General features: G+C 71.7%; 216 protein-coding genes, 6 tRNA genes, 4 pseudogenes and 1 other annotated feature (1 of these 227 running past the window's edge). Of the genes and pseudogenes, 144 read left to right on the forward strand and 82 right to left on the reverse strand.

From position 1 onward, the window contains the following. Positions 1 to 107: 107 nt before the first annotated feature. The 12 genes from dnaA (at position 108) to NOCA_RS01420 (ending at position 13964) form a co-directional block, all read left to right on the forward strand. Positions 108 to 1658, forward strand: coding sequence for a chromosomal replication initiator protein DnaA (gene dnaA / locus NOCA_RS01370; RefSeq protein WP_049774511.1), 1551 nt, complete (start codon positions 108 to 110; stop codon positions 1656 to 1658). Positions 1659 to 2115: 457 nt separating this feature from the next. After that, entirely contained in the window at positions 2116 to 3255 is a 1140-nt protein-coding gene (gene dnaN, locus NOCA_RS01375) for a DNA polymerase III subunit beta (RefSeq protein ID WP_041546015.1), read from the forward strand. A gap of 76 nt (positions 3256 to 3331) precedes the next feature. Then, entirely contained in the window at positions 3332 to 4237 is a 906-nt protein-coding gene (gnd, locus tag NOCA_RS01380; RefSeq protein WP_011753504.1) for a phosphogluconate dehydrogenase (NAD(+)-dependent, decarboxylating), read from the forward strand. Between the two features lie 16 nt (positions 4238 to 4253). After that, positions 4254 to 5516 carry a DNA replication/repair protein RecF gene (locus tag NOCA_RS01385; protein ID WP_011753505.1) on the forward strand — a complete coding sequence of 421 codons (1263 nt, stop codon included), beginning with the start codon at positions 4254 to 4256 and terminating at the stop codon, positions 5514 to 5516. 28 nt (positions 5517 to 5544) lie between these two features. Next, on the forward strand, positions 5545 to 6072 hold the full coding sequence (locus NOCA_RS01390; protein ID WP_197687657.1) for a DUF721 domain-containing protein: 528 nt from the start codon (positions 5545 to 5547) through the stop codon (positions 6070 to 6072). Between the two features lie 318 nt (positions 6073 to 6390). Further along, entirely contained in the window at positions 6391 to 8526 is a 2136-nt protein-coding gene (gene gyrB, locus NOCA_RS01395) for a DNA topoisomerase (ATP-hydrolyzing) subunit B (protein WP_011753507.1), read from the forward strand. Positions 8527 to 8670: 144 nt separating this feature from the next. Further along, complete coding sequence (gyrA, locus tag NOCA_RS01400) at positions 8671 to 11346, forward strand: DNA gyrase subunit A (protein ID WP_238383527.1); 2676 nt, start codon at positions 8671 to 8673, stop codon at positions 11344 to 11346. Beyond that, positions 11346 to 11864: a DUF3566 domain-containing protein gene (locus NOCA_RS01405; RefSeq protein ID WP_011753509.1), complete on the forward strand. Its 519-nt coding sequence runs from the start codon at positions 11346 to 11348 to the stop codon at positions 11862 to 11864. The genes gyrA and NOCA_RS01405 overlap by 1 nt, the downstream gene beginning before the upstream one ends. Positions 11865 to 11934: 70 nt before the next feature. Then, a tRNA-Ile gene (locus tag NOCA_RS01410) sits at positions 11935 to 12008 on the forward strand. Positions 12009 to 12092: 84 nt separating this feature from the next. Continuing rightward, positions 12093 to 12218 (forward strand): DLW-39 family protein, encoded by a 126-nt coding sequence (locus NOCA_RS28100; protein ID WP_238383399.1) that lies wholly within the window; start codon positions 12093 to 12095, stop codon positions 12216 to 12218. 57 nt (positions 12219 to 12275) lie between these two features. Beyond that, positions 12276 to 12351 (forward strand) — tRNA-Ala (locus tag NOCA_RS01415). A gap of 152 nt (positions 12352 to 12503) precedes the next feature. Continuing rightward, the gene (locus NOCA_RS01420; protein WP_140403846.1) at positions 12504 to 13964 is read left to right on the forward strand and encodes a plasmid pRiA4b ORF-3 family protein; all 1461 of its coding nucleotides are present in this window, start codon (positions 12504 to 12506) and stop codon (positions 13962 to 13964) included. 10 nt (positions 13965 to 13974) lie between these two features. Here the strand turns inward: NOCA_RS01420 and NOCA_RS01425 are convergent, their stop codons facing one another. Both NOCA_RS01425 and NOCA_RS01430 read right to left on the reverse strand, forming a co-directional pair. Then, entirely contained in the window at positions 13975 to 14715 is a 741-nt protein-coding gene (locus tag NOCA_RS01425) for a sterol desaturase family protein (RefSeq protein ID WP_011753511.1), read from the reverse strand. Next, positions 14712 to 15443 (reverse strand): FadR/GntR family transcriptional regulator, encoded by a 732-nt coding sequence (locus tag NOCA_RS01430; RefSeq protein ID WP_041546016.1) that lies wholly within the window; start codon positions 15441 to 15443, stop codon positions 14712 to 14714. Before NOCA_RS01430 ends, NOCA_RS01425 begins: the two co-directional genes overlap by 4 nt. Positions 15444 to 15549: 106 nt before the next feature. Here NOCA_RS01430 and NOCA_RS01435 point away from each other — a divergent pair, with 106 nt between their 5' ends. The 4 genes from NOCA_RS01435 to NOCA_RS01450 are packed head-to-tail and all read left to right on the forward strand — an operon-like array spanning position 15550 to position 18589. Beyond that, a complete protein-coding gene (locus NOCA_RS01435) occupies positions 15550 to 16314 on the forward strand; it encodes an SURF1 family protein (RefSeq protein ID WP_158305615.1) in 765 nt (254 codons plus the stop codon). Positions 16315 to 16323: 9 nt separating this feature from the next. Next, the gene (locus tag NOCA_RS01440) at positions 16324 to 16671 is read left to right on the forward strand and encodes a DUF3817 domain-containing protein (protein ID WP_011753514.1); all 348 of its coding nucleotides are present in this window, start codon (positions 16324 to 16326) and stop codon (positions 16669 to 16671) included. Between the two features lie 29 nt (positions 16672 to 16700). After that, positions 16701 to 17573 carry a patatin-like phospholipase family protein gene (locus NOCA_RS01445; RefSeq protein ID WP_011753515.1) on the forward strand — a complete coding sequence of 291 codons (873 nt, stop codon included), beginning with the start codon at positions 16701 to 16703 and terminating at the stop codon, positions 17571 to 17573. After that, on the forward strand, positions 17570 to 18589 hold the full coding sequence (locus NOCA_RS01450) for a 1-acyl-sn-glycerol-3-phosphate acyltransferase (protein WP_011753516.1): 1020 nt from the start codon (positions 17570 to 17572) through the stop codon (positions 18587 to 18589). Before NOCA_RS01445 ends, NOCA_RS01450 begins: the two co-directional genes overlap by 4 nt. A 21-nt stretch (positions 18590 to 18610) precedes the next feature. Here the strand turns inward: NOCA_RS01450 and NOCA_RS01455 are convergent, their stop codons facing one another. After that, positions 18611 to 19255: a hypothetical protein gene (locus NOCA_RS01455; RefSeq protein WP_011753517.1), complete on the reverse strand. Its 645-nt coding sequence runs from the start codon at positions 19253 to 19255 to the stop codon at positions 18611 to 18613. Between the two features lie 156 nt (positions 19256 to 19411). Between NOCA_RS01455 and NOCA_RS01460 the strand changes: the two genes are divergently transcribed. From NOCA_RS01460 to NOCA_RS01470, 3 genes are all read left to right on the forward strand, one after another. Beyond that, positions 19412 to 19924 carry a peptidylprolyl isomerase gene (locus tag NOCA_RS01460; protein ID WP_011753518.1) on the forward strand — a complete coding sequence of 171 codons (513 nt, stop codon included), beginning with the start codon at positions 19412 to 19414 and terminating at the stop codon, positions 19922 to 19924. Positions 19925 to 19940: 16 nt separating this feature from the next. After that, positions 19941 to 20861 carry a rhomboid family intramembrane serine protease gene (locus NOCA_RS01465; protein WP_011753519.1) on the forward strand — a complete coding sequence of 307 codons (921 nt, stop codon included), beginning with the start codon at positions 19941 to 19943 and terminating at the stop codon, positions 20859 to 20861. 200 nt (positions 20862 to 21061) lie between these two features. Then, positions 21062 to 22003, forward strand: coding sequence for a DUF559 domain-containing protein (locus NOCA_RS01470; RefSeq protein ID WP_011753520.1), 942 nt, complete (start codon positions 21062 to 21064; stop codon positions 22001 to 22003). 370 nt (positions 22004 to 22373) lie between these two features. Here the strand turns inward: NOCA_RS01470 and NOCA_RS25370 are convergent, their stop codons facing one another. After that, complete coding sequence (locus NOCA_RS25370; protein ID WP_011753521.1) at positions 22374 to 22832, reverse strand: cell division protein CrgA; 459 nt, start codon at positions 22830 to 22832, stop codon at positions 22374 to 22376. A 50-nt stretch (positions 22833 to 22882) separates the two neighbouring features. Here NOCA_RS25370 and NOCA_RS01480 point away from each other — a divergent pair, with 50 nt between their 5' ends. Beyond that, positions 22883 to 23704 carry a DUF881 domain-containing protein gene (locus tag NOCA_RS01480; RefSeq protein ID WP_011753522.1) on the forward strand — a complete coding sequence of 274 codons (822 nt, stop codon included), beginning with the start codon at positions 22883 to 22885 and terminating at the stop codon, positions 23702 to 23704. Here NOCA_RS01480 and pknB read toward each other — a convergent pair. The 7 genes from pknB to NOCA_RS01515 are packed head-to-tail and all read right to left on the reverse strand — an operon-like array spanning position 23664 to position 32287. After that, a complete protein-coding gene (gene pknB, locus NOCA_RS01485) occupies positions 23664 to 25457 on the reverse strand; it encodes a Stk1 family PASTA domain-containing Ser/Thr kinase (RefSeq protein WP_011753523.1) in 1794 nt (597 codons plus the stop codon). The genes NOCA_RS01480 and pknB overlap by 41 nt on opposite strands. Continuing rightward, positions 25454 to 26899: a protein kinase domain-containing protein gene (locus NOCA_RS01490; protein WP_011753524.1), complete on the reverse strand. Its 1446-nt coding sequence runs from the start codon at positions 26897 to 26899 to the stop codon at positions 25454 to 25456. The genes pknB and NOCA_RS01490 overlap by 4 nt, the downstream gene beginning before the upstream one ends. Further along, the gene (locus tag NOCA_RS01495; protein ID WP_011753525.1) at positions 26896 to 28368 is read right to left on the reverse strand and encodes a peptidoglycan D,D-transpeptidase FtsI family protein; all 1473 of its coding nucleotides are present in this window, start codon (positions 28366 to 28368) and stop codon (positions 26896 to 26898) included. Before NOCA_RS01495 ends, NOCA_RS01490 begins: the two co-directional genes overlap by 4 nt. Continuing rightward, positions 28365 to 29771, reverse strand: a complete 1407-nt coding sequence (locus tag NOCA_RS01500) for an FtsW/RodA/SpoVE family cell cycle protein (protein ID WP_011753526.1) — start codon at positions 29769 to 29771, stop codon at positions 28365 to 28367. Before NOCA_RS01500 ends, NOCA_RS01495 begins: the two co-directional genes overlap by 4 nt. Then, the gene (locus tag NOCA_RS01505) at positions 29771 to 31087 is read right to left on the reverse strand and encodes a PP2C family protein-serine/threonine phosphatase (protein ID WP_011753527.1); all 1317 of its coding nucleotides are present in this window, start codon (positions 31085 to 31087) and stop codon (positions 29771 to 29773) included. Before NOCA_RS01505 ends, NOCA_RS01500 begins: the two co-directional genes overlap by 1 nt. A 4-nt stretch (positions 31088 to 31091) precedes the next feature. Then, positions 31092 to 31568, reverse strand: a complete 477-nt coding sequence (locus NOCA_RS01510; RefSeq protein ID WP_011753528.1) for an FHA domain-containing protein FhaB/FipA — start codon at positions 31566 to 31568, stop codon at positions 31092 to 31094. Positions 31569 to 31570: 2 nt separating this feature from the next. Further along, complete coding sequence (locus NOCA_RS01515; protein WP_011753529.1) at positions 31571 to 32287, reverse strand: FhaA domain-containing protein; 717 nt, start codon at positions 32285 to 32287, stop codon at positions 31571 to 31573. Between the two features lie 329 nt (positions 32288 to 32616). Between NOCA_RS01515 and NOCA_RS01520 the strand changes: the two genes are divergently transcribed. Continuing rightward, a tRNA-Leu gene (locus NOCA_RS01520) sits at positions 32617 to 32700 on the forward strand. Between the two features lie 138 nt (positions 32701 to 32838). Further along, complete coding sequence (locus NOCA_RS01525) at positions 32839 to 33363, forward strand: GNAT family N-acetyltransferase (RefSeq protein WP_140403845.1); 525 nt, start codon at positions 32839 to 32841, stop codon at positions 33361 to 33363. A gap of 33 nt (positions 33364 to 33396) precedes the next feature. On the opposite strand, the gene NOCA_RS01530 is transcribed toward NOCA_RS01525, so the two are convergent. Further along, positions 33397 to 34605, reverse strand: a complete 1209-nt coding sequence (locus NOCA_RS01530) for an MFS transporter (protein WP_011753531.1) — start codon at positions 34603 to 34605, stop codon at positions 33397 to 33399. A gap of 140 nt (positions 34606 to 34745) precedes the next feature. Between NOCA_RS01530 and NOCA_RS01535 the strand changes: the two genes are divergently transcribed. The 5 genes from NOCA_RS01535 to NOCA_RS01555 all read left to right on the forward strand — a co-directional run bounded on the left by NOCA_RS01535 (position 34746) and on the right by NOCA_RS01555 (position 39805). After that, positions 34746 to 35228 (forward strand): MaoC family dehydratase, encoded by a 483-nt coding sequence (locus NOCA_RS01535; protein ID WP_011753532.1) that lies wholly within the window; start codon positions 34746 to 34748, stop codon positions 35226 to 35228. Continuing rightward, positions 35225 to 36823 carry an FAD-binding protein gene (locus NOCA_RS01540; RefSeq protein ID WP_011753533.1) on the forward strand — a complete coding sequence of 533 codons (1599 nt, stop codon included), beginning with the start codon at positions 35225 to 35227 and terminating at the stop codon, positions 36821 to 36823. Before NOCA_RS01535 ends, NOCA_RS01540 begins: the two co-directional genes overlap by 4 nt. Positions 36824 to 36842: 19 nt before the next feature. Then, entirely contained in the window at positions 36843 to 37760 is a 918-nt protein-coding gene (locus NOCA_RS01545) for a dihydrodipicolinate synthase family protein (RefSeq protein WP_011753534.1), read from the forward strand. Then, the gene (gene lhgO, locus NOCA_RS01550; RefSeq protein WP_140403844.1) at positions 37727 to 38983 is read left to right on the forward strand and encodes an L-2-hydroxyglutarate oxidase; all 1257 of its coding nucleotides are present in this window, start codon (positions 37727 to 37729) and stop codon (positions 38981 to 38983) included. Before NOCA_RS01545 ends, lhgO begins: the two co-directional genes overlap by 34 nt. A 129-nt stretch (positions 38984 to 39112) precedes the next feature. Then, the gene (locus NOCA_RS01555) at positions 39113 to 39805 is read left to right on the forward strand and encodes a GntR family transcriptional regulator (protein ID WP_011753536.1); all 693 of its coding nucleotides are present in this window, start codon (positions 39113 to 39115) and stop codon (positions 39803 to 39805) included. Between the two features lie 24 nt (positions 39806 to 39829). Here NOCA_RS01555 and NOCA_RS01560 read toward each other — a convergent pair whose 3' ends face one another. Genes NOCA_RS01560 through NOCA_RS01570 form a run of 3 tightly spaced genes read right to left on the reverse strand, consistent with a single transcriptional unit; the run spans position 39830 to position 43837 of the window. Beyond that, positions 39830 to 41461, reverse strand: a complete 1632-nt coding sequence (locus NOCA_RS01560) for a thiamine pyrophosphate-dependent enzyme (protein WP_011753537.1) — start codon at positions 41459 to 41461, stop codon at positions 39830 to 39832. 49 nt (positions 41462 to 41510) lie between these two features. After that, complete coding sequence (locus NOCA_RS01565) at positions 41511 to 43124, reverse strand: aldehyde dehydrogenase (NADP(+)) (RefSeq protein ID WP_011753538.1); 1614 nt, start codon at positions 43122 to 43124, stop codon at positions 41511 to 41513. After that, positions 43121 to 43837, reverse strand: coding sequence for a ribonuclease activity regulator RraA (locus tag NOCA_RS01570; RefSeq protein WP_011753539.1), 717 nt, complete (start codon positions 43835 to 43837; stop codon positions 43121 to 43123). The genes NOCA_RS01565 and NOCA_RS01570 overlap by 4 nt, the downstream gene beginning before the upstream one ends. 77 nt (positions 43838 to 43914) lie before the next feature. Here NOCA_RS01570 and NOCA_RS01575 point away from each other — a divergent pair, with 77 nt between their 5' ends. The 7 genes from NOCA_RS01575 (at position 43915) to NOCA_RS01605 (ending at position 51641) form a co-directional block, all read left to right on the forward strand. Beyond that, entirely contained in the window at positions 43915 to 45135 is a 1221-nt protein-coding gene (locus NOCA_RS01575; protein WP_011753540.1) for a CaiB/BaiF CoA transferase family protein, read from the forward strand. Positions 45136 to 45223: 88 nt separating this feature from the next. Then, a complete protein-coding gene (locus NOCA_RS01580) occupies positions 45224 to 46573 on the forward strand; it encodes an MmgE/PrpD family protein (RefSeq protein WP_041546018.1) in 1350 nt (449 codons plus the stop codon). A gap of 69 nt (positions 46574 to 46642) precedes the next feature. Then, entirely contained in the window at positions 46643 to 48025 is a 1383-nt protein-coding gene (locus tag NOCA_RS01585) for an ABC transporter substrate-binding protein (RefSeq protein WP_011753542.1), read from the forward strand. Positions 48026 to 48228: 203 nt separating this feature from the next. After that, positions 48229 to 49050, forward strand: coding sequence for a carbohydrate ABC transporter permease (locus tag NOCA_RS01590; protein WP_158305616.1), 822 nt, complete (start codon positions 48229 to 48231; stop codon positions 49048 to 49050). Continuing rightward, complete coding sequence (locus tag NOCA_RS01595) at positions 49047 to 49934, forward strand: carbohydrate ABC transporter permease (protein WP_041546019.1); 888 nt, start codon at positions 49047 to 49049, stop codon at positions 49932 to 49934. Before NOCA_RS01590 ends, NOCA_RS01595 begins: the two co-directional genes overlap by 4 nt. A 28-nt stretch (positions 49935 to 49962) precedes the next feature. Continuing rightward, positions 49963 to 50724, forward strand: a complete 762-nt coding sequence (locus NOCA_RS01600; RefSeq protein ID WP_011753545.1) for an enoyl-CoA hydratase/isomerase family protein — start codon at positions 49963 to 49965, stop codon at positions 50722 to 50724. Next, the gene (locus NOCA_RS01605; protein ID WP_011753546.1) at positions 50721 to 51641 is read left to right on the forward strand and encodes a MaoC family dehydratase; all 921 of its coding nucleotides are present in this window, start codon (positions 50721 to 50723) and stop codon (positions 51639 to 51641) included. Before NOCA_RS01600 ends, NOCA_RS01605 begins: the two co-directional genes overlap by 4 nt. Positions 51642 to 51688: 47 nt before the next feature. Here NOCA_RS01605 and NOCA_RS01610 read toward each other — a convergent pair whose 3' ends face one another. From NOCA_RS01610 to NOCA_RS26915, 4 genes are all read right to left on the reverse strand, one after another. Further along, entirely contained in the window at positions 51689 to 52852 is a 1164-nt protein-coding gene (locus NOCA_RS01610; protein ID WP_011753547.1) for an acyl-CoA dehydrogenase family protein, read from the reverse strand. Between the two features lie 10 nt (positions 52853 to 52862). Next, complete coding sequence (locus NOCA_RS01615) at positions 52863 to 54116, reverse strand: CaiB/BaiF CoA transferase family protein (protein ID WP_238383400.1); 1254 nt, start codon at positions 54114 to 54116, stop codon at positions 52863 to 52865. Positions 54117 to 54475: 359 nt separating this feature from the next. Beyond that, positions 54476 to 55489 carry a GntR family transcriptional regulator gene (locus NOCA_RS27870; RefSeq protein WP_197687800.1) on the reverse strand — a complete coding sequence of 338 codons (1014 nt, stop codon included), beginning with the start codon at positions 55487 to 55489 and terminating at the stop codon, positions 54476 to 54478. A 183-nt stretch (positions 55490 to 55672) separates the two neighbouring features. Then, a complete protein-coding gene (locus NOCA_RS26915; protein ID WP_140404202.1) occupies positions 55673 to 56131 on the reverse strand; it encodes a hypothetical protein in 459 nt (152 codons plus the stop codon). 463 nt (positions 56132 to 56594) lie between these two features. Between NOCA_RS26915 and NOCA_RS01630 the strand changes: the two genes are divergently transcribed. From NOCA_RS01630 to NOCA_RS01650, 4 genes are all read left to right on the forward strand, one after another. Next, positions 56595 to 58040: a Dyp-type peroxidase gene (locus tag NOCA_RS01630; protein ID WP_011753550.1), complete on the forward strand. Its 1446-nt coding sequence runs from the start codon at positions 56595 to 56597 to the stop codon at positions 58038 to 58040. 390 nt (positions 58041 to 58430) lie between these two features. After that, on the forward strand, positions 58431 to 59273 hold the full coding sequence (locus NOCA_RS25375; RefSeq protein ID WP_011753551.1) for a DUF4062 domain-containing protein: 843 nt from the start codon (positions 58431 to 58433) through the stop codon (positions 59271 to 59273). 32 nt (positions 59274 to 59305) lie between these two features. Beyond that, positions 59306 to 59554, forward strand: a complete 249-nt coding sequence (locus tag NOCA_RS01645; protein ID WP_041546023.1) for a hypothetical protein — start codon at positions 59306 to 59308, stop codon at positions 59552 to 59554. 31 nt (positions 59555 to 59585) lie between these two features. After that, on the forward strand, positions 59586 to 60119 hold the full coding sequence (locus tag NOCA_RS01650; protein WP_011753552.1) for a hypothetical protein: 534 nt from the start codon (positions 59586 to 59588) through the stop codon (positions 60117 to 60119). Between the two features lie 207 nt (positions 60120 to 60326). Here NOCA_RS01650 and NOCA_RS27875 read toward each other — a convergent pair whose 3' ends face one another. Together NOCA_RS27875 and NOCA_RS01660 are read right to left on the reverse strand one after the other, a co-directional pair. After that, a complete protein-coding gene (locus NOCA_RS27875; protein WP_197687799.1) occupies positions 60327 to 60881 on the reverse strand; it encodes a hypothetical protein in 555 nt (184 codons plus the stop codon). Between the two features lie 749 nt (positions 60882 to 61630). Continuing rightward, positions 61631 to 62155, reverse strand: a complete 525-nt coding sequence (locus NOCA_RS01660; RefSeq protein WP_140404201.1) for a hypothetical protein — start codon at positions 62153 to 62155, stop codon at positions 61631 to 61633. 265 nt (positions 62156 to 62420) lie between these two features. On the opposite strand from NOCA_RS01660, the gene NOCA_RS01665 reads away from it, so the two are divergent. Continuing rightward, on the forward strand, positions 62421 to 62666 hold the full coding sequence (locus tag NOCA_RS01665) for a DUF2188 domain-containing protein (protein WP_041546026.1): 246 nt from the start codon (positions 62421 to 62423) through the stop codon (positions 62664 to 62666). Positions 62667 to 62747: 81 nt separating this feature from the next. On the opposite strand, the gene NOCA_RS01670 is transcribed toward NOCA_RS01665, so the two are convergent. Then, positions 62748 to 63995 carry a glycoside hydrolase family 32 protein gene (locus NOCA_RS01670; RefSeq protein ID WP_011753556.1) on the reverse strand — a complete coding sequence of 416 codons (1248 nt, stop codon included), beginning with the start codon at positions 63993 to 63995 and terminating at the stop codon, positions 62748 to 62750. Beyond that, complete coding sequence (locus NOCA_RS01675) at positions 63995 to 65353, reverse strand: glycoside hydrolase family 172 protein (protein WP_041546027.1); 1359 nt, start codon at positions 65351 to 65353, stop codon at positions 63995 to 63997. Before NOCA_RS01675 ends, NOCA_RS01670 begins: the two co-directional genes overlap by 1 nt. A gap of 178 nt (positions 65354 to 65531) precedes the next feature. Here NOCA_RS01675 and NOCA_RS01680 point away from each other — a divergent pair, with 178 nt between their 5' ends. The 9 genes and pseudogenes from NOCA_RS01680 to NOCA_RS28105 all read left to right on the forward strand — a co-directional run. Beyond that, on the forward strand, positions 65532 to 66548 hold the full coding sequence (locus tag NOCA_RS01680; RefSeq protein ID WP_011753558.1) for a LacI family DNA-binding transcriptional regulator: 1017 nt from the start codon (positions 65532 to 65534) through the stop codon (positions 66546 to 66548). A gap of 127 nt (positions 66549 to 66675) precedes the next feature. Further along, positions 66676 to 67995: an ABC transporter substrate-binding protein gene (locus NOCA_RS01685; RefSeq protein ID WP_011753559.1), complete on the forward strand. Its 1320-nt coding sequence runs from the start codon at positions 66676 to 66678 to the stop codon at positions 67993 to 67995. A gap of 120 nt (positions 67996 to 68115) precedes the next feature. Beyond that, complete coding sequence (locus tag NOCA_RS01690) at positions 68116 to 68985, forward strand: carbohydrate ABC transporter permease (RefSeq protein ID WP_011753560.1); 870 nt, start codon at positions 68116 to 68118, stop codon at positions 68983 to 68985. A gap of 78 nt (positions 68986 to 69063) precedes the next feature. Next, positions 69064 to 69957: a carbohydrate ABC transporter permease gene (locus NOCA_RS01695; RefSeq protein WP_011753561.1), complete on the forward strand. Its 894-nt coding sequence runs from the start codon at positions 69064 to 69066 to the stop codon at positions 69955 to 69957. A gap of 58 nt (positions 69958 to 70015) precedes the next feature. Then, positions 70016 to 70936: a carbohydrate kinase family protein gene (locus tag NOCA_RS01700; protein WP_011753562.1), complete on the forward strand. Its 921-nt coding sequence runs from the start codon at positions 70016 to 70018 to the stop codon at positions 70934 to 70936. Between the two features lie 407 nt (positions 70937 to 71343). After that, positions 71344 to 71673 (forward strand): IS3 family transposase, encoded by a 330-nt coding sequence (locus NOCA_RS01705; RefSeq protein ID WP_011753563.1) that lies wholly within the window; start codon positions 71344 to 71346, stop codon positions 71671 to 71673. Further along, positions 71631 to 71759 (forward strand) — a sequence feature (AL1L pseudoknot). (Overlaps the previous gene by 43 nt.) Further along, positions 71727 to 72293 (forward strand): annotated as a pseudogene (locus NOCA_RS01710) (IS3 family transposase); the annotation flags it as partial. (Overlaps the previous feature by 33 nt.) A 47-nt stretch (positions 72294 to 72340) precedes the next feature. After that, a complete protein-coding gene (locus NOCA_RS01715; RefSeq protein ID WP_011753564.1) occupies positions 72341 to 73780 on the forward strand; it encodes an IS30 family transposase in 1440 nt (479 codons plus the stop codon). 4 nt (positions 73781 to 73784) lie between these two features. After that, positions 73785 to 74086: pseudogene (locus tag NOCA_RS28105) on the forward strand (integrase core domain-containing protein); the annotation flags it as partial. Between the two features lie 383 nt (positions 74087 to 74469). Here the strand turns inward: NOCA_RS28105 and NOCA_RS27880 are convergent. The 6 genes from NOCA_RS27880 to NOCA_RS01745 all read right to left on the reverse strand — a co-directional run bounded on the left by NOCA_RS27880 (position 74470) and on the right by NOCA_RS01745 (position 80230). Next, positions 74470 to 74760, reverse strand: a complete 291-nt coding sequence (locus NOCA_RS27880) for a hypothetical protein (RefSeq protein ID WP_197687623.1) — start codon at positions 74758 to 74760, stop codon at positions 74470 to 74472. A gap of 479 nt (positions 74761 to 75239) precedes the next feature. Next, positions 75240 to 75827, reverse strand: a complete 588-nt coding sequence (locus NOCA_RS27885) for an IS1634 family transposase (protein ID WP_197687622.1) — start codon at positions 75825 to 75827, stop codon at positions 75240 to 75242. Between the two features lie 516 nt (positions 75828 to 76343). Then, positions 76344 to 77522 carry a fructotransferase gene (locus NOCA_RS01730; protein ID WP_011753565.1) on the reverse strand — a complete coding sequence of 393 codons (1179 nt, stop codon included), beginning with the start codon at positions 77520 to 77522 and terminating at the stop codon, positions 76344 to 76346. A 20-nt stretch (positions 77523 to 77542) separates the two neighbouring features. Next, on the reverse strand, positions 77543 to 77746 hold the full coding sequence (locus NOCA_RS01735; RefSeq protein WP_041546028.1) for a hypothetical protein: 204 nt from the start codon (positions 77744 to 77746) through the stop codon (positions 77543 to 77545). Positions 77747 to 79305: 1559 nt separating this feature from the next. Beyond that, positions 79306 to 79551, reverse strand: coding sequence for a hypothetical protein (locus tag NOCA_RS26920; RefSeq protein ID WP_011753566.1), 246 nt, complete (start codon positions 79549 to 79551; stop codon positions 79306 to 79308). Positions 79552 to 79606: 55 nt separating this feature from the next. After that, the gene (locus NOCA_RS01745; RefSeq protein WP_011753567.1) at positions 79607 to 80230 is read right to left on the reverse strand and encodes a LysE family translocator; all 624 of its coding nucleotides are present in this window, start codon (positions 80228 to 80230) and stop codon (positions 79607 to 79609) included. 146 nt (positions 80231 to 80376) lie between these two features. Between NOCA_RS01745 and NOCA_RS01750 the strand changes: the two genes are divergently transcribed. Then, entirely contained in the window at positions 80377 to 80844 is a 468-nt protein-coding gene (locus NOCA_RS01750; protein WP_011753568.1) for an Lrp/AsnC family transcriptional regulator, read from the forward strand. A gap of 537 nt (positions 80845 to 81381) precedes the next feature. On the opposite strand, the gene NOCA_RS01755 is transcribed toward NOCA_RS01750, so the two are convergent. Continuing rightward, positions 81382 to 82335, reverse strand: coding sequence for an ornithine cyclodeaminase family protein (locus NOCA_RS01755; protein WP_337998985.1), 954 nt, complete (start codon positions 82333 to 82335; stop codon positions 81382 to 81384). On the opposite strand from NOCA_RS01755, the gene NOCA_RS26320 reads away from it, so the two are divergent. The 15 genes and pseudogenes from NOCA_RS26320 (at position 82301) to NOCA_RS01825 (ending at position 98341) form a co-directional block, all read left to right on the forward strand. Further along, on the forward strand, positions 82301 to 83164 hold the full coding sequence (locus tag NOCA_RS26320; protein WP_158305617.1) for a helix-turn-helix domain-containing protein: 864 nt from the start codon (positions 82301 to 82303) through the stop codon (positions 83162 to 83164). The two genes, NOCA_RS01755 and NOCA_RS26320, sit on opposite strands and share 35 nt — an antisense overlap. Further along, positions 83161 to 83565, forward strand: a complete 405-nt coding sequence (locus NOCA_RS01765) for a YybH family protein (protein ID WP_011753571.1) — start codon at positions 83161 to 83163, stop codon at positions 83563 to 83565. Before NOCA_RS26320 ends, NOCA_RS01765 begins: the two co-directional genes overlap by 4 nt. Positions 83566 to 83669: 104 nt before the next feature. Further along, positions 83670 to 84680 carry a sugar ABC transporter substrate-binding protein gene (locus NOCA_RS01770; RefSeq protein ID WP_011753572.1) on the forward strand — a complete coding sequence of 337 codons (1011 nt, stop codon included), beginning with the start codon at positions 83670 to 83672 and terminating at the stop codon, positions 84678 to 84680. 27 nt (positions 84681 to 84707) lie between these two features. Beyond that, positions 84708 to 85223 (forward strand): annotated as a pseudogene (locus NOCA_RS28580) (ATP-binding cassette domain-containing protein); the annotation flags it as partial. A 321-nt stretch (positions 85224 to 85544) separates the two neighbouring features. Beyond that, positions 85545 to 86228, forward strand: a pseudogene (locus NOCA_RS28585) (ATP-binding cassette domain-containing protein); the annotation flags it as partial. Beyond that, positions 86221 to 87216, forward strand: a complete 996-nt coding sequence (locus NOCA_RS01780; protein WP_011753574.1) for an ABC transporter permease — start codon at positions 86221 to 86223, stop codon at positions 87214 to 87216. The pseudogene NOCA_RS28585 and the gene NOCA_RS01780, both read left to right, overlap by 8 nt. After that, positions 87213 to 88028 (forward strand): SDR family NAD(P)-dependent oxidoreductase, encoded by an 816-nt coding sequence (locus NOCA_RS01785; RefSeq protein ID WP_011753575.1) that lies wholly within the window; start codon positions 87213 to 87215, stop codon positions 88026 to 88028. Before NOCA_RS01780 ends, NOCA_RS01785 begins: the two co-directional genes overlap by 4 nt. A gap of 112 nt (positions 88029 to 88140) precedes the next feature. Continuing rightward, positions 88141 to 90204, forward strand: coding sequence for a hydantoinase/oxoprolinase family protein (locus tag NOCA_RS01790; RefSeq protein ID WP_011753576.1), 2064 nt, complete (start codon positions 88141 to 88143; stop codon positions 90202 to 90204). Then, entirely contained in the window at positions 90197 to 91915 is a 1719-nt protein-coding gene (locus NOCA_RS01795) for a hydantoinase B/oxoprolinase family protein (RefSeq protein WP_011753577.1), read from the forward strand. Before NOCA_RS01790 ends, NOCA_RS01795 begins: the two co-directional genes overlap by 8 nt. Then, a complete protein-coding gene (locus NOCA_RS01800) occupies positions 91912 to 92895 on the forward strand; it encodes a dipeptidase (protein WP_011753578.1) in 984 nt (327 codons plus the stop codon). The genes NOCA_RS01795 and NOCA_RS01800 overlap by 4 nt, the downstream gene beginning before the upstream one ends. Next, a complete protein-coding gene (locus NOCA_RS01805) occupies positions 92896 to 94077 on the forward strand; it encodes an NAD(P)/FAD-dependent oxidoreductase (RefSeq protein ID WP_011753579.1) in 1182 nt (393 codons plus the stop codon). After that, the gene (locus NOCA_RS01810) at positions 94074 to 94412 is read left to right on the forward strand and encodes a (2Fe-2S)-binding protein (RefSeq protein WP_011753580.1); all 339 of its coding nucleotides are present in this window, start codon (positions 94074 to 94076) and stop codon (positions 94410 to 94412) included. Before NOCA_RS01805 ends, NOCA_RS01810 begins: the two co-directional genes overlap by 4 nt. Beyond that, positions 94405 to 95871 carry an FAD-dependent oxidoreductase gene (locus NOCA_RS01815; protein WP_011753581.1) on the forward strand — a complete coding sequence of 489 codons (1467 nt, stop codon included), beginning with the start codon at positions 94405 to 94407 and terminating at the stop codon, positions 95869 to 95871. Before NOCA_RS01810 ends, NOCA_RS01815 begins: the two co-directional genes overlap by 8 nt. Before the next feature lie 7 nt (positions 95872 to 95878). Further along, on the forward strand, positions 95879 to 96811 hold the full coding sequence (locus NOCA_RS01820; RefSeq protein ID WP_011753582.1) for a dihydrodipicolinate synthase family protein: 933 nt from the start codon (positions 95879 to 95881) through the stop codon (positions 96809 to 96811). Then, positions 96812 to 98341 (forward strand): aldehyde dehydrogenase (NADP(+)), encoded by a 1530-nt coding sequence (locus NOCA_RS01825; RefSeq protein WP_011753583.1) that lies wholly within the window; start codon positions 96812 to 96814, stop codon positions 98339 to 98341. A 40-nt stretch (positions 98342 to 98381) separates the two neighbouring features. Here NOCA_RS01825 and NOCA_RS01830 read toward each other — a convergent pair whose 3' ends face one another. Beyond that, a complete protein-coding gene (locus tag NOCA_RS01830; protein WP_011753584.1) occupies positions 98382 to 99533 on the reverse strand; it encodes a PucR family transcriptional regulator in 1152 nt (383 codons plus the stop codon). Between the two features lie 83 nt (positions 99534 to 99616). Here NOCA_RS01830 and NOCA_RS01835 point away from each other — a divergent pair, with 83 nt between their 5' ends. Both NOCA_RS01835 and pruA read left to right on the forward strand, forming a co-directional pair. Beyond that, positions 99617 to 100543: a proline dehydrogenase family protein gene (locus tag NOCA_RS01835; RefSeq protein ID WP_011753585.1), complete on the forward strand. Its 927-nt coding sequence runs from the start codon at positions 99617 to 99619 to the stop codon at positions 100541 to 100543. A gap of 28 nt (positions 100544 to 100571) precedes the next feature. Then, positions 100572 to 102200 carry an L-glutamate gamma-semialdehyde dehydrogenase gene (gene pruA, locus NOCA_RS01840; protein WP_011753586.1) on the forward strand — a complete coding sequence of 543 codons (1629 nt, stop codon included), beginning with the start codon at positions 100572 to 100574 and terminating at the stop codon, positions 102198 to 102200. A 7-nt stretch (positions 102201 to 102207) separates the two neighbouring features. Here pruA and NOCA_RS01845 read toward each other — a convergent pair whose 3' ends face one another. Beyond that, the gene (locus NOCA_RS01845) at positions 102208 to 102804 is read right to left on the reverse strand and encodes an N-acyl homoserine lactonase family protein (protein ID WP_011753587.1); all 597 of its coding nucleotides are present in this window, start codon (positions 102802 to 102804) and stop codon (positions 102208 to 102210) included. 65 nt (positions 102805 to 102869) lie between these two features. Here NOCA_RS01845 and NOCA_RS28110 point away from each other — a divergent pair, with 65 nt between their 5' ends. The 7 genes from NOCA_RS28110 (at position 102870) to NOCA_RS01875 (ending at position 108863) form a co-directional block, all read left to right on the forward strand. Next, positions 102870 to 103127: a hypothetical protein gene (locus NOCA_RS28110; RefSeq protein ID WP_238383401.1), complete on the forward strand. Its 258-nt coding sequence runs from the start codon at positions 102870 to 102872 to the stop codon at positions 103125 to 103127. After that, complete coding sequence (locus NOCA_RS01850; RefSeq protein ID WP_238383402.1) at positions 103052 to 103561, forward strand: 5-oxoprolinase subunit B family protein; 510 nt, start codon at positions 103052 to 103054, stop codon at positions 103559 to 103561. The genes NOCA_RS28110 and NOCA_RS01850 overlap by 76 nt, the downstream gene beginning before the upstream one ends. After that, complete coding sequence (locus NOCA_RS01855) at positions 103558 to 104406, forward strand: biotin-dependent carboxyltransferase family protein (protein ID WP_011753588.1); 849 nt, start codon at positions 103558 to 103560, stop codon at positions 104404 to 104406. The genes NOCA_RS01850 and NOCA_RS01855 overlap by 4 nt, the downstream gene beginning before the upstream one ends. Positions 104407 to 104441: 35 nt before the next feature. Beyond that, the gene (locus NOCA_RS01860) at positions 104442 to 105254 is read left to right on the forward strand and encodes a putative hydro-lyase (protein ID WP_011753589.1); all 813 of its coding nucleotides are present in this window, start codon (positions 104442 to 104444) and stop codon (positions 105252 to 105254) included. A 169-nt stretch (positions 105255 to 105423) separates the two neighbouring features. Beyond that, a complete protein-coding gene (locus NOCA_RS01865) occupies positions 105424 to 106143 on the forward strand; it encodes an aspartate/glutamate racemase family protein (RefSeq protein WP_011753590.1) in 720 nt (239 codons plus the stop codon). A 63-nt stretch (positions 106144 to 106206) separates the two neighbouring features. Beyond that, positions 106207 to 107760 carry a hydantoinase/oxoprolinase N-terminal domain-containing protein gene (locus NOCA_RS01870; protein WP_011753591.1) on the forward strand — a complete coding sequence of 518 codons (1554 nt, stop codon included), beginning with the start codon at positions 106207 to 106209 and terminating at the stop codon, positions 107758 to 107760. After that, positions 107757 to 108863 (forward strand): DUF917 domain-containing protein, encoded by a 1107-nt coding sequence (locus tag NOCA_RS01875; protein WP_041546034.1) that lies wholly within the window; start codon positions 107757 to 107759, stop codon positions 108861 to 108863. Before NOCA_RS01870 ends, NOCA_RS01875 begins: the two co-directional genes overlap by 4 nt. Here the strand turns inward: NOCA_RS01875 and NOCA_RS01880 are convergent. Both NOCA_RS01880 and NOCA_RS01885 read right to left on the reverse strand, forming a co-directional pair. Next, entirely contained in the window at positions 108849 to 110423 is a 1575-nt protein-coding gene (locus tag NOCA_RS01880; RefSeq protein WP_011753593.1) for a helix-turn-helix domain-containing protein, read from the reverse strand. The two genes, NOCA_RS01875 and NOCA_RS01880, sit on opposite strands and share 15 nt — an antisense overlap. Next, positions 110420 to 111496, reverse strand: coding sequence for a DUF917 domain-containing protein (locus NOCA_RS01885; protein ID WP_011753594.1), 1077 nt, complete (start codon positions 111494 to 111496; stop codon positions 110420 to 110422). Before NOCA_RS01885 ends, NOCA_RS01880 begins: the two co-directional genes overlap by 4 nt. Before the next feature lie 190 nt (positions 111497 to 111686). On the opposite strand from NOCA_RS01885, the gene NOCA_RS01890 reads away from it, so the two are divergent. From NOCA_RS01890 to NOCA_RS01915, 6 genes are all read left to right on the forward strand, one after another. After that, complete coding sequence (locus NOCA_RS01890; protein ID WP_011753595.1) at positions 111687 to 112889, forward strand: sugar ABC transporter substrate-binding protein; 1203 nt, start codon at positions 111687 to 111689, stop codon at positions 112887 to 112889. Positions 112890 to 112915: 26 nt separating this feature from the next. Continuing rightward, positions 112916 to 114469: a sugar ABC transporter ATP-binding protein gene (locus NOCA_RS01895; protein ID WP_140403770.1), complete on the forward strand. Its 1554-nt coding sequence runs from the start codon at positions 112916 to 112918 to the stop codon at positions 114467 to 114469. Positions 114470 to 114502: 33 nt separating this feature from the next. Then, positions 114503 to 115531 (forward strand): ABC transporter permease, encoded by a 1029-nt coding sequence (locus NOCA_RS01900; protein WP_011753597.1) that lies wholly within the window; start codon positions 114503 to 114505, stop codon positions 115529 to 115531. Beyond that, the gene (locus NOCA_RS01905) at positions 115531 to 116544 is read left to right on the forward strand and encodes a dipeptidase (protein WP_011753598.1); all 1014 of its coding nucleotides are present in this window, start codon (positions 115531 to 115533) and stop codon (positions 116542 to 116544) included. Before NOCA_RS01900 ends, NOCA_RS01905 begins: the two co-directional genes overlap by 1 nt. Positions 116545 to 116717: 173 nt before the next feature. Further along, positions 116718 to 117023: a hypothetical protein gene (locus tag NOCA_RS01910; RefSeq protein WP_011753599.1), complete on the forward strand. Its 306-nt coding sequence runs from the start codon at positions 116718 to 116720 to the stop codon at positions 117021 to 117023. Beyond that, positions 117020 to 117724, forward strand: coding sequence for a hypothetical protein (locus NOCA_RS01915; RefSeq protein ID WP_011753600.1), 705 nt, complete (start codon positions 117020 to 117022; stop codon positions 117722 to 117724). The genes NOCA_RS01910 and NOCA_RS01915 overlap by 4 nt, the downstream gene beginning before the upstream one ends. A 413-nt stretch (positions 117725 to 118137) precedes the next feature. Here NOCA_RS01915 and NOCA_RS01920 read toward each other — a convergent pair whose 3' ends face one another. Next, a complete protein-coding gene (locus NOCA_RS01920) occupies positions 118138 to 118899 on the reverse strand; it encodes a lipoate--protein ligase family protein (protein ID WP_041546036.1) in 762 nt (253 codons plus the stop codon). A 290-nt stretch (positions 118900 to 119189) separates the two neighbouring features. Here NOCA_RS01920 and NOCA_RS01925 point away from each other — a divergent pair, with 290 nt between their 5' ends. Together NOCA_RS01925 and NOCA_RS01930 are read left to right on the forward strand one after the other, a co-directional pair. After that, positions 119190 to 119783, forward strand: a complete 594-nt coding sequence (locus NOCA_RS01925) for a M15 family metallopeptidase (protein ID WP_049774182.1) — start codon at positions 119190 to 119192, stop codon at positions 119781 to 119783. 62 nt (positions 119784 to 119845) lie between these two features. Next, positions 119846 to 120730 carry an aldo/keto reductase gene (locus tag NOCA_RS01930; protein ID WP_011753603.1) on the forward strand — a complete coding sequence of 295 codons (885 nt, stop codon included), beginning with the start codon at positions 119846 to 119848 and terminating at the stop codon, positions 120728 to 120730. Between the two features lie 23 nt (positions 120731 to 120753). On the opposite strand, the gene NOCA_RS01935 is transcribed toward NOCA_RS01930, so the two are convergent. Beyond that, on the reverse strand, positions 120754 to 121770 hold the full coding sequence (locus NOCA_RS01935) for a zinc-dependent alcohol dehydrogenase (RefSeq protein WP_011753604.1): 1017 nt from the start codon (positions 121768 to 121770) through the stop codon (positions 120754 to 120756). A gap of 268 nt (positions 121771 to 122038) precedes the next feature. On the opposite strand from NOCA_RS01935, the gene NOCA_RS01940 reads away from it, so the two are divergent. Continuing rightward, complete coding sequence (locus tag NOCA_RS01940) at positions 122039 to 124267, forward strand: DUF4185 domain-containing protein (RefSeq protein WP_041546038.1); 2229 nt, start codon at positions 122039 to 122041, stop codon at positions 124265 to 124267. A gap of 32 nt (positions 124268 to 124299) precedes the next feature. After that, positions 124300 to 124935: a hypothetical protein gene (locus tag NOCA_RS01945; protein ID WP_011753606.1), complete on the forward strand. Its 636-nt coding sequence runs from the start codon at positions 124300 to 124302 to the stop codon at positions 124933 to 124935. Between the two features lie 27 nt (positions 124936 to 124962). Here NOCA_RS01945 and NOCA_RS01950 read toward each other — a convergent pair whose 3' ends face one another. After that, entirely contained in the window at positions 124963 to 125199 is a 237-nt protein-coding gene (locus NOCA_RS01950; RefSeq protein ID WP_041546039.1) for a hypothetical protein, read from the reverse strand. Between the two features lie 148 nt (positions 125200 to 125347). Between NOCA_RS01950 and NOCA_RS01955 the strand changes: the two genes are divergently transcribed. Both NOCA_RS01955 and NOCA_RS01960 read left to right on the forward strand, forming a co-directional pair. Next, positions 125348 to 125824, forward strand: coding sequence for an SRPBCC family protein (locus NOCA_RS01955; protein WP_041546042.1), 477 nt, complete (start codon positions 125348 to 125350; stop codon positions 125822 to 125824). A gap of 223 nt (positions 125825 to 126047) precedes the next feature. After that, positions 126048 to 127421, forward strand: coding sequence for an NAD-dependent malic enzyme (locus NOCA_RS01960; RefSeq protein WP_011753609.1), 1374 nt, complete (start codon positions 126048 to 126050; stop codon positions 127419 to 127421). A gap of 22 nt (positions 127422 to 127443) precedes the next feature. Here the strand turns inward: NOCA_RS01960 and NOCA_RS01965 are convergent, their stop codons facing one another. After that, entirely contained in the window at positions 127444 to 129438 is a 1995-nt protein-coding gene (locus NOCA_RS01965) for an MMPL family transporter (protein WP_041546043.1), read from the reverse strand. 72 nt (positions 129439 to 129510) lie between these two features. Here NOCA_RS01965 and NOCA_RS25380 point away from each other — a divergent pair, with 72 nt between their 5' ends. After that, entirely contained in the window at positions 129511 to 130020 is a 510-nt protein-coding gene (locus tag NOCA_RS25380; RefSeq protein WP_011753611.1) for a MarR family winged helix-turn-helix transcriptional regulator, read from the forward strand. On the opposite strand, the gene ppgK is transcribed toward NOCA_RS25380, so the two are convergent. Continuing rightward, positions 129996 to 130754: a polyphosphate--glucose phosphotransferase gene (gene ppgK, locus NOCA_RS01975; RefSeq protein ID WP_011753612.1), complete on the reverse strand. Its 759-nt coding sequence runs from the start codon at positions 130752 to 130754 to the stop codon at positions 129996 to 129998. The genes NOCA_RS25380 and ppgK overlap by 25 nt on opposite strands. A gap of 23 nt (positions 130755 to 130777) precedes the next feature. Here ppgK and NOCA_RS01980 point away from each other — a divergent pair, with 23 nt between their 5' ends. Beyond that, positions 130778 to 131413 (forward strand): PadR family transcriptional regulator, encoded by a 636-nt coding sequence (locus NOCA_RS01980; RefSeq protein WP_041546044.1) that lies wholly within the window; start codon positions 130778 to 130780, stop codon positions 131411 to 131413. Here the strand turns inward: NOCA_RS01980 and NOCA_RS01985 are convergent. After that, positions 131399 to 132259 carry an NYN domain-containing protein gene (locus NOCA_RS01985; protein ID WP_011753614.1) on the reverse strand — a complete coding sequence of 287 codons (861 nt, stop codon included), beginning with the start codon at positions 132257 to 132259 and terminating at the stop codon, positions 131399 to 131401. The genes NOCA_RS01980 and NOCA_RS01985 overlap by 15 nt on opposite strands. 64 nt (positions 132260 to 132323) lie before the next feature. On the opposite strand from NOCA_RS01985, the gene NOCA_RS01990 reads away from it, so the two are divergent. The 5 genes from NOCA_RS01990 to NOCA_RS02010 all read left to right on the forward strand — a co-directional run bounded on the left by NOCA_RS01990 (position 132324) and on the right by NOCA_RS02010 (position 137420). Then, on the forward strand, positions 132324 to 133082 hold the full coding sequence (locus NOCA_RS01990) for a maleylpyruvate isomerase family mycothiol-dependent enzyme (protein ID WP_140403769.1): 759 nt from the start codon (positions 132324 to 132326) through the stop codon (positions 133080 to 133082). A 169-nt stretch (positions 133083 to 133251) separates the two neighbouring features. Then, positions 133252 to 134268, forward strand: a complete 1017-nt coding sequence (locus NOCA_RS01995) for a daunorubicin resistance protein DrrA family ABC transporter ATP-binding protein (protein ID WP_011753616.1) — start codon at positions 133252 to 133254, stop codon at positions 134266 to 134268. Beyond that, complete coding sequence (locus NOCA_RS02000; protein WP_011753617.1) at positions 134268 to 135026, forward strand: ABC transporter permease; 759 nt, start codon at positions 134268 to 134270, stop codon at positions 135024 to 135026. Before NOCA_RS01995 ends, NOCA_RS02000 begins: the two co-directional genes overlap by 1 nt. Positions 135027 to 135348: 322 nt before the next feature. Further along, a complete protein-coding gene (locus tag NOCA_RS28590; protein WP_011753618.1) occupies positions 135349 to 136794 on the forward strand; it encodes a fatty acid desaturase in 1446 nt (481 codons plus the stop codon). Positions 136795 to 136856: 62 nt separating this feature from the next. Continuing rightward, a complete protein-coding gene (locus NOCA_RS02010) occupies positions 136857 to 137420 on the forward strand; it encodes a TetR/AcrR family transcriptional regulator (RefSeq protein WP_011753619.1) in 564 nt (187 codons plus the stop codon). 96 nt (positions 137421 to 137516) lie between these two features. Here the strand turns inward: NOCA_RS02010 and NOCA_RS02015 are convergent, their stop codons facing one another. Next, entirely contained in the window at positions 137517 to 137699 is a 183-nt protein-coding gene (locus tag NOCA_RS02015; protein ID WP_041546048.1) for a hypothetical protein, read from the reverse strand. Positions 137700 to 137733: 34 nt separating this feature from the next. Between NOCA_RS02015 and NOCA_RS02020 the strand changes: the two genes are divergently transcribed. The 3 genes from NOCA_RS02020 to NOCA_RS02030 all read left to right on the forward strand — a co-directional run bounded on the left by NOCA_RS02020 (position 137734) and on the right by NOCA_RS02030 (position 139860). Beyond that, positions 137734 to 139167, forward strand: coding sequence for an MFS transporter (locus tag NOCA_RS02020; protein ID WP_197687618.1), 1434 nt, complete (start codon positions 137734 to 137736; stop codon positions 139165 to 139167). 165 nt (positions 139168 to 139332) lie between these two features. Further along, positions 139333 to 139515 carry a hypothetical protein gene (locus tag NOCA_RS02025; RefSeq protein WP_011753621.1) on the forward strand — a complete coding sequence of 61 codons (183 nt, stop codon included), beginning with the start codon at positions 139333 to 139335 and terminating at the stop codon, positions 139513 to 139515. Positions 139516 to 139638: 123 nt separating this feature from the next. Next, positions 139639 to 139860, forward strand: coding sequence for a hypothetical protein (locus tag NOCA_RS02030; protein ID WP_011753622.1), 222 nt, complete (start codon positions 139639 to 139641; stop codon positions 139858 to 139860). Between the two features lie 16 nt (positions 139861 to 139876). On the opposite strand, the gene purU is transcribed toward NOCA_RS02030, so the two are convergent. Then, on the reverse strand, positions 139877 to 140725 hold the full coding sequence (purU, locus tag NOCA_RS02035; RefSeq protein WP_011753623.1) for a formyltetrahydrofolate deformylase: 849 nt from the start codon (positions 140723 to 140725) through the stop codon (positions 139877 to 139879). Between the two features lie 102 nt (positions 140726 to 140827). On the opposite strand from purU, the gene NOCA_RS02040 reads away from it, so the two are divergent. From NOCA_RS02040 to NOCA_RS02055, 4 genes are all read left to right on the forward strand, one after another. After that, positions 140828 to 142054: a M15 family metallopeptidase gene (locus NOCA_RS02040; protein WP_140403768.1), complete on the forward strand. Its 1227-nt coding sequence runs from the start codon at positions 140828 to 140830 to the stop codon at positions 142052 to 142054. Further along, a complete protein-coding gene (locus NOCA_RS02045; protein WP_011753625.1) occupies positions 142051 to 142431 on the forward strand; it encodes a DUF5655 domain-containing protein in 381 nt (126 codons plus the stop codon). The genes NOCA_RS02040 and NOCA_RS02045 overlap by 4 nt, the downstream gene beginning before the upstream one ends. Before the next feature lie 45 nt (positions 142432 to 142476). After that, the gene (locus NOCA_RS02050) at positions 142477 to 143439 is read left to right on the forward strand and encodes an NADPH:quinone oxidoreductase family protein (protein ID WP_011753626.1); all 963 of its coding nucleotides are present in this window, start codon (positions 142477 to 142479) and stop codon (positions 143437 to 143439) included. A 135-nt stretch (positions 143440 to 143574) separates the two neighbouring features. After that, a complete protein-coding gene (locus NOCA_RS02055) occupies positions 143575 to 145524 on the forward strand; it encodes a M13 family metallopeptidase (protein WP_011753627.1) in 1950 nt (649 codons plus the stop codon). Between the two features lie 253 nt (positions 145525 to 145777). Here NOCA_RS02055 and NOCA_RS02060 read toward each other — a convergent pair whose 3' ends face one another. Further along, positions 145778 to 146350, reverse strand: a complete 573-nt coding sequence (locus NOCA_RS02060; RefSeq protein ID WP_011753628.1) for a hypothetical protein — start codon at positions 146348 to 146350, stop codon at positions 145778 to 145780. Positions 146351 to 146474: 124 nt separating this feature from the next. On the opposite strand from NOCA_RS02060, the gene NOCA_RS02065 reads away from it, so the two are divergent. The 3 genes from NOCA_RS02065 (at position 146475) to NOCA_RS02075 (ending at position 149956) form a co-directional block, all read left to right on the forward strand. Further along, complete coding sequence (locus tag NOCA_RS02065; protein ID WP_011753629.1) at positions 146475 to 148619, forward strand: RecQ family ATP-dependent DNA helicase; 2145 nt, start codon at positions 146475 to 146477, stop codon at positions 148617 to 148619. Positions 148620 to 148880: 261 nt separating this feature from the next. Further along, complete coding sequence (locus NOCA_RS02070) at positions 148881 to 149261, forward strand: hypothetical protein (RefSeq protein WP_011753630.1); 381 nt, start codon at positions 148881 to 148883, stop codon at positions 149259 to 149261. 23 nt (positions 149262 to 149284) lie between these two features. After that, complete coding sequence (locus NOCA_RS02075) at positions 149285 to 149956, forward strand: hypothetical protein (RefSeq protein ID WP_011753631.1); 672 nt, start codon at positions 149285 to 149287, stop codon at positions 149954 to 149956. Positions 149957 to 150059: 103 nt separating this feature from the next. On the opposite strand, the gene NOCA_RS02080 is transcribed toward NOCA_RS02075, so the two are convergent. Together NOCA_RS02080 and NOCA_RS02085 are read right to left on the reverse strand one after the other, a co-directional pair. Continuing rightward, a complete protein-coding gene (locus NOCA_RS02080) occupies positions 150060 to 151574 on the reverse strand; it encodes a DHA2 family efflux MFS transporter permease subunit (RefSeq protein WP_011753632.1) in 1515 nt (504 codons plus the stop codon). A gap of 90 nt (positions 151575 to 151664) precedes the next feature. Further along, on the reverse strand, positions 151665 to 152153 hold the full coding sequence (locus NOCA_RS02085) for a glutathione peroxidase (protein ID WP_011753633.1): 489 nt from the start codon (positions 152151 to 152153) through the stop codon (positions 151665 to 151667). Positions 152154 to 152213: 60 nt separating this feature from the next. Between NOCA_RS02085 and NOCA_RS02090 the strand changes: the two genes are divergently transcribed. Next, positions 152214 to 154925, forward strand: coding sequence for a DEAD/DEAH box helicase (locus NOCA_RS02090; RefSeq protein ID WP_011753634.1), 2712 nt, complete (start codon positions 152214 to 152216; stop codon positions 154923 to 154925). Then, complete coding sequence (locus NOCA_RS02095; RefSeq protein ID WP_011753635.1) at positions 154925 to 155605, forward strand: SWIM zinc finger family protein; 681 nt, start codon at positions 154925 to 154927, stop codon at positions 155603 to 155605. The genes NOCA_RS02090 and NOCA_RS02095 overlap by 1 nt, the downstream gene beginning before the upstream one ends. Positions 155606 to 155619: 14 nt before the next feature. Here the strand turns inward: NOCA_RS02095 and NOCA_RS02100 are convergent, their stop codons facing one another. The 4 genes from NOCA_RS02100 to trxA form a co-directional block, all read right to left on the reverse strand. Then, positions 155620 to 156168, reverse strand: coding sequence for an SACE_7040 family transcriptional regulator (locus NOCA_RS02100; RefSeq protein WP_011753636.1), 549 nt, complete (start codon positions 156166 to 156168; stop codon positions 155620 to 155622). Positions 156169 to 156320: 152 nt separating this feature from the next. Then, positions 156321 to 156584: a metal-sensitive transcriptional regulator gene (locus tag NOCA_RS02105; RefSeq protein ID WP_011753637.1), complete on the reverse strand. Its 264-nt coding sequence runs from the start codon at positions 156582 to 156584 to the stop codon at positions 156321 to 156323. A 1-nt stretch (position 156585) separates the two neighbouring features. Continuing rightward, entirely contained in the window at positions 156586 to 156990 is a 405-nt protein-coding gene (locus NOCA_RS02110) for a DUF302 domain-containing protein (RefSeq protein WP_011753638.1), read from the reverse strand. Further along, positions 156987 to 157367, reverse strand: a complete 381-nt coding sequence (gene trxA, locus NOCA_RS02115) for a thioredoxin (RefSeq protein ID WP_011753639.1) — start codon at positions 157365 to 157367, stop codon at positions 156987 to 156989. Before trxA ends, NOCA_RS02110 begins: the two co-directional genes overlap by 4 nt. A 125-nt stretch (positions 157368 to 157492) precedes the next feature. Between trxA and NOCA_RS02120 the strand changes: the two genes are divergently transcribed. From NOCA_RS02120 to NOCA_RS02155, 9 genes are all read left to right on the forward strand, one after another. Further along, positions 157493 to 159649 carry an MMPL family transporter gene (locus tag NOCA_RS02120; RefSeq protein WP_011753640.1) on the forward strand — a complete coding sequence of 719 codons (2157 nt, stop codon included), beginning with the start codon at positions 157493 to 157495 and terminating at the stop codon, positions 159647 to 159649. 24 nt (positions 159650 to 159673) lie between these two features. After that, positions 159674 to 159841 carry a hypothetical protein gene (locus tag NOCA_RS27760; protein ID WP_011753641.1) on the forward strand — a complete coding sequence of 56 codons (168 nt, stop codon included), beginning with the start codon at positions 159674 to 159676 and terminating at the stop codon, positions 159839 to 159841. Between the two features lie 192 nt (positions 159842 to 160033). Next, positions 160034 to 161599 (forward strand): vWA domain-containing protein, encoded by a 1566-nt coding sequence (locus tag NOCA_RS25385; protein WP_011753642.1) that lies wholly within the window; start codon positions 160034 to 160036, stop codon positions 161597 to 161599. Between the two features lie 148 nt (positions 161600 to 161747). Beyond that, positions 161748 to 163259: a carboxyl transferase domain-containing protein gene (locus NOCA_RS02130; RefSeq protein WP_011753643.1), complete on the forward strand. Its 1512-nt coding sequence runs from the start codon at positions 161748 to 161750 to the stop codon at positions 163257 to 163259. Between the two features lie 88 nt (positions 163260 to 163347). Beyond that, entirely contained in the window at positions 163348 to 165252 is a 1905-nt protein-coding gene (locus NOCA_RS02135; RefSeq protein ID WP_011753644.1) for an acetyl/propionyl/methylcrotonyl-CoA carboxylase subunit alpha, read from the forward strand. Next, positions 165252 to 166199, forward strand: a complete 948-nt coding sequence (locus NOCA_RS02140) for a hydroxymethylglutaryl-CoA lyase (RefSeq protein ID WP_011753645.1) — start codon at positions 165252 to 165254, stop codon at positions 166197 to 166199. The genes NOCA_RS02135 and NOCA_RS02140 overlap by 1 nt, the downstream gene beginning before the upstream one ends. A 169-nt stretch (positions 166200 to 166368) precedes the next feature. After that, on the forward strand, positions 166369 to 167466 hold the full coding sequence (locus NOCA_RS02145; RefSeq protein WP_011753646.1) for a hypothetical protein: 1098 nt from the start codon (positions 166369 to 166371) through the stop codon (positions 167464 to 167466). Positions 167467 to 167473: 7 nt separating this feature from the next. Continuing rightward, on the forward strand, positions 167474 to 168574 hold the full coding sequence (locus tag NOCA_RS26925; protein WP_011753647.1) for a hypothetical protein: 1101 nt from the start codon (positions 167474 to 167476) through the stop codon (positions 168572 to 168574). Continuing rightward, a complete protein-coding gene (locus tag NOCA_RS02155; protein ID WP_011753648.1) occupies positions 168571 to 169785 on the forward strand; it encodes a hypothetical protein in 1215 nt (404 codons plus the stop codon). Before NOCA_RS26925 ends, NOCA_RS02155 begins: the two co-directional genes overlap by 4 nt. Here the strand turns inward: NOCA_RS02155 and NOCA_RS02160 are convergent. Next, on the reverse strand, positions 169746 to 170450 hold the full coding sequence (locus tag NOCA_RS02160) for an EcsC family protein (RefSeq protein WP_011753649.1): 705 nt from the start codon (positions 170448 to 170450) through the stop codon (positions 169746 to 169748). The two genes, NOCA_RS02155 and NOCA_RS02160, sit on opposite strands and share 40 nt — an antisense overlap. Before the next feature lie 37 nt (positions 170451 to 170487). Between NOCA_RS02160 and aat the strand changes: the two genes are divergently transcribed. Continuing rightward, positions 170488 to 171246 carry a leucyl/phenylalanyl-tRNA--protein transferase gene (gene aat, locus NOCA_RS02165; protein ID WP_238383403.1) on the forward strand — a complete coding sequence of 253 codons (759 nt, stop codon included), beginning with the start codon at positions 170488 to 170490 and terminating at the stop codon, positions 171244 to 171246. Then, positions 171243 to 171833 carry a hypothetical protein gene (locus NOCA_RS02170; RefSeq protein ID WP_011753651.1) on the forward strand — a complete coding sequence of 197 codons (591 nt, stop codon included), beginning with the start codon at positions 171243 to 171245 and terminating at the stop codon, positions 171831 to 171833. Before aat ends, NOCA_RS02170 begins: the two co-directional genes overlap by 4 nt. A gap of 30 nt (positions 171834 to 171863) precedes the next feature. On the opposite strand, the gene NOCA_RS02175 is transcribed toward NOCA_RS02170, so the two are convergent. The 3 genes from NOCA_RS02175 to NOCA_RS02185 are packed head-to-tail and all read right to left on the reverse strand — an operon-like array spanning position 171864 to position 173331. Then, positions 171864 to 172199 carry a rhodanese-like domain-containing protein gene (locus tag NOCA_RS02175; protein WP_011753652.1) on the reverse strand — a complete coding sequence of 112 codons (336 nt, stop codon included), beginning with the start codon at positions 172197 to 172199 and terminating at the stop codon, positions 171864 to 171866. 31 nt (positions 172200 to 172230) lie between these two features. After that, the gene (locus tag NOCA_RS02180) at positions 172231 to 173097 is read right to left on the reverse strand and encodes an Fpg/Nei family DNA glycosylase (RefSeq protein WP_011753653.1); all 867 of its coding nucleotides are present in this window, start codon (positions 173095 to 173097) and stop codon (positions 172231 to 172233) included. A gap of 33 nt (positions 173098 to 173130) precedes the next feature. Beyond that, complete coding sequence (locus NOCA_RS02185) at positions 173131 to 173331, reverse strand: hypothetical protein (protein WP_041546052.1); 201 nt, start codon at positions 173329 to 173331, stop codon at positions 173131 to 173133. A 91-nt stretch (positions 173332 to 173422) separates the two neighbouring features. Here NOCA_RS02185 and NOCA_RS02190 point away from each other — a divergent pair, with 91 nt between their 5' ends. The 5 genes from NOCA_RS02190 to NOCA_RS02210 all read left to right on the forward strand — a co-directional run bounded on the left by NOCA_RS02190 (position 173423) and on the right by NOCA_RS02210 (position 177259). Continuing rightward, on the forward strand, positions 173423 to 173677 hold the full coding sequence (locus tag NOCA_RS02190; protein WP_049774185.1) for a hypothetical protein: 255 nt from the start codon (positions 173423 to 173425) through the stop codon (positions 173675 to 173677). Positions 173678 to 173826: 149 nt separating this feature from the next. Further along, positions 173827 to 175029 (forward strand): ATP-binding protein, encoded by a 1203-nt coding sequence (locus tag NOCA_RS02195; protein ID WP_011753655.1) that lies wholly within the window; start codon positions 173827 to 173829, stop codon positions 175027 to 175029. A 118-nt stretch (positions 175030 to 175147) separates the two neighbouring features. Continuing rightward, positions 175148 to 175516: a VOC family protein gene (locus tag NOCA_RS02200; RefSeq protein WP_011753656.1), complete on the forward strand. Its 369-nt coding sequence runs from the start codon at positions 175148 to 175150 to the stop codon at positions 175514 to 175516. Continuing rightward, entirely contained in the window at positions 175513 to 176310 is a 798-nt protein-coding gene (locus NOCA_RS02205; protein WP_011753657.1) for a glycerophosphodiester phosphodiesterase, read from the forward strand. The genes NOCA_RS02200 and NOCA_RS02205 overlap by 4 nt, the downstream gene beginning before the upstream one ends. Positions 176311 to 176320: 10 nt before the next feature. Then, positions 176321 to 177259: a DUF5926 family protein gene (locus NOCA_RS02210; RefSeq protein ID WP_011753658.1), complete on the forward strand. Its 939-nt coding sequence runs from the start codon at positions 176321 to 176323 to the stop codon at positions 177257 to 177259. A 126-nt stretch (positions 177260 to 177385) separates the two neighbouring features. On the opposite strand, the gene NOCA_RS02215 is transcribed toward NOCA_RS02210, so the two are convergent. From NOCA_RS02215 to NOCA_RS02250, 8 genes are all read right to left on the reverse strand, one after another. Further along, on the reverse strand, positions 177386 to 178240 hold the full coding sequence (locus NOCA_RS02215) for an ATP-grasp domain-containing protein (RefSeq protein ID WP_011753659.1): 855 nt from the start codon (positions 178238 to 178240) through the stop codon (positions 177386 to 177388). A 20-nt stretch (positions 178241 to 178260) separates the two neighbouring features. After that, positions 178261 to 179376 (reverse strand): adenylate/guanylate cyclase domain-containing protein, encoded by a 1116-nt coding sequence (locus tag NOCA_RS02220; protein WP_011753660.1) that lies wholly within the window; start codon positions 179374 to 179376, stop codon positions 178261 to 178263. A 53-nt stretch (positions 179377 to 179429) separates the two neighbouring features. Beyond that, on the reverse strand, positions 179430 to 179804 hold the full coding sequence (locus NOCA_RS02225; RefSeq protein WP_011753661.1) for a Crp/Fnr family transcriptional regulator: 375 nt from the start codon (positions 179802 to 179804) through the stop codon (positions 179430 to 179432). 94 nt (positions 179805 to 179898) lie between these two features. Beyond that, complete coding sequence (locus NOCA_RS02230; protein ID WP_011753662.1) at positions 179899 to 181122, reverse strand: arginine deiminase; 1224 nt, start codon at positions 181120 to 181122, stop codon at positions 179899 to 179901. A 32-nt stretch (positions 181123 to 181154) separates the two neighbouring features. Then, positions 181155 to 181745 carry a TMEM165/GDT1 family protein gene (locus tag NOCA_RS02235; RefSeq protein WP_011753663.1) on the reverse strand — a complete coding sequence of 197 codons (591 nt, stop codon included), beginning with the start codon at positions 181743 to 181745 and terminating at the stop codon, positions 181155 to 181157. Then, on the reverse strand, positions 181745 to 182926 hold the full coding sequence (larC, locus tag NOCA_RS02240) for a nickel pincer cofactor biosynthesis protein LarC (protein ID WP_011753664.1): 1182 nt from the start codon (positions 182924 to 182926) through the stop codon (positions 181745 to 181747). The genes NOCA_RS02235 and larC overlap by 1 nt, the downstream gene beginning before the upstream one ends. Then, positions 182923 to 183609 carry a nickel pincer cofactor biosynthesis protein LarB gene (larB, locus tag NOCA_RS02245; RefSeq protein WP_011753665.1) on the reverse strand — a complete coding sequence of 229 codons (687 nt, stop codon included), beginning with the start codon at positions 183607 to 183609 and terminating at the stop codon, positions 182923 to 182925. Before larB ends, larC begins: the two co-directional genes overlap by 4 nt. A gap of 201 nt (positions 183610 to 183810) precedes the next feature. Further along, entirely contained in the window at positions 183811 to 184683 is an 873-nt protein-coding gene (locus tag NOCA_RS02250) for a prephenate dehydratase (protein WP_041546055.1), read from the reverse strand. Positions 184684 to 184803: 120 nt separating this feature from the next. Between NOCA_RS02250 and NOCA_RS02255 the strand changes: the two genes are divergently transcribed. Then, positions 184804 to 185208: a DUF4446 family protein gene (locus NOCA_RS02255; protein ID WP_238383404.1), complete on the forward strand. Its 405-nt coding sequence runs from the start codon at positions 184804 to 184806 to the stop codon at positions 185206 to 185208. Between the two features lie 20 nt (positions 185209 to 185228). Next, positions 185229 to 185696 (forward strand): nitroreductase family deazaflavin-dependent oxidoreductase, encoded by a 468-nt coding sequence (locus tag NOCA_RS02260; RefSeq protein ID WP_011753668.1) that lies wholly within the window; start codon positions 185229 to 185231, stop codon positions 185694 to 185696. Positions 185697 to 185795: 99 nt separating this feature from the next. Here NOCA_RS02260 and NOCA_RS02265 read toward each other — a convergent pair whose 3' ends face one another. Further along, complete coding sequence (locus tag NOCA_RS02265) at positions 185796 to 187370, reverse strand: diacylglycerol kinase family protein (RefSeq protein ID WP_041546056.1); 1575 nt, start codon at positions 187368 to 187370, stop codon at positions 185796 to 185798. A 135-nt stretch (positions 187371 to 187505) separates the two neighbouring features. Between NOCA_RS02265 and serS the strand changes: the two genes are divergently transcribed. Genes serS through NOCA_RS02290 form a run of 5 tightly spaced genes read left to right on the forward strand, consistent with a single transcriptional unit; the run spans position 187506 to position 191534 of the window. Continuing rightward, positions 187506 to 188780, forward strand: coding sequence for a serine--tRNA ligase (gene serS, locus NOCA_RS02270; protein WP_011753670.1), 1275 nt, complete (start codon positions 187506 to 187508; stop codon positions 188778 to 188780). Further along, positions 188777 to 189625 carry an HAD family hydrolase gene (locus NOCA_RS02275; protein ID WP_011753671.1) on the forward strand — a complete coding sequence of 283 codons (849 nt, stop codon included), beginning with the start codon at positions 188777 to 188779 and terminating at the stop codon, positions 189623 to 189625. Before serS ends, NOCA_RS02275 begins: the two co-directional genes overlap by 4 nt. Continuing rightward, positions 189625 to 190122 (forward strand): GNAT family N-acetyltransferase, encoded by a 498-nt coding sequence (locus NOCA_RS02280; protein WP_011753672.1) that lies wholly within the window; start codon positions 189625 to 189627, stop codon positions 190120 to 190122. Before NOCA_RS02275 ends, NOCA_RS02280 begins: the two co-directional genes overlap by 1 nt. After that, a complete protein-coding gene (locus tag NOCA_RS02285) occupies positions 190119 to 190913 on the forward strand; it encodes a Cof-type HAD-IIB family hydrolase (protein WP_011753673.1) in 795 nt (264 codons plus the stop codon). The genes NOCA_RS02280 and NOCA_RS02285 overlap by 4 nt, the downstream gene beginning before the upstream one ends. Positions 190914 to 190955: 42 nt before the next feature. Next, a complete protein-coding gene (locus NOCA_RS02290) occupies positions 190956 to 191534 on the forward strand; it encodes a hypothetical protein (protein ID WP_041546058.1) in 579 nt (192 codons plus the stop codon). A 96-nt stretch (positions 191535 to 191630) separates the two neighbouring features. On the opposite strand, the gene NOCA_RS02295 is transcribed toward NOCA_RS02290, so the two are convergent. The 4 genes from NOCA_RS02295 to mobA are packed head-to-tail and all read right to left on the reverse strand — an operon-like array spanning position 191631 to position 194276. Then, complete coding sequence (locus tag NOCA_RS02295) at positions 191631 to 192209, reverse strand: bacterial proteasome activator family protein (protein ID WP_011753675.1); 579 nt, start codon at positions 192207 to 192209, stop codon at positions 191631 to 191633. A gap of 31 nt (positions 192210 to 192240) precedes the next feature. Further along, positions 192241 to 193218, reverse strand: coding sequence for an NAD(P)H-quinone oxidoreductase (locus tag NOCA_RS02300; RefSeq protein WP_011753676.1), 978 nt, complete (start codon positions 193216 to 193218; stop codon positions 192241 to 192243). Positions 193219 to 193255: 37 nt separating this feature from the next. Further along, complete coding sequence (locus NOCA_RS27765; protein WP_011753677.1) at positions 193256 to 193606, reverse strand: DUF6457 domain-containing protein; 351 nt, start codon at positions 193604 to 193606, stop codon at positions 193256 to 193258. Positions 193607 to 193658: 52 nt separating this feature from the next. Beyond that, complete coding sequence (mobA, locus tag NOCA_RS02305; RefSeq protein WP_011753678.1) at positions 193659 to 194276, reverse strand: molybdenum cofactor guanylyltransferase; 618 nt, start codon at positions 194274 to 194276, stop codon at positions 193659 to 193661. A gap of 35 nt (positions 194277 to 194311) precedes the next feature. On the opposite strand from mobA, the gene NOCA_RS02310 reads away from it, so the two are divergent. The 3 genes from NOCA_RS02310 to NOCA_RS02320 are packed head-to-tail and all read left to right on the forward strand — an operon-like array spanning position 194312 to position 196446. Further along, entirely contained in the window at positions 194312 to 195097 is a 786-nt protein-coding gene (locus tag NOCA_RS02310) for a carbon-nitrogen hydrolase family protein (protein WP_011753679.1), read from the forward strand. Positions 195098 to 195108: 11 nt separating this feature from the next. After that, positions 195109 to 196179 (forward strand): hypothetical protein, encoded by a 1071-nt coding sequence (locus tag NOCA_RS02315; RefSeq protein ID WP_011753680.1) that lies wholly within the window; start codon positions 195109 to 195111, stop codon positions 196177 to 196179. Between the two features lie 33 nt (positions 196180 to 196212). Beyond that, complete coding sequence (locus tag NOCA_RS02320; protein ID WP_011753681.1) at positions 196213 to 196446, forward strand: biotin/lipoyl-binding carrier protein; 234 nt, start codon at positions 196213 to 196215, stop codon at positions 196444 to 196446. A gap of 83 nt (positions 196447 to 196529) precedes the next feature. Here the strand turns inward: NOCA_RS02320 and NOCA_RS02325 are convergent. Then, positions 196530 to 196614 (reverse strand) — tRNA-Ser (locus tag NOCA_RS02325). Positions 196615 to 196674: 60 nt separating this feature from the next. Next, entirely contained in the window at positions 196675 to 197058 is a 384-nt protein-coding gene (locus NOCA_RS02330) for a hypothetical protein (protein WP_011753682.1), read from the reverse strand. Positions 197059 to 197168: 110 nt separating this feature from the next. On the opposite strand from NOCA_RS02330, the gene NOCA_RS02335 reads away from it, so the two are divergent. The 3 genes from NOCA_RS02335 (at position 197169) to NOCA_RS25395 (ending at position 198672) form a co-directional block, all read left to right on the forward strand. Beyond that, positions 197169 to 197642 (forward strand): hypothetical protein, encoded by a 474-nt coding sequence (locus NOCA_RS02335; RefSeq protein WP_011753683.1) that lies wholly within the window; start codon positions 197169 to 197171, stop codon positions 197640 to 197642. Between the two features lie 53 nt (positions 197643 to 197695). Beyond that, a tRNA-Ser gene (locus tag NOCA_RS02340) sits at positions 197696 to 197788 on the forward strand. 116 nt (positions 197789 to 197904) lie between these two features. Beyond that, the gene (locus NOCA_RS25395) at positions 197905 to 198672 is read left to right on the forward strand and encodes a helix-turn-helix transcriptional regulator (RefSeq protein WP_011753684.1); all 768 of its coding nucleotides are present in this window, start codon (positions 197905 to 197907) and stop codon (positions 198670 to 198672) included. Positions 198673 to 199225: 553 nt separating this feature from the next. On the opposite strand, the gene NOCA_RS02350 is transcribed toward NOCA_RS25395, so the two are convergent. Beyond that, positions 199226 to 200248 (reverse strand): LuxR family transcriptional regulator, encoded by a 1023-nt coding sequence (locus NOCA_RS02350; RefSeq protein WP_011753685.1) that lies wholly within the window; start codon positions 200246 to 200248, stop codon positions 199226 to 199228. Positions 200249 to 200386: 138 nt separating this feature from the next. Next, the gene (locus NOCA_RS02355) at positions 200387 to 202231 is read right to left on the reverse strand and encodes a phosphoenolpyruvate carboxykinase (GTP) (RefSeq protein ID WP_011753686.1); all 1845 of its coding nucleotides are present in this window, start codon (positions 202229 to 202231) and stop codon (positions 200387 to 200389) included. 431 nt (positions 202232 to 202662) lie between these two features. On the opposite strand from NOCA_RS02355, the gene NOCA_RS02360 reads away from it, so the two are divergent. Then, positions 202663 to 202735, forward strand: a tRNA-Arg gene (locus NOCA_RS02360). A gap of 101 nt (positions 202736 to 202836) precedes the next feature. On the opposite strand, the gene NOCA_RS25400 is transcribed toward NOCA_RS02360, so the two are convergent. Continuing rightward, positions 202837 to 204468, reverse strand: coding sequence for a sensor histidine kinase (locus tag NOCA_RS25400; RefSeq protein WP_158305618.1), 1632 nt, complete (start codon positions 204466 to 204468; stop codon positions 202837 to 202839). Between the two features lie 152 nt (positions 204469 to 204620). Between NOCA_RS25400 and NOCA_RS02370 the strand changes: the two genes are divergently transcribed. From NOCA_RS02370 to NOCA_RS26335, 4 genes are all read left to right on the forward strand, one after another. Beyond that, entirely contained in the window at positions 204621 to 205559 is a 939-nt protein-coding gene (locus NOCA_RS02370; protein WP_011753688.1) for a PstS family phosphate ABC transporter substrate-binding protein, read from the forward strand. Positions 205560 to 205713: 154 nt separating this feature from the next. Then, complete coding sequence (locus NOCA_RS27355; protein WP_011753689.1) at positions 205714 to 206400, forward strand: hypothetical protein; 687 nt, start codon at positions 205714 to 205716, stop codon at positions 206398 to 206400. Between the two features lie 110 nt (positions 206401 to 206510). Beyond that, positions 206511 to 208160 carry a sensor histidine kinase gene (locus NOCA_RS02380; RefSeq protein ID WP_011753690.1) on the forward strand — a complete coding sequence of 550 codons (1650 nt, stop codon included), beginning with the start codon at positions 206511 to 206513 and terminating at the stop codon, positions 208158 to 208160. Between the two features lie 174 nt (positions 208161 to 208334). Continuing rightward, positions 208335 to 208481: a DUF1059 domain-containing protein gene (locus tag NOCA_RS26335; RefSeq protein ID WP_011753691.1), complete on the forward strand. Its 147-nt coding sequence runs from the start codon at positions 208335 to 208337 to the stop codon at positions 208479 to 208481. A gap of 24 nt (positions 208482 to 208505) precedes the next feature. Here the strand turns inward: NOCA_RS26335 and NOCA_RS02385 are convergent, their stop codons facing one another. The 11 genes from NOCA_RS02385 to NOCA_RS02435 form a co-directional block, all read right to left on the reverse strand. Next, a complete protein-coding gene (locus tag NOCA_RS02385; protein WP_011753692.1) occupies positions 208506 to 209549 on the reverse strand; it encodes a LacI family DNA-binding transcriptional regulator in 1044 nt (347 codons plus the stop codon). Positions 209550 to 209599: 50 nt separating this feature from the next. Further along, the gene (locus NOCA_RS02390) at positions 209600 to 209803 is read right to left on the reverse strand and encodes a hypothetical protein (protein ID WP_041546062.1); all 204 of its coding nucleotides are present in this window, start codon (positions 209801 to 209803) and stop codon (positions 209600 to 209602) included. Between the two features lie 155 nt (positions 209804 to 209958). Continuing rightward, entirely contained in the window at positions 209959 to 212736 is a 2778-nt protein-coding gene (locus NOCA_RS02395; RefSeq protein WP_011753693.1) for an alpha-amylase family glycosyl hydrolase, read from the reverse strand. A 93-nt stretch (positions 212737 to 212829) separates the two neighbouring features. After that, on the reverse strand, positions 212830 to 214140 hold the full coding sequence (locus NOCA_RS02400) for an FAD-binding protein (protein WP_011753694.1): 1311 nt from the start codon (positions 214138 to 214140) through the stop codon (positions 212830 to 212832). Next, positions 214140 to 214934, reverse strand: a complete 795-nt coding sequence (locus tag NOCA_RS02405; RefSeq protein ID WP_011753695.1) for an aspartate/glutamate racemase family protein — start codon at positions 214932 to 214934, stop codon at positions 214140 to 214142. Before NOCA_RS02405 ends, NOCA_RS02400 begins: the two co-directional genes overlap by 1 nt. Then, a complete protein-coding gene (locus NOCA_RS02410; RefSeq protein WP_011753696.1) occupies positions 214931 to 216397 on the reverse strand; it encodes an FAD-dependent oxidoreductase in 1467 nt (488 codons plus the stop codon). The genes NOCA_RS02405 and NOCA_RS02410 overlap by 4 nt, the downstream gene beginning before the upstream one ends. Then, the gene (locus NOCA_RS02415) at positions 216394 to 216990 is read right to left on the reverse strand and encodes a cysteine hydrolase family protein (protein WP_011753697.1); all 597 of its coding nucleotides are present in this window, start codon (positions 216988 to 216990) and stop codon (positions 216394 to 216396) included. The genes NOCA_RS02410 and NOCA_RS02415 overlap by 4 nt, the downstream gene beginning before the upstream one ends. A gap of 28 nt (positions 216991 to 217018) precedes the next feature. Next, the gene (locus NOCA_RS02420; protein ID WP_011753698.1) at positions 217019 to 217738 is read right to left on the reverse strand and encodes an SDR family oxidoreductase; all 720 of its coding nucleotides are present in this window, start codon (positions 217736 to 217738) and stop codon (positions 217019 to 217021) included. Next, positions 217732 to 219144 (reverse strand): FAD-dependent oxidoreductase, encoded by a 1413-nt coding sequence (locus tag NOCA_RS02425; protein WP_011753699.1) that lies wholly within the window; start codon positions 219142 to 219144, stop codon positions 217732 to 217734. Before NOCA_RS02425 ends, NOCA_RS02420 begins: the two co-directional genes overlap by 7 nt. Then, complete coding sequence (locus NOCA_RS02430; RefSeq protein WP_011753700.1) at positions 219141 to 220118, reverse strand: isocitrate lyase/PEP mutase family protein; 978 nt, start codon at positions 220116 to 220118, stop codon at positions 219141 to 219143. The genes NOCA_RS02425 and NOCA_RS02430 overlap by 4 nt, the downstream gene beginning before the upstream one ends. Positions 220119 to 220243: 125 nt before the next feature. After that, entirely contained in the window at positions 220244 to 221431 is a 1188-nt protein-coding gene (locus NOCA_RS02435) for an MBL fold metallo-hydrolase (protein WP_011753701.1), read from the reverse strand. A gap of 186 nt (positions 221432 to 221617) precedes the next feature. Here NOCA_RS02435 and NOCA_RS02440 point away from each other — a divergent pair, with 186 nt between their 5' ends. The 6 genes in view from NOCA_RS02440 to NOCA_RS02465 are tightly spaced (at most 35 nt apart) and all read left to right on the forward strand, a layout consistent with a single transcriptional unit that may run on beyond the window. Further along, complete coding sequence (locus tag NOCA_RS02440; RefSeq protein WP_011753702.1) at positions 221618 to 222793, forward strand: acyl-CoA dehydrogenase family protein; 1176 nt, start codon at positions 221618 to 221620, stop codon at positions 222791 to 222793. Further along, complete coding sequence (locus NOCA_RS02445) at positions 222790 to 223707, forward strand: VOC family protein (protein ID WP_011753703.1); 918 nt, start codon at positions 222790 to 222792, stop codon at positions 223705 to 223707. Before NOCA_RS02440 ends, NOCA_RS02445 begins: the two co-directional genes overlap by 4 nt. Next, positions 223704 to 224579, forward strand: coding sequence for an alpha/beta fold hydrolase (locus NOCA_RS02450; protein WP_011753704.1), 876 nt, complete (start codon positions 223704 to 223706; stop codon positions 224577 to 224579). Before NOCA_RS02445 ends, NOCA_RS02450 begins: the two co-directional genes overlap by 4 nt. 35 nt (positions 224580 to 224614) lie before the next feature. Continuing rightward, on the forward strand, positions 224615 to 225790 hold the full coding sequence (locus NOCA_RS02455; RefSeq protein WP_011753705.1) for an acyl-CoA dehydrogenase family protein: 1176 nt from the start codon (positions 224615 to 224617) through the stop codon (positions 225788 to 225790). Then, a complete protein-coding gene (locus tag NOCA_RS02460; protein WP_011753706.1) occupies positions 225787 to 226626 on the forward strand; it encodes an alpha/beta fold hydrolase in 840 nt (279 codons plus the stop codon). Before NOCA_RS02455 ends, NOCA_RS02460 begins: the two co-directional genes overlap by 4 nt. Before the next feature lie 10 nt (positions 226627 to 226636). Beyond that, on the forward strand, positions 226637 to 227252 hold the 5' portion of the coding sequence (locus tag NOCA_RS02465) for a fumarylacetoacetate hydrolase family protein (protein WP_011753707.1). The gene runs 239 nt beyond the window's last position; 616 of the gene's 855 nt are visible here — the first part of the coding sequence; its start codon is at positions 226637 to 226639; its stop codon lies beyond the right edge, outside the window.

The raw sequence follows: 227252 nt of genomic DNA on the forward strand, positions 1-227252 counted from the left end.
AAAGTTGTGGACGCAACAAGACGCCGCGGGGCCACCGGTTCTCCGGCGGGGCCGGCGAGACGTCCCCCACGATGGGGATCCCCGGCGACGGGCAAGACGACCGGGAGATGACTCAGAAAGCAGGAGCGGTGGACCAGAGCACCTCGGACCTCGGCGTCGCCTGGCGCGGCGTGGTGAACGACCTGCAGCCCAACCAGCGGGCCTGGCTGCGCGCCAGCGAGCCGGTCACGCTGCACGAGAGCACCGCGATCGTCGCGGTCCCCAACGACTTCACCCGCAACCAGCTGGAGGGCCGGCTGCGCGCCCAGCTCGAGGACGCGCTCACCGTGCGCTTCGGCCGCGAGATCCGGATCGCCGTCACCGTCAACCCTCAGCTCGAGGACGCACCGGTCGCCCCGGGCGACCGCACCGACTCCGCCACCGGCCGCACCGACTCGGGCACCGACCTGGCCGGCGGCGGCCATCCGGAGGCGCCCGGACAGGCGCCGATCACCAGGCGAACCACTCAGTCTCTAAACCGATATGACGATATGTCGACAAATTCGGCTGCCGAGCGGAGCGCGGTCGTGCCGGTGCCGCCCGCGCCCGAGCCCGACCTCGGCGCCCGCCCCAGCTCCCTGGAGACCCGGCTCAACCCGAAGTACACCTTCGAGACCTTCGTCATCGGCTCGTCGAACCGGTTCCCGCACGCTGCTGCCGTCGCGGTCGCGGAGGCGCCCGGCAAGGCGTACAACCCGCTCCTCGTCTACGGCGACTCCGGGCTCGGCAAGACCCACCTCCTGCACGCCATCGGGCACTACGTGCGCTCGCTCTACACCGGCGCCAAGGTGCGCTACGTGTCCAGCGAGGAGTTCACCAACGAGTTCATCAACGCGATCCGCGACGACCGGCAGGACCGGTTCAAGCGCCGCTACCGAGACGTCGACGTCCTGCTGATCGACGACATCCAGTTCCTGGAGGGCAAGACCCAGACCCAGGAGGAGTTCTTCCACACGTTCAACACCCTGCACAACGCGAACAAGCAGATCGTGCTGACCTCCGACCGCGCGCCCAAGCGGCTCGAGGCACTCGAGGACCGGCTGCGCAACCGGTTCGAGTGGGGCCTGATCACCGACGTCCAGCCGCCCGACCTCGAGACCCGGATCGCGATCCTGCGCAAGAAGGCCGCCATGGACCGCCTCACCGCGCCCCCGGACGTGCTCGAGTTCATCGCCTCGAAGATCCAGACCAACATCCGCGAGCTCGAGGGCGCGTTGATCCGGGTCACCGCGTTCGCGAACCTCAACCGCCAGGAGGTCGACATGACCCTGGCCGAGATCGTCCTGAAGGACCTGATCCCCGAGGGCGGCGAGCCGGAGATCACCGCGGCGCTGATCATCGCGCAGACCGCGGCGTACTTCGGCTTGTCGATCGACGAGCTCACCGGTCCCAGCCGCGGCCGGCACCTGGTGATGGCCCGCCAGATCGCGATGTACCTGTGCCGCGAGCTCACCGACCTCTCCCTGCCCAAGATCGGCGCCCAGTTCGGCAACCGGGACCACACGACGGTCATGTACGCCGACCGCAAGATCAACCAGCTCCTCGCCGAGCGCCGGGCGGTGTTCAACCAGGTCAGCGAGCTCACCAACCGGGTCAAGCTGCAGGCCCGCCAGTCCTGACCCACCCACCGCGGCCCCACGGCGGCCCCACGGCGGCCCACAGCGGCTCCGTACCGCTCGCTACCGGTGACCTCGACGCCTGTGGATCGATTGTGGGCCACCGGCCCGATCCTGAGCACAGGGTGTGGACGAACGACGTACCCGCGGCCGGCCCGCCGCCGCGCTCCACACCACCGCCGATTCGTTCATTTGTCGTTCCACAGCCCCTGTGCACCGCGGAACCGGCCGCTGACCTGCACGAACCACACTTCTCCACAGAATCCACCGACGCTACGACTCCCACCTACCTCCAGACAGATCGATCCTCGGTGAACATCCATCCGGGCCCCATCCTGGGGACAACTCCCGCGCGCCGGCGCCGCATGGCAGGATGCAGAGCCCAGAACGTGCACTTCTCCCACCCCCGTTCAACCCCCGCTCAACCCTCGCTCCACCGAGCCGACCCGAAGGAACCATCGTGAAGTTCCGCGTCGAGCGCGACGTGCTCGCCGATGCCGTCGCCTGGGCTGCCCGCAGCCTCCCGGTCCGTCCCAGCGTCCCCGTCCTCGCCGGCCTGCTCGTCGAGGCGAGCGACGACGGCCTGGTGCTCTCCACCTTCGACTACGAGACCTCCGCCCGGGCCACCCTGACGGCCGAGGTGAGCGACGAGGGGCAGGCCCTGGTCAGTGGCCGACTGCTCGCCGACATCTGCCGGAGCCTGCCCGCGAAGCCCGTCGAGATGGTCCTCGACGGGGCCCGGGTGTCGCTGACCTGTGGCTCGGCGCGGTTCAGCCTGCAGACGATGCCGGTTGACGACTACCCGTCCCTGCCGAGCATGCCCGCGGCGACCGGCACCGTGCAGAGCGAGGCCTTTGCACACGCCGTCGCCCAGGCCGTGACGGCGGCGGGTCGCGACGACATGCTGCCCGTGCTCACCGGCGTGCGGATCGAGATCGACGGCTCGACCATCTCGCTGCTCGCCACCGACCGGTTCCGCCTCTCCCACCGGGAGCTGGAGTGGAGTCCGCGGACCCCGGACGAGTCGGCGGCCGCCCTGGTCCCGGCACGGGTCCTCGGCGACACCGCCAAGTCCCTGACCGGGGGCGGCGAGGTCACGATCGCGCTGGCGACCACCGGCTCCGGCGAGGGCATCATCGGCTTCGAGGGCCATGGTCCCGGCGGACTGCGTCGGACCACGACCCGGCTGCTCGACGGCGAGTTCCCGAAGGTCCGCAGCCTGTTCCCGAACGAGCACCAGACCACGGCGCTGGTCGACAAGGCCGCGCTCGTCGAGTCGGTGAAGCGGGTGGCGCTGGTCGCCGAGCGCAACACCGCGGTCCAGCTCGCCTTCAGCGACGGCGTACTGACCCTCGACGCCGGGTCGGGCGACGAGGCCCAGGCCTCGGAGTCGATCGAGGCGACCATCGACGGTGAGGACATCACCACGGGCTTCAACCCGCAGTTCCTGCTCGACGGCCTGACCGCCATCGACCAGCCGGTGGTCGAGCTCGCCTTCACCCAGGCCTCCAAGCCGGTGGTGATCAGCGGCGCGGTCGACGGCGACGACACCGACTCGTCATTCCGCTACCTGCTGATGCCGCGCCGCCTGCTCTCCTAGGGCCACGCGCTCGCTGGGCCGTTCGGGTACGGGCCCTAGGCTGGGGCCGACCGCGCCACGGCAGGGAGGAACTGCGATGCACATCGGACTCGTCGGCCTCGGCAAGATGGGCGGCAACATGCGCACCCGGCTGCGCGATGCCGGCCACACGGTGGTGGGCTTCGACCGCAACCCCGATCTCGCCGACGTCGACAGCCTCGAGGCGATGGTCGAACAGCTGCCCTCCCCCAAGGTGGTCTGGGTGATGGTTCCCGCCGGCGACCCGACACGGGAGACGATCCGCCGGCTGGGCGAGCTGCTCGACGAGGGTGACCTGGTCGTCGACGGCGGCAACAGCAAGTGGACCGACGACCAGGAGAACGCCGACCTCCTCGCCCAGCGGGGCGTCGGCTTCGTCGACTGCGGAGTCTCGGGCGGCGTGTGGGGCGCGAAGTTCGGCTACGCCCTGATGTGCGGCGGCTCCGACGAGGACGTCGCGAAGGTGCAGCCCGCGTTCGACGCGCTCAAGCCGGACGAGGGCGGCTTCGTGCACGCAGGCAAGAAGGTCGGCGCGGGCCACTTCGCGAAGATGGTCCACAACGGCATCGAGTACGCCATGATGCAGAGCTACGCCGAGGGCTGGGAGCTGCTGGAGAAGGTCGACCTGGTCGACAACGTGACCGAGGTGTTCGACTCCTGGCGCTCCGGTACCGTCATCCGGTCCTGGCTCCTCGACCTCCTGGTCACCGCCCTCGAGGAGGACGGGCACCTCGACCAGATCACCGGCTACGCCGACGACTCGGGTGAGGGCAGGTGGACGGTGCAGGCCGCGATCGACAACGCGGTCCCGATGCACGTGATCGCTGCGTCCCTCTTCGCCCGCTTCACCTCCCGCCAGGACGACAGCCCGGCGATGAAGGCGGTCGCCGCGATGCGCAACCAGTTCGGCGGGCACGCCGTACACACGGAGCCGCCGGTCGGCGGCGACGCCAACCCCGGCTAGGCCGACCGAGCCACCTGTGTACGTCGCGCACCTCTCGCTCCACGACTTCCGGTCCTACGCCACGGCCGAGGTCGAGCTGTCCCCGGGCGTCACGGCGTTCATCGGCCGCAACGGACAGGGCAAGACCAACCTCGTCGAGGCGATCGACTACCTCTCCCGGCTGAGCTCGCACCGCGTCGCCAGCGACGCCCCGCTGGTGCGGGCCGGCGCGGACCAGGCCGTGGTGCGGGCCGCGGTCGTGCGCGACGGGCGTACGGCGGTGCTCGAGGTCGAGCTCAACCCCGGCCGGTCGAACCGCGCCCGGGTGAACCGCTCCCCGCTCCCCCGGGCCCGCGATCTCGTGGGGCTGGTGCGCACGGTCGTGTTCTCCCCGGAGGACCTGACCCTGGTCAAGGGCGACCCGGCCGACCGGCGCCGCTTCCTCGACGACCTGCTGGTGCTGCGCGTGCCCCGGCTCGCGGGAGTGCGTGCCGACTACGACCGGGTCCTGCGGCAGCGCAACACGCTCCTCAAGACAGCACGCAAGGGGGGCTTCGCACGCAAGGGGGGCTTCGCACGCAAGGGGGGCTTCGCCCCCCTTGGACCCCCCGAAGGACGCCCCGAGGGACCCCCCGAGGGACGCACGGGAGGCTCTGCTACCTCTGGGCCCCCCAGTCGGTCGGTCGCCCTGGACACGCTTGCCGTGTGGGACGCGCACCTGGCCCGCACCGGTGCCGAGCTGTTGGCCGAGCGGCTCGCCCTGGTGGAGGCGCTGCGGCCGTACGTCGGTAAGGCCTACGAGACCGTCGCACGTGGGGCCACCCGCGACGACGCCGAGATCGACTACAAGCCGTCCTTCGACCTCGAGGGGCGCACTGGCCGCGACGACCTGGTCGAGGCGCTGCTCGCCGAGGTGGAACGGCGTCGCGGTGACGAGCTCGACCGCGGGGTCTCGCTCGTCGGCCCGCACCGCGACGAGCTGCTGCTGACGCTCGGCCACGGCAGTCCCGACAGCCGGCTCCCGGTGAAGGGCTACGCCTCGCACGGCGAGTCGTGGTCGTTCGCGCTCGCGTTGCGGCTCGCGGCGTACGACCTGCTCCGCGCCGACGGTGACGACCCGATCCTGATCCTCGATGACGTCTTCGCCGAGCTGGACACCGAACGCCGCGCCCAGCTCGCCGACCTCGTGGCCGGCGCCGAGCAGGTGCTCGTCACGGCGGCCGTCGCGGCCGACGTCCCGGCCGGCCTCGCCGGCGCCCGCTTCGCAGTCGGGAACGGCGAGGTCCTCCGTGAGCAGTGACGAGCCGCTCGGTTCGCAGCCCGCGGACCTGCCGGCGCCGGCAGGGGGGGCGGAGGCACCCGAGCACCACGACGACGGCCTCGACCTGGCCAAGGCGCTGACCCGCGCGACCGCGCGGTCCACCCCGGCCGCGCGCAAGAGGCTGCGCAAGAAGGACACCCCCCGGCGGGGCCGGGCCTCCGGGGCCCATCCCGACGACCGGGACCCGCAGCTGCTCGACGCGACGCTCAGCCGCCTGGTCGACGACCACGGCTGGGAGCTGGACCTGCGGGTGCACGGGGTCTTCGGCCGCTGGGCCGAGCTGGTCGGCGCCGAGGTCGCCCGGCACACGACCCCGGAGTCCTTCACCGACGGTCGACTGGTCGTGCGCACCGACTCGACGGCCTGGGCGACCCAGCTGCGACTGCTGGCCCCGACCGTGGTCCGCCGTCTCAACGAGGAGCTCGGCCACGGGACCGTGACCGTCATCGAGGTGCTCGGCCCGCACGGTCCGACGTGGAAGAAGGGCCCGCGTTCGGTCCGCGACGGTCGCGGGCCACGAGACACCTACGGCTGAGGTCCGCCCGGGGCGATCGGGGCTCGACCAGCCCGGATGTGCCGATCTGGGGCGCCTCCGGACGTATAGGGACCCACCACCACCCCTGCTCGGCGCTCCCGGAGGCCCTCACGAGCCGCGCAGGGCACAGTTTTCGCGCTGGTTGTCCCCAGCTGAGCGGGTGTGCACGTGGGATACGGCCCTCAGAGCGCTATTATGGACGTCGGGTCGTCAGCCTGTCGTGCGACGACCCTGCGCATGTTCAGTGCGTGTCCCAGGTGCGTGTGTGTCCACGCCTCCCCGACGCTGCTCGGGGCGGCCCGTCGCGAAGAGGTGTGTGTGTCGGACGAGACCCCGATCGAGAACCCGGCGGAGGGCGGCTCCGGCACAGCCGCCGCAGAGGCCACCGACCGTCGCCCCAACGGGGTCGACTACGACGCCTCGGCCATCCAGGTCCTCGAGGGCCTCGAAGCCGTTCGCAAGCGTCCCGGGATGTACATCGGCTCGACCGGTGAGCGCGGCCTGCACCACCTGATCTGGGAGATCGTGGACAACGCGGTCGACGAGGCGCTCGCGGGCTACTGCGACCGCATCGTGCTGACGCTCCTGGCCGACGGCGGCATCCGCGTCGAGGACAACGGGCGCGGCATCCCGACCGGCACCGCGCCGGGACAGGAGCTGCCGGCGCTCACGCTGGCCCTGACCGTGCTCCACGCCGGCGGCAAGTTCGGCGGCGGCGGCTACAAGGTCTCCGGCGGCCTGCACGGCGTCGGCGTCTCGGTGGTGAACGCCCTCTCCACCCGCCTGGTCGCCGAGGTCAAGAACCGCGGCCACCTGTGGCGGCAGAGCTTCTCGGCCGGTGTGCCCGACGGCGAGCTCGAGCAGGTCCGGCCGGTGGAGCCCGACGAGGGCACCGGCACCACGATCACGTACTGGGCCTCCCCCGACATCTTCGAGACCACGACCCACTCGCTGGAGACCATCACCTCGCGGATCCGCGAGTACGCCTTCCTCAACAAGGGCCTGGAGATCGTCGTACGCGACGAGCGCCCGGCGGCCGCCGAGATCGTCGACGCGGTCGAGGACGACACCGTCGACCCGGATCACCGCGGGGGGATCGACGACGCCGGGCACGACGCGATCAAGCGTGGGGAGGGCGGCGCGCTCGAGCAGATCTTCAAGTACGACCGCGGCCTGATCGACTATGTCGAGCACCTCAACCGCCGCAAGACCGCCGCGAACCCGACGGTGATCGCGTTCGAGGCGGAGACGCCGGAGTCGGTCGAGAACCACATGAGCCTCGAGGTGGCGATGCAGTGGAACACCTCCTTCTCGGAGTCGGTCCACACCTTCGCCAACACCATCAACACCCACGAGGGCGGCACCCACGAGGAGGGGTTCCGCGCCGCGCTCACCTCCCTGGTCAACAACTGGGGGTTCGAGTGGGGGCTGATGAAGAAGCCGGAGGACCGGGTCTCCGGTGACGACATCCGCGAGGGCCTGACCGCGATCATCTCGATCAAGCTCGGTGAACCCCAGTTCGAGGGCCAGACCAAGACCAAGCTCGGCAACACCGAGGCCAAGGGCTTCGTGCAGCGACTGGTCAACGACCAGCTCGGCGCCTGGCTCGAGCAGAACCCGGCCGAGGGCCGCGACATCGTCCGCAAGGCCCAGGCCGCGGCGTCCGCCCGGATCGCGGCGCGCAAGGCCCGCGACCTGGCTCGCTCCCGCAAGGGTCTGCTCGGTGGCGGTGGCCTGCCCGGCAAGCTCTCGGACTGCCAGTCGACCAACCCCGCCGAGTGCGAGGTGTTCATCGTCGAGGGTGACTCCGCCGGTGGGTCGGCCCGCCAGGGCCGGGACCCCCGGATCCAGGCGATCCTCCCGATCCGCGGCAAGATCCTCAACGTCGAGAAGGCCCGCATCGACAAGGTCCTGAGCAACCAGGAGGTCCAGTCGATCATCTCGGCGCTGGGCACCGGCATCCAGGACGAGTTCGACATCGAGAAGCTGCGCTACCACAAGGTGGTGCTGATGGCCGACGCCGACGTCGACGGCCACCACATCAACACCCTGCTGCTCACCTTGCTGTTCCGGTTCATGAAGCCGCTGATCGAAGGCGGCTACGTCTACATGGCCCAGCCGCCGCTGTACCGGCTGCGCTGGAACAAGCCGCACGAGCACGAGTTCGTCTACTCCGACGCCGAGCGCGACGCCTTGCTGCGCGCGGGCCAGGAGGCCGGCAAGAAGCTGCCGAAGGAGAACCCGGTCCAGCGCTACAAGGGTCTGGGCGAGATGAACGCCAAGGAGCTGTGGGAGACCACCATGGACCCGGAGCAGCGGCTGATGCTCCAGGTCACGCTCGACGACGCGGCGCACGCCGACGAGATCTTCTCGATCCTCATGGGTGAGGACGTCGAGCAGCGCCGCTCCTTCATCCAGCGCAACGCCAAGGACGTCCGATTCCTGGATATCTAGCCGTCTAGGAAGAGCGCTAGATACCAGTAGAAGCGACCAGAAAGAAGCATCGTGACCGAGACCCCCACCGACGGCGGCAGCACTCCCCCCTCGGACGGCGGCGGCCCGGGCGGCCGCATCGAGCCGGTCGAGCTCCAGACGTCGATGCAGCGCGCCTACATCGACTACGCCATGGCCGTCATCGTCGGCCGAGCGCTGCCCGACGTACGCGACGGCCTCAAGCCGGTCCACCGCCGCGTGCTCTATGCGATGTACGACGGCGGCTACCGCCCCGACCGCGGGTTCTCCAAGTGCTCGCGCGTCGTCGGCGACGTCATGGGTCAGTACCACCCGCACGGCGACACCGCGATCTACGACACCCTGGTCCGGCTCGCGCAGCCGTGGGTGATGCGGGCGCCGTTGATCCACGGCCAGGGCAACTTCGGCTCGCCGGGCAACGACTCCGCCGCCGCCATGCGGTACACGGAGTGCCGGATGGCGCCGCTGGCCATGGAGATGGTCCGCGACATCAACGAGGACACCGTCGACTTCCAGCCCAACTACGACGGCCGGTCCCAGGAGCCGGTGGTGCTGCCCGCGCGGTTCCCGAACCTGCTCGTCAACGGCTCGGCCGGCATCGCGGTGGGCATGGCCACCAACATCCCGCCGCACAACCTGCGCGAGGTCGCCGAGGGCGCCCGCTGGGCGCTGGAGCACCCGGACGCGACCCGCGAGGAGCTGCAGGACGCGCTGATCGAGCGGATCAAGGGCCCCGACTTCCCCAACGGCGCGCTAATCGTCGGTCGCCAGGGCATCGAGCAGGCCTACCGCACCGGCCGGGGATCGATCACCCAGCGGGCGGTCATCGAGGTCGACGAGGACGCCAAGGGCCGCACCAACCTGGTGATCACCGAGCTGCCGTACATGGTCAACCCGGACAACCTGGCGTTGAAGATCGCCGAGCTCGCCGACTCCGGCAAGGTCCAGGGCATCTCCGACGTCCGCGACGACACCTCCGACCGCACCGGCCAGCGGCTGGTCGTCGTGCTCAAGCGCGACGCGGTCGCCCGGGTGGTGCTGAACAACCTGCTCAAGCACACCGAGCTGCAGACCAACTTCAGCGCGAACATGCTGGCCCTGGTCGACGGGGTGCCGCGCACGTTGGCGATCGACCAGTTCATCAGCAACTGGGTCACCCACCAGATCGACGTCATCCGGCGCCGCACCGAGTACCGCCTCGCCGAGGCCGAGAAGCGCGCCCACGTGCTGCGTGGCCTGGTCAAGGCGCTGGACATGCTCGACGAGGTGATCGCCCTGATCCGGCGCTCCCCCGACGTGGCCGAGGCGCGCGAGGGCCTGATCGCCCTCCTCGACATCGACGAGGTCCAGGCGACCGCGATCCTCGACATGCAGCTGCGCCAGCTCGCCGCGCTGCAGCGCCAGAAGATCATCGACGACCTCGCCGAGATCGAGGCGCGGATCGCCGACCTCAAGGACATCCTGGCCAACGTCGCACGCCAGCGGCAGATCGTCGCCGACGAGCTCGCGGAGATCGTGGAGCGGTACGGCGACGACCGGCGCTCGCAGATCATCGCGGCCGACGGCGACCTGTCGATGGAGGACCTGATCCCCGACGAGGAGCTCGTCGTGTCGATCACCCGCGGTGGGTACGCCAAGCGCACCCGGGCCGACCAGTACCGCACCCAGCGGCGCGGCGGGAAGGGCGTGCGCGGCGCGACGCTGCGCGGCGACGACGTCGTCGAGCACTTCATCGCGACGACCAACCACCACTGGCTGCTGTTCTTCACCACGGCCGGCCGCGTCTACCGCACCAAGGCCTACAACCTCCCCGAGGCGTCGCGCGACGCCAAGGGTGGGCACGTGGCGGGGCTGCTCAGCTTCCAGCCCGACGAGAACATCGCGCAGGTGCTGGCGATCCGTGACTACGACCAGGCGCCGTACCTCGTGCTCGCGACCCGCGACGGCCTGGTGAAGAAGACCCGGCTGGGCGACTACAACAGCCCGCGCCAGGCCGGCGTCATCGCGATCAACTTCCGCAGCGAGGACGACGAGCTGATCGGCGCCGAGCTGGTCAACCCCGAGGACCACATCCTGCTGGTCTCCCGCAAGGGTCAGTCGGTGCGGTTCCAGGCCGACGACAGCCAGCTGCGGCCGATGGGTCGCGCGACCGGCGGCGTGACCGGCATGAAGTTCCGCGACGGCGACTCGCTGCTGTCGATGTCGGTGATCCGCGCCGCCCAGGTCGAGGCCGAGGAGGCCGCCGAGGCGTCGGGCGAGTCGGTCGAGGAGATGGCCGAGACCCGCGGTCAGTGGTTCGGCCTGCACCCGCAGTACGTCTTCACGATCACCGACGGCGGCTTCGCCAAGCGCACCCAGATCCCCGAGTACCGCGTCCAGTCGCGTGGCGGCATCGGCATCCGCGCGATGAAGCTCGCGAACGAGGACCGCGGCGAGCTGGTCGGCGCGTTCATCGTCGAGGACGGCGACGAGATCCTCTCGATCACGTCCGGTGGCCAGGTGGTGCGCAGCCCGATCGACGAGAACTTCCGGCCCACCGGGCGCTCGACGATGGGCGTGAAGTTCGTGACGCCCAAGAAGGGGGACTCGGTGGCGGTGGTCGCCCGGTCGGTCGAGGCCAACGGCGACGACGAGCTGGACGAGCTCGACGAGTCCGCTCTTGACGAGGGCGGCGCCGAGGGCGGCGAGGTTGACGAGTCGGCCGATGCGGGTACGGATGCAACAATCGACGGGTCTGCCGCGTCTGACGTGGCGAGGACCGAGGGAGACACCGAGCCCGACCCCGGGGAGAGTGACGGCTGATGACCGACCGCCAGGACACCGCCGTACGCGCACCTCTCGGCGAACGCATCTCGGCCAAGCTGAGCAACGCCGCCGACGAGCACCGCGCGAACGCGCAACCCGAGTCGCGCCAGGCCGCGGCGAAGGCGGCGGCCGGCGGCCGGCCGCCACGGCGGGCCCGGCTCCGCCTGACGCGGGTCGACCCGTGGTCGGTGATGAAGACCGCCTTCCTCCTCGCGGTCGCATTCGCCGTCGTCGCCGTCGTCGCGGTCTTCATCATCTGGTCGGTCCTCGCGGCCGCCGGCGTCTGGGACTCGATCAACGACACCGTCCGCGATGTCGTCGGCGGCGAGGACGCGGCGAACTGGGACGTCGAGAAGTACGTGGGCCTGTCCCGCGTGATGGGCTTCACGATGCTCGTCTCGGTGGTCGACGTCGTCCTGATCACCGCGATCGCGACCCTCAGCGCGTTCCTCTACAACATGTCCGCGGCACTCGTCGGCGGGGTCGAGCTGACCCTGGCCGAGGACGACCGCTGAGCCGAGACCGCTGAGGGCACCTCGTTTTGTCGGACCCGATCGAGGTCCGGTAGTGTTCCCCCTCGGTCCCGGGCCTATAGCTCAGACGGTTAGAGCGCTTCCCTGATAAGGAAGAGGTCACAGGTTCAAGTCCTGTTAGGCCCACTCACAAAGGGGGGCTTCGCCCCCCTTTGAAACCCCTCGGATCCGGCCACGGGGGGACCATCCCCGGAGCCATAGGGAGTCCAGATGAAGAAGATCCTGTTCCTCCTGCTGGCCGTCGGCGGTGCCGTCTTCGCCAAGCGCAAGCTCGACGAGAGCAAGCAGGAGCAGGCGCTCTGGGCCGAGGCGACCGACCCGGTCGACCGGGCCTGAGCCCAGCCCGCTCGGTCCAGCCAGCCTGATCCAAACCCATGGTCGTCGAGACCACCCGGGGCCTTGGCGCAATTGGTAGCGCACCTGCTTTGCAAGCAGGGGGTTAGGGGTTCGAGTCCCCTAGGCTCCACCACCCTCGCCCACGATCTGGATCGCGTAGCGGGGTCGAGGTCGTCCGCCCTGGCCACGCGGACGTCCGGGTCAAGACCGAGCCGATCGGCCGGCTCATCGCCATGGCCGCGGTTGAGTCGGGACACCTGCGTGCGCGGTGGTTGACTGTGCGGCGTGGCCGAACCGAACGACCTCCGAAGCCTGGGGAAGCAGCTGGTGGCGGACGCCAGTCCGGCTGAGGTGCGCGCGGTGCTCGATGCGCTGGGGAGTGGGCGGGTGTCCAGCATCTTCGAGAAGCTCGAGCGCGACCAGGCACCGACCCTGCTGACGGCTCCGGCGCAGGTCCGTGGGTTCCGTGTGCGGTTGGATCTGCACGGGGCCAAGCCTCCGGTGTGGCGGCGGCTGGAGCTGCCCGGCGACCTCAGCCTGCCGCGGGTCCATGCCGCGATCCAGGCGGCAATGGGGTGGACCAACAGCCACCTGCACCGGTTCCGGACGGGTTGTGATCGCAGCTCGGCGTCGTTCGTCACGCAGTTCGACGTCGATGAGGGTGACGAGGGCACGCTCGAGGACGACGTGCGGCTCGACCAGCTGCTCGCCGAGAACGGCGACGAGCTCTGGTACGAGTACGACTTCGGCGACGGCTGGGATCACGTCTTGGTGGTCGAGGAGGTGCTCGAGGAGCCGCCTTCCACCGTCCGCTGCACGGGAGGACGGTCGGCCTGCCCGCCCGAGGACTGCGGCGGTCTCGGTGGCTACCAGGAGCTGGCCGCCTGGGTCCGCAGCGGGTACGACGACGGGCAGCTCCCCGACGTCTTCGACGATGCGGAGGACGCCCGCGCCTGGCTGCCGCTCGACTGGCACCCGGACGAATTCGAGGTGGAGGACGCCGACGCCGCTGTGGCGGCCGCGGCCGCCGAGCTGGTCGCGGTCAGCGGCGAACTCGCCGGGCTGGCCGCGCAGCTCGATCGGCACGGCATCTTGCTGTTGCGGCAGGTGCTGAGCCGCCCCTCCTCCCACGGGCCGATCGAGGTCGCCGACGCCGAGGCCGGCCGGCTGACCGAGACCTACCGGACCTTCCTCGAGGTGATCGGCGACGGCGTCGCGCTGACCGCCGCCGGTCACCTCCCGCCCGCCGTCGTCGAGAAGTTCGCCGAGCGCAGCGGCATCGCGGACTGGTGGATCCGCAAGGCCAACCGTGAGGACGCCACCCCCCCGGTCGCGAACGTGCGCGCGGCGGTCCGCTTGCTCGGTCTGGTCAGCGTTCGCAAGGGCCGGCTCGCGCCGACGGCGGCCGCCATCCGATGCCACCAGGACCCGCAGGCGCTGCTGCGCCACATCGTCGAACGGCTCCCCGTGGGGACCCAGGAGTGGGAGCGCGAGGCGGGCTGGATGGCTCTCGCGGTGGCCGGCAGCGGCGTACCGGCCGAGGACTGGCGCGCCGAGATCAGCGAGCTGACGTTCGCTCTCGGGTGGCGCGGCGATCCCGGTGACGACTCGCTGCCGTCGCCGCGCAGCAGGACGCTGAGAGTCCTCGACGATCTGGGTGGTGCGGCGCGCCACCCGTGGGGCCGCAACGAGGGCGTCGACGCCGCGGTTGCGGCCGTCGCACGCGCGGTCACCCGCCGGGCGTGACGGAGCCGGGTCAGAGCCGCTCGCGCGAGTGCAGCGCCCGGACCGTCGGCGAGGTCTCGACGGCCGCCGGGTCGGGGTACGTCCCGAACAGCCGGTCGGCGGTGCCGGCCGTGGTCACCGTGAACCAGTAGTGCTCGCTCTTGTAGTGGTGCAGCCGGTGGTTGCGCCACACCGAGCGGTACCACCGCGAGCGCGGCCGGTAGTCGCTGTGCAGCAGGTAGTGGGTCCACTCGTAGCCCGACATGATCGCGTAGACGGCGACCAGCAGCGTGAGTGCGCTCGACGTCGTCGGCATCGCCAGCCACGCGATCGCGACGTACGACGGGAACAACCAGAGCTCGACCTGCCACGGGATGAACACCAGCGGGATCGCGCGCGGGTCGGCGTGATGGGCACGGTGCTTGCGGGCCAGCAGCGGGTCGAGCGTGACCGGGCCGACGTGGCGGGGCCGCCAGTGCAGGATCCCGACGTGCACCACCCACTCGACGACCGGCAGCGTGGCGACCAGGCCGACCGGGACCAGCAGCTCCCACCAGGCTCCGCCGCCCACCAGCACCCGAGCGAGGAGCGAGGCCACGATGCAGCTGGCCATCATCCATGGCGAGGGATGGCGCCAGAACGACCGCCAGGCCTGGCCGAGCGAGACGTTCGTCCGCCGGGAGCCGGTGATCCGCTGCTCGTCGGCGGCCACCCGCTGGGCGGCGAGCCGCTCGACCTCCCCCGAGGCAATCGGGCTCTGCGACTTCGTCATGAGTCCTCCTGGTCCGAGTCCAGTGCGGCGAGGGCGGTGAGCAGGCTGGTGGTGGCCGGGCGCAGCACCCGGTCGGCCGCCGCCCGCGCCGTCTCGGGATCGCCGGCCCCGATCGCGGCCGTCAGCAGCCGGTAGGCCCCGACCTGGCCGACCTCCTCGGCCATCAGCGCGGCCAGCGCCTCGAGGGCCGGCTCGTAGGCCGCCCGCAGGCTGTTGAACATCAGCCGGAACACCATCGAGTCGGCGGCGTCGACGACCAGGTCCCAGAACGCCAGGGCGTGCCGCTGCCGCTCGATGCCGTCCTCGGTGCCTTCGAGCGCAGCGACCGTCTCGGCGAGCACCGGCTCGAGGGCGGGCCCGCCGCGCTCGGCCGCCAGGGCGGCCACCCCGGGGCCGACCACCAGCCGGGCCTCGAGGATGCTGCGCGCCACGGCCGGGTCGAGCTCGCCGCGGCGCACCAGGAGACGGGGGAGCAGGTCGAGGCCGCCGTACCGCCGGAAGTCGCGCACCGTCGTCGCGCCGCCGTGGCGCACGTCGAGCAACCGGGTCTGCGCCATCCGCTGCAGCGCCTCGCGGACCGCGGGCCGGGAGACGCCGAGCACCTCCGCGAGGCGGCGCTCGCTGGGCAGCGCCTCACCCGCGCCGATGCCGCCGTCGACCACCTCGGAGAGGACCTGGTCGAAGACCTCGTCGGGAACCGAGCGGCGGTTCACGGGTTGCAGGGGCATCCCGGGCAGCGTAGGCACGGGGGTGGCCGGTGGTCAAGTGGTCAGACCAGATTGACCAATGCCGGCCGGCGGTCGCGTGGGGTGGCCCGCTGCGTACGCTGGCGTCGTGCCCCGGACGCTCGCCCCGCGTTTCTGGGCGGCGCATCTGCTCGCCCTGGTGCTGGTCGGCGTCGCCGTCGGCCTGGGCTTCTGGCAGCTCGGCGCCTGGCAGGAGCACCGCCGGATCGAGGCCCGGGACCTGACCCACGCCGAGCCGCTCCCGTTGGCCGAGGTGATCGGACCCGACGACCCGTTCCCGGGGGACAGCATCGGGCAGCCGGTGACCGTGTCGGGCACCTGGGTCGGCGCCGGCACCGTCTACGTCTCCGGCCGTGAGCACGAAGGTCACGAGGGCTACTGGGTGGTGACGCCGCTGGCGGTCGGGTCGGCCGACGCCCCGGCGCTCCCGGTGGTCCGAGGCTGGGTGGCCGACCCCGCTGACGCCCCCGAGGCGCCGAGCGGGACGGCGGACCTCCAGGCCTGGCTGCAGCCGCCGGAGGGCACCGGGCAGCCCGACGACGACCCCGCCGACGACGTCCTCCCGCAGCTGCGCATCGCCGACGTCATCCAGCACGTCGACCAGGACCTGTACGGCGCCTACGGCGTCGCGCAGACGCCCGGGCCCGGACTCGAGCCCGCCTCGCTCGAGCAGTTGCCCCAGGTCGACGCGCTCACCGGCCTGCGCAACCTGCTCTACGCGATCGAGTGGTGGTTCTTCGGCGCGTTCGCGCTGTTCATCTGGTGGCGCTGGGTGACCGAGGAGCCCGACGAGGTCGCCGGAGCCGGGGCGGCCGGGGAGCGGGCCGACGAGCCCTCGGGCATCGGTCCGTAGGGTGGCCTCGTGAAGAACCTGTTCAACACCTACCGGGTGCTCGCGACGATCGTCGGGGTGCTGCTCGCCTTCGCCTCGCTGGTCGCCGCGCCGCTGAAGTACCTCGCGACCGAGGACAGCGGGCTGCAGCGGTTCGGCGAGTCCGCCAGCATCGTGTGGCTGGTCCACGGCTGGGTCTTCATGATCTACGTGGTGGTCGCGTTCCTGCTGGCCCGGCGGGCGCGGTGGACGATCGGCTTCACCGTGCTGATGCTCGTCGCCGGCCTGATCCCGCTGCTGATCTTCTGGGTCGAGCGCCGGGTCACCCGGAAGGTGCGGGTCGAGAACCCCGAGCTCGTCGGGTCCACGGCTGGGTGAGCCGCCGGTGAGCCGAGGGTGACCCGCGCATGACCACCGCGTTCGTCCTCGGTGGCGGCGGCGTCCTCGGCGCCGTCGAGGTCGGCATGCTGCGGGCCCTGCTCGAGCGCGGCATCGTCCCGGACCTGGTCCTCGGCACCAGCGTCGGCGCCCTCAACGGCGCCCTGGTCGCCCGGCAACCCGACCTGGGCGTGATCGACAAGCTCACCGCGATGTGGCGCGGTGCCGGGAAGCGCGACGGGGAGGGCGACGGGCCGCAGCCTCAGCAGGTGTACGGCGACCGCCCGCTGCGGACCGTGCGCCGCGCGATGTCGACCGGCACCCACCTGTGGTCCGCCGGGCCGCTGCAACGGGCCCTGGCGGCGGAGTTCGGCGACCTCACCTTCGAGGACCTGCCGGTCCGGTTCCAGGTCTGCGCGGCCAGCATCGAGCGCGCGGCCGAGCACTGGTTCGACTCCGGCCCGCTCGTGGGGGCAGTCGTCGCGAGCGCCGCCGTACCCGGTCTCCTGCCACCGGCCCGGGTCGGCGACGAGCACTTCCTCGACGGCGGGATCGTCAACTCGATCCCGTTGGGCCGGGCGGTGCAGCTCGGCGCGGACCGGGTCTTCGTGCTCCAGGTCGGGCGCATCGACCGGCCGCTGACCGTGCCCCGCCGGCCCTGGGAGGTCGCCCGGGTCTCCTTCGAGATCGCCCGCCGGCACCGGTTCATCCGCGAGGTCGAGGAGCTGCCCGAGGACGTCGAGGCCTACGTGCTCCCGGCCCGCGGGACCTCCGCCCGCGACGACTCGCTGCTGGGGAGCCGCGACTTCGCCAGCGTCCAGGCCCGCATCGACGAGACGTACGACGCCTCGGTGGCCTACCTCGACGAGCAGCTCGGGCCGGTGTCTGCGAGCGAGCGGTGATCCGGCTACTGCGGCGGCTCGTGATCGCGCCGGCCGTCGTGGCGCTGACCGGGCTGCTGTGGTTCACGCTGCCGCTGTGGGTGATCGGCGCCGCCGCGCTCTCGCCGGTGGTGCCGGGCCGGCTGCGGCCGCTGCGGATCATGTGGGTGGCGATCGTCTACCTCACGTGCGAGGCGATCCTCCTGGTGGTGCTGTTCGGGCTGTGGCTCGCGTCCGGGTTCGGGTGGCGGCTGCGCTCGCCGTACTTCGAGGGCATCCACTACGACCTGGTCCAGGGCACGATGTGGGTGTTCTTCCGGGAAGCGCGACGGGTGCTGCGGCTGCGGATCGAGACCGAGGGCCCGGCACCGGACGCACACCCGGGGCGGCCGGTCCTGGTGTGTTGCCGGCACGCCGGACCGGGGGACTCCTTCGTGCTGATCCACACCCTGATGGCGTGGTACGCCCGGGAGCCGCGCGTGGTGCTCAAGGACACGCTCGCCTGGGACCCGGCGATCGACGTGATCCTCAACCGGATCCCGGCCCGGTTCATCACGCCGAACCCCGCGGACGGCGATCGGCTGGAGGACCAGATCGCCACCCTGGCGACCGGACTGGACGAGAACGACGCGTTCGTGATCTTCCCCGAGGGCGGCAACTTCACCCCGCAGCGCCGGCAGCGGGCCATCGACCGGCTCCGCCGGCTCGGCATGGAGCGGATGGCCGCGCGCGCCGAGCGGATGACCCATGTCCTGGCGCCGCGGCCCGGTGGCTTCCTCGCCGCGCTCGACGCGGCCCCGGACGCCGACGTGGTGCTGGTGGCGCACACCGGGCTCGACCACCTGCTCACCGTCGGCGACGTCTGGCGCGAGCTGCCGATGGACAAGCGGATCGTGATGCGGTGGTGGCAGGTGCCGCGCGGGGAGATCCCGGCGGATCGCGACGAGCGGATCGACTGGCTCTACGGCTGGTGGGAGCGGATCGACGTCTGGATCCAGCAGAACCGGCCCGAGGACCTGTCCCCGGGCCGGCGCTGACGGTGCTGCGACTGGCTCCGCTCAGCCCTTGTTCTCGTCCACCTCGACGACCTCGGCCGGGTCGTCGGGCGTGGTGACGGGGTGCGGGGCCTCGGCCTGGTCGGCGATCGCCTCGTCCGGCGACGAGCCCCCCTCGTCGTCGGTGGGCTGGGCCGGCGCGGCGGCGGGCGAGGCCGGCGCGGGCGCCGGGGTCGGCGTGTAGGAGGACTGCCAGTTCGCACTCTGGTCGCTGCCGCGGAGCTTCTTGGCCACGAACGCAGCGAGGGCGGCCAGGCCGGTCAGCAGGAGCAGCTTCTTGCCCTTGCCACGCTTCTTCTTCCTGGGTGTGGCGACCTCGGTGACCTTGGTGGCCGCGGCATCGGCGGCCTCCGCGGCCCGTTCCGCGGCGAGGCTCGCGCCGGCGGCGACCTTCTCGGCGGCCAGGGCGGCGCCCGAGGCGATGGCCGGTGCGGCCTTAGCACGGGCCTCGGCGATGACCGGTGCGGCCTTGGCCCGGGCGTCGGCGAGCACGGGGGCGGCCTTGGTGCGCGCGTCGGCGATCACCGGCCCGGCCTTCTCACGCGCCGTGGCGACCGCGGACTCGAGCTGCGGCTTGACCTGGTCGACGTACTGGGTGACGGTCTCGCTCGCCTGGTCGATCAGGGACTTCTTCTTGCGCAGACCCATCGTGGGGCACTTCCTCTCGTCGTGTCCTGCCTCATTCGATCATGTCACCCGGGGGCGAACCAGAGGCAAGGCTGCCGGGTGGGCTCCTTGCGGGCCGTGCGAGGATCGGACGGCACGTACACCGTGCCGTGTACCCATCTGACGTGAGAGGCACTCATGGCTGACCTTCAGGCCGTTCTCAAGACCAACCGGGGTGACATCACCCTCAACCTCTTCCCGGACCACGCGCCGGAGACGGTCGCCAACTTCACCGGCCTCGCCGAGGGCACCAAGGCGTACGACGCGGGCAACGGCAAGACCGGCCCGTTCTACGACGGCCTCGGCTTCCACCGGGTCATCGAGGGCTTCATGATCCAGGGCGGCTGCCCGCTCGGCACCGGCACCGGCGGCCCCGGCTACACCTTCAAGGACGAGCCGCACCCCGAGCTGACCTTCGACAAGCCGTACCTGCTCGCGATGGCGAATGCCGGCCCGGGCACCAACGGCTCGCAGTTCTTCATCACGGTCGGCGCGACCACGTGGCTGAACTTCAAGCACACGATCTTCGGCGAGGTCGCCGACCAGGCCTCCCGCGACGTCGTCGACGCGATCGCCACCACGGCCACCGGTCCGGGCGACCGCCCGGCCGAGCCGGTCGTGATCGAGACCGTCGAGATCGTCCGCGGCTGACCCAGGACCACCGAGCTTGTCCGAACACGCGACGCCCCCGGCCGGGGTGCCGACCTGCTATCGCCACCCCGGCCGCGAGGCGCACATCCGCTGCCAGCGCTGCGACCGGCCGATCTGCCCGGACTGCATGCGCGACGCGGCCGTGGGGTTCCAGTGCCCCGAGTGCGTGGCCGAAGGCCGCAAGAGCACCCGTGCCGGCCGCACCGCCTTCGGCGGGCTGCGGCCGGGCAACGCCGGGACGACGTCGTTCGTCCTGATCGGCATCAACGCCTTCGTCTGGCTGATGATCCTGGCCAGCGGGGGCAGCTCGAGCCGGGTGCTGGCCTGGCTGGAGCTGCGGCCGAACGGGCTGTGCCTCAACGCCGCCGGCGGCTTCGACACCACCCGGGCCGTGTGCTCGGGCCGGGGCGAGTGGCTGCCCGGTGTGTACGACGGTGCCTACTGGCAGCTGCTCACCAGCACGTTCACGCACGTCCAGCCGTTGCACATCGCGTTCAACATGTTCGCGCTCTACGTGCTCGGCCCCCAGCTGGAGCTGGCCATCGGCCGGATCCGCTTCCTGGCGCTGTACCTGCTCTCCGGGCTCACCGGGTCCGCGCTGGTCTACTGGGCGTCCCCGGAGTTCCAGGCCACCGTCGGCGCCTCCGGCGCGATCTTCGGCCTGATGGGCGCGCTGCTCGTGGTGGCCTACAAGATGCGGGCGAACACCCAGCAGATCCTGATGTGGATCGGCATCAACTTCGTCTTCACGGTGGTGGTCAGCAACATCTCCTGGCAAGGCCACCTGGGCGGGTTCCTCGGCGGCCTGGTGATCGCCGCGATCCTCGTCTACGCCCCGCGCGGGCCGAAGCGCCCCTGGTTCCAGGTCTCCGGGCTGGTGCTGGTCGCCGCCCTCACCGCCGTCGCGGTCGTCCTCCGCACCGCGGCCCTCGGCTGACCCGCGCCGCCCTGCGCCCCGCGGACGTCATACGGAGGGTGTCACCTGTGGCTCCGTCCGCATGACGTCCTGGGGCGAGGGCGCAGGAGTGTGCCGGAGAGCGTGCGAGAAGCGTGCACAGTGGCGCCCCGGACCGGGTTCTCCACAGCGCGGGTCGGCGCGGGTCGCGTCGCAGACTCCTGGCAGGGAGTGTGTCGGCCATGGCACGACGCACCCCCTCCGACGACCCTCGACTGATCAACGTCCGTCAGCTGGCGAGAGACCAAGGCGAGGTCGTGTCGCGCAAGCAGGTGTATGCGCTCGGGCTCACCCGGTGGGAGGTGCGCGCCGAGGTACGCGCCGGCCGGTGGCAGCTCGTCGGCGACCAGGCGGTGTGTGTCCACAACAGCGTCCTCAGCGACGTGGGCGAGCAGTGGGCGGCGGTCTTCCAGGGCGGACCGCGGGCCCAGCTGGACGGCGCCTCCGCGCTGGTGGCCGCAGGGCTCGAGCGGTACGAGGTCGACCGGGTCCGGATATCGGTGCCGCGCGGTGCGCGGGTACGCCGCAACCGGCGCTTCGACATCCGGCAGACCCGTCGGTGGGCGGCCGGCGACCTCGCAGCGGGCGGCATCCCCCGCACGCGGGTCGAGGTCGCAGCCGTCCGCGGTCCGTTGTGGGCGCGTACCGACAAGGAGGCGACGTACCTGCTCACCCTCGTCGTGCAGCAGGGGATGGCGCGACCGGAGGACATCGGGATGGAGCTCCTGCGGATCCGGCGTGACCGACGCCGCCTGCTCCTCCACGCCGTTCTCAACGACCTGCTCGACGGCGCCCGGAGCCTCGGGGAGATCGACGTCGGCAGGGAGCTGCGGCGGCGTGGGCTGCCCGCCCCCGATCGGCAGGTCCTCCGACGCGACCGGGCCCACCGGTACTACCTCGACCTGTACTGGCCGGACTTCCACCTGGTCGTGGAGGTCGACGGCATCCACCACAGCTGGGCGGAGAATGTCGTGGGCGACGCGCTACGCCAGAACGCGCTGGCGCTTGACGGCGACACGGTGCTGCGCTTGCCGCTGCTCGGGCTCCGGCTCGAACCGGACCGGTTCTTCGGCCAGATCGAACGAGCGCTGCGCACCGCGGGCTGGATGCCGGCGGCCGCGTGATCCCCGGACGTCAGACGGAGGGTGTCACCTGTGGCTCCGTCCGCATGACGTCCGGCGGCGCTACCCGCCGAGCCCTGGGACGGCCGTTCTCCCCAGGTGTGGAATGACCTGTGGAGAACTACATCGATGTAGTTCTCCACAACGCTGTCCCCAGGTGTGGATGAACCGCGCCGCCGGCCCCGTGGGGGTCCGGCGGCGTGATCGCTGCTGCTGTGTGCGGCTGGGGTCGGCGGTGGCTGAGATGGTGGCTGAGGTGGTGGGCACCTCACCGGGTCTCGACGCGGCCGTCGCGACCTCCTTCGTCGGTCGCGGCCTTGCTCGACCTTCACGGGCGACGCCGTCACCTCGTTCCTCGGTGACGGCTGCCCGCTCACTCCCAGCGGGTGGCGAAGGTGAAGCCGACGGCCATGAAGGCGATGCCGACGAAGAGGTTCTTCTGCCCCAGGTCGTTGAAGACCGGGATGTCGGACAGGTCGTTGCTGAAGACGTAGTAGGCGCTGATCCACAGCAGGCCGATGAGGAAGCAGCCCAGCATGCCGACGACGACGCCGCGACCGCGGCCGAGCGGGGTGGAGGGGTGGGCGGCGACGACCAGGCCCAGCAGGAACAGGCCGAAGCCGATCAGGTAGTTCCAGTCGCCGAGGTCGTCCATGAACGCCGGCGAGCCCGGGTCGGGCTTCGGGAACGCGGTCGGGTCCACCCGGACGACGATGTAGAAGTAGGCCATCCACGCGATGCCCAGCACGATCAGCACCAGCGCGATCACCGAGCGCACGGACAGCAGCGGGCCCCGGGCAGGGGCGAGAGGATCGAGCTTGGCCTTGGCCACGGGTGCTCCTGGATCGATCGTGAGACGGGCTGCGGGCTACCTTAGTCGGCATGCGCGGTCGAACCCATGCGAGGCCCCCGGAGCCGTCCGGTCCGGGTGCGCTGCGCACCCGCCTGGCACGCCGGTCCGTCGACCGCCCGCGCAGCCTGTGGCGGATCGGCACCCCGGTGGTCGTGCTGCTGTGCGGCGCGCTGTTCGTCGTGAGCGCCGCCAACAGCGACGGCACCGACCTGCGCCCGGGCCGCTACACCGACCTGGCCTCCCTGGTCCAGGACGAGGCGGACCAGTACGCCGAGCTGCAGCAGCGGCGCACCGAGCTCAACAACCAGGTCGCTGCGCTCTCGGCCGCGGTGAGCGACCGGGACGTGAACCGCTACCAGCGCCGGGTCGAGGAGCTCAAGGACCCGGCCGGCCTGGTGCCCCGCTCGGGACCGGGCATCTCGGTCACCCTCTCCGATGCTCCCGAGGACGTCATCAACTCCACGACCGGCGACATCAACGAGCTGCTCGTCCACCAGCAGGACATCCAGGCCGTGGTGAACGCCCTGTGGAAGGGCGGCGCGACCGCGGTCACCATCGCCGGTCAGCGGATCGTCTCGACGACCGGCATCAAGTGCGAGGGCAACGCGGTCCAGCTGCAGGGCGTCCCCTATCCCCAGCCCTACGTCATCCAGGCGGTCGGCGACCAGGGCGCGCTGCTGACCGCGATCGAGGGCGACGGCTACGTCTCGGCGTACCGTGAGGACGCGGCCGACCCGGACATCTCCGTCGGGTGGGAGCTCGACCTGGAGGAGCAGGTCACCGCACCGGCGTACGACGGCCTGCTCGACCTCAACTACGCGGAGCCGCTCGTCCCCATCTCCGGGAGCTGACCGAGCGCGGCGACACGGCGCTCCGGTCGAGCACCGGCGGCGGGGGCTCCGTCGGGTTGTCGGTCGGCGACTCGCTCGGCGTCGGCGACTCGGTCGGCTCCTCGTAGGTCGAGACGAGGATGGTCACCGTCGAGCCCTGGGACGGTGTCTCACCGGGCTCCGGGCTCTGGTCGGTCACCGTCCCGGCCGGCTCGGTGGAGTCCGGGTCCGCGATCACGCGCGGCTCGAAGCCGGCGGCCCGGATCTTGTTCTTCGCCTGCGGCTGCATCAGCCCGCGGACGTCGGGCACCTCCTCGGGACCGTCGGAGTAGAAGACCACCACGGTGCTGCCCTGCTCGACCGAGGCGTTGGCCGGCGGGTTCGTCTCGATCACCTCGCCGGCCGGCTCGTCGGACTCCTTCTCCTCGGTCCTCACGACGAAGTCGGCGGCCTCCAGCTGCGCCCGGGCGGCGTCCTTGTCGAGGCCGACCACCGGCGGGACGTTCACCTCGGGCACACCGAGCGAGATGACGAAGTCGACGGCGGTGTCCGGATCGACGTACCGATCCGGCTCCGGGCTCTGCCGGATCACGTTCCCGGCCTTGACCGTGTCGCTGTTCTCGCGGTCGATGGTCCCGACCGCGAGCTCCGCCTCGCCGATCAGCCGGCGTGCCTGGGTCTCGTTCTTCCCGACCACGTTCGGCACCGCCACCTGCTCCGGGGCCTGCTCGAAGAGCCGCGGCCACACGAAGTACGCGCCGGCCAGGAGCAGCGCCACGAGCAGCGCCCCGATGAGGACCAGCAGGCCGGTGCGGCTGCGCGGGGGTTCGTCATCGGCGGCCGGCACCGCCCCGACGACGGCGGTCCGGTCGGTGGCCGACGGGGGCGGCGGCACCGGCGCCGGAATCGGCGCCTGCACCGGCCGGCCGGCGAGGTAGCGCTCGATGTCGCTGCGCATCGCGGCTGCTGACTGGTAGCGGTCCTCGACGCGTTTGGCCAGCGCCTTCATCACGATCGCGTCGATCTCGGGCGGCAGCTCGGTGTCGTGGTCGGACGGCGGGACGGCGGGCTCGCGGACGTGCTGGTAGGCGACCGCGACCGGGCTGTCGCCGACGAACGGCGGGCGGCCGGTGAGCAGCTCGTAGAGCAGGCAGCCGGCGGAGTAGACGTCCGAGCGCGAGTCGACGGTCTCGCCGCGCGCCTGCTCCGGGGAAAGGTACTGCGCAGTGCCGACGACCGCCGCGGTCTGGGTCATCGTCGAGGACGCGTCGCTGATCGCGCGGGCGATGCCGAAGTCCATCACCTTCACGTCGCCGCTCGGCGTGAGCATCACGTTGCCGGGCTTGATGTCGCGGTGGATGATGCCCGCCCGGTGGCTGTAGTCGAGTGCCGAGAGCACGCCGCTGGTGATCTCCAGCGCGCGCTCCGGGAGGATCTTGCGGCCCTCGCGCAGGATGTCGCGCAGGGTCCGGCCGGCGACGAACTCCATCACGATGTAGGGCTGGGAGATCCCGGACCCGTCGGCGGCCGGCTCCTCACCGGTGTCGTAGACGGCGACGATCGACGGGTGGTTCAGCGACGCGGCCGACTGCGCCTCGCGCCGGAACCGGGCCTGGAAGGTCGCGTCGCTCGCCAGGTCGGTGCGCAGCCGCTTGACCGCGACCACCCGGCCGAGCCGGGTGTCGGTGCCCTTGCGGACCTCGGCCATGCCGCCGCGGCCGAGCAGCTCACCGAGCTGGTAGCGGCCACCGACGGTGGGCTGGTGGTTGCTCATCGACGGTCGACCTCGCCTTGGCTGCTCGTGGACGGGCTGGTGGACGGACCGCCGGGTCCGGCGACGGGCCTGCTGGCGGACGAGTCGGGGGCGGCCGGCTCGGAGGCGGCCGCGCCGGTGGCGGACTGCGACGGCGCGACCGGTGCACCGGAGTCCGTGGCCGTCGGCGTGGGCGTCGGTGTCGGCGTGGCGGAGGTGGGCTCGGAGGACGGCGGCGCCGACGTGGGCTCGGAGGACGGAGGCGCCGACGTGGGCTCGGAGGACGGCAGCGGCGACGTGGGCTGCGACGACGGGGGCTCGGAGGTGGGCTGCGTGCTGCGGCTCTGCTGGGGCGAGCGGGTGGGCTCGTCGGTCGGGCCGTCGGACCCGATGCCCTCCGCGACGAGCAGGACGACGATCACGGCGACGGCGACCAGGGCCAGCACCGCCAGCACCGGCCACAGGGCGTTGCGCCGGCGCACCCGCGGCGGGTCCGGGACATGGCCGGCGACCGGGCCGGGCAGCGGCGTGGGCTCAGCAGGGAGGACGCCGGCCACGCCGGGCAGCACCCGGGTGTGGTCGTGCTCGACCGGAGGACCGAGCTCGGTGACCGCCGTGGCCGGGTCGCGCAGGGCGGCGGCCAGGGCCGCGCCGTCGGCGAACCGGTCCTGGGGCAGCTTCGCGAGCGCGCGGCGTACGACGGCGGCCAGGTCGGCCGGGACCGACTCCGGCAGCGGGGGCACCGGCTCGCGCAGGTGGGCCAGCGCCGTGGCGACGGCCGTGTCCGCGACGAACGGCCGGCGGCCGGCGAGGCACTCGAAGGCGACCACGCCGAGGGAGTAGACGTCCGAGGCGGGCGTTGCCGTCTGACCCTGGGCCTGCTCCGGGGAGAGGTACTGCGGGGTGCCCATCACCTCGCCGGTCCCGGTCAGCCCGATCCCCTCGGCGGCGCGCGCGATCCCGAAGTCGGTGATCTTGACCTGCCGGTCGGGCGTCACCAGCAGGTTGGCCGGCTTGACGTCGCGGTGCACGATCCCGGCCGCGTGGGCGGCGGCCAGGCCGTCGGCCGCCTGGGCGAGCAGCTCGCGCACGGCGTCCGGGTCCATCGGCGCCCCGGGTCGCAGCAGCGCGGAGAGCGGCTGCCCGTCGACGAGCTCCATCACCAGGAACGGCCGCTGCACCCCGGACCCGTCGGCGGCGGGGGCCTCGCCGAAGTCGTAGACGGCGGCGATGTTGGGGTGGTGCAGCGAGGCGGCGTGCTGCGCCTCGGTCTCGAAGCGGGTGCGGAACGACGGGTTGTCGGCGTACTCGTTCTTGAGCAGCTTGACCGCGACCTGACGGCCCAGCGTGGTGTCGGTGCCGCGCCAGACCTCGCCCATGCCGCCGGTGGCGATCCGGGAGTCGAGGCGGTAGCGGTGCTCGGCGTCGGCGAAGCCGTGGCCCTGGTCCGGTGTCGAGGTCACTTGATCACCGCCTCCATCACGGCCTTGGCGATCGGGCCGCCGTAGGTGCCGCCCGCGATCTCGCCGCGGGGGATGTCGGCGGCCTGGATCATCACCGCGACCGCTACCTGCGGGTTCTCGGCGGGCGCGAACGAGACGAACCAGGCGTACGGCGGCTTGTCCGGCTGGCCGCTCTGCGCGGTACCGGTCTTGCCGGCCACCTGGAAGCCGTCCATCGCCGCCGGGCTCGCGGTGCCCTCGTTCACCGTCGCGACCATCAGCTTGGTCACCTCGCTCGCCGTCGAGGACGAGACCGCCTGGGAGAGCTTCTGCGGCTCGGTCTTCTGGATCACGTCGAGGTCGGCGGACTGCTCCTCGTCGACCAGGTAGGGCCGCATCACGGTGCCGCCGTTGGCGATGCCGGCGGTGACCATCGCCATCTGCAGCGGCGTGGCGGCGACCTCGAACTGTCCGATGCCGGACTGACCGATCTCCGGCTCGCTCGCGTCGGTCGGGAACACCGACTCCGCCTGCGGCGCCAGGTCGTCGAAGTAGTGGCTGTTGAAGCCGAAGCCCTCCGCGGTCTTGGCCATGTCCTCGGCGCCGACCTCGATCGCGATCTGGGCGAAGGAGGTGTTGCAGGACTGGGCGAGCGCCTGGGTGAACGGGATCCGGGCGTTGTTGGCGCCGCACGAGCGGCCCTCGTTGTCGATCTCGCCGGTGGGCCCGCTGGTCTGCGGCAGCTGGAAGGTGGCGCCGCCGGGCACCGGGTCGTCCGCCTTGTAGAGACCGTTGTCGATGGCCGCGGCCGCGGTGAGGATCTTGAACGTCGAGCCGGGCGGCAGCCGGGTCTGGATGGCCCGGTTGAGCAGCGGCTGGGTCGGGTCGGCGTCGAGGCGGTCGAAGGTGTCCTGCACCGAGCCGAGGTCGTGGGAGGCGAGCTTGTTCGGGTCGTAGGTCGGCAGCGAGACCATCGCCAGGACCTTGCCGGTGCTGGGCTGGAGCGCGACCACGGAGCCCTGCACGTTGGGGCCGAGCGCCTTGAGCCCGTTGTACGCCGCGTCCTGGGCCTTCGAGTCGATGGTCAGCGCGACGTTGCCGCCCTTGGTCGAGTCGTTGCTCAGCAGGTCGACCAGCTTGGTCACGAACAGCCGCGAGTCGTCGCCGGAGAGGATCGCGTTGCGGGTCTGCTCGATCCCGGTCGCGCTGTAGTAGCTGAACCAGCCGGTGAGCGGTGCGTACTCCAGCGGCTTGGGGTAGGTGCGCTGGAACTCGTACTGGTCGTCGGACTCGACGCTCTCGGCCACCGGCTTGTTGCCGACCAGGATCGCGCCGCGCTCGCGGGAGTACGACTCCACCAGCACCCGTCGGTTCTGCGGGTCGTCGTTGAGCCGGCCGGCCTTCCAGTACTGCAGGTAGGTCGCGTTCAGCATCAGCGCCAGGAACAGCAGCAGGCAGAACATCGAGATCGTCCGGATCGGCTTGTTCACGACAGGCGCACCACCTGGGTGGCGTCGTCGCCGATCGCGGCGGTGTCGTCGGAGAGCTGCGGTGTGGGGCGGCGGGCCTGGTCGGAGATCCGCAGCAGGATCGCGACGATCACCCAGTTCGCCACCAGCGAGGAGCCGCCGTACGAGAGGAACGGCGTGGTGAGCCCGGTCAGCGGGATCAGGCTGGTCACCCCGCCGACCACCACGAACACCTGGAGCGCGAACACGCTGCCGAGGCCGGTGGACAGCAGCTTGCCGAAGCCGTCGCGGCAGATCAGCGCCGTGCGCAGGGCCCGCTCGACGATCAGCCCGTAGAGGAGGACCACCGCGATGACCGCGGTCAGGCCGAGCTCCTCGCCGATCGCGGCGACGATGAAGTCGGACTCCGCGAACGGCACCCGGTTGGGGTCGCCGTCGCCGAAGCCGCGGCCGATCAGGCCGCCCCAACCCATGCCGAACTGCGCCTCGACCGGCTGGAAGGCCTGGTCGCCGTTCTTGTTGTAGTAGTCGAACGGGTGCAGCCAGATGTCGAAGCGCACCTGGACGTGGGGGAAGAGGTAGTACGCCGCGGTCGCGCCGCCCGCGAACATCAGGGCGCCGACCACCAGCCAGCCGCCCCGCTCGGTGGCCACGTAGAGCATCACCAGGAACAGCCCGAAGAACAGCAGGCTCGAGCCGAGGTCCTGCTGGCGGACCAGGATGCCGAGGCTGACCGCCCACATCACGAGGATCGGGCCGAGGTCGCGGCCGCGGGGGAGGTCGACGAACAGCACCCGCCGGCCGGCCAGCGCGAGCGCGTCGCGGTGCAGCACCAGGTAGCCGGCGAAGGTGACGACCAGCAGCACCTTGGCGACCTCGCCGGGCTGGAAGCTGAACGGGCCGAGGTGGATCCAGATCCGGGCGCCGTTGATGGTGCGCCCGATGCCGGGCAGCATCGGCAGCAGGAGCAGCACGATCGCGGCGAGCCCGCTGGTGTAGGTGAACCGCTGGAGCACCCGGTGGTCGCGCAGCGCGAGGAGCGTGATGACGAACAGCACCACGCCGAGCGTCATCCAGGTCAGCTGCTGCTGGGCGTAGCCGTGGAAGTTGCCGGCCTCGGCCTTGGCGAGGTCGAGCCGGTGGATCACCGCCAGTCCGAGGCCGTTCAGGGCGGCCACGACGGGCAGCAGCACCGGGTCGGCGTACGGCGCGACGAACCGGATCACCACGTGGGCGGCGATCACCAGCGCGGCCAACCAGCTGCCGTAGCCGATCAGGTCCGCGGGGACCTCCTGGTCCACGCCGAGGCCGACGGCGGCGTACGCGCCGATGCCGACGGCCAGCGCGAGGATCAGCAGGAACAGCTCGGCACCCCGGCGGCGGCGGTGCACGAACCCCATCAGGCTGGAGGACGTCTGGGACATCAGCCGGCCGAGCTCTCGGAGGCGGGGGACTGCCGGGCGGCGAGGTCGCGGACCTTCTGCTCGGCGTCCTCGAGATTGTCGTAGGCGATGCCCTCGCGGACCCGGTCGGCCTCGACCTCGCCGAGCCGGTCCAGCTCGACGTCCGAGCTCTCATAGGGCTCGGAGAGCGAGAGGCCGGCCAGCTCGGTGTTGACGCCGCGGAAGATGACGACCGTGCCGTCCTGCTCGCCGACGTAGTACTGCCCCTGGGTCCACGACCAGGCGGCGGCGATGCCGACCCAGGCGAGGCCGACCAGGAGCACGAGCGTCAGCAGCCGCTTGAGCCACACGAAGCGGCGCGGCGGGCGCGGCGCGTAGCGCGCCTCCTCCGGGTCGATCGGGTCGGCGGTGATCGCGTAGGGCAGGTCGAGGATCTCGGCCTGCACCGGCTCGAGCTCGCCGGTGTCGCCCGACCGGTGGCCGCGGAACAGGCTGCCCATGCCGCCGCGCTGGCGGTGCAGGCGCCGCTCGGCGGCCGCGCCGACCAGCACCGGCTCCTCCGCCTCGCCGGGGCCGGGCGGCTCGGCGGCGTCGACGGCGTCGGCGACCAGGCAGGTGACGTTGTCGGAGCTGCCGGCCTCGAGGCTGGCGCGGACCAGCTCGACCGAGGCGAACTCCGGGCTCCCGGTGGCGAGGATGTCGGCCAGCCGGTCGTCGTCGAGGACCCCGCTGGCGCCGTCGCTGCACAGCAGCAGCCGGTCCTTCGGCGCCAGCTCGATCATGAAGAGGTCGGGCTCGACGTCGCCGGGACCACCCAGGGCGTTGAGGATCAGGTTGCGGTGCGGGTGGACCCGGGCCTCGGCCTCGGTGATCCGGCCCTCGTCGATCAGGGTCTGCACGAAGGTGTGGTCGGAGGTGAGCCGGGTGATCTCGCCGTCGCGGAACAGGTAGGCCCGGCTGTCGCCGACGTGGCCCATCGCGACCCGCGCGCCGTCGAAGAGCGCGACCGTCGCGGTGGTGCTGGTGCCGTCGAGTGCGGGGTCCTCGGCGGCGAGCTCGTTGATCCGCTCGTGGGCCCGGTGCAGGGCGCCGGCGACCTTGGTGAGCAGGTCGTCGGCGGACTCGCCGCTCGGGGACACGTCGAGCCGCCGCAGCTGGGCGATCGCGGTGCTGGAGGCGATGTCACCGCGGGCCGCGCCGCCGACGCCGTCGCAGACCGCGACCAGCCACGGGCCGACGTACCCGGAGTCCTGGTTGTCCTTGCGGACCCGCCCGACGTCGGAGATCGCGGCGAACCGCAGGCGCAGGCTCGGCGCCGCTGCTGGCGTGTCGGTCATCGCGCTACTTCCTGAGCTCCAGGATCGTCTTGCCGATCCGGACCTGGGTGCCGAGCGTGATCGTGGTGGGTTGGGTGATGCGGACGGTGCCGACGTACGTGCCGTTGGTCGAGCCGAGGTCCTCGACGAACCACTGGTCCCCGGAAGCGGCGATCCGCGCGTGCCGGGTCGACACGTAGTCGTCGTCCAGGCGGATCGCGGCGTCGGCACCGCGACCGATCAGGATCGGCGCGCGGTCGAGGTCGACCCGCTCCCCGGCGTTGGAGCCCTCGGTCACCGCCAGGTGGGTGGGCGTGCCCCGGCGCTTGCTCGGCGGCTTGGCCGGCTTGGGGGCGCGGCCGGCGCCCCGACCGCCGCGCGCCGCCTCCGGCACGCGGGCACCGAACATGTCGGAGCGGATCACCGAGATCGCCGAGAGCACGAAGATCCAGAGGATCGCCAGGTAGGCGAGCCGGATCAGGAACAGCGTGAGCTCGGACATCCTCAGCCCTCCTCGAGGACCCGGACGGTCATGGTCGTGTTGCCGATCTTGACCTGCGAGCCGTCGCGCAGCCCCGTGTGGGTGATCCGGTGGCCGTCGACCAGCATGCCGTTGGTCGAGCCCAGGTCGTGGACCTCGATCGCGATCCCTGACCCGCCCGGCGATCCGGACCCGGTGACCGTGAACTCGACGTGCCGGCGGCTGACGCCGGGGTCGTTGATCCGCAGGTCGGCATCGGTGCCGCGGCCGACCACGAGGCCGGGCGGCTGGAGCGGGTGCCGGGTGCCGTTGACCTCGAGCACCGCCCGGGCCCGGCCCACCTGGGTGTGGGTGGCGCCGCTCGTGACCTTCGCCTGGGCTCGGCTGCGGATCCGGAACCGGCCGGTCGTCAGGTCGTCGGCGGCTTCGAAGCCGATCGTCACCGGGCCGGGGAACACGTAGCTCTGCTGCTCGGCGTGGTCGCGGAGCTGGGTGCCGAGCTCCTCGGCGAGCGCGGAGTCGTACGGCGAGAGTCGGTCCAGGTCGGTCTGCGAGAGCTCGACGTGGAAGTCGTTGGGCACCAGGCGCCGCTCGCGGGAGAGGATCTGGGCGTTGTTGTCGCACTCGCGCTGGAGGGCCGCGGCGATCTCGACCGGCTGGACGGCGGAGCGGAACGCGCGGGCGAAGGCGCCCGAGATCATCTGCTCGAGCCGGTGCTCCAACTTCTGGAGTCCGCCCACGCTGCCTCCTTCCGTCCACGTCCCGGTGGTCGTGCCCGCCAGGGCGCTCGCCGAATCCTCGGCGGCAGGGCGGGCACCCCGACCGGTGGGCCGGGCTGCGACCGATCGTAACGGGGTCGACCGAGCGGTGCGCGCGGTGCGGGCGCGGCGCTCCGGCAAAGGTGCGGAGGGTCGTGTGCCTGAGCACGCGCCCTGGCGCGTGCTCAGGCACACGACCTGTCGGGACCCGTCGGCGTGGTCGCGGGGGAGGCCGTCGTGAGGCGGCGGGCGACGCCGGAGCGCCGGTTTGGGGCAATCCTGGGGGCTGGGATAACCTTGGCCCGCTTCACGCGCGAGTGGCGGAATAGGCAGACGCGCACGGTTCAGGTCCGTGTGTCCGAAAGGACGTGGGGGTTCAACTCCCCCCTCGCGCACGCGTGACAGGCCCCGGACCCTTGGTCCGGGGCTTCGTCCATTTCGGTGGCTCCGTCGGAGGTCGTGCGCACCGGCTGGGCGGCGTCCGCCGCGTGGACGCGTGCGACGGCGGCCCGCGGGGCGGCTACGGTCCACGCGTGACCACCGACCTGACGGCCTCGTGGCCGGCGCAGTCGACCGACGAGCTGCGAGCCGGGCTCCAGGGCCTCCTCCGCGACGTGGTGCGCGCTGGTGGCGCGGTCGGCTGGCTGGAGCCCCCGGGCCGGGCCGACACCGACTCCTGGCTCGACAGGCTGACGGCCCAGCAGCAAGCCGGTGACGCGGGCCTGGTGGTGATCGGCGACCCGGTGGCTCCGCTGGCGATGGGCACCTGGCGCCGGGTGGACCGGCAGGTCCACCGGCACGTGGCCGAGATCGCGAAGGTGATGTCCCATCCACGCGCCCGAGGGCGTGGTCTCGGGCGGAGAGTGACGACCGAGCTGCTCGCGGCCCTCCCGGCCGCGGGCATCGAGATCGTCACCTTGGCGACGCGGGGGAACAACCACGCGGCGATGGCGCTCTATACCTCGTTGGGCTTCCGTGAGTACGGGCGGATCCCCGACGGCATCATGGTCGGCGACGATCGGTACGACGACGTCCGGTTCGTGCTCTCGATCGAGTGAACGACCGGGCGAACCGCACCGAGGCCGCGACGTTCAGATACCGTGCCCGGCGGCCGGCCGACCGAGCCGGCGCTGGACCCAGATGAGCACCGGGGTCAGCAGGCAGGTGACCCCGGCGGCCGCCCAGGCCACGGCGTAGGAGCTGTGCGCCAGGAGGACGCCGAAAGCGATCGGGCCCAGGACGCTCCCGACGTAGACCCCGAACTGCGCGATGCCGACGGCCGCGCTCGGCTGCTCGGGGTCGTGCCGGATCGCCGCGAGGTTGTACAGACCCTTCCACGCCCACCCGGCCCCGAAGGTCAGCGCGGTGGCGGCGAACAGGACGGGAGCGGTGTGGGTCACGCTGAGCAGCGCGAAGCCGACGCCTCCGCTGAGCATCAGGCCCGCGATCCACAGGCGCGGGTCGGCCCCCCTGCGGTCGATCATCCAACCCCACAGCAGGCGCGCCCCGATACCCACGGCGCTGCCGGCCACCAGCCACAGACCCGCGCCGGACCGGGAGATGCCGGCGGCGACCGCGGACTCGACGTAGTAGGCGCCGAGGGCGTTCGCGGGCGCGGCCGCGCAGGCGCCGGCGAGCGTGAGCAGGACGATCGCGGCGCCGCGGATCGGCCGGGACGCGCTCGGAGGGTTGGCTCGCCGCTCCAGACGGCGCGGTGCCCGGCGCAGCCCGAACGCGACGATCGGGATGGCGCCCAGCGCCAGGAGGCCGTAGGCCCATCGCCAGCCCCACGTGGCCCCGATCACCGGCACCGCCAGTCCGGCAGCGAGGGTGGCCACCGGGACGGCCGTCTGGAGCAGGCCGAAGCTCAGGCCGTGGCGGCTGTCGGGCTGGTCCCGTGCCACGAGCGCACTGGCGGCCGGCTGGACGAGCGCGGTCGCCACGCCGCCGACGACCAGGGCCACACACAGACTCCACCAGGCCTGCACGACCAGGGCGACCGCGAGCAGCGCCGCGGACGACACGCACACGCCGAGGATCAAGGACCGCTCGGCTCCCAGCCGGTGGGCGACTCGGCCGGCCGGGATCGAGGCGACCGCGGAGGCCGCGTAGAACGCCGAGGCCGCCGCCCCGAGTCCGACCACCCCGTAGTCGAGGTCGTCGGCGATGAAGACCGTGAGTCCGCCGAGGAGGTAGACGGGAAGCACGCTGAGCGCCACCCCGGCCAGGGAGGCGCTCATCGATGCGCGGTCGAAGCCGCCGGTGGGTCGCGGCAGCACCGCGCGGGAGCCCTCGGCCATCCGCTCCTCCTCAAGTCGTCCAGACAGTCAACAGTATTCTCTTGATGTCAAGTGTTTACTGTTGACAGACGGTCGACGGGCTCCCTAGGGTCGCGCCATAGCCCGCCCGCCCTGGGCACCCACGAGTCCGCGAGGTGACGATGACCCCCGTCCGTTACTGGGAGGACGTCGAGATCGGCGACTCCTACACGACTCCGGCACGAACGATCACCGAGACTGACGTGGTCATGTTCGCCGGGTTGACCGGTGACTACATGCCGTTCCACGTCGACGAGGTGACCGCGAGCCGGACGATCTACGGCGGGCGGATCGCCCATGGCCTCCTGGGCCTCGCCTACATGCAGGGCATGAAGACGTGGGTGCACACCGGGATCGCGAGCATGGGGTCGCTGGGCTGGACCGTCGACTTCCGAGCGCCGATCCGGTCCGGTGACACCCTGACCGCGACGTTCACGGTGGCGAGCAAGCGCGAGACGAGCAAGCCAGACCGCGGCATCCTGTTCGTGGCCTGTGAGCTGCGCAACCAGGATGGCGTCCTGGTGCAGGAGGCCGAGCACCGGCGGATGGTGCGGCGTCGTCCGGCCGACGGCGAGCCCGGGGCGCCCGAGGGCGGCCGCGGATGAGCGCGCCCGGAGTGGACCGGGTCGAGGTCGACCTGGTGGTCGCGGGTGGCGGTGTCGGTGGCGCGATGGCGGCATACCACGCCGCGCGCGTGGGCGCCAGGGTGCTCTACCTCGGTGGCTCTGGTGGCGCCTCCGCACGCATCAGCAGCTTCAACACCGCCCTGGGCTACGACGATCCCGACACCCCCGACGGGATCGTCGAGGACATGCTCCGGGCCGGCCGGCACGTCAACCATCCCGGCGTGGTCCGGGCGCTCGCCGACCGCGTCGCGGAGGAGACGATGCGCCTGGTCGAGATGGACGTCCCCTTCGTGCGCGACGGGGACCGGCTGGCCAGGCGGCAGGCGGCCGGCAGCACGTGGACCCGCGCCGTGTTCTCGCGAGGGATGATCGGCGCCGACATCGTCCGGGCGCTGACCGAGCGGCTCGTCGCGGACGAATCAGTGACGGTGGTGAACGGCGGCCTGCTGGTCGACGTCGAGACCGCGGACGGTGCGGTGTGCGGTGTCCTCGCCTGGAGCCCCCGCGACGAGCGGTGGATGCAGATCGGAACGCGCGCGGTCGTGATGGCGACCGGTGGGGCGGGCCAGCTGTGGGCGTCGACGACCAACCCGCGCGGCAGCCTGGGCACCGGGTACGCCGTGGCCCTCGAGGCCGGCGCCGAGCTGATGGACATGGAGTTCACCTCCTTCGAGCCGTTCATCACGTCGGCGCCCCCCGAGCACGCGGGTCACGACCTCCCCACGACCGTGTTGCGGGAGGGCGCGCGCCTGCTCAACGCTCGAGGCGAGGCCTTCCTGCCCGAGCAGAGCCCCACCAAGGACATCATCTGCCGGGCGATGGTCCGTGAGGTGCTGGAGGGGCGCGGCACCGCCTCGGGCTCGGTCGTCTTCGACCTGACGGAGATGGACCCGGACAACGCCGAGCGCTACGTCGGCATCGTCGAGGCGTTGCGCAAGCGCGGGATCACGAGCCGTGAGGCGCAGCTCGAGGTGATGCCGGCCCAGCACTACGTCATGGGCGGGATCCGGATCGACGAGCGCGGCCGCTCCACGTTGCCGGGGATGTACGCGGTCGGAGAGGCGGCCGGCGGGGCGCACGGTGCCCACCGGCTCGCCGCCGGCGGTGGCCTCGAGGTGGTCGCCGGGGGCGCGGTGGTGGGCGAGGCCGCAGGCCTGGATGCCCTGTCCGCGACCGGCGACCGGCGCTGCTCGCTGGCGCCGAACCCGGACCTGCTCAGCGTCCGGCTGGCGGCCGAGGCGCAGGCCGACCTCGGCCTGATCCGTGGGGCCATGGACTCGGGGTGCGGCATCCTGCGGACCGCCACCGACCTCGAGGACACCGTGACGGCCGTCGAGGAGGTCCACCAGCGGCACCGGGTGCCGGGCGGGCACCCGTTCGTCCGGCGGGCCGCGATGGTCGCACTCTCGATCGCCCGGTCGGCCGCGATGCGCGAGGAGTCGCGCGGCGACCACTTCCGCACCGATCACCCCCACAGCTCCGAGGAATGGCTCGCCAACATCGTGGTGACGGCCCCGGCGGGCGAGATGGAGTTCACGACCGCGCCCGTCCCGACCGCGACGACCGTGGCCTAGTGCCGCCGAAGGAGACCTGATGAAGCCCGAGGAGCTCAGACCCCACCTGGCGGGCGTCGCGTCGGTGGCGATCACGCCGTTCGACGAGGACCGGCGCGTGGACGAGCGGGGGACGCGCGCGGTGGTCGAGTACCTCGACCAGGGCGGCACCGACACCCTGGTGGTGTGCGGCGGCACCGGGGAGTTCTACGCCCTCACGCCTGCGGAGCGTCGGCAGGTGGTCGAGGTCGCCGCGGCCGCCGTCCAGCGTGCGCCGCTCGTCGTGTCCGTGGGACTCGACGCGGTCGGCGCGGCCGAGGCCGCCCGGCACGCCGAGGACGCGGGGGCGGCCGGCATCATGGTCCACCAGCCGATCCATCCCTACACCCACCCCGACGGCCTGCGACGGTACTACGACGAGATCTGCTCAGCAGTCTCCATCGGTGTGGTCGCGTACGTCCGAGACCCGCGCGTGGGCGCCGATCTGCTCGGCGACGTCCTGGCCCACGACAACGTCGTCGCGGTGAAGTACGCCGTCAACGACGTCCGTCGGTTCGCCAACCTGAGGCGTGACACTCCTCACAGCGGCACCGTCGAGTGGGTCTGCGGGAGCGCAGAGGCGTGGGCTCCCTTCTTCTGGGTGGCCGGCGCGACCGGGTTCACCTCCGGGCTGGCGAACTTCGCGATCGAGGAGGCGCTCGGCATGCGCGCCGCCCTCGTGTCGGGCGACGTGGAGCGGATCCGTGCGACGTGGGAGCGCCTGGCCGGCGTCGAGGACCTGCGCTCGCGCGGGGACGACGCGAACAACATCGCGGTCCTCAAGGCCGGGACCTGCCGGCTCGGTCTGACCACGGCGGTGGTGCGGCCGCCGCTCCGGCCGCTGCCGGAGGACCACGACGCGGAGCTGGGGCTCATCCTCGAGGGATGGAAGAACTCGCCACGACCGGGGGCCGGGTGAGCGGGAGCCCGCGCCGACCCCGTGTCGGGGTCGTGGGCGGCGGGATCGTGGGCGCGGCCGTCGCGCGCGAGCTGCTCGCCCGGTACGACGCCGAGGTCGTCCTCTGGGAGAAGGAGGACGGCCTCGGCCGGCATCAGACCGGCCACAACAGCGGCGTCGTCCACGCCGGTGTCTACTACACCCCCGGGTCTCACAAGGCACGCCTGTGCGTCCAGGGCGGTCGGTTGCTGCGGGCCTTCTGCGAGGAGCGCGGCCTGGTCTACGAGGAGTGCGGGAAGCTCATCGTCGCCACCGACGAAGGTCAGCGAAGTCTGCTGCACGACATCGAGCGGCGAGGTCGGAGCAACGGTGTGACCGGGCTGCGGTGGCTCGAGGGCGAGGAGATCGGATCGGTCGAGCCGCACGCTCGCGGTGTCGCCGCACTGCACTCTCCTCGCACCGCGATCGTCGACTACGGCGCGGTCACCCGAGCGCTGGGAGCCGAGGTCGTCGACCGCGGCGGCCTGCTCCACGTCGGGACGGCGGTCACGGGCCTGCAGACCCGGGGGCGTGAGGTCGTCGTGACCACGTCCGCGGGCTCACAGGTCGTCGACCTGGTGGTGGCGTGCGCCGGGCTCCATGCCGACCGGGTCGCCCGGATGGCCGGCGACGACTCCGAGCCGATGATCGTTCCGTTCCGCGGCGAGTACCACGTCCTGCGCCCCGACCGCAGCGCGCTGGTGCGCGGCATGATCTACCCGGTGCCGGATCCCCGCTATCCCTTCCTCGGCGTGCACCTGACCCGGCACGTCGACGGGTCGGTGTCGATCGGCCCCAACGCCGTCCTGGCACTCGCCCGGGAGGGCTACCGCTGGCGCGACGTCGCTGGGCGCGACCTCTGGGAGATGGCTCGGTGGCCGGGCTTCGCCCGCCTCGCGCGACGGCACTGGCGCACCGGCGTGCGCGAGCTCGCCGGCTCGGCCAGCAAGCGGCGGTTCGTGGCGGCGGCCCGTCTCTACGTGCCCGAGCTGCGGGTGGCGGACGTCGAGCGCCGAGTCGCGGGTGTCCGTGCGCAGGCCGTGGACCGGGACGGGACGCTTGTCGACGACTTCCGCATCGGCCGCGCCGGCCGGGTGCTGAGCGTGCGCAACGCACCGTCGCCCGCGGCGACCTCCTCGCTCGCGATCGCCGCCGAGGTCGTCGCCATGCTGGCCGACGATCTCCCGCGCCGGTCCGGAGGCTGAAGGCCCCACTCCGGCGTGTATTCTGCTGACAAGAGACAACTGGGTCTCGCGGGCGGCCGTGACGTCGCTACCTCAGGGCGGTCCGGGCCATGGGCCCACCCGCCGACGTGTGACAAGGGACTGCGAACGATGACGACCCCGACCGAGGTCCACGACGACAAGCTGTTCCACCAGCCGCCCCTGCGAGAGCGTGTCCGGGTCCGCCTCGAGCGGATGATCATCGACGGGACCTTCGAGCCGGGCGCGCATCTGGTCGAGACCGACCTCGCACAGCGCCTCGGCGTGAGCCGGGGGCCGATCCGGGAAGCGTTGTACCAGCTCCAGCTGCAGGGGTGGGTCGATCTGAGGCCTCGTCAAGGGGCGTTCGTCCACCAGCCCTCGGTCGAGGAGGTGGACCAGTTCTTCCAGGTCCGTGCCCTGCTGGAGTCCGAGATCTCCTCCCTGGTGGCCGGGCACGTGACGGCGGCCGACGTCGACGCTCTGCGTGCGATGATCGAGGTGGCGAATCGGCATATCGCGGAGGGCAACGTGGCAGCCCTGGTCGCCGCCAACGCCGAGTTCCACGGCTACATCCACCGTCTCGCCGGCAACCCCGTCCTGGTGGACCTGGTCCAGATGCTCGACAAGAGGCTGCGGTGGTACTTCTCCGCCGTCACGATGGAGCGCGCCGGTGACGCGTGGCACGAACACGCCGCCCTGGTCGACGCCCTCGCCGAGGGCGACCGCGCACGGGCCGTGGCCCTGACGCGCTCGCACAACGAGCGCACCCGCTCGGCCTACCTCACGCACCGGCGGGTGCTCCAGGCAGCGGACGAAGACTGAAACCCGGTCCGGGTCGCCGCGGGCTCAGGAGGTCTGGAACATCTCCGAGAGCCGGCCGGACGCGGTGATGAGGTCCGGGTCGGTGACGACGTCGACGACGGTGACCGCATCGCTGGTCGCGGCAGTGCGCATGGCCTCGTCGAGCTGACCCGGCTCCTCGACCGTGATGCCCTCCGCGCCGAGGCTGCGGCCGTATGCCGCGAGGTCCACGTCGCCGATGTCGACGGCCGACAGGCGGCCCATCTCCTGGGCCTGGTGCATCGCGATCGTGCCGTAGAGCCCGTTGCGCAGGACGACGATCGTCAGCGGCAGGCCGTAGCGCACGGCGGTCTCGACCTCGCTGCCGGTCATCAGGAAGCCACCGTCGCCGACCACGCCGAGCACGTGCCGGTCGGGGGAGGCAGCCTTGGCGCCGACGGCGCCTGGCACGGCATAGCCCATCGCGCCGTTGATGGGCGCGGCCTGGCTGCGGGGGGTCGTGAACCGCCAGTACTGGTGGAGGAATCCCGAGAAGTTGCCCGCGTCGCTGGTGACGATCGTGTCGGCGGGCCACGCGCGCTTCATGGCCTCGATCACAGCACCGGGGTCGCAGCCCCGGGCCGGGGTGCGCGGGGGGGCGCATGTCGACTCCAGGAACCGTCGGTGCGCGGCGTCCCAGGCCCGGTGCGGCGCGGTGGGCGGTTCGGCTAGCAGCGCCTCGATCAGCTCGCGCGGCTCGGCGACGACAGCCTCGTCGACGGGCAGGCCGGCGCCGAGGGTGAGCGGATCGGCGTCGACGTGGATCCGGTGCGCCGAGGCGGCGGGCAGCGTGAACTGCTGGGTCGTCATCTGGTCCAGCGCAGCGCCGAGGATCAGCACCACGTCGGCCTCGCGGAGCGCGTCCACGGTGCCGGGCGCGGGCGAGACACCGAGGTGGCCGAGGTAGAGCGGGTGGTCGTTGGGGAAGACGTCCTGCCGTCGCATCGCGGCGTACACGCCGAGACCGTAGGCCTCGCAGAGCGCGACGAGGCGGTCGGTGGCGTGGCGAACGCCCGCGCCGGCGATGACCACCGGTCGCTGCGCCCGTTCCAGGGTGCTCCGCAGCCGGCGGACGGTCTCGGGGGGACATCCGGCGGGCGCGACGGGCGCGAGCGGCGCCGGCGCAGGCCCGGTGAACTCTTCCGCGAGCAGGTCGGCGGGCAGCGAGATCATGACCGGGCCGGGGCGTCCGGAGACTGCGATCCGGAGCGCGTCGGTCACCATCTCGGGCAGCCGGTCCCCGCGGCGGGCGGTCATGGCCGCCTTGGTGATCGGCCGGTAGAACGCCGGCAGATCGACCTCCTGGAAGGCGCCGCGGAAGATCCGCGGCGTCTCCACGTCCCCGATCAGAACCAGCATGGGCGTGCCGTCCTGGTGAGCGGTGTGCACGCCGATGCTGAGGTTCGCCGCGCCCGGACCCCGGGTGGCCATCGCGACGGCGGGCACGCCGGACGTCTTGGCGTCCGCGTCGGCCATGAACGAGGCGCCCGACTCGTGCCGGGTGGAGAACTGGCGGAGCGCGGGGTGCCGGTCGGCGGCGTCGAGCACCTCCAAGAAGCTCTCGCCGGGCACGGTGTAGAGCCGTCGGACGCCTGCGCTCGCGATCGCGTCGATCATCGCGTCGCCTACATGGGGCATGAATGTGCTCCTCGGGACCTCGAAGGTGGTGCCGGCGCGGAAGATCGCGTCAGCTGGGACCGGTGCTCAGCGCCCCGTCGACGAGGCGGGGAGCGGCCAGGGGGTTGTCGGCGCGCAGCGGGGCCGGCAGCAGTTCGTCGGGGAAGTTCTGGAACGTGACCGGCCGCAGGAAGCGGCGGATGGCGGTCCACCCCACCGAGGTGTGCGCGGGGAAGGTGGAGGAGGGGTACGGCCCGCCGTGCATCATCGCGCCCGTCACGGACACTCCCGTCGGGTATCCGTTCCACAGCACCCGGCCGGCCTTCTCCACCAGCGCGGGCAGGAGCTGACGGACCAGGTCGTGGTCGTCGGGCTCGCCGTGCACGGTGGCGGTGAGGCTGCCGGGCACCTGCGCGATGACGTCCAGCACGTCGGTGGGGCTCGCGTATCGCACCACGACCGACAGCGGCCCGAAGTGCTCGACGAGGAGATCGGGAGCCTCGCGCACGCGCGCGGCGTCCACGACCACGAGTGCGGCCTCGCGCTCCAGACCCCGGCGGCGGGCCTGCCCGTGCACCACGGCGTCGTCTCCGAGAGCAGCCTCGAGCGCGCCGACCGAGGTGTCGAAGGCGCTGCCGATGTTGGCGGCCAGCACCGGCAACGCCTCCTGCTCGCGGACCGTCGTGGCGAGCAGGCCCACGAAGCGGTCGCCCGCGGGGCCCTCGGGCACGAGCACGAGGCCCGGCTTGGTGCAGTACTGCCCGGCGCAGAAGAGGAAGGAGCCGGAGAGTCCTTGCGCGATCGCGTCCGCGCGCGCCTCGAGAGCGGCCACGGTCACCAGGACGGGGTTCAGGCTGCCCATCTCGGCGTACACCGGGATCGGCGTCGGTCGCCGCGAGGCGAGGTCGAACAAGGCTCGCCCGCCGGCCTCCGACCCGGTGAAGCCGACCGCGGCCACCTGCGGGTGCTGCACGAGCGCGGCGCCCACCTCGTTCCGGGTGCTCTGCAGGAGGGAGAAGGTGCCGGCAGGGGCGTCGTGCTCGCGAAGGGCCCGCACGATGGCACGTCCGCACAGCTCGCTGGTCGCGGGATGGCTGGGGTGGCCCTTGACCACCACCGGGCAGCCGGCCGCGAGCGCGGCGGCCGTGTCGCCGCCCGGCGTGCTGAATGCCAGGGGGAAGTTGCTCGCGCCGAACACCGCGACCGGGCCGACGGGCACGTTGATCCGGCGCACGTCGGGGCGCGGGACGGGCACGGCCCCCGGGTCCGGCGGGTCGACGAGCGCGTCGCGGTGCCAGCCCTGCCGCAGCACCCGGGCGAAGGCGCGGAACTGCTCGGCGGTGCGGACCAGCTCGCCCTCGGCGCGGGCGCGGGGGAGCGCGGTCTCCGCCTCCACAGCCGAGAGGATCGCCGAACCGTCGTGCACGAGGGCCGCGGCGATCGCGTCGAGGAGGTCGGCGCGACGCGCGTCGTCCCAGTCACGGAAGGAGGCGAACGCATCCACGGCGGCCTCGACCGCTCGGTCCACCTCGGCGACGGTCGCCTCGGCGAAGGCCGTCGCCAGCTCCTCGCCGGTGCGCGGATCGACTGCGTGGAAGACACCGCTCGAGCCGCGCGTGGCCGCACCGGCGACGAGCTGGTCGCCCGTGACGGTCTCGGTGGTCTCGGTGGTCTCGGTTGTCATGCGTCTTCCTCCTGGGCCCAGCGCCGGTACTCGGCCTTGGCCGGCGCATCCGGCGGATAGGTACCCCGCAGGGGGGCCCCGGCGGCGACCTTGGCGAGGATGTAGGCCTCGTGCCGTTCCTGGGCGGCGGCCGCCACGGCGACGTCCTCGGCCAGGTGCCGGGGAATGCAGACGACCCCTTCCTCGTCGGCGACCATGACGTCCCCCGGATAGACGGCCACGTCGGCGCAGCCGATCGGCACGTTGATGTCCACGGCGTGGTGGAGGGCCAGGTTGGTGGTGGCGGAGACGCTCGCGGTGAAGCAGGGCAGCCCGGAGGCGGCGATCCGGTGCGAGTCGCGGACGGAGCCGTCCGTGATGAGGCCGCTGGCCCCTCGGACTTGCAGTCGGGTGGCCAGGATCTCGCCCGCGGACGCTGCGCGACCGCGGCCGCGGCAGTCCATCACGAGGACCTGCCCCGGCCCGACGGTCTCGATCGCCCGACGCTGCGGGTGGTCGTAGTCGTCGAAGGCGGAGAGCGTGTCGAGGTCTTCGCGGGCGGGCACGTAGCGCAGCGTGACCGCTTCGGCGACGAGGCGGGCGGCGGCGGGGTTCAGCGGCCGGAGGCCGTGCAGGAAGGCGTTGCGCAGGCCGCGACGGAACAGCTGCGTGGTGATCGTCGCGGTGCTCGCGGAGCCGAGCAGCTCCCGAACGTCGTCGTCGAGCGGTGTCATGGTCTCCTCCTGGGCCGGACCCTAGCGAAGACTGTAGACAATTTGCAACACTGGTGTTCGAAGAGAGGGGGTCGGCCATGGACGAGCGTCCGGGGGAGCTGCTGCCGTTGTCGGGGGTGCGGGTGGTGGACCTGACCCGGGCGTTGTCGGGTCCGTTCTGCACGATGCTGCTGGGCGACCAGGGCGCCGAGGTGGTCAAGATCGAGCGGCCGGTGGTCGGGGACGACACCCGGCGCCAGTCCAACCCGATGGTGGGTACGGAGAACTCCGCGTTCTTGGCGGTCAACCGCAACAAGCGCAGCGTGGCGGTCGACCTGCGCGCCGAGGCGGGGGTCGAGGTGGTGCGGCGGCTGGTCGCGGTCAGCGACGTGGTCGTGGAGAACTTCCGGCCCGGCAAGGCCGAGCAGATGGGGCTGGGCTACGAGCAGCTGCGCGAGCTCAACCCGGGGCTGGTCTACTGCTCGATCTCGGGGTGGGGCAGCGACGGGCCCTACGCCGCGCGGGGTGGGTACGCCTCGACCGCCGAGGCCGCCGGCGGGCTGATGAGCGTCACCGGCGAGCGCGGCCGGGGCCCGGTCAAGGTCGGGGTCTCCATCGTGGACTCCCTGACCGGCCTGTACGCCAAGGACGCCATCACCGCCGCCCTCCTGGCCCGCGTCCGCACCGGCGTGGGCCAGAAGGTCGAGACCTCACTGCTGGAGTCGACCGTCTCCATCCTGTCGATGTCGGCCTACGCCTACCTCCTCGGCGGCGTCGTCGCCGGCCGCTGGGGCTCCGAGCACCAGTGGCACGTCCCCTGGAAGGCCTTCCCCACCGTCGACGGGTTCCTGGTCATCGCCACCAACAACCAGGAGCAGTGGCGCAAGATCTGCGTGGGCATCGAGCGGCCCGACCTGCTCGAGGACCCCCGGTTCACCACCATGGCCGACCGCGCCGCGCACCGCGAGATCCTCTACGCCCTCCTCGACGAGGTCTTCGCCACCCGCACCACCCACGACTGGGTCGCGCGCCTGGACGCCGTCGGCGCCGCCGCCGCCCCCGTCAACACCATCGACCAGGTCTTCGCCGACCCCCAGGTCCTGGCCCGCGACATGCTCCAGAGCGTCGAACACCCCACCCTGGGCCCGATCGCCCAGGTCGGCCACGCCCAGAAGCTCCACGGCACCCCCCACCAGATCACCCTCCCCCCGCCCCTGCTCGGCCAGCACACCCGCGAGGTCCTCACCGACCTCGGCGGCTACACCCCCGACGAGATCGACGAGCTCATCAGCGGTCGAGTAATTCCTGCAAACTGTTGACAGAAAGCAGTCCGCGTCCCTTAGATGGGTCCCGGGCCGCCCGTGACGGCGGTCACATGCCCGTCGGATCCGACCAATGAGGACTGTCTTGAGCACCTACACCGAGCAGCTGGCCGAGTACGTCACCGCCACGACCTACGACGCGCTGCCCACCTCGACCGTGGCCGCCGCCAAGCGCGTGACGCTCGACCTGATCGGCGTCGTCCTGCCGGCCATCAACTACGGCCCCGGCAGCGTGATGAACCAGTACGTGCGGGAGACCGGCGGCCCCGGTCAGGCCACCGTCGTCGGCACCGACATCAAGACGAACGCCGCCAACGCCGCCCTCGCCAACGGGACGATGGCGGCGGACATGGAGCAGGACGACGTCCACCCCGAGTCGAACCTGCACGCGAGCAGCGTCTTCGTCCCGGCGATGCTGGGCGTTGCCGAGGAGCTCGGTTCCTCGGGCCGCGACTGGATCAACGCCCTGGCCGTCGCCTACGACGTCGGCTGCCGGATCTCCATCGCGATGGACAACGGCCGGCAGTACGCGAGCGGCTTCCACCCGACGGCAGTCTCCGGCACCTTCGGTGCCGCGGCCGCGGTGGCACGGCTCCTCGGCCTCGACGCCGCCGGTGTCAACAGCACCATCGGTCTCACCGGCTGCCAGGCGGCCGGCATGCTCACCTGGGAGATGGAGACCGAGCACTACACCAAGTCCTTCCAGAGTGGGGTTCCGGCGCGCAACGCGGTCGTGGCCGCGCAGCTCGCCGCCCGGGGCTACGTCGGCGCCAGCAACACCCTCGACGGGAAGTACAACGTCTTCGACGCGTTCTCCAACCACCGGAACTTCTCGCGGCTGGTGGAGAACCTCGGCGACCGCCACGAGATCGAGTACACCGGGTACAAGTTCTACTCGGTGTGCCGCTTCATCCACTCAGCCATCGACCAGTTGCTCGATCTGTCCGCGGAACACGGTTTCGCGGGCGCCGACATCGAGAGCCTCGACGTCTGGCTGCCGCACACGCAGGTGCCGATCGTCGACCACAACACGCTGATCACCCACAACCTCCAGTACTCGCTCGCGGTGGGTATCACCGACCGGGTCGTCGAGCGCGCACAGACCTCGAACGAGCGCTTCGCGGACCCCGCGCTGCAGGCGATCGCGGCGAAGGTGACCCTTCGCGGGGCCGACGACCTGGAGGCCCTCTACCCCGCCCACTGGCCCTCGCGCGTGCACATCCGCCTCACCGACGGCCGGACCTTCGACAGCGAGAAGCACGACCCGCGGGGCACCTCGTTCGTACCGGTGACCGACGCTGACATCGTCGCGAAGTTCGAGGGCATGGCCTCCCAGGTCCTGCCCGCAGAGCGGGTCAACCAGATCGTCAAGATCGTCGACGAGCTCGAGACCCTCGACTCCATCCGCGAGCTAACGGCCCTGCTGGTGCCGTGACCTCGACCCATCCGGGCCGCCGCCAGAGCCTGCTCTGAGCGAGCCCACCGTCTCGTCCTAGGAGAACGCATGGCACTACGGAAGCAGCACACCAAGGTCTCGGGAGTCACCAGCGGCGCCTGGTCGTCCGCCGCCGCCTCGCCGTTCTCGCGGCGCGGACTGCTCAAGGCCGGCGGGCTCGCTGCCGGTGCCGTCGCCGCCGCCCCGCTGCTCTCGGCCTGCGGCCGCGGGTCCGGCAGCGGCTCCTCGGGCAGCAGCTACAACATGTGGGTCATGTCGGACACCGTGCCGATCATGAAGCACTTCGTGGCCAAGTACCGCGAGAGCGAGGACAGCAAGTTCAACGCGAACATCACCGAGATCCCCTCGGGCATGTCGCTGCGCGCCAAGATCATCTCCGCCTCGGCTGCCGGCCAGCTGCCCGAGCTGCTCGACGTCTCGATGAACTACAGCTCGGACTTCGCCACCTACAACCTGTTCGAGCCGCTCGACTCGCTGATCTCGTCCGACCTGGCGTCGAAGTACTCTCTCTACGACCGCGTCTGGAAGTGGGCCGACACCGCGAGCATCCCGGGCTACGAGGGCGACCAGCAGGTCTTCGGGATCCCCTACGGTGTCTCCGTGTTCGTCCCGACGTACCGGGCCGACCTCTTCCGGGAGGCCGGTGTGGAGTTCCCGACGACCTGGGAGGAGCTGGTCACCGTCGGACAGGCGCTGACCCAGGCGCCCCAGCGCTACGCGCTGTCGGTGCCGACCTCGGGCGACCTGATGGACGAGTTCCACCCCTTCCTGATGCAGGCCGGCGCCCAGTACGTCAACGACGACCTCACCGAAGCCTTCCCGAACCGGGAGGCCGCCTACGACGGTTTCGAGTTCTATCGCGACCTCTCGGCGCGCTACAAGATCGCGCCGAAGGAGGCGCCGGACCGCTTCGCCGGCGACCCCGTGCAGCGCCTGACCTCCGGCCAGGTGGCGGTGACGACGCTCTCGGTGCTCAGCGTCAACGCGATGCGCAACGAGGCAACCGACCTCGAGTTCGGCCCCGACAAGGACTGGTACATCTCGAAGTTCTGGTCGGGCTCGGGCGGCCCGGGCGGCTACTTCAACGCCAACTGCATGCACATCCGCAAGGGCGTCAAGAACGTCGACGGTGCCATCGGCTTCATGGAGTGGATGCTCGAGCCGGAGCAGCAGGCGGAGATGTACAAGTCGTTCAACCGCCCCCCGATGAACACGACGGTGTGGGACGGCGAGCTGGGCGATGACCCGGAGTTCCAGATCTACCGCGAGTCGATCGAGCTCAGCGAGCGCCAGGGCGGGTTCCGCGGGTGGAAGCTGGCCGAGTTCACCATCGACCGAGGAGTCGAGCGTGTCGTCATCGACGGCGAGGACGTCAAGTCCGTCGTCGACTCGACCGCGACCGACATGATCCAAGCCCTGCAGAACGCCTGACGCCTCGGTGACAGGGCGGAGAGGTCACCATGAGAGCGCGCGCGATCCCAGAAGCTGAGCCCGAGAGCGTTGTCGCGGCTCCACCCGCGGACCGAAGTAGCGGACAGCTTCGGCAGCGGCGGGAGCGGCGGCAACGCCGGCAGCGGCCCCGTGGGGACTGGCTCAACCTCCTGCTGTTCCTCGGCGTCCCGATCGTCCTCATCGTGGCAGTCGAGATCATTCCCATGCTGGGCGTGGTCTGGATCAGCCTCACCGACTACAACCCGCTCGAGCCGGACAGCTGGACGGAGTTCGTCGGCGGCGAGAACTACAGTCGCATGCTCGACGACTCCCTGTTCTGGAAGTCGCTCGGGAACACCTTCTTCTTCGCGGTCCTGTACCTCCCGATCTCGATCCTCGGTGCACTCCTCGCGGCGACGCTCTTGAACCAGAATCTCCGCGGGAGGCTGGTCTACCGAGGCATCTTCTTCATGCCCGTGGTGGTGTCCTGGGTCGTGGCCTCCACCATGATCATGTGGTTCCTGGACCCCTCCTCAGGGTTTGTCTCGATGGTCAGCCAGGAGCTCGGTTTCGGCCGGCTGCCGCAGCTGCTGCAGGACGAGTCGACCGCCATGCCAGCGGTCGCGTTCGTCGCGATCTGGAAGTACTTCGGCTACAACACCGTCATCTACCTGGCTGGCCTGCAGTCGGTGAATCCTGCGCTGGAGGAGGCGGCCAAGGTCGACGGGGCTTCCGCGTTCGGCCGGTTCTGGTACGTCACGTTGCCGGCCCTGCGCCCCGTGACCGCGGTCGTGGTCATGCTCAACATGATCCAGGCGATCCGGATCTTCGACCCCATGCTGATCATGACGAACGGCGGTCCGAACTACGCGACCACCTCGACGGTCCTCTACGTCTACCGCATGGCGTGGGACAACCTCGAGTTCGGCTACGGCAGCGCCATCACCGGCGCCCTTTCGCTGATCATCTTCGCGATCGCGGGCCTCCAGTTCTGGTTCTTCAACCGAAGGAGCGTCGAGGGGTGAGCATCCTTCCCGTGAGTACCCGCCGGCCCGCGCGCCCGGTCCGCGAAACGCCGCGGACCTGGCTCTCGAAGGCGGTGACCTACGTCCTGCTGACCCTGGGCGCCGTGGTCATCCTGGGCCCGTTCCTGTGGATGGTCCGGTCCGTGATCACGCCGAACAGCGTGCTGTACTCGCGTGGGGGCGGCGGGGTGATCCCGCGGCACTTCACCCTCGACCACATCACCGGCGCGTTCACCGAAGGCATCCAGCCGTTCGACGTGTACTTCGTCAACAGCCTCATCGTCACGGCCATCGCCGTCGTCAGCAACGTCTTCTTCTGCGGCCTGGCCGGCTTCGCCCTCGCCCGCTTCGAGTTCGTGGGACGGCGTGCGTTGCTGATCGTCATCGTCCTCATGCTGGCCATCCCGATCGAGTCGCGAATCATCCCCTTGTACATCCTCGCGTCTCGCTCTGGCTTCTCGAACACCTACTTCGGCATCGCTCTGCCACTGCTCGTGACATCGCTCGGCATCTTCCTCATGCGCCAGTACGTGATGACCATCCCCAGGGAGATCGACGAGGCTGCGACTGTCGACGGGTGTTCGGCGTGGCGGTTGTACTGGCAGATCATCTTCCCGATCTGCCGCCCCGTCATCGCGGCCATCGCGATCTTCACCTTCATCACCGCCTGGAACGACTTCCTCTGGCCGCTGGTGATCACCCAGACCCAGGACATGCAGACGTTGCCGGTGGCGGCCGCCAACCTGGCGGTGGTCAAGGATCAGCTGCGGTGGGGCACCCTGCTGGCGTTCTCACTGCTCTCGGTGCTGCCCGTGCTGATCTTCTACCTGTTCATGCAGCGCCAGTTCATGGCCGGGATCACCGGGGGAGCCGTCAAGGAGTAGAGCGCAACGCGCCAGAGAGGATCCATGAATGCACGTAACCTGGACCGCCGACGGACACGTCGCCCGCGTCGCGCTCTGCCGACCGCCGGTCAACGCGTTCAGCCGGGAGATGATCGCGGACCTCGAGATGGTCCTCGCAGAGGTGGAGAGCAGTGACGCTCGGGCCGTGGTCGTCACCGGGGGGTCGCGGTTCTCCGCCGGGGTCGACGTCGGGCTGCTGGCTCAGGCCCCGCCCGAGGACGCCATTCCGCGCAACGCGTCCTTTCAGCGCGTGTTCGACCGGATCCAGCACCATCGGCTGCCGTTCGTCGCAGCCGTGAACGGTTACGCGCTCGGCGGGGGGTGCGAGCTCGCCATGGCCTGCGACATCCGGGTCGCCGCCCGTGACGCCTTCTTCGCGCTACCCGAGATCGGCCTCGGCGGCCTGCCCGGTATCGGAGGCATGGCTCGCGTGCAGCGACTCGTGGGGCCGGGCAAGGCGCGCCAGCTGGTACTGACCGGCGACCGGATACCCGCCGAGGAGGCGTACCGGATCGGGCTGGTCGAGGAGCTCGCCGAGCCCGGCTGCGCCGAGACAGTGGCGCAGGAGGTTGCCGAACGGATCGCGGCCCGGCCACCTCTCTCCGTCCAAGCCGGGAAACGGGCTCTCGACCAAGGTGCGGACGTCAGTCTTGTGGCAGCGCAACAGATCGACCTTCGGTACTGCGGCGAGATCGCGGGTACCGAGGACCGCCAGGAGTCGCTCCGGGCGTTCCTCGAGAAGCGGCCGCCCGTGGTCGTCGGCAGGTGAGTGCCGCGCGCGGCGTCGACGACTGGTCCCGCACGCCGGACCGGGCCGCCCAGAACGAGACCTTCGGCCCACGCCGGGTCGTCGTGAGCGATGCGCTGGTGCGGCGCCACGCCTTCGTCCACGACGCCGCGGTCTCGGCGGTGAGCCTGCCGACCGGCGAGGTGTCGCCCCTGGTCGTGGGCAACGACCTGCTGCGCATCTACGAGGAGCGTCACCAGCGCCACGCTGACGTCGGTGGGCTGCACCTGCGCGAGTCGCTGCAGCTGCTGTCGCCCGTGTGGACAGGGGAGGTGCTGGAGCTCTCCGGCCGGTACGCCGGCTGGTTTCCGCGGGGCGACGTGGCGTGCCTGGTCGTCGATGCCGAAGCGCACGGCGAGGACGGACGCCTGATCGCGCGGGCGCGCGCGACGGAGTCGCTGCCGGCCGCTCCCGACGGTGTGCCCGAGCGCCCGCCGCTGCCCAGCCTTCCACGCCGGGTGTCTCCTTCGGCGGGCCCGGTGGGCGAGGCCGCACACCCGTGGCGCACACCGATGCCCGGCGCACGGCTTCCCGAGCTCCGCCGCCGGCTGGAGCAGGAGCACCTCTCGGTGTACTCCGGGGGCGCGTCGTTCGAGCGGAACCTGCACACCGACCCCGACAAGGCGGCCGAGCGTGGCTACGCGCGTCCGGTGGCGCAGGGCATGCACCTGTGCGGCTTGGTGGACGAGCTGTGCCGCCAGCACCTCGGCGTGCGGTGGTGGCTCGGGGGCGAGCTCGACGTCCGGTTCGTGGGACCGGTGCTGGCCGGCAGCCCCTTGGTGGTCGGCGGTGCCGTGGTCGCTACCGACGAGCGCGGCGGCAGCCGGGTCGAGATCGACGTCTGGGTCACCTGCGGTGAAGACGCCGTGCTGGTCGGAGTGGCCTCCGCGCCGCGCTGAGCCCGGCCGCCCCGGGAGCGACACCGGCCGGACGCGGCACTGCAGGCTCAGAGCGCTTTGGCGATGATCTCCTTGTGGACCTCGTCGGCGCCCTCGATGATCCGGAACACGCGCGCGTCCCGGTAGAGACGTTCGACCGGGTACTCCCGACACCACCCCATGCCGCCGTGCACCTGGACGGCGACGTCCGCCACCCGGTTCAGGGCGCGCGTGGCGTGCAGCTTGGCGATCGAGATCTCGCGAGCGAACAACCGTGACAGCTCGATCTCCGACCGGCCGGCAGCGCGCGCCTCGTCGCACAGGCGGGCTGCCTTGTAGGTCGCCTCGCGGGCGAGGTACGGCTCCATGGCGGCTTCGGCCAGCATCCAGCGGATGCCCTGCTTGTCGAAGAGAGGCTCGTCGAAGACGACCCGGTCGCGCGTGTAGGCGATGCTCAGCCCGAGCAGCCGCTCCATGGCGCCGACGCAGTAGGCGGCCATCTGGAGCCGACGCTGCGCAACCGACGCCAGCCCGAGGCGCAGGGCCTCGCCGGGGGTGCCCAGCACCTGGTCGTCGGGCACGAAGCAGTTCTCGAAGACGAGCTCGCACTCCTCCATGCCCGACCAGCCCATCATCCGCTGGGCCTTGCCGACGGTGAAGCCCGGCGTCCCACGGTCGACGAGGAACGCCGTGACCTGCGGCGTGCGGCCGCGCAGCGGGGGACCCGTGACGGCGAAGACGATCGCGAAGTCGGCGTTGCCGTGACTGATGAAGTGCTTCGCGCCGTTGAGGACGTAGCCTCCTTCGACCTTCTCCGCGCGGGTGCGCATCGCGGAGTTGTCCGACCCGGCGCCGGGCTCGGTGAGGGCGAAGCACTGGGCCCGCTTGCCCGCGAGGACGGGGTCGAGGTAGCGCGAACGCTGCTCCTCGGTGCAGGCGAAGAGCACTCGGTGCGGCCGCGCGAGCAGGTAGCTGAACGGCCACGAGGTGTGGCCGAACTCCTCCCACAGGCGGGTCTGCTCGGCGATCGTGAGACCCGGCCCGCCGAGGGTCTCCGGCACGTTCGCCGTGTAGAGACCGAGCTCGACCGACTCGTCGACCAGGGACTGCCAGACCTGGGGATCGATGTGGTCGGTGTCGTCGACCTCCTGCTCGATGGGGTGGATACGCTCCCGGATGAACCGCCGCGTGGTGGCGGCCATCTCCTCGAGCTCGTCGGGTGCCAGCGTCATGGTCGTCCTCTCACGCCGTCGCGGCGGGGTGGTCGGCCACACCCACCACCCCGTCGCGGGCGAGCTCGTCGATCTCGTCGGGGGTGTAGCCGCCGAGGTCGGTGAGGACCTCGCGGGTGTGCTGGCCGAGCAGGGGCGGGGGGAGGGTGATCTGGTGGGGGGTGCCGTGGAGCTTCTGGGCGTGGCCGACCTGGGCGATCGGGCCCAGGGTGGGGTGTTCGACGCTCTGGAGCATGTCGCGGGCCAGGACCTGGGGGTCGGCGAAGACCTGGTCGATGGTGTTGACGGGGGCGGCGGCGGCGCCGACGGCGTCCAGGCGCGCGACCCAGTCGTGGGTGGTGTGGGTGGCGAAGACCTCGTCGAGGAGGGCGTAGAGGATCTCGCGGTGCGCGGCGCGGTCGGCCATGGTGGTGAACCGGGGGTCCTCGAGCAGGTCGGGCCGCTCGATGCCCACGCAGATCTTGCGCCACTGCTCCTCGGAGCTGCTCGCCACCACGACGTAGCCGTCGGTGGTCTCGAAGGCCTTCCAGGGGACGTTCCACTGGTGCTCGGAGCCCCAGCGGCCGGCGACGACGCCGCCGAGGAGGTAGGCGTAGGCCGACATCGACAGGATGGAGACGGTCGACTCCAGCAGTGAGGTCTCGACCTTCTGGCCCACGCCGGTGCGGACGCGGGCCAGGAGGGCGGCGGTGATGGCGTCCTTGGCGTACAGGCCGGTCAGGGAGTCCACGATGGAGACCCCGACCTTGACCGGGCCCCGGCCGCGCTCGCCGGTGACGCTCATCAGCCCGCCGGCGGCCTCGGCGGTCGAGGCGTACCCACCCCGCGCGGCGTAGGGCCCGTCGCTGCCCCACCCCGAGATCGAGCAGTAGACCAGCCCCGGGTTGAGCTCGCGCAGCTGCTCGTAGCCCAGCCCCATCTGCTCGGCCTTGCCGGGCCGGAAGTTCTCCACGACCACGTCGCTGACCGCGACCAGCCGCCGCACCACCTCGACCCCCGCCTCGGCGCGCAGGTCGACCGCCACGCTGCGCTTGTTGCGGTTGACCGCCAAGAACGCGGAGTTCTCCGTACCCACCATCGGGTTGGACTGGCGCCGGGTGTCGTCCCCGACCACCGGCCGCTCGATCTTGACCACCTCGGCGCCCTGGTCGCCCAGCAGCATCGTGCAGAACGGACCCGACAACGCCCGGGTCAGGTCCACCACCCGCACCCCCGACAACGGCAGCACAGCGGCTTCGGCCTTCACCATGGTCGCCTCTCTCATTTGTCTACAGTCTACGAACGAGTGTTGCAGGCCTGGGTTTCCGTCGTCAAGGCACCCGGTCGGGTATGGCGTCGGTCACAGAAATGTCGGACGATCGAGTGGTGCTCGTGCATCTGCTGCCGGAAGACCTCAATGTCATTGCGGTGCTGTGCCGCCCCGGAGAGACCGACAACGGCGGTGCGGGGACCGGCCCACGGCAGGGATCCGTGCTGGCGCCGAGCTCCGGGCGGAGTCGCCCGCCGTCCTGGCGCCGACGTGTGGCGGCGATGCTCCGCGCGCGCCTCGGGTCACCCCGGGCCGGAGGCTAGGCCTCTCGCCTGCGCCCCCGTACGGACGGCTGTCGCGGTCCGGCCGCTGCGCTACGCGCTGGCCGTCGCGTGGGCGACGAGCCGGTACGCCTGGACCAGCTGCCGCTCGGCGCGCGCCAGGTAGGTGTCGAGCAGCGCCGCGGCCTCCTCGCCGCGGCCGGCCTGGACGAGGGCGCAGATCCGGGCGTTGTCCTCGAGGTAGGGCGCGTGGAACTTCTGGGGCGCCGCCATCACGTGGAAGACCAGGCGCAGCTCCGCCATCAGCTGCTCCATCAACTCGTCGATCCGGGGGCTCCCGGCGAGGGCCCCCACCGCGAGGTGGAAGTGCATGTTGGCGGTGCCGACCTCCTGCCACTGGCCCTCACGGGCGGCCGTCTCGCCCTCGGACACCGCCGACCGGAGCCGCGCCACCGCGGCCTCGGGCGGTTCCGGGGTGCGGACCGAGGAGCACTCGAGCACCCGGCGCAACCGGAACAGGTCGGCGACCTCGTCGAGCGACGCCTCCCGGACGAAGACGCCCCGGTTGAGCTCGTGCACGAGCAGCCGCTCGTGCACGAGGAGGCGGAACGCCTCGCGCAGCGTGTTGCGGGAGACGTCGTGTGCGCTGGAACTGAGGTAGCGCCAGAATCCGAACATCAGTTGCGCGACGATCTTGCCAGGTGCGGCCTGGCGCCCGCCGGCCTCGCGGATCGCCCGGTCCAGGTGCTCGCGGGGCTTGGTGTTGACGTCGACCTGAACTTTGACGTTCCGCCGCAGCGTGGGATCCCAGCGCCTCTTGGTTCTCCACACCGGAGCGAACACCTGGGTTCCGCACAGGGTCCAGTGCTGCGGGTAGGCGGTGTGCTGCTCGAGGGCGGTGTTGTAGGCGTTGCGTAGTCCGACCTCGACGTGGGCGAGGTCGTGGAGAATGGCTGAGCTCGTTTCGGTGTTCCACTCGTACAGCTCGAGCGCAAGGTCTTGGTCACCGCCGGTGGCGGTCAGATAGACGCCGAACCGAGCGGGGCTCAGCCAGCGCGTCACCCAGGCGCCGGCGGCGAGTGGCTGCGGTGGCTGCGAACTCGTCATTGGAGCCATTATCGGGTAGTCTTCTTCTCGATAAGCCCCAGTGGACCTCTGACCTCACGGTCATGTCGCTGGGGCTAAGAACGTTTTCAGGGCCGATGTGGCCCGAACCCACTTGCGCCGACGCACGGGCTAACCAAGAGCGCGCGGCCTTCCAACTGGGTGCGCGTCATACGGTTTGGGGGCTCACCGGCGCGCGCGAGCAAGGATCGGGTGGACCGCCGCCACCAACTCGCGGAGAACGTCGCGGACCCGGGGATCCTCAGCCGGCGCGTACTCTGCCACCGCTCGGGCCTGCGCGAGCGCCTCGCGAGCAGTGGCGAGCGCCGCGTCCCGATCTCCAGCCGTCATCACGCCAGAGTCGCCGCTGTCGCCGCCGTCAGGATTTCGACCGAACGCCGCCACGTCCGCCCGCGCCAGCTCGAGTGCATCCTCGTAGTGCGCGACGACGGTTCTCGCGGCCCGGTACTCCCGGTCAGCGTTTCCGCGACACGTTTCGGAGCAGTACAGCTGCGGTCGTCCCCGGGTGACCTCGCGACGGAACTCGCGGCGGCACGCCGGTCGAGCACACCGGCACGTCAGGCTCGCAACCTCTTCGAGGCGTCCATCACCTACCGGAGGCGTGATAGCTGCCGACTCAGTCATCGGCGCTCCGGAAAAACGTCGAGAAAAGCAACTCCAACGACGGTGGGCACGCCTCATGCTCCAGTGCGCGAGGCGCCGATCGACCGGAGGCGCGCCGAGAAACCCCCGAACAAATCGGGATCGTCGCGAGAAATCGGCAGGAAACGTGATCGTGAGTCGGAGTGTCGGCGCCTCCTGGTCCACTGGTGCCGATAACAGTGGAGGTGGGCCAACAGGTCCAAGCAAGCCGAACGCCCGGCACTGGAATGCCGGGCGTCGGTGGCACGAGCCGAGGGTGTCGACCCACACCGGTGCTACCAGTGGATGACACCACCCGGCTCGTGTCCAGCGCAAGCGGACACGAGGAGGTAGACCCCGCCGGCCAATGTTCTGACGGCGCACCTCGGGCGACCCCGCCCACGGCTCTCGTGCAGTGCTCCAGGGTTGCTGCACTCATTCCACGACCGCCTCTAGGAGGCATCCCATGACCGAGCAGCACCACAACCCCACCGAACTCACCGCCAGCACCCCTGGTGCGGCCAGACATGCCCGCGGGGTCGTCCCCTTCCAGCCGGACGACCCCGTCATGAAGTCGCCCTACGCCCACGGCGCATTCGTCTTCGCGACCCTTCCCGCCGAGTGGGACACCCCCGCCGTGACCACCTGGCTCACCACCATCGACACCGCCCGACAGGCCCTGCGTGCTGCGTGCACTCCTGACGTGGTTCGCGTCGCGACGATCGCCGTGGGGTTCGGGCCTTCGTTCTTCTATCGGCCCGACGCCACTGTGCGCTTCGCCGGGGTGACTCCGCCGGCGGGATTCGCTCAGCTGCCTCCGATGCCGCACGGCGCGGCGGTGCCGGCCGACGTGTGCTTCTACATCGTGGCGATCGCCGAGGCAGAGATCGCCAAGTTCGTCAACGCGCTCGCGGCCAGCGGCGTCACCGGCCTGGCGATGGAGCACGGCTACAAGTCCTATCCGGACGAGGAGGCGTTCGGGTACCGAGACGGGGTCCGCAACATCCCCGTGTCCTCGCGCAACGATTTCGTGTTCATTGACGCCGACCGCAACGCCGAGGAGCCGGACTGGACCCACCACGGCACCTACATGGCCTACATGCGCATCGCCCAGAACCTGGCCGCGTTCCAGGCGATCCCGGCCGCCGAGCAGGACCAGGTCATCGGCCGGGACCGGACGGGCCGCCGCCTCGACCTCCCCGAGGGCACCAAAGCAAAGGACGAGCCGTCCTTCGCTACCGACGACCCGCGCCTGGACTCCCACGTCCGCAAGGTCGGTCCGCGCGGGTTCGAGCACCGCGACGAGACCCAGATCTTCCGTCGCGGCCTGCCGTTCTTCGAGGTGCGCGACGGCCAGGTCGTCCAGGGGCTGCAGTTCGCCTCCTTCCAGGCCTCGCTCGACCAGTTCGACGCGGTGTTCAACCGGTGGATGCTCAACCCCGACTTCCCGCGGTCCGGGACAGGGGTCGACGCACTCGTGGCGCGCGGCCTGATCACGATCGAGAAGTGGGGTTTCTACTTCGTGCCTCCCGACACCGACGGCCCCATCGGGATGGGCATGTTCGCGCCCGCCAAGGAGACGCGGAAGCCGAAGACGGGCAGAGTGGCGGTCCGCAAAGAGCTGGTCGACGCGAACGGGACACGCGTCAACGGCGACCTGGGCGGCTTCACCTTCCAGATCACCGACCTGGAGGGCAACCCGGTCGGAGAGTCGTTCACTTCAAACTCGCATGGCCACGCGCTGTCGGGCGAGATCCCGCTCGGCGACTACCAGCTGACCGAGCTGCCCCCTCAGCCCCCGCAGCCGCCGATGCCAGCGGCCGGGCCGGTGTCGTTCACTCTCCGCTCCGCCCAGGAGGTCGTGAAGGTCCGCAACCAGCTCACCCCCGCCGCCGGACCGTACAACGGCTGAGCCGACACCTGACACAGCGGGATATGTCTCCGCCGAGACCGAAATCTGTCAGGGACTCTTCCCATGGTGGGAGCCCAGGAGCGAGGTGTGAAGTGAACAGAACAGGGACCAAGCTGAAGGCGCAGCTGACTTGCAGGCGCTGCCGGGCCGAGGTCGTGGTGTGCGTCCCGGTGAGGGTCGCATCGCCGCCGGAGGTGTGGTGTGACCACCCCTCACACGGGCCGGTGGACAAGGACGCGCGCGGCGATCTGGTATGCCCGGAGTGCTTCAACCCATGGCACCTGAGCGGCGAGGCGCTTATCGACGCCATCGAGGACTCTCTGCGGCGCCACTTGGACTACTGGGCCCGGGTCGGGTCGGTCGAGCTGAAGTGCGGGTGAGGAGATCGACATGAAGGCGTTCATCTCTTCGGTCCGTCGCGGACTCGGGCCTGAACGGGACTACCTGGCTGAGCTCATCCTGGCTTGCGGCCACACACCGCTGCGGTTCGAGGACTTCGGCGCCCAGGACCTCACCAGCCGAGGGGCGTGCCTCGGGGGAGTGCAGGAGGCCGACGTCTACCTCTTGATTCTCGGCCCGCACTACGGCACCGAGGTCGATGACAGCGGACTGTCTCCGACCGAGGAGGAGTTCAACGTCGCTATGGAGCGCGGGATCCCGGTGTACGTCTTCGTGAAGAGCGGTATCGAGGTCGACCAGGCGCAAAGGGAGTTCATGGACCGGGTCGGCAACTACAAGGACGGCCGCTTCTGGGCCGAATTCGCCGACAACGCACAGCTCGGGGTGCATGTCGCGCGTGTGCTGCGCGAGCACCGGGAGCCCGCGCCGCCCTTCCGCCAGATGGCGTTGACCCGCCAGGTCCAGGTGCCATGGCGCACGGGGCAGCTCTCGGTCCCGCAGACCCGTGACGGGTCACCCGTGCTCGAGGTGCACGTCCTGCCGATTGAGTCGACCGCGCTCCGTCCGGTCGCGCACTTGGCGGCGCTGGCTGTGCAGCTCGCAAGCGACGCACGCCGCCAGGGCTTCTTTGGACACGGGGACGCGCTGGACATCGCCTCTGACACCGAGCTCGCGTGGGCTGTGCGTGCCGAGGACCGTGGCCGGCGCGGCGGTTGGAACGAGGTGCGCCTCGACCCTTCGCCGGCATCTACGCCACCAGGGGCGGCGCGGTCGCCATCTTTCAGACCCTGCCGAGTGACACGCTCGGCAGCCTGGTCGACGAGCAGGACCTGACCCAACGGTTCACCGTCCTGCTGCGCCATGTCGTGCCGTACCTGCCCGAGTCTGAGCACATCACGGTCGCCGCGGCCATTGACCCTGCCGACCGAGTGATGCTCGGCGATCCGTCGACCGTGGGGCACCGCAACAGCGGACACATGGGTTTGGGTCGGGGGGAACCGGTCAGGGCTGACCCCGCCGATCAGATCCGAGCCACCGCGCTCGCGCCGCACCTTCACGACGTGTCACGGGACCTGGCTGCCCGCATCGTCCAGACGCTGCGCCATCGACGCTGAGCGCCGCAGTAGGCCAACGACAGGAGCAACCATGGCGACCGAAGAAGAGGACCCGCGCGACCGGGTGTGGCGGCTGCTCATGGAGAAAGAGCGCTACACGGACTGCCCGCGGGAGGTGATGGGCGCGCTGGATGCGCTCGGAGTGACCAACGACGTGGAGGTTGCGCACGCCGAACTCACCTACGACGACACATCCGGTGCCACCGATTGGACAATCACGGCCGCCACCCGGTCCACGCTCATCCGGATTCGAGCCTCCGCCACCCGCGCGGACCGGCAGGTGTGGAGCGTCGGACGACACCGCGACTCAATCGAGTACACCGTGGCGCCAACCGTCGACGTAGACGTTCGACCGTTGACCGACATCGAGCGAGTCGAGCTGAACAACGTCGGCGCCACGGACGCCTGGCAGCCCGGCGCCCAGGTCGTGCAGACCTGGACGTTCCACTTGCGCGGCGCAGACACCGTCGAACTCCGCGTCGACACCGGCGACCGGTTCCGGAGCGAGGCCGTTGGTCAGATCTGCTCGTTGTTCGCTCGCCAAGTGACATCCCGGTCGTCCTAGGTCCAAGCCGACGCACGGCTCGTCTCGGGAGCTCGGCGGGTCGACCAGTTGGACCGCGCAACATGCAGGAGACGCCTGTCGATGCGCCGACGCAGGGAGGGAGCGGCCCATGATGCGCTCGACTCCGACGCTCCGATCGGGAGGCCGCATCGATTAGACGGCGCAAATCAATTCGGATCTGCCGAGAGTCGGGCGCTTCCAGCCTGATCAGGCGGGGGCGCCAGAGGCGTACCACTCAACCAGCCGACCGGCGAACACCTCGGGCCGGGAGTAGGCGGGATCGAGGCCGAAGTGGTCGCTCGGTTCAGCACGCAGGAACTCTGCGATCTCCGCTACGGGTGCCTCGGCGTGCAGGCGGTCCACAAGTGGAACGTAGAGGCAGGAGTACTCGTCATCTGGCCCGCCAAGGTCGGGACGGACGCCAATGGGGTCCCACTCATTCAGAAGCCGCTGCAGCCCGCGCCAGTCGTGCGCCGCAGCCAGCTGCTCCAGGACCTTCTGGACGGCGCCGCCGTGAACGCTGTCATCCGGCTCCAACTGCATTGCTTCGATTGCGCCGCCGAGCATCTGCCAGACCTCGCCAGGGGCGCGCTGCTCGAACGCGACATCTGCGAGCGCGTCAAGAGCGAGCCCGAGCTCGTTGTGGCTGAGGAGGTCTTCGTAGAGGAAGAGTGCCTCGTCATCCGGATTCGTCAGCTGGCTGCGCGCACTCTCGAGTTGGGCGCGCACTCTCGCCCACAGCTGGGTCAATAGCTCCGACACGCAAACATCATCGCGGAGAAAGGGCAGGCCATTCGACGAACCGCACACGTGGTAGGGCGGGTCGAGAGTGTCTTGGAGCGGCTGCTCATGTTGCTTTCAATGCCGGACCCATGTGCTCATGGACTACGGTTTGCGGTGCTGGTGGGAGCCGGCTCAACTGGATACGGCTGGTGCACCCCTGGGGTGCACGGACCCGAGCTAACGGGATGGAACCGGAGGCAACGGGACCCGGTTTCACGCTCAGGGCGGCGGTTCGTGCGTGGTCGAGCGTGATGGTCCTACGGTTCAACTCCCCCCTCGCGCACGTGTGACAGGCCGCGGGTCCTCGGATCCGGGGCTTCGTCCATTTCCGGGCCACCTTGGTGTGGCGGCGGGCTGGAGAACGTCGCATTGTTCGGTTGTCGCCGTTGCTGCAGCGTGGCCTCCTCGTGTGGCTGTGGGTGCTCGTTCAGTCACCTATGTCGCAGCGCCGGCGTCGGGCGATCAATCGGTCGAACATTTCTCGGAGAAACCCTCCACGTGTGTGGCCCTCGTGCGCCCCAGGGGTGCACGAGGCGGCGGGTCGAAGGGGTCACGGCGGATACGCCTCGACGATCACCTCGGCGGCATCGCTGCCGTGCCACCAGCCAACGGCGCTCGAGCATCGACCCTGTTCCGTTGAAGAACTTGTCCCTGGTGGTCGTGGTTCCTCGGTTGACGACGCCGCGTCGCGAGAGAGTCCCGATGGAACGCGGCGGGGCGATGCTGTGTCAGCCAGCCTGGGCGCGTGTGACGACCCCACGCACACCGTCGCGCAGAGCCTCAAGCTCCTCAACCAGCCGCGGATCAGCGTCGCCAACAAAGCGCAAGACAGCGTCCACGCGCCCGAGCGCCGCTACCGCCTGCGCGATCACCGTCTCGTCGCTCACCGCTTCCTCGTCGAGCTCATCGGCTGACCGGCCGAAGGCCAGGACATCGTGCCGGGAACGCCGCGCGAGCTTCTCGAAGTGCTCGACCGTCGCCTTCGCGCGCTTGTAGTCACGGTCGGCCAGCCGTCGACAAGTCTCGGAGCAGTAGTCCCGTTTGCGACCGCGCCCCACGGATTGCCGGAACTCCTTCCGGCACTGCGGCCGAGCGCACAGATCGGGGAGGTCGAACTGGTCGTCAACGGCTTCCCCTGCCAGCGAACGGACGTGCTCAGCACCCTCAGCCATGACTACCTCATAGGTCGCGCGGATATGACGGCGATTCCATGTCAACTTTCGCTCAAACGCCAGAGATTCGGCGGTCGACATGCCACAACGCACGGCAAAGGTCGCGCGAAATCACCGCGAAGTCCGCCAGCAATGCCGAACTTGCTCGCGCGGAATGGGCGTGTCGCCGGGAATCGTCGGACGTCCCTGCTTCCATGAGGAGTGCGGGTCGAGCCCACGAACGCATCGCGGGCGCCTGGTCGGCTAACCAGACGCCCGCGGCACGCGAGGTGATGCATGCGGTGTAGCTCCTGCATCTCATCACCGGACGAGCCAGACCCACAAGATGAGAGAGCAGGAGAACAAGATGAGCAATGACAACCGCCGGCACGTCGTGCCGAACCCGGACGGCGGGTGGGACGTCCGCGCCCCGGACGCGCAGCGCTCCAGCGCGCACACCGACACCCAGGCCGACGCCATCAGCCGAGCCCGAGACATCGTCGGCAACGCCGGTGGTGGGGAGGTCGTCATTCACGGACGCGATGGCCGCATCCGCGACTCCGACACCGTCACGCCCGGCAACGACCCCAACCCGCCGCGCGACAGGAAGTGAGGCGGAGCCATGCAGTGCCTGCCTCGAGCTCAAGCAGAAGACAGGTAGCGGCGTCGGATACGGCGGGACCCCGCGATTCAACTAGTCGATAGCAAGCCTCCAGGCCGAGCACGCCTCGGCTGGTCCGTCCCACCGGGTGGCCGGGGCTATGGGTCCTCCGAGTAGCCCGCCGGCGCAGGAGACCTCGAGAACGGGACCGTCGACGACGACTCGGACGGGGCCGCCTGGCCAGGGCATCGACTGAGCGTCGACGCCAGGACGCTCGAGGTGGATCCTGCCCTCAGTTGCGCGCAGGGTGGCGCTCTTTCCGAGGTCCGAGGCCAGCACGAGCTCGGCCTGGCTGGCGGTCGGGTCCCACTCCAGGTCGTAGGCGCGGGCGTCGGCACCCGCCGCCAACGCGTCGCCGCGCGCCTCGGCGAGCGCGGCGTGAGGCTCGGCGACGAGCCGGTCATCGCGGACGGTCAAGGAATAGGGCAGGCTCAGGCAGCTCGCCCAGCCGTCGTCTGCATCGCTCACGCCGCGCATCCAGAACATCAGACACGGAAGCTCGTCCTCATCGAGGAAGTAGGACGGGGCGTAGTAGGAGTCACCGAAGCTGAGTTGACCCCATTCGGTCGGCATCAGCTTTCCCGCGCTGTAGGAGTCGCGGTCGCCAAGGGCGTAGCCGGCATAGTGCAGCACGTCGTTGTCCCAGACGGAGCTCACCATCACCCAGTGGTCGTCGACCTCGAAGACCTGGGGGCATTCCCAGAGCGCTCCCATCCACACCGGGTCCTTCTCTTTCGTGGACCTCTGGAGGGCGATGCCCTCATAGATCCAGGACGACAGGTCCGGCGAGGTGTAGGTGAGGGCGAGCGCGTCACCCTCCCGCGTCGCCGCGCCGATGAACATGCGCCAGCCCGCCGCGTCGCGAACGACGAAGGGATCGCGGAATGCGATCAGATCGAGCTCGTCGGGAGGGGTGACGACGATGTCACCCTTGCTCCAGATCTCCCACGAGTCGTCGGCCGGGGTGGCGAGGCGGACGCGACCCAAGCCGAGGTCCGGTTGGGCGACCGAGGTGTAGAGGATGGTGGCGTCCTGGCCCGTCAGAGCGAGGCTTCCCGTCCAGATGCCGTCGTCCCCGTCTCCAGGGGCGATCGCCACCCGGTGCCGCGTCCACGTGAGGAGGTTCGAGCTCGTGGCGTGGCCCCAATGGCAGTTGGGCGCCCACACCATGCTCTCGGGGACGTACTGGTGGAACAGGTGATACCGGCCGCGGTGGAAGGTCAGGCCGTGGGGGTCATTGATCCAGCCGGCGTCTGCAGTGAAGTGGACCAGGGGCCGCATCAGTTGCCCTCGCGTTCCGCGTCGTAGGAACGCCGGATGGCCCGCGCCTGGTCCACGTTGCCGCGTTCCCAGTCGTCCACCTCGCCTCGGCGCTCCTCGCGCAAGGCGTCCCGTGCCTCTACGAAGCGACGCATCCGCTCGTCGGCCCGCTCGCGAGCGGTGCGCTGTTCGTCGCTAAGTTCGGGCAGCGGAGCCTCGATCACGCGGTTCACCGGTCGCAGGGGCAGCCGGTCGTCGACGTCCGGCACCTCGAGCACGGGCGACGGGAGGGTCTGGTACCAGTACGCGGTCGACGACCAGTCATCGGAGAGATGGTTGCCGTGCCCGTGCTCGAAGGTGACCTTGATGCGCTTCTCGAACCGGATGGGGTCGACCATGTGGAACCGGTAGCTGTGGTGGAACCCGGGCACGTCTTCCTCGTGGACGATCGTGCCGTTGAACTGGTAGGCGTTGCGCTGCATGCCCCACGCGTGGCCGAAGTAGTCCTCCATGCCGGTGCCGTGCAGGCTGGGCGGCCACGTGTCGTCGTCGATGAAGATCATGTCGTCGCCTTCGCCCCACCAGGACCCCTGGAAGTGCCGGACCGCGAGGGTGCAACCGACGTAGTGGCCACGGCCCTCGGTCTCGAGCGCGACGTAGTTGTCGGCACCGGTCAGGTTCGGGATCGTGGTCTCGATGCTGTTGGTCTGCAGGTCAGGCCCCCAGCCGACGTTTGGGAGGGCACGCCGCCAGTGCGCGTGGAAGTACACCGTGTCCTCCGGCAGGGCCGTGGGGGACAGTTCGTAGTCGATGTAGAAGTACTGGAGGTACGGGATGTCGTTCTGGTTCTCGACCACTACGCGAGCCCGCTTCGCGAACGGCATGCGGAAGTAGGAGTTGAACGCAGCGCTGCCCCCGAAGGTGTGGAGCTCGGGCTCCTTGGCCGAGACCGAGAGCGGCAGTGAGTCGTAGCTGCCGGACAGCGAGTTCATCAACCCGAAGAAGTCCCCCAGTGGGGCGATGACGCTGGGCGTCTCCTGGTCGTCCCAGTAGATCTTGAACAGGATCTTCCGGTAGTAGTCCGGGTCGACGACCTCCCAGTTCACCCCGAGCGCGTTGTGAATCTCGAGCATGGGAACCCCCACGCCCGCGGGGTCGATCTGGCTCGGCCCGGGTTGGATCCGGCAGGACTGGGTCATCCAGATGTGCGTGATGAAGCCCGGCCCCTCGAGGTCGGCAAGCGTGCGCTCCTCGCCTGGCATGACGATCCAGTTGTCCCGGTTGCGTCCCGTCTGGTCGAAGCTGGAAGCGCGGGCCGTGCGCCCGGGGCGGGCCAAGGTCAGCTCGCCCAGGAGGCCGCCGCGGAAGTCAGTACTCATGATCGTCCTTTCAAGTGCCCACGGGGCACGGTTGCCGTCGAAACGTTTGCGCGCTTGACCATCGTAGAACTCGACCGATGCCGTGCGCAACGGCGGGCCAACCCGCTATGTTGAACAGCAGGAAGACGACGCAAGGGCCAACTGGCGGGCGACGTACAAACGTTTGAATGGAGCCTTTATGGCCACGATCGTGGAGGTTGCGCGGCTGGCGGGTGTGTCGACGTCGACCGTCTCTCACGTCCTGAACGGCACGCGGAATGTCGAGCCGAAGACGCGCAAGAAGGTCGTCGAGGCGATCGAGAAGACCGGCTACCGACAGGACGCTGTCGCGCGCGCCATGCGCCGTTCGCGGACCGACAGCATCGGCCTGGTCGTCTCCGATGCCGGGGAGCCGGCCTTCGCGGACATGGTCCACGGGGTGGAGCACGCGGCCGCCGCGCGCGGGCTCACGCTCCTCCTTGCGAACTCTGCTGAAGATCCGGAGCGCGAGACTCGCGCGGTCCGAACGCTCCTCCAGCGGCGGGTCGACGGGTTGATCGTGGCGCGTTGCCCGCGCTCGTCGAGTGAGGTGGAGGGCCAGATGTCGCACGCGACGCCGCCTGTCGTGCTGCTCGACCGCGTCTTCGATAGAGCCCCCTGCGATCAGGTCGGTGCCGACAACCGCGAGAGCATGCGACGCCTGGCTGAGCACCTGCTCGGCCGCGGCCACCGCCGGTTGGTGGTCGTGGCTGGTGACACGCGTGTCCCGACCCTCACCGAGCGCCTCGCTGGCTTCAGGGACGCGATTGCGGCGAGGTCTGATGTCGACGCAGCCATCTTGGAGGGGGCGGAGGCGGAGCCGCTTAAGGCAGGCCTCGTTGAGTCCATCGCTGCCGGTGGCCGAACGTGCGTCATCACGGCCAGCAGTCCCCTGGCCGTGATGGCCCTGCAGTCGCTGCGCGACCTGCACCTGGCCGTCCCAGAAGACATCGCATTCGCGACGTTCGACGGTTTCCATCACTCGGATCTGTTCCGGCCCTCGATCACGACCGTGCGCCAGCCTGCTTTCGACATGGGGGTTGCCGCCGTCGGGCTCCTGCTGGAGCGGCTCGAGTCGCCCGACGCCAGCCCGCGGATTACCCGACTGCAGCAACGTCTCGAGCTGCGGTCGTCGAGCGAGGACTACGTCTTCGCTGCTCTCGGCGCAGGGAACTAGCTGGTCCGGTGGAACCGCTTGACACATGTGACGGCCGACATTACGTTGGGCGAAACGATTCGCGCAAACGTTTCGATATCTCGGTGATCTAGTCCCACTTCACTCCGCCTCTCCTGAAGGAAACGCCATGATTGGTCGACACCTCGTCAGTCGGCGCCGGCGCCGGATCGCCGCCGCGGCGCTGGCAGTCTCGTCGCTCCTCGCCCTCGCGGCATGCAGCAGCGCGAGCGACTCCAACAACGCGGACGGCAAGACGACGATCACGTTGTCCATGCAGAACCCCGACGTGAAGACGGCCGACCCAGCTACGTGGGCCATCGTCGAGGCGTTCGAGAAGGCCAATCCCGACATCAAGGTCGAGGTCAGTGGCCAGGCCGTAGCCGAGCACCTCCAGAGCCTCTCCATCGCCGCGCAGAGTGACACGCTCCCGGACGTGTTCTGGGTGTACAAGGCGACCGCCGAAGACATGCTCGAGGCCGGCAAGCTGATGGACCTCAAACCGACCTTGGACGAGCTGGGGATCACGGAGAACCTGCCGGAGAGCACCGTCGCGAACTTCACGGCCGGCGACCAGATCTACGGCGTTCCCTACCAGGGGCTCCTCACCGGTCTGTGGGTCAACAAGAAGATCCTGGCCGACAACGGGCTCGAGATGCCGAGCACATTCGACGACCTCGTCAACGTCGCTCAGGAGCTGAGTAGCAAGGACGTCGTCACCATCTCTAACGGCGCGAACCAGTCGTCGTTCAGCGTCTGGTCCTTCCTGGTCTGGCTGGACCGGTTCGGTTTCGAGGACAAGATCAGCGGCATGCTCGATGGATCGGAGAGCTACGACAACCCTGACTTCGTGCGTATGTACAAGCACATCGCCGAACTCCGCGACGCCGGTGCTTTCGCCTCCAACGTCTCCACGCAGACCTACCAGCAGGCTGTGGACCAGTTCCTCCAGGGCAAGGCCGCGATGCTCGACGCCGGGGTCTGGGCATCGAGCGCCATCCAGGACTCCCCTGTGGCAGCGGACACGGTGTTCTGGAACGGCGCCACCTTCGACGACGGTGTCGGTGATCAGAACATCGTCATGAACGTGGCATCCGCGCCGCTCGTCGTGGACCACAAGGTCGCAGATGACCAGGACAAGCTCGACGCAGTCAAGGCGTTCCTGGACTTCTACTACGGTGACGAGGCGCAGCAACTCCTCGTTGACAACGGCCAGCCGCCTGTGACGAACTACGAGCCGCAGATCGACGCCACCAAGCAGAGTGTGCTGAAGTCGGCCTTGGATGTCGCCACCGACCCGTCTCTGAGCAGCCCGCAGTCTCAGCCCGACCTGCTGGTGTCGACGGCCGTGGCGAGCGCGATGTACGACAGCATCTACGGCGTGATCCAGAACCAGCTCTCCCCCGAGGAGGCCGTGGCGCTGGTGCAGAAGGCGCTCGACGCCGAGTGATGACGGGGCGCGCCCGCTGACCGCATGGCGGGCGCGCCCCACCCCCCGCGATCCTCAACCTTTCAACACTCGCCCGGACCACGCGGGCCTCGACGCCTACCAGATGGGACGACCTGAACGATGATCTGGATCAGCTCCCGCTGGAAGATCGCGTTGATGCTCGCGCCGGCGCTCATCCTCTTCACCGCGTTCTTCGTCTACCCCGTGGGCTACGCGATCGCCTACAGCTTCACTGACTCGGCCGGCTTCGGAGCCGCGAAGTTCGTCGGTCTCGACAACTACCTGGCGCTGAAGGACGACCCGTTCTTCTGGCAGTCCATGCGGAACACCATCGCCATCCTCGTGGTCAGCGTCGCGCTCCTCATCCCGGCATCCTTCGGACTCGCACTCCTCCTCCGCCGGCGCATCAGAGGTGGCGGTGCGTTGCGCGCCCTGGTATTCGGGCCAGCGATCATCGCGCCGATCCTGGTCGGCCTGATCTGGGTCTTCATCCTCGACCCGAAGATCGGGCTGCTCAACCGTGCTCTCGAGCCGCTGGGCGTCGAGCCCATTCAGTGGATCGGCGGGAACACCCTGACCCCCTACGCGATCTCCTTGGTCTTCATCTGGAGCAGCGTCGGCTTCGCGATGACGATCTTCTACGCCGGGCTGCAACTATTGCCCGGGGATGTCATGGAGGCTGCCCAGCTCGATGGGGCGGGCTCCTGGCAGCAGCTGCGGTTCGTGACGATCCCGATGATGAGAGAGACCTTCGCCATCGTGGCCATCTTGTTGATCACGAACGTCTTCAAGATCTTTGAGCTGGTCTACATGCTCACCGGCGGCGGTCCGGTGCACCGGTCGGAGACGCTGGTGAGCTACATGTACTTCGTCACCTTTACCAACCAGCGCTACGGATCCGGGATGGCGATCGCCGTCGTGATCTTCGTGCTTGGGGCGCTCACGTCCCTGGCCTACCTCGCGGCCGCGCGGCGACGGAGCCTCGCATGAGTTCACGGCCGCGGACACCGCCCCGGCGGACCGCCAGCAGACGCCCGTCCGACACCCACCGATGCAGCGAGCAGCCCCATGACGACACTGACTGACACCGAACGCTACCGACGCAGCCCTGCAGTACCCCATGGCGGCGACCGGCCGCGACGCACCGGGCTGGCCATCACGGGCGTGGCTGCCTACCTGATCACCTTCACCATCGTCCTGCCGATCCTGTGGATCGCCCTGCTGTCATTCCAGCCCAGCGACACGATCCTCTCCGACCCGTTCTCGCTCAACAATCTGACCTTCGAGAACTACCGGAACGCAATTGCCAACCTCCCGTTGGCGCAGATGTACAAGAACACCATCATCGTCGCGCTCGCGTCCGTCACGCTTGGCGCCGTCGTGTCCTTCATGGCTTCGTTCGCGCTCACCCGAATGGTCTTCCGCCATAGGCGAGCCCAAGACTCCGTCCGGTTCTACCTGCTCGCGGGACTCGCCGTACCGGTCTACGTGCTGCTCTTCCCGATCTACCGGCTCGATCTCGCGCTGGGGATCTTCGGGACCTACGCCGCCTTGATCCTCCCCTACATCGCGGTGTCCATCCCCTTCAACACTCTCCTCATGACCGGGTTCCTCCGGGACTTCCCGGCCGAGCTGGAGGAGGCCGCGATCATGGACGGTGCGGGGCTCCTCCGGATCTGCTGGTCGGTGGTGCTTCCGACGATGAGGCCCGTGATCGCCACGATCCTGATCTTCAACGTGGTCTACGTGTTCAACGAGTTTCCCTTCGTGTCGATCCTCATCAACGACCCCGACCTTGCGACGGTGTCGCTCGCCGTATCGAAGTTCCAGGGGCAGTACACCGTCGACTACGGCGGCATGATGGCAGCGGCCACGCTAGTGCTGCTTCCCCAGCTCGTCATTTATGCCTTCTTCCAGCGCCACGTGATCGCGGGCCTCACGGCCGGTGCCGTCAAGGGCTGACGATGTCATCGATTGAGCGACCGGACGTCCTCGACGACGCCTCCGGTCGGGACCAGCAGTGAACAGCCCTGGCGTCCTCGTCATAGGCGAAGCCCTGATCGACATCGTCGAGGCGCCCTCCGGAGCGGTCGCCGAGGCGCCGGGCGGCTCGCCATTGAACGTCGCCGTCACCCTCGGTCGCCTCGGCGTCCCGGTCACTCTGGCGACGGCACTCGGTGATGACGAGCGAGCCGACCGCATCCAGGCCCACCTCGCCGATTCCGGCGTCGCTCTCGCCGCGGGGGCGCGTACGCTCGACCGGACCGCCTCCGCAAGAGCCCGGATGCAGAGCGACGGCTCGGCACTCTACGACCTGGACGTCACGTGGGACCCGGCTACGCCCGACCCGGGCGGCGCCACCGCGATCCACGCCGGATCGATCGCCCTCTTCCAGGAGCCCGGCGCATCTCGCGTAGGCGACGTCCTCCGACGCGCGCCAGCCGGAGCGATGATCAGTCTGGACCCGAACATCCGACCCTCACTACTGCCGGGACGGCGACGCGTCGTAGCCCAGTTCGAGCAACTCGCGGCGCTCGCTCACCTGGTCAAGCTGAGCGATGAGGACGCGGCCTGGCTGTACCCCGACCTCACCTGGCGTCAGGTCGCCCAGCATCTCCTTCGGCTCGGGCCCACGCTCGTCGTCGTGACTCGGGGCGGACAGGGAAGTCATCTAGCGGCCGCCGGGATCACGGTGGACCGTCCAGCCATTACCAGTGTTATCGCCGACACCATCGGGGCCGGTGACTCCTTCATGGGCGCTCTCATCCGGCAGGCGCTGGCCCTGGGAGTGATCGACAGGCTGGTTTCTCGCAGCGCCCTGGGGTCGCACGACCTGGTCACCCTCGGGGACGCGGCAGGACTGGTCGCCGCCGTCACCGTCAGTCGAGTGGGCGCCGACCCGCCCTGGGACTGGGAGATCGACGCGGCGCTGACGGAGTGATTCCCCTCATCGGGTGGCCGTTCTGGGAAAGCCCTTAGATCCAGGATCCATGGCCCGGGCAACTGCTCTGAGCGGCTCCGCCTGCGACCCTCCCGGATCCACCCGGGGACCACCGTCCTCGGTATCCCCGACGACTCGCGATCCAAGGCGCGACGCGGCGCCACTGACTCGAAGTCTACGGCCGGCCCGGTTTAGAGACGCGGCGGACGACCACAGCTCCAGCCCGTTGCATTCCCGGCCGGCCGCCGGCGCCGAGCGCCTTCGCGCCGGCCGATGACAGGCCGCGGCAGAAGACCACGCGACTGGAGGCTGAGAACCCGGCGTTTGTCGGCAACGCTCGAAACCGAGGCCGACTTGAACCGCCCCGGGATGTCCGGAGACTTCATTAGTTGGAAGAGGATGAAGTCATGGCACGTCCCAGCAAGTACCCCCGGGAGCTGCGTGAGTGCGCGGTGCGGGCGGTGGCCGAGTCGGTCGCGCAGGGCGAGTACCCCACCGAGTTCGAGGCGATCCGAACGATCGCTGCTCAGCTCGGGATCGGATCATCGGAGACGCTGCGCAAGTGGGTGCGTCAGGCCGAGGTCGATGGGGGCACTCGTCCAGGCAAGACGACCGAGGAGCTCGCTGAGATCCGGGAGCTGAAGAAGAAGGTCGCCGAGCTGGAGCGGGCGAACCAGATCCTGAAGAGCGCCTCGGCCTTCTTCGCGGCGGAGCTCGACCGCCAACCCCGGTACTGATCGAGTTCATCGACCAGCATCGCGATCTGTACGGAGTCGAGCCGATCTGCCGGGTGCTCACCGAGCACGGGTTCAAGATCGCTCCGTCGACCTACTACGAGGCACGCACCCGGGCACCCTCGAAGCGGGCGCTGCGTGATGCCGAGATCACCGAGTTGATCTGGGTCGCGCGCGAGCACCGGTTCCGGGCCCGGTTCGGTGCCCGCAGGATGTGGCTCCACCTGCGCGCACAAGGCCACGACGTGGCCAGATGCACCGTGGAACGGCTGATGGCCACCCAGGGCTGGGCCGGCGCACTGCGGGGCAAACGAGTCCGCACCACGATCCCCGCGCCGGCTGATCCGCGCCCGGCCGATCTGGTGGACCGGGACTTCACCGCACCGGCCCCGAACCGGCTGTGGGTCGCGGACTTCACCTACGTCGCGACCTGGTCCGGCACGGTCTACGTGGCGTTCGTCTTCGACGTCTACTCCCGTCGGATCGTGGGCTGGCGTGCGGCCACACGGATGACCACCGATCTGGTCCTCGACTGCCTTGAGCACGCGTTGTGGACCCGTGATCGTGACGGAGTCCGCGACCTGACCGGGCTGGTGCACCACACCGACGCTGGCAGCCAGGGCGAAATCAACCGGTCGTCGCAACACCTTGATTTCGGAGGTGTTCGAGGATGGCGACGAAGGACTGGAGCAAGAAGACCAGCGATGCGCCGGAGGGGCTTCGTCGGCAGTGGCGTGCTGATCGGGCGCTGAGGCCGGCGATGCGCTCGCCCGGGCGACCGGACCCGTCGCGGGTGGTGCAGCGACAGTTCTGGCGGCAGATCGCCACGGGCGTCACGACGGTGGAGGCGTCGATGGCCGTGGGCGTGTCGTGGCCGGTCGGTGCTCGCTGGTTTCGCCACGCTGGCGGCATGCCGCCGATCTCGCTGGCCGAGCCCACCGGCCGCCACCTGACCTTCGAGGAACGCGAGGAGATCGCGATCCTGCGCGCCAAGGACAAGGGCGTGCGCGAGATAGCCCGTGCGATCGGGCGTGACCCGGGGACCGTCTCACGCGAACTTCGTCGCAATGCAGCGACTCGTGGCGGCAAGCAGGAGTACCGCGCTGGCGTAGCGCAGTGGAAGGCACAGCAGGCGGCGAAGCGTCCCAAGACCGCGAAGCTCGTGACCAACGAGCGGTTGCGTGAGTACGTGCAGGATCGGCTCGCCGGCAACGTCCGCCGTCCCGACGGCACGATCGTGCCGGGTCCGACACCGCCGCCGTGGAAGGGCCTGAACAAGCCGCATCGCCGGGACAGGCGGTGGTCGACGGCTTGGAGCCCGGAGCAGATCGCCCAGCGCCTGAAGGTCGAGTTCCCCGATGATGAGTCCATGCGCATCAGCCACGAGGCGATCTACCAGTCGCTGTTCATCGAGGGCCGCGGTGCGCTCAAGCGCGAACTGGTCACCTGTCTGCGCACCGGGCGTGCGCTGCGGGAGCCGCGGGCCCGGTCACGGAACAAGGCACAGGGGCACGTGACCGCCGATGTCGTTCTCAGCGAGCGCCCCGCTGAGGCAGACGACCGGGCCGTCCCTGGCCACTGGGAGGGCGATCTGATCATCGGCACGGGTCGGTCTGCGATCGGCACCCTCGTCGAGCGCAGCAGTCGCTCAACGCTCCTGGTCCATCTGCCGCGACTGGAGGGCTGGGGTGAGAAGCCGTACGTCAAGAACGGGCCATCACTCGGTGGCTACGGGGCCGTCGCGATGAACACCGCGCTGACCGCGTCGATGACCAAGCTGCCCGAGCAGCTGCGCAAGACCCTGACGTGGGACCGTGGCAAGGAACTCTCGGGCCACGCGTTGTTCGCGGTGGCGACCGGCACGAAGGTGTTCTTCGCCGACCCGCACTCGCCGTGGCAGCGACCGAGCAACGAGAACACCAACGGCCTGTTGCGCCAATACTTCCCCAAGGGCACCGACCTGTCGCGCTGGTCCGCCGAGGACCTGGAGGCCGTCGCCTATGCGCTCAACAACCGGCCCCGCAAGGTCCTCGGGTGGAAGACACCCGCTGAGGTCTTCGAGGAGCAACTACGCTCCCTTCAACAACCCGGTGTTGCATCGACCAGTTGAACTCGCCCAGTACACCTCGTTCGCCTTCACCAGCAGGCTCATCGAAGCCGGCGTGGATGCCTCAGTGGGTTCCGTGGGTGACGCCTACGACAACGCTCTGGCCGAGTCCCAGATCGGGATCTACAAGACCGAGCTAATCCGCCCCGAAGGCCCCTGCGAAGCGTCGAGCACGTCGAGCTCGAGACCCTGAGCTGGGTCGACTGGTTCAACACCGAGCGCACCCACGAGTCCATCGACGACCTGACACCTATCCAGGCCGAGGAAGTTCACTACGCTGCACGAAACCGTCTCCTCCCGACCGGGTAGAGACACCGAACGAAGTGTCCGGAAACCCCGGGCGGTTCAACTCGACGCTCGAAAACGAGGCCACAGGTTCGTTGTCGCCCAGTCTGCCGTGTCTTGGGTCTTGATGCTGGGCAGGGCGTCGATGCCGCGGTTGCGTAGCGCTGCGGATGGGCGTTGCGGCAACGCGACCGGTGAGGAGACCCCATCGTGTGCGGCGAGTTGATCGCCGTGCGGACGCCGGATGGGACTACGCATCGATCACCTTCATCGACCGCGTCGCCGAGGAGGGCATCCGGCCCTCGGGTGGGTCGGCCGCTGATGCGCATGTCAACGCCCTGATGGAATGCGTGACCTGCCCGTTCAAGACCGAGCAGGTTACGCCTGACTCGTGCCACGGGGGTGTGTCACTGAGCGTTGATCCCGAGTGCGTCGAGGATGCCCTCGACGGTGGGCGTGATCGGGTCGGCGGCGATGTGTTCGTGGCAGGCGATGCGGACGCTGATCTGCTGGATCGGGCGCAGGGTTTGGACGATCTTCTTGATGCTCAGCTCAGTGACGTTCTGCAGGTGGCGGTCGATCGCGAGGGCCGCGAACACGATGGTGAGGTGGGCCTCGATCGCCTGGCGGGTGTGGTGTACATCGGCCGTGCAGCCAGGTCGGTCTTGGACATCCGGAAGGACTGCTCGACGTGCCATAGGTCGTGGTAGCTCGCCATCACCTCGCCCGCGGGCATCAGACCGACTTCTATGTTGGTTACGTAGTCCTTCAACCCGACCAGTTCACGCGCTGTGGTCAGTGAGGCCTCGTCGACCTCGGTCGCGCCGTTGCGGGTCTTGACGAACCGCGGGGTCCGGGCGGTCTTCTCCCCGGCCACGACGGCACGGGCCTTGTTCTCCTGCAACGTGAGCGTCTTGCCGTCCCGGGCGGCGCGTTTAGCCGAGTAGGCCCACACCGCGCGCCACGACTTGGCACGGCCGGATCCCAGACCGGCTCGGCTCGACGCTGAGGGTCGCTGGTCTGCAACCCGGTGCCGCCCTGGTCGCGTGGGGTGATGGTGTCGATGATCTGTCCGTCGGTGAACGCGGTGCCGTGCCAGCGGAAGTGGGACTCCAGATCCTTGGGTGCCCTGGTCACCCGGGAGCCGACGATGAACCGCAACCCGGCCTCGTCGAGGTCACGCAGGTTCGATGAGGACAGCATCCCGGCGTCGGCGACCACGGCCATGTCCGCGATGCCGTGACGCTGCGCGAACTGCTTGACGATCGGGATGATCGTCAGCGTCTCGGCCTTGTCGCCCTCGAAGCAGCCGATCTCGAGGGGGAAAGCCGCGCCGATCCACCAGCAGGCCGACCACGATCTGTGGGTCGACGCGGCGCTCCTTGGAGTAGCCGACCTTGCGGAGCTCGTCTTCGTTGTCTGCCTCGAAGTGGAGGGTGGTGACGTCGTAGAGCACCAGACTGACCTCCCCCCGCTGCTGCGGGCGTGGGTGAAGCAGGCGGTGGCGATCTGGCCTCGGTAGTCGCGCTTGGGCTCGTTGCAGTGCCCGGAACATCGTGCGCAGCGAGGCCGGCGCCACGCCTATCTCGTTCGGCACCCGCACGGAGTCAGCCTTCGAGGTCGGCTCGATGATCCGCGCCAGCACGAGTTGGGCGAAGGCCTCGTCAGCGATGGCGTCGAACCCGAGCCGGGTGTACGCCTCGGTGAGGACCTGCCACAACAGCGCGGATCGCTCGCTAGTGATCAGGCCAGGACGCTGTGGCACGCCCTCATCCTCAAGCCCGAGGCCGTCGAGGTCGAGAGCTCTTGGCCCGCGTGCAGCCGTCGGCGTGCCTGAGACATCAGCGCAGCCAGCTCGGCGTCGGTGCGGGCGGTAGCCACATGCTCGACCACGACGTCGCGCCCATCACGGCGCTCAGCGAGCTGAACCTTCGTGCTGCCCGACCGCCCCGGAGCCTTCCGCACGAACACCACCAGCGGACCCTACCGACCCCCGGGGTGTGTCGATCAGGGCCGCCCGCAAGGCGCTCACCTGCGAAGACAACGACACGATCATCGCTCCGCGGTCACGTGGCACGAGTCAGGCCTGATGGAATGCGTGACCAGCCCGTTCAAGACCGAGCAGGTTCCGCACCACGACCTTCGCGGGTGACCAGTCTGGAAGGGTCTGAGTCCGGGCAGCCAGCGCTTCTGGCTGCCCGGACTCTGTCAACCCGTGAGGTGCGTCAGAGGCACGAAGCGGGGCCCATGCTCAAGTCAGCATTGCGCGTCCGGACATCTGTCACGGCGTTGCCACGAAGGACATGTTTCCCCCGCTCAGATCTTGGAGTTGGGCCGCCGTGCCCGACCAGAGAACCTTCGTGGCCGTGGAACTCGCGTCGAGCACGTGGCGTACCGCGACGTTTGACGCCAACTTGTTTGTGGCGAGGAAGTTGCGGGCCCCACCTTTGACTAGGACGACCGTGGGGGTGGCTCCGGAGGGGACGATGTTGGCGGCCGGCACCTCGAACGCGAAGTGATTGGCTGTGACGGAGTTGTCGTTGCCGTTGAGATGGACCATGCCGAAGAGATCGTCATTGCGGGCAGGGCCACCGTCGCCGTACTTGCGACGGAAGTGGTTACCCGAGATCAGCTGCTCGTGGCACGGAGTTTCGTGAACGATCATTCCGGAGAAGTTGCTGACGAACTTGTTGCCAGTAATCACTGCGCGATGGACATTCTTCATCTGGATCCGAGCGCCCCACAGGAGACTGTTCCCGCTGATGACACAGTCCTCGTTGTTCTCGATGAAGATGGAGTTCCCAGCCCACGCGCTAATCAGGTAGTTGTTGGTGATCTTTCCGACGATGGAGCTGTCTGTCAGCTGGATGGAGCTGCCGCACTCAGCGATGAAGTTGTTGGTGATGTTGAAGGCGTCGGCATTGCGGATGGTCAGTGCTGTGTTGAGGTAGACGAAGCCCATCCCCTCGATTCGAAGGGAGTCGGTGTCGTACTGCGACTTGATGCCGATCTTTCCGTTTCCAGGAATGTAGGGCTTGGTACTGCTGACGCCGTCGATGCAGAAGTCCTGAAAGACGATCGAGTTGAGTCGGCCGTTCGTCCCTGGGTCGGTGGCCCGGTTGACGAGGAACCCGACCTGGTTGTTGTTCGCGATCTGCACATGGCTTGAGCCCGGGAGAGTCTCGACCCAGGCCGAGTGGTTCACGTCGTCGCGGATTGCTTCGGACATGAAGCCATGCCCGGAGCCCTTGATCGTCAGGAAGCCAATGTCGATGTTGGCTGTCGTCTGCAGGGTGTAGTGACCGGGAGGAATGTAGATGACGGCGCCAGGGCGGGTCGTCTGACTGTTCTGCTGGCTCTTGATGTCAGCGATGATCTGGTTGATGACCAGGCCGATATCGGTGTAAGGCGAGACGGTGGCGCCGGTCCAGGTGGTGACGTCGTAAACGGTTGTTGCCATGTTCTCGTACCTCCTGCGGACTAGATCAGGCCGACGATGCGGCTGTAGGCGGGCGGCGGTTGCCAGGCGGCGACCTCGGCGCTCGCGGGAGCGACGGACCCGTCGCCGACACCGGCGAACTGGTTGATCAGGGCGGTGGCGGCGAGGACCTGGAGGACTCGACGTCGTGAGACAGCGACAGTCGTTGCCGCTTTGAGCGGCGCAAACGTTTCGATCACGGTCATGCTCGTCAGAGTAGAGACGGGCCCAGGGTTTAGCAAGGGCGGGGAGCATTGCACTTGCATCGGGAGACAAACGTTTCGCCGCTTGTGTGATCAGGTGCGCGGGGAAGCACCACTCGTGAGGCTCCGCTCATGCGTGCGGGCTCAGGCCGTCAAGCCAACACTGGGCCAGTGCTCGCCGTGGCGTCTTGATGCCAATGGGTCTGTCGATCTCGCTCCGCTCGGGGGCGATCGCGTCGAAGCCGGCGTGGCCGCGGACGCGGAAGTTGGATCCTGGAGGGCCACGGGTACTGGCGCAGCAGGGCCGTTGGCCCTCTCGCGATACCTCGGGGTTCCGCGTAAGTGGTCTGTCCACCTCCCGGTCGGCGAGCATCGCCCGGTAGGCAGGTTATCTGTTAGGTCGACCGCTTCGACCGCGGTCGCGGGGACGCGGAGGCGGCCTTCGCCTTCCACGCGGACGACGTGGTGATGCGCTCCCCTGGGTGGCGCACTGGCGGGCCTCCACGAGGGCAAGCCGGCCGTCGTTGCGTCGAGCCTCGTGGCGCTTGCACGCACCGATGGCATCTCGTGAGCGTGTAGGTGATCGTCCGGCTGGTCTCAGAGACCTCGGTCGCGCTCCAACGCGGGAGGTGGCCAGCCGTGTGTCGAGGTACTCGATCTCTGTCGAGTTAGGTCAGCGTCCAACCCGTGCGTGGTGGCAAGATTTGGGATATCGACATCTACGAAGCCCACCAGTACGACGTCGACGCGTTTCTCGGCTGTCTCGACTCGCACGACCTCGCCGCTCTGGAGTGCCGATCAGGACGGGTCAGAGAGCTGTCCCATCACCGGATCCCGCACCGGCACGCTCCGCGTGACCATAGGCCTACGGGACGGTGAGCGACTTGGGGTCTGAGCCCAAGGAGCGATGACGTGCGACTCCACGCCCTTCCGTAGGGTGAAGGCCGAGCATCCAGTGCTCTTCAACTGAACATTGGCTGGTGCACCCCTGGGGTGCACGGACCCGAGGTAACGGGAGCAAGCCGGAGGCAACGGGACGCCGGTTTCACGCTGGGGACGGCGATCGACGCGTGGTCGAGCGTGGTGGTCTCACGGTTCAACTCCCCCCTCGCGCACGTGTGACAGGCCCCGGGTCCTCGGATCCGGGGCTTCGTCCTTCATGGACCGCTTCGTCCGGAAGTGCACTGTTCGCCTGCCGGGTCTTTGGTTGTCGCCGTCGCCTCGGCGTGGGACTCCTTAGTCGCGTGGGTGCGCCTGGTCTCAGTCACCTAAGTCACTTGGACCGCCTCCAGCGATCACGCCACGCCAACTTTTGTGACTGTTCGTGTTCGCGGGGCGTGGGATGGCCGCCAGGCCAGGGAGTGGGCCGCCTGCGCGTTAGTGGTCATCACGCCGAGACGTGGCGGGCGCCGAGTCGAAGCGTGGGCAGGGGCGGGCTGCAGGACACCGGCGTCCTCCCCGTAGATGTCGCGCGACGCGATCTGGAGATGCTCCCAAAGCTCGCCCGGAGTCAACACTGGACTAACGCAGGCAGTGGTCTCTTCGAAGCGCCGAGCCAGTCGTCATCGGTCTGTTGCGCGACACGTGTTGCGGCCGCGAACACAAGGCCAGGCGGACGGGACTCCACTGGAGTCGATCGTCCTTGAGTCTCCCGGTCTTGCGTTCTTGCCGGTCCAGTACGCGCCTTGGGTGCCGCACCAGCACTCGAAGATGACCTCGATCCCCTGCTCGTGGTTGACCAGCTGCCTGATTCGGCTGATGGACAGCAGCTGATGCTTGCCGCAGGCGTTGCAGTGGATGTCGAACACCACGCCCTCCTTAAGACGCTGAGAAATCTGAGAACGAGGAGCCGGCCGGGGGCGCTCACCACGCGAGCTGTTCGACCAGCAGGCCCAGGCCGACGAGGATCATCACGGCGCCCGCCAGCCAGGTCACGGCCCTCGCGCGGCCGGGGCTGCCCGAAAGCGTGCGGGCGGCGTGGCCCAGGACCGTGTAGAACGCCACGATCAGAACGACCCAGACGCCGCCGAGCACGAACAGTTGCCCGGCCAGGGGCCAGGGCGCCGCCGGACGCGCGAACTGCGGAAGAAAGGCCAAGAAGAACAACAGAGCCTTGGGGTTCAAAGCGCTGACCCCCACCCCGCGCAATACAGAGCCCAGCCGGCTCACCGGCGCCACCGCACGGGCCTCCGGCACCCCCGTCGCAGGGCCGCAGAGGATGCCGACCCCGAGGTAGATCAGATAGGCGGCACCCACCACGGTCAACACCACCAAGGCCACCGGCGCCGCAGCGATCAGGGGTCCTAGACCGGTGGCCACCACGCCGGTGAGCAACGCGTACCCCAGGGCAAGTCCAAAGATGGTGGGGACCATCACCGCCCCGCTCCGACGCGACCCGGCTGCCAGAACGAGCGCCCAGTCCGGTCCCGGCAGCACCACCATGGCAGCCGCGACGACCGTAAACGCGACCAGCGCCGACGTGTCCATCCCAACCTCTCGGTCACCGTCCCTGACCGGTCCGGCCGCGCCGGCCGGACCCTCCCGCCATCGGAGGAGGGCACGATACGTCACAAGGCCCGGCATAGGATGGCAAGAACAACTCCGTATTACCCTCTGCATGGCAAAATAGAGGGATGGATTCGCTTGATCGCGCAATAATCGACCATCTGCGCCGCAACGCTCATCTAACAAACACCGAGCTGGCTGAACTGGTCGGCTTGACGCCATCACCCTGCCTGCGCCGCGTGCGTCGACTCGAGAACGAGGGCATCATCCTCGGCTACCACGCCCACATCGCTCCGGTAGCGCTTCACCGCGGGTTTGAGGTGCATGTCGACCTCGAGTTAGCCGACCAGACGAAGCAAACAATCCGCGTCTTCGAGGCCGCTCTGATCGCCTACGACGAGGTCGTGGAAGCGCGCCGGATGTTCGGCGCACCGGACTACCAAGCCCTGGTCGCTGTGACCGACCTGCCTGCCTACGAGCACTTCTTGACAGAGCACCTCACGGCCCTGCCGGGCCTGGGCAGACTCCAGTCCCGCTTCCCCATGAAGACCATCAAGACCGACACACCAAGCACGCCGCCCACCACACGCCATTGACGGCCGCTCACTCCCGGACCAAGCGCGAAGATCGCTGCGCCTGAACCCCTTGGTGGCAATCGGTCTACGGGACAGTGAGTGACCTTTGTGCGCGATGACGTCCGAGGTCGGGGCCTTCGCCGTAGGGTGGCGGACGAGCATCCAGTGCTCACCCAACTGAAGATCGGCTGGTGCACCCCTGGGGTGCACGCCCCGAGGAAACGGGAGGTAACCGGAGGTAACCGGACGCCGGTTTCACGCTCAGGACGGCGGTTCGTGCGTGGTCGACCGTGCTGGTCCTACGGTTCAACTCCCCCCCTCGCGCACGCGTGACAGGCCCGGGTCCACGGACCCGGGCCTCGTCAGTCCCGGGCAGCTCCCGCGAGCGGGTGGCGGGAGCGGCCCTCCTCGTGCGGGTGTCTCGTCTCGGTCGTTCCGAGTCGCGCCGGTGCGCGCTGACGGTCGAGAGGGCAGCCGCGAGGGGAGCCCGGGGGTGTCCCGGCACGCGTCATCGACACCCTCGAGCAGCGTGGACCGCGGGGGCCCGCGCGGCTGAATTCAGGCCTCGTAGATCGCTGAGGCGATGACCAGGTCCTCCCACGCCATCCCCACGCTCTTGAACACGCGGAGGCGGGAGCGGTCGACGGCCACGTCGCCTCGGACCACCGACCGGAGCGAGAGGAGCGAGGCCGGGTCGAGGCGGCGCTCGGACACCGGGATCGCCACGTCGCCGGCCTCGCGGAGTGCGGTGCCCTCGTCCTCCACCACGACCTGCGCTCGCGCGACCACGTCGCCGGGCAGCTCGCGGGCGTCCGGCTCGTGCGAGCCCACCGCGATGAGCAGGGCGTCGTCGCGGACGGCCTGTTCGAACACGGGGGAGCGGGCCGTCGTGGCGCAGACGACCAGGTCGGCCTCGGCGACGGCCGCGGCGGACCCCGCCGTCGCGGTGCAGTCGCCGTCGTCCAGCTTGTCGGCGAGTGCCGCCGCGCGGTGCGGGTCCCGCCCGACGATCGTGACGCGGTCGACGGGACGGACGGCGCGGAGCGCCACGGCATGTCCCCATGCCTGCGGGCCGGAGCCGAACACGACGAGGTGCTCCACGTGTGCCGGCGCCAGCGCCTCGGCCGCGGCCGCGGACACCGCCGCCGTGCGCAGCGTCGTCAGCGCCACGCCGTCCAGCTGCGCGAGGGGGGACAAGGTGACGGCGTCCAGCAGGAGGTAGAGGCCCTGGATCCGCTGGAGACCTCGGGTCGGGTTGTCCGGCGACACGCTCGCGATCTTGACCCCGACATAGCGGGCGAACTCCGAAGGCATGATGAGGAGTTGACCCCAGGAGACGTCGACGATCGATCGCGCCGGATCGGCAGAAGGATCGAGGCCGTGACGCAGCGACTCGCTGATGGCGCGAGCACCGCCGCGGAAACTCAGTTTGGCGTACACCTCGTCAGAAGAGATCCAGCGGGGACCGGTCAGTGGCATGTGGAGTTGGCTCCATGGGTGGGCTGACATCATGATTCATTATATAGAACGGCTTGTCCGGACCGCGCGGCTGTTCGCACTGCGACGAGACGCCGGCGATGGAGACGCAAAGTGCATCAACCACCGGAAAATCCGCTACCGTGAGGGTAGAACGGCGGTAGGCGGGAGGGGGAACCTCACGCCGGCCGTTTGGCAGCAGTCCGGTGTCGACGGCGATGAGGTTATTGAAATGAACGGAAGGACTCCCGCTCAGTCCTTCGTGAGCGGTCCTCTGTCGCGGGCGATCCTGCGGTTGCGCACCCAGCGCGGCCTCTCCCTGAGCGCCCTGGCTGATCAGTCGGGAGTCGCCAAGGGCACCTTGTCGAATCTCGAACGTGGCGTGGGGAACCCGACACTCGAGACCATCTTCGCCCTGTCGCGGGGCCTCGGGGTGCCGATCGGTGAGCTCGTCTCGAGTGAGGAGGAGGCGGCGTCGACGTTCGTCGGCCGCGACGACGCCCGCCACATCAGGGGCGTCGCCGTCGAGCTGATGCTGTACGACCGCTTCGCCAGCACGGGAAGCGCGACCGAGATCTACGACTTCCGTTGCCTGCCGGGGGACCGGCAGGTGTCACGTGGGCATCCGGGCGTGGAGCACATCGTGGTCAAGCAGGGGAGGTTGCTCACGGGCCCGACCTCGTCGCCGATCGAGGTCGGGCCGGGTGACTACGTGTCCTTTCCGTCGTGGGGCGATCACGCCTACGAGGCGCTTGATGAGGTGGTCGAGGGATTCCTCGTCATCCACTATCCGAACCCGGCGGCACCCTCTGTCGCGATCAAGGTCGAGTCGCTGGACTCACACGCCGACCGGAGGAAGCCGTGAGCGGCGCGGTGCCCACCGACCCGGGAACAGCGGCAGACCGAGCGGCGATCCGGCGACTGCTGGAGTCGCATCTGGAGTCGTGGAACCGGGGGGATCTCGACGCGCTCCTGGACACCTATCTCCAGGACGAGTCGGTGCGATATGCCTCGGCACGCACGGTGATCCACGGGATCGAACGGGTCCGGGAACGTTTCCGCGAGGCCTACCCGGACCGAAGCCGGCTGGGGGAGCTTCGTTACGAGGGCCTCGAGATCGCCCTTGCAGGACGAGCGGACGCGGTCGTCTTCGGGCGCGCGCGGATCTCCAGGGAAGGACTCGAGGACTCCGTGAGCCTCTTCTCGCTGCATCTGTTCAAGCGCGGCGGTCAGTGGTGGATCGCGGCGGACCATACGTCGGCCTAGACCTGCTCATGACAGCGGTGTTTCTTTCAATGAACATTCTTCCAATGGAGTGAACACTGTGGTAGACATCTCGCGTCTCGCAAGAAGCGACCAAGGAGATGTCGATGCACAAGATCGTTCGAGCTGCCGCCGTCGGTGTGGCCCTCAGTTCCGCCCTCTTCCTCTCGGCGTGCAGCGACACGGCTGAAACCGCAGACGCCGGATCGACCTCGGACGAGTCGCTGAGCATCGGGTTCTTCGGCTTCTCGAAGACGAACTCGTTCGCGCAGGCGGCCTTCGCGGGAATCAGTGAGTACGCCGAGGCGAACGACGCCACCGCGGAGTTCACCGACCCGAACTTCGACGTGCAGGTGCAGCTCCAGCAGTTGAAGGACGCGCTCACCAGCAAGCGCTTTGACGTCTGGATCGTGCAGGCGAACGACGGGGTTGCCGTTCAGCAGACGATCCAGGAGGCCGTCGACGCCGGCATCACCGTCGTCGCCGAGTTCACCCCGATCGGCCCGGACTTCGAGACCCTGAAGCCGCAGATCCCCGGGACGCTGAGTCTCGTCGACGACCCGAAGCGGAACGGCACGGTGCTCGGTGAGCTCAGCATCGACGCCTGTGCGGACGCCGGTGCGGACCCCTGCGAGGTCGCGTACCTGCAGGGCTTCAGTGCGCAGCCCATCGACGTGGTGCGGACCGACGCGTTCCTGGCGGCCGTGGACCGGCCGGGCGTCGAGGTTGTGGCCAACGTCGAGGGGGGTTACGCCCAGGACACCGGCCGCGCCGCGGTCCAGGACATCCTCCAGGCGAACCCGGACGTGGACGTGATCGCAGGCGCGTCCTCGGCTGCGCTGCTCGGCGCGATCGAGCTTCCCGGTATCGATGACGTCCGCATCGTCGGCAACGGCAGTTCGACGCAGGCCGTGACCGCAGTCCAGGACGGTGACTTCTACGCCGTGTACGTGTTCGCGGAGAAGACCGCTGGCGCCAAGGCGGCCGAGATGGGTCTCGCCGCCGCCCGCGGCGAAGAGGTCGACCCGGCGTACGTCGGCTACGACGAGCTGACCCCGTTCGGCGTACTGGGCACCAAGGAGAATCTCGACGGCTACACCGGCGAGTACTCGGACTGATCGAGTGGCAGCGGAGGGGCACCGATGATGACGTCGGTAGCGCAGCGTAACGGGCTGAGCATCTCGGCCCGCGGCGTCGGCAAGAGCTATGGGGGCGTCTCCGTCCTGCGTGATGTGGACCTCGACGTACGACCCGGCGAGATCCTCGGACTCGTCGGGGAGAACGGCGCCGGGAAGAGCACCCTGCTCCGGATCCTCGCCGGCTCGATCCGGCCGGACGCCGGTGAGGTGCTCCTGGATGGCGAGCCGGCAGGGATCCGCACCCCGAAGGACGCGATCAACCGGGGGGTAAGCCTCATCAGCCAAGAGCTCGCCCTGGTGCCGGCGCGCACTGTCCTGGAGAACGTCTTCCTCGGGAGCTGGGACCGTTGGTCCGGTGGTCGCGGCCGCGCACGCGACTTGCAGACCTTCCAGCGACTACAAGAGGAGACCGGCTTCCGGCTGGACCCCGACGCGATCGTCGCCTCGCTCCCGATCGGGAGGCAGCAGCAGGTGGAGATCCTCAAGGCGCTGGCCCGCGGCGCACAGGTTCTCGCGTTGGACGAGCCGACCGCGGTGCTGGCCGGACACGAGAAGGAGGGTCTCCTCGACCTCGTCCGCAGGCTCGCGGAGGGTGGCACCACGGTCGTGTTCGTTTCGCACTTCCTCGACGAGGTGCTCAGCATCGCCGACCGCGTGACGGTATTGCGAGACGGGGACCTGGTGGCGACCGACGATGCGAACCTGCACGATCCGGGGTCGCTGGTCGCGATGATGGTCGGCCGCGAGGTTGACGTGATGTACCCGACGCTGGCCCCGGTTCCCGAGGACGCCCCGGTCGCTCTGTCGGTGGAATGCCTTAGCCGGGGATTGGTGAAGGACGTCAGTCTGCAGGTGCGGGCAGGAGAGATCCTCGGGGTTGCGGGGCTCGTGGGCTCGGGCCGCAGCGAGCTCCTGCGCATGATCTTCGGCGCCGACCCTCCTGCCGCCGGACGGGTCGTGGTGAACGGCGTACCGCTCAAGGCGGCGTCGCCGACGCGTGCGATGGCGGCTGGTCTGGCCCTCGTCCCGGAGTCGCGCAAGGAACAGGGCCTGGCTCTCGCGCGGTCTGTGCGTGACAACGTCGCCGTCACCACCCTGTCCAAGCGGCGGGTCGGGCCGTTCGCCAAGCGCAAGGCCGAAGGGCGCGCGGTCGCGGATGTCGCGCGCCAGGTCGACCTCCGAGCCAAGGGCCTGGGCGTGCCGATCTGGACACTCTCGGGCGGCAACCAGCAGAAGGCGTTGTTCGCCAAGTGGCTGCTCACGCGGCCGTCAGTGTTGCTCGTCGACGAGCCGACGCGCGGTGTGGACGTGGTCGCGAAGCAACAGATCCACGGGCTGATCGTGAAGCTGGCCGCCTCGGGAGTGGCCGTGGTCGTGGTCTCGTCCGAGGTCGAGGAGGTGCTCGGGCTGTCGCATCGCGTCGTGGTGATGCGACACGGACGAGCCGTGGCGGAGTTCGCGCAGAATGCGGCAGCCGGCGACGTGGTGGCGGCCGCCTTCGGAGATGAGACAAGGAACCATGACTGAGACCAGTACACCCGTGGCAGCGCAGCCGTCGGCGCTCTCCCGGTCCTTCAACCTGCGCGACTACGGCGTCGTGCTCGGTGCCGTCGCGCTTGTGATCTACCTGTCCCTGTCGACGACCACCTTCCTCACCACCGGCAACCTCACGAACGTGCTCGACCAGGCGGTCGTCGTGGGCCTGCTGGCGTGCGGGGCGACGATGTGCATCATCAGCGGCGTCTTCGACCTCACGGCCACGGCGTCGCTCGCGCTGTCCGCGATCATCGGCGTCGAGGTGACGCAGGCGGCCGGCGTCGAAGCCGGCTTCGTTGCCGCAGTTCTGGCCGGGGCGGGCCTTGGTGCGTTGACGGGCTTCATCGTCAACGTGAGTACGGCCGTGAACGCCTTCATCGCCACGCTTGCCACGAGCATCGTCTACCGGGGGGTCGCCCTCGTGATCACCGGCGGCGCCATCACCTACCCGTTGACCGACCAGCTCGACGGCGTGCAGGTCTTCACCGACGACGTTCCCGGGCTCGGGATCACCGTCGCGACGGGGACGCTGCTCGTCGTCGCGGTCGTCATGGGCGTCATGCTGTGGGCCACCAACTTCGGTCGGCGGGTCTACGCGGTCGGAGGCAATGCCGAGGCGGCCCGGTTGAGCGGCATTCGGGTGGGCTCGGTCCACATCGGGGTCTACATGGCAAGCGGGGTCTGCTCTGCGCTGGCGGGTCTCGTGCTGGTCGCGCGCAGCGGCGGCGGTGCGCAGGCCAACATGGCGCTCGGCCTAGAGCTCAGCGCGATCGCCGCGGCGGTGATCGGCGGTACGTCGATCCTGGGCGGCGAGGGCGCGATCTGGCGCGGAATGGTCGGTGTCCTCCTGCTCACGCTGATCAGCAACGGGTTCAACCTGCTCGGATGGGACACGACCTTCCAGCAGGTCGTCCAGGGCTGCCTCATCCTCGTCGCGATCATCACCGACCGCTACATCCGCCGGGTGAGAAGCACGTGACGCCCCCGCATGAGGCGCGCGGCGGGACGCTCGAGGCCCGCACGGCGATTGTCACCGGTGGCTCGACCGGAATCGGGATGGCGACCGCGCGTTCGCTCGCCGGCCGGGGTGCCCACGTGGTCATCGCCGGCCGAGATCGCGACCGCGGCACCAGGGCTGCGGCGAATCTCGCCGCCGGGACGCCCGGGACGGTCACGTACGTCGAGCTGGACGTGCGGGAGGCCGAGTCGGTCGCCGGGCTGGTCGCGACCACCGTCGAGACGTTCGGCTCGCTGGACATCCTGGTCAACAACAGCGGAGTCGAGGCGGAGGAGGGGCCCGACGGGCCGTCCGAACCTGATTGGGACCGGATGTTCGCGACCAATGCTAAGGGCACGTGGCTGTGCTGCCGCGCCGCGCTTCCACACCTGGAGCGTACGCACGGGGTGATCGTCAACAATGCCTCCATGGCCGGCCTCATCGGTGTTGCCGGCGGAGCGGGCTACGCGGCGTCGAAGGCCGCGGTGGTGAGCCTCACCAAGTCCCTGGCGCTCGCCTACGCCGAGCGAGGGGTCCGGGTCAACGCGGTGTGCGCCGGCCCGGTCGACACCCAGATGACCTACGACGAGTGGGAGCTGGTCGGCGGTCCCGAGGAGGGACTGCGCCGTGCACTCGCGCTGAGCCCGGCGCGGCGCATCACGGCGCCGGAGGAGGTCGCCGAGCTCATCTGCTTCCTGGCGTCCGACGACGCGGCGTCCATCACGGGGGCGGCGATACCGATCGACGGCGGCAAGACGGCGGGCCTGATGCCGACGGAGCGGTACCGCTGGTGACCAAGCCGGTGACGCCGAGCCACCCGTTCATTAAGATGAATATATTGGCGCAACATAATGACCGAAGGGTCAGGATGTGGGCGCCGACCAATCGCGAAGGAGAACAAGCCTCATGCCTGGATCGTCGTCTTCATCGGTCCGAGTCGCCGTCGATGTCGGGGGCACGTTCACCGATGTTGTGACGCTCGACTCGGCCGACGGGGCGCTCCGGTTCGACAAGGTGCCGACGACGCCTGCCGACGCCAGCCAGGGCGTGATCAACGCGTTCGTCCGGTCGGGCGTGGACATGCAGCGCGCTGGCTACTTCACTCACGGTACGACCCTCGGTCTGAACGCCCTCTTGACGCGGAACGGCGCGCGGACGGCGATCGTCACGACCGACGGCTTCCGTGACGTGTATCTCCTGGGTCGCACCGATCGGCCCGTCTCCTACGACTTCCGGTACAAGAAGCCCGAGAGCCTCGTCCGTCGGGACGCGATCTTCGAGGTCCCGGAGCGGATGAACTACCAGGGCCGGGTCCTCCGCCCGTTCGACGACGTCGCCGCGCGAGCCGTCGCCGAACGGCTCAAGGACGCCGGGTACGAGTCGGTGGCCGTGTGCTTCCTGCACGCGTACACCAACCCCGACCACGAGCTGCGGATGCGCGAGATCCTCGCCGACGTAGCGCCGGAGATGGACGTCACGCTGTCCCACGAGCTGTCGCGCGAGTACCGGGAGTACGAGCGGACCAGCACGGCGGTCTTCGACGGCTACATCAAGCCGGTGGTGCGGCGCTACCTCGGCCGGCTCAAGAACGCGCTGGCCGAGAACGGCTTCGGGGGCCACTTCTTCATGATCCGCTCGGGGGGCGGCGCGATGACGGTCGAGAGCGCCCGCGAGGCGCCGGTGAACCTGATCCTCTCCGGCCCGGCCGGTGGGGTGATCGGGGCGACGTCGTTCGCGCGGACGACCGGTGAGGGCAACCTCATCACCATCGACATGGGCGGTACGAGCCTGGACGCCTCGCTCATCGTCGACGGCGAGTCCGTCCTGCGGCACGAGGCCATGTTCGAGGGCCTTCCGCTGGCCATCCCGTCGCTGTACATCCACACGATCGGCGCCGGCGGTGGCTCGTTGGTCTGGATCGACGAGGGCGGCCACCTCCAGGTCGGTCCGCAGAGCGCCGGGTCGTCGCCGGGTCCCGCGGCGTACAACTGGGGTGGCACGCAGGCCACGTTCACCGACGCGGCGCTGGTGGTGGGCTATCTCGGGACCGAGACCGCGCTCGCCGGCAGTCTCGAGTTGAGGCGGGACCTCGCCGAGGATGCACTCGTGCCGAACGCTGAGGCGTTGGGCATGTCCGTCGAGACCGTCGCCCGCGGCGTGCTGCGCATCGCGACCACCAAGATCGTCGGAGCGGTTCGCTCGATCACCGTTGACATCGGGTACAAGCCCAACGACTTCGCCCTGCTGACCTACGGCGGTGGCGGAGGTCTGGTCGCGGTCGATGTCGCGCACGAGCTCTCCATCCCGCGCGTCATCGTCCCGCCGGGCCCGGGAGCGTTCTCGGCGCTCGGCATGCTGATGGCCGACGTCCAGCACGACTACTCCAGGACCCAGGTGGCTCCGTTGGACGGCATCGATCTCCAGCACTTGGAGTCGACGTTCGGCGAGATGGAGGGCGAAGGCGGTGCCGCGCTGCAGGACGAGGGCTTCGCGCCCGAGGATCGCAGGTTCCAGCGGTTCATCGACGTCCGCTACCTCGGCCAGGAGCACGCCGTCTCGGTGCCGGTCGAGCGGCTGTCGGCGGACGAGGACATCGAGCGTCTGCGTCACGAGTTCAGCGAGATTCACGAGCGGCACTACGGCCACGCGATGTCGGATCCGATCGAGATCGTCACGCTGCGCTCCCGTGCCGTCGGGGTCGTGGAGAGGCCCCGCCTGCCGGAGGTGCCCGAGCGGGAGGGCGACGTCCTGACGCCGATCGCCAGCAGGGGGGTCGTGCAGCCGGACGGCTCCCGTACCCCGTACCAGGTCTACGACCGGAGCCACTTCCGGTTCGGTGACCGCATCGAAGGTCCGGCGATCATCGTCGAGCACACCTCGACGACGGTCATGCACACCGGCGACACGGCCGAGGTCGGCCGTGTCGGAGAGATCGTCATCACGCTTGCAGAGGAGACGAACCGTGGTTGATTCCATCACTGTCGAGGTCATCCGCCACAGCCTCCTGGCGTCGGCCGATGAGATGGCGCGCAACCTGTGCCGGACGGCGTACAACACCGTGGTCTACGAGATCCACGACTACGGGATCGGGCTGCACGACGCGGCCGGCGACGTCGTCGCCGACACGCCGGGCATCGCGATGTTCACGGGGGCCAACGACGTGGGCATCCGCAACACGATCAAGTTCCTCGGCGAGGACAACCTCCACCCGGGCGACGTGTACTTCCTGAACTACCCGTACTGGTCGTCGGCGCACACCCTGGACGCGCTCGTGCTCGCCCCGATCTTCGTGGGGGAGGAGCTCGTCGCGTGGTCGACCTGCCGGGTCCACCTGCTCGACCTGAAGCAGAAGGACGCGGGCTACGTGCTCGACTCCACCGACATGTCGCAGGAAGGCATCTTCTTCCCGTCGGTGAAGCTCTACGACCGCGGCGTGATCAACGACGACATCTTCAACGTGATCCGGTTCAACAGCCGGATGCCCGAGCGGACCATCGGCGACATCCAGGCACAGGTCTCGGCCTGTCAGACCGGGGAACGCCGGGTCCAGGAGATCGCGGCCAAGCACGGCGTGGACGTCCTGCGGGAGGCGATGCGCGAGATCAACGACCATGGCGAGCGCCTGGCGAAGGCCGCGTTGGCGAAGCTGCCGAAGGGCACCTGGTCGGCGTACGACTTCGTCGACACCGACGGCGTCGTCAAGGACGAGATGGTCCGGATGGACGTCACGGTCACCGTCACCGACGAGAAGATGATCGTCGACTGGCGGGAGACCTCCAGGCCGGCCAAGGGCCCCATCAACCTGCCGCGTGGTCTCACGGTGGCCACGACGATGATGGCCTTCAAGGCGCTCACCACGCCGGACACTCCGGTGAACTCCGGCAACTTCCGTCCGGTCGAGGTGCTCACGACGCCCGGTTCGCTGATGCATGCGGTTGAGCCGATGCCGACGTTCACGATCTGGCCGGCGATCCTCGCTCCGGAGGTCATCAACAAGGCGCTCGCCCAGGGGATGCCGGACCTGGTCCCGGCGTGCTCGGGTGGGGACGTCTGCTCGATCATGGCGCTCGGGGTCGACCCCGAGACGGGGGTCTCGTGGCTGGAGGCCACGAACGACGGGGTCGGTTTCGGCGCGCACTCGGGCGGCGACGGGTCGGACGGCATCATGCACCTCTCGGAGCCGGGGTGTCGGAACAACCCGATCGAGATCCTGGAGACCAAGGCGCCCATGATCATCGAGAACTACCGGTACCGCACCGACTCCGGAGGTCCCGGGAAGTACCGCGGTGGCGTCGGCGTGGAACGCACCTACCGCTTCCTGGCCCCGTCCTCGGCGATCGTCATCAACTACAAGACCAAGACGAAGCCGTGGGGCATCGGCGAGGGTCGTGACGGCCTGAACAACACGGTCGTGCTCTACCCGGGGACCGACCGCTCCGTCGAGGTCGGCCAGAGCTACACGCACTTCGCGACCAACGAGTGCATGGCCAACGTCACCGGCGGCGGAGGGGGATGGGGCGACCCGTTCACGCGTGACCCGGCCGCCGTCGCCACCGACGTGCGGCTCGGGTTCGTCAGCGTCGAGCGTGCCGCGAGCGACTACGGCGTCGTGGTCGACCCGGCGACGTACGACGTCGACGAGGAGGCCACCCGTCGGTTGCGCTCGGTCGGTGCGTCGTGAGCGAGCCGAGGCCGCGCCCGGCCGCGCGCGAGCCGCTCGTGCTCGACGCGGCCGTGCCCCTCGTCTCGCATCCCCGGCACCTGTCGGCTCTGCTCCCTGCGCTGACCGCGGGCGGCGTCGGCGTCCTCCTGCCGACCGTCGCGTCCATCGAGGACCTGGCCACCGTCAGCTCGACGCTGGGCGCGTGGCGAGCCTTCGAGGACGGACCGCCGCCCGGGGCGCGGTTGGCGCGATCGGTCTCCGACATCCGTGCCGCGCAGGCCGCCGGTGACCTGGCGGTCGTGCTCCACGTGCAGGGGCTGCACGCGGTCGGCGCGGAGCTCGACCGGCTCGAGCTCTACGCCGCCGCGGGGGTGAAGGTCGCGCAGCTGACCTACAACTACCGCAACTACCTGGCCGACGGATGCCTGGAGCCGGCCGACGCCGGGCTCAGCGAGTCCGGGCGTGCGGTCGTGGAGCGACTCAACCTGCTCCGGATCGTCCCGGACGTCTCGCACACGGGAGAGCGGTCCAGTCTCGAGATCGTCGAGATCTCCACGTCTCCGGTGATCGCCAGCCACAGCAACGCCAAGGCGCTGTGCGACCACCCCCGGAACCTCGGTGACGGCCTCGCACGGGCTGTCGCCGCGTCCGGGGGAGTCGTCGGGCTCTGCGCGTTCCCGGCGTTCGTGGACGACACTGCCCCGACCGTGCGCCGGCTGGCCGAGCACGCCGCGTACTTCGCCGAGCGCATCGGTGCCGAGCACGTCGGGATGGGGCTGGACTTCTCCGACGAGGACGCCTCCGACTACGAGTTCTACGGCTACGACGAGCGGTACTACCCACGCCCGCCGTGGACCTGGCCGGCCGGGCTGGAGAGCCACGCGGACGTCCCGGGGCTGAGGGCCGCGCTGGAGCAGGTCGGCTTCTCCGAGGAGGAGACGGCCGGAATCCTCGGCGAGAACTTCCTGCGCGTCTTCGCCGAGGTCTGGGGAGCCTGAGTGGACTGCGACGTCGTCGTGATCGGCGCGGGCATCGTCGGGGCTGCCTGTGCTCGCCGACTGGCCCGAGCGGGCTTGGCCGTCACCGTCGTGGACCGTAGCGCGGCCGCAGGGGGCACGACAGCACACGGCGAGGGCAACCTGCTCGTCTCCGACAAGCGGGCCGGCGCCGAGCTCGACATCGCCCAGTACTCGGCGGAGCTGTGGCGCCAGCTCAGCGTGGAGCTGGCCGACGAGCTCGGGCCGGAGTTCCCGCCGCTGGAGTTCGAGGAGAAGGGCGGCCTGGTGGTCGCCACCGACGAGCGGGGCGCGGGCCCCCTCGTCGAGCTGGCGGCGAGTCAGTGTCAGGCGGGGGTTCGGGCCGAGGTGCTCTCGAGCTCCGAGGCCCGACGCCTCGAACCCGAGCTGACCCCGTCGACCGTGGCGGCCGTGCACTATCCGGAGGACGCGCAGGTGCAGCCGGTCGTCGCGGCCGAAGCGCTGCTGGCGTCGGCCCGCCGTGCGGGCGCCCGGATCCTCCCGCACACGGAGGTCACCGGCCCGGTGCTCTCCGAGGGCGGCCGGTTGGGTGGTGTCACCACGACGGCGGGCCCGATCCGGGCGACGCACGTGGTCCTCGCGGCGGGGCCCTGGTCGGCCGGAGTCGCCTCGTCCCTCGGCGCCACGATCCCGGTCGTCCCGCGGCGCGGCATGGTGCTGGTGACGACGAGGATGCGGCACCGGATCTTCCGGAAGGTCTACGACGCCGACTACGTCGGCGCCGTCGGCTCGAACGACTCTGACCTCCAGACGTCCAGCGTCATCGAGAGCACGGCGTCCGGCACGGTCCTGATCGGCTCCTCACGGCAGATGATCGGGTTCGACGACTGCCTGCGCGTGCCGGTCCTCGAGGAGCTGGCGCGCAAGGCCATCGATCTCTTCCCGTTCCTCCGCACCGCCTCGGTCATGCGGGTCTACGGGGGGTTCCGCCCGTTCACGCCGGACCACCTGCCGCTCATCGGGCCCGACGTCACCGTCCCCGGGCTCTGGCACGCGAACGGGCACGAAGGAGCCGGCATCGGACTCGCGCCGGCCACGGGCGAGATCCTCGGCGCCCTGGTCGCAGGTGAGCGGCCGGCGGTCGACGCGTCACCGTATCTGCCGGACCGGGCTGCTCTCGTGCCTGCCAGGGGCGTGCGATGAGCGCGTTCCTCCGCCGGGCGGCCGACGACCCGATCCGCCGCCGTGACGGCAAGGCCATCTCCATCCGCGTCGACGGTGAGCAGCTCACCGGCGTCGAGGGGCAGAGCATCGCCGGCGTCCTCCTGGCAAGCGGTCGGCTCGACTGGCGGGTCACCTCGATCGACGGCCGGCCGCGCGGCGTCTTCTGCGGCATCGGCGTCTGCTTCGACTGCCTGGTGACGGTGAACGACGAGCCGGACGTCCGCGCGTGCCTGCGACGTGCGGTGCACGGCGACGTCGTCGCGCGGCAACACGATCCTCTTCCGACCCCGGTCGAGAGGGGCAGCGATGACTGACGTCCTCGTCATCGGAGCCGGACCGGCGGGTCTCGCGGCGGCGGCGGCCGCGCGCGAGGCCGGCGGCACCGTCACCCTCCTCGACTCCTCGGACCTGCTCGGTGGCCAGTACTGGCGCCACCTGCCCAGCTCACGTCCGGCCGAGCGCGAGCGGCTCCTGCACCACGGCTGGGACACGTTCGCCGGTCTGCGCGAGCGACTCGCCTCGGACCCGCACGTGCGGATCGAGACGTCGGCCCAGGTGTGGGCGGTCGAGCGCGGTACGGGTGTCCCCGTCGTCGTGCACGCGCTGGTCGGTCCTCCGGACGCGCACGGGCGGGAGCGCGTCGCGCTGCGCCCGGATGCGGTGGTGTTCGCGACCGGCGCGCACGATCGGACGCTGCCGTTCCCCGGCTGGGATCTCCCCGGAGTCTTCACCGGAGGTGCCGCGCAGGCCCTCGCGAAGGGCGAACGGATCGCGGTCGGCCGGCGGGTGCTGGTCGCCGGGGCCGGCCCGTTCCTCCTTCCCGTCGCCGCGTCGCTCACCCAGGCCGGCGCGGCGGTGGTGGGCGTGCTCGAGGCGAACCGCCTGTCGACGCTCGCGAAGGGGTGGTCGCGGCGGCCCTGGCACCTGTGGTCGACGCACGCGAAGGCACGGGAGCTCGCCGGGTACGCCGCCCGTCACCTGCGGCACGGCATCCCCTACCGGACCGGCCGGGCCGTCGTGGCTGCCCACGGCACCGATCGGGTCACCTCGGTGACCACGATGGCGGTGGACCGCGCCTGGGCACCCGTCGCCGGCACCGAGCGAGTGATCGACGTGGACGCCCTCTGCGTGAGCCACGGCTTCACGCCACGGCTGGAGCTCGCGGTCGCCGCCGGCTGCTCGCTGAGTCCGGACCGGTTCGTCACGACGGACCGCGACCAGCAGACGAGCGTCCCCGGGCTGTACGCCGCAGGGGAGATCACCGGAATCGGTGGGGTGGACCTCGCCCTTGCCGAGGGCAGGATCGCCGGTTGGTTCGCCGCGGGCGGGCGGATCGACGACCGGGCGATCGACCACGACCTCCGCCAGCGGGACGTCTACCGGGCGTTCGCGGCACGTCTGGCGCAGGCACACGGGATCGGCTCCGGCTGGACCCGTTGGCTGGAGCACGACACCGTCGTGTGCCGATGCGAGGAGGTGTCGTTCGGTCGGCTGTGCGGCGCCGCCGACGCCACCATGACGACGTCCCTGCGGTCGTTGAAGCTCTCCAGCCGGGCCGCGCTCGGCATCTGCCAGGGCCGGGTGTGCGGGCGCTCGGTCGAGGAGATCCTCGGCTCTCGCGCGACGGGCGCGCCGGCTCGCGACGGGGTCGTCGCCGACCAGCGACCCATCGCCGCCCCGATCCGGATCGGGGACCTGGCCGCACGCCAGGGCTCCCCGCCACCACACGCCCCACCCACCAGCCCGTCCCAGACACCGAACGAAACGGAATGAGATACCGATGACCAGCAATTTCGACCTCGGCGGCGTTGTCGTTGCGACCACCCTGGCGTTCAAGGAGGACTCGTCGGCTCCAGGCGGCCTCGCGGTCGACTACGACCGGTTCGCCGAGCACTGTGACTGGCTGATCCGCAACGGCGTGCGCGGCGTCGGGCCCAACGGCTCCCTGGGCGAGTACTCCTCCCTCACGCCCGAGGAGCGCCGCCGCGTCATCCAGGTCGCCGTGGAAGCGGTCGCGGGGCGTGGCCTCGTGATCGCCGGCGCCCACGGCGTCGGTTGGCACCAGGCGCAGAAGTGGGCCGAGCTCGCCCAGGAGGACGGGGCGGACGGCGTGCTGCTGCTTCCTCCCATCGTCTACCGGGCCAACGACGAGGAAATCGTCGAGCACTTCAGCAAGGTCGCCGAGGTCGGGCTGCCGATCATGGCGTACAACAACCCGATCGACACCAAGGTCGACCTCGTCCCGTCGCTGGTGGCCCGACTCGCCGAGATCCCCGAGGTCGTCGCGATCAAGGAGTTCTCCGGCGACGTCCGTCGGGTCCTCGAGATCCAGGAGCTGTGCGACATCGACGTGATCGCCGGTGCCGACGACCTGCTCTTCGAGTCGCTCGTGGTGGGGGCGAAGGGCTGGTTCGCGGGCTACCCGAACGCCTTCCCACGCGAGGCGGTCGAGCTCTACGACCTGGTGCAGGAGGGGAAGATCGCGGAGGCCCGGGAGCTCTACCAGGCGGTCGTCGCGGTGTTCCGCTGGGACTCTCGCACCGAGTTCGTGCAAGCGATCAAGCTCAGCATCGACGTGGCGGGAGAGAGCTACGGCGGTGCCAGCCGACCCCCGCGCGGCCCGCTCAGCCCTGCCCAGGAGTCCGCGGTCCGCAGCGAGACCGAGCGGGCGCTCGCCGCGATCGCTGCCCGCCGTTCGGCGTCGGTGGCCTGAATGGACGGATCCGAGACCCCGGACGACCGCCAGCCGCCCGCGACGGTGGAGCTGATGGCACGAGCCGCGGCCGACGCATTCCCCGCCTGGTCGGCGACGCCTCCCCGGCAGCGTGCCTCCGCGCTGTCGGCGGTGGCGGACGCCGTCGCGACCGCAGGCCCGGAGCTGATCGCCACCGCCATGTCCGAGACCGGTCTGCCGGAGGCGCGGCTCACCGGTGAGCTGAACCGCACGGTCGTCCAGATCCGCCTGTTCGCCGACATCGTCGTCGACGGCGCCTACCTCGACGTGCGCATCGACGAGGCGGACGACGACTTCGTCCTGGACAGCCGACCGGACCTGCGCCGCTACCACGTGCCGGTCGGACCCGTGCTGAACTTCGCCGCGAGCAACTTCCCCTTCGCGTTCTCGGTCATCGGAGGCGACACCGTCTCGGCGCTGGCTGCCGGGTGCCCGGTCGTCGTCAAGGCGCACCCGGGACACCTGGAGCTGTCGAGGCAGACCGCCGCCGTCGTCCGCGCTGCCCTCACCGGAAGCGGTGCGCCCGACGCGACACTCCAGCTGCTGGTCGGGCAGGAGCAGGGCGTGGCGATGCTGCTCGACCCGCGCATCCGTGCCGCCAGCTTCACGGGCTCGACCCGGGCCGGCCGCATGCTGGCCGATCTCGCCCTGGGCCGGCCGGCACCGATCCCCTTCTACGGCGAGCTCGGGAGCGTGAACCCGGCGTTCGTCACGTCCGAGGCAGCGGCCCAGCACGGTGCGGCGATCGCGCAGGGATTCCTCACGAGCGTGTGCGGGTCCGCCGGCCAGCTGTGCACCAAGCCGGGCTTCCTCTTCGTGCCCCGCGGGAGCGGCGTCACGGCCGATGTCGCGCAAGCGGCTGGTGCGGTGGTCGAACAGCGTCTTCTCAACCCGTCCATCACCGCTGGCTACACCGCGCGGCGGGACGCCATCCTCGGGACGCCCGGGGTTCGCGCTCTCGCCGTGGGGGACGTACGTGTCGACGGCGACGGACAGGGCTGGGCGACACCGACGTTGGTGGCGACCGATGTCGCGACGCTCCACCACCACCGTGAGTCGCTGCTCGACGAGGCGTTCGGCCCACTGTCGGTCGTCGTGGAGTACGACGACGAGGCAGGGCTGCCCGGAGTCGCCGACGAGCTGTTCGAGGGCAACCTCACCAGCACCATCCATGCGGGTGACGGTGAGGACACGCCCACGTTGCGCGCTCTCGTCGACTGGGCCGCGCGGACCACCGGCCGCATCGTCTTCGGGGGTTGGCCGACCGGCGTGTCCGTGACTCATGCGACCCAGCACGGGGGGCCCTGGCCGGCGACGACGAACGACGCCGGGACGTCGGTTGGGAGCGCGGCCATCGGGAGGTTTCTGCGCGCCGTCGCCTACCAGGACACGCCGCAAGCACTGCTTCCGGCGCCGTTGCGCGACGACAACCCGTGGGGTGTGCCGCAGCTGCGCTCGCCCGCCGGTCGGTCGCGGAGCTGGGGCGAGGCGTTCCGCGTCGACGGGTGACGGATCGCGTCGACTCGCACGGTCGAGGAGGCGATGCCGCTCAGTGCCCCGGGCGGGACGGGAGCACGAAGGGGGCGATCTCGAGGGCCAGGTGCAGGCGGAGACGCGCGTCACCGTCCGCCAGGTCGATGCCGGCCGCGCCCTCGATCTGCTCGAGCCGGTGGTAGACGGTCTGGCGGTGGACGCCCAGACGTGATGCCGTGCGCGCGACGTTGGCCGCCTCCTGCAGGTGGACGCGCGCCGTCTCCACGAGCGTGGGGGAACCCTCCTCGAGGAAGGCGCGCAGGCCGGGCGCGACGAGCGAGCGGGCCAGGTCGGCGTCGCGTGCGATGCCGAGGAGCGCGAGGGGGCCGAGCCCGTCCCAGCACGTGACCGGGTCGCTGCGATGCCGTCCCACCCGCAGCGCCACCAGTGCGCCCGAGCGGGCCTCCGCGAGGTGGTCCAGGCTGGCGACGGCGGGCCCGATGCCGACCAGTGTCCGGTCGTCCAGCTCGGGCACCCGCCGGGCGAGTCCCAGTGCCCCGAGCACGGCCGCGAGATCGGTGGGCAGGCTCCGGGCCTGGTCCGCACGGAGGATCGCCGCGCAGGAGCCCGCGGCCTCGCGAACCCACAGCAGGCCGCTGCGGCTCGGCCGGCTCGGCAGCTGAGTGGCGAGGTCGGGACGTTCCACGACGGCGAGCCGCACGGGCTGATCCATGCGCAGGCCCGCGGCCGCGGCGAGCTCGACGGCGGCCGGTCGCGAGGCGCGGTGGCCGCCCTCGACGACCTCGCGATAGAGAGCGTCACGGTGGGCCTGGCGCCGTTCGGCGAGGCTCAACAGGGCCCCGGCCGCGTCGGCGAACGGCTGTGTCTCGGCCCACCGTGTCGCGTCGATGTCGCCGCTGGGGTCCAGAAGCCAGAAGAACCCCTGCAGCCGGCCCAGGTGGCGCACCGGCACGCACAGCCGGGACATGATGCCGAGGCCGGGCTCCGCCGGCGTCCGCAGGGGCTGGTCGGACTCCGCTATGCCGTGCGCGTAGAACCAGTCCCTCACCTCCTCGGTCGAGCGTCGCTCGAGGATCGAGCGCTGTCGGACCGGGTCGACGTCGCGGTGGTCGGAGAAGGCGAGCAGCCGGAAGCCCGGGTCCTCGAGGATGCAGGGCGCGCCCATGGCGGCAGCGAGGTCGTTGACCAGGTCGTCGAGCGCGTCCATCAGACAATTGTCACAGAGATTCGCGCACTGCCTGGGAATCTGTCCATCGCGGTCGCCTCGTCGGCGCTCGTAGGTTTCCTGTCGTGCTCAGCCCCGCCCTGCTCCGTGCCTCCCGCAGCCCCCGTGCTCGCCGGCTCGTCGAGGGACTCCCCGCGACCCGTCGGGTGGTCGACCGGTTCGTCGCCGGGGAGGAGAACGCCGACGCCGTACGGGCCACGCTGGAGCTCGCCCGTGCGAACCGCGACGTGTCCATCGACGTGCTGGGCGAGGACGTGCACGACGAGGGGGGCGCCCGGCGCACCCGGGACGCCTACCTGGCCCTGGTCGGCGCCATGGCCGACGCCGGGGTCGCGCCCGGCGCCGACCTGTCCCTCAAGCTGTCGGCCCTGGGGCGGGCGCTGCCGCGCGACGGCGACGCGATCGCCCTTGCGAACGCCCACCGGATCTGCGCCGCCGCGGACCAGCGCGGATTCACGGTCACCCTCGACATGGAGGACCACACCACGGTCGATGCCACGCTGGCGGTGGGTGCCGAGCTGCGCTCCGACTTCGAGCTCGTGGGCAACGTGCTCCAGTCGAACCTGCGGAGAACCGCCGGCGACATCGAGCAGCTGCGCGCGTCGCCGGCGCGGGTGCGCATCGTCAAGGGGGCCTACCGGGAGCCCGCGTCGGTGGCCTTCCAGCGCAAGGCCGAGGTCGACGTCGCATACGCGCGGGACATCTCCGCCCTCTTCGGCTCCGCTTGCTACCCGATGGTGGCCACCCATGACCCGGTGATGCTGGCGCACGCCGTCTTCGAGGCCCGCCGTTCGGGGCGGGACGACGACGGCTGGGAGACGCAGATGCTCTACGGCATCCGCGCCGATCTGCAGGCCGAGATCGCGAGCTCTGGGCGCCGGATGCGGGTGTACGTCCCCGTCGGCACCGACTGGTACGGCTACTTCATGCGCCGGCTCGCCGAACGGCCGGCGAACGTCGCGTTCTTCCTCCGTGCGGTCGCCGGCCGGTGACCGACCCCCACAACCTCGAAAGGCGATCGTGGACGCTGTCACGACCCCTCCCGCTCCGACCAACGAGCCGAACCTGACCTACGCGCCCGGCGCCCCCGAACGGGCCACGCTGGTCGCTGAGATCGAGAAGCTGCAGAAGACGCAGAAGACCCTGCACGCCTACATCGGTGGCCGGTGGCGGGCCGGGGGTGGTGCGGAGATCCCGGTGGTCCAGCCGCACGATCACCAGCACGTGCTGGGCACGATGAAGAACTCCACGCAGGCCGACGCCCGCGCCGCGATCACGGCCGCGTCCGACGCGGCGCCCCAGTGGCGTGACATGACGTTCGACGACCGGGCGGCCGTCCTGCTCAAGGCGGCCGACCTCCTGGCCGGGCCGTGGCGTCAGCGGCTCAACGCCGCGACCATGCTCGGGCAGTCGAAGACGGCCTTCCAGGCGGAGATCGACAGCGCCTGCGAGCTGGTCGACTTCTGGCGCTTCAACGTCCACTACGCCAAGCAGATCCTCACCGACCAGCCGATCGCCAACAGCCCGGGCGTGTGGAACCGCACCGACCACCGCCCGCTCGAGGGGTTCGTCTACGCGATCACCCCGTTCAACTTCACCGCCATCGCCGGCAACCTGCCGACGGCGCCGGTGCTCATGGGCAACACGGTGCTCTGGAAACCCTCCTCGACCCAGCAGCTCGCCGCGTCACTGACGATGGAGCTGCTGGAGGAGGCCGGGATGCCACCCGGCGTCATCAACATGCTCCCCGGTGACGGGCTCGCGGTCTCCGAGGTCGCGCTCGCGCATCCCGACCTGGCCGGCATCCACTTCACCGGCTCGACGCCGCTGTTCCAGCGTCTCTGGAAGACCGTCGGCGAGAACATCGCCCGATACCGCTCCTACCCCCGTCTCGTGGGCGAGACCGGCGGCAAGGACTTTATCGTCGCCCATGCTTCGGCCGACCCGGACGTGCTCCGCACGGCGATGATCCGCGGCGCGTTCGAGTTCCAGGGCCAGAAGTGCTCGGCGGCGTCCCGGGCGTACGTCGCCCGGTCGGTCTGGAACAAGATGAAGGACTCGTTCCTGTCCGAGATCGAGTCGCTCACCGTGGGTGACCCGACCGACTTCTCCCACTTCATGGGCGCCGTGATCGACGACCGCGCCTTCGCCAGGCACCGGGCCGCGATCGACCGAGCGAAGCGCTCAGGCAAGCTCGACATCCTGGCCGGCGGCACGCTCGACGACACGGTCGGCTGGTTCGTCAGACCGACCGCCATCGAGAGCGGCGACCCGACCGACGAGATCTTCACGACCGAGTACTTCGGCCCGATTCTCGCCGTTCACGTCTTCGACGACGGCGACTTCGAGAAGGTCGTGCACGCGATGGAGTCGAGCACGCCCTACGCGCTGACCGGCTCGATCATCGCCCGCGACCGCCGCACGATCGCGTGGGCCCAGGAGACGCTGCGGTTCGCTGCCGGCAACTTCTACGTCAACGACAAGCCGACCGGCGCCGTCGTCGGTCAGCAGCCGTTCGGCGGCGGCCGGGCGTCGGGCACCAACGACAAGGCGGGGTCGGCCGCGAACCTGCTGCGTTGGACGTCCCCGCGGAGCATCAAGGAGACGTTCGACCCGCCGACCGACTACCGCTACCCGCACCTCGGCTGACGCGGGCCTAGCTGCGGGCGACGCCCCGGCGGTCCGGGCCCGGCCACCGGTCTGTCCTCCGGAGCCGCTCGGGTGCCTTGGCCATCGCCTGGAACTGCTCCAGGTCGTGGCCCGCGACGATGACGGCGTCGGTGGCGTCGGCGAGGGCGGTGAGGCGGCGCATCGAGAACGACGCCGCCAGCGCGTCGGTGGCGATGCCGGGCGGGAGGTCGCCGTCGATGTTCTCGTGGGTGTTGATCGCATCCCCGGCCAGGATCACGTTGCCGAGGTCGGGGACGTCCCACAGCATGATCGACTGGTGGCCGGGGGTGTGGCCGGGGGTGAAGATCAGCGAGAAGCCCCGGAAGACGTGCCAGTCGCCCTCGGCCAGGCGCCAGGCCCTCGGTCCGGCGATGTCGGTCGCGACGTACCCGCCGGCGGCGGGCGGATCCGGGCAGTGTGCCCACCGGTGCTCGGTGCGTTGGGCGATGTGCTCGGCGTCGGGGAACAGCCGGCCGCCGCCCGCGTGGTCGTGGTGCAGGTGGGTGTAGACGACGAACCTGATGTCGGCCGGGGACAGGCCCACGAGCTCGAGCTGCTCGGCCGGGTGGTGCCGCGGCTCCATGCGGGGTCGCGTGCTCTCGGCCAGCTCCGTGCCCCAGGCGGGGTGGGCCTGGAGGCCTTCGCGTCATGACCGCTGCCCCGACCTCGACCGCGGCGCCCGTCCCGGTCGACGTGGCGGCTCCCCCGGAGGCGCCCGTCCCGACGATGCGCTTCCTGCCCTGTGCGGACGTGGGCGTCCTGGTCGAGCTCGAGAGCCTCGCCTACGTGCTGGCACTCCACGAGGCGCTGGCCGGCGACCTCCCGACGGCGTGGTCGACCTGGTCCCGGCCGCCCGCACGCTGCTGCTGCACCTCGACCCCGGCCGCACCAGCGTGCCGGAGGTGATCCGCGCCGTCTCCGAGCTGCGGCCGACGCGCCGCGCCCGATCGGCGGCGCGGAGCGTGGAGATCCCCGTCGTGTACGACGGCCCCGACCTCGACGTCGTCGGCGATCTCACCGGGCTCGGGGCCCGTGGAGTCGTGGCGGCGCACACGGGCCAGCTGTGGACGGTGGCGTTCACCGGGTTCACGGCCGGGTTCGGCTACCTCTTCGGTGAGGACGACCGGCTGCATGTGCCTCGGCGGGCGACCCCGCGGGTCAGCGTCCCGGCCGGTGCCGTCGCCCTGGCCTGCGAGTTCAGCGGCGTGTACCCGAAGGCCTCGCCGGGCGGGTGGCAGCTCCTCGGCCGCACCTCCCTGGAGATGTGGGACCTGCACCGGGACCCACCCGCGCTGCTGTCCCCGGGGACCCGGGTCCGGTTCGTCGAGGTGGACGCGTGAGCGGCGCCGGGCTGGAGGTCCTCTCCGCCGGGCCGCTCACCACCGTGCAGGACCTCGGGCGTCCCGGCCACGCCCCGTGGGGCGTCGGGCGGAGCGGGGCCGCGGATCGCCGGTCCCTCCGGCTGGCCAACCGGCTGGTCGGCAACGCGGTGGAGGCGGCTGGACTCGAGGTGCTGCTCGGCGGTCTCGAGCTGCGGCCGGACCGAGACGTCGTGATCGCCCTGACCGGCGCCCGCTGCGCGGCCACCATCGGCGGCCGGGCCGCCGACCACAACACCGTGCTGCGGGTGCCGGCCGGGTCGGTCCTGCGGCTCGGCACCGCGTCCGCAGGACTGCGTACCTACGTCGCCGTGCGGGGCGGCATCGACGTCCCTCCCGTCCTCGGGTCGCGCTCGTACGACGTGCTCTCCGGCCTCGGCCCGCCGGTCCTGGCGGCCGGGACGGTGCTCGCCGTCGGCGCGCCCCCGGCCCGCTTCCCGTGCGTGGACATGGCGCCGGTGCCCGACCCCCCTGCCGGCCCGGTCCGCCTCCGGGTGATGTCCGGCCCGCACGACGACTGGTTCACGGGCGACGCCCTCGGGCTGCTCGAGCGGACCGCGTGGACGGTCACGACCGCGAGCGACAGGATCGGCATGCGGCTGGCCGGTGCCGAGCTCGCCCGGGCCCGGAGCACCGAGCTGCCGAGTGCGGGCGTCGTCCGCGGCGCGCTGCAGGTCACCCCCGCGGGGCAGCCCACCCTGTTCATGTCCGATCATCCTCTCACCGGGGGATACCCGGTGATCGCGGTCGTCGTCGACGTCGACGTCGACCGCGCAGCCCAGGTCCGACCCGGTCAGGACCTGTAGGTCACGATCGTCCCCAACCCCCCGCGAGGTACCTGATGAACAGCGCCGTCCCCGGCACGACCCACGACGACATCGCAGCCCTGACGCCCGCCCGGGCGCGCGAGCGGTTCCGAGCGGGGGAGCGGGTCGCGACGAGCGGCTGGTGCCCGGGCTTCACCCAGGCCAACCTGATCGCCGTGCCGCAGCAGTACGCCTACGACGTCCTGCTCTTCACGCAGCGCAACCCCAAGGCGTGCCCCGTCATCGACGTCACCGATGCCGGCAGCGTGGAGCCCGGCATCGCCCCGGGGGCCGATCTCCGCACCGACCTGCCCGGCTACCGGGTGTACGAGGAGGGCCGCCTGGTCGCCGAGACCGGCGACGCGCGCGAGCACTGGCGCGAGGACATGGTCGCCTTCCTCATCGGCTGCAGCTTCACGTTCGAGCGGGCCCTGCTCGAGTCCGGCGTCCCGGTGCGCCACCTGACGGCCGGCACCAACGTGCCGATGTACCGGACCAACCGGGCGTGCCGGCCCGCCGGGCGCCTGCACGGGCCGATGGTGGTCTCCATGCGGGCGGTGCCGGCCGACCAGGTCGCCGCCGCGGTCCAGGTGACCAGCCGGTTCCCGAGCATGCACGGTGCCCCCGTGCACGTCGGCGACCCCGCCGCCCTCGGCATCGAGGACCTGGCCTGGCCCGACTACGGCGACGCGCCGGTGCTGGCCGACGGCGACGTGCCGGTGTTCTGGGCCTGCGGGGTGACCCCGCAGGCCGTCATCGCGGCCGTCGGCATCCCCTACGCCGTGTCCCACGCGCCCGGACAGATGTTCATCTCCGACGTGCCCGAGGCGACCTGGGCGCTGGCCTGACCCGCGGGTGAGCCCCGTGCACGGGGCCGGTCACCGCTGACGGTCCCCGGTCCCGAGCACCGTCATGTGCAACAGGCCGTCCGACCGGCCCGTCAGTTGGCACATTGCACATGGCCGTCCGGATCGCCGGCGCGCACGATGGACGCACCCACTCCTGAGAGGTGCGTCCATGAAGCTCACTGTCGTCAGCCCGTTGCTCGGCGAGGAGTTCGCCGACGGCGTTCGCAAGGAGGTCGCCCAGTGGGCCGGCCCGGACACCGTGATCGACGTCGTCAAGGTCGAGCGAGGCGTCGCCTCCATCGAGTCCGAGTACGACGAGGCCCTGGCCGGGCCAGGCATCCTCGAGCAGGTGGCGCTTGCGGTCGAGCGGGGCGCGGAGGGCGTCTTCGTCACGTGCTTCGGTGACCCCGCGGTCCACGCGGCCCGCGAGATCGTGGACGTCCCGGTGGTGGGCGGCTTCGAGCCGGCCATGCTGAACGCCCTGTCCCTCGGCGAGTCCGTCGGCGTGATCACGGTCCTGGACAACGTGGTGCCGATGATCCGCGGCCTCGTGCGCCGCTACGGGCTCACCGACCGCTGCAGGTCGGTGCGCGTCGTCGACCTCCCCGTGCTGGCCCTCGACGCCCACGAGGAGCTGCTGGAGCGCCTGTACACCGAGGCCCGCTCCGTTGTGGACAGCGGCGAGGCCGACGTGATCGTGCTGGGCTGCACCGGGATGATCGGCGTCGCGGCCGCGGTGCAGGCCCGGCTGGAGGCCGACGGGGTGTTCGTGCCCGTCGTCGACCCGACCGGCGCCGCCATCCTCTGGCTGGAGTCGCAGATCCGGCTCGGCGTCCGCCCCAGCCGGGCGACCTACATGCCGCCGCCGCCCAAGGACCGCCGCATGTGAGTCCGCCCCAGGCGGCACTCCCGATGTTCGGCTCGAGATCGTCATAGTTCGGAAAGGCAGCACATGCGCATCGGGATCGATGTGGGAGGCACCAACACCGATGCCGTCCTGATGGACGGTCACCAGGTGATGGGAGCGGTGAAGTCGGCGACCCAGCCCGACGTCTCCTCGGGTATCAAGGCGACCCTCGAGAGCCTGCGGAAGCAGCGTCCGTTCGCGCCGGAGGACATCCGGGCCGTGATGATCGGCACCACGCACTTCATCAACGCCCTCGTCGAGGCCCGGCACCTGGCCCCCACGGCGGTGCTGCGGCTGGGGCTGCCCGCGACCAGCTCGCTGCCGCCGCTGGTCGACTGGCCGGAGCGGCTGGTGGAGGCCATCGGCGGGCGGGCGTACCTGGCGCACGGCGGCCACGAGTTCGACGGGCGGCACATCGCGGAGCTCGACGAGGACGAGCTGCGCCGGCACGTCCAGGACATGGTCGCGCACGGCCTCCGCTCGCTGGCGATCTCGTCGGTGTTCTCCCCGATCAACTCCGAGTTCGAGCTGCGGGCCGCCGAGATCGTCGCCGAGGAGGCGGGGCCGGAGATGGCCGTCTCGATGTCCCACGAGATCGGCCGCGTCGGGCTGCTCGAGCGCGAGAACGCCACGATCATCAACGCGGCCCTGCGCGAGCTCGCGCTGGGCATCGTGGACGGGCTCGCCGGCACGCTCGCGAGCCTCGGCATCGACTCGCCGCTCTACCTCAGCCAGAACGACGGCACGCTGATGGACATGGACTTCGCGCGCCGCTACCCGGTGGCGACCTTCGCGTCCGGGCCCACCAACTCCATGCGCGGCGCCGCCATCCTCTCCGGGCTCAAGGACTGCGCCGTCGTCGACGTCGGTGGGACGACGAGCGACGTCGGGGTCCTGACCAACGGCTTCCCGCGCGAGGCGACCACCGAGGTCACCGTGGCGGGGGTGCGCACGAACTTCCGGATGCCGGACGTGCTGAGCATCGGCATCGGCGGCGGCAGCCTGGTGCGCGGCAACGAGGCCGGCGTGACCGTGGGGCCCGACTCCGTGGGCTACCGCCTGACCCAGGAGGCCCTGGTCTTAGGGGGCAGCACCCTCACGGCCACCGACATCGCCGTCGCGTCCGGCCGCGCCGACATCGGCGACCGCTCACTCGTGGCGCACCTCGACCGCGCCACGATCGAGGCGGCGCTCGCCCGGATCGGCAGCGACGTCGCCGACGCGGTCGAGCGGATGCGCACCTCGGCGGACGCCCTGCCCGTGGTCGCCGTCGGAGGCGGCTCGATCCTGCTTCCCGACCGGCTGGAGGGCTGCGGCGACGTCCACCGTCCCGAGCACTTCTCCGTCGCCAACGCGATCGGTGCCGCGATCGCCCAGGTCGGCGGCATGGTCGACCGGATCTACTCGATCGCGCCCGGGCAGCGCGACGCGATCTGTGACGAGGCCCGGCAGGAGGCCAAGGACCGCGCCGTCGCGGCGGGCGCCGACCCCGAGACGGTCTCGATCGCCGACTTCGACGAGGTCCCGATCCCCTACCTGCCCGGCAACGCCACCCGGATCCGCTGCAAGGCGGTCGGTGACCTCTGGATGGAGCGATGAGCATGCGCGTGACCCCGACCGACCTGATCCCGATGGCCCGCGGCGCGGCCGTGCTGGGCGGCGGCGGCGGCGGTGACCCCCACATCGGGCGGCTGCTCGCCGCGAGCGCCATGCGCGAGCTCGGCGACGTCGAGATCGTCTCCCCCGAGGAGGTGCCCGCGACCGCCTGCGTGCTGCCCATCGCGATGATGGGTGCGCCGACGGTGATGGTCGAGAAGATCCCGTCGGCCGGCCAGATCTCCCTGGCGCTGGAGACGCTCGCCCGCTACCTGGGCCGCACGCCCACCCACGTCGCCTGCATGGAGGCGGGCGGGGTGAACTCGATGGTGCCGTTCGTCGCGGCCGCCCGCCTGGGGCTGCCGCTGATCGACGGCGACGCCATGGGCCGCGCCTTCCCGGAGCTCCAGATGGTGCTGCCCACCATGTCCGGCGTCTCGGCGACCCCGATGTCGATCGTCGACGACAAGAACAACAAGGGCGTCTTCGACACGATCGACAACAACTGGGCCGAGCGGCTGGCCAGGTCCGCGACCATCGACATGGGCTGCGCCCCGATCGTCTCGCTCTACGCGATGTCCGGGAGCGAGGTGCGCGACTGCTTCGTGCCCGGCACCCTCAGCCTCTGCCTCTCGATCGGTTCGGCCATCGAGAGCGCGCGGGCGGTCAACCAGGACCCGGTGGAGGCGCTGGTCGGCGCCCTGCGCGGGAAGCTGATCCACACCGGGAAGGTCGTCGACGTCACCCGTCGTACCGTCGCCGGGTTCGCCCGCGGGGAGGCCGTCGTCACCGGGCTGGACGCCGCCGCCGGGAGCCAGCTGGTCCTGAAGTTTCAGAACGAGCACCTCATCGCCGAGTTCGACGGCGAGGTGCTCGTCACGACGCCGGACCTCATCGTCGTCGTCGACGCCGAGACCGGTGAGCCGATCACGACCGAGACCCTGCGCTTCGGCCACCGGGTCGCGGTCGTCGCCGCTCCGATGGACGAGCGGTGGCACACGCCGGCGGGCATCGAGCTGGTCGGGCCCCGCTACTTCGGCTACGACGTCGACCCGATCCGGTTCGACGGCACCCCCTCGGAGGGCGCCCTCCTAGCCCACGTCTGAGGGCGGGATCCAGATCGTCCGGCAGGCGAGGTGCAGCGCCAGCCGTTCGGAGGGGTCGGCGAGGTCGACGGCGAGCAGGGACCGGATGCGGGCCAGCCGTTGCGCGACCGTGTTGCGGTGGATGCCCAGGATCGCGGCGGTCTCCGAGACCGACGACTCCTCGTCGAGGTACGTCGTGAGCGTGTGCAGCAGGTCGCCCGGCTGTCCCTCCAGCGGCGCGAGGAGGGACCGGGCCGCTGGCTGGAAGGTGTCGGTCCGGGTCCAGGCCAGGAGCGTCTGGCCGAGGCCCAGGCGGTCCACGTGCAGGAACCGCCCGCTGGCGACCCGGCCGGCCGCCAGCCGCGCCGCCTCCCCGGCCTCGCCCAGGGTCCGCGCGACGCCCCGCGGGCCCGCGTGGTAGCGACCGACGCCCACGGCGGTCGGGGTGGTCGCCGCGAGCCGGCGCTGCGCGCTGCGGATCTGGCCCGCTCGCGCCTCGACGTCGGCACCGCGGGGCTCGTCCTCGGACGTGATCCAGGCCGACCACCCGTCGCCCTGCTCCACGACGACGGCGTCCATCCCCTCCGCCTGGAGCGCGCCGATCACCTCGGGACGCTGGGCCACGGGGTCGACCTCGGGGCCGGTGTCGATCCGGATGCCGAGGTGCCAGCCGTCCAGGCGCCACCCGGCCTCGAGCGCGCGACGCCGGGTGGTGGGTGCCACGTCGTCGGGGGCGTTGAGCAGCTCGCCCAGCAGTGAGGCGCGGGCCCGGGCGTCCCGCTCGACGGCCAGCCGGCGCAGGCTGGCGCGCTGGCCGATCACCGCCGCGGCCACGGAGAGGGCCGCACTCGCGGCGGCGCTCTCGGCGGGCAGGTCGTGGGGGAGCCGGGTGACCAGCCACACCGTGGCGTCCCGCGCCGTCGTCGGCGGCACCGGGTGGGCGATCAACAGCGCCGAGTCGGAGAGCTCGACCCGCTGGGTGGCGCGGTAGCGGGCCGCGCCCGCGGTGAGCGTCCCGGCCACGGTCTCGCGGTCCTCCCCCGCGACCACGTCGGAGCCCAGGAGGGTGTCGCCGCCGGCGGCCACCAGGGCCAGGGGCCGGTGCAGGACCGAGCCGACGGCCTTCATCACGTCCTCGACGCCCTCTCCGGACCGGGCGGCCGCGGCCGTCACCCGCAGCACGGTGTCGGACACGTGCAGCTCCACCTCGGCGACCAGCCTCCGGGCGGTCAGGGCGGCGGCCAGGGGGTCGTCCGCCCCGAGCACGGTCAGGCCGACGCGCGCGGCCAGGGCCGACGACGGCTGCGAGAGCGGGGACGAGTCGCCGATCAGCAGCGCCGAGGCACGGCCGGCGGCGGCCGTCTGGATCAGGACGTCGATCTGCCAGTCGTCGCGCAGCGGCGGCTGCAGCACGGTCAGCAGGTTCCCCTCGAGGTCGGCCGCCCGGCCGCGGATGTCGGCCACCATCGCGACCCCGCCGACGGTCAGCGTCGGCGCCGGCGGTGCCGCGAGCACGCTCACCTGCTGCCAGTCGGCATGGGCCAGCAGGGCGACGAGCGGGACGGGCGAGGCGGCGCTCACGGCCGCCCGCCCAGGAGCAGGGGCGGGCTGTCGATGGCGAACGCGGCCGGCGACACCCGGTCGAGGCGGCCCGGTGCGAGCCACCACGCGGGAGCCGGCAGGACCACCACGAACACCTCGTCGCCGCGCCGGAGGGCGTCGACCGCCAACGGCCGGTTCGTCCGGCGGTCCAGCAGGCAGATGAGGTCGGGGACCGTGGCCCGGGGCTCGCCGTCGACGAGCACCATCAAGAACTCGTTCTCCGTCTCGATCCGCAGCACGGGGCCGTTCCGGTCGAGGACCGTCACCGACGACTCGGGCTGCAGCCCGCCGCCCGCGCTGTGCCGCAGCACGTCGTGCACGCGGCCCTCGCCGAGGACCTCGCCCCCCAGCACCTCCGCGACCTCCGCGGCGTCCGCCAGCACGCGCAGCGAGTCGTGCGCGCGCCCGAGCTCGAGCGCCCGGCCCAGGGTCCCCACGCAGGCCGTCTCGTCCAGCAGGGCGGCGGGGCTCGGCGGGAGCGCGAGGGCCGCCCAGCCGCCGGTTCCCGCCAGCGCGGCCCGGATCGTCCTCTCCACCTCGGTGGCGGAGGCGCTGTCGACGAGCAAGGTGTGGCCGCCCGGGAACGCGAGGGCGCACGGGGTCAGGGGCAGCTGCGCGGTCACCCAGGTCAGCTGGTCGAGCCGGGGCAGCCCGCGTCCGGCCAGGTCCGCGTCGACGTACGGCAGCCCCATGCGCAGCGCGGCCACCAGCGCGGTGACGCCGTTCAGGCCGGCCGTCTCGATCCCCATCACCGCGTCCGGGGCCGCGCCGGTCCACCGTCCGGTCGCGGCGACGGCCGCGCCGAACTCACCGCCGTGGGGCAGCTTCTCGGTGAACACGCTGGTGGCCCCCACCATCCCCACCGGCACGACGCTCGCGCCCCCGAGACCGCCGGGTGCGTGCAGCACCAGCTCGCCGTTACCGAGCTGCGAGCGCAGCACGGAGGCGAAGGGCTGCGGGTCGCCGGCGCCGCCCGAGCCCAGCAGGCACAGGCCGACCGCCAGCGCCTCGAGGTCGGCCGCGCGCAGGGTCCGGGAAGCCGGAGGGCTCATGCCCGCATTCTCGCATCCGGCCGCCGGTCCGGGGGGCGATCCGTGTGCAGGTGGCCTTGCCCGTGAGACGCGACCGAGCGATGTGCACATATGTCCGAGGATCCGACGCTGGGACCATGAGGTAGTCGCAGCACCAGTGGGGTGCCGGCCACCGGCAGTCGCCGCGGATGACAGTGGAGGAACGCAAACGATGAAGAAGCAGATCCGGTCTGCACCGGGCGTGCGGCCGCGGCGGCTCGCGGTCGCCGCGCTCCTGCTGCCCCTCGTCCTGGCGGCCTGCTCCAAGCCGGGCGACCCGGCGTCGGGCGGCGGCGAGTCCGCGAAGGGCGAGGTCACGCAGGCCGCCACCGACACGGTCGAGAAGTTCAAGGCGGTCCCGGACTTCGTCTCGCCGGGTCCCGCGGTGGACGTCGCGAGCCTGGCCGGCAAGAGCGTCTTCGTCATCCCGCTGCTGACGACCAACGACTACAATATCCAGATCAACGCGGCGATGGAGCGGGTCGCGAAGCTCGCGGACGTCGACTTCGAGGTCTACACCAACGAGGGCCAGCCCAACCAGTGGGTCGCCGGCATGAACCAGGCGATCGCCAAGGGCGTCGACGTCATCATCCTCAGCGGCGGCACCGACCCCCGCGCGCTGGAGCCGCAGATCAAGGAGGCCCGCGACCGGGGCATCAAGGTCGTGGTGAGCATGTTCTGGGACACCTCGGCCCAGTTCACACCCGACTGCTCCGGGCTCAGCGTGGACTGCGTCGACGGCGTGGACGCCATCGTGGCCGCGCCGTACCAGACCGCCACGCGCCTGGACGCCGACTGGATCGCCGTCGACTCCGAGGGTGCCGCGAAGATCCTGGTGGTGACGTCGAACGACGCGGGCCCGAGCCCGGGCCAGGAGGCCGCCTTCAAGGACGAGATCGCGACCGCCTGCCCCTCCTGCGAGGCGACGTTCGCCAACGTGCCGATCAGCAAGTGGACGACCTCCGTGCAGTCGACCGTGCAGTCCGAGCTCGTCCGCAACCCCGACATCGACTACGTCGTGCCGCTCTACGACAACATGGCCAGCTACGCCGTCGCCGCCATCACCGCGGCCGGCAAGCAGGGCCAGGTCAAGGTCGTCACCTTCAACGGCACCCCCGCGGTGCTCAAGATGATCCAGGACGGCGACATCGTGACCATGGACGTCGGGGAGTCCCTCGAGGGTGCCGGGTTCGCCGCGATGGACAACGCCTTCCGGCTGATGGCCGGCATGGAGCCCTCGCAGGTGGCCGACATCGTGCCAGTGCGGATCTTCGACACCACCAACATCGACGAGGCCGGCACCCCGCCGGAGGTCAACAAGGGCTACGGGGACGACCTGGAGGCCCAGTACCTCGAGGTCTGGGGCCTCGGGTGACCGATCCGGCCCGCCCGGTCCTCCGGATGAGGGGCGTCGCCAAGACGTTCGGCCTCACCCGGGTGCTCCAGGACGTCGACCTCACCGTGCGCCGCGGTGAGGTCCACGGCCTGCTCGGCCAGAACGGGTCGGGCAAGTCGACGCTGATCAAGATCCTCGCCGGGTTCCACACCCCGGACGAGGGGTCGATCGAGCTCGACGGTGCGTCGGTCGACCTGCCGCTGTCCGCCGTGGACCGGCGCAAGCATCGGCTGCGGTTCGTCCACCAGGACCTGGCGCTGCTGCCGTCGTTGACGGTGCTCGAGAACCTGCTCGCCGACGACGTCGCCACGGGGCCGGGCATCCGGCCCCGGCGGCGGCGCGCCGAGCTCGCCCGCGCCACCGCGCAGTTCGACCGGTTCGGGATCTCGCTGCGCCCGGACACGCTCGTGCGGGACATCTCGCGCCTGGACCGGGCCAAGCTGGCGATCGCCCGCGCCGTCAGCCACCTCGGTGACGATGACGGTGACGTGGCCGGCGCGGGTCGGGGGCTGCTGGTGCTCGACGAGCCGACCGCCTTCCTGCCGCACAGCGAGGTCGCCGAGCTGATCGCGCTGATGCGGGCGGTGGCCGCGCAGGGCACGGGCGTCCTGTTCGTGTCGCACGACCTCGACGAGGTCCTGACGGTGACGGACCGCGTCAGCGTGCTGCGCGACGGCCAGCTGGTCGGCAGCGAGGACACCGCCTCGCTGGCGCGCGGGGATCTCGTGCGGTTGATCGTGGGCCGGCCGGTCTCCGTGTTGAGCGCCGGCTCCGCGCCGGTCCCCGCGAGCCAGGAGCGGCCGCGGCTCCAGGTGAGCGCGCTGCGCGGTGGCGCGGTGCAGCACCTGGACCTGAGCGTGCACCCGGGTGAGGTCGTCGGCGTCACCGGCGTGATCGGGTCCGGGTTCGACGAGGTGACCCAGCTGCTCTTCGGAGCGCTGCGGGCCAGCGGCGGGTCGGTCGCGATCGACGACCTCGCGCTCGAGGCGCGCCGGCTCTCGCCGGCCACGGCGATCAAGGCCGGCGTCGCCTACCTCCCCAGTGACCGTGCGGTCCAGGGCAGTGCCCCGAGCCTGACCGTGGGGGAGAACGTCGCGCTGCTCTCGCTGCGCAAGGGTGGCGGTCCCTTCGCCCTGACCGGCCGGAGGCTCGAGCGGCACGCGGGCAAGCTGCTCCGCGACCTCGACGTACGTCCGCCCGAGCCCACGCTCGCCTACGCCTCCCTCAGCGGCGGCAACCAGCAGAAGGCGATGATGGCCAAGTGGCTGGTGACCGGCCCCAAGGTCCTGCTGCTCAGCGAGCCCACCCAGGGTGTCGACGTCGGGGCGCGCGAGCAGATCTTCACCCTCATCGCCGAGGCCGCCCGGCAGGGCTGCGCGGTCGTGTGCTCGAGCTCCGATCTCGACCAGCTGGCCCAGATCTGCAACCGCGTGCTGCTCATGCGGCGCGGTGTCATCTCGGACGAGGTGCACGGTGAGGCCGTCACCAAGGCCGGCCTGACCGAGATGCTGTTCGCCGACGCGGTGGTCAGATCGCGCCGCGCCACCTCCGACGCCTGATCAGCCCCATCACCGCCCGTGAAGAGAGTCGACATGTCAGTGGGTACAACTACCGGTCACGACACGGACGCCGTCGCGCCGGCCCAGCCGGGCGCTCGTCGCTGGACCTCGCGCATCGAGGCCGGCGCCCTGCCCGCGGCCTGGCTCGTCGTCTTCGTCGTCTTCGCCGTGCTGCTGCCGGACACGTTCCTGAGCACGGCGAGCGTCTCGAACATCCTGGGATCGCAGGCGGTCCCGCTGGTGCTGACGCTGTGCCTGGTGCTGCCGCTGGTGTGCGGCGACTACGACATGTCGGTCGCGTCCGTCGCCACCCTCACCGCCATGGTGATCGGCATCTTGAACGTCAACCACGGATGGTCGATCGGCGCCGCGATCCTGGCGGGCCTCCTGGCGGCCCTGCTGGCCGGGTTGGTGAACGGCGCCGTGATCGTGATCTTCGGGGTCGACTCGCTGATCGTCACGCTCGGCACGGGGACCGTGATCCAGGGCCTGGTCCTCTGGATCAGCGACTCCACGACGGTCAGCGGCATCTCGACCTCGCTGGTCGACCTGGTCATCGGCTACAAGCTGTTCAGCGTGCCGGCGGCGTTCTACTACGGCCTCGCGCTCTGCGTCGTGCTCTGGTACCTGCTGCAGCACACCGCGCTCGGGATGCGCATGCTGTTCATCGGGCGGGGCCGCGACGTCGCGCGCCTGAGCGGCATCGCGGTCCCCCGGGTCCGCATGGGTGCCCTGGTGGCGTCGGCCGGACTGGCGGGCGTGGCGGGCACCCTGTACGCCGGCACCACCGGCTCGGCGGACCCGAGCTCGGGCACCTCGTTCCTGCTGCCGGCGTTCGCCGCGGTCTTCCTCGGCGCGACCACCGTGATCCCGGGCCGCTTCAACGCCTGGGGCGCGTTCATCGCCGTCTACTTTCTCGCCACCGGCATCACCGGGCTCCAGCTCCTGGGGGCGGAGAGCTTCGTGCAGCAGCTCTTCTACGGCGGCGCGCTGGTCATCGCCGTCTCCCTGGCGCAGCTGGCCCGCCGCCGCGAGGCGAGCAGCGCGGGCACCACCTCCTGATGGTGGTGCCGACGCTGCCGGTGGCGGACTGCCACAACGACCTGCTGCTGGGTGTCCTGCACCAGCGCGAGCGGGGCATCGCCGACCCGTTCGGCGACTTCTGGCTGCCGCAGCTGCGGGCCGGCGGCGTGGCCCTCCAGGTGCTCCCGGTCTTCACCGAGGAGCAGCACGTGGGCGAGGGCGCGCTGCGCCGGAGCCTGCAGGTGCTGGAGGAGGCCCGCCGCCTGGCCGACGTGCACGTGGCCGACGTGGCGATCTGCGAGCGGGGCGACCAGATCCGGCCCACCATCGAGAGCGGCCGCATCGCGCTCGTCCTCGCACTGGAGGGCTGTGAGCCGGTCGGCCACTCCCTCGAGCTGCTCGACACCTTCCACCGCCTCGGCGTCCGGATCGCCTCGATGACCTGGAACCGCCGCACGATGATGGCCGACGGGGTCGGCGAGCAGGATGCCGGCGGCCGCCTGACGACCCTCGGCCTCGAGGCGGTCGCCGAGATGGAGCGGCTCGGCATGCTCGTCGACGTCAGCCACCTCTCGGAGACCGGCTTCTGGCACCTGGCCTCGGTCGCGACCAGGCCCTTCGTCGCGAGCCACTCCTCCTGCCGGGCCCTGCAGCCGCACCCGCGCAACCTCACCGACGAGCAGATCCGGGCGGTGGCCGACAGCGGGGGCTTCGTCGCCATCAACGGGTTCGGCCCGTTCCTGTCCGACGCCCCCACGGTGGACTCGTTCCTCGACCACGTCCAGCACGCGGTCGCGCTGGTGGGTCCCGAGCGCGTCGCGCTCGGCCTGGACTTCATGCGCGACCTCGTGGACGCGGTCGACCCCGTGCTCTCCGGTGCGCTCGTCCACCCCGACACCCCGCCCTGGGTCGCCGGCCTCGAGCGGCCCGCCGACCTCGCCGCGCTCGCGGCGCGGCTGGAGGAGACGCTGGGGCCGCGAGCCGGCCGCCAGGTGGCTGCCGACACCGTCATCGACACCCTGACGCGGCAGCTGGCTCCGGCGCCGCGCTGATCGCGGGTTGCTCGCGGGCACGATCCGCTGGTGGAACCGGGCCGCGCACCCAGCCGGATGAACTGGGTTCGGCTTTCGGGGACGTCCTCCTGTCGCGAACGCGACGCTTGAGCCACGGTGGGTGCGATGCGACCTTCCTCACACCGCGTCCGTGAGACGTAGGAGAGCCGCCCATGGCCACAGTCGTCCCCGTCGACGAGTTCGTGACGGATGAGTGGTACCCCGGCTTCAAGCCGGCACTGGACCATGCAGGCTGGGCGGTCGAGCCGTTCCGGACCTTCGACAAGGCCGACGAGAAGCGGTTCTGGTTCCTCGACTTCCACTGGCCCCGGGGCCTGACCCCGATGGGGTTGATCTGGAACGAGGACGGCTACTCCTGGGGGACCCAGCTGGCAGCGGAGTCGCTGCCGCTGCCGCCCGGGCGCGGGATCACCAGCGGATCGCCGGGACGCACACCTACGCCGTCGCGATCGACGTGACGGACGAGTGGGAGATCGGCGAACGGGCGCGCCGGATGATGCAGAACCTGCCGCGCTTCCTCGAGAACTTCGAGGGCATCTGGGCCGAGCGCCGCGCGGAGGTCGACTCCTGGTGGACGCACCTGCAGTCGGTCGACCTGCGGTCGCTGCAGCTTCCGGAGCTCGGCGGCTACCTCCGCAAGGCGCGCCAGTTCCACAAGCGTGCCTTCGAGATCCACTTCGAGGTCATGTACCCGCTCATCGCCAACTACGTCGGCTTCTACGGCGCCTGCACCGAGATGGGTATCGACCCGGGACAGATCGCCAAGATGGTCGTCGCCGTCCATCAATTGCCCTTCCTGCCGAGAGGTGCCGCAGGCTTGAGTCTCGCGGATCTCGCCGGCGCCCGTGACGCCGCCGATGGCGGGCTGTGGATAACAGGGGTTCCGTCCGGGTCGCCGAGCGGGAGACTGGTCGTCCATGGACGACCGGGGGGCGTTGCTCAGCGCTTGGCCGTGGCCGCTGCTGCACGGACGGACAGGAACGGCGAGAGGCCAAGGTCTTCGGCGCGTCGACCACCGCCTCGCGAACCGCGTCCGCGCTTGTCCATGCGGAGAGACCCTCCTGTGGGCCGACCGTCTCGAAGGAAGTGGACGAGCCGGACTTGTGCACGGTGTTACGCGGGCGCATTGTCCTATGCCCCAACTGCAAGAGGCGCATGAGCATAGGCTAGGTATCGAGCACTTGGTGCTGACACAACTGAAGAACGCTGGCTGGTGCACCCCTGGGGTGCACGCCCCCGAGATAACGGGAGTCAACCGGAGGCAACGGGACACCGGTTTCACGCTCACGACCGTGGTTCACGCGGGATTGAGCGTGGTGCTCCTACGGTTCAACTCCCCCCTCGCGCACGCGTGACAGGCCCCGGGTCCTCGGATCCGGGGCATGATCCATTCCGGAGTCCATTGGTGGACTGCAACCTCTCGCCGTCAGCGGCGGTCGCGAGTTGTCCACAGTCCCTGAGGTACCGAGTTGCGAAGGCTCGGACGGCCGAGCCTCGAGCGGACGGGCCGGGCTCCGGTCGCCGGGCTCGAGGGTGGTCATCAGCGGTGTCAGGGCCGCCGCTGATCCGTCCTCAGGCGAGGCGGTGGTCCGCGACCAGTCGGTGGGCCAGGTCCAACGTCTCGCCGGCGACCGGTGTGGGCGCGATCGCGTCGAGGCCCCAGACCTCCGCAACGGCATTGCGCACATCGGCCCTGGTCAGCTGTGGGTTCTCTTCGCGCACGGCGCCGACGGAGGCGGGGTCGAAGGGGAGATCCAACGCTGCGTAGACCGTGCCGAGCACGTCCTGCAGCGTCAGCCGGTCCTCGACGACGATCACGGAGGAGAAGAGCCAGGCGTCCTTGACGACGCGCTGCGCGGTGCCGACCAGCTTGACCACGCCGCGGGCGTTCACGCTGTGGGCGCCGGGGCAGTACTCACCCGGGACCTCCCCCATGCGCGCGTCGATGCCGAGCGCCGTGAATGCGTCCGCCAGCGCCTGACCGTAGGTCACGAAGCGTTCCTGCAACCGGCCCACGGAGGCCGGGTCGTGACGGACGTGGTCGATGACGAGGGTGTTCTGGGTGTAGGCGACGGCCCGCCCTCCGGAGGCGCGTACGGCGACGTCGAAGCCCATCCGGCGGGCGGCTGCGACCGCCGTGGGGAAGCCGGGCAAGCGGGTGTCGCGCCGGCCGAAGACCACGGCGGGGGTGGTCGGGCTGTAGATGTGGATCGCCTCCGGCAGCTCCCCGTCTGCGGCGCGGCGCAGCATCGCCGGGGCCAGCGCGAGCTCCATGGCCTCGTCGGTCCCGACGGGCCCGACGTGGACGAGGGCATCGGGATCGAGGGGCTGCACGAGGGGATCATGCCCGGCCGTGGCTCGCGAGTCCGCGGCGGGTCCTCGACCACGCCCGATGGCTGCGGAGCGGGCAGCAGCCTCCGCATCGGCAGGCAGCAGCGCGCCATGGCGAGCACCAGGTGGTGGACGCAGTCGCCCTGGACGTCCTCCGACGCGGTCGGTCACGAGGTAGCTGGGACGACCCGACCCCGGTGCCGAGGAGGGGACCAGGTGCTCTGGCCGCGAGGCGGACCCGGCGGTACTGCGGGCCGATGCCCCAAGGGTGCGTGCTTCCTAGCGTCGATCGGGTGACCAGTGCTCGCATCCACCACCCCACCAGCCGCGGCGCCGTCGTCGCGCTCCTCGGTGCCCTGCTGACTCTCGCCGCCTGCGGCGACGGGACCGGGGCCGCCCCCGCTGCAACGCAGGGGCGACCCCAGGCTCACGAGCGGTCGGCAGCGCCGGAGTCGGCCCGCCTCGACCGCGTCGGTCTCGAACCGGGCCGCCTGGGCATCGGCCGGGTCGACGTCGCCCGGCTCGAGCCGGACCTGCGCGCTGCCCTGGAGGAGGCCACCCGGGCTGCCGAGGCGGACGGAGTCGTGATCGAGGTGACCAGCGGGTGGCGCAGCTGGGAGCACCAGGAGCGGCTGCTCGACGAGGCGGTGGTGAAGTACGGAAGCCTGGACGAAGCGCTCGAGTGCGTCTCGACCCCGGAGGCCTCGGCCCACGTGACGGGGGACGCGGTCGACATCGGCCCGGCCGAGGCAGCCGGTTGGCTGAGCCGGCACGGCTCGGCGTACGGCCTGTGCCAGATCTTCGCCAACGAGGACTGGCACTTCGAGCTCGCGACGACGCCCGGCGGCGAATGCCCGCCGATGTACGCCGACGCCAGCCAGCGCTAGCGGCCTCGACCCGACACCGACCGCTCGAGGCCGCCGACCGGCCTGCTGGTAGGACAGGGACCATGAGGATTCGCAGCATCGGCAACGAGACCGTCGGCCGCACCGAGGTCGGCGCCATCGGCCTCGGCCTGATGACCTTCGACCAGACCGGCACCCAGCCCCGCGAGCAGCTGCTGGCCACCGTGCGGGCGGCGATCGACGCGGGGGTGACGCTGTTCGACACCGCCGATGCCTACGGTCCCGGCGAGGAGAAGGGGGCGGACGCCCAGGGGGAGAACGAGCTGCTGATCGCGTCCCTGCTCGACGAGCTCGGCGTACGCGACCGGGTGCTGCTGGCCACCAAGGGTGGCCACGTCCGCACCGAGGGCGGCGCCTGGGGCACCGACAGCACCGATGCCCACTTGAAGCAGGCCGTCGACGACAGCCTGCGCCGCCTCGGGGTCGACCAGATCGCGCTGTGGCAGCACCACCGGCCCAGCAGCAAGGTGCCCTACGAGGAGGTCCTCGGCACGATGCAGGAGATCGCCGCGTCCGGGAAGGTCCGGATGCTCGGCATCTCCAACGCCAACCCCGAGCAGATCCGCGCGGCGCACGCGGCACTGGGCGACACGCTGGTGAGCGTGCAGAACCAGTTCTCGCCGGCCTTCCGCAGCAGCCGCCCGGAGATCGACGTCTGCGCCGAGCTCGGCCTGGCGTTCCTTCCGTGGAGCCCGCTGGGTGGCCTCGGCGACGCCAAGGAGCTGGCCGCCAAGCACCCGGCGTTCGCGCGGGTGGCCGAGCAGCGCGGCGTCAGCGCCCAGCAGGTCGCCCTGGCCTGGGAGCTGGCCCAGTCGCCCGTCGTGATCCCGATCCCCGGCGCCAAGCGGCCGCAGTCGATCCAGGACTCCGCAGCCGCCGCCGAGCTCGACCTCACCGACGAGGAGCTGACCGCGCTCGACGCCGACTGAACCCGCCCCCGTCGAGTCGGGGATCAACGGGTGCCGGACACCGCGATGACGGTCTTGTCGCCGGTGCGGGCGACGGCGTGGGTGAAGGCGAGGGGTGCGTCGGCGAGCGGGAAGCGGTCGCTGACCAGGGCGTCGAGGTCGATGCCGCTCGTGGCGAGCTCGATCGCGCGCGGGTAGGTCTCGTGCATCCGGCGGACCATCGCGAAGGTCAGGCCCTTGCGCCGGGCGGGTGCGGCGGGGAACGAGGACAGCGGCACCGACGGGATGCCGCCCAGCGCGATCCGGGCGCCCGGGCGCGCGCAGGCGACGGCGGTGCCGATGGCGTCGTCCGCCCCCGCCATCTCGATGACCACGTCGACGCCGCGCCCGCCGGTCAGCTCGTCGACCGCGGACGAGGCCTCCTCCGGTGCGACCGCGACGTCGGCGCCGAAGCGGCGTGCGGTCTCGCGCCGGTGCGCGAGCGGCTCGCTCACGACCACCTGGGCGGCGCCGGTACGGCGAGCCACCGCGGCAGTGAGCACCCCGATCGGGCCGCCGCCCACCACCAGTACGTCGTGGCCGGGGCGGACGTGCGCCACCCCGACCGCGTGGATCGCGACCCCGAGCGGCTCGAGCAGCGCGCCCGCATCGTCGCTGAGGTCGTCCGGGAGCGGGAACAGCAGGTGGTCGGGCCAGACCAGCCGCTCCTGGAGGCCGCCGTCCAGGCCGGCGTGCCCGGCGAAGCGCACGTCGGGACACAGGTTCCCGTGCCCGGCGCGGCACTGCTCGCAGACCCCGCACGGGATCGCGGGGTCGATCGCGACCCGGCGCCCGGCGTACGGCCCGTCCAGTGCGCGCCCGGCGAGCTCGTGGCCCGGGACCACCGGTCGGTCGAGCGTGACCTCGCCGGTGCCGCCGTCGGTGAACCAGTGCAGGTCGGAGCCGCAGAGCCCGACCGAGGTGACCGCGACGGTCGACCAGCCGACGGTGGGAGCGGGCGGCTCGGCGACCTGCTCGACCCGCAGGTCGCCGACGGAGTGGAGCCGGGCGGCGACGGGCACGCCACCAACCTATCCAACGGCCGGGGTCAGGTCGGCAGGTGGCTCAGGCGCCGGGAGATGCGGGCGGCGGTGACGACCACCACCCGCGCCAGCGCGCCGACCCGTGGCGCCTCGGTTGGTACGCCCGGACCCCCGGGCCGGGCGTTCCCGACCGCGAGCCTGGAGCCTCCCGCGGCCACCGGCCCGGCGCCCTCGCGGCCCGGCTGACCGGGTGGCCCGGTCGCGGGATTCCGGTGAGCCGGCCGCCGCGACCCGCCAGACTGGGACCGTGGACCGTCCGACCCTGCGCCGGCTGTTCCCGCGCCGGGTCGCGATCGTGTGCGCGGCGGTCCTGGTCGTCCAGGGAGTCGGGCTCGCGCTGCTGGTCCGCGACGTCCGCGAGCCACGCCCGCACCAGGTGCCGGTCGCCGTCGTCGGACCGGCCGTCGTCGCCCAGGGCCTGGCGGAGCAGGTCAACGCGCTCGAGGGCCGGCCGCTCGACGTCACCGCGAGCGCGGATCGGGAAGCGGCCGTCGACGACGTACGGCACGGCCTCACCGTCGGCGCCGCGCTCATCGATCTCACGGGCACCCAGGACCAGGTGGTCCTCGACGGCTCGACCGACGAACGGCTCGCCCGGGCCGTGGTGGAGCAGGCCCGGGCGATCGAGCGCTCGCACGGCCGCACGCTGTCGGTCCGCCGCGTCTCGATGTCCGACGTCGACGACGACGTCGTCCGCGGCCTGGCGGTCGGCTTCGGCGCGGTGGGCTTCGTGGTGGCGCTGGCGCTCTCGCTGCGCTTCGGGCCGACCGCGCGCACCCTCCGGCTGGGAACCCGGCGGGTGCTGGTGGTCGCGGCGATCTCCCTGGTGAGCGGGTACGCCGCCACGCTGCTGCCCGGCGTGAGCACCCTCGACACCGGTGCCCAGCTGCGCCTCGCGGGAGTCCTGGCCCTGACCGCGGCGGTCGCCGGGACGGTCACGCTCGCCCTGGAGGGCGTGGCCGGGTTCGGCGGCCTGGGCCTGAGCGCGGTCTTCTACCTGGTGGTGGCGACGCCGCAGCTGCTCGGCACCGACCCGCACCTGCTCCCGGCGCCGTGGCCGGTGCTCTCGCAGTGGCTCCCGCCGGGGGCGAGCGTCGAGGCGCTCGGCGCGATCGCGCTGTACGGCGGCACCGGCATCCGGCTGCCCCTGCTGGTGCTCGCCGTGTGGCTGCTGGCCGCCGTCCTCGCGCTGCAGGTCTCGCGCCGGGAGCGGGTCCGCGAGCAGACCGCGCCCGACGCCGGCCTGGACGAGCCGCTGCTGCTGCACCCGCCGCTGACGCCGGTGGTGCGGCACGGCCGGCTGGTGCGCTGGCGCTGGCGGGTCGGGGTCGTGGTGCTGCCGGCCGCCGGGGCGGCGTTCGTCCTGGTGTCGTTCGTCCCGCGTGACGCCGTCGCGGACGTCGCGCCGGTCGCCAGCCGCGCCAGCGAGACCGAGTGCGTCTCGACCGGCACGGTCCGCAGCGTGGCGGACCTCAACCGGATGGTGCGCACGGTGCGCGGCGGCCCGGAGTTCCAGGGCGGTGACGTCGGTGCCGACACCGAGCTGCAGGACGGCCGGCGGGTGATGGTCTTCGGCGACACGCTGCGCAGCCCGTCCTTCGCCGGCCAACGCTTCGTGCGCAACTCGATGCTGCTCATCGGCGGCGAGTGCATCCAGGCCGTCGTGCCCGAGGACCACGGGGCGCTGATCCCGGACCGGCCGAGCGCGCAGTCCGCCGGCCGGGTCGGCTACTGGCCGATGTCCGCGGTGACGATCACCCATCCGGGCTACGACCTGGTCGTGGTGACCGCGCAGCGGGTGCGGAGCACCGGCATCGACGACGCGTTCGGCTTCGAGAGCCTCGGGCCCGCGGTCGCGGTCTTCGTGGTCCCCCGGGGCGAGACCCCGCAGCTGGTCGCGGTACGCGACGTCGGGCCGGACGCCGCCGATGTCACCCGCCCGGAGTGGGGCGCGGCGGCTGTGGTCGAGGGCGAATGGCTCTACCTCTACGGCACCGCGAACCCGGACCAGCCCTACGTCTTCGGCTTCTCGCTGCGGGTCGCGCGGGTGCACCCGGACGACGTGCTGCGGCCCGCTGCCTGGGAGTACTGGTCGGGCACCGACTGGGTCGCAGACCCGGCGCAGAGCCGGGAGCTGATCCCGGCCGCGGGCGGGACGTCGCAGACGCTCTCGGTGTTCCGCGACGGTGGGCAGTGGCACGCGCTGAGCAAGCGCAACGAGTTCCTCGGCAGCGACGTGGTCGTGTGGACCGCGCCGGACCCGTGGGGCCCGTTCGACGGCGGGCGCACCGTCGCCCCGCTGCCCTCGGACGCCGCCCAGGGGCGGCTGCGGTACCTGCCGCTCGCGCACCCGGGGCTGCTGCCCGAGCCCGGCACCGTCGTGGTCTCGTTCAGCCGCAACCGCACCGACGTCGACGAGGTGGTCGCGGACCCGACCCGCTACCGGCCGGGCTTCCTCAGGGTGGACCTGCCGTAGCCGGCCATACTGTCCGGCATGGGTGATCCGAGGTGAGCAGCGGACGGCGCCGGTCGGCCTTCGTGCTCCTGCTGCTGGCCGTGCTGGTCAACCTGCCCTTCGTGCACAGCACCTGGACCGACGCGAAGGTCGAGCGGTCGGGCGCGGACGTCACTGCGACCGTCGTGGACCACCGCGAACCCGACTGGCTGTCGTTCCGGTTCCCCGCCGAGATCGACCCCGACCAGCGCACCTGGTCGGTCGAGGTCGAGGAGCCGACGTACGACGAGGCCGTCGGCACCGGCCGGCTCGAGGTCCGGGTGCTCGAGGACGACCCGTCGGCGTACCGCGTCGACGGCGCCCTCGAGAGCCGGGTGCCGCTGGTGGCGACCGTGGTCGCCGACGTGGTGCTGCTCCTGCTCGCGCTGCTGATGTGGAGGTTCGGTGGGCGGTTGCGCAGCAGCCTGCGCGCGGTCGCGCTGGGCGATGTCGAGCGGTGCCCGCCCGAGACGCTCCTTGAGCGGCTGCAGGCCGAGGACTACCTGGTGCGCGGCGAGGTGCTCGAGGTCGGACCGGACCGGGTGGTGCTCGATCTCGGCAACCGGACCATCGAGGTGCTGCTCGACGGGCACCACAACGCGGTCGGCCACCAGCAGGCGGCCCAGGTCAAGGCCCGGATGATCGGCTGAGGGGCCGGCGCTCAGGAAGCCCGGAGCTCAGGAGGCCCGGAGCTCGACGGTCGGCCGCGTCACGGTGGCCCGTGCACCGACGGGGACGGCCACCGGAACGGCGACCGGCCCAGTGACCGGCCCAGTGGCCTGCCCAGTCACCGGGGCGGCCTCGGCAGGCTCGGGGCGACGGGCGATGCCGGACACGAGGATCGCGACCATCAGGGTGGGCACCAGCAGCACGAAGGCCATCAGGCCTGCCATCAGCAGCGCGGTGATCGTCATGGGTCCTCCGGTGGGTGCGGTCTGCGGGTCTCGTTTCCCGCGGCGCCCCTGCCGAAACCTCGGCGGGGGTGTGGCCTGGACGACATCGCGCCGCCGGAGCGGCGTCCGGGAGCACATCCGCGGCTGAGGATCTGGGTAGTGGCCACCCATGACCTCGTTCTCCGCAGACACGCGTGCCGAGGCGGTCGTGGACGCACCGCGCGACCGGATCTGGTCGGCCCTCACCGATCCCCGCCTGGTCGCCGAGCTGACGCCGTTCGTCCGGGCCATCCACGAGGACGGCGCCCATTGGCGCTGGGAGCTGACCGCCCTGAAGGTGCTCGGCGTCGGCGTCGCCCCCGCGTTCACCGAGCAGATGACGTACGACGAGCCGGAGCGGATCGAGTTCCGCCACGACCCGCCTGCGGGCACGACCGAGCGGTCGTCGGTCGAGGGGTGGTACGACCTGGCGGAGCACCCGGCCGGCACGCGGCTGACCACCGCGCTCGAGATCACACTGGACCTGCCGCTGCCCAGGATCTCCGGGCCGGCGGTGCGGGCCGCGATGAGCCGGGTCATCGACCAGATGGGTGACCGGTTCGCCCAGAACCTGCTCGCCCACCTGGGCGCCCGGCAGGTGGCCTGAGCCGGCCAGGCCGCGGCGTACGCCTGCGGACTTGTCGGGCAATCCCTGCACTCCTGGGCCGAAGTTTCGGCCGAACAGTGCAGGTTTCCCCGGGTACCCGGGGAAACCGCCGCTCGACCCCGGCCCGAGCCGCCGGACCCCGGGGCGGACCCCTGATGGCCGCGGCTGCACCCGGCTGCGTCCGACTTGCCGGTAACCGCGCGGGGGGAGAAGGGTGCGGGTCATGGCCGCCACCGCGTCGTCGTACTCGATCACCATGCGCCTGCACACGGCGCCCGACCACGGCGTCGTGGGCGCCGTCGCCACCGCGATCTCGGCGGCCGGCGGCATCGTCACCGCGATCGACGTCGCCGACTCCAGCCACGCCCGCCTGGTCGTGGACGTGACCTGCTCGGCCAGCGACGCCGAGCACGCCGAGCGGCTCCACGCGGCCGCCGAGTCGGTCGAGGGCGTGGCGGTGCACCGGGTCAGCGACCGGACCTTCCTGCTGCACATCGGCGGCAAGATCGAGGTCACCTCCAAGGTGCCGCTGCGCAACCGCGACGACCTCTCGATGGCCTACACCCCCGGCGTCGGCCGGGTCAGCATGGCGCTGGCGGAGAGCCCGGGGGACGTCCCCCGGCTGACCGTGAAGGGCAACTCGGTCGCGGTGGTCACCGACGGCTCGGCCGTGCTCGGACTCGGCAACATCGGGCCCGGTGCCGCGCTGCCGGTGATGGAGGGCAAGGCCGCGCTGTTCAAGCGGTTCGCGGACATCGACGCCTGGCCGATCTGCCTGGCCTCCCAGGACACCGACGAGATCGTGCGCGCGGTCGAGATGATCGCACCGGGCTTCGGCGGCATCAACCTCGAGGACATCGCCGCGCCCCGCTGCTTCGAGATCGAACGGCGGCTGCGCGAGAGCCTGGACATCCCGGTCTTCCACGACGACCAGCACGGCACCGCGATCGTGGTGCTGGCCGCCCTCACCAACGCGCTGCGGGTGGTGAAGAAGGACATCACCGACGTGCGCATCGTCGTGTCGGGCGGCGGCGCCGCAGGCACCGCCATCGTCACGCTGCTGCTCGCCGCCGGCGCGCCGGACATCGTGGTGTGGGACCGCGAGGGCTGCCTCTCGCGCGACGACGACACGCTGCCCCCGGCGAAGCGGCAGCTCGCGGAGATGACCAACCCGCGCCTCGTCCGGGGTGACCTCCGCGCCGGGCTCGACGGCGCCGACGTCTTCATCGGGGTCAGCGGCCCCGGGGTGCTCGATGCCGAGTGGATCAAGGACATGGCCCCGGACCCGGTGGTGTTCGCGCTCGCGAACCCCGACCCCGAGGTCGACCCGGCGGAGGCGGAGAAGTACGCCGCGGTCGTGGCCAGCGGCCGGTCCGACTACCCGAACCAGATCAACAACGTGCTCGCCTTCCCCGGGGTGTTCCGCGGGCTGCTCGACGCCCGGGCCAGCGAGATCACCCTCGACATGTTGCTGCGGGCGGCCGAGGCGATCGCGCTGGTCGTCAAGGACGAGGAGCTCAACCCGGCGTTCATCATCCCGACCGTCTTCCACCCCGACGTGCAGCGCAAGGTCGCGGCCGCGGTCCGCGGCGTCTGAACGGACCGGCCGGGCGACCCGGTCAGGCGACCCGGCGCGGCCACCAGAACCGGTCGCCGAGGACCAGGGCGAGCGCCGGCACCACCAGGGTGCGGACCAGGAGCGTGTCGAGCAGCACGCCCAGGCAGATGATCGTGCCGAGCTGGGCGAGCACCACCAGCGGCAGCACCCCCAGCACCGCGAACACCGCCGCGAGCAGGATGCCAGCACTGGTGATCACCCCGCCGGTCGCCGACAGCGCCCGCAGCATGCCGCCGCGCGACCCGTGGCCGGCGGCCTCCTCACGGGCGCGGGTGACCAGGAAGATGTTGTAGTCGACGCCGAGCGCGACGAGGAACAGGAACGCGAACAGCGGCACGCCGCTGTCCATCGCGCCGAACCCGAGCGGCCCCGTGAACAGCCACCACGAGGCGCCCATCGCCGCGGCGTACGTCGCGACCACGGTCACCACGAGCAGCAGCGGCGCGACGACGGAGCGCAGCAGCACCACCAGCCCGCCGAGCACCAGCACCAGGATCAGCGGCACGATCAGCCGCAGGTCGCGGTCCGACCCCTCGCGCTCGTCGAGGGCCTTCGCCTCGGCGCCGGTCACGTGCGCGTCGTACGGCGCGACCGCCTCGCGCAGTGCGGTCACGACGTCGGCGTTCTCCCCGGAGCGGCCGGACAGCACCGCGTCGACCACGACCACGCCGCCGCCGGTGGCCGAGACCCGGGCCGAGGTCACGCCGTCGACCGAGCGGACCGCCCGGAGCACGGCGTCGCCGGAGCCCTCGGTGACGACCTGGGTCGGGTCGGCGGTGCCGGCGGGGAAGGACTCGGCCAGCCGGGTGGCGGCGCTGATCGCCTCCGGCTCGTCGAGGAACTGCTCGGCCTGGTCCAGGCCGAGGTGGATCCGCCCGATCCCGGTCGCCATCAGGGCGAGCAGCACCAGGGAGCCGCCGGCCACCAGGGCCGGCCGGCGCGCCACCCGCGCCCCGATCCGGTGCCACACGGTGTCGGCCTCGACCGTGACCGCCTCACCGACGTGCGGCACCCGCGGCCAGAACACCCAGCGCCCGAACAGCACGAGCGCCGCCGGGAGCACCACCAGCGCGAACGCAGCGGCGACCACGACGCCGACCGCGCACGCGAGGCCGAGGCCGCGGGTGGTCGGGGTCAGCGAGAGCAGCAGGGTCAGCAGCCCCAGGACGACGGTGGTCGCGCTGGCCAGCACCGCCTCCGCCGTACGCCGCAGCGCGTGCGCCATCGCCCGGCGCCGCGACGGCTCGGTGCGCAGCTCGTCGCGGTAGCGGGAGATCAGCAGCAGCGCGTAGTCGGTGCCGGTGCCGAAGACCAGCACCGAGAGGATCCCGACCGTGGACTCGTCCCACGCGACGTCGACGCGGGCCATCACCTGGGTCGCCAGGACCGCGGCGAGCCGATCGGCGACGCCCACGACGACCAGCGGGACCAGCCACAGCACGGGGCTGCGGTAGGTGATCACGAGCAGCACGGCGACCACGAGCGCGGTGACCAGCAGCAAGCGGGTGTTCGCCCCGTCGAAGACCGCGGCGAGGTCGGCCTGGACCGCGGCCGGGCCGGTGACCTGGGCCTGCACGCCGTCAGGCGCGGCGTCGTCGGCGGCGGCGCGCAGCGCGCTCACCCGGTCGGCCACCTCGCCGGCCGAGCCGGCCGGGACCGGCACGGCGAGCAGGGCAGCGGTGCCGTCCTCGGCGAGCACCAGGGGGCTGCCGCCATCGGCCAGACCCGCTCCCGCGTCCCGCAGCGCGGCCAGCTGGTCGCGGGAGAGCTCACCGCGATCGGCCGTGAACAGCACGATCGCGGCGCTCGACGCGGCTTCGGGGAGCCGGTCCAGGAGCGCGGTCCCCTCGGTGCTGTCCAGCCCGGCGGGCAGGGCATCGGTGCTGCGCGACGCGCGGTCGCCCTCACCGACGGCGCCGATCAGGACCAGGGCCAGGAAGAATGGCACGAGGGCGAGCACCCAGGCGCTGCGCCGGCCGGTGATCAGCGAGGTCATGTGGGCCTCCGTGAGGATCCGTGGCATGGTGGTCGCTAACTAGATTAGACATCAAGTAGGTGAATGAAAAAAATGGCGAAGCCCGAGCGGGCCGGCCCGGCGAGCGAGTTCGCCGATGCCTGGCGTCAGACCGGGAGCCTGGTCGCCCTGCGCGAGGCGATCGAGGCGGGTGCCCGGGTGCGCCACGTGGTCGCCCGGCGCGCGGGGCTGAGCGACTCCGAGCTGGTCGCGCTCCAGCACCTGGTCCGGACCTCGCTAGGCCCCGCGGAGCTGGCCCGGATCCTCGACATCAGCACCGCCGCGTCGACCGGAGTCGTCGACCGGCTCGCCGAGCGGGGGCACGTCGAGCGGCACCCGCACGCCGAGGACCGCCGTCGCACGGACGTGCGGGTGACCGCGTCCGGGCGCGAGGAGGTGCTCGCGCACCTGCTGCCGATGTTCACCGCCCTGGACGCCTGGGACCGCTCGTTCACCGAAGCCGAGCGCGCGCTGGTCGAGCGGTACCTGCGGGGCGTCCGGGCGGCCTTCGAACAGGTCTTCGACCCGCCGGTGATCGCTCAGCCGCCACCCTCGGAGGCGTAGAGCGCCGCGCCCACCACCCCGGCCTTGTTGAGCAGCGCCGCCGGGATGATCTCGGTGTCGATGTCCACCAGCGCGAGGAACTCGGCGGAGGACTTGCTGACCCCGCCGCCGACCACGAACAGCTCGGGAGAGAAGAGCCGCTCCAGGGTGCGGTAGTACGTCGTGAGCCGCTTCGCCCACTGCTCCCAGGACAGGTCCTCGCGCTCGCGGGCGCTGTTGGCCGCCCGGGACTCGGCGTCGTGGCCCTCGACCTCGAGGTGGCCGAGCTCGGAGTTCGGCACCAGGACGCCGTCGTAGACCATCGCCGAGCCGATCCCGGTGCCGAGGGTGGTCACGATCACCAGGCCGGAGCGGCCCTTCGCCGCGCCGTACCGCACCTCGGCCAGCCCGGCGCCGTCCGCGTCGTTCACGACGTGCACCTCGCGGCCGGTGGCCCGGGTGAAGAGCCGGTCGGCGTCGGTGCCGACCCAGGCCCTGTCGATGTTGGCCGCCGAGCGGACCACGCCGTGGCGGACCACCCCGGGGACCGTCACGCCGACCGCGCCGGTGGAGTCCGGGAATCGGCGCAGCAGCTCGACGAAGACCGCCGCCACCCGCTCGGGTGTGGACGGGTCGGGGGTCCGGATCCGGACCCGCTCGGCGGCGAAGTCGCCGGCCTCGAGGTCGACCGGTGCGCCCTTGATGCCGGTGCCACCGAAGTCGATGCCGAAGGGCTGCGGTGCCGTCTGGGCCATCCACCAACCCTAAACTGCGGGGTATGTCGGCGCACGAGACCCGGATGCTGTTGCTGGGTGCGGTGGCGCTCTTCGAGCCGGTCAACGGCTACCAGATCCGCCGGGAGCTGCTGTCCTGGCAGGTGGACCGGTGGGCGCACACCAACCCGGGCTCGATCTACCACGGCCTGACGTCGCTGACCGGGCTCGGCCACCTGGTCCGCCACGACCTCGTGGACGGGGGCCGCGAGGTCGCGGTCTACGAGCTGACCGGGAGCGGCCGGGCCGAGCTGGAGCGACTGATGGTCGAGGCGCTGGAGACCGTCAACCCCTATGAGCGCAGCGCGTTCACGGTCGCGTTCTCGATGCTGCCGCTCCTCGACCGCGACCGGGTGCTGCGGAGCCTGACCCGGCGGCGCGTGGACCTGGAGCAGACGGTGGCCGAGCTCGCGGCAGCGAACCCGGGCGTCGCCCCGCCGCACGCGACCCGGAGCATGCTGCTCTGGCTCGACCTCGCGGTCGCCGAGCTCGCGTGGCTGCGCGAGACCATCGAGGACATCCGCGCGGGCAAGCTGCCCTTCGAGATGGACGACGACTGGGGCTGGACCCCGCCCGCCGACGACCCGGGCTGGCAGATGAGCACCGACCGGGAGAAGTACCGCGCGCTACTCGGTCGCTGAGTCCCGCGCCGCACCCTTCTTCGTCGTCTTCTTCGCCGGTTCGTTCTGTGAGCCGGCCTTCTTGGCGGCCGCCCGCTTGCGCGGTGGCCGTTGGCTGCGCAGCCGGACCCGCGGCTGGCCGCCGTCGGGATGGTCGAGGTCGAGGTAGGGCTGCGCACCGGCGAGCGCACTGAGCCGCGGGAACCCGTAGTGGCGCGGGTCGAACGCCGCGTGGGTCTTGCCCAGGTAGCTGCCGACCGACCCGAGCGCGGACCAGCCGTCGTCCTGCGCGGTGCTGCGCACCGCGGCCTCCAGGATCGTGCGCAGGTCCGGCAGCGAGTCGGCCTCGGCGTCGGCGTCGGCCTCGTGCTCGGACCCGGGGGCCGCCTCCTTCTGGTGCGCCTGGTCGGCGCCGCCTCCTTCGCCGTCGCGCAGCACCTCGAGGAAGATGAACTTGTCGCAGGCCGCCTGCAGCGAGGCCGGCGTACGCCGGCGCCCCAGGCCGTAGACGGTCTTGCCCGACTCCCGCAGCCGGGTCGCGAGCCGGGTGAAGTCGCTGTCGCTCGAGACGATCGCGAACGCGTCGAGGTGGCCGGAGTAGAGCAGGTCCATCGCGTCGATGATCAACGCGGAGTCGGTGGAGTTCTTGCCGACCGTGTTCGCGAACTGCTGGATCGGCTGGATCGCGTGGCGGGCCAGCTCGGACTTCCAGCCGGCCAGCTGTTGGGTCGTCCAGTCGCCGTACGCCCGCTTGACGGTGGGGACGCCGTAGCGCGCCAGCTCGGCGAGCAGGTCCGCCGCGTGCGAGGCGGACACGTTGTCGGCGTCGATGAGCACGGCCAGGCGCACGTCGGCGGGTTCGGTCACCACCCACTCCTACCACCGCCGTAAAGCAGGTGCCTCCCGGCGCGCCAGGTGTCACGCTCGGCAGGTGCCCACCCAGCTGTCGATGTCGCGTCATCTCGACGCGATCCGCTCCGCGATGGTGGCCTTCGTCCGGTACGCCGAGCGCGCCGGACTCGGCGCGCCCGTGCCGACCTGCCCCGACTGGACGGTCCGGGACCTGGTCGCCCACCAGGGCATGGTGCACCGCTGGGCGACGGCCCTCGTGCGCGGCGAGCACGACGTCGACCCGGACGCGTTCGAGGCCGCCGGCCGGGCCGCGGCGGACCCGCTGGAGTGGCTGCGCGACGGCGCGGTCGCGCTCGCCGACGAGCTCACCCGCGCGCCCGCCGACCTGCACGCCCTGGTGTTCCTCCACGACGCCCCCGCGCCGCGGGAGTTCTGGGCGCGCCGGCAGTGCCACGAGACGACGGTGCACGGCGTCGACGCGCTCGCGGCGGCGCTCGGCCGCTGGCCGACGGCGGAGGACACCTGGATCGAGCCGGACCTCGCGGTCGACGGGATCGACGAGCTGCCGGGCGGGTTCCTGACCCGTCCGCGCTCGCGGCTGCGCTGCGAGGAGGAGGCGCTGCTCGTGGTCGCGCCCGACGACGCCCCCGACCGCTGGCTGGTCCACCTCGGCCCCGGGCCGGCCGTCACCGAGCGGCGGGTCGGTCCGGTGTTCGCCGACGCGGACTGGCAGCTCGACGGCTCGGCGGTCTCGCTGTACCTGGCGCTCTGGAACCGGACCCGGCGGCCCGGCCTGGACGCCGGCTGGCGCGATCGCGCGGCGGTGACCTGGGGCTGACCGGCCCGGGGTCGACCGGCCTGGGGGTCGACCGGCCCGGGGCCGACCGGCCTGGGCCGGGGGCCGATGAGTCGCGGCGTCGCGACCGGTCTGCCTCCCGCGAGCCACGACTTGACCAGAACTGTTCAACGTTGAACACTAGTGTTCAAACTTGACCACAGGAGACCCCATGATCCAGGCACGAGGACTCGTGCAGACGTTCCACACCGGACGAGGCAAGACCGCCAAGGACGTCCGGGCCGTCGACGGCGTTGACCTCGACGTCCACGAGGGCGAGGTGGTCGGGTTCCTCGGACCCAACGGCGCCGGCAAGACCACCACGCTGCGGATGCTCACCACGCTGCTCAAGCCCACGGCAGGCAGCGCCACGGTGGCCGGCTACGACGTGGTCACCGAGTCGGTGCAGGTACGCCGCAGCATCGGCTACGTCTCGCAGGTGGGATCGACGTTCTCCGGCGCCTTCGCCGGCGACGAGGTCGTCGACCACGGGATGCTGTACGGGATGTCCCGGGCCGAGGCCGTACGCCGCGGCCAGGAGCTGTTCGCGCAGCTCCAGCTCGACGGGCTGTGGCGGCGGATGCCCAAGAACATGTCCGGCGGGCAGAAGCGCCGCCTCGACGTGGCGATGGGGCTGATCCACGACCCCGGGCTGGTGTTCCTCGACGAGCCGACCACCGGGCTCGACCCGCAGGCGCGGGCGAACCTGTGGGAGCACATCCGGGGACTGCGCGCCCGGCTGGGCGCCACGGTCTTCCTCACCACCCACTACCTCGACGAGGCCGACGCGCTCGCCGACCGGATCGTGATCATCGACCAGGGCCGGATCGTCGCCTCGGACACGGCGGACAACCTCAAGGCCCAGGTCGCCGGCGACCTCGTGGACCTCGAGGTCGCCGACCCGGGCCAGGTCGCCGTCGCCGCGGCCCGCCTGGAGGCGCTGGTGCACGGCGCCGACGGCGTCGAGACCGACCACCGGCACGTCCGGGCGCGGGTGCAGCGCGCCGGGCGCGCCGTACCCGCGCTGCTGCGAGACCTCGAGAACGCCGGGGTGGCCCTGGACTCGATCGAGGTGCTGCGCCCCACGCTCGACGACGTCTTCCTCTCCCTCACCGGCCGGTCGCTGCGCGACGCCGACTCCACGGACCCCAGCGACGCCCCGACCCAGCCCGAGGAGGTGCTCGCGTGATGTTCCTCCGCGAGAGCTCGATCGTCTTCCGCCGCCAGATCCGGATGAACCTGCGCAACCCCGCCTGGGTGCTGATCGGGATCCTGCAGCCGGTCCTCTACCTGCTGCTCTTCGGCCCGCTGCTCAAGCCGCTGGTCGGCTCCTTCGACACCGGGACCGCCAACGCCTACACGTTCCTGGTGCCCGGGCTGCTGGTCCAGCTGGGCATGTTCGGCGCGTTCTTCGCCGGCTTCGCCCTGATCGGCGAGTGGCGCGAGGGCGTGATCGAGGCCGAGCGGGTGACCCCCGCCAGTCGGTCGGCGTTGCTGGTCGGTCGGCTGATGCGAGACGTGCTGCAGCTGCTCGTGCAGGCCCTGATCCTGGTCGGACTCGGGCTGGCAATGGGACTGCGCGGCTCGGCCGTCGGGATCGGGCTGGGCATCGTGATCACGCTCTTGATCGGCGGCGCGTGCGCCGCGGCCTCCAACGCGCTGGCGCTCACCACGAAGAGCGAGGACGTGATGGCGCCGGTCATCAACATCGTGATGATGCCGGTGCTCCTGCTCAGCGGCATCCTCCTGCCGATGACCCTCGGACCGGCCTGGCTGGAGCGGGCCAGCGACCTGATGCCGTTCCGGTACGTCGTCGATGCCGTCCGCGACGGGTTCGCCGGGGACGTCGCGAGCTCCGCGGTGCTGTGGGGCCTGGTGTGGTCGGTCGCGCTGGCCGCCCTCGGCGGCTGGTGGGGTACGGCGACCTTCCGCCGCGAGAACGCCTGACCCCGCGTCTCGCGCGTCGCCTTCGGCGCCGCGCGCGGCCGCGGATCGGTCCTGCGGTCGATCGCCAGACGGTGTGGTTGCGGTCGCTTGGCAGCTTTGGGTGGGCGACCAGTTTCATCGGCCGGCCGACAAGACCCGTGCCTGGACGACAAAGCTTCATCGTCCAGGCACGAGGTTCATCGGCCGGCCGACGAAACTTGCGGTGGCCAGGCGCCACCCGCGTCGGTGGACGTTTGTGCGCTGCAGGTCTAGACAGTTGACATTTCCTGTGGTTTTGTAAAGGCCTGGACGTGACCACCGTCATTCGCAGGAGGCCGAGCCCATGACCGCGACCCCCCCGACCGCCCCGCCGCAAGTTCCCAACAGCACCGTCCCGGCCGGGTCCACGGCGACCTGGAAGGACAAGAAGCGCTACCTGTGGCTGATCGGGCTGGTGGTGCCGTCGCTGGCCTTCATCGGCTACGGGCTGTGGGCCCTCACCGGCTGGGGCGTGTGGTTCTGGATCGGGCCGTTCGTGATCCTGGTCGTGGTGCCCGCCATCGACCTGGTCGCGGGGCTGGACCGTTCCAACCCGCCCGACGACGTGATCGAGGCGCTCGAGCAGGACCGCTACTACCGCTGGATCACCTACCTGTTCCTGCCGATCCAGTACGCCGGCTTCGTCGGCGCCATGTGGCTGATCGGCGGCGGGGCGGACCTGGGCACCCTCGACAAGATCGGCCTGGCGGTCTCGATCGGCTGCATCGGCGGCATCGGCATCAACACCGCCCACGAGCTCGGCCACAAACGGGAGGCCAACGAGCGCTGGCTGTCCAAGATCGCCCTGGCGCAGAGCTTCTACGGGCACTTCTACATCGAGCACAACCGCGGCCACCACGTGCGGGTCGCCACGCCCGAGGACCCGGCCAGCAGCCGGGTGGGCGAGAACTTCTACCAGTTCTGGCCGCGCACGGTCCGGGGCTCGCTGAAGTCCGCGTGGCGCCTGGAGCAGCGCCGCTACGCCCGCAAGCAGCAGCACCCGTTCCGGATCGGCAACGACGTCCTCAACGCGTGGCTGATGTCGGCGGTGCTGTGGGGCGCGCTGGTCGCCTGGCTCGGCGCCGGCGTGCTGCCGTACCTGGTGATCCAGGCGGTCGTCGGGTTCTCGCTGCTCGAGGTCGTGAACTACATGGAGCACTACGGGATGCTCCGGCAGAAGGTGGGCGTCGGCGAGCGGCAGCGCTACGAGCGGGTCGACCCCACCCACTCGTGGAACTCCAACAACATCGCCACCAACGTGCTGCTCTACCACCTGCAGCGGCACAGCGACCACCACGCGAACCCGACCCGGCGCTACCAGTCGCTGCGCGACTTCGAGGAGTCGCCGGTGCTCCCGACCGGGTACGCCGGGATGATCGTGCTCGCCATCGTCCCCGCGATCTGGCGCCGGGTGATGGACCCTCGGGTCCTGGCCCACTTCGACGGCGACCTGTCGCGGGCCAACCTGTCCCCGCGCAAGCGCGACCGGATCCTCGCGAAGTACCCGCCGCCGGCCTCGACCGTGGTCGAGGAGGTCGCCCTGCAGCCGTCCCGGAACCCGGTCGCGGACGAGGTCCTGGCCGCCCGGTGCCCGGGCTGCGGGTACACCTACCGCGTCGAGGAGGGCAACGAGCTCGAGGGCTTGGCGGCCGGCACCGCCTGGGCCGACGTACCCGACGACTGGTGCTGCCCGGACTGCGGCGTACGCGAGAAGGTCGACTTCGTGCCGCTCACCGAGGCGGCCGCCTGAGGCACGGAGCCCGGCCGGGGCCGAGCACCACCGCCGCCGAGGTCTCCTCCTAGACTCGTGAGGTGCCTGGGACCACGCGCTCGCGGATCGTGGACGCGGCGGTCGCCATGACCGTCGAGTCCGGCTGGGCACGGGTCACGATGGGCGCCCTCGCCGAGCGGGTGGGGGTCAGCCGGCAGACCGTCTACAACGAGGTCGGCACCAAGCCCGGGCTGGCCGAGGCGATGATCCACCAGGAGCTGGACCGCTTCCTCGGCGTCGTCTCGGAGGCCTTCGACCGGCACCCGGACGACCTGGTCGACGCGATCCGCGCCGCCTCCTCGGGCGTGCTCGAGCTGGCCCAGGACAACAGGCTGCTGCACGCGGTCGTCTCCGCGACGCACGGCGCGGACACCGAGCTGCTGCCGCTGCTGACCACGCATGCCGAGTCGCTGCTGGCGGCCGCGAAGCTGGTCGTCGCGGACCGGCTTGCGCCGTACTCCCTCGGGATCGAGGGCCGGCGCCTGGCGGCGGCCATCGACGTGGTGGTCCGGGTCGTGCTCAGCCACGTGATGCAGCCCTCCGGGTCCCCGGCCGACACCGCCGACGACATCGCCTGGATCGCCGCCCGGGTGCTGCGCGGGTAGGTCCGCTCAGGCAATACCTGCACTTCTCGGCCGAAACTTCGGGTCAACAGTTCCGGTTTCCCCGGTGAACCGGGGAAACCGACCCCCCCGGACGGCCTACGCAGCCCCCGCCACAGCGTCGCGGAAGGCGCGGGTGACGTACGGCGGGACCCGCAGGCCGCGCCGGTGCGCCCAGAGCAGGTCGCGCTCGACCCGGGCGACCTGCTCGGCGAACTCGTCGGTGTCGCGGTCGACGCCGAGCGTGTGCAGCACCGCGCCGAAGTCCAGGGTTGCCTTCATCAGGGATTCCCCTGAGTTCACTATCGTGTTCGTCGTGGGCGACCCCGCCGGATTGGCCGGACCCGATGGCGTCCGGCTCGGTACGGCGACCGGCCGCGCCGTCGTCCTCGCGGCGGTCCTCGGCTCGGGGATGACGATGCTCGACGGCACCGTCGTGAACGTCGCGCTGCGCACGATCGGCGCGGACCTGGACGCCTCGCTCCCCGAGCTGCAGTGGATCACCAACGGCTACCTGCTCTCGATGGCCAGCCTGATCCTGCTGGGCGGGTCGCTGGGCGACCGGTTCGGCCGGCGCCGGGTGTTCGTGGTGGGCACGGTGTGGTTCGCCGTCGCCTCGCTCGCGTGCGGCTCGGCGCCGACGCCGGAGGTCCTGATCGTCGCGCGGATCCTCCAGGGCGTCGGCGCGGCCCTGCTCACGCCGGGCAGCCTCGCGATGATCCAGGGTGCCTTCGTCCGCGACGACCGGGCCCAGGCGATCGGCTCCTGGTCCGGGTTGACGAGCATCGCGGCCGCCGTCGGGCCGCTCGTCGGCGGCGCACTGGTGCAGTACGCCAGCTGGCGCTGGATCTTCCTGGTCAACCTGCCGATCGCGACGCTCACCGTCGTCGTCGCCCGCCGCGCGGTCCCGGAGACGCGGGACCCGAACGCCCCCCGGCGCTTCGACGCCCTCGGCGCGGTGCTGGCCGCGCTCGCCCTCGGCGGCCTGACCTACGCGCTGATCGAGTGGGGTGGCGCCCTCGCGCCCTGGGCCGTGGTCGTCACCGTCCTCGCGGCTGCGGCGTACCTCGTCGACGAGCGCCGCAGCGACCACCCGATGCTGCCGCTCGGCATCTTCGCCGACCGCACCTTCACCGCCGCCAACGCGATGACGATGGTCGTCTACGCCGCGCTCGGTGCCGTGTTGTTCTTCCTCGTCCTGCAGCTGCAGACGGTGAGCGGGTACGGCGCGCTCGGCGCCGGCCTGGCCACTCTGCCGATCACGTTCTGCATGCTGCTGCTCGCCTCGCAGGGCGGCCGGCTGGGCGCCCGGATCGGCCCTCGCGTCCCGATGAGCCTCGGCCCGCTGGTGATGGCCGCGGGCACCCTGCTGCTGCTGCGCGTCGGCGCCGGGACGACGTACTGGACCGACGTGCTGCCCGGGCTGGTCGTCTTCGGGCTGGGGCTGGCACTGCTGGTCGCGCCGCTGACCGCCACCGTCCTGGCCGCCGTGGCCGACGAGCACGCCGGGATCGCCAGCGGCGTCAACAACGCGGTCGCCCGCGCCGGCTCGCTGCTGGCGGTGGCCGCGCTCCCGGCCGCGGTCGGGCTGCGCGGCGAGGAGTACGCCGACCCGGTGGCGTTCGACGCCGCCTACGGCTCGGCGATCCTCGCGTGCGCCGCGCTGCTCGCGCTGGGCGGCGTCGTCTCGTGGCTGAGCATCCGCGACCCGGGCATCGGCCGGACCGCCGCGCCACCGATCGGAAGGTAGGTCGTCCCTCGGGACGCACCGCCGCGAACGGGCGGCTCTCCTGCCGCGATCCCGGGGTGCTCGCACCCGCCACGGCCGCTTCCCGGTAGGCCTCAGGAGGGTTGGTCGGACGCCGATCGGAGGGGTACGAGGTCCCGACGGGACCGATCCCGGGAGGGAGCCGAGATGACCACGACGCTTGCGGTGCCGGAGCGCCACGCACGCCCGACCACGGTGCCTTCGGCCCGCAAGCGCCGGGTCGCCGTCCGCCCCGCGGAGCTGGTCGACCTGATGGCGCGCCGGCCCGACCTGGTCGGCGTCTACACGCCGGCCGATGTCGCCGTCGAGGCGATCCGCTGGTCGGCGTGACCGCCTGACGGCTAGTGGACTAGGTCGCTAGACTTAGCCTCGATCGAGGCTGGGCCCACGTCGGGCGGCCCCGGCGCTCACCGCGGGGGTCAGACCCCGACACCACGGGGAGGAGACGCGACCATGACGGCTACCATCGCCGCCACGACGACGGCCAGGAGCGCGGCGCTGACCAGGCCGCACCACGGTCACCGCAGAGGGGAGCTGCCGGACGCGGTCGCCAAGGAGATCCGGGCCGCGGCCCGGGTCCGCGACCTGGTCGAGCTGATGGCCCGCCGTCCCGACCTGGCCGGCGTCTACGGTGCGGCCGACCTGGCCGCCGAGGCGGTGCGCTGGACGGCCTGACCGATGTGCCGGGGGGTCAGCGGAACACGACGGTGCGGTGGCCGTTGAGCAGCACCCGGGACTGCGCGTGCCAGCGCACCGCGCGGGACAGCACCTGCGCCTCGACGTCGCGGCCCGCGGAGACCAGCTGCTCCTGGTGGTGGGTGTGGTCGACCCGCATCACGTCCTGCTCGATGATCGGGCCCTCGTCGAGGTCGCTGGTCACGTAGTGCGCGGTCGCGCCGACCAGCTTGACCCCGCGGTCGAAGGCCTGGTGGTAGGGCCGGGCGCCCTTGAAGCTGGGCAGGAACGAGTGGTGGATGTTGATCGCCTTGCCGGACAGCTCGCGGCACAGCCCGTCGGAGAGGATCTGCATGTAGCGGGCGAGCACCACCAGGTCGATGTCGAGCTCGCGCACCAGCTCGAGCAGCCGCTCCTCGGCCTGCGCCTTGGTGTCCGGGGTGACCGGGACGTGGTGGAACGGCACGCCGTACGACGCCGCCATCGCCGCGGCGTCCGGGTGGTTCGACACGATCGCCGGCACCTCGATGCCGAGCGAGCCGGTGCTGGTGCGGAACAGCAGGTCGTTGAGGCAGTGCAGGTCCTTGGAGACCAGGATCAGCGTGCGGTACGGCGCGGCCGCGTCGTGGACGTCGAAGCGCATCTCGAACTCCTCCGCGACCGGCGCGAACTCCGCCCGCAGGGCCGCCGCGTCGACGGCTCCCGGCACGTCCACGGCGATCCGCATGAAGAACCGGCCGCTGAGCGGGTCGCCGAACTGCTGGCTCTCGGTGATGTTCGCACCGCGCTCCACCAGGAACCCGGTGACGGCATGCACGATGCCGGGACGGTCGGGACAGGACAGGATCAGCACGAGCTCGGACACGGGGGACAGTCTTCCATCGGGGTGGGGAGGCCCGGCCGCACGGCCCTGCGGGCGGACCGGCGACGCCGGCTCACGACGTACCCTGGCCCGGGGAGGGATGTGATGCGAGTCAGGCGCGCGCGGAGCACGGCGGTGCTGGGACTCGCCGCGCTCCTCGGCGCCCTGACGACCGCCTGCACGGGGCCGTCCGAGGCGGGTGACCCCACGCCCGACAGCTCCTCGACCGCGACGGCCAGCGCCGGCAGCCCGACGGCCTCGCCCGCCCTCGACCCCGCCCACGCCGTCGACCCACCGGGCCGCCGCACCGGCCTGATCTCCCCGCCGGACATCGTGGCCTCCGGGTCGAAGACCATCGCCCCCGGCCGGGTGCGGGCCATCGAGCGGCTCGCGGGCGTCGTCGACGTCGAGCAGGTCTCGCTGGTCCAGGTCGTCGTCGAGAACCGGGCACTGAGCGTGGCCGCGGTCGACCCGACGACGTACCGCAACTTCGTCGTCAACGCCGACAGCGCCAAGGCCGACGACGTCTGGGACCGGGTCGCCGGCGGGGAGCTCGCGCTGCGGCCGGCCCTGCAGAAGCGGGCGCCGATCGACGAGAACGGCTTCCTCAAGCTGGGCAGCGCGGAGGATGCGCCCCAGGTGCACGTCGGCGCCTACGCGCAGCAGTCCTGGCTGGTCGACGCGGTCGTCAACGAGACCTGGATCCCGACGCTCGGGATGACCGAGGGCAACGCACTGCTGATCCGCACCGGCGGCACCTCGCCGGAGACGCTGCGCGCGCCGATCCAGCGGATCCTGCGCGGCACCGGGGCCGCGCCGCAGATGACCGACGTGGTCGCCCGCGAGGGCCTCGACCCCGGCGCCGTGCAGACGGTCGTGGTGGTCGGCTCGATCGCCGACGCCATCGGCACCTTCCGCTACAGCGTCCTCGCCGGGGGCCGGATCGCGCCGGACCCGGCGTGGGTCGCCTCGCACATCGCGACCAGGACGGTCCCGATCCTCGGCACCGTCACCTGCAACCGGCTGATGTTCCCGCAGCTCGAGGCGGCGCTGCGCGACGTGGTCGCCCAGGGCCTCACCGACAAGATCCACCCGGGCGAGTACGCCGGCTGCTACTACCCGCGCTTCATCGCGGGCTCGACCACGCTCTCCAACCACGCCTTCGGCCTCGCCCTCGACCTCAACGTCCCCGGCAACCAGCGCGGCACGGTCGGCCAGATCGACCGCGGCGTGGTCGCGATCTTCAAGCACTGGGGCTTCACCTGGGGCGGTGACTGGCGGTACACCGACCCCATGCACTTCGAGATGAACCGGCTGGTGGAGCCGCGGTGAGCGGCGCGCCCGCGGCGCCCCGGACGGCCGAGGAGCTGTTCCGCGCCGACCCGGCCGGCCTGGCGGCGTACCGGATCGTGCACGAGGCCCTCGTCGGCTGGGGCGGCTGTGAGGAGCGGGTCGGCCGCAGCCAGCTGGGCTTCCGACGGGCCCGCGGCTTCGCCTGGCTCTGGAACCCGCGCCAGTACCTCCGGCACGCCACGGCGGACGTCGTGCTGACCTTCGCGCTCGACCACGAGGTCGCCTCGCCGCGGATCAAGCAGGCCGTCCGCACCTCGCCGCTGCACGTCGTGCACCACGTCGAGCTGGCCGACCCGGCCGTCGACCTGGACCCCGAGCTGCTCGGCTGGCTGCACGAGGCCTACGACCGGGCCTGAGACGGCACGACGGCCCACGAGCCCAGGCGGCTAGCCTCGGGACCCATGCGCGCCGCCCAGGTCATCGACACCACCGGTCCCGCCGACGTCGTCGTCCGCGACGTCCCCGAGCCGACGCCCGGACCCGACGACGTGCTGGTCGAGGTGCACCGGGTCGGCATCTCGTTCCCCGACCTGCTGCTGAGCAAGGGGGAGTACCAGCTCAAGCCCGAGGTCCCGTTCACCCTCGGCGTCGACTTCGCCGGCACCGTGGTCAGCGGCGGGCCGTTCGAGCCCGGCCAGCGGGTGGCCGGCGTGAACGGGTACGGCGGCGCCGCCGAGCTGGTCGTCAACCCGGCGCAGTTCACCTTCGCGCTGCCCGACCACGTCACCTTCGACGAGGGCGCGGCGCTGCCGATGAACTACCTCACCGCCCAGTTCGCGCTGGCCGAGCGCGGCGGCCTGCGCGCGGGCGAGACCGTGCTCGTGCACGGCGCTGCCGGTGGCGTCGGGACCGCGAGCATCCAGGTCGCGAAGGGGTACGGCGCGCGCACGATCGCCGTCGTCAGCACCGAGGAGAAGGCGGAGGTCGCCCGGGCGGCCGGGGCCGACGCCGCCGTACTGCTCGAGGGCTTCAAGGACGCCGTCCTCCAGCTCACCGACGGCCGCGGCGTCGACGTGGTGGTCGACGTCGTCGGCGGCAGCGCGTTCACCGACTCGCTGCGCTGCCTGGCCCCCCAGGGCCGGCTGCTGGTGGTCGGCTTCGCCGCCGGCCAGGGCATCCCGGAGGTCCGGGTGAACCGGCTGCTGCTCAACAACGTCGACGTCCGCGGCGTGGGCTGGGGCGCGTACGCGATGACCCGGCCCGGCTACCTGCAGGACCAGTGGGCGGCGCTGCTCCCGATGCTGGAGTCGGGCGTGGTCAAGCCGCCGATCGGCGCGACCTACGACCTCGACGAGGTGACTCGGGCCCTGGTGGACATGGACGAGCGCCGCACCCTCGGCAAGTCGGTCCTGCGCGTGCGGTAAGGGGTGACCCTCGGTCCTCGGCGCGCAGCAGGCCAGGGGATCGAGAGCCACGCCCTGGCCGGCGGACGACGCGGTGCCGTGCGTCGCGGCCGCAGTCGAGGCGTCCGCCGCCAACGTCCGGCTACTGTCGTCGCCGTGAGCATCCTCGACGAAGCCCGGGCAGGCATGAGCCCCGAGATCCGGCCCCAGGACGACCTCTTCGGCCACGTGAACGGCCGCTGGCTGGACGAGACCGAGATCCCGGCGGACCGCTCGAGCTGGGGGCCCTTCATCCAGCTCGCCGACACCGCCGAGACCCAGGTCCACGAGATCATCGAGGACCTCGCGCGCCGGGTCGCGGCCGGCGAGCCGGTCGACGAGGACGCCCACAAGATCGGCGACCTGTTCGCCTCGTTCATGGACACCGAGACGATCGCGCGCAACGGCCTGCGGCCGGTGCGCCCCCTGATCGAGGCCGTCGCGGGGCTGCGCGACGTCCGCGACCTCGCTGCGTTCCTCGGCGAGTTCGAGCGGATCGGCGGCCACGGCCTGTTCGGCTCCTACGTCGACACCGACTCCAAGAACTCCGACCGCTACCTGTTCAACCTGGTGCAGGGCGGGCTCGGCCTGCCCGACGAGTCCTACTACCGCGACGAGAAGTTCGCGGAGATCCGCGAGAAGTACGTCGCCTACCTCACCACCCTGTTCGGCCTGGGGGAGCACCCCGATCCTGCTGCCGCGGCCGCGACGGTGCTCGCCATCGACACCCGGATGGCCGCGGGGCACTGGGAGCGCGCCGAGACCCGCGACGTGCAGAAGACCTACAACCTGATGACCAGGGCCGAGCTGATCGAGCTCAGCCCGGGCTTCGACTGGGACGCCTACGTCACCAACCTCGGCGGCAACGAGGAGACGCTCGCGGAGGTGTGCGTGCGGCAGCCGTCGTACTTCACCCACCTCTCGGTGCTCCTCGACGAGATCTCCCTCGAGGACTGGCGCGAGTGGCTGCTGGCGCACGTGCTGCGGTCGGCGGCGGCGTACCTCACCGACGACTTCGTCGAGACGAACTTCGACTTCTACGGCCGGACCCTCAGCGGCACGCCCGAGCTGCGGGCGCGGTGGAAGCGGGGGGTCGCGCTGGTCGAGGGCGCGATCGGCGAGGCGGTCGGCAAGGAGTACGTCGCACGGCACTTCCCGCCCCGGTCGAAGGCGATGATGGACGAGCTGGTCGCGAACCTGCTCGCCGCCTACCGCCAGTCCATCTCCCGGCTCGACTGGATGACCGAGGAGACCAAGCAGCGCGCGTACGACAAGCTCGACAGGTTCCGGCCCAAGATCGGCTACCCGGAGAAGTTCCGCGACTACTCCGCGCTCCGGGTGACCCGCGACGACCTGCTCGGCAACGTCGCCGCCGCGTCGGCGTTCGAGACCGACCGGCAGCTCGCGAAGATCGGCTCGCCGGTGGACCGCGACGAGTGGTTCATGCTCCCCCAGACCGTCAACGCCTACTACAACCCCGGCACCAACGAGATCTGCTTCCCCGCCGGCATCCTGCAGAAGCCGTTCTTCTCCCCGGACGCCGAGGAGGCCGAGAACTACGGCGGCATCGGCGCGGTCATCGGCCACGAGATCGGGCACGGCTTCGACGACCAGGGCGCGCAGTACGACGGCAGCGGCAACCTGCACGACTGGTGGACCCCCGACGACAAGGCCGCGTTCGAGGTGAAGTCGAAGGCCCTCATCGAGCAGTACGACGGCTTCGAGCCCCGCACGCTGCCCGGCGAGCGCGTCAACGGCGCGCTCACCGTCGGTGAGAACATCGGCGACCTCGGCGGGCTGACCATCGGCCACACCGCCTACCTGATCGCCCGCGGCGGGAGCGCGTCCGTCGAGGACCGGCAGAAGGTGTTCCTGAACTGGGCCTACTGCTGGCGGACCAAGCGGCGCAAGGAGCAGGAGCAGCAGTACCTCACCATCGACCCGCACTCCCCGGCGGAGTTCCGTGCGAACATCGTGCGCAACCTCGACGAGTTCCACGAGGTGTTCGGCACCGTCGAGGGGGACGGGCTCTGGCTGGACCCCGACCAGCGGGTGCGCATCTGGTGAGTGGGACACGAGCCCGGCCCCGGCTGCTCCACCTGCCGGGGCCCGGGGTCCCATGTCGGCGTACCGCGTCCGCGCGGCCGGTCCGAGCGGGCTGGCGCCAGCCTGTCGCCGGCGCGGCGCACCTCGTGCTGGTCTCCGGCCGCTGACTTACCGGGCAATCCCTGCACTTCTCGGCCGAAACTTCGGCCCAACAGTTCCGGTTTCCCCGGTTAACCGGGGAAACCGTCGCCAGCCACGACCACCCACCGAACCGTCATTCGAAGCGCGGGACCGACATCGTCCAGTCGTCGATCCAGCCCGAGTCGGTGCTCGAGTTGCCGGTGGTGCTGGCCTGGATCGCGAGGACGTGGGTGCCCGTGCCGATCTTCGTGCAGAACTGGGCGGAGTCGCCGTGGTAGCTGGCCTCCGAGGTGAACGCGAACGGGCTGCCGTTGTCGGCGTACGGCGCGGCCGGCACGCCGTCCTTGTGCAGCTCCAGGCTCATCCAACCGCTGCCGGTGTAGTAGCTCTCCGCGGTGAACGTGACCAGGACGGTGTCGGTCCCCTTCGGCGGACCGGTGAGCGCGACCTGGGCGCCGGTGACCGCCACGTCGGCCCCGGCGGTGCCGGCGAACGAGAACGGCTCGGCCGAGAGCCGGCTGGTCATCTTCTTCAGGGCGCCACCGCCGCACTTGACCGGCGCCGTGGCCTTGGCGGCCACCCGCTGGCCGACGTGGGGAGCGAACCCGTCGGCGTCGGCCGAGCTGGTCGTGGTGGCGCCTCCGACCAGTCCGAGGGTGGCGAGGCTGGCGACGGCGGCGAAGGCGAGGGTGCGGTGGTTGCTCATCGGTGCTCCTGCTGGCGGGGCGGCCCGCCCGTACGAGTCGCGTCGGACCTCAGGAGGGCGGCGGAGCGCTCCAGATACCCGTCCGCGGAGGACGTTGTCGGGGCCCGCTGGTAGACAGGGTCGGGTGAGTGCCCCAGCCGAGACCGACGTACGCCGCAGCGCGGAGGCGCACCTGCGCGCGCTCGTCGGGCCGCGGCCGGGTGAGCCGGAGCCGGTGCTGCGCGAGGACCAGTGGGCCGCGATCGAGGCGCTCGCCGTGCACCGCCGCCGGGCGCTCGTTGTGCAGCGCACCGGCTGGGGCAAGTCCGCGGTCTACTTCGTGGCGACGCTGTTGCTGCGCGAGCAGGGTGCCGGGCCGACGGTCATCGTCTCCCCGCTGCTGGCCCTGATGCGCAACCAGATCGCGGCGGCCGAGCGGGCCGGGATCCGCGCGGTGACGATCAACTCCACCAACATCGAGGACTGGGAGCCGATCCACGAGGCGATCGCGGCCGGCGAGGTCGACGTGCTGCTGGTCAGTCCCGAGCGGCTCAACAACCCGGGCTTCCGCGACGAGGTGCTGCCCCGGCTGGCCGCGACCTGCGGCCTCCTGGTCGTCGACGAGGCGCATTGCATCTCCGACTGGGGCCACGACTTCCGGCCCGACTACCGTCGGATCCGCACCCTGCTGGGCGAGCTCCCCGACGGCATCCCGGTGCTCGCGACCACCGCGACCGCCAACGCCCGGGTCACCGACGACGTCGCCGAGCAGCTCGGGGTCTCGACGGGCTCGGCCACCGACGGCTTCGGCGAGGTCCTGGTGCTGCGCGGTTCGCTGGACCGCGAGTCGCTGCGCCTCGGCGTGGTCCGGCTCCGGACCGCGGAGCAGCGGTTGGCCTGGCTCGCCGACCACCTCGCCGAGCAGCCCGGGTCCGGCATCGTCTACTGCCTGACGGTCGCCGCCACCCAGGAGATCGCCGACTACCTGCGCTCGCGCGGCCACGAGGTCGCGGCGTACTCCGGCCAGACCGACCCGACCGAGCGGCACGCCCTCGAGCAGGACCTGGTGAATGGCCGGGTCAAGGCGCTGGTCGCCACGAGCGCGCTCGGCATGGGCTTCGACGCCACCCTCGGCTTCGTGGTCAACATGGGCGCGCCGCCCTCGCCGGTCGCCTACTACCAGCAGGTCGGCCGCGCCGGCCGCGGCACGACTCTGCCGCCGGAGGGGGCGACCGTCGTGCTGCTGCCCGCGATCGAGGACCGCGACATCTGGGCCTACTTCGCCTCCCTCGCCTTCCCGCGCGAGGAGCAGGTCCGCCGCACGCTCGAGGTGCTGGGGGCGGAGGGCCGGCCGCTCAGCACGGCCACCCTGGAGACCTACGTCGACCTCAACCGCACCAGGCTGGAGACGATGCTCAAGGTGCTCGACGTCGACGGCGCCGTACGCCGGGTCCGCGGCGGCTGGGAGGCCACCGGTCGCGAGTGGTCCTACGACGAGGAGCGCTACCGCCGGGTGACCGAGGCGCGCCAGCGCGAGCAGCAGGCTATGCTCGACTACATCGCGACCGACGCCTGCCGGATGCGGTTCCTGCGCGACCAGCTCGACGACCCGGAAGCCGAGGACTGCGGGCGCTGCGACAACTGCGGCGGGCTCACCCTCTCCGCCGACGTCTCGGCCGCCGCGCTCGAGGACGCCGGCGCCCGGCTGGCCCGGCCCGGGGTCGCCGTCGAGCCGCGGAAGATGTGGCCGAGCGCGCTGGCCAACCTCGGCATCGAGCTCAAGGGCAAGATCGCCGAGGGCGCCCAGGAGGGCCGGGCGGTGGCCCGGCTCACCGACCTCGGCCACGGCCAGGCGCTGCGCGAGCTCTTCGCGCCGGCGACCCCGGACGGCCCGGTCCCGGTGCCGTTGGTCCGCGCGGTCCTCGAGGTGCTCGGTGACTGGCGGCCCCCGGTCGACGCGATCGTGGTCGTCGAGTCGCAGACCCGGCCCACGCTGACGGCCGACCTGGCCGCCGGCCTGTCCCGCCACCTCGGGGTCCCCGTGGTGGGACGGTGGGCGATCGTCAACCCCGACATCGTCCCCGGCCAGGGGGCCGCCAACTCCGCGCAGCGGGTCGCCGCCGTCGGGCGGCGCTTCGCCCTCCAGGTCGACCAGCCGCTGGACGGGCTGCGGGTGCTGCTCGTCGACGACCGCACCGACACCGGATGGACGCTGACCCTGGCGGCTCGCGCCGTACGCCGCGCCGGCGCCGCGGAGGTCCGACCGCTGGTCCTCGCCACCACCACCTGAGCCGGCCGCGCCCGAACCGAGCCGGGCCGGCTGAGCCGGGTGCCCGCCCGGCGCTGCGGGACGTCGTACGGGGCGGTCGTCGGGGCAGCCGGATCGGATGACGTCGCCACGGCTGCCGGCGGGGACCTTGGCCCCTGGCGGATGGGGGGCGCGGTTCCTCACGTCGGAGCGTGGCTGGTCCCGAGCGGCTGCTCGGCCTCTCGATGGGCGGCGAGGAGGCGATCGGCACGGCCGGCGTCGACCCCCGGGGTCCGGGCGGTCGTGGCCGAGGGGGCGACGAACCGGGTCGCCGCCGACAAGGAGTACCTCGACGAGTACGGCTTCCGCGGCCGGCTCCAGCAGCGCGTCGACGGTCTCACGTACGCCGTCGCGGGGCTGCTCACCGCGGCCCCGGAGCCGCAGGAGCTGCTCGAGTCGGTGCGCGCCGCCGCTGACCGCGGGACCCGGTTCCTGCTCGTGGCTGCGGGGGACGTCGAGACCGAGGGGCTCGCCGCGCAGCGCCTGCTCACGGCCGCACCGGACCTCGTCGAGGTGTGGACGGTGCCCGGAGCCGGACACGTGCAGGGCCTGCGGACCGACCCGGAGGGCTGGTCGCAGCGCGTCGTCGGCTTCCTCGACGCCGCCCTGGTCGGTCCCCGCTGACCCGGGTGCGGCAGGCTGGGGGCATGACCTCGCAGGACGACTCCCCGGACGACGGCCGCCGGGCGGCGGAGCTGGGCGAGCGGCTGGCCGCCTGGCTGGAGGAGCTCGGGCTCGGCGCGCACCTGGCCGCGGCCGGGCTGCCGACCTGCGAGCGCGACGAGCACGGCCGGGCCGCGTGGACCGACCCGAACACCGGCCTGCCGATGACCGGCGAGCAGCTCGAGGACCTCGAGCGGCTGCTGCGCAGCGAGGGAGCCGACCCGCAGCACGCCGTACCCGTGCAGCTGGTGCAGATCGCCCGGCGGGCGCGGGTGCGCCAGGAGCTGCTCGACAGCGCTTGGTACGACTACGAGTCGCTGGCCGAGCTGCGCGGCACCTCGGTCGACGCGACCAGGTTCGCCGTGCACAAGGCCGAGGGCGAGCACCGGCTGCTCGTGGTCGCCGCCGACGCGCGCACCCTCGTGCCCGCCTTCCAGCTCACGCCCGAGGGCAACCTGCGACCCGAGCTCGGGCCCGTGCTCACGTCGCTGCTCGCCGCCCGGATGGATCCGTGGCAGGCCTGGGCGTGGCTCACCCAGCCCGCGGGGCTGCTCGGCGGCGAGGTGCCCGAACGCGCGGCGGCCGATCCCGAGACGGCCGACGTGGTGCAGCGTGCGGCCGCCCGGCTGGCCGAGCGGGCCGGCGCCCGGCCCTGACCCGCGCCGGCTCGCGGGACGTCATACGGACAGTGTGTCCCCCTCCACCGTCCGTATGACCTCTCGCGTGGTCCCGCGGAGGTGACGGGGCGAGGCTCGACAACTAGTGGCCGACCACCAAGGTGGGGTCGGCCGGGGCGACCTTGCGGCGGGGCAGGAAGAACGCCGGGACCAGGACCAGCGCGACCATGACCGTGGCGACCACGAACACGTGGGCGAACGCGTCGGCGAGGCCGGTGACGAACCCGGCGGGGTCGCTCGGGTCGAGATCGATGGTGCCGTTGGTGAGCAGCATCGCGAACACCGCCGTACCGATCGAGGCGGCGACCTGCTGGACGATGTTCATCAGCGTCGAGCCGCGGGCGATCGTGTGCTCGCGCAGCGTCGCGAGCGCGGCGGACATGATCGGCATCATCGTGGCGCCCATGCCGAGGCCCATCACGAACAGTGCGGTGAGCAGGTAGGCATAGGAGGTGTCCTGGTCGAGCTGGGTGAACATGCCCATGCCGACCGTGATCACGGCGATGCCGGTCAGCACGATCTTGCCGGGGCCGATGCGGTCGGCGAGCACACCCGCGATCGGCATCGTGATCATCGCGCCGACGCCCTGCGGTGCCAGCAGCAGGCCGGCGCCGAGCGCGTCCTCGCCGCGCACCCACTGGAAGTACAGCGGGAACAGCAGGCTGGCGCCGAAGAACGCGATCGCGAACAGCGACATCGACAGCACCGCGGCCGTCATCGTGCCGTTGCCGAACAGCCGCAGGTCGACCAGCGGGTGGAGGTTGCGGCGGTTGAGGGCCCACGGCACGAAGGCCGCGATCAGCAGCAGGCCGGCGAGCGCGGGCGCGACCACCTCGGTCGTCCAGAGGGTGCCGTGCTCCTCACGTGCTGCCGGGATCGAGGAGACGCCGTACAGGAACGCGGCGAGCCCGGGGGAGAGCAGGACCATGCCGAGCCAGTCGAAGGTCTCGGACGGCTCGACGTGGTCGCGCGGCAGCACGACGGCGGCGTAGGCGAGGGCGGCGATCCCGATGGGCAGGTTGATCAGGAAGATCCAGTGCCAGCTCGCGGAGTCGATCAGGGCGCCGCCGAGGATCGGGCCGAAGATCGGGCCGAGCAGCATCGGGATGCCGAGCACCGCCATCACCCGGCCGACCCGCTCCGGGCCGGCGGCCCGAGTCAGGATCGTCATGCCCAGCGGCATCAGCATGCCGCCGCCGACGCCCTGCAGGACCCGGAAGCTCACCAGCATCTCGAGCGACGTGGCCGCCGCGCACAGCACGGATCCGGCGGTGAACAGCAAGACGGCGAGCAGGTAGAGGCGCTTGGTGCCGAACCGGTCGGCCGCCCAGCCGGTCAGCGGGATCACGCTGGCCAGGGCGAGGGTGTAGCCGGTCATCGTCCACGCGACCTCGGCCGAGGTCGCGTCGAACTCCTGCTGGAAGGTCTGCAGTGCGACCGAGACCACCGTGATGTCGAGGATCGACATGATCGCGCCGAGCACGACCACCCCGGCGACCATCAGCACCCGGCGGTCGAGTCCCTCCGGAGGTGCGTCGGGGGCGTCGACGGGGCGGCCTGGGGCCGGGGCGGTGCGCTCGTCCTGGGTCTCGGTCACCGGAAGAGGCTAGGTGAGCCTACCTGGGCTCAGCACCCTACTTTCGGCTCTCCGGCCTGTGGGCTGGGTCACCGAGTGAGGACAGGGGAGTCAGCCGACCTGGGACTCGACGGCGGCGACCAGGCGGGGGTCGCCGGGCTCGACGCCGGGGCTGAACCGGGCGAGGACCGCGCCGGAGGCGTCGACGAGGAACTTCTCGAAGTTCCACGTGATGTCGCCGCTCTCGCCGGACTCGTTCGGGGTGTCGACGAGGGTCCGGTAGATCTCGTGGCGGTCCGGGCCGTTGACGTCGATCTTCTCGGTCATCGGGAAGGTGACGCCGTACGTCGCGGAGCAGAACTCGGCGATCTCGTCCGCGGTCCCCGGCTCCTGCCCGCGGAACTGGTTGCACGGCAGCCCGACCACCGTGAAGCCGCGGTCCGCGAGCCGCTCGTGGAGCTCCTCGAGCCCGGCGTACTGCGGGGTCAGCCCGCACTTGCTGGCGACGTTGACCAACAGCGCGGGCCGGCCGCCGGTGATCTCGCCCAGCGTGCTCGGGGTCCCGTCCAGGCGGGCGATCTTGGCGTCGAGGATGCTCATGCGGCCAGGCTACGTCGCGGCCGGGAGGGAACCGTCGGACCGTCCGGCTAGCGTCGGGGCGTGAGCTTCGTCCCGGTCACCGGCCCGGCGACGTTCCGTGCCGCCGACCCGCCGCGCGAGGGCGTCGTCGAGTTCACCGACGACCGGCGCACCGTGAGCCTGCCGATCCGGGCGGCCCTGCCGGTGCTGACCAAGGCCCGCTCGCGCGACGACCTGCACCCGAGCGTCGGGGTGCTGTCCGGGGCCGCGCTGCTCGCCCTGCGGCTGGTCGCCGCGGGCAAGTTCGCTCCGGCGGGGAGCAGCCCGCCCGCCTGGCGGGTGGCGGGCCTGGACGCCGACGACGAGCAGCGGATCGTGTTGCTGGCGCGCAACGGACCGGACGACGAGCAGCTGGTGCGCGACCTGCTCGACGCCGTGGCCGACGCCATGCCCAGGACCCAGCCCAGGACCCAGCCCAGGAGCCGGCCCAGCGCCGAGCCGAGCGGGACGACGGTCTCCCGGGAGCGCCGACCGACGTTCGAGGAGCGCCTCCAGGCACGGCTGGCGCGGCACCAGCGCGTCGACGCGCGCGCCCTGCCGCAGCTGGTCACCATCTCGCTGCGGGTCGAGGCGGACGAGGAGGAGCTGGTCGCGGGCGCCGTACGCCTGGTGGCGCAGGCGCACGACGAGCAGAACCCGCTGCACCTGTGCGACCTCGCGCTGCTGTGGACCGGGACACCGCAGGAGCACGGCTTCGGCGAGCGGGCCCGCACGCACGCGACGATCGCGCTCCGCGCGGCTGCGGACGCGTGGCCGGTGCTCGACCGGCTGTTGGAGCTGCGGGTGCCCGACCAGCTCACCCTGGACAGCGACGAGCTGGTCAGCCTGCTCGACGAGGGCGTCGGTGCGCTGCGTGCGGCGGGCGTCGACGTGCTGTGGCCCAAGGCGCTCGGCCGCGACCTCACCGCGACCACGGTCCTCGACCGGGCCGCCCCGATGACCCGGGAGGAGCCGCTCAACGAGCCGGTGCTCGGCGCCGAGGCGCTGTTCGCGTTCAACTGGCAGATCGCGCTGCACGGCGACCCGCTCACCGCGGAGGAGATGGACCGGCTCGCGACGTCCGCCTCGCCGCTGCTGCGGCTGCGGGGCAGTTGGACGGTCGTCGATCCCTCGATCGCGCGGAAGGCGAAGAAGCGGCTGGTCCGCACCGTCAAGCCCGCCGAGGCCGTCGCCGCCGCGCTCACCGGGACCGCGCAGATCGCCGCCCCGGGTGGTGAGCAGAGCGAGCAGGACGTCGTCGTCGGCGCCTCGCTCCTCAAGGTCCGGGACCGGCTCCTGGGCGCCGCCACCAGGGAGCCGGTCGAGCCTCCGGCCGCGCTGCGGGCCACGCTGCGCGACTACCAGCGGCACGGACTCACCTGGCTGGCGGAGATGACCTCGCTGGGGCTCGGCGCCTGCCTGGCCGATGACATGGGGCTGGGCAAGACCGTCACGCTGATCGCGCTGCACCTGCACCGGGCCGAGCGCGGCCACCGAGGCCCGACGCTGGTGGTCTGCCCGGCGAGCCTGCTCGGCAACTGGGAGGCGGAGGTCCGCCGGTTCGCCCCGGGTGTGCCGGTGGTGCGCTTCCACGGCACGTCCCGTGACGTCGAGGCGGCCGGCGACGGGTTCGTGCTGACGACGTACGGGACGATGCGGCGCGACGCCGAGGCGCTCGGCTCGGTGCGGTGGGACCTCGTGGTCGCCGACGAGGCCCAGCACGTGAAGAACCCGCGTACGGCGACGGCTCGGGCGCTCCGGTCGATCACGAGCGCGGCGCGCGTCGCCCTCACCGGCACCCCGGTCGAGAACGACCTCACCGAGCTGTGGGCGATCCTCGACTGGACCACGCCCGGTCTGCTCGGCAGTCGCAACGCCTTCCGCAAGGCGTGGGCGGCGCCGATCGAGTCCGGCCGCGAGCCCGCGAAGGCCCGGCAGTTCGCGGACCTGATCGGGCCATTCCTGCTCCGCCGTCGCAAGTCCGACCCCGGCATCGCCCCCGAGCTCCCGGCGAAGACCGAGACCGACCACCCGCTGCGGCTGACCCGGGAGCAGGTGGTGCTCTACGAGTCGTTCGTGCGCGACACGATGGCGCGCATCGAGCGCGCCGACCCCTCGGACCCGGTCGCGCGGCGCGGGCTGGTGCTGACCCTGCTCACCGGCCTCAAGCAGATCTGCAACCACCCCGACCACTTCTTGAAGCGCTCCGGCGCCCGGCTGTCCGGCCGGTCGGAGAAGGTCGACCTGCTCGACGAGCTGGTCGGCACCGTGCTCGCCGAGGACGGGGCGGTGCTGGTGTTCACCCAGTACGTCGCGATGGCGCGACTGCTGGAGGGCCATCTCGCCCGCGCCGGCGTACCCCACCAGCTGCTGCACGGCGGCACTCCGGTCCGGGAGCGGGAGGCGATGGTGGCGCGGTTCCAGGCGGGTGAGACGCCGGTGTTCCTGCTCTCGCTCAAGGCCGGTGGCACCGGGCTCAACCTGACCCGCGCCGACCACGTCGTGCACGTCGACCGGTGGTGGAACCCGGCCGTGGAGGAGCAGGCGACCGATCGCGCCTACCGGATCGGGCAGACCAAGCCGGTGCAGGTGCACCGGATGATCACCCGCGGCACCGTCGAGGAGAAGGTCGCCGAGCTGCTGACCCGCAAGCGTGCCCTCGCCGACGCGGTGCTCTCCCGGGGCGAGGCGGCGTTGACCGAGCTCAGCGACGACGAGCTGCGCGACTTCGTCGCGCTGCGCCGGGACCCCTGATGACCGGGACCGTGCTGCACCCCCGGGTCGCGCCGCGGCGGGCGACGGCGCGCGCGACGACCTGGTGGGGCAAGGCGTGGGTGCGGGCCGTCGACGAGGCGGCGTACGCCGAGGCCGACCTGGTGGCGAGCCGGGCGCTCGCCCGCGCCGGCCGGGTGGGTCAGATCGCCACCGAGCCCGGCCGGTTCGTGGCCGCGGTCGAGGACCGGCGCGGGCTGTGGACGGTCGAGGGCACGGTGCCGGTGCTCGGTGCCGCCGACGTCGCCGCGCTCGTGGAGACCGTGGCCGCGGAGTCCGGCCGGATCGCGGCCCTGCTGGCCGGCGAGCTCCCGCACCGGCTGGTCGAGCACGCCGAGGAGGCGGGCGTCGAGCTGCTGCCGTACGGCGGTGAGCTCGGTGCGTCGTGCACCTGCGAGCACTGGGTGGATCCGTGCGTGCACGCTCTGGCCGTGCTCCACCAGCTCGCGTGGCTGGTCGACGCCGACCCGTTCGTCCTGCTCCAGCTGCGCGGCCTGGCGCGCGACGAGCTGCTGGGACGATTGCACGAGCGCTCCGCCGCTCCCCTGGTCGAGCCCCGAGACTCGGCCGACGGCACCGTGGACGAGGACGAACCGGACCTCCAGGCCGCCCTCGAGGCGGCGCTGTACGCCGCCCGGCTGCTGGTCGACCCGCTCAGCTGACGCTCAACCGTCGCTCATCCGGCACCGAGCGCGCCCAGGGCCATCCGGCTGAGCAGGCCGCGCATGTCGGTGTCGGGGAGCAGGCCGCTGTGGGGGGTGGAGTTGATCAGGCCGAACGCCGCGTGCGCCATGGCCCGCGCCGTCGCGAGGTCGAGCCGCGGGTCGGCGAGCCGCAGCTGGGCGGCCCACAGGTCGACGTACTCCCGCTGGAGGGTGCGGACCCGCTCGCGGGCCTCCTCGGGGAGCGCCTCCCAGTCCCGGTCCTGGACGACGATCAGGGCCCGGTGCCGCAGCGCGAAGTCGACGTGCCAGTCGACGAGTGCGGCGATGGCGGTTCGGGGGCCGGTCGCGGCGGCGACCCGCTCGGTGCCCACCCGCAGCAGCTCCTCGCTGATCGCGACCAGCATCTCGGCGAGGACCGCCTGCTTGGAGGCGAAGTGCTTGTAGAGCGCCGGCCCGGAGATCCCGCAGGCCGCGCCCAGGTCGGCCACCGAGACCCCGTGGTACCCGTGCGCCGCGAACAGCTCCGCCGCGGTGGCGAGGATCTGGTCGCGACGGCTCATGCCCCCAGGTTAGTGCCCGTTAACCGGTCGGGGCCGGCGGGTATCGGCCGGCCGGTTTCCCCGGTGAACCGGGGAAACCGGAACTGTTGGGCCGAAACTTCGGGCCAGAAGTTCCAACATCCCCGGTGAACCGGGGAAACCGACCCCCCCGCTCACGCCAGCGAGAGGAAGAGCTTCTCCATCTTCTTGGCGTCGAGGCTGTCCAGGCCGTCGCCGGTGGTGAGGCACTGCTGGAGGCCGGTGGCGACGATGGCGAAGCCGGCGCGGTCCAGGGCGCGGGAGACGGCGGCGAGCTGGGTGACGACGTCCTCGCACTCGCGGCCCTCCTCCAGCATCCGCAGCACGCCGGCCAGCTGGCCCTGGGCGCGCTTGATCCGGTTGATGACCGGCGTCATCTCCTGGGGGTCCAGCTCCATGTCAGCTCTCCTCGGCCGGTGGGGTCAGGGCGGCGAGCGCGGCGCTCAGCCGCTGCCGGGCCTCCCCGGCGACCTCGGTCAGACCGTCGCCCGCGAGACCCATCATCGCGTCCGGGTCGAAGGCCTCGACCACGGTGGTGTGCTCGCCGAGCGAGCGGACCACGACGTTGCACGGCAGCACGGCCGCGATGGTCGGGTCGATCTCGAGGGCCCGGTGCGCCAGCTGCGGGCGGCAGGCGCCGAGGATCACCTGCGGGGGTACGTCGACGCCGAGCTTGGCCGCCAGCGTCGCCCGGATGTCGATCTCGGTGAGGACCCCGAAGCCCTGACCCGCGAGCGCCTCGCGGACCTCGGCAACGGTCTCGTCGTACGGCCGCTCGACCGTCGCGCTCAGCGTGAAGCTCACTGGTTCTCCTCCTGGTCCTGGCTCTGGGCGGCGAGCTGGGCGCGGACGTCGTCCATGTCGAGCTCGCGGACGGCGCCGATCACCTGCTCCAGCGAGGTCGCCGGCAGGGCGCCCGGCTGGGCGAAGACGAGCACGCCCTCGCGGAAGGCCATCAGCGTCGGGATCGAGGTGATCTGCGCGGCCGCGGCGAGCTCGCGCTCGGCCTCGGTGTCGACCTTGCCGAACACGACGTCGGGGTGCTTCTCCGACGCGGCCTCGAAGACGGGGGCGAACTGGCGGCACGGGCCGCACCAGGAGGCCCAGAAGTCGACCAGGACGATGTCGTTCCCGGTCACGGTCTCCTCGAACTGCGCGGCAGTCAGCGTGGTGGTGGTCATGGGCTCTCCTCTGGTCGTCCCGGGAATACGATACCCCCCGGGGTGTTATCGTACCGAACGGCGGATACCCCCTGGGGTATTCCGGACCTCGTACCGAAACCCCTGAGAGTGAGTGTCCATCACCCATGTCCACCATCACGACGCCCCCTGACGTCGACCCCGAGATCGGCTACCGGCCCGGCCCCCTGGGCCGGCTCGGCGTGTGGGTCACCCATCACACCCGAGCGACCGCGGTCGTGTGGCTGCTGGTCATCGTCGGCCTCGGCGCCTTCGCGCCCAAGGTCGAGGCCGAGCTGTCCGGCGCCGGCTGGCAGGCCGACGGCTCGGAGTCCGTGGCCGCCCGCGAGCTCGCCCAGGAGCACTTCGGCGGCAACGCCAGCTCCGCGATCCAGGTCGTCGTGCACAGCTCGAAGATTCCGCTGGACAGCTCCTCCGGACAGCGGATCCTGGACCGGGCCACCGCCCTGCTCGAGGAGGACCCGCGGATCGCCGAGGTCGTCCAGCCACAGCCCGGGGCCACGCTGAGCGAGGACGGCCGGACCGCCGTGCTGCTCGCCGGGGCGGCCGCCGACCCCAACGAGATGGTGCGCGCCGCGGACGACCTCAAGGGCCCGCTCCAGGACCTCTCGACCGCCGGCATCCAGGTGAACCCGACCGGCGCCTCCTTGCTCTGGTCGGACTTCAACGAGGCGAACCTGGACGCGATGCTGAAGTCGGAGATGTTCTCCTGGCCGGTCACCCTCGCGATCCTGGTGCTCGCCTTCGGCGCCCTCGTCGCCGCCGGGCTGCCGCTCATCCTGACCCTCGCCGGGCTGGTCGCCTCGGCCGGCTCGCTGGTGCTGATCAACCAGGTCGTCCCGGTCTCCATCTGGGCGATGAACTTCGCGATGATGTTCGCGCTCGCCCTGGGCATCGACTATGCGCTGTTCCTCGTCGTGCGGTTCCGGGCGGCCCGGATGGGCCACCACGAGAGCCCCCGCCAGGCGATCGCCGAGACCATGGACACCGCCGGCAAGGCCGTGCTGCTCTCCGGCGCCACGGTGCTGATCTCCCTGTCCGCGGTGATGCTGGTGCCGTCGCCGTCGTTCCGGTCGATGGCGGGCGGGATCATGCTCTCGGTGGTCTTCGTGCTCGCCGCGACGCTCACCTTGCTCCCGCTCGTGCTGCACCTCCTCGACCAACGGATCAACAAGCTCGCGCTGCCGTGGGTGCACACCGGTGAGCACCGGTCCCCGAAGTTCGCGGCCTGGGGTGAGCGGCTGTGGAAGCGCCCGATCGTGTTCGGGCTGGCCGCGCTGTTCATCCTGCTCGCCCTCGCCGCCCCGATCCTCGGCCTGAAGACCGCGATGCCCTCGATCAAGGTGCTGCCCGAGGACGCCAGCGCCCGGGTCGGCTACGACCTGGTGCAGGAGAGCTTCGGCGAGGGCGCGCCCGGCACCCTCCAGGTGGTGACGACCGGCGCCGACGCGGAGGCGACGTACGACGCCCTCGGCGCCGACCCGGGCATCGCCGCCGCGATGCCGCCGATGCCCGCGCCGGACGGCACCGACCACGTGCTGATCCAGGCGGTGCCCACCGTCGACCCGTCCGACCCCGGGCTCGGCGCGACCGTCGACCGGCTGCGCGCCGACCTCCCCGAGTCCGCGATCGTCGGCGGGGCCGCGGTCGAGAACCTCGACCTGAAGTCCCAGCTCGACGATTCGACCCCGCTGGTGATCGGCGTGATCCTGGCGCTCGGCTTCCTGCTCCTCCTGGTCGCGCTCCAGGCGCCGCTGATCGCGCTGCTCGGGACGCTGGCCAGCCTGCTCTCGACCGCGGCGGCCTTCGGGGTCGCGCGGCTGATCTTCCAGGAGGGCTGGGGCTCGGGCCTGCTGGGCTTCGAGAGCCAGGGCTTCCTCGACGCCTGGGCGCCGGTGTTCTTCTTCGCGATGATCTTCGCGATCGCGATGGACTACACCGTCTTCCTGCTGGCCTCCGCCAAGGAGCACTTCGAGCACACCGGCGACCCGAAGGACGCCATGGTCGGCTCGCTCGCGCACTCCGGCCGGGTGATCTTCGCCGCCGGAGCGGTCATGGTCGCCGTGTTCTTCACGTTCGCGCTGTCCGGACCGCTCCCGCCGAAGGAGATGGGCGTCGTGCTCGGCGTCGCCGTCCTGCTGGACGCGTTCCTGGTCCGCCTGGTGCTGCTCCCGGTGCTGCTGCGGCTCACGGGCCGCGCGGCCTGGTACGTGCCCCGCTGGCTCGACCGGGTGCTCCCCGACGTCCGCTTCTCGCACAGCTGACCCCAACGGAAAGGTTCCACCACCATGTGTCATCGCACCACCTGTCGTCGCTGCGGCAAGGCCAGCTGGGCCGGCTGTGGGGCGCACGTCTCCCAGGTGATGGCCGGCGTCCCGAAGGCCGACCGGTGCCCGGGCCACGAGGGCGAGCCCCCGCTGCCCGGCTTCCTCAGCCGGCTGTTGGGCCGGGCCTGACGCAGGCCCGAGACAGCGCGAGGCGGCACGGGAGGACGCACCTGAGGCGGTGCGCGGGGGCGGGCGACCGCCCCCGCGCAATGCCCCGGAGGGTGGTGCGGGGTGGCCCGCTCGGGTCATGCCGCCCGGACGGCGAGCGTCCCTAGCGTCGAGAACCGCGGCACAAGCCGCCTTCTCGGAGGGACATCCATCATGCAGTTCACCACCTCTCGGGCGATCGTGCGTCGCCTCGTCCCGGCGGCCGCCGGTGCCGCCGTCCTCGCCACCGTGGCCTCGTCCGCGGCCCTCGCCGCTCCGGGGGTGACCCCGGCGCACTACACCGACGCCCTGGACCCGGGCAGCACGGTGACGATCACCAAGACCGTCGAGACCCCACCGATCCCGCCGCGTCCCGACATCGTGTTCCTGGCCGACACGACCGGCAGCATGGGCGGCAGCATCGCCAACGTCCGCAGCAACGCGAACGCGATCCTGGCCCAGATCCAGGCCGCACAGCCCACGGCCCGGTTCGCGGTCGCGGAGTACAAGGACGAGTCCGACGGGCCCGCCGCGGTCTTCCACGTCGACCAGCAGCTCACCGACAGCACCGCGGACGTGGTCGCCGGTATCAACGCCTGGTCCGCCTCCGGCGGCGGCGACGCCCCCGAGGCGTGGATCGGCGCGCTCGGCCGGATCCCGTCGAGCATCGACTTCCGTCCCGACGGCACCCGGGTGCTGGTGATGTTCGGCGACGCGCCCAGCCACGACCCGTCACTGGGCTTCACCCTCGGGTCCGCGACCAGCGGCCTGCAGGCCAGCGGTGTCCGGGTGATCGCCATCGACGTGCCCGGCACCGCCGGCGGCCTCGATGCGCTCGGCCAGGCCACCCACGTGACCTCGCAGACCGGCGGCTCGCTCGCCGCGGCCGACCCCGACCAGGTCGCGAGCACGATCCTCAGCGAGCTGCAGAACCTGCCCGCCGTGGTCACCCACGACACCACCTGTGACCCCGGGGCGTCGCTGTCCTTCGACCAGGCCAGCCGCACGGTGACCTCCGGTGACAGCACGACGTTCGACGAGACCATCACCGTCGCCGGTGACGCCGTGCAGGGCAGCGTGCTCACCTGCACCACGCGGTTCCTCGTCAACGGCGAGCTCCCGGGACCCGAGTTCGTCCAGACCGTGGAGATCGCGGTCAACGACGTCACCCCGCCGGTCGTGACCGTCGAGAGCAAGACCGTCGAGGCCACCGGGCCCGACGGTGCGACGGTCGGCTACACGTCCTCGGCGACCGACAACGTCGACGGGCCGCTCACCCCGACCTGCACGCCGGCCTCGGGCAGCCTGTTCGGGCTCGGCGCGACGACCGTGACCTGCGCGGCCACGGACGCGGCCGGCAACACCGGCACCGGCACCGGCACGATCACCGTCGTCGACACCACGCCCCCGTCGGTCGGGTGCCCGGAGGCGGAGAACCCGGGCGGTCAGGTTCCGGGCGCGCACAACGAGGACGGCTTCTTCCGGCTCGAGGCGAGCGACATCGTCGACGGCGACGTGGACGTCTACCTGCGCGACACCGGCAGCGGGACCGTCTTCGGGCCGTACGCGTCGGGCCAGCGGGTCAAGTACACCGAGAACGGCGCCAAGCCCTCGGTGAAGACGATGCCGAGCGGCATCCTGCACATCACCGGCACCGGTGACGCCGAGGTGTACGCCGTCGACTTCAGCGGCAACACGTCCGCACCGGCGGCCTGCCTCGTCCCGCAGCCGCCCAAGTAGTCCGGACGGGCGACCGGAGCAGCTGCCGGAGTCTCGGGGGCGTCCGCCCCGGGGGTGATCCCCCGGGGCGGACGCCGATGCCCGGCGCCGATCGCTCCCGTCGGTGGACCCACAGGTTAATGATCGCTAACCTGTGGGAGTGAGCCACATGAAGGAGCTGGTGGACGAGCTGCGCGAGCGGCTCGCGACCGCCCGGCAGGGCGGCAGCGAGAAGGCCCGCCGCAAGCACACCGACCGCGGCAAGCTGCTGGTGCGCGACCGGGTCGACCGCCTCCTCGATCCCGGCAGCCCGTTCCTGGAGCTCAGCCCGCTGGCGGCCGACGGGATGTACGGCGGCGCCGTACCGTCGGCCGGCGTCGTGACGGGCATCGGCCGGGTGAGCGGCCGCGAGGTCGTGGTGGTCGCCAACGACGCCACGGTCAAGGGCGGCACCTACTACCCGATGACGGTCAAGAAGCACCTGCGCGCGCAGACGGTCGCCGCCGACAACCGGCTGCCGTGCGTCTACCTGGTCGACTCCGGCGGGGCGTTCTTGCCGATGCAGGACGAGGTGTTCCCCGACCGCGAGCACTTCGGGCGGATCTTCTTCAACCAGGCGAACCTGTCGGCCCGCGGGATCCCGCAGATCGCCAGCGTGATGGGCTCGTGCACCGCCGGCGGCGCCTACGTCCCCGCGATGTCCGACGAGACCGTGATCGTGCGCAACCAGGGCACGATCTTCCTCGGCGGCCCCCCGCTGGTGAAGGCCGCGACCGGTGAGGTGGTGACGGCCGAGGAGCTCGGCGGCGGCGACGTGCACGCGCGCACCTCCGGCGTGGCCGACCATTTGGCCGAGGACGACGCGCACGCGCTGGCGATCGTGCGCAGCATCGTCGAGACCGTGGGCCCGCGCGCGGCCGCGCCGTGGGAGGTCCATCCGGTCGAGGAGCCGCACGAGGACCCGACCAGCCTGTACGACGTGATCCCCGCGGACACCAGGACGCCGTACGACGTGCGCGAGGTGATCCGCCGGGTCGTGGACGGCAGCCGGTTCCACGAGTTCAAGAAGCTGTACGGCGAGACCCTGGTCACCGGCTTCGCCCGGGTCTGGGGCCACCCGGTCGGCATCGTCGCCAACAACGGCATCCTCTTCAGCGAGTCCTCGCTGAAGGGCGCCCACTTCATCGAGCTGTGCAACCAGCGCGGCATCCCGCTGGTCTTCCTGCAGAACATCACCGGCTTCATGGTCGGCAAGGAGTACGAGAACGGCGGCATCGCCAAGGACGGCGCCAAGCTCGTCACGGCCGTCGCCTGCTCGGTGGTGCCGAAGTTCACCGTCGTCATCGGCGGCTCGTTCGGCGCCGGCAACTACGGCATGTGCGGGCGCGCCTACGACCCGAGGTTCCTGTGGATGTGGCCGAACGCCCGGATCTCGGTGATGGGCGGCGAGCAGGCCGCCTCGGTGCTGGCGACCGTCGCCGGGCGTCCCGACGACGAGGAGTTCAAGGCGCCGATCCGCGAGCAGTACGAGACCCAGGGCTCGCCGTACTACTCGACAGCGAGGCTGTGGGACGACGGGATCATCGACCCCGCCGACACCCGCCGCGTCCTCGGCATGGGCCTCGCGGCCGCGGCCAACGCGCCGGTCCCGGCTCCCACCTACGGCATCTTCCGGATGTGATCTCACCCCACGACGTTCTTCGCTCCCCCGCTCCGCTCCTCCGTGAACAACGCCGCGGGGACCCCGACACCTCGGAGAAACCAGTCCTATGACGAATTCCCTCGCAGCAGTCCTGGAGTCCGTGCTCGTCGCCAACCGCGGCGAGATCGCGCTGCGCGTCATGCGCGCCTGCCGGAAGTACGGCGTGCGGACGATCGCGATCTACACCGACCTCGACGTCGACGCGCCGCACGTCCGGGCCGCGGACGATGCCGTGCACGTCTCGAGCTACCTGGACATCGACGCGGTCGTCGCCGCCGCCGTTGCGAGCGGGGCCACCGCGGTGCACCCCGGCTACGGCTTCCTCTCGGAACGGTCCGCGTTCGTTCGTGCGGTCGAGGCCGCCGGTGTCGTCTTCGTCGGACCGCCCGCCGACGTCATGGACAAGATGGGCCGCAAGGACGCCGCCCGCGAGATCGCGGTCGCGGCCGGCGTGCCGGTCGTGCCGCGGGGCGAGGACGCGGGCTTTCCCGTCCTGGTGAAGGCCGCCGCCGGAGGCGGCGGCAAGGGCATGCGCGTCGTTCGTGAGGAGGCCGACCTCGAGGAGGCCAAGGCCGCCGCGGCCCGCGAGGCGCTCGCCGCGTTCGGCGACGACACCCTCCTGATCGAGAAGTACGTCGAGCGCGGCCGGCACATCGAGGTCCAGATCATGGCCGACGCGCACGGCCACGTGGTCCACCTCGACGAGCGGGACTGCTCCACCCAGCGCCGGCACCAGAAGGTGCTCGAGGAGGCGCCCGCGCCGACCATCAGCCCCGAGGTCCGCGAGCTGGTCACCAGCAGCGCCGTGGCTCTGGCCAAGCAGGTGGGCTACGTGAACGCCGGCACCGTCGAGTTCCTCGTCGACGACGACACGGGTGAGGCGTACTTCCTGGAGATGAACACCCGGCTCCAGGTCGAGCACCCCGTCACCGAGCTGATCCACCACGACCTGGACCTCGTCCTCCACCAGCTCCTCGTCGCGCTCGGGCACCCCCTGGAGATCGAGCAGGACAACGTCCGGCCGTCCGGGCACGCGATCGAGGCGCGGGTGTACGCCGAGGACTCCTTCGGCGGCTTCCTGCCCCAGGCCGGGCGCACGTCGATCGTGCGCTGGCCGGCCGGGGTCCGCGTGGACCACGCGCTCGAGCCCGACCAGGTCGTCAGCACGTCGTACGACCCGATGCTTGGCAAGGTCATCGTGCACGGCCCCGACCGAGAGTCCGCGCGCCGCGCCCTGGTCGACGCGCTGGACCGGACCGCGATCCTCGGGCTCACGACCAACGTCGGGTTCCTGCGCGCGCTGGTGGCGAGCGAGGAGTTCCGCGACGCCGCCATCGACACCGCCTGGCTGGACCGCAACAGCGTCCCGGCGCCCGACGACGACCTGCCGCGGGTCTTCGTCGCCTGGGTGAGCGCGATGCTTGCCGCCGGGCACGACAGCGGGCAGCCGTTCCGGGCCGATGGCTGGCGCTCCGGCGCCGACCCCGCGCCGACCATCGTCGAGCTCGACCGGCCGGTCGTGGTCGACCGGTTCGCGGGCCTGGTCGACGGCCGTGCGGTGCGGCAGGTCGCGGCCGCCGATCACGTCCTCACCCTCGAGGTCGACGGGCGCGTGCACTCGGCGGTCGTCAACGTGCAGCCACACGTCGCCGAGGTCGTCCACCACGGCCAGCGCTTCGTGTTCGAGCGGCCCGACGTGTTCGGTGACCACGCGGTCGACGTCGGCGACGGGGCGATCGCCGCACCGATGCCGGGTACCGTCTTGGACGTCCGCGTCGAGCCCGGCGCGACCGTCGTCGCCGGCGACGTGCTCGGCGTCCTGGAGGCGATGAAGATGGAGCTGACCCTCAAGGCGCCCTTCGACGGCACGGTCAGCCAGGTCGGGGCCACCATCGGCGCCCAGGTCGCGCTCGGCGCCCGGCTGTTCGTGGTCGAGCCGCACGCCGAGGCCGAGGAAGAGGAGGCCGGCTGATGCGCACCCCTGCCGTCGTACCCGCCCTCCCGGTGTCGGCCGCGCCGATGCCGGACCGCGTCACGATCTACGAGGTCGGCCCCCGCGACGGTCTCCAGAACGAGAAGTCGCTGGTCCCGACCGACGTCAAGGCGGAGTTCGTACGCCGGCTCCTCGCCGCCGGCCTGCCGATCGTCGAGGCGACCAGCTTCGTCCACCCCAAGTGGGTGCCCCAGCTCGCCGACGCCGCCGAGCTGATGGCTCTGCTCGGCCCGGCCGGGCGGGACTGCCCGGTGCTGGTGCCCAACGAGCGCGGCCTGGACCGGGCCCTCGAGCTGGGCGTCCGGCACGTCGCGATCTTCGGGTCGGCGACCGAGACCTTCGCGCAGAAGAACCTCAACCGCAGCCTGGACGAGCAGTTCGCGATGTTCGAACCGACCGTGCGCCGGGCCCGCGACGCCGGGCTGGACGTGCGGGCCTACGTCAGCATGTGCTTCGGCGACCCGTGGGAGGGCGCCGTACCGATCGAGCAGGTCGTCGGCGTCGGCAAGCGGCTCTTCGACCTCGGCGCCAGCCAGCTCAGCATCGGCGACACCATCGGCGTCGGCACCGCCGGCCACGTCACCGCCCTGGTCCGGGCCTTCGACGAGGTCGGCCTGGGCACCGACCGTCTCGCGCTGCACTTCCACGACACCTTCGGCCAGGCCCTCGCGAACACCTACGCGGCGCTCCAGGCCGGGATCACCACCTTCGACGCGAGCGCCGGCGGGCTGGGCGGGTGCCCCTACGCCAAGAGCGCCACCGGCAACCTCGCCACCGAGGACCTGGTGTGGATGCTGCGTGGCCTCGGCATCGAGACCGGCGTCGACCTGGAGGAGGTGGCCGCGACCAGCGTCTGGATGGCCGCCCACCTCGGCCGGCCCAGCCCCTCCGCCGTGGTCCGCGCCCTGGCGCCGTCCGCGTCCTGATCTTGAGTGGCCCGCCCCGGCCGGCTGTCACGCTCGCTGTAACGCCGTGTTACCTGTTCTGCCGCCCCTGTTGCAACCGGGTCGGAGGAGCGGGTAACACGGCGTTACATGGAGGCGGGCCGGAGCCCCAGCCGCGCAGGCCCCGCTCGGCCTGCGGCACAATCGCAGCATGAGTCGGAAGGTCTACCTGCACATCGGTGCGCCGAAGACGGGGACCACCTACCTGCAGGACCGGCTCACGGTGAACGCCAAGACGCTGGCCGCGCAGGGGGTGCACTTCCCGACCGGTTCGCCGCTGGTCAGCCCCGGGCTGTACCAGTTCCGCGCGGCGCTCGACCTGCTCGGCCAGGACTGGGGCGGGCCACCGGGACACGCCGACGGCAGCTGGGAGGGCCTGGTCCGGCGGGCCCGGCGCCGCTCCGGGACCGTCGTGATCAGCCACGAGATCCTCGCGCCCGCGGCGCCGGGCCAGGTGGCCCGCGCGATGCGCGACCTGGCCGGCAGCGAGATCCACGTCGTCTACACCGCGCGGGACCTGGCCCGGCAGCTGCCGGCCGCGTGGCAGGAGAGCATCAAGCAGGGCCGGCGCTGGAGCTACCGGCGCTTCCTCGACCGCTTCGAGAAAGGCCGTAGCTGGTTCTACCGGGCCTTCGACGTCCCGCGGGTCCTCGGCACCTGGGGCGCCGGGCTGCCCCCCGAGCGCGTGCACGTCGTCACCGTCCCGCACGCCCGGGTGCAGACCCAGCACGGCGACCAGTTGTGGCTGCGCATGTGCGAGGTGCTCGGCATCGACCCGGTGTGGGCGCCGCTCGACAGCGACCGCTCCAACCGCTCGCTGGGCATCGCGGAGACCCAGGTGATCCGCCAGCTCAACCGCCGGATGGACCGGGCCGCTCGCCGGGAGTCGACGTACGACGCGCTGATCCGCGACATGCTCGCCCAGGGTGAGCTGGTCAAGCGGGAGTCGGCCGCGGTCCGCCTGCCCCCGGAGCGCTTCGCGTGGGTCGAGGAGCGGGCCGAGCGGTGGATCGAGTGGATCGAGGGCAGCGGGGTGCACGTCGTCGGTGACGTCGCCGAGCTGCGCCCGGTGCGCCCGGCGGAGGACGAGCGCTGGCGCGACCCCGACCGGGTGCGCGCCAAACGCCAGCTCGCGACCGCGCTCGACGCCCTGGCCGCGATGACGCGGGAGGCGGCCCGCCGCCCGGACCCCGAGCGCCAGCTGACCACGCGGGTGCTGGCGCAGGCCCAACGGCTGCGCGACCGGTGAGGGATCGGTGAGCCTGGGCGTCGACACGGACACCCCCGGGGTGCGGCGCGCCTGGGGCTGGGCCGCCCACCTCCAGGAGGGCGGTACGACGCCCTGGCGCGACTGGACCGGTGAGGGTCGCCCCGGCGGCCGGATCCTGCCGGGCGCCCAGCAGCTCGAGCTGCTGCGCCGGCTCAACCAGGCCGGTCGGCCCTCGGCCGACCTGGCGACGCGGGTGCTCGAGGCGAGTGCGCCCGGCCGCGGTCGCCCCGACCTCGAGCTGGAGGGCGCCGTCGACCCGCTGGCCTTCGGGCCGCCACCGGTCGACCCGGCGAGCCTGCCCGACGACGAGCTGCTCCGGGTGCTGGCGAGCCTGCTCGCCGACGACCTGGTGGCCGCGGGGCTCCCCGAGCCGCGTCGGCCCCGCCCGCCCCGGTTCTGGCGCACCCGCTACCGCCTCGTGGGGGACCCGCTGCTCGCCGACCCAGCCCGCGCCGAGCTGATGGCCCGCGGCCGGCCGCCGGGCGGGCGCCGCTCGGTCGTGCTGGTCCTCGGCGCCGACCTCGGGACGATGCTGGTGCACGCCTGGACCGCGCGCAGCTTCGCCGAGGGCGGCCCGGCGTGGCGGGACTGGTTGGAGCCGCTGACCCGGCGCCGGGCGCTGCCGCCGCGCGCCGACCTGGCCGGCACCGCCCGGACCTGGGCCTCCCGGGTCGGTCCGGAGCGGGTCCGGATCGTGCTCGATCCCGCCGAGCTGCCCGGCCTGGTGGGGGTGCGGCGACCGCTGCCCGGCCCGCCGGCCCTGTCCGCCGACGGCGTCGACCTGGCGCGCCGGGTCGGCCAGGTGCTCGGCCTGCTCGCCGTACCCCCACGCCGGCACGCGCTGCTGCGCGACACGCTGCGGCCCCGGCTCCTCGCGGTGCCCGGCCCGCCCCTCACGGTCCCCGCGGAGCACCTCGACTGGGTGCACGCGCGTGCGGTGAAGGTGCGCGCGGCGGTGCTCCGGGCTGGCTACGCTGTCCACGGCGACCCGGACAGCCTGCTGTCCGTCGATCGCAGCGGCGTCCCGGAGCCCTCCGACGCCGGAGTCCTGGCGCTGGGGATGCGCCTCCTACTGGAGAACACGTGAGCACGCGGGTCCTGTTGCACGTCGGTACGCCGAAGACCGGCACGTCGTACCTGCAAGACGTGCTGTACCGCAACCGACGCACCCTGGCGGCGGCCGACATCCTCTATCCCGCCGACCGCTTCGACGCCCACTTCCTCGCGGCGCTCGACCTGATGCGGCTGCCCTGGGGCGGCCTCGAGGCCGAGGCGGTCGGCGCCTGGGACCGGCTCGCCGCCCGGGTCCGCGGCCACCACGGCACCGCGATCATCAGCCACGAGATCCTCGCCACCGCGTCCCGCTCCCAGGCCGGCCGTGCGCTGGAGTCGCTGGGCCACCGCGCCGGCACCGAGGTGCACCTGGTGCTCTCGGTGCGCGACCTGGTCCGGCAGATCCCCGCGGAGTGGCAGGAGAACGTCAAGCACCGGCAGGCGCTGACCTACGGCGCCTTCCTCGACCAGGTGCAGGACCCGCAGCGGGAGAGCCGGATCGCCACCTGGTTCTGGGGGGTCCAGGAGATCCCCGACATCCTCAACCGGTGGGGCCACGACCTGCCGCCCGAGCGCGTCCACGTGGTCACGGTGCCACCGGCCGGTGGCCCGCACCAGCTGCTCTGGAAGCGGTTCAGCCTGGTCCTCGGCCTCGACGGGCTCGACCTGGACCTGGAGGCCGAGCGGGCCAACCCCTCGCTCGGCGCCCCGGAGACCGCACTGCTGCGGCGGGTCAACCGGGCCGCGAACCGGGAGCTCAACCCGGGTGACTACCGGCCGCTGGTGCGCGAGCTGCTCGCCCACCAGACGCTCTCCAAGCGGACCCGGTCGCCGCGGCTGGCCCTGCCGCCCGACGTGCACCCGTGGACCCAGGAGGTCACCCGCTCGTGGATCGCCGAGATCGAGGAGCGCGGCTACGACGTGGTGGGCGACCTGCACGACCTGGTCGGCGCGCCCCCGGTGACGCAGTACGCCGATCCCGACCACCCGGCCGAGAAGCAGGTCGCCGCGGCGGCCGTCGACGCGATCAAGGCGCTGCTGCTCGAGGGCGCCCGGCTGCGCCAGTCCGAGGAACGCCTGCGCCAGGAGCTGCGGGACACCCAGGTCGCGCTCGAGCGGTCCTACCTGCGCCCGACGTACCGCTGGCGCGAGAAGGTGGTCCGCCGGCTCCAGGGGGGAGCGGTCGGCCGGCAGCTGCTGGCGGGCTACCGGCGGGTGCGCGGGCGCAGCTCGCGGTCGGCGTAGCGCCCGATCCGCCAGGTCGCGAACCCGTCGGCGCCCATGCCGAACGCGCCGCCCACCACCGGGGTGCGCCGGGCGACGGTGATCGCCAGCCGCTTGCCGGCGACCCGGGTGATCAGGTCGGAGGTGACCTCGGCCGAGAGCACCCGGTCCAGCTGCGGGTCGTGCACGGGCGCGGTCGCGATCGCCATCGGCGGGGCCGGCAGCTTGCGCTCCTTGACCAGCCGGTCGACGGCGTCGCCGCCGAGCATGCAGGCCAGCACCGCGTTGCGGACCCGGGCGTCCTCGAGGTCGTAGCCGCGCAGGTGCGCGATGCCCGCGACCATCCGGGCCTGGATCAGCGCGAGACCGGTGATGTTCGCCGGGATCGCGAACGCGGCGGTGACCACGCCGCCCACCCCGGTGAGCAGGCCCTGGGCACCGGCGTACCGCACGTGGTTCTCGATCACCTCGCGGACCGCCCGCTTGACGTCGCCGTGCTGCTCGCGCAGCTGCTTGTCGGCCGCAGCCGCCGCGGCGGGCAGCGGGCCGGCGCCGTGGATCGCCCGATCCAGCGCCTCGCGGACGAACGACGCGGTCAGGTCGGGCGCCAGCTGCGGCACGCGTGGCACGAGGTGCTTCTCGACGATCCGCCCGCCGATCCCGCCACCGATCCCCTTGGCGCTCATGCGCCGATCGTACGGACCGGGCGGCTACCGTCGTCTCGTGCCCGTCGAACCCCCGCCGTCGCGCTGGGCGTTCGCCGACCCGGCGACTGACGAGACCGACGACCTGGTCGCCATGGGTGCCGACCTGGAGCCGGGCACCCTGCTCGCGGCGTACCGACGCGGGCTGTTCCCGATGCCGTCCGGGCGGCCGGGCGACCCGATGGCGTGGTTCTGCCCGGTGCGCCGCGGCGTCGTCCCGCTCGACGGGCTGCGGGTGTCGCGGTCCCTGCGCCGCGCGACCCGCGACTTCGAGATCCGCATCGACACGGCCTTCGACCAGGTGGTCGCGGGCTGCGCCGACCCGCGCCGCTCCGGCGGCTGGATCGACGAGGAGGTCGGAGCGGCGTACGCCGCGCTGCACCAGCTGGGCTGGGCGCACTCGGTCGAGGCCTGGCGCCACGGTCGGCTGGCCGGTGGGCTGTACGGCGTCGCCATCGGTGGGCTGTTCGCGGGTGAGTCGATGTTCCACCGGCAGCGGGACGCCTCGAAGGTCGCCCTGGTGGCGCTGGTCGAGGCGTTGAACGACGAGTGGACGGCCGACCGGCTGCTCGACGTGCAGTGGCTGACCCCTCACCTGGCCTCGCTCGGGGCGGTCGAGGTCCCGCGCCCGACGTACCTCCGCCGGCTCGCGCGAGCGCTCCCGCTGCCGCTCCCAGAGCCCTTTTCCTCTGTCGCGCCGACCCCCGGCGGGTGGAGCATGGGCGCACCGGCCGGGCCGGAGCCCGACGGACCACCGAGACGGGAGACGGACAGATGACACGAGCACTGATCCTGCGACGGGGCGCTGTGGCGGTCGGCCTGGCGCTGATGGCCTCACTCTCGGCGTGCGGCGGCGACGACGGCGGCGGCTCGGGCGCCAAGGCTCCGGACGATGCGTCCACCGACGACTTCTGTGCGACCTTCAACAGCCTCTTCGAGAAGGTGCTGTCACAGGCGACCTCCGGCGACTCCGCCGCGGTGATCTCGGCGCTCAAGGACTGGGCGGCGGACATCGAGGACGTCGGCACGCCCAGCGCGATGCCCGACGACGCCCGGCACGGCTTCGAGCTGTTCGTCGACCAGGCCAAGAAGCTCGACGAGAACGCCAGCCTGGAGGACCTGCAGAACCTCGGCGACGACCTCAGCGCGGACGACCAGGCGGACGGGGAGGCGTTCACCACCTGGACCGAGGAGAACTGCCCGCTCGACATCCCGGGCCTGGACGGCTCGGACCTGCCCAGCATCGACCCCTCGGACCTGCCGAGCATCGATCCCTCGGACCTGGCCAGCATGGACCCCGAGGAGCTGGAGTCGATGATGTCCGAGCTCGCCTCGAACATGAGCGAGCTGACGGAGAGCCCGTAGGCGCCGCGTTACCTGCGTGGGTCCGGCGGCTCAGACGACCTGGGGCGGCCGGCCGGTGTCGCTCACCATCGGGCGCCCGGCCGCCTCCCAGTCGAGGAGGCCACCGGCCAGGTTGACCGCGTCGTGGCCCTGCTGCTGGAGCCAGGCCACCGCCTGGGCGGATCGGGCGCCGACCCGGCACACGACGAGGGTCTGTGCCTCGGGGAGCTCGGTGTGGCGCAGTGGCAACAGCGCGAGTGGGATGTGCACGGCGCCCTCGATGTGGCCGTGCTCCCACTCCGCCGGCTCCCGGACGTCGAGCACCACCAGCCCGTCGGGCAGCGGGTGCGGCACGCCCTCGATCGGGACGGTCGGGACCTGGGTCATCGTGCTCCCTCGGCTCGGGTTCGGCTCGGTGCTACTTCAGCAGCTTGCTGAGCCGTCGGTCGGCGAGCGGCTTGCCGCCGGTCTGGCAGGTCGGGCAGTACTGCAGGCTGGAGTCGGCGAAGGACACCTCGCGGACCGTGTCGCCGCACACCGGGCAGGCCTGCCCGGCGCGCCCGTGCACCGCGAGGTGGGACTTCTTCTCGCCCTTCAGCTCGCTCGCCGCCAGCCCGCGGGAGCGCCCGACCGCGTCGCCGAGGGTGCCGCGGAGGGCGTCGTACAGGACCTGCAGCTCGTCGTCGGTGAGCGTGCCCGCCGCCTTGAACGGCGACATCCGGGCGGCGTGCAGGATCTCGTCGGAGTAGGCGTTGCCGATGCCGGCGATGGTGCCCTGGTGGCGCAGCACGCCCTTGAGCTGCTTGCGGCCCTCGCGCTCGAGGATCTCGCGCAGCCGGTCGATGGTGAACTCGTCGGTCAGCGGGTCCGGCCCGAGGCTGGCGATGCCGGGGACGTCGTGCGGGTCACGGACGACGTACATCGCCAGGCTCTTGCGGGTGCCGGCCTCGGTGACGTCGAGCCCGGACTGGTCGTCGAGGACGATGCGGACCGCGAGGGTGGACTTCGTGCTCGGCTTGGGCGGGATCGTGGGGACCTCGTCGCGCCAACGGACCCACCCGGCGCGCGCCAGGTGCAGCACCAGGTGCAGGCCGGAGGCCTCGATGTCGAGGAACTTCCCGTGCCGGGTCACGTCGTCGACGAGGGTCCCCTCGAGCGCGGACAGCGGCGGGTCGAAGGTCTTGAGCGCGCTGAACGCGGCGACGTGGATCTTCGCGATGGCATGGCCGTCCAGCCGGCCCCGCAGGTCGAGGGCCAGGGCTTCCACCTCGGGCAGCTCGGGCACGCGGACGAGTCTAGAGCCGCGCCCCCACGGGGATCAGGCCAGCGCGATGCTCAGCGCCGTGAGCGCGACCAGCCCGACCAGGCCCAGGGTGAGGGCGACCGTGGCCGCGATCCGCATGGTGCGGGTGTGGTCGATCTCCCCGGAGCGGTAGGCGACCGTGCGCAGGATCCCCGCCGGCAACGCGCCGAGGGTGACGATCAGGGCGATCCCCCACGCGATCTCCAAGCTGCTCATGGTGTTCCGGTGCCCCGAACACCGTCCTCCCGAACGGCGCCGACCGCCGCGACCGGTGACAGCCCGCCGGCTGCGGGCGCATCATGGGCAGGTGCCCGCCGTACGCCCGCTGCCGGAGACGGGGTCGATCTTCCTCGACGCCCGCGGCGGCGACCGCGCGCTGCGCGTCTCCTGGCACCAGGACGCCGGGCTGGTCGTCCTCTCGCTGTGGCGCGACAACGTGTGCGCCGGCTCCTTCCGCCTCGCGATCGACGAGGTGCCCGAGCTGATCGAGATGCTGCGCGCCGGGCTGGTGCGCTCCTACGAGCAGGCCCGCGACCGGCTCGGCACGGTCGAGTCGGCCTGACCCTCCCGCCCCCCACCCGGCAGCTGTAACGCGGGGTTCTGTGGTCTGGCGACCCTGCTGCAAGGGGGTTCCTAGATCCGATAACCCCGCGTTACAAGCGGCGGCGCGTTGTCTACGGATTCCGCTAGACAGGCGGATACGGTCCTGACATGGACCCGATCCGCAACCCGTACGCGCCCGGGGCGGGCCAGCGGCCGCCGGAGCTGGCCGGCCGCGACCGGGAGCTCGAGCAGTTCGAGGTCACGCTCGAGCGGGTGGCGGCCAACCGGCCGGAGCGGAGCATGGTGCTCTCCGGGCTGCGCGGGGTCGGCAAGACCGTGCTGCTCAACGCCCTGCGCGGCCAGGCGGTACGCCGGGCCTGGGGCACCGGCAAGATCGAGGCACGACCCGACCAGAGCGTCCGGCTGCCGGTCGCGCAGGCGGTGCACGCCGCGGTCCGCGAGGTCGCGCACCGGCACCGCGACCCGGACCGGGTCGATGCGGTCGCCGGTGTCCTGAAGAGCTTCGCGCTGCGCACCGGCGTCGACGAGCGCCGGGCCGCGGCGCGGGCCGGGGCCCGCTGGACCCCGCCGGTCGACGTACCCGCGACCCGGGGCCGCGCCGACTCCGGCGACCTCGAGCTCGACCTGGTCGAGCTGTTCACCGACGTCGCGACCCTGGCCGGCGACCTCGGCGTCGGCGTCGCCCTGTTCGTCGACGAGATGCAGGACGTCGCGCCGCCCGAGCTCGCGGCCGTGTGCGGCGCCTGCCACGAGATCAGCCAGCAGGGCGCCCCGCTGATCGTCGTCGGCGCCGGGCTGCCGCACCTGCCGGTCGCGCTGGCCGCGTCGAAGTCGTACGCCGAACGCCTGTTCCGCTACGTCTCGGTCGACCGGCTGCCCCGCCCGATGGCCGACCGCGCCTGGCGGGTCCCGGCCGGCAGCGAGGGCGTCACGTTCGAGGAGGCGGCCCTCGACGAGCTGTACCGGCTCACCGACGGCTACCCGTACTTCGTGCAGGCCTACGGCAAGGTCACCTGGGACGCCGCCGTCGGCTCCCCGATCCGGGTCGCCGACGTGCAGGCCGCAGCGCCCGAGGCCGAGGCGGAGCTGGCCGTCGGCTTCTTCGGCGCCCGCTACGACCGGGCGACCCCCGCCGAGCGGGACTACATGACCGCGATGGCCGACCTCGGCGCCGAGCACGGGGACGCCGCGGTCGCCACTGCCGACATCGCCCGGCACCTCGCCCGCAAGCCGCAGTCGCTCTCGCCCGCCCGTGACGGGCTGATCAAGAAGGGCCTGGTCTACTCCGCCGAGCGGGGGAGCGTCGCCTTCACGGTGCCGCACTTCGGCAAGTTCCTGCGCTCGCGCTGACCGCCGGTGTTCGGGTCGTGTGCCTGAGGACGCGCCATGGCGCGTCCTCAGGCACACGACCCACCCCGCGCCGCCCGACCGCTGTCGCGAACAGCCCCTCTCCTGAGACGATCGGGCCGTGGACCTCGTCCAGATCGCGCAACGGGCCGACGACCTCGAGCGGGCGACCGCGTTCTACACACTGCTGCTCGGCAGCCCGCCGGTCGCGACCTACGAACCGCCGGGGCTGGTGTTCTTCGACCTCGGTGGCGTGCGGCTGCTGATCGAGCACGGCGCGCCGAGCGCCACGGTGTACCTGCGCGTCGAGGACATCGACGCCGCCGTGGCGCAGGCCCGGGAGGCCGGGACCGAGGTCGCCTCCGAGCCGCACGTCATCTTCGCCCACGCCGACGACACCCTCGGCCCGCGGGGCACCGATGAGTGGCAGGCGTTCATCCGCGACTCCGAGGGCAACCTCGTGGGTCTGGTCGAGCACCGGCCCCGGTGAGGCCCCAGGTCGTCGCCCACCGCGGCGCCAGCTACGAGAACGCCGAGCACACCCTCGGCGCCTACATCGCCGCCCTCGACGCCGGCGCCGACGCCGTCGAGTGCGACGTCCGGCTGACCGCGGACGGCCACCTGGTGTGCGTGCACGACCGCGACCTGCGGCGTACGGCGCGGACCCGCGGCCTGGTCTCCACCATGGAGCTGGCCGAGCTCGACCAGCTCGACTTCGCCTCCTGGAAGAACCCGTGGGCCGACCTCGACGACGAGGCGCCCCTGCGCGACGAGCGGCTCGACCGGGTGCTCACGCTGCGCACCCTGCTCGAGACCATCGCCGACTACGACCGCCCGGTCGAGGTCGCGATCGAGACCAAGCACCCCACCCGGTACGGCGGCCTCGTGGAGCGACGCCTGATCGAGCAGCTGCGCCGCTTCGGCTGGGACCGGCCGGGCGCACCGGTACGGGTGATGAGCTTCTCCTGGACCGCGCTGCAGCGGGTCGAGCGGTTGGCCCCGGGCGTCCGGCTCGTGATGCTCCTCGAGCACGCCCGGAACTGGCCGGCGCTGCGCCGTCTCGTCGGACCGGACTGGCTGGTCGGCCCGGGCATCGACGAGCTCATGGATCACCGGCGGCTCGGGCCGCGGATCACCCGCAGCGGCCACGACCTGCACGTGTGGACCGTCAACACGCCGGTCGAGCTGGACCTGTGCCTGGAGCTCGGGGTCAAGGCGGTGATCACCGACCGTCCGGCGTACGTGCGCGACCTGCTCGACCAGCGGGAGGCCGACCCCGGATAGCCTCTGCCGCATGGCGAAGAAGTCCCGCACCAAGGCCCGCGACCACCAGCCCGCCTCCGGCGAGGTCGGACCGCGGCAGCCCTGCCCGTGCGGGTCCGGCAAGCGGTACAAGGCCTGCCACGGCGCGGCCGGCGGGGCCCCGGCTCCGTTCGTCAACCGGCCCTTCGAGGGGCTGCCCTCGGAGTGCGACATCGTCGCGATGCGCGAGCTGGTGCCAGCGGCCACCGCCCCGCTCACCCTCGTGGACCACGCGGACCGGACCGTGCAGCTGTGCACGTTGCTGCCGATGGCCGCGCCGGCGATGGTGCGCGACAGCGGGGAGATCTGGCTCGGGCTCCAGGTCCAGCACAACTTCGGCGACCCCGCACGCGACCTCGGCGCGGTGCTCGCCAAGGCGTTGACCGCGGACGCCGGCATCGTGGGTCTCACCGATCCGCCAGGTGAAGGCCCGCGGCTTCAGGACCTGGTCACTGGCGACCGGCTGGCGGTGACGGTGCACGAGGGCTTCGAGTTCTGGATCGGCGACGTCGAGGAGAGTGAACGGGCCGGGATGGCGGCCGCGCTCGAGCAGGCCAACACCGCGGCCATGCCGACCGCCCGGCTGACCACCGTCGAGGCGGCGTACTGGACCGACGTCGGCACCAAGGAGCACCTGCGCTGGGTGCTGCCCGAGCCGGAGGACCGGCTGCTGGACGCGCTCGCGCGACTGCACGCCGCGGGGAACGACGGGCTGGTCGCGGGCTCCCGCTTCGTCGGCATGTTCCGGGCGCACGGGCTGCTCGCGCCGGTCTGGGACCTGCCGCTCGGCACCGGGCCCGAGCCGCTCGAGGAGCCGGCCGAGCGGTTTGCCGCCGACCTCGCGCAGGCGCTGGCCGACACCTCCGACCTCACCGCCGACGAGCGGGCGGCACGATCCGGGCTCGCCAACCGCCAGGTCACCATCAGGTAAAAACTGGCCGCCGCGCAGATCGGTGGTGAGACCGCGGCGTGTGGGAGTTGTCTGCCCCCCGATCGGGACGTAGATTCGCAACGCTCGGTCGTTGTCGTGTCCCCCGTCGACAACGGCCGAGCCCTCTCATGTGACCAGCACCGCCGCGAGTGCTGCCGCGAGCGCCTCGGCGTTGCCCGGCAGCAGGTCCAGGTAGAGGCCCGGCTCGATCAGCTCGACCTCGCTGACGACCAGCCGCCCGTGATGGTGCAGGAGGTCGACCCGGCCGTACGCCGGGGCGGGGCCGCAGTGCTCGCCGGCGACGGCGACCGCGCGCTCGGCGAGCGCGGCCGCCTCGGCGTCGAGGGGGACCGGCGTCGTGGTGCCGCCGTACTCCTCGTGGACCCGGACGTCGCCGGACGTCGCGACCTTGCGCAGCTGGGAGACCGCCCGCCCCGCGAACACGAAGACCGACGCCTCGCCCTCGGTGCGGACCGATGTGACGAGCGGCTGCACCAGCCAGGGTCCCGCGGTCAACCCGGCGAGCCGGAGGTCGTCGCTCCGCTCGGCCACCACGACCCCGACGCCGGACGCGCCGACGCGCGGCTTCACCACGACCGTCCCGTGCTCGGCGAGCCCGTCGGCGAGGCCGGCCACCAGGCCGTCGGGCGGCACGTCCCTGGTGGGCACCACCGGCACGGCGTCGGCGAGATCCAGGAGATAGCGCTTGTCCGCGTTCCAGCGCAGCACGTCGGGAGCGTTCACCAGCCGCGTCGTCGCCGCCACCCGGTCGGCCCACGCGAGGAACTCGGGCAGCCGGCGGTGGTAGTCCCAGGTGGAGCGGACGACGACGGCGTCCGCGCGCGACCAGTCCACCTCGGGATCGGTCCACACCGCCCACCGGGCCTCGATCCCGAGGCGGGCGAGCTCCCGGGGCAGCAGGTCACCGCCGTCCTCGCCCTGGGGCAGGAGCTCGAAGGTCGCGAGCAGCACGTTCTCCACCAGGCCATCCTGGTGCAGGCTCACTCCCGTGTCGGCAAGGGGAGCCGGCGCAGCACCCAGGGCTGCAGGCGGGAGTAGCCCTTGACCGAGGCCCGGCGCATCCTGCGGAAGGTGTACGGCGCCCCAGCGCCGGCCTCGTCCCCGGAATCGCTTCCGGTCCCGTCGCCGGCGTCGTCGCGCTCGGTGCCGGTCTCGTCGACGGGGTCCGCTCCGGCGCTGCCCTCGTCGCCGCTGTCGTCGCTGCCCTGGTCGCTGGCCTGGTCGCTGGCCTGGTCGCTGTCGTCGGCGCGGCCGGTGAGCGCCGCGTAGCAGCCGTCATCGACCAGCACGGTGCCCGGCCGCGCGAGCGAGGTGAGCCGGGCGGCGACGTTGACGGTCGGCCCGAACACGTCGCCGAGCCGGCTGACGACGTCGCCGTACGCGATGCCGGCCCGCACCGCCGGGAACGGGTCGGCCTCGTCCGACCCCCGGGCGGTGAGCCGCAGCGCGGCCTCCGCGGCGTCGGCGGCCCGGTCGGCGACGAACAGGACCTCGTCGCCGATCGTCTTGATGATCCGGCCGCCGTGGTCGACCACGACTCCTGTCGCAGCGTCCTCGAACTGCTCGAGCCAGCCGACCAGCTCGGCCTGGTCGAGGGCCTTGCTGCGCGAGGTGTAGCCGACGATGTCGACGAAGCACACCGCCAGCGGGCTGACCGGAGCGGCGGCCGACTCCGCGGCCAGGGCGCGGCCCGTGGCGCTGGCCAGGTGGCGCCGCCACACGTAGCTCTGCAGCGCCTCCACCCGCGGCAGCACCGACTCGGCGAGCTCCGTGAGCCGGCGGCCCGGATCGGCGTCGGCGACGGCGATGTCCGCGAGCAAGCTGGTCTGCCACTCGGCGAGCCGGGCGTAGCTGCGGCCCCAGGTGCGCACGAGCGCCGCCTGCGAGTCGGGTCCGAGGATGCCCAGTTCGATCAGCTCGCGGGTCAGCCGCAGCGCCTCGACGTCGGCCTCGGTGAACGCGAGGTCGTCGGGCGCGGTGCGCGCGAACCCGAGCAGCCGCCAGAGCTGCTCGGCCACCTCGATCGGGAGGCCGGCCCGCTCGGCGACCTCGCCGCGGGTCAGGTGGGGGAGGGCCCCGAGGAGCAGCTCCTCCACCGTCTCCTCGGCCCCGGCCAGGGCCGCGGGCCGGTCGGGTGGACGCTGCTCGGTCAGTTTCGGCCGAACCGTTCCACCGCGACGGCCTCGAGGGCGGTCTTGAAGGCGGGCATCTCGGCGCAGAGCCGGCGTACCGCCTCGTCGGTGAAGTGGATCAGCTCCAACGGCGTGAGGGCGACGATCGACGCCGTGCGCAGCGAGTGGTTGACGATCGCGGCCTCGCCGACGATCTCGCCGGCACCCAGCTGGGCGATCTCCTCGCCGCGGTGGCGCACCGAGACCGTGCCGTCCAGGATGATGTACGCCTTGTCGGCCGGCGTCTTCTCCCAGATCGGCGACCAGCCCTCCGGGACGTGGACGCGGGTGCCCGCCGCAGCGATGCGCGCGATCTCCTCGGGCGCGAACGCGTCGTAGAACGACTCAGCCATGTCTCCGCCTCTCGCGGTTGGTCCTCCCCGGGGCGGATCCTTCCCGAGCGCGGGCTCGCTGTAAACGGCTGGCGGGTCGACACCCCAGCCGCGGTCAGCCCGCGGGCAGCGGCTCGCGGGCGATCGGGCAGCTCATGCAGCGCGGGCCGCCACGGCCCGAGCCGAGCTCGGAGCCGGCGATGCGGACCACCTCGATGCCGGCCTCCTCGAGGCGGTCGTTGGTCTCGTCGTTGCGCTCGTAGGCGACCGCCACGCGCGGCGCGAGCGCCAAGGTGTTGTTGCCGTCGTCCCACTGCTCGCGCTCGGCGGTGACCGGGTCGAGGCCGGTGTCGATCTGGTGGAGGGTGTCGATCCCCATCGCCTTGGCGGCCGCGACCAGGAACGGCTCGGGTCCGGCGACCGCGAGGACCAGGTCGTGGTCGTCGTCGGCGCGCTCGGCGAGGGTGACGGCGTACGCCTGCAGGGAGTCGGCGATGTTGGGGTACATCACGATCTTGTCGACGTCGACCATCGTGCACACGGTGTCGAGGTGCATGGTCGCGCGCTCCTGGGCGATCGGTACGGCGAGCACCGTGTGCGCGAGGTCCGCGTGGAAGACCTGGCGGGCGAACCGCTCCGCGCCCGCGGGGGTGGTCCGCTCGCCGACGCCGACGGCGATCACGCCGGGGGCGAGCAGCAGCACGTCGCCGCCCTCGACGTGCTCGTGGTGCCAACCGTGGATCTTGCGGGTGCCCTGGAACCGGGGGTGCTCGGTGTAGATCAGCTCGGTGAGCTGGGTCTCCCGGGCGCGGGCGGGCATCGCCAGCGAGGTGACCGCGACCCGGTCCCGGACCCAGACCGAGGAGTCGCGCGTGAACAGGAGGTTGGGCAGCGGGTCGATCAGGAAGTCGTCGCGGGCCAGCAGCGAGGTGACCAGGCCTCGGCCGCCGCGGACCTCGTCGTTGCGGATCCCGGCGGTGAGGTAGCCGGTCAGCTCCGCGGGTGCGGCGTCGTGGAGGAACCCGGTGAGGTAGCCGCGCATGGTGTCGCCGAGGTGCAGGCCCGCGAGCGCCGTCGTGATCGCGTGCTCGCGGGCGGTGTCGCTCGCGAACGTCTCGGTCAACAGGTCGGTGAGGTAGAGCACCTCCACGTCCCGCGCCCGCAGCGCCTCGGCGAACGCGTCGTGCTCCTCCTGGGCCCGGCTGACCCACGGGATGCCGTCGAAGAGCAGCCGGTCGTTGTTGCGGGGGGTCAGCCGCTTGAGCTCGTTGCCGGGCCGGTGCAGCATCACCGTCTGGAGCGTGCCGACCTCGCTGTCGGCGCCGTGCGGAGAAGCCATGGCCCAGACTCTAGGCCCAGACTCTAGTTACCTCAGGCCAGCAGGTCGTAAGCCGTGAAGGTCGCCAGGGTCAGGCAGACCGCCGCACCGACGTAGTGCAGCACGTGCAGGGATATGAAGCGCTGGAGCTGGCGCCCGGCCAGGACGGCCAGGCCACTGACGACCAGGAGCGCGCCGAGGGCCCCGGCGTACACCGAGAACGGCTGCTCGTACTTCGCGACCAGGGAGATCGTGAGCAGCTGGGACAGGTCGCCCCACTCGGCGGCGAAGAGCACCAGGAAGCTGGCGACCACCGCCTGCAGGCCGTGCCTGTCGCGCGTGGGTGCCGGGGTGTCCTCGGCGGCGGCCTGCTGGTGCCCGCGGCCCTCTCGGACCAGGATCACCGCTCCGGCCAGGAACATCAGGGCCGCCCCGGCACGGACCGCGTCGTCGGGCAGGAACGACACCGCATGGCCGAGCAGCACCGCCACCGTCGTCTGGACGGCGAAGGCGAGGCCGACGCCGAGCCAGACCAGGATCGGGCGGTACCGGGTGGCCAGCACCAGCGTCGCGAGGAACGTCTTGTCGGGCAGCTCGACCACGAAGATGGCGAGGAAGGTGAGGCCGATGACGACCGGGTCCATCAGATCTTGTCTCCAGGGGTGAGGAAGGCGCGGCCGCGGGCGACGGCCTCGGCGAGGACGTCGGCGACCGGGCGATCCAGGTCGGCCGCCGCGCGCGCCACGTCGTCGTACTCCGGCTGGGCGTTGACGACGGCCCCGTCATGGCGGGCCAGCTTGACCGCGATCCGCTGCCCGTCGACGTCGACGGCGACGATCTCACGCTCCAGCGCGTGCTTGGTCAGCGGCTGCTCGCGCAGCCCGATCGTCGAGGTCTGCCGGAAGATCGCGGCCCGCACGCCGGCCGCCCGACCGGCGTCGACCAGGGCGCTCAGCGTGTGCGCCGGCCGGCCCTTCTTCATCAGGATCGGCGTCAGCCACGCGTCCGAGGCACCCGCCTCGAGCAGCGCCGCGATGACCGCGGGCCAGACCCGGGGGTCGAGGTCGTCGACGTTGCACTCCAGCAGCAGCGGGCCGCCGCCGGCGTCTGCGGGGACGCCGACGAACAGGCGCAGCACGTTGGGGTGGCCCTCGGGATCGCGCCCGCCGGCACCCACGCCGATGGTGTCGACCGACATCGCCGGCTGCGGGCCGTACGCCGTCGCCAGCGTCGTCAGCAGGGCCGCCCCGGTCGGGGTGCACGTCTCCATGGTCGCGGCACCGGCGTACGACGGGACCCCGCGCAGGAGCTCGGCCACGGCGGGCGGCGGCACCGGCAGCAGGCCGTGGGCGGTCGACACCGAGCCGGACCCGACCGCGACCGGGGACACGGTCACGGCGGTGGCGCCCAGGTGGACGAAGCCGGCGACGACCCCGGTGACGTCCGCGATCGCGTCCAGGGCCCCGACCTCGTGGAAGTGCACGTCGTCGGGGCTGGTGCCGTGCACGGTCGCCTCGGCGGTCGCGAGCCGCTCGAAGACCCGCAGCGCCAGGCCGCGGACGTCGTCGGCCAGGTCGGCGGCGGCGAGCAGCGTGCGCACGTCACGCCAGGTTCGGTGCCGCGCGGTGTCGGTCACCTCCACGTGGCAGCGGGTCGCGGCCAGCCCGCCCCGGCGGACGTGCTCGACCCGCAACGTCACCGGCTCGGGGGCGACGGCGTCGACCGCGGCCTGGAGGACCGCGACCGGCACCCCGGCGCCGACCAGGGCCCCGAGCAGCATGTCGCCGCTCGCCCCGGCGGAGGCGTCGACCCAGGCCGTCGTCACCGGGCGCTCCGGCGGGCGACGCGGGCCGCGTGCACGCCGGCGCCGTACCCGTTGTCGATGTTGACGACCGCGATGCCGGGCGCGCAGGAGTTGAGCATCGCGAGCAGCGCGGCGACGCCGCCGAGCGAGGCGCCGTAGCCGACGCTGGTCGGCACCGCCACGAGCGGTACGCCGGTCAGCCCGCCCACCACGGACGGCAGGGCGCCCTCCATGCCGGCGACGACGACCAGGCAGTCCGCGGCGTCCAGGCGCTCCCGCACGCCGAGCAGCCGGTGCAGCCCGGCGACGCCGACGTCGCTGATCTGGTCGACGGCGGAGCCGTGCACCCGCACGGTCAGCGCGGCCTCGGCCGCGACCGGGGCGTCCGAGGTGCCGGCGCTCACCACGGCGACCGTGCCGCGGGTCTCGGGCATCGGCCCGACCGTGACGGCGCGCGCGACCCGGTCGACGGTCGCGCCGGGCAGCGCCCGGGCGACCACGTCCAGGGCGTCGGCCGCGACCCGGGTGGCCAGCACGGCGCGCTCGGGGTGCTTGTCGTGCAGGGCGCGCAGGATCGCCACCACCTGGTCCGGTGTCTTGCCGGACCCGTAGACGACCTCCGGGTCGCCCGTGCGGTGGGCGCGGTCGACGTCGACGCGCGCGAAGCCGAGGTCGGTCGTGCGGGGTTCGACGGGCTGATCCACGAGGGCGAACCTACTCGTTCCCCTGTGGGCGCTCCGGGCCGTGGTCGGTTTCCCCGGTTAACCGGGGAAACCGGAACTTATCGGCCGAAACTTCGGGCCAACAGTTCCAACATCCCCGGTTAACCGGGGAAACCGGAACGGTTGGCCGGGCACCCCACCCGATGAGCGCAGGAGTTGCCCGACCAGGGAGGAGCGTCGGGCTCAGGGCGAGGACACCTCGGCGCGGAAGGGGTCGGCGGGGTAGACGCCGAGGACCTTGATGTCGGTGGTGAAGAACGCCAGCTCCTCCAGGGCGCGCTTCACCCCGATGTCGTCGGGGTGCCCGTCGACCTCGGCGAGGAACTGGGTCGCGGCGAACTCCCCGCCGACCATGTAGCTCTCCAGCTTGGTCATGTTCACCCCGTTGGTCGCGAACCCGCCGAGGGCCTTGTAGAGCGCCGCCGGGAGGTTGCGGACGTTGAAGATGAAGCTGGTGACCACCGGGCCGTTGCCCGACGGCGCCTGCACCAGGTCGGGGGAGAGCACGACGAACCGGGTGGTGTTGTGCTCCTCGTCCTCGACGTCCTCCTCCAGCACATCCAGGCCGTAGATCTCCGCGGCCAGCGGCGGGGAGATCGCCGCCAGCGTCGGGTCGCCCAGCTCGGCGACCTCGCGCGCCGCGCCGGCGGTGTCGCCCGCGATCACCGGCTTCAGGCCGTGCTCGCGGATCACCTTGCGGCACTGGCCGAGGGCGTGCACGTGGCTGTGCACGGTCGTGATCGTGTCCAGCGAGGAGCCGGGCACCCCGAGCAGGTGGAAGCGGATCCGCAGGAAGTGCTCGGCGATGATGTGCAGCCGCGAGCCGGGAAGGAAGTGATGGATGTCGGCGACCCGGCCGGCGATCGAGTTGTCGATCGGGATCATCGCGAGGTCCGCGGCCGGCGCCACTCCCGGACCGCCCTCGACGGCCGCGAAGACGTCCTCGAACGACGCGCAGGGCACCGCCTCCCAGTCGGGGTAGTGCTGCTTGCAGACCTGGTGGGAGTTGGAGCCGGGCTCCCCCTGGTAGGCGATGCGTCGGGTCACGGTGCTCATCGTCCCACGCAGTGACCGGCTGCCCGGCCCGGGCGTCCGCCGGTCGGATCCGCCCGCGCGGCACGCCAGGCCGGGTCCGGAGCCCCGTCATCGGCGGTGGCGCGACATAGTCTCGGGGCCGTGGAGATCCTGGCCGTGCTCGTCGCCATCCTCGCGCTGCTGGTCGCCGTCGTCGTCGGCCTGGTCACCCTGCGCCGGACCGCGCCCGGCCGTGGTGATGGGGCCGACGCCCTCCCCGAGGACGTGCACGGCCTGCGCCAGGAGGTCGCGGCGCTGCGGGCCGAGGCGGCGGCCGCGCTGCGCCACCTCGCGGTGGTGCGCTACGACGCCTTCGGAGACATGGGTGGACACCTCTCGTGGTCGCTGGCGCTCCTCGACGACGGCGGCGATGGCGTCGTGCTCACCTCGATCCACGGCCGGAGCGACGCCCGCACCTACGCCAAGGGCATCCGCGGATGGCGCTGCGACCAGCAGCTCTCGCCCGAGGAGCTGGAGGCCGTCGCGAACGCCCGCCCTCGCGGCTGAGTGACGCCTATGCTCCGGCCATGAACCCGCTGCGCTGGCTGGCCCTGCGGCTGGGTGCCCAACCGTGGCTGCCCCGGTTCGCCCGGGTGATCGTCACCCTCGACCTGACGACCCAGCGGCTCAGCCGCGGCCGGGTGGACCTCCTGACCTTCGCGGGTCTGCCCGAGCTGCTGCTCCAGGTCCCGGGCCGGCGCACCGGCGTACTGCGCTCGACGCCGCTGCTGTGCGTCCCGCACGGCGACGGCTGGCTGGTGGCGGGCTCCAACTGGGGCGCGCCCACCCCTCCCGCCTGGGTCGCCAACGTGCTGGGCGCCGACGAGCCGCTGGTCACCTTCCGGGGCCACACCGTCGCCGCCGACGCCCTCCTGCTGACCGGCCCGGACCGTGACGAGGCCTGGGCGGTGATGACCGGCACCTGGCCGAACTACGCGAAGTACGCCGAGCGCACCGGCCGGGAGCTCCCCGTCATCCTCCTCACCCCCCGCTAGGCACTGAAGCAGCACGATGCGTCCCGGGGCGGCGGCCCGCAGCCTGTGCGCCCACCGAAACCACATCGTCGGGTGATCACCCCGACACGCCAGCCGCGGCTAGCGGGGCACTCGGACCAGCAGCCGGCCGTGGACACAGGTCATCCGGAGCTCGCGGCCGGGGCCGATCGAGTCGCCGTCGAGCTGGCGGGGGGTGTCGGTGGAGGCGCGGACGACGACGGTGTGCCCGGTCATCCGGTTCACGAGCTCGTCGGTGCGCGGGCGCCGGGCCAGCACCCGGTAGGCCAGCGGGATCCACGACAGGAACCGCCGCGGGTGCAGCATCACCACGTCGAGGACGCCGTCGTCGATCGCGGCGTCCGGCAGCAGCGGCATCCCGGCCTGGAGGAAGCCGACGTTCCCGACCACGATCGTGCGGGCCCGGTGCCTGGTGAACTCGCCGCCGTCGACCGAGACCTCGACCCGGACGGCGGGGAACATCAGCGACTTGAGCGCGGAGAGCACGTAGGCCAGCCAGCCGACCCGCTTCTTGATGTCCTCGTTGACGCCCTCCATGATCGCGGCGTCGAAGCCCATCCCGGCCATCACCATGAAGTGGGTGTCCTCGAAGCCGTCGCCGGAGACCTCCACCAGGTCGATCGCGCGGTCCTGACCGGTGAGGGCGACGTCGATCGCCGCCCGCAGGTAGAGCGGGATGTCGAGGTTGCGGGCCAGCAGGTTGCCGGTGCCCGCCGGGATGATCCCGACCGGGATCCCGGTGCCGGCCAGCTCCGCGCAGACCTCGCGCACGGTGCCGTCGCCGCCGCACACGAGTACCAGGTCGGTGCCGGCGACCGCGGCGGCCTCGGCCATCCCGGTGCCGGGGTCCTCGACGGTCGTGTAGTGCCAGGTCGGTGCGGACCAGCCGGCCTCGGCGGCCATCGCGGTGACCAGCGCCTCGAACTGGCCGACGTCCTCCACCTTGACCGGGTTGAGGATCACCGTCAGCCGGTGCTCGGACCCGAAGACCTCGGGCAGCGGCTCGACGCTGGCGGCATGGCTACGGGGGAGCGGGTTCTGGACGACGATCCCGAGCAGGACGACGATCGCGCCGAGGAGGGCCCCGCCGACCACGTCGCTCGGGAAGTGCCGACCGAGCAGCACCCGGTCGAGGCCCACCACGACCGCCAGCACGGCGAGGAGGGCGTACGCCGTGTGCCGGGCGCTGCGCCGCCGGACCAGCATCATCACCAGCACCGCGGCGACCCCGACGAGCGCGACGATCGTCGAGGAGTGACCGCTGGGGTAGGCGTTGCTGTCCAGCAGGTGCTCGGGGTTCTGCCAGTCGGGACGGTGCCGCCCGAACACGGCCTTGAGGATCGTGGTGGCGATCTTGGTGACCGCCACCACGCCGACGGCGTACACCGCGGCGCGTCGGTGCTGCCGCACGAACAGCAGCACGGCGAGCACGCCGACGATCACCCAGGTGCCGATGGCGCCGAAGCCGACCTCGATCCAGCGCAGCGGCAGGCGCAGCCAGCGCTCGTCGACGGCCCAGGTCTCGGCGCCCTGGCCCCGGTTGTCGATCGAGGTCACCGGTCCCCAGCCGGTCTGCACGGCGATGGTGACCAGGACGAACATGACGAGGAGCGCCGCCGTCCAGGTGAGCAGGGTGGCGCGGGGGCGGTCGAGCACGGGCCTGAGTTTTCCATGCCGGGCGCCGGCTGAGGAATCGGTGCGACTCGTCCTGCGGGGCCCGGATAGCCTTGTCGACATGACCTCACCCCACGAAGTCGCTCGTTGCGCTCCCGACTCCGCGGGGACCCCGAGATGATCGATCCCCGTGTCCTCCGGGACGAGCCCGACCGCGTGCGCGCCGCCCAGGTCAAGCGCGGTCTGTCCGACGAGGTCGTGGACCACGCGCTGTCCGCGGACGGCGAGCGTCGCCGGGCGATCGCCGCGTTCGAGGCCAAGCGGGCCGAGCAGAAGCAGCTCGGCAAGCTGATCCCGCAGGCCCAGGGTGAGGAGAAGCAGGCGCTGCTGGCGCAGACCAAGACCCTCGCTGCCGAGGTCAAGCAGGCCGAGGCGGCCCAGGCCGTGGCCGAGGAGGCCTGGCAGGCGGCCCTGATGAGCATCCCGAACCTCGCGGCCGACGAGGCGCCCGCCGGCGGCGAGGACGACTACGTCGTGCTCGAGGAGATCGGCACCCCCCGCGACTTCGCGGCCGACGGCTTCGAGCCGCGCGACCACATCGAGCTGGGCCGGATGCTCGGCGCGATCGACCTCGACCGGGGCGCCAAGGTGTCCGGGTCGCGGTTCTACTTCCTCACCGGCGCCGGGGCCGAGCTCGAGCTGGCGCTGGTCAACCTGGCCATGCAGCAGGCCCGCGAGTCCGGCTTCACCCCGGTCATCGCCCCCTCGATGGTCAAGCCGCGCGCGATGGACGGCACCGGGTTCCTCGGCCAGGCGGCCGACGACGTCTACCGGATCGAGGGCCAGGACATGTACCTCGTCGGGACGTCCGAGGTCCCGATGGCGGCGTACCACTCCGACGAGATCCTCGACGGCGGCGCGCTGCCGCTGCGCTACGCCGCGTTCAGCCCGTGCTTCCGCAAGGAGGCCGGCTCGCACGGCAAGGACACCAAGGGCATCATCCGGGTGCACTGGTTCGACAAGGTCGAGATGTTCGTCTACACCACGACCGAGGAGTCGTACGCCGAGCACCAGCGGCTGCTGGCGTGGGAGAAGGAGTTCCTCGAGAAGCTCGAGCTCGCCTACCGGGTGATCGACGTCGCCGCCGGTGACTTGGGCCTGTCCGCGCAGCGGAAGTTCGACTGCGAGGCCTGGATCCCCACCCAGGGCCGCTACCGCGAGCTCACCTCGACGTCGAACTGCACCGAGTTCCAGACCCGCCGCCTCGACACCCGCGGCCGGTTCGGGTCGGAGATCAGGCCGATCTCGACCCTCAACGGCACCCTGTGCGCGATCACCCGCACGATCGTGGCGGTGCTCGAGACCCACCAGCAGGCCGACGGCTCGGTCCGGGTGCCGAAGGCGCTCCAGCCCTGGCTGGGCCGCGAGGTCCTGGAGCCGGTCACCACGTGAGCGGACCCGTGAGCGGCTGGCGGCCCCGGCTCGTCGCCCTCGACATCGACGGCACGATCCTGAAGTGGGTGGAGGGGTCGGGCACCACCCGCGAGGAGATCTCACCCACGGTCAAGGAGTCGGTGCACCGCGTCCTGGCCGCCGGTGCCCACGTGGTGCTGGCCAGCGGCCGGTCCCCGCACGGCATGACCAACGTGGCGGACCTGCTCGAGCTGCACGGTCCGGGCCGCGACCGGCTCTGGATCGTGGCGTCCAACGGTGCCGTGGTGTTCCGCTACCCGCCGCTCGACGTGGTCCACGAGGAGACCTTCGACGCGCGGCCGGCCGTGGAGGCGATCCTCGACCGGCACCCGACCGCGCTCGTGGCGGTCGAGGAGCGCGGCGTCGGCTACCGGGTCAACTCGCACTTCCCGGACGGCGAGCTGTCCGGCGACATGATCGTCACCGAGATCGACGAGCTGCTCGCGGTCGAGGTCAGCCGGGTGATCATCCGCGACCCGGAGTCCACCGCCGACGAGTTCGTCGCGCTCGCCGAGGAGCTGGGGCTGCAGGGCACCAACTACGTCGTCGGCTGGACCGCCTGGCTCGACCTCGCCCCCGTCGGCGTCTCGAAGGCCTCCGGGCTCGAGTACGTCGCCAAGCAGCTCGGCATCTCCTCCGACGACACCCTTGCGCTCGGCGACGGCCGCAACGACGTCGAGATGTTCGAGTGGGCGCACCGCGGGGTCGCGATGGGCCAGGCGATCGAGGAGGTCCTGGCGAAGGCCGACGCCGTCACCGGCAGCGTCTACGAGGACGGCGTGGCGACCGAGCTGGACCGGTGGTTCGGGGACGGGCGCGCCTGATGCTGCCCGACGGTCCTCCTGAGGTGGTCACCAGCGAGCGGCTCCGGCTGCCGCTGTGGACGCCGCAGGACGCCGCCGACATCCGGGCCGGCCGGCACCGGGAGGGTTGGCACCGCGACTACCCGCGGCCCGACGACCGCGATGCGGCCACGATCTACCGGTCCGGCGACCCGTGGGCGCCCCGGCACGTCGTGCGCGGGGTGACCGCCCTGGGCTCGATCGGCTTCTTCGGGCCGCCCCAGGCCGCCGCCGACGGGGTGCCCGAGGTCGAGGTCGGCTACGGCCTCGTGGCGGAGGCCCGCGGTTGGGGGTTCGCGACCGAGGCGCTGCGGGCGCTCCTCGCCGAGACCGACCGGGCCGGCGTCCGGGTGCGCGCGAGCGTGGATCCGGCGAACACGGCCAGCGTCCGGGTGCTCGCGAAGTGCGGGTTCACCGAGCTGCGCGGCAGCAACGAGGACGGCGAGCTGGTCATGGCCCGGCCGCTGCCGGCGTCGTGACCCGCCCGCGCCTGGTCGCCACCGACCTCGACGGCACCCTGGTCCGCTCCGACGGCACGGTCTCGCCGTACACCCGCGAGGTGCTCACGGCCGTCGAGGCCGCCGGCGCGATCGTGGTCTTCGTGACCGGCCGCCCCCTGCGCTGGGCCGAGGAGGTCTTCGACCACGTCGGCGAGCACGGCCTCGCGGTCGTCGCGAACGGCGCGCTCGTCTGGGACGTCGGCCGCCACGACGTGCACCTGCTCCGCCCGATCGACCCGGCGCTCGGGCTCGAGGCGTCCGAGCTGCTGCGCGCCGCGCTGCCCGGTACGACGTTCGCCGTCGAGACCGTCGACGGGATCGGCCTCGAGCCGGAGTTCCTCGAGCGGCACCCGCTGCCCGAGGACGCCCGGCGGGGCCCGCTCACCGAGCTGTTCGACCGCCCGGCGGTCAAGCTGCTCGCCCGGCACGAGGAGCTCGGGCCGCAGGAGTTCTGGGACCTCGCCGAGGAGGCGCTCGGCGGCCGGCTGGTGATCACCTGGTCCTCCGCGAGCGCGCTGCTCGAGATCAGCGCGCCGGGGGTGACCAAGGCCTCCACCCTCGCGCTGCTGTGCGCCGATCTCGGGGTCGAGGCGGAGGAGGTGATCGCCTTCGGCGACATGCCGAACGACCTGCCGATGCTCGCGTGGGCCGGCAGCTCCTACGCGATGGCCGACGCCCACCCGACGGTCACTGCGGCGGCCGACCACGTCGCGCCGGGACACGACGAGGACGGCGTGGCCCGGGTCCTGGCTGGTGTGTTCGACCTGTGATCTGTTGAGATGGACGCCGTGCCCGTGCCCGTTCCTGGGTCTGTGACCCGCCTGCCCCGGCTCCTGCTGGCCGCCCTGCTGCTCGCCGGCGGCGGTGTCGTCGCGACCGGCGCCATGGCGGCCCCCGCCCTCGCCTGCCCGGCGTCTCGGACCGGTCTGGATCAGCTGACGATGCAGGCCGACGACGTCTTCACCGGCGCCGTCGAGGACCGGGCCCGGCAGGGCCGCACGATCGTCTACACGGTCACCGTCGACCGGGTCTACAAGGGCGACCTCGACGGCACCGAGGCCACCGTCACGACCCCGGCCCGGGCGCGGGCCTGTGGGCTGCCGGACCTGCGCACCGGCACCGACTACGTCTTCTTCACCCAGGGTGCCGACCTCGAGACCACGAGCACCGCCGGGACCGCGCCCGCGGCCGCCACCCTGCTGCGTCGCGTGGAGCGGCTGCTCGGCGAGGGTCACCCCGCGACGCCGCCGACGCCGCCCGAGGCGACCTTCACGCTGGTCGGCGAGCAGCCCACCAGCTTCGAGCGGGTCGCCGCGCCCGGCGCGGCCCTCGTCATCGCCGGCCTGCTGGGCCTGCTGCTCGTCGCCGGCCTGAGCCGCCGCCGGGCCTAGCTAGGAGGTCTCCGGAAGGTCGTCCGGAGGGTGTCACCGCTGGCTCCGTCCGGATGACGTCCCGCGCAGACCCGCCGGCCGGTCGGGCTCGGACCCCTACAGGTACATGCCCCCGGAGTCGCCCGGGCGCGGCGCCTCGCCGTCGGGCCGGGGCTGACCGGCGCCGGGGTTCATGGCCTGCGGCAGCGCCTTCCGGATCTGCTCGAACTGGGCGCGGGCGGCCATCTGCTGGGCGTAGATCGCGGTCTGGATGCCGTGGAAGAGGCCCTCGAGCCAGCCGACCAGCTGGGCCTGTGCGATCCGCAGCTCCCCGTCGGAGGGGACGGTGTCCTCGGTGAACGGCAGCGTCAGCCGGTCCAGCTCCTCCACCAGCTCCGGCGCGAGCCCGGCCTCGAGCTCCTTGATCGAGGCCTGGTGGATCTCCTTGAGCCGGTTGCGGCTCGCCTCGTCGAGGGGCGCGGCCTTCACCTCCTCGAGCAGCTGGCGGATCATGCTGCCGATCCGCATCACCTTCGCCGGCTGCTCGACCAGGTCGGTGATCGCCCGCTCGTCGTCCTCGTCCCCGCTCTCGCCGGGCTCGAGCGCGGACGCCGGGACCGATCCCATCGGGTGGCCGTCGGGGCCGATGATCACGACCTGCTGCTCCTGCTCGTCCTGTCCGGGCTGCTCGTTCATGGGGTCCACCGTATCCGCCCGAGCCGCGCATTCAGACGGTGAGCAGGATCTTCCCGCTGTGCTCGCCGGACTCCATCAGCGCGTGGGCGGCGCCGGCCTCGGCCAACGGCATGGTGCCGTGCACGACCGGCCGGACGAGACCCTCGGCCACCAGCGGCCACACGTGCTCGACGACGGAGGCGCAGATCGCCGACTTCTCCTCGGTGGGGCGGGCCCGCAGGGTGGTGGCGATGATCGCCCCGCGCTTGCGCAGCAGCTTGTTGATGTCGAGCTCGGCCCGGGTGCCGCCCTGCATCCCGATGATCACCAGCCGGCCCTCGGTGGCCAGGGCGTCCAGGTTGCGGTCGAGGTACTTCGCGCCCATGTTGTCGAGGACCAGGTCCACGCCCCGCCCCTCGGTCGCGGCCCGAGCCACTTCGACGAAGTCCTGGTCGCGGTAGTCGATCGTGACGTCGGCACCGAGGGCCGCGCACGCGGCGCGCTTCTCGGCGGTGCCGGCCGTCGTGAGGACCTGCGCGCCGAGCTGGTGCGCGAGCTGGATCGCGAACGTCCCGATGCCGCCGGCGCCGCCGTGCACCAAGAACGCCTCGCCGGGCTTGAGGCCGCCGAGCATGAACACGTTCGACCACACCGTGCAGGCCACCTCGGGCAGCGCGGCGGCGGTCACCAGGTCGACGCCGTCGGGCACCGGCATCAGCTGCCCGGACGGTACGGCGACCAGCTCGGCGTACCCGCCCCCGGCGAGCAGGGCGCACGCCGGGTCGCCGACCGCCCACCCCTCGACGCCCTCGCCGAGCGCGGCGACCGTGCCACTGCACTCCATGCCGATCACGTCGGACGCGCCGGGCGGTGGCGGGTAGAAGCCCTGCCGCTGCAGCAGGTCGGCCCGGTTGAGGCCCGCGGCCGCGACCGCGAGCAGGACCTCGCCGGGACCGGGCTCGGGGTCGGGGAGCTCGGCGACGGACAAGACGTCGGGGCCCCCGGCCCCGGTGGCGATCACGGCACGCATGCGGCCAGCCTAGGAGCCGGCGCGCGGGACCCCGAGGTCACTCCTCCTCGTCGGCCCCGGCGTTCTCGTCCTCGAAGACGTCGCCGGTGTGGTCCACGACGCTGTCGTCGGGGACCGGGTCGTTGATGTCGTCGGGGTCGGGAGCGTTCGCCGGACGGTCCCATCCGTCGGCGAGGGCCTGCGCCTTCGCCGCGAGGGCCTCCACGGCGTCGGGGTCGGCGTCCTGCGACCCGGCGGCGAACCCGAGGAGGAACGTCGTGATCGGCGCTGCCGGCCGCGCGACGTTGTGGGCGGCGGCGCGGGCCAGGTCGAGCACGAGCGCCTCGTCCAGCTCGGTGTCCACATCGAGCACGTCGCTCAGCTCGTCGATCCAGTCGTGGAGGTTCACAGGGCCCAGATTTCCGGTAACCCGCCCGGCCCGCAACCCCTCGTCGGCAGCGTCACAGGTCGCCCCCCAGGTCACGGCCCGGGTCACGGTCCGGGTCACGGCCCAGGTCACGCAGGTCGGTCCAGGTGTCGACGTCGCGTCCCTCGTCGCCCTCGGGCGGCACGTCGACGAGGTCCAGCTCGCCCAGCAGCCGGCGCAGGGCCATGCCGTGCTGGCCCTCGTGGTCGGGGCGGACCCGGTCGAGACCGGCCGGGTCCAGGACCCCGGCGGGCTGCCGGTGCCCGTCCTGGTCGGTGAGGAACGCCCCGTCGTGCCCGATCGCCGCCTCGTGCAGTCGGCGGAACGTCCACGAGGTCACGCGGGGCATGTCCACGGCGAGCACGCCGAGCGTGCGCGGCGTGCGGACCAGGGCGTCGCGGCCGGTGAGCAGTCCCGCGACCGGGCCGCCGTACCGCGGGCTCTCCCGGGTGAAGGTGACCGGCCGGGTGGTCGGCACCGGGTCGCCGACGACCACCACCTCCGAGGCGTCCAGGAGCGCCTCGATCGCGTGCTCGAGCAGGGTCCGGCCGAGGTACTCGACCGACGCCTTGTCCGCGCCGTCCAGGCGCGCGGCGCGGCCCCCGGCGAGGACGACCGCGCAGAAGCCCGTGGTGCCCGGGGGGAGGTCCATGCGATCAGTCTTCCACCGGTGGCACCCTGGGGGGCGTGCCCCCTGTCACCCCGGCTCCGCGCCTCCGGATCACCCTCGTCCAGCACGCCTCCGGCCTCGAGCCCGAGGCGAACCGCCGGCTGTTGGGCGAGCTGACCCCGGCCGGGTCCGACCTCGTGGTCTTCCCCGAGGCGTTCGCCCGCGACTTCGGGGACGCGGGCTCCGACGTGAGCGCGTACGCCGAGTCCCTCGACGGGCCGTTCGCGACCGAGGTGGCGCGGGTGGCCGCCGACCGCGGGACCACGGTCGTCGCCGGCCTGTTCGAGGCGGGGGAGGATCCCACGCGGCCGTTCAACACCCTGGTGCTGCGCGGTGCCGCGGAGGCGTCGTACCGCAAGGTCCACCTCTACGACTCCTTCGGCTACCGCGAGTCCGACCGGCTCACCGCGGGGCCGACCGGCCCGGCGGTGGTGGTCGAGGTCGGCGGGTTCCGGGTGGGGCTGATGACCTGCTACGACCTGCGCTTCCCCGAGCTGGCGCGGACCCTGGTCGACGCCGGGGCGCAGCTGCTCGTCGTGCCGTCCGCCTGGGTGGCCGGGCCGCGGAAGGTCGACCACTGGCGCACCCTGGTGCGCGCCCGCGCCATCGAGAACACCGTGTTCGTGGCCGCCGTGGGCCAGCCCGGACCGCGCTACACGGGGCACTCGATGGTCGTCGACCCGCTCGGGGACGTGCTGGTCGAGGCCGGCGACGAGGCTGCGGTCGTGACCGCGACGGTCGATCTCGAGGCGCTCGCCGCGGCCCGCCGGACCAACCCGTCCCTGGCCAACCGGCGTCTGTAACCTCACCTCTCGTGTCCAGGTCCACCCCGCGTCGTCGAGCCGAGCGGCCGCCATCGCGCCGGGCGCGCGCCGCGGCCGCGCTGCGCACCCGTGCCGAGCGGGTCGCCAGCTCGTGGGTGCCGGTCGTCCTGTGGGTGCTGGTGGTGCTTGCGGGACTGGGGGCACTCGTCTCCTGCCTGGCCGAGGTCGGCCCCGGATGGCTCTGCGGCTACGGGTCGGTCGCCGTGGTGACGGCGTACTCCTGGGCGCTCGCGGCGCGCACCGGCGGCCGTCCGGTCGTGGTCGGGCTGCTGGCCCTGGTGCTCGGGGTGGTCGTGGTGGTCAGTGACGACGACTCGCTGCGCACCGGTGCCGCCGTGCTGACCTGCGCGGTGTCGTCGGTGCTGGCCGTGATGGCGACGGTGCCGGCGGTCCGGTTCGTGCACGTGGTGCGCGAGGTGGTGCTCGCCGTGCTCGTGGCCGCGATCGGTGCGCTGGCGACCGTCGGGTTCGAGCCGGTCGTCACCGTCGAGCGCTTCGAGTACGCCGCTCTCGCGCTGTCCTTCTTCGGGGCCCTCGTGCTGGTCTACCGCCTCGGCGCCGGCCTGCACGGGCTGGGCCGCCGCGGCGTGGTGACGGTGCTGATGGGCAGCCTCCTGCTCGCGGTGACGCTGGCGTACGCCGAGCTGCTGCGCCGCTACGGCACCCCGGGCCTGGTCGACAGCCTGCTCGACGTCGTCGACTGGAGCCGAGAGCACCTCGGTGCCTTCCCGCGTCCCCTCGAGGTGCTGCTGGGCGTCCCCGCGCTCGCCTGGGGCACCCACATGCGGGCGCGGCGGCGGCAGGGCTGGTGGGTCTGCGCGTTCGGCGTGGCGGCCACGCTCCCGGTGGCGGTGGCGCTGGTCAACCCGCGGATCACCCTCCTGGAGAGCGGGCTGTCGGCGGCGTACGGCGTGGTCGTCGGCCTGCTGATCGGCTTCGTCGTGATCCGCCTCGACCTGGCCATCACCGGACCGCGCGGCGGTCGGGGACGTCGCGGCCGGCGGGCCGAGGAGGCGAGCGCCCTGCGCCCCGAGCCGAGCCGGACCCGGGCGCTGCTGTGAGGGTACGGGCGAGTAACGACTAGGTTCACCAGCATGGCGCGTGAGCAGGTGACCGAGGTCGTGGCGGAGATGGTGGCCAACGTGTTGAGCGTCGCCGTGGCTCCCGGTGACCCGGTCGAGGCGGGGGACACCGTCGTGCTGCTGGAGTCGATGAAGATGGAGATCCCGGTACTGCTCGAGGCGTCCGGCACCGTGCGGGCGGTCAAGGTCGCCCCGGGCGACGTGGTCCAGGAGGGCGACGTGCTCGTGGAGATCGTGCGCTCCTGAGCGCCCGCAGCGGCGCACGGTCGGGTCGTGTGCCTCAGAACGCTCCATGGCGCGTGCTCAGGCACACGACCCGAGCACAAGGGCAGAGGGGGCGGGATTCGAACCCGCGGTAGGTCTCCCTACGACCGCTTTCAAGGCGGTTCCGATCGGCCACTCCGGCACCCCTCCGTGTCCGGGCGAGCCCGGGCACCCGACGAGTGTAGGGGCGTGGGGTCGTGGAGCCGGTGGCTACTCCGAGCCGCCGAGCTCCAGTTCGACCTCGTCGTAGGCCAGGTCGTGCAACCGCTGGGCGTGCCGGCCGAGGTCGACCAGCAGCCGGTCCAGCTCGGTGCACACCGCGTCGACGTCGTCGCTCTCGAGCACCGGGGTGCCGAGCGCGCTGAGCCGGCCGAGCAGCGCCGTGCGCTCGCGGAGCACGCTGCCCGTGCGGGCGGCCAGCCAGCCCTCGTCGGCGTACTCGGCCTCGGCGAGGAGGGCGTCGCGGACCCCCGCCATCTGCTGGCGGACCGACCACCGCCAGCTGCCCAGGGAGACCCCGGGCTCGCTCAGGGAGTAGAGAGCCTGGCGCAGACCCTGCAGTGCGACTGACATCCCGGTCGTGGTGATGGTCATCGGAACCTCCCGGCGGCCCGGAGCGGTGGGGGGACTTCGAGTGTCACCCCGACCGGGCGAGACCACAACCCGCTGCGGGGTCCGAATCCGGTGTCTTGTTCAATCAACCCATGGTTGACGGGTCCGCTGCCCCCCAGGTGTCCGACTATCGGCTCGCGCCGGCCTTCGCTGCCCGGTTCGTGGGGGCCTTGCTGGTCGCCCTCGCCGTCGTGCTCGTGGTGGTGACGGTGCTGGTCGCCGTCCTCCGGCTGCCGGGCGTGATCCTGCTGGTCGTCGCCGTGGTCGGGGCCGCGGCCACCCTGGCCGCCGCCGTCCTGATCTCACAGCGCGTCGCCGTGGTCCAGCTCGGCCCCGAGGGCTACCGGGTGCGGCTGGTCCGCGGTGCGGGGGTCACCGCCGCCGGTTGGCGGGAGGTCGAGGAGGCGGTGACCGCGTCGCCCGGCGGCGTCCCGGTGGTGGAGCTGAGGCTCAGCGGGGGCCGCACCACCACGATCCCCGTCCACGCCCTGGCGGCGGACCGGGAGGAGTTCGTGCGTGACCTGCAACGCCATCTCCAGGACGGCCAGGGCCTGCGCCCGCTGTGAGCACCCTGATTGGTCGTCCGCGCCGGGGCCTTGTAGCCTGTCCGGGCTGTCGGGGAGGCGTCGCCTAGTCCGGTCTATGGCGCCCGCCTGCTAAGCGGGTTGAGGGCAAACCCCTCTCGCGGGTTCAAATCCCGCCGCCTCCGCCAGCCGAACCGCCCCGGCGCGCCTCGTGCGCCGGGGCGGTTCTTCGCGTTCTCCCGCGGCCTCCGTCGAGGGCGGCTACGGTGGCATGGAGCGAGCATTTCGGGGAGTCCAAGGATCGATGGTCGAGAAGGTCGGGGTCGGTCTCGGGCCGCGCAACCGGATCCCGGAGATGCGTCGGCAGGAGGCCCTGGACGCTGCCGCGATCCTTCAGATGCGTCGGAGCGAGCTCGCGGCGCGGCTCGCACGCGGGGAGGACTGCCAGGCCCGCGTGGTCGCCCGCACGCTTGCCGGGATCAACGAGTGGATGCGCGAGGACTGCCTCGGCTGGCGGGACCTGCTCTCGGTGCGTCCCTCGGGGACCCTGCCGCAGCTGAGGGTGAGCGTGCCCCACAACCGGTCGCTGGTCGCGACGGGGCTTCAGATGGTCAGTCTGCTCGACCACGACGGCTGCGTCCCGGCGGCCCGCATCTTCCTGGCCAACGAGGAGCCGGGCTATTACCGGTTCGGCGTCGGCCCGGTCCAGATGAAGATCGTCGACCGGCGCTACGTGCTGCTCCAGGGGCCGTTCGTCGACGACGAGTCAACGCTGATGGCCGTCACGGCGCCGGACTGCCTGGCTGCCGCGTGGCAGTACTGGCACGCCTCGATGGCCTCCTCGTTCCCGGCCGAGGAAGAGGCCGCCGGCGGCTTGGCCGCGCTCACCCCGCGTCAGCGTCAGGTCGTGGTCCTGCTGGCCGACGACACCCGGGACGCGGCGATCGCGGAGACCCTTGATGTCAGTGTTCGGACCGTGCGCTCGGACATCGCCGAGCTGATGGAGCGCCTAGGCGTGCGCTCCCGCTTCGCGGCGGGCGTGCGCGTCAAGGAGCTGCTCCGGGAGCAGTAGTGGCTCGTCCGGTTGCAGGTTGTTGCAAGTCGCGCGACGCGGCTCGTAGCTGGCCGGTACGCTCCCGCCCGGCGGTCAGGCTGCCACGGGGGACAGCCCGACCGCCGGCCAGCGGCCGTCGTAGCCCGCACCGCGCCAGCGAGGCGCTGCAGTTTTGTGCAGCGATTGCAGAAACATGCAATGCAGAATTTTGAGGCATCCATTTCTTGGCTTCTTCGTCGCGCGCGCGAGGACACTAGCCACACCGGGTCTTCCGTGGGACCCGACGTCGAAGGTGGAGAGGGAACATGAACATTGCGCGCAAGGTTGCGATCGCGGTCGTCACCGCGACACTGAGTGTCGGGCTTCTGGGGATCTCGGCCCCTGCGCAGGCCGACAGTGGCTGGGGGCTTCGAGTAGGTTCCGGAGCACAGTCCAGGTAGCCCGGTCGAGCCGGGGACCCAACTCACCCCCACTTGTTCGGTCCCAGCGCCACCCCCCCGGCCCGGCTCGACCAATCACGACGAAGGGCAGCGACCTCAGGTCGCTGCCCTTCGTCGCGTCTTGACCCGTCTCAGGCCTCGGGCACTTCCTCTTCGTCGTCCTCGTCGTCTCGTCCGGTGATGCCGAGGCGGCCGATCTTGTAGCCGAGCTGGAACCGGGTCTCCGCCTCGAACTCCTCCTTGAGGTCGGAGATGTACCCGGCGTACGTCCGGGGGCTCACCCCGAGCCGCTTCGCCGAGACCGGGTCGGAGTGGCCCTCGATCAGCATCCGCAATGTCATCGAGCGCTGCTCGGATGCGATGTCGCGCATGACCGACGCCTCGCGGCTGGTGAACGGCCTGCCTCGTTCCCAAGAGCGCTCGAAGATGTCCACGAGGTACGCGACGACCGACGGCTCGCGAACGGCGAGCGCGACCCGGTGGGTCTCGTTGCTCGGGATGACGGCCACTCGGCGATCAACGACGATCATCCGGTTGAAGAACTCGTCGAGGGTGCGCACCTCGCTCCCGCGCTCGGTCACCTGGGCGACGTACTGACGGGTGATCGTGTTGCGGCGGGCGCTGTGCTGGTAGAGCGTGCGGATCCGGGCACCGCGCTCGAGCAACGCGGTGTCGCGCAGCACGACGTGCGGCAACACCTTGGTCGAGTGGATGGCCTGCGGCTGAGCGGTGAGCATCTCCTCCTCGCACTCCGCGACGAGAGCTGCGAGGAACGGATCGATCTCGTCTGCTGGAAGGTAGGTGAAGGGGCCTGTGGCGACCGAGCCCGGTGCCTTGCGCCACGCCTGCGTGAGGGTGCCGAAGGCGGATGCCCAGCTCGAGGACTCCTTGAGCAGTCGAGCGCCCTCCTGGCCGAGGGGCGAGACGACCCTCGACTGCACGACACCGGGGTCCTGAGCCTCCCAGCGTGCGCTGTCCGAGCTCAGCCTCGTCAGGCCCAGGGTGCGCAACAGCTCGAGGGCCGGGTACAACTGCCCGCCTGGGGTCAGGCGGCTGTCCTCGGCGGGAAGGCCCCCAGCGGTGACGAGTTCTTCGTAGAGGGCGGTTCCGGCGCCCTCGAACAGGGCACGCTCCTCCGGACCGTAGGTCTCCACGTGACCCTCCCCTTTCGACCGTCCCCCCGTGCGCGCCGAACCCGTGAGCCGATGATCCCACAGTGCCGCAACGGGGAGGACCCCGTCCCTGCCGGGACGGGGTCCTTCCGTGGTGATCCGGGCGACGGGCGGCCGGTGTCAGGAGCCGAGGCGAGCGCGCAGGCCGTCCAGCTCGGTCCAGAGCACGGCCGGGAGGTCCTCGCCGAACTTCTCGAACCACTCCTGGATCTGCGGGACCTCCGCCCTCCACTCCTCCGGGTCGACGGCGAGCGCCGCGGCCAGGTCCTCGGCTGAGAGGTCGAGGCCATCGGTGTCGAGGGACTCCGGCGTCGGGACGTAGCCGATCGGGGTCTCCACGGCGGCCGCCTGGCCGTCGATCCGCTCGACGACCCACTTCAGGACCCGGCTGTTCTCGCCGAAGCCCGGCCATAGGAAGCCGCCGTCAGCGTCGCGACGGAACCAGTTCACGTAGAAGATCCGCGGGAGCAAGGCCTCGTCGTTGTCCTTCCCGACCGTGATCCAGTGGTTGAAGTAGTCGCCGGCGTTGTAGCCGATGAACGGCAGCATCGCCATCGGGTCGCGGCGCACCACGCCCACCGCGCCGACGGCCGCCGCCGTCGTCTCGGAGGAGAGCGTGGCGCCGAGGAAGGTCCCGTGCGTCCAGTCCCGGGCCTCGAAGACCAGCGGCACGGTGGTCTCGCGGCGCCCACCGAACAGGATCGCGTCGATCGGTACGCCGCGCGGGTCGTCGTACTCCGCGGCGAGGATGTCGCACTGCTTGATCGGGGTGCAGTAGCGGCTGTTGGGGTGGCTGGACGGCTCCTCGGACTCCGGGGTCCAGGGCTGGCCCGTCCAGGACGTGGCGCGGGCCGGCGGGTTCTCCAGACCCTCCCACCAGACGTCGCCGTCCTCGGTCAGCGCGACGTTGGTGAACACCGAGTTGCCCTTGTTGATGGTCGTCATCGCGTTGGGGTTGGTGTGCTCGTTGGTGCCGGGCGCGACCCCGAAGAAGCCATACTCCGGGTTGACCGCCCACAACCGGCCGTCCTCGCCGACGCGCATCCAGGCGATGTCGTCGCCGAGGGTCTCGACCTTCCAGCCGGGGATCGTCGGCCGGAGCATCGCGAGGTTCGTCTTGCCGCAGGCGCTCGGGAACGCGGCGGCGACGTACTTCACGACGCCCTGCGGCGAGGTGAGCTTGAGGATCAGCATGTGCTCGGCGAGCCAGCCCTCGTCGCGGGCCATCACGCTCGCGATGCGCAGCGCATAGCACTTCTTGCCCAGCAGCGCGTTGCCGCCGTAGCCGGAGCCGTAGGACCAGATCGCATGCTCCTCGGGGAACTGCACGATGTACTTGGTGTCGTTGCACGGCCACACGACGTCCGCCTCGCCCGGCTCGAGCGGGTGGCCGACCGAGTGCAGCGCCGGCACGAACTCGGCCTCGAGCTCCTCCATCCGCTCCAGCACGTTGCTGCCCATCCGGGCCATCACCCGCATCGAGGCGGTGACGTAGGCGGAGTCGGTGATCTCGATGCCGAACATCGGCTGCTCGGCGTCCAGGTGGCCCATGACGAACGGGATCACGTACATCGTCCGGCCGCGCATGCAGCCGGCGTAGAGGTCGCGCATGATCGCCTTCATCTCCTGCGGGTCCATCCAGTTGTTGGTGGGCCCCGCGTCCCGCTCGTCGACCGAGCAGATGAAGGTGCGGCCCTCGACGCGCGCGACGTCCATCGGGTCGGAGGCGGCGTGGAAGGAGTTCGGCTTGAGATCCGGGTTCAGGGGGGTGAAGGTCCCGGTCGACACCAGGGCGTCGGTGAGGACGGTCCACTCCTCGTCCGAGCCGGTGCACCAGTGGATCCGGTCCGGTTGGGTCAGGGCGGCGACCTCGGAGACGAACTCGAGGATGCCCGGATGGGTGCTCGGCCGACCCGACAGGTCGGACGTGGGCGTGCTGATCGGAGCCTGTGTGTCGGCGGTCATTGCCTGGTTCCCTCTCGCGGATTCGCGGTGGCCATCCGGCTCTCGGGGCCTCCGGCCGTCGACACGGTCGACGGGCTGTCGTGGAGTCGGTCTTGGATCGCTCGGCGTCGTTGGCGGCGACATCTTCTGCCCGGGAGACGACGTTGGACCGGCGTCTGGGGCCCCTGGGTGGGGCGACAGTACCCTCGCCGATCTCGGCCAGCACATTGGATCGTTCAACGCTCCGTGGGCGGCATCACAGCCATGGCCCGGTGGTCCCAATCAGGCTCTGTTGAGCCTTTCTGGGGTCAAAGTTCGACGTCCGGACCGCCGTGCTCGGAGGCCGCGAAAGCACCGTGCCGAGCGCCCGCCGCAGCGGTGGCAACACCGATTTCAGCCGTGGCCGAGCGGTCCGCTATCCTCGTCGGGTCGCTCACCCCGGTGCGCGGCGGGCGCCCGTAGCTCAACGGATAGAGCATCTGACTACGGATCAGAAGGTTTGGGGTTCGAATCCCTACGGGCGCGCAGACCCGAACCGCAGGCAGCATCCACGCTGACCTGCGGTTTCGTGTGTTTCGGGCCGCCAGGCGTGTAGGCGTGACGCCGGCCGCCGACGAGTGGTGCGGTCAGGGTTGGGGGCAGGGCTCCGCCGACGCAGCCGGTGGTTCGGCGTCCGTCGCGGTGGAGAGGGCTCTCAGCCGAACGGTCACCGTCGTACCGGCCCCTTGCCGGGACCGGATCTGGATCTCGCCGTCGTGTGCGTCGATGATGCTCTGGGTGATCCGAAGGCCGAGCCCGGTGCCGCCTATCGCCTGGCTGATCGCATTGGAGCCGCGGAAGAACCTGCTTCCGATTCGTCCGATCTCATCCTCGGGGATGCCGAGGCCGTGGTCGCTGATCTCGATCGTCAGCCAGTTCGCCTGCCGGGCCATGCCCACTTCGACCAGACCGCACTGATGACTGAACTTCACGGCGTTGCCCACGACGTTGAGCAGCGCTCGGAGGAGCTGTGATCGGTCACCGACGATCCACGGTACGTCGTCGAGCTCGTCGTGCACGGCGATCCTGATGGCTCGTTGGGCCGCGGTCACCCGGAGGTCGTCGACCACCTCCGCAACGAGCTCTCGCCCGTCGACGACGTCACGCGCCGGTTCCTTCGTCTCGCTGCGAGACAAGGTCAACAGATCCTCGATCAGGGTCTTCAGCCTGTCGACGTTGCGCTGGCTCGTGTCCATCATCTTCTGGTGCCGTGGCGAGAGCCGTCCTTCGAACTCGTCGTGCACCATCTCCAGGTAGCCGTTGAGGGTGGTCAAGGGCGTTCGCAACTCGTGGGACACGTTGGAGACGAAATCGTCCTTGGCCGAGTCCAGCGCCTGCTGGTCGGCCCGCAGGCGCTCCTCCACCGCGACAGCGCGTTCGTGGGCGGCGGCGAGCGTGTTGAGAGCCTGCGTGACCGCCTGCACCTCGCGCGGACCGACCGGCTCCGCCCGAGCCGAGGTGTCGTTCTCGGCGAGCCGGTGCGCCACGCTCTCGAGGTTGCGGAGCGGGAGCTCGAGGGCCCGGAGGAGGCGCCGGCGGGTGTACTGCAGGATGGCCAGCCCGGTGAGACCGACGACCACCATCGCCGCGACCGTACCTGTCAGCACGACCCGGGCGGCGTGTTGGGCGGCGTCGATCTCCCGATCGAAGGCGGCCGTGGTCGCAGCGTGGGCGAGTCCGAAGCGGTCGAAGAGCATCTTGGCGTCCATGAACTCGCGTGAGTCGTAGGTCTCCATGCCGCCCGGCCGGGCGATCCGCGCGTCGGAGTAGGCGCGCCACCTGGCGACCGCCTCGGCCTGCTGGTCCACCGCAGCGTCGAGGTCCGATCCGGGCTCGGCGTACTCCTCGAGCCTCTCCATGCGTGCCTCGAGGCGCGCCTCGGCGATCCGGTAGGGCGTCAGCACCACCCGCTGCCCGCTCTGCACCCAGGCATGGGTGCTCGACTGGAGGATCAGCATGTCCCTCTGCACGGCGGCGTTGTCGGCGGCGATCGGCGTGGTCTCCTGGGTCAGCCGGTCGACCGTGTGGGCAGAGGACATGAGCCCGAAGATGCCCAGCATCGCCAGGACCACGACCACGACCGCGAGGTGCACATTCACCGGAGCGAGGAGCCTCGCCACCGAGCCCTGGTGCTGCATGCTCTCCCGTCCGTCCATCCGCACTTGCCCGACAGAACATCCTGACCGGCGCGAGGGCGGCGGATCGGCCGGTTCGTCCAAGCAACACCGGCCGTTCATGTTCGGCCGCTCGCATCGCCTTGATCTCGCACCGCGTTCATGCGGGGTTCATCCCAAACGTCCGACGCCCGCTCCGCTCCGCCCTACGCTCGCGATGCGAGTTCCGCGACGGGACAAGGATCAGGAGAATCGACGTGAGGCCACGCCACTCCCTCTTGGCCGCGATGGCAGGGGTCGCCATCACACTGGCGGCCTGCGGAGGCAGCGCCGAACAGGACACGGACGCTGCGTCGACCGGGGTCGTGATCGTCGACGGCTCGTCCACCGTCTACCCGATGAGCGAGGCCGCCTACCAGCTGATGAGCGGGGAGTACCCCGACATCCACGTGAGCGTCACGGCGTCGGGCACCGGAGGCGGCTTCGCGAAGTTCTGCGTCGGCGAGACCCATATCTCCAATGCGTCGCGACCGATCGACCCGGACGAAACGAAGCTCTGCGAGGAGAACGGTGTTGCGTACACCGAGCTCCAGGTCGGGATCGATGCGTTGACTGTCGTCGTCCACCCGCGGCTCGGCGTGGACTGCCTCACGACCGACCAGCTGGTCGAGCTCTGGCGACCGGGAGCGGACGTCGCTCGCTGGAACGACCTCGACCCGAGTTTTCCGGACCAGAAGGTGGTCCTGTTCGGCCCCGGCACGGACTCCGGCACCTACGACTACCTAGCGGACGTCATCGGGGACCCCTCGGAGGCGACCCGAGACGACTACGAGTCCTCCGAGGACGACAACGTCCTGGTCCAGGGTGTCGCCGGTACCCCGGGTGCCACGGGCTACTTCGGGTACACCTACTACGAGGAGTACGCCGATGCGCTCAAGGCGGTCGCCATCGACGACGGGAACGGCTGCGTCGCACCCTCGGCCAGGACGGCCGGCACCGGCAAGTACACACCGCTGTCGCGCCCGCTCTTCATCTACGTCAACGATCGGTCCTATGCCGAGAACACCGCGGTGAAGCGCTACACGGACTTCTACATCGCGAACCTCAGCACGATCGCTCACGCGGCTCAGTTCATCGACCTGAACGAAGCCCAAAACGCCGAGACCCGCGAGGCCCTGGAGGGCATGCGCGGTTGAGCGCCCGAGCGACCTTCCGGCCCGGTCCGACCCGGCCGGCCTCGCCACTTGGTCGCCGTCCTGTCGTTGCCACCGGCATGAGGTCCGGCCCGTCCCTGTCCGTTGCCGCGCTCCTGGCCGTCGTCCTGGCAATCTGCGCGGCACCGCCCTGGTCGTGCTGGCGGTCGGGCTGCCGATGCTGGCGGCGGGGACCGCGCTGGCCCGCCGCGGGTCGGTCCGCGGCCTGGTCCTCTGGCTGGGTGCGGCGGCGTACCTGGCCTACCAGGGCGTGATGTTCTGCTTCGGGACCCCGATCAACGCGCTGTTCCTGGCGTACGTCGCCCTGCTCGGTCTCGGCGTGTGGTCGCTCGCCGCCCTCGTGGCGGTCACTCGGAACCCGACGGTCTGCTCCGCACCGGGCGCCGGCACCCCGTGGCGGCCGGTGGCCGGGCTGCTGGGAGCGTTCGCCGTGCTGAACGGGCTGGCCTGGCTGGCTCGGGTCGCGCCGGTCACGTGGACCGGCGACCCGCCGGAGGCGCTGGCCGGGAGCGGCCTACTGACCAGCCCGGTGTGGGTGCAGGACCTGGCGTTCTGGATCCCGGCCGGGATGGTGCTGTCGGCGCTGACGTGGCGGCGCCACCCGCGCGCGGCCGTACTGGCCGGCGGGATGCTCGCGTTCTACGTCGTCGAGTGCGTCAGCGTGGCCAGCGACCAATGGTGGGGCGTGCGTGCCGATCCCGACCATCCGGCGGTGGCCTCGATGAGTGCCGTGCCCGGAAGCCTGGCCGTGGCCGCGCTCGCCGCCGTACCGTTGCTCTGGCTGCTGGCCCGCCTCCACGGCGCCGCCCGAGCCACCGGCTGAGCCAGGCGCCCGGCGCTCAAGTCGGATCGGACCCGGCCGATGGGACCCCCGTCACGAACGTGGATCGGGCGACGGCCGAGTTGGCGAGCAGGCTGACAGGGGTGGATGCCATGGACCAGAGCGAGCGCCTGCGCCGCGCGTTGCGTCCCTTCGCCTGGGTGGACGGCGATCCGGACCCGCGCGGCCTGCAGGCGGGCTTCGTGCTGCTGGTGGTCCTGGACCGGCTGCTCCGTCGGGCCGCCGGCGTCCCCTCGGGCGACGGGAACTGGCCGTTGCGCGGGGCGGCGCTGGCGCTCCTGATCCTGCTCGTGGTGATGGTCCTCCCGAGGTCGTGGCGTCGTACGCCGGTGATCGCGGCGCTCGCCGTCGCCGATCTCGGCGTCGTCGGCGTCAGCTCGCTCGGGCCGCAGGACGGCGGCACGTCCCTGCTGGTGGTGTTGCCCGCCCTCTGGCTGGGCAACCGGCTGCGGATGCCCGGGGCGCTGATCACGGTGGCCGGATCCCTGCTGCTGATCACCCTCCCGTCCCTGGCGGTCCACGGTCTCGAAGGCGAAGGGTTGTCCCGCGCGGTCCCGATGCCGATCGCCGCCGGCCTGGTTGCGCTGGCGCTGGCCGCCGGTTTGGACCTGGCCGAGCTGGCCCGTCGTCGGGCCGAGGAGGGCGAGCAGCGGTTGCAGCGGACCCTCGAGACCCTCGAGGCGGAACGCCAGACCTCCCAGGAGGTGTTCGACGGTGCCGACGTCGGCCTGATGCTCCTCGACGAGCGCGGTCGTCTGGTGGGCATGAACCGTCGCTACGAGGAGTTCATCAGGCTCTCCCTCCCCGACGACGACCTGCCCTGGCCGGGCAACACCTTCGCCGCCGACGGGACCACCCGGCTCACGGCGGACCAGCTGCCCAGTGCCCGGGCGGCGCGCGGCGAGGAGTTCGAGGACTACCGGATGTGGTCCGGCGCCGACCCCGCGACCCGGCGGGCGGTCTCGGTGTCGGGTCGCCGCTCCGTCAGCCCCGCCGGCAACGTCGTGGGGGCGGTGGTGGCGGCGACCGACATCACCGAGCTGATGCGGGCGCTGGCCGTCAAGGAGGAGTTCGTCGCCACCGTCTCCCACGAGCTGCGCACGCCCCTGACCTCGATCGTCGGCTATGTCGCCATCCTGCTCGAGGACGACACCCTGTCGGCCCAGGCGGTCGCGCAGCTGCGGGTGGTCGATCGCAACGCGGCGCGGCTCACCGCCCTGGTCGAGGCGCTCCTGCAGGAGGCACACCACGCGGACGGGCCCGTGCCCCTCGAGCGCGAGGAGGTCGACCTCGCCCGGATCGCGAGAGCGAGCGTCGACGCCGCGGCCCCGACGGCCCTGGCGGAGGGCGTCGAGATCGAGTGCGACCTGCGCGACCCCGTCCTGGTCGTGGCGGACCCGCAACTGCTCGCGCAGGTCGTCGACAACCTGGTGTCCAACGCGATCAAGTACACGCCGCGCGGCGGTCGGGCGCGCGTCAGCGCGCGCCGGGACGGCGAGCGCGTCGAGCTGACGGTCGCCGACAACGGCATCGGCATCTCCGAGGCCGAGCGCGGCCAGCTGTTCACGAGGTTCTTCCGGACCCGGGCTGCCACCGAGTCCGCGATCCAGGGAGTGGGGCTCGGGTTGAGCATCGCCAAGGCGATCGTGGAGAGCCACGGTGGTCAGATCGAGGTCGACAGCGAGGCGGGGCGAGGCAGCGTCTTCCGGGTCTGGTTGCCGGTGGGCGACGTCCCCAGCTGAGCTCAGGACCCTGCTGAACAATCCGCGCGGCTAACCGACGACCGGTGGAGCGTCGGCGGTGTCTGCCTCGGTCGAAGTGACGCTGCCACGCCTTCCCTCGGCAGCCTGGCCGCCGCACGCACCGGTCGCCGCTCGCGTTCGCCCGTCTTGTTCAGCGAGTCCTAGGCTGGGCGGATGAAGACCCGGCTGACCTGTCCATGCGGGACCACGATCACCGGCGCCGACGAGGACGAGCTCGTCGAGCTGACCCAGCAGCACCTCGCGGCCGAGCACCCCGGCATGGAGTACGGCCGCGACGAGATCCTGTTCATCGCGACCTGACGAGCCGGGTCGGCCACCGATCGGTCAGGGCGGCGGCGCGGTGCTGTCGCGCACCACGAGCGCGGTCGGCAGCAGGATCCGCTCGACCGGGTCCGGACGGTCCGGCCCCATGATCGCCATCAGGGAGCGCACCGCCTCCTGACCCTTCCTGGCCACCTCCTGGTGCACGGTGGTGAGCTGAGGCCGGATGGCTGTCGCGAGCGGGGAGTCGTCGTACCCGACCACCGACAGGTCCTCGGGCACGCGCAGGCCCAGTGACTCCGCGACCTGGATCGTGGTGACCGCGAACGCGTCGGAGAAGCACAGCACCGCGGTCGGACGGTCCGGCCGGTCGAGCAGGTCGCGCGCGATCTCCTCGACCGAGGGCCGGGGCCGGAAGGCGGCGGCGGCCACCACCGGCTCGATGCCGGCGGCCTCGAGGGCCTCGCGCCAGCCGGTCATCCGCTCGCTGGCGGGCCGGTTGGCCGTCGGCACCCCGGCGACGTCGAAGGTGCTGCGCAGGGTGATGATCGCGACCCGCGTGTGCCCGAGCTCGATCAGGTGCTCGGCCGCCGCGCGGGCCCCCGCGCGGTCGTCGACGTTGACACTGGGGGCGTCCGGGGCCGGCTCGCGGTCGACGGAGACCAGCGGCAGGCCGCGCCGCTCGAGCCACGCGATGTCGGGCGAGGCGGGGTCGCAGATGTAGACGATCGCGCCGTCCATCGCGACGTCGCGGGCCGGCACGTAGTCCGACGGCGCCCCGGCCGCGCCACCCGAGGTGAGCAGCGTGACGGCCAGCCCCTCGTGGGTGAGCGCGTCGGCGACCGAGGTCAAAAACTGGGTCGCGACGGCGTCCTGGAACGCCTCGCCGAGCTCGTCGGTGAGCAGCAGGCCGACCGAGCCGGTCCGGCCCCGGGCGAGGGCGCGTGCGGCCGGGTCGGGGCCGACGTACCCGAGCTCGTCGGCGGCCGCAAGGATCCGCTCGCGCAGCTCACCGGAGAGCTGATCGGGCCGGGAGAACGCGTTGGAGACCGTCATCCGGCTGACGCCGACGCGGTCGGCGATCGACTGGAGGGTCACCTTGGCCATGGCCGGCCCAGTATCGCGGGTCGGCCGGGGCGTCGCGGGCCGCACCGCCGTCAGCTCGGCTGGCAGGCCTCGGTGGGCCGCGGCTCCACCCAGCGGGCGATCGCGCGCAGCTCGGCGGCCAGCCCGGCCCGGACCGCCCGTGCCGGCGCCGGGCGCGACGCGCGCTCGGCCACGACGGGCGCCTGGGGGCGGGCACTGGTGACGTGCGCCGCGGTCAGCCGGGTGGCCAGGTCCGCGGACAGCAGCTCGTTCATGACATCTCCTCGATCTGTGCAATCACGTACTGTACCGATACAGTAGCGGCGCGCGCTTTACCGGTCAAGTGAGGTTCGGGACGATACTCCCTGACGGTTGCGCGCCGGATCCGCGGTGGGCGGCCCGTGATCGTCAGGGAGTATCGCGGGCGGGGTCAGCCGGCTGGTGCGACCGAGGGCTCGTGGCTGACCTGGTCCCAGGTGAACACGTACGTCGCGCCACCGGCCGGGACCGGGAGGGCGAGGTTGCTGCCGCCGGCGGCGCCACCCGCACCGTAGTTGACGTCCCAGGAGTCGTTGATCGCGACCTTCCACTCGTAGTCGCCGGCGGGCACGGTGAAGGTGCCGTGCCAGCGCCCGTCGGTGCGATCGAAGGTCAGGTGCGTGGCAGCGCAGCCGGGCTGCCAGTCCTCGGGGCAGCCGAGCTCGGACTGCAGGCTGCCGGCGACCGTCACCGAGTCGACCGCCGGCGCGGGCTCGGCGGTGGTCACCCTGACCGGGGCGCTCGTGCCCTGCACGACGCCGGCCTCGCTGAGCGTGGCCCGGTAGCGCACCTCGGTGCCGAGCGGCAGGTCCGACACGTCGTCGGTCACGGTGTAGGCCGCAGCGGAGCTGTCGGTGCCCAGGCTCGTCCAGGGCCCATCGCCGACGCTGCGCTCGAACGCCACCGACTGCAGCGGCCGCTCCGGGTCGACCGAGGCGGTCACGGTCACCGGGTCGACCACGCTGACCGTGCCGCCGTCGGCCGGGCCCGTCACCACCACGGAGGTCCGTGGCACCGCGGTGGTGCGGGCCCGGGACCCGCGGGTGTGCCCGGCGTTGTCGAGCACGGCGGCCCGATAGCTCACGGCCGTCCCCGGGGTCTGGTCGGCGACGTCGTCGAACACCTGGTACGGCGCGTTGTCGTCGACCCCGATCGTCTGCCAGGCACCGTCGCCGATGCGGCGTTGGAAGGTCACCTCGTAGAACGAGGAGCCCGACACCTTGGCCCGCACGTGCATCCGGCCGTGCGCGATCGACGACGGCACCGGCCGGGCCACCGAGATCTGCGGAGCGCGCTCGGCGCGGGGGATCCGGTCGACCGAGCGGTAGACGGAGGTCGACAGCGCCGGGAGCGCGACGTCCAGGCCCCGGTCCGCGCGGCTCACCAGGCGGGCCGGCCCCGGCCCGTACACCTTCCGGAACTCGCCCTTCTTGAGGTACGTCGGCACCCGCCCCGAGTCGGCCTGCTCGCTGTTGTTCAGCGCCACGACGTACTCGACCCGATGCTCGCGGTCGACCCGCGAGAACGCGAACAGCCCGGCGCCCGGCGAGGAGTAGCGGACCTGCTGCGCCCCGTCGCGCAGGGCCGGGTCCCGCTCGGTCAGGTCGGCGAGGTCCCGGATCGCTCGGTACAGCGGGGCGTCGGTGACGAAGTTGTCGTCGGCGCCGGTGCGGTCGGTGCCGATCTGGTCGTCGTCCCGGTACTCCGGCACCTGGCTGGCGAACATCGTCTGCCGGGCGAGCTGGTCCCCGCCGTCGCCGGTGAAGCCCTGCTCGTCGCCGTAGTAGACGACCGGGTTGCCCCGGGAGAGGTACATCAGCTCGTGGGCCAGCCGGTCGCGCGCCACCAGTTCGGCGTCGTCGGCGCCGGGGTTGTCGGCCTCCAGGAAGTGCCCGATCCGGCCCATGTCGTGATTGCCGAGGAAGGTCGGCAGCGAGTAGGCGTTCGAGTCCGCGTCCGTGTACCAGTCGTCGTTGCGGAAGAACCGCGCCAGCCTGTCGCTGTCGAGGCTCTTCGACGCGAACCCCCGGGCGGCGTCCTGGAACGGGAAGTCCAGCACCGCCTGCATCCGATCGGTGGTGGTGTAGCGCGAGGTGAACGCCTTGGCGGCGGCGTCGCTGCCGTCGAGGGCGACCTCTCCGAACATGAAGAACCCGGGGTTGCCGTCGGCCGCGGCGAGCTGCTGCATGGTCGGACCGAACCGCTGCCAGAACGCGTCGTCGACGTGCTTCATCGTGTCGATCCGGAAGCCGTCGATGTCGAAGTCCTCGACCCAGGTGCGGTAGATGTCGATCATCCCGTCGACCACCGCCGGCTTCTCGGTGAACAGGTCGTCGAGGCCGAAGAAGTCGCCGTACTGGCTGTCCTCGCCGGAGAACGTCGTGTTGCCGCGGTTGTGGTAGTTCGTCAGGTCATTGAGCCAGGCCGGCACCTTGAGGTCCTGCTCGCCCGCGTCGAGCACCGGGGTGTACGGGAAGGACGTGGCCGGGTCCAGCACCGGGAACTGCGAGGTGCCGGCGTAGTCGCGGTCGTCGAAGGGGTTGCCGGCGGCGTCGCGGTAGGGCACCGCGTCCTTGGAGACGTACGCCGTGCGGTCGCCCTCCTCGTAGCCGATCACGTCGGCCGTGTGGTTGGTGATGATGTCGAAGTAGACCTTCATCCCCCGGTCGTGGGCGGCGTCCACGAGGTCGGCGAGGTCCTGGTTGGTGCCCAGGTGCGGGTCGACGGTGGTGAAGTCGGTGATCCAGTAGCCGTGATAGCCGGCCGACGGTCCGTCCTCGAGCTGGACCGGCTTGTTCTTGAAGATCGGCGTCAGCCAGATCGAGTCGGTGCCGAGGCCCTGGATGTAGTCCAGCCGGGAGCGCAGCCCGTCCAGGTCCCCGCCGTTGTAGAACCCCTTGGCGGCCGGGTCGAAGCCGGTGGTGAGCCGGTCGCCGGTGAGGCCGCCGCGATCGTTGTCCGGGTCGCCGTTCTCGAACCGGTCGCCCATGACGAAGTAGAAGTCCTCGTCGGTGACACCGGGGCGCGGGGCGTGCTGGGCGTACGCCGAGGGGCGGTGGCCCGGCCCGTCCGCTCGTGCAGGAGCCGCGGCGCCGGCCGGGGCCGCGAGGGTGACGCCGAGGGTCATGGCCCCCGCGAGGACGAGCGGTGCGGAAATCAGTTGGCGCATGAGGTCCCTCCCGAGGACGTGATCGCCGATCACAGGTGCCAGCAACCTAGGGCCGCCGGCCGGGGGCCGCAAGAGGTGGGGCGGCCCCGATCCTCAGCGGCCGCCGGCCAGCTCGGTGCCGACGATCCAGCCCATGCCGAACGCCGAGAGCAGCCCGTTGCCGGAGCTGTAGCCGCTCGAGTCCGGGCCGGCGAGCCCGGCGGCCGTCCCGCCGCCGGCGCGCAGTCCCGGGATCGCCGAGCCGTCGGGGCGCAGCACCTGCCCGCGCGGGTCGACCACGGCGCCGCCCTGGGTGGCCAGCACGCCGTGGGTCACCCAGGCCAGGTGGTACGGCGGCGCCAGGCGCCGGCGCCCGGGCAGCGGCTCGAGCTCGGGGTCCGCGCCCAGCGCCGCGGCCAGGCCGGCCCGGTCGTCGTACGTCGTGAAGCCGACGGCGCGGATCGTCTCGCGCATCAGCTCGGACTCCCGGGTGGCGGCGTGCGCCTCGGCGTCCCAGACCAGCGCCGCCCGCTGGGCCGGCAGCCCCTGGAGCAGCCCGGCCAGGCTGGAGTAGCCGTGCGCCTCCTCGTCGACGAACCGGCGACCCTCGAGGTCGAGCAGCACCGCGCCGTAGAACGGCAGCGACGGGCTGACCCGGGTGCCGTGCCCGACGACCACCAGGCCGGAGCGCAGGCAGGCACCCATGTTCCGGAAGTCGGCGCCGAGCTCGGTGAGCCACGCGACGGCGTCGCCGGTGCTGGTCGACACCCCGCCGTAGAACGGGTCGCCCAGCGCCGCGCAGTGCTCCTTCATCAGGGCCGGGTTGGCCGCGAAGCCGTCCAGCGCGAGCACGACGGTCGAGGCGGAGGCCTCGATCTCGGTGTGGTTCTGCTCGACCACCAGGCCCGTGACCCGCCCGTCGGCCGAGGCGGTCAGGCGCATGGCGGGCGCCTCGTCGACCAGGGCGACGTTCGGCCGGGCAGCGAGTGCGTCGCGCAGGTGCCGCATCAGTCGGCGCCCGCCCTGGCGGCCGACGTCGCTGTGCAGCCGCGGCACGGACATGCCGGCGCGCGGCAGGTCGGTGCCGATCTCGATCGGGTAGCCGAGCCGGTCGGCGAGCCACTCGACGTACTGCGGGGCGGCCGCGCACAGCGCCTCGACGACGGAGGCCGCGGCGGTGTCGCCGCTGGCCGCGAGGATGTCCTCGGCGTGCCGGGCGGGGGAGTCGTCGATGCCGGCGGCACGCTGGAAGCGGGTGCCGCCGGCGGCGAGGCTGCCGCTGGAGATCTCGGCGTTGCAGCCCTCGCGGGTGCTCTTCTCGAAGACCCCGATGACGAGGTCCGGGTCCTCGGCCGCACGCAGCGCGGTCAGCACGCCGCAGGCGCCGGCGCCGACGACCGCGACGTCGACCTCGATCCGCTCCACTAGAGGTCCAGCCCGTAGAAGGCGCGGGCGGCGTCGACCAGGCCACGCTCGGGACGGGAGTAGTGGAAGCCGGTCCGCGCGGGGTGCAGCCCGGTCGCCCGGTGCTGCGCCGCGCGCACCTCGGCCACCCGCACGCAGGTGCCCAGCGAGTCGAGCACCGGCACGTCGTCGACCCGCGAGACGCCCTGGTCGGCCAGGAACACGTTGAGCGGTCCCTCACCCGGGACGATCACGTTCGCGCCCTCGGCGATCGCCCGGCGGGCGGCCGCCTCGAACGCCGCCAGCAGCGGGCCCGGGTCGGCGTACGCCGCCATCACGTCGGTGAACGCGGCCTCGACCTGCACGATCGGACCGACGAGGGAGTCCAGCCGGTAGTTGCGCAGGTTGCGCCGCAGCTGCGGCTCGAGGGCCGCGATGAAGTTCACGATGCCGACCCGGTCGCCGAGCATCGACGCCATCGCGACCGAGGTCTGCCCGAACGCGACCACCGGGAGGTCGACCAGGGACCGCACCTCCTCGTAGGCGGTGTCCGGGATCGTCGCGATGAAGAACGCGTCGTACCCCTCGTCCTGGGCGCGCAGCGCCGCACCGACGAACTGCTCCTTGTGCAGCCCGGCAAGGTAGGCGTGCCCGATGTGGGTGCCGGGATAGGCCGACGGGTAGGTGCCCGGTCGCATGCCGTGCAGCTCGACGGTCGTGCCGGGCGCGGCCTGGGCGGTCAGGTGCCGCTGGAGCGCGTCGCGGTAGTGCGGGACGTCGTCGAGGACGGTGAAGCTCTGGTGCCAGATCCTCATGCGCCGACCCCGATGGTGGCCGCGGCCGCGCTGCCCGCGATCCGGCCGAACGTCGCGCCGCGCAGCACCGACGTCGAGCCGGTGTAGTTGGAGTAGTAGAGCCCGGTGAGCTCGCCGGCGGCGTACAGGCCGGGGATCGGGCGCCCGTCGCGGTCGACCACCTCGGCCGCCGGGGTGGTCTTCAGCCCGCCGAACGTGAACACGTTGGCGGCCATGATCGGGTAGGCCTCGAAGGGTCCCTCGGCGATCGGGCGCGCCCAGTTCGACTTCGGCGGCACCAGGCCGGAGGTGGCCAGCCCGTCGGGGGCCGTGTGGTCGAACGCCCCGTCGCGGCAGGCTGAGTTGTACGACGCGACCGTCGCGACCAGCGTGTCCGCGGGGACTCCGATGCGCTCGGCGAGCGCCTCCAGGGTGTCGGCGGTCACCGGCGCCTGGTCGGTGCGGATGCCGGAGCGGATGTTCGGCACCGCCAGGCCCTGCTGGTCGAGGATCACCCAGGCGACGCCCTCGGTCTGGGCTTGGATGTCGCGGGTGGTGCGCTCGTACCACGCGTCGACCGGCCCGCGGGCCTCGTCGACGAAGCGGCGGCCCTCGCGGTTGACCAGGATCCCGTAGGGGAAGCAGAAGATCGCGGCCTCGGGCTCGCCCGAGCGCGGGTCCACCGGCTCGGCGTGGAAGAGCGAGAAGTTGCCGGCCGTCGCAGCGCCGAGCGCGAGCGCCATCTCCAGGCCCTCGCCCTTGTTGTGGTTGCCGCCGCGGGCGACGGGGCGCGTGGTCAGCCCGCGCTCGCCGTGGTAGCGCGCCATCAGCTCGGCGTTGCCCTGGTAGCCGCCCGACGCGAGCACGACCCGGCCGCGCAGCTCCACCGGTCCGGTGGGCGTGTGGGCGAGCACCCCGGCCACCCCCGCCCTGCCGTCGGGGTCGGTGAGCAGCCGGCGCGCGGTCGTCTCGAAGCGGAACTCGACGCCGAGGCCGCGGGCGGCCTTGCCCATCGTCTCGACGATCGCCAGGCCGCCGCCGACCGGCGCCATCCGGGTGGTCGAGGTGGTCAGGAACGGGGTCGGCAGGAACTCGAAGCGCATCCCGTGCCCGCCCATCCAGGCCAACGTCTCGGGCGCCTCGGCGGCGAAGGTCGCGACGTAGTCGGGGTCGACGACGTGGTGGGCGCGGTAGAGGGCGGAGCGGCGCTCGGCCGGCAGCGCGGCGTCGCGCACCACGCTCGGGTCCGGGTGGCCCATGAAGTCGTCGACCAGGGCGTCCTCGAGCCCGTCTGCCGTCTCCTCGAGCGAGCGCATCCGCAAGAACGCCTCGGTGTAGCGGGTGTTGCCGCCGGTCTCGGCCTCGGTCGAGCGCTCCAGCAGCACCACCCGCGCGCCGGCCTCGGCGGCAGCGCAGGCCGCGGACAGGCCGGCGACCCCGCCGCCGACCACGACGACGTCGTACTCCGCCACGGGGGCGCTCACGACAGCCCGCCGATCAGCTCGTTCGCAGAGGTCACCGTCGCGAACAGCGGCAGCATGTTCTGCACCGAGAACTCGTGGAAGTCCGGACGGAACGACGCGCACATGTCCTCGACGACCGTGACCTGGAGCCCCGCGTCGCTGGCGTGCCGGGCGGCCGACTCGACGACCAGGTTGGTCGCGACGCCGCCGAGCACGACCTCGCCGACGCCCTCGGCAGCCAGCACCTGCAGCAGCGGGGTGCCGACGAACGGGTCGACGCAGCCCTTGTCCACCACCGGCTCGCCCTCGATCGGGGCCAGCGCCTTGACGATCTGGGCCTCCGGGGAGTCGGCGAGCATCGCGCCCTGGTCGGGGTAGACGTCGAACCGGGCCAGCCGGTTGGTGCGCAGCCGGTACGTCGGGTCGAACGCGAGCCGGACGTGCACGACCAGCCAGCCGGCGTCGCGGGCGGCGCCCAGCACGCGCTCGGCGGTCGCGAGCACGTCGCGCTCGGCGACCTGCGCGGCCAGCGGGGGCATCCGCAGGTGCGGGCCCTCCTCGCACAGCGCGACCTGGTAGTCCAGGAGCAGGAGGGCCTTGCGGTTGTCGGTCATCGGGGTTCCTTCGTCGTCGGGGATGTGGTCACCAGGCCGACCAGCCGCCGTCGACGTAGACCACCTGGCCGGTGACGTACGACGAGGCCGGTGAGGCCAGCAGGAGCAGGGGCCCGTCCAGGTCGGCGGCGGGGTCGCCGAGCCGGCCGAGCATGGTGCGGTCCGCGAACCAGGCGAGCCGATCGGGGTCGGCGCCGAGGGGCGCGGTCATCGGGGTCGGGTAGAACACGCCGGGGGCCAGGCAGTTGACGGTGATGCCGTGCGGGCCGAGCTCGGCCGCGAGCGCCCGCGTCACGTTGGCGACCCCGGCCTTCGAGGCGTAGTACGCCGACTCCGGCACCGGTCCGACCCGCTCGGCGTAGACCGTCGTGAGGTTGACGATGCGCCCGGACCGCTGCGGCGTCATCGCCTTGCCGGCCTCGCGGCCCACCAGCCAGGTGCCGGTGAGGTTCACCCGGACCACGCGCTCGAACTCCTCGACCGTGGTCTCGTCGTACGCCTTGCGCAGCATCACGCCGGCGGCGTTGACCACGACGTCGAGCCGACCGTGCGCGGCGACGACGTCGGCGACCAGGCCGGCGACCGACGCCTCGTCGGTGACGTCGACATGCCGGTCGGCGCCGGCGAGGTCGGCGACCTCGACGGTCGCGCCCTGCGCGGCGAGCGCCGTGGCGGCGCGCGCTCCCAGGCCGCCGGCGCCGCCGACCACGAGCGCGACCTGACCGGTGAGGTCGAAGGGGCTCACCATGTCAGCTCGCTCTCCTCGGCCGCGGCGTGCTGCCCGGCCAGGCGGCCGAAGATGCCGGCCTTGCCGATCGACGTGCCGGTCATGTAGCCGCCGCCGTGGAACCCGCCGATCACCTCGCCCGCGGCGTAGAGGCGCTCGATCGGCTCCCCGAACACGTCGAGCACGCGCAGCCGGGTGTCCACCGTGAGGCCGCAGTACGTCGCGAGCACGACGGTCCGCGACGGGTGGGCGTAGAACGGGGGCCGGTCGAGCGGGGTCGGCGTATCCACGCCGCCGGAGAGGTGGGCGCGGCCCAGCGGGTCGGGCCGGCCATCGGCGATCCGGGCGTTGTAGTCGGCGACGGTCGCGACGAGTGAGCCGTCCGGGAGGCCCACCAGCGCCTCGAGCCCCTCGACCGTGTCGGCCTTGAGCAGCATGCCGGCCCGGTCGCGGCCCGCGAACTCGTAGATCGGCACCTCGTCGTTGCTCTGGGCCATCACGCCGGCGTCGAAGACCTGCCAGGTCGTGACGCCCGGCTGGGCCAGGGCCGCGTCGCCGATCTCCTTGTAGGGCAGGGACTCGTCGACGAAGCGGCGTCCCTCGCGGTTGACCGCGATCGCGCCCTTGTAGACCGCGAGGATGCCGGTGCCGTCCTCGTCGGGGTGGGCCTCGTGGAAGATCCCGTAGGTCCCCTTGACGTACGGCGTGTCCACGACCCCCGCCCCGAGCTGCCAGCCCATCAGCAGGCCGTCGCCGGTGCACCCGTCGCCGCCCGCGGTGAGCGCGTTCGCCATCTGCGGCGCGAACCGGGTGAGCAGCTCCGGGCTGCGCGCGAAGCCGCCGGTGGCGAGCACGACCGCGTCGGCGAGGATCCGCCGGCGGCTGCCGTCCGCGGTGCGCACGTCGACGCCGATCACTTGGCCGCCCTCGCGGACCAGCCGCTCGGCGGCCGTGTCGAGGAGGATCCGGGCACCCAGCCGGCCGGCCGCCTTGAGCAGGGTGACCAGCATCCCGGTGGTGTCGGTGGGGTGCGAGCGCGGGACCGACTGGCCGGACGCGGCGTGCACCTCGCCGTACCGGACGCCGTGCCCGGTCAGCCACTCGTAGGTCTCGAGCTGGTGCGCGCAGTACAGGTCGACCAGCGCCTCGTCGCAGACGTGCCGCCCGGTCTCCATCAGGTCCTTCTTGAGCAGCTCCACCGAGTCGCCGATCCCCTGGGCCACCTGCTCCGGAGTGCCCGCGAACGCGGAGAGCCCGGCGGAGCGGACCGTGCTGCCGCCGATGGCGCCGGTCTTCTCCAGGAGCACGGCGTACTGACCGGCCTCAGCCGCGGCGAGCAGGGCGGCGCACCCGGCGAGCCCGCTGCCGAGCACGAGTACACCGACCCGGTCGGGCAGCTCGCCCTCGATCGGCAGGCCGGGGATCACCGCTCGCTCCGAAGCACGTCGAGGGGCTGGTCGAAGTAGGCCTCGGCGGCGGTGAACGCCGGGAGGTGGAACAGCGACTGACGCTCGCTCCAGGTCGCCATCTGCTCGGCCCGGGTCACGGTCTCGCCGGCGGCCGCCAGGTGGGCGAGCGCGGCGCGGCCGGCCGACATCATCGACCGCATCAGGTAGTTGGCGTGCAGCACGACGGTGAAGCCGAGGTCGGCGTACTCCTGCGCGCTGAGGTGTGGGGTCTTGCCGCCCTCGACGACGTTGACGACCAGGGGGGTGCCGGCCAGCTCGCGGCCGACCAGCGTCAGCTCCGCGACCGTGCGCGGCGCCTCGACGAAGATCACGTCCGCGCCCGCTTCGACGTAGGCGCGCGCCCGCTCGACCGCCCGGTCGATCCCCTCGGCGCTGCGGGCGTCGGTGCGTGCGACGAGCACCGTCGCGTCGTCCTCGCGGGCGTCGAGGACCGCGGCGATCTTGGCCTGCATGTGCCCGAGCGGGATCAGCGTGTGGGAGTCGAAGTGCCCGCACCGCTTGGGCATCTCCTGGTCCTCGAGCTGGATGCCGGCAGCCCCGGCGCGTTCGAGCAGCCGCATCGTGCGCATCGCCGCCAGCGGACCGCCGTACCCGGTGTCCGCGTCGACGACGACCGGCAGCCTGGTGGCCTCGGTGATGCGGCCGACGTGGTCGGCGACCTCGCCGAGGGAGACCAGGCCGAGGTCGGGCAGCCCGTACTGCGCATTGGCGAGCCCGGCCCCGGTCGCATAGGCCGCGCCGAAGCCCGCGGCCTCGACGAGCCGCGCACCGAGGGCGTCAGTGACCCCCGGGAGCAGCAGCGGTCCGGCGCCGGCCGTGGCCTCTCGCAGTGCGGTGCGCAGCGCCGTACGCCGGTCGTGCGCGGTCGGCGCGGGGCCGACGCCGACCAGGTCGGCCAGGTGCGGGAACTCCTGGTGGCTGCTGCTGTTCACGGGCGAGTGGCTCCGATCCGGTGGCTTCCATGTAGTGATCGTTACAGAGAGCAGGGTTGCACCCCGGCGCGATCTCCGCAACCCCGAACCCCCGGAGAATCAAGGGGTCCGGGGCTGCGGGGCGCTCATCCGCGACGGCGCCGGCCGACGCCGATCCGCTGCAGGTCCTGCCCGACGACGAGCTCTCCGGCGAAGTTCCGGGAGACGCGGCGCCAGCGGCGCTCGGGGAGGTGGCCCGGCACGAAGTGGTGCAGCACGAGCGTGCGGGCGCCGGCCTCGGTCGCCACTCGGGCCACCTGCGGGATCGTGGTGTGGGCACCCAGCATGTGGTTCTTGTAGGCAGCCTTGACCTCGTCGGGCGCGGGGAGGGCGGAGATGCTCTCCTCGACCCAGGCCTGGTCGATCACCTCGTGGACCAGGACGTCGCAGTCCGCGGCGAGCTCGACCAGGTTCTCCGACACCGTCGTGTCGCCCGAGATCACGACCGACCCGTCCTCGGTGTCGAACCGGTAGCCGAACGACGGCAGCATCTGGCCGTGATCCACGAGCGTCGCGGTGACCCGCACCCGATCGTCCTCGTAGACCGAGAACGGCGACATGCGCGGGACCGCCCCGGCCTCCGGCGCGGCCACGTCCGCGGGCAGCGCGATGTCGTGCGGCTGGATGCGGCTACGGATGTCGGGGGATGCCGAGTCGAAGACCCGGTCGTTGATGTCGGTGGCGAAGGCGGCGAAAAGCGACTCGGTCATCTCGACCGTGCCCGGGCCCGGGTTGTCGGGGATGACCGGGCTCGGCTCCGGTCGGCCCGCCGGGAAGGTGTGCGGCAGCGCGTCGCGCCGCCCCGGGCCGTAGACCTGGAGGGCCCGCTCGGCGTCGCCGAGGCCGCCTCCGATCCACCCCTCGATCACCAGCGTCGGGTAGTCGCTGACGTGGTCGGAGTGCAGGTGGGTCAAGAACACGCCGCGCAGCGCGTGCAGGTCGTTCTTGCCGTCGGCACTGCCGAGCAGTCCCGCGTCCCGCACCGAGCCGAGCGCCCCGGCGCCGAGGTCCACGATGTACTGCGCATCGCCGACGACCACCGCGGACGACGTGCCGCGTCGCGTCGAGCCGCGCCACCAGATCGGCCCCCCGGAGGTCCCCAGCAGGACGACCTTGGTCCGGTAGTCGCGGGTGGCCCGGGTGCTGCGACGTACGGTCGCGGCCTCGGCGCGCGTGGGTGGGAGCGCGCTGCTGGCGGCGATCGCGGCGGTGGCGAGGCCGCCCGTGTGCAGGAGGCCGCGGCGGCTGATCGGACGGTCTGGAGTCGCGCACATGAGGTCTGTCCCTTCTCGAGTTTCCGTAGTGATCACTACAGCGTGAGCTGCGACACTGCCGCACGAAATGTGACCGGCGCAACCCCTTGCCAGAACGGTCACTCCAGGGTTACGGTGCCGTACCTGTAGTGATCGTTACAGAGACCTCGGTCACTTCGAACGTTCCTGAGGGAGAGGCAGCCACGCATGACAGTCCTCGACGAGATCCGTCGGCTCGAGCCCGAGTTCCGGGCCGGCGAGGAGGAGGCCGCCGAGCTGCGCCGCCTCCCCGACCAGACCTGGAAGCAGATGCTGGAGAGCGGCCTGCTCCGCGGCCTCCAGCCCCGGCGCTGGGGTGGCGGCGAGCTGTCGCTGCGCGAGCACCTGACCGGGGTCTACGAGCTCGGCCGGATCGCCCCGTCCGCGGGCTGGGTCTCCGGCGTCGTCGGCTCGCACCCCTGGCAGGTGGCGCTCTACGACGAGGAGACCCAGCAGGAGGTGTGGGGCGAGGACCCGACGTTCCTGCCGTCCTCCTCCTACGCGCCGACCGGCAAGATCGTGCCGGTCGACGGCGGCTACCGGGTCAGCGGCCGCTGGTCGTTCTCCTCCGGCAGCGACCACTGCCAGGGCGTGATCCTGGGCGGCTTCGCCGGCACCATCGAGGTCGCGCCGGGCGTCGAGGTCCCCAACTTCGGCTCGGCGCTGCTGCTGCGCGACCAGTACGTCATCGAGGACACCTGGCACGTCGCCGGCAGCCGCGGGACCGGCAGCAAGGACATCGTGGTCGACGACGCGTTCCTGCCGGCCCGCCGGTTCCTCTCCAGCCCGCTCTACGAGTACAACGCCGACCGGCCCGCGCCGGGGATCGCGACCAACCCGAACCCGCTCTACCAGGTGCCGTGGGCGGTCATGTTCAACCTGGTGCTGGTCGCACCGATGCTCGGACTCGGCCGCCGCTTCCTCGACGACTGGACCGCCGAGACCACCACCCGGCGCGCCAACTGGGGCGGCATGGTCAAGGACGACGCGCTGATGCAGATGCACCTGGCCGAGGCGGAGTGGGTCCACGACGCCGCGGTCAAGAAGATGTACGACGCCATCGACACGATCACCGAGGCTGCGGAGGCCGGCGTACGCCTCGACAAGCGCGAGCGGGCCCGGATGCGCTGGAACATCACCCGCGGCTGCCAGCAGGTCGGGTTCGCCATCAACGACCTGATGCGCGTCGCCAGCGGTCGCACCGTCTTCACCAGTCACCCCCTGCACCGCCTCTACCAGGACGTCACGGCCGAGCTCGGCCACGCGTTCCTGGTCTCCGACGGCGTCGGCCAGTACTACGGCGCCTCCCTTCTCGACTCGTCCGCTCCGGAGGTCATGCTGTGATCACTCAACTCGCCTACCTGGGGATCGCCTCCCCGAACTACCAGCAGTGGCGCGACTACGGCACCCGCCTGCTCGGCACCCAGCTCGCCGCGGACGGCCCGGACGGCGCGGTGCGCCTGCGGGTCGACGACAAGGGCTACCGGATCGCGGTCCACCCCGCGGAGCAGGACGAGTTCCGGTACGCCGGCTGGGCCTGCCACAACGAGACCGAGCTGCGCAGCTACGTCGCCGAGCTGCGCGGCAAGGGCCTCGAGGTGCACGAGGGCACGCCCGAGGAGCTCAAGGAGCGCCAGGTGGCGGAGCTCTACTGGATCCAGGACCCGTGGGGGAACCGGCACGAGCTGGTCTGGGGCCAGTTCTCCATGCCGAACTCGTTCTGGCCCGCCCGGAAGATGAACGGCTTCGTCACCGGCGACCTCGGTCTGGGCCACATCGTGATGATCGTCCCCGACCTCCAGGCCGCGGACGCGTTCTACGCCGAGACGCTGGGCTTCCGGCTCTCCGACCGCGTGGTCAGCGACATCTTCAACCTGCGCTTCTACCACTGCAACGGCCGGCACCACTCGCTCGCCGTCGCCGAGATCCCGGGCATGACCGGCATCAACCACCTGATGCTCGAGGTCGAGAACATGGACGACCTCGGCTCCGCGATCGACCTGTTCACCGCGGACCAGGAGCGCGAGATCCTGCTCTCCCTCGGCCGGCACACCAACGACCTGATGACCTCGATCTACGTGCAGACCCCGTCGAGCATGCAGATCGAGTACGGCTTCGGCGGCATCGCCGTCGACGACCTCACCTGGGTCGCCGGTACCCACGACGTGCCGAGCATCTGGGGCCACCACCGCTCGCAGGCCTACCTCGACGGCCCTCCCGGAATCTTCCAGATGCTCGACGCGGAGGCCCCGGCGTGACCGCAGTCGCCCCGGCACCGGTGGAGCGCTCCGGGATCCGCGAGTCCGACGTCGCGATCGCCGGCGGCCGGCACCTGCGGGTGCTGGAGGCCGGCGAGCCCGGGATGCCGGCCCTGCTCTTCCTGCACGGCTCCGGCCCGGGCGTGACCGCCCGGGCGAACTGGGAGAACGTGATGGCCGGCCTCGGAGACCGGTTCCACTGCATCGCGCCGGACATCCTCGGGTTCGGCGAGTCCAGCCACGCCGACCCGCAACCGCAGGGCTTCAAGGCGAACGCCGAGGTCCGCATCGACGCGCTGCTCCAGATGCTCGACGCCCTCGGTGTCTCGCGGGTGACCGTGGTCGGCAACTCGATGGGCGGCATGTACTCGCTGCGGCTGTGCCAGCTGCGCCCCGACCTCGTCGAGAAGATGGTGCTGATGGGCTCGGGCGGCATGCCCGGGCTCGCTCCGACACCCCAGCTGATCAAGCTGGTCACGTTCTTCGACGACCCGTCGCTCGAGGCGATGACCGCGCTGCTCACCGAGTTCGTGCACGACAAGACCGCCTTCGGCGATCGGATCGAGGACTTCGCCGCCGGCCGGATGGCCCTGGTCACCCGGCCCGAGATCGAGACCGCGCACCGCGCCATGTTCGGCGAGGGGGAGATGCTCAGCTTCTCCCCGGCCGAGCTCGCGAGGCTCGACGTACCGACCCTGGTCGTGCATGGCCGCCAAGACGTGATCGTGCCGATCGAGTGCAGCCTCTACCTCGCCGAGCACCTGCCGCAGGCCGACCTGTACGTGATGAACAACTGCGGGCACTGGACCCAGGTCGAGCAGCCCGACCGGTTCCGCACGATCCTGCGTGACTTCGCCGACGGCCGGCTCTGACCGTCCCCCACCTGACCCCGAACGGGAGCTTCGTCATGACCCTTGCCGAGAAGGCGCGCGCCGCCGCGCCCGTCCTCGCCGCCAGCGACGCCGAGAGCGGTGCCCGCGGTCGCCTCACCGAGGAGGCCTGGGCGGCCCTGCAGTCCATCGGCGTGATGCGTGCGCTCCAGCCGGCCCGCTGGGGCGGCGGGGAGACCGACCTGGTCGAGTACGTCGACGCCATCATCGAGATCGGCCGGCACTCCGCCTCGGCCGGCTGGGTCGCCTCGGTCGTCGGCGTGCACCCCTGGCAGATCGCGCTGTTCCCCGACGAGACGCAGACCGAGATCTGGGGGGCCACCCCGGACCGGGCGATCGCGTCGTCGTACACGCCGACGGGCTCGATCGAGAAGATCGCGGGCGGCTACCGGGTCTCCGGACGCTGGTCGTTCTCCTCGGGCATCGACTGGTGCGAGGGCGTGATCCTCGGCGGCATCGCCGGCACCCGCGAGATCGACGGTGTCGAACATCCGGACTTCACCGCGGTGATCCTGGACCGGGCGGACTTCACCGTCGAGCGGACCTGGGACGTCGCCGGGCTGCGCGGCACCGGCAGCAACGACGTGGTGGTCGACGGCGTGGTCGTGCCCGAGCGGCGCGGGCAGTCGCACCTCTTCTACACGCACGGGCTCGGCACGCCGCTGCCCGGGCAGGAGCTCAACGACGGGCCGCTGTACCGGGTGCCCTGGGCGGGGCTGTTCAACCTGATCATCGCCGCCGGGACGGTCGGTGCCGTGCAGGGCTTCGTGGACGCGTGGATCGCCGAGACCCGGACGCGTCGTACCAACTACGGCCAGATGCTGCGCGAGGAGGGCGTGGTGCAGAAGCACCTCGCCAACGCGGAGTGGCTGCTCGACGCCGCCCGGCTCAAGGTGCGCCGGGCCGCCGTCGAGCTGATGGCGCACGCCGAGGCCCGCGAGGTGCCGACCAAGGAGCAGCGCGCCTACTACCGCTGGGACGTCGCCAAGGCCGCCAACGCCGCGACCGACGCCGCCCAGGAGCTCATGCGGGTAGCCAGCGGACGCTCGGCGTTCCTCGACCACCCGCTGCAGGCGAAGTACCAGGACGTCGTCTCCGCGAGCAGCCACGCGTTCCTCTACGCCGACCCGCTGGCGCGGGCCTGGGCGGGCCGGCACCTCGGTGCCGAGAACCTGGTCGAGGTGCACCTGTGATCCGCACCCGCGACGTCGAGGTCGGCGACCTGTCCTTCCGGCTCTACGAGACCGGCGAGACCGGGGCCGAGGCCGTGCTGTTCCTGCACGGCTCGGGCCCCGGCGCCACCGGCCTGTCGAACTGGGAACGGATCATCGAGGACCTCGGCGACCGGTTCCACTGCCTGGCACCCGACATGATCGGGTTCGGCGACTCCGCGCACCCGGTCGACCCGCCGCGTGGGATGGGTCCCTTCAACGAGCTGCGCGCCCAGGCGCTGCTGGGCCTGCTCGACGTGCTCGGCCTGGAGAAGGTGCACCTGGTCGGCAACTCGATGGGCGGCCAGCTCGCGCTGCTCATGGTGCTCGCCCAGCCCGACCGGGTCGGCAAGATCCTGCTGATGGGCAGCGGCGGCGCCCCGGACCTGCCCGTCTCCCCGGGCCTGGCCCACCTGCGCACGTTCTACGACGCGCCTTCGGCGGAGAGTCTCGAGCGGCTGCTCGAGCAGTTCGTCTTCGACCTCGAGCCGATGCGTCCGGTGATCGACCGGGTGGTCAAGGAGCGGATGGCGTACGTCGAGCGCGCCGACGTGCGCCGCTCGCACGCCGCCAGCTTCGACCCCGACGGGCCGCGGCGTTTCTTCACCCCCGAGGAGCTGGCCGGCATCGAGCACGACGTCCTCGTCGTGCACGGCCGCGACGACCGGATCATCCCGACCCAGGCGAGCCGGTGGTTCGCCGACCACCTGCCGAACGCGAACCTCTACGTGATCGGCCGGTGCGGGCACTGGACCCAGATCGAGCACCCGACGACGTTCGAGACGCTGTTGACCGGTCTCGTCGACGGCGTGATCTAGGAGTCGCGGGATGCGGATCGCCAACCACGACGGACGCGCCGTACTCGTGCTGGGCGAGGACAAGGGCGTCGACATCGAGCGCGCCAGCCACGGCGAGCTCGGCCCCTCGATCGCCGACCTCTACCCGCGCTGGGACGAGGTCGTGGCGTGGGTGTCCACGCTCGGCGACGTCGGCGACCTGGTGGCCGACGTCGTCATCGACCCCGACCTGCTGGGCGCGCCGTCGCCGCGGCCCACGCAGGCGATCGCGATCGGGCTCAACTACGAGGAGCACGCCCACGAGACCGGCTACCAGGTGCCGACCCAGCTGCCGCCGGTGTTCGCGAAGTTCGCCAGCAGCATCACCGGGCCGCGCGGCCTCGTCGACCTGCCGCCCGGCGGCCACACCGACTGGGAGGTGGAGGTCGTCGCGGTCATCGGCCGCACGGCGCACCGCATCTCGCCCGACGAGGCCTGGGGCCACGTCGCCGGCCTCACCGTCGGCCAGGACCTCTCGGAGCGGATCTCCCAGATGGCCGGTCCGGCTCCTCAGTTCGGCCTGGCCAAGTCGTTCCCCGGCTTCAGCCCGATGGGGCCGTGGCTGGTCACCCCCGAGGAGCTCGCCGATCCCGACGACCTGGCGCTGG

The organism is Nocardioides sp. JS614 (genome assembly GCF_000015265.1).
Taxonomy (GTDB): domain Bacteria; phylum Actinomycetota; class Actinomycetes; order Propionibacteriales; family Nocardioidaceae; genus Nocardioides.

Coding starts and splice junctions, on each gene's coding strand:
- dnaA (WP_049774511.1), top strand. CDS start 108: ATGACTCAGAAAGCAGGAGCGGTGGACCAGAGCACCTCGGACCTCGGC.
- gnd (WP_011753504.1), top strand. CDS start 3,332: ATGCACATCGGACTCGTCGGCCTCGGCAAGATGGGCGGCAACATGCGC.
- gyrA (WP_238383527.1), top strand. CDS start 8,671: ATGCAGCGCGCCTACATCGACTACGCCATGGCCGTCATCGTCGGCCGA.
- NOCA_RS01405 (WP_011753509.1), top strand. CDS start 11,346: ATGACCGACCGCCAGGACACCGCCGTACGCGCACCTCTCGGCGAACGC.
- NOCA_RS28100 (WP_238383399.1), top strand. CDS start 12,093: ATGAAGAAGATCCTGTTCCTCCTGCTGGCCGTCGGCGGTGCCGTCTTC.
- NOCA_RS01425 (WP_011753511.1), bottom strand. CDS start 14,715: ATGACGAAGTCGCAGAGCCCGATTGCCTCGGGGGAGGTCGAGCGGCTC.
- NOCA_RS01430 (WP_041546016.1), bottom strand. CDS start 15,443: ATGCCCCTGCAACCCGTGAACCGCCGCTCGGTTCCCGACGAGGTCTTC.
- NOCA_RS01445 (WP_011753515.1), top strand. CDS start 16,701: ATGACCACCGCGTTCGTCCTCGGTGGCGGCGGCGTCCTCGGCGCCGTC.
- NOCA_RS01455 (WP_011753517.1), bottom strand. CDS start 19,255: ATGGGTCTGCGCAAGAAGAAGTCCCTGATCGACCAGGCGAGCGAGACC.
- NOCA_RS01460 (WP_011753518.1), top strand. CDS start 19,412: ATGGCTGACCTTCAGGCCGTTCTCAAGACCAACCGGGGTGACATCACC.
- NOCA_RS01470 (WP_011753520.1), top strand. CDS start 21,062: ATGGCACGACGCACCCCCTCCGACGACCCTCGACTGATCAACGTCCGT.
- NOCA_RS01480 (WP_011753522.1), top strand. CDS start 22,883: ATGCGCGGTCGAACCCATGCGAGGCCCCCGGAGCCGTCCGGTCCGGGT.
- pknB (WP_011753523.1), bottom strand. CDS start 25,457: ATGAGCAACCACCAGCCCACCGTCGGTGGCCGCTACCAGCTCGGTGAG.
- NOCA_RS01500 (WP_011753526.1), bottom strand. CDS start 29,771: ATGTCCCAGACGTCCTCCAGCCTGATGGGGTTCGTGCACCGCCGCCGC.
- NOCA_RS01505 (WP_011753527.1), bottom strand. CDS start 31,087: ATGACCGACACGCCAGCAGCGGCGCCGAGCCTGCGCCTGCGGTTCGCC.
- NOCA_RS01510 (WP_011753528.1), bottom strand. CDS start 31,568: ATGTCCGAGCTCACGCTGTTCCTGATCCGGCTCGCCTACCTGGCGATC.
- NOCA_RS01530 (WP_011753531.1), bottom strand. CDS start 34,605: ATGGCCGAGGGCTCCCGCGCGGTGCTGCCGCGACCCACCGGCGGCTTC.
- NOCA_RS01535 (WP_011753532.1), top strand. CDS start 34,746: ATGACCCCCGTCCGTTACTGGGAGGACGTCGAGATCGGCGACTCCTAC.
- NOCA_RS01540 (WP_011753533.1), top strand. CDS start 35,225: ATGAGCGCGCCCGGAGTGGACCGGGTCGAGGTCGACCTGGTGGTCGCG.
- NOCA_RS01545 (WP_011753534.1), top strand. CDS start 36,843: ATGAAGCCCGAGGAGCTCAGACCCCACCTGGCGGGCGTCGCGTCGGTG.
- lhgO (WP_140403844.1), top strand. CDS start 37,727: ATGGAAGAACTCGCCACGACCGGGGGCCGGGTGAGCGGGAGCCCGCGC.
- NOCA_RS01555 (WP_011753536.1), top strand. CDS start 39,113: ATGACGACCCCGACCGAGGTCCACGACGACAAGCTGTTCCACCAGCCG.
- NOCA_RS01560 (WP_011753537.1), bottom strand. CDS start 41,461: ATGCCCCATGTAGGCGACGCGATGATCGACGCGATCGCGAGCGCAGGC.
- NOCA_RS01565 (WP_011753538.1), bottom strand. CDS start 43,124: ATGACAACCGAGACCACCGAGACCACCGAGACCGTCACGGGCGACCAG.
- NOCA_RS01570 (WP_011753539.1), bottom strand. CDS start 43,837: ATGACACCGCTCGACGACGACGTTCGGGAGCTGCTCGGCTCCGCGAGC.
- NOCA_RS01575 (WP_011753540.1), top strand. CDS start 43,915: ATGGACGAGCGTCCGGGGGAGCTGCTGCCGTTGTCGGGGGTGCGGGTG.
- NOCA_RS01585 (WP_011753542.1), top strand. CDS start 46,643: ATGGCACTACGGAAGCAGCACACCAAGGTCTCGGGAGTCACCAGCGGC.
- NOCA_RS01600 (WP_011753545.1), top strand. CDS start 49,963: ATGCACGTAACCTGGACCGCCGACGGACACGTCGCCCGCGTCGCGCTC.
- NOCA_RS01610 (WP_011753547.1), bottom strand. CDS start 52,852: ATGACGCTGGCACCCGACGAGCTCGAGGAGATGGCCGCCACCACGCGG.
- NOCA_RS01615 (WP_238383400.1), bottom strand. CDS start 54,116: ATGAGAGAGGCGACCATGGTGAAGGCCGAAGCCGCTGTGCTGCCGTTG.
- NOCA_RS27870 (WP_197687800.1), bottom strand. CDS start 55,489: ATGACGAGTTCGCAGCCACCGCAGCCACTCGCCGCCGGCGCCTGGGTG.
- NOCA_RS26915 (WP_140404202.1), bottom strand. CDS start 56,131: ATGACTGAGTCGGCAGCTATCACGCCTCCGGTAGGTGATGGACGCCTC.
- NOCA_RS01630 (WP_011753550.1), top strand. CDS start 56,595: ATGACCGAGCAGCACCACAACCCCACCGAACTCACCGCCAGCACCCCT.
- NOCA_RS25375 (WP_011753551.1), top strand. CDS start 58,431: ATGAAGGCGTTCATCTCTTCGGTCCGTCGCGGACTCGGGCCTGAACGG.
- NOCA_RS01650 (WP_011753552.1), top strand. CDS start 59,586: ATGGCGACCGAAGAAGAGGACCCGCGCGACCGGGTGTGGCGGCTGCTC.
- NOCA_RS01660 (WP_140404201.1), bottom strand. CDS start 62,155: ATGTCGACCGCCGAATCTCTGGCGTTTGAGCGAAAGTTGACATGGAAT.
- NOCA_RS01665 (WP_041546026.1), top strand. CDS start 62,421: ATGAGCAATGACAACCGCCGGCACGTCGTGCCGAACCCGGACGGCGGG.
- NOCA_RS01670 (WP_011753556.1), bottom strand. CDS start 63,995: ATGCGGCCCCTGGTCCACTTCACTGCAGACGCCGGCTGGATCAATGAC.
- NOCA_RS01675 (WP_041546027.1), bottom strand. CDS start 65,353: ATGAGTACTGACTTCCGCGGCGGCCTCCTGGGCGAGCTGACCTTGGCC.
- NOCA_RS01680 (WP_011753558.1), top strand. CDS start 65,532: ATGGCCACGATCGTGGAGGTTGCGCGGCTGGCGGGTGTGTCGACGTCG.
- NOCA_RS01685 (WP_011753559.1), top strand. CDS start 66,676: ATGATTGGTCGACACCTCGTCAGTCGGCGCCGGCGCCGGATCGCCGCC.
- NOCA_RS01690 (WP_011753560.1), top strand. CDS start 68,116: ATGATCTGGATCAGCTCCCGCTGGAAGATCGCGTTGATGCTCGCGCCG.
- NOCA_RS01695 (WP_011753561.1), top strand. CDS start 69,064: ATGACGACACTGACTGACACCGAACGCTACCGACGCAGCCCTGCAGTA.
- NOCA_RS01705 (WP_011753563.1), top strand. CDS start 71,344: ATGGCACGTCCCAGCAAGTACCCCCGGGAGCTGCGTGAGTGCGCGGTG.
- NOCA_RS01715 (WP_011753564.1), top strand. CDS start 72,341: ATGGCGACGAAGGACTGGAGCAAGAAGACCAGCGATGCGCCGGAGGGG.
- NOCA_RS27880 (WP_197687623.1), bottom strand. CDS start 74,760: ATGGCACGTCGAGCAGTCCTTCCGGATGTCCAAGACCGACCTGGCTGC.
- NOCA_RS01730 (WP_011753565.1), bottom strand. CDS start 77,522: ATGGCAACAACCGTTTACGACGTCACCACCTGGACCGGCGCCACCGTC.
- NOCA_RS01735 (WP_041546028.1), bottom strand. CDS start 77,746: ATGACCGTGATCGAAACGTTTGCGCCGCTCAAAGCGGCAACGACTGTC.
- NOCA_RS01745 (WP_011753567.1), bottom strand. CDS start 80,230: ATGGACACGTCGGCGCTGGTCGCGTTTACGGTCGTCGCGGCTGCCATG.
- NOCA_RS01750 (WP_011753568.1), top strand. CDS start 80,377: ATGGATTCGCTTGATCGCGCAATAATCGACCATCTGCGCCGCAACGCT.
- NOCA_RS26320 (WP_158305617.1), top strand. CDS start 82,301: ATGTGGAGTTGGCTCCATGGGTGGGCTGACATCATGATTCATTATATA.
- NOCA_RS01755 (WP_337998985.1), bottom strand. CDS start 82,335: ATGATGTCAGCCCACCCATGGAGCCAACTCCACATGCCACTGACCGGT.
- NOCA_RS01770 (WP_011753572.1), top strand. CDS start 83,670: ATGCACAAGATCGTTCGAGCTGCCGCCGTCGGTGTGGCCCTCAGTTCC.
- NOCA_RS01780 (WP_011753574.1), top strand. CDS start 86,221: ATGACTGAGACCAGTACACCCGTGGCAGCGCAGCCGTCGGCGCTCTCC.
- NOCA_RS01790 (WP_011753576.1), top strand. CDS start 88,141: ATGCCTGGATCGTCGTCTTCATCGGTCCGAGTCGCCGTCGATGTCGGG.
- NOCA_RS01810 (WP_011753580.1), top strand. CDS start 94,074: ATGAGCGCGTTCCTCCGCCGGGCGGCCGACGACCCGATCCGCCGCCGT.
- NOCA_RS01815 (WP_011753581.1), top strand. CDS start 94,405: ATGACTGACGTCCTCGTCATCGGAGCCGGACCGGCGGGTCTCGCGGCG.
- NOCA_RS01820 (WP_011753582.1), top strand. CDS start 95,879: ATGACCAGCAATTTCGACCTCGGCGGCGTTGTCGTTGCGACCACCCTG.
- NOCA_RS01825 (WP_011753583.1), top strand. CDS start 96,812: ATGGACGGATCCGAGACCCCGGACGACCGCCAGCCGCCCGCGACGGTG.
- NOCA_RS01830 (WP_011753584.1), bottom strand. CDS start 99,533: ATGGACGCGCTCGACGACCTGGTCAACGACCTCGCTGCCGCCATGGGC.
- NOCA_RS01845 (WP_011753587.1), bottom strand. CDS start 102,804: ATGGAGCCGCGGCACCACCCGGCCGAGCAGCTCGAGCTCGTGGGCCTG.
- NOCA_RS28110 (WP_238383401.1), top strand. CDS start 102,870: ATGACCGCTGCCCCGACCTCGACCGCGGCGCCCGTCCCGGTCGACGTG.
- NOCA_RS01860 (WP_011753589.1), top strand. CDS start 104,442: ATGAACAGCGCCGTCCCCGGCACGACCCACGACGACATCGCAGCCCTG.
- NOCA_RS01865 (WP_011753590.1), top strand. CDS start 105,424: ATGAAGCTCACTGTCGTCAGCCCGTTGCTCGGCGAGGAGTTCGCCGAC.
- NOCA_RS01870 (WP_011753591.1), top strand. CDS start 106,207: ATGCGCATCGGGATCGATGTGGGAGGCACCAACACCGATGCCGTCCTG.
- NOCA_RS01875 (WP_041546034.1), top strand. CDS start 107,757: ATGAGCATGCGCGTGACCCCGACCGACCTGATCCCGATGGCCCGCGGC.
- NOCA_RS01885 (WP_011753594.1), bottom strand. CDS start 111,496: ATGAGCCCTCCGGCTTCCCGGACCCTGCGCGCGGCCGACCTCGAGGCG.
- NOCA_RS01890 (WP_011753595.1), top strand. CDS start 111,687: ATGAAGAAGCAGATCCGGTCTGCACCGGGCGTGCGGCCGCGGCGGCTC.
- NOCA_RS01895 (WP_140403770.1), top strand. CDS start 112,916: ATGAGGGGCGTCGCCAAGACGTTCGGCCTCACCCGGGTGCTCCAGGAC.
- NOCA_RS01900 (WP_011753597.1), top strand. CDS start 114,503: ATGTCAGTGGGTACAACTACCGGTCACGACACGGACGCCGTCGCGCCG.
- NOCA_RS01905 (WP_011753598.1), top strand. CDS start 115,531: ATGGTGGTGCCGACGCTGCCGGTGGCGGACTGCCACAACGACCTGCTG.
- NOCA_RS01910 (WP_011753599.1), top strand. CDS start 116,718: ATGGCCACAGTCGTCCCCGTCGACGAGTTCGTGACGGATGAGTGGTAC.
- NOCA_RS01930 (WP_011753603.1), top strand. CDS start 119,846: ATGAGGATTCGCAGCATCGGCAACGAGACCGTCGGCCGCACCGAGGTC.
- NOCA_RS01950 (WP_041546039.1), bottom strand. CDS start 125,199: ATGACGATCACCGCGCTGCTGATGGCAGGCCTGATGGCCTTCGTGCTG.
- NOCA_RS01955 (WP_041546042.1), top strand. CDS start 125,348: ATGACCTCGTTCTCCGCAGACACGCGTGCCGAGGCGGTCGTGGACGCA.
- NOCA_RS01960 (WP_011753609.1), top strand. CDS start 126,048: ATGGCCGCCACCGCGTCGTCGTACTCGATCACCATGCGCCTGCACACG.
- NOCA_RS01965 (WP_041546043.1), bottom strand. CDS start 129,438: ATGACCTCGCTGATCACCGGCCGGCGCAGCGCCTGGGTGCTCGCCCTC.
- NOCA_RS25380 (WP_011753611.1), top strand. CDS start 129,511: ATGGCGAAGCCCGAGCGGGCCGGCCCGGCGAGCGAGTTCGCCGATGCC.
- ppgK (WP_011753612.1), bottom strand. CDS start 130,754: ATGGCCCAGACGGCACCGCAGCCCTTCGGCATCGACTTCGGTGGCACC.
- NOCA_RS01980 (WP_041546044.1), top strand. CDS start 130,778: ATGTCGGCGCACGAGACCCGGATGCTGTTGCTGGGTGCGGTGGCGCTC.
- NOCA_RS01995 (WP_011753616.1), top strand. CDS start 133,252: ATGATCCAGGCACGAGGACTCGTGCAGACGTTCCACACCGGACGAGGC.
- NOCA_RS02000 (WP_011753617.1), top strand. CDS start 134,268: ATGTTCCTCCGCGAGAGCTCGATCGTCTTCCGCCGCCAGATCCGGATG.
- NOCA_RS28590 (WP_011753618.1), top strand. CDS start 135,349: ATGACCGCGACCCCCCCGACCGCCCCGCCGCAAGTTCCCAACAGCACC.
- NOCA_RS02015 (WP_041546048.1), bottom strand. CDS start 137,699: ATGAAGGCAACCCTGGACTTCGGCGCGGTGCTGCACACGCTCGGCGTC.
- NOCA_RS02025 (WP_011753621.1), top strand. CDS start 139,333: ATGACCACGACGCTTGCGGTGCCGGAGCGCCACGCACGCCCGACCACG.
- NOCA_RS02030 (WP_011753622.1), top strand. CDS start 139,639: ATGACGGCTACCATCGCCGCCACGACGACGGCCAGGAGCGCGGCGCTG.
- NOCA_RS02040 (WP_140403768.1), top strand. CDS start 140,828: ATGCGAGTCAGGCGCGCGCGGAGCACGGCGGTGCTGGGACTCGCCGCG.
- NOCA_RS02050 (WP_011753626.1), top strand. CDS start 142,477: ATGCGCGCCGCCCAGGTCATCGACACCACCGGTCCCGCCGACGTCGTC.
- NOCA_RS02060 (WP_011753628.1), bottom strand. CDS start 146,350: ATGAGCAACCACCGCACCCTCGCCTTCGCCGCCGTCGCCAGCCTCGCC.
- NOCA_RS02075 (WP_011753631.1), top strand. CDS start 149,285: ATGACCTCGCAGGACGACTCCCCGGACGACGGCCGCCGGGCGGCGGAG.
- NOCA_RS02085 (WP_011753633.1), bottom strand. CDS start 152,153: ATGAGCATCCTCGACGCCAAGATCGCCCGCCTGGACGGGACCCCGAGC.
- NOCA_RS02095 (WP_011753635.1), top strand. CDS start 154,925: ATGACCGGGACCGTGCTGCACCCCCGGGTCGCGCCGCGGCGGGCGACG.
- NOCA_RS02100 (WP_011753636.1), bottom strand. CDS start 156,168: ATGAGCCGTCGCGACCAGATCCTCGCCACCGCGGCGGAGCTGTTCGCG.
- NOCA_RS02105 (WP_011753637.1), bottom strand. CDS start 156,584: ATGGAGCTGGACCCCCAGGAGATGACGCCGGTCATCAACCGGATCAAG.
- trxA (WP_011753639.1), bottom strand. CDS start 157,367: ATGACCACCACCACGCTGACTGCCGCGCAGTTCGAGGAGACCGTGACC.
- NOCA_RS02120 (WP_011753640.1), top strand. CDS start 157,493: ATGTCCACCATCACGACGCCCCCTGACGTCGACCCCGAGATCGGCTAC.
- NOCA_RS27760 (WP_011753641.1), top strand. CDS start 159,674: ATGTGTCATCGCACCACCTGTCGTCGCTGCGGCAAGGCCAGCTGGGCC.
- NOCA_RS25385 (WP_011753642.1), top strand. CDS start 160,034: ATGCAGTTCACCACCTCTCGGGCGATCGTGCGTCGCCTCGTCCCGGCG.
- NOCA_RS02130 (WP_011753643.1), top strand. CDS start 161,748: ATGAAGGAGCTGGTGGACGAGCTGCGCGAGCGGCTCGCGACCGCCCGG.
- NOCA_RS02135 (WP_011753644.1), top strand. CDS start 163,348: ATGACGAATTCCCTCGCAGCAGTCCTGGAGTCCGTGCTCGTCGCCAAC.
- NOCA_RS02140 (WP_011753645.1), top strand. CDS start 165,252: ATGCGCACCCCTGCCGTCGTACCCGCCCTCCCGGTGTCGGCCGCGCCG.
- NOCA_RS02145 (WP_011753646.1), top strand. CDS start 166,369: ATGAGTCGGAAGGTCTACCTGCACATCGGTGCGCCGAAGACGGGGACC.
- NOCA_RS02160 (WP_011753649.1), bottom strand. CDS start 170,450: ATGAGCGCCAAGGGGATCGGTGGCGGGATCGGCGGGCGGATCGTCGAG.
- NOCA_RS02170 (WP_011753651.1), top strand. CDS start 171,243: ATGACACGAGCACTGATCCTGCGACGGGGCGCTGTGGCGGTCGGCCTG.
- NOCA_RS02175 (WP_011753652.1), bottom strand. CDS start 172,199: ATGACCCAGGTCCCGACCGTCCCGATCGAGGGCGTGCCGCACCCGCTG.
- NOCA_RS02185 (WP_041546052.1), bottom strand. CDS start 173,331: ATGAGCAGCTTGGAGATCGCGTGGGGGATCGCCCTGATCGTCACCCTC.
- NOCA_RS02195 (WP_011753655.1), top strand. CDS start 173,827: ATGGACCCGATCCGCAACCCGTACGCGCCCGGGGCGGGCCAGCGGCCG.
- NOCA_RS02210 (WP_011753658.1), top strand. CDS start 176,321: ATGGCGAAGAAGTCCCGCACCAAGGCCCGCGACCACCAGCCCGCCTCC.
- NOCA_RS02225 (WP_011753661.1), bottom strand. CDS start 179,804: ATGGCTGAGTCGTTCTACGACGCGTTCGCGCCCGAGGAGATCGCGCGC.
- NOCA_RS02230 (WP_011753662.1), bottom strand. CDS start 181,122: ATGGCTTCTCCGCACGGCGCCGACAGCGAGGTCGGCACGCTCCAGACG.
- NOCA_RS02235 (WP_011753663.1), bottom strand. CDS start 181,745: ATGGACCCGGTCGTCATCGGCCTCACCTTCCTCGCCATCTTCGTGGTC.
- NOCA_RS02250 (WP_041546055.1), bottom strand. CDS start 184,683: ATGAGCACCGTGACCCGACGCATCGCCTACCAGGGGGAGCCCGGCTCC.
- NOCA_RS02260 (WP_011753668.1), top strand. CDS start 185,229: ATGAACCCGCTGCGCTGGCTGGCCCTGCGGCTGGGTGCCCAACCGTGG.
- serS (WP_011753670.1), top strand. CDS start 187,506: ATGATCGATCCCCGTGTCCTCCGGGACGAGCCCGACCGCGTGCGCGCC.
- NOCA_RS02280 (WP_011753672.1), top strand. CDS start 189,625: ATGCTGCCCGACGGTCCTCCTGAGGTGGTCACCAGCGAGCGGCTCCGG.
- NOCA_RS02295 (WP_011753675.1), bottom strand. CDS start 192,209: ATGAACGAGCAGCCCGGACAGGACGAGCAGGAGCAGCAGGTCGTGATC.
- NOCA_RS02300 (WP_011753676.1), bottom strand. CDS start 193,218: ATGCGTGCCGTGATCGCCACCGGGGCCGGGGGCCCCGACGTCTTGTCC.
- mobA (WP_011753678.1), bottom strand. CDS start 194,276: ATGGACCTCCCCCCGGGCACCACGGGCTTCTGCGCGGTCGTCCTCGCC.
- NOCA_RS02320 (WP_011753681.1), top strand. CDS start 196,213: ATGGCGCGTGAGCAGGTGACCGAGGTCGTGGCGGAGATGGTGGCCAAC.
- NOCA_RS02330 (WP_011753682.1), bottom strand. CDS start 197,058: ATGACCATCACCACGACCGGGATGTCAGTCGCACTGCAGGGTCTGCGC.
- NOCA_RS02335 (WP_011753683.1), top strand. CDS start 197,169: ATGGTTGACGGGTCCGCTGCCCCCCAGGTGTCCGACTATCGGCTCGCG.
- NOCA_RS25395 (WP_011753684.1), top strand. CDS start 197,905: ATGGTCGAGAAGGTCGGGGTCGGTCTCGGGCCGCGCAACCGGATCCCG.
- NOCA_RS02355 (WP_011753686.1), bottom strand. CDS start 202,231: ATGACCGCCGACACACAGGCTCCGATCAGCACGCCCACGTCCGACCTG.
- NOCA_RS02380 (WP_011753690.1), top strand. CDS start 206,511: ATGGACCAGAGCGAGCGCCTGCGCCGCGCGTTGCGTCCCTTCGCCTGG.
- NOCA_RS26335 (WP_011753691.1), top strand. CDS start 208,335: ATGAAGACCCGGCTGACCTGTCCATGCGGGACCACGATCACCGGCGCC.
- NOCA_RS02385 (WP_011753692.1), bottom strand. CDS start 209,549: ATGGCCAAGGTGACCCTCCAGTCGATCGCCGACCGCGTCGGCGTCAGC.
- NOCA_RS02390 (WP_041546062.1), bottom strand. CDS start 209,803: ATGAACGAGCTGCTGTCCGCGGACCTGGCCACCCGGCTGACCGCGGCG.
- NOCA_RS02395 (WP_011753693.1), bottom strand. CDS start 212,736: ATGCGCCAACTGATTTCCGCACCGCTCGTCCTCGCGGGGGCCATGACC.
- NOCA_RS02405 (WP_011753695.1), bottom strand. CDS start 214,934: ATGAGGATCTGGCACCAGAGCTTCACCGTCCTCGACGACGTCCCGCAC.
- NOCA_RS02415 (WP_011753697.1), bottom strand. CDS start 216,990: ATGACCGACAACCGCAAGGCCCTCCTGCTCCTGGACTACCAGGTCGCG.
- NOCA_RS02420 (WP_011753698.1), bottom strand. CDS start 217,738: ATGGTGAGCCCCTTCGACCTCACCGGTCAGGTCGCGCTCGTGGTCGGC.
- NOCA_RS02435 (WP_011753701.1), bottom strand. CDS start 221,431: ATGTGCGCGACTCCAGACCGTCCGATCAGCCGCCGCGGCCTCCTGCAC.
- NOCA_RS02440 (WP_011753702.1), top strand. CDS start 221,618: ATGACAGTCCTCGACGAGATCCGTCGGCTCGAGCCCGAGTTCCGGGCC.
- NOCA_RS02455 (WP_011753705.1), top strand. CDS start 224,615: ATGACCCTTGCCGAGAAGGCGCGCGCCGCCGCGCCCGTCCTCGCCGCC.